The sequence below is a fragment of the Phytopseudomonas flavescens genome, assembly GCF_900100535.1.
GTDB lineage: Bacteria > Pseudomonadota > Gammaproteobacteria > Pseudomonadales > Pseudomonadaceae > Aquipseudomonas > Aquipseudomonas flavescens.
The window spans coordinates 1-230,686 of sequence record NZ_FNDG01000005.1 but is presented as its reverse complement, the minus strand read 5'-3'; the positions used below and the strand labels follow the sequence as shown (position 1 = coordinate 230,686).

General features: G+C 63.8%; 195 protein-coding genes, 1 tRNA gene, 1 other RNA gene and 4 pseudogenes (1 of these 201 cut by a window edge). 120 read left to right on the top strand and 81 right to left on the bottom strand.

What is annotated here, in order from left to right; translation table 11 throughout:
- From dnaK to BLR94_RS08775, 7 genes are all read left to right on the top strand, one after another.
- On the top strand, positions 1-1,371 hold the 3' portion of the coding sequence (gene dnaK, locus BLR94_RS08810) for a molecular chaperone DnaK (protein ID WP_084304381.1). It extends 552 nt beyond the left edge of the window; only the last 1,371 of its 1,923 coding nucleotides appear in the window; the start codon falls outside the window, past its left edge; its stop codon occupies positions 1,369-1,371.
- 123 nt (positions 1,372-1,494) lie between these two features.
- A complete protein-coding gene (gene dnaJ, locus BLR94_RS08805; protein WP_084304380.1) occupies positions 1,495-2,625 on the top strand; it encodes a molecular chaperone DnaJ in 1,131 nt (376 codons plus the stop codon).
- 85 nt (positions 2,626-2,710) lie between these two features.
- Positions 2,711-3,511: a 4-hydroxy-tetrahydrodipicolinate reductase gene (dapB, locus tag BLR94_RS08800; protein WP_084304379.1), complete on the top strand. Its 801-nt coding sequence runs from the start codon at positions 2,711-2,713 to the stop codon at positions 3,509-3,511.
- 290 nt (positions 3,512-3,801) lie between these two features.
- Complete coding sequence (gene carA / locus BLR94_RS08790) at positions 3,802-4,938, top strand: glutamine-hydrolyzing carbamoyl-phosphate synthase small subunit (protein WP_084304377.1); 1,137 nt, start codon at positions 3,802-3,804, stop codon at positions 4,936-4,938.
- Between the two features lie 175 nt (positions 4,939-5,113).
- Positions 5,114-8,335, top strand: a complete 3,222-nt coding sequence (gene carB / locus BLR94_RS08785) for a carbamoyl-phosphate synthase large subunit (protein ID WP_084304376.1) — start codon at positions 5,114-5,116, stop codon at positions 8,333-8,335.
- Positions 8,332-8,808: a transcription elongation factor GreA gene (greA, locus tag BLR94_RS08780; protein WP_084304375.1), complete on the top strand. Its 477-nt coding sequence runs from the start codon at positions 8,332-8,334 to the stop codon at positions 8,806-8,808. Before carB ends, greA begins: the two co-directional genes overlap by 4 nt.
- Before the next feature lie 37 nt (positions 8,809-8,845).
- On the top strand, positions 8,846-9,241 hold the full coding sequence (locus BLR94_RS08775) for a DUF4149 domain-containing protein (RefSeq protein ID WP_084304374.1): 396 nt from the start codon (positions 8,846-8,848) through the stop codon (positions 9,239-9,241).
- 9 nt (positions 9,242-9,250) lie between these two features.
- Here the strand turns inward: BLR94_RS08775 and yhbY are convergent, their stop codons facing one another.
- Positions 9,251-9,562, bottom strand: coding sequence for a ribosome assembly RNA-binding protein YhbY (yhbY, locus tag BLR94_RS08770; protein ID WP_042554890.1), 312 nt, complete (start codon positions 9,560-9,562; stop codon positions 9,251-9,253).
- 98 nt (positions 9,563-9,660) lie between these two features.
- Between yhbY and rlmE the strand changes: the two genes are divergently transcribed.
- The 14 genes from rlmE (at position 9,661) to pnp (ending at position 24,931) form a co-directional block, all read left to right on the top strand.
- Entirely contained in the window at positions 9,661-10,293 is a 633-nt protein-coding gene (gene rlmE / locus BLR94_RS08765; RefSeq protein WP_084304373.1) for a 23S rRNA (uridine(2552)-2'-O)-methyltransferase RlmE, read from the top strand.
- A gap of 186 nt (positions 10,294-10,479) precedes the next feature.
- A complete protein-coding gene (ftsH, locus tag BLR94_RS08760; protein WP_084304372.1) occupies positions 10,480-12,396 on the top strand; it encodes an ATP-dependent zinc metalloprotease FtsH in 1,917 nt (638 codons plus the stop codon).
- Between the two features lie 8 nt (positions 12,397-12,404).
- The gene (gene folP / locus BLR94_RS08755) at positions 12,405-13,256 is read left to right on the top strand and encodes a dihydropteroate synthase (RefSeq protein ID WP_084304371.1); all 852 of its coding nucleotides are present in this window, start codon (positions 12,405-12,407) and stop codon (positions 13,254-13,256) included.
- 21 nt (positions 13,257-13,277) lie between these two features.
- The gene (gene glmM / locus BLR94_RS08750) at positions 13,278-14,615 is read left to right on the top strand and encodes a phosphoglucosamine mutase (protein ID WP_084304370.1); all 1,338 of its coding nucleotides are present in this window, start codon (positions 13,278-13,280) and stop codon (positions 14,613-14,615) included.
- Positions 14,616-14,680: 65 nt separating this feature from the next.
- On the top strand, positions 14,681-15,436 hold the full coding sequence (gene tpiA / locus BLR94_RS08745) for a triose-phosphate isomerase (protein WP_084304369.1): 756 nt from the start codon (positions 14,681-14,683) through the stop codon (positions 15,434-15,436).
- A gap of 4 nt (positions 15,437-15,440) precedes the next feature.
- Positions 15,441-15,830, top strand: coding sequence for a preprotein translocase subunit SecG (secG, locus tag BLR94_RS08740; RefSeq protein WP_042554896.1), 390 nt, complete (start codon positions 15,441-15,443; stop codon positions 15,828-15,830).
- Positions 15,831-15,840: 10 nt separating this feature from the next.
- Positions 15,841-15,926: transfer RNA gene (locus BLR94_RS08735), tRNA-Leu, on the top strand.
- A 299-nt stretch (positions 15,927-16,225) separates the two neighbouring features.
- A complete protein-coding gene (gene rimP, locus BLR94_RS08730; protein ID WP_084304477.1) occupies positions 16,226-16,684 on the top strand; it encodes a ribosome maturation factor RimP in 459 nt (152 codons plus the stop codon).
- 66 nt (positions 16,685-16,750) lie between these two features.
- Positions 16,751-18,232 carry a transcription termination factor NusA gene (nusA, locus tag BLR94_RS08725; protein ID WP_084304368.1) on the top strand — a complete coding sequence of 494 codons (1,482 nt, stop codon included), beginning with the start codon at positions 16,751-16,753 and terminating at the stop codon, positions 18,230-18,232.
- 26 nt (positions 18,233-18,258) lie between these two features.
- Entirely contained in the window at positions 18,259-20,778 is a 2,520-nt protein-coding gene (gene infB, locus BLR94_RS08720; RefSeq protein ID WP_084304367.1) for a translation initiation factor IF-2, read from the top strand.
- Between the two features lie 109 nt (positions 20,779-20,887).
- Complete coding sequence (gene rbfA, locus BLR94_RS08715; RefSeq protein WP_084304366.1) at positions 20,888-21,295, top strand: 30S ribosome-binding factor RbfA; 408 nt, start codon at positions 20,888-20,890, stop codon at positions 21,293-21,295.
- A gap of 4 nt (positions 21,296-21,299) precedes the next feature.
- Positions 21,300-22,217, top strand: a complete 918-nt coding sequence (gene truB, locus BLR94_RS08710; protein ID WP_084304365.1) for a tRNA pseudouridine(55) synthase TruB — start codon at positions 21,300-21,302, stop codon at positions 22,215-22,217.
- Between the two features lie 140 nt (positions 22,218-22,357).
- Positions 22,358-22,627, top strand: coding sequence for a 30S ribosomal protein S15 (gene rpsO, locus BLR94_RS08705; RefSeq protein ID WP_042554902.1), 270 nt, complete (start codon positions 22,358-22,360; stop codon positions 22,625-22,627).
- 198 nt (positions 22,628-22,825) lie between these two features.
- Positions 22,826-24,931 (top strand): polyribonucleotide nucleotidyltransferase, encoded by a 2,106-nt coding sequence (gene pnp / locus BLR94_RS08700; RefSeq protein WP_084304364.1) that lies wholly within the window; start codon positions 22,826-22,828, stop codon positions 24,929-24,931.
- Positions 24,932-25,246: 315 nt separating this feature from the next.
- Here pnp and BLR94_RS08695 read toward each other — a convergent pair whose 3' ends face one another.
- The 4 genes from BLR94_RS08695 to BLR94_RS08680 form a co-directional block, all read right to left on the bottom strand.
- Entirely contained in the window at positions 25,247-25,780 is a 534-nt protein-coding gene (locus BLR94_RS08695) for a BON domain-containing protein (protein ID WP_084304363.1), read from the bottom strand.
- Positions 25,777-26,370: a phosphoheptose isomerase gene (locus tag BLR94_RS08690; protein ID WP_084304362.1), complete on the bottom strand. Its 594-nt coding sequence runs from the start codon at positions 26,368-26,370 to the stop codon at positions 25,777-25,779. Before BLR94_RS08690 ends, BLR94_RS08695 begins: the two co-directional genes overlap by 4 nt.
- Positions 26,371-26,473: 103 nt before the next feature.
- Positions 26,474-26,839 carry a YraN family protein gene (locus tag BLR94_RS08685; protein WP_084304361.1) on the bottom strand — a complete coding sequence of 122 codons (366 nt, stop codon included), beginning with the start codon at positions 26,837-26,839 and terminating at the stop codon, positions 26,474-26,476.
- Entirely contained in the window at positions 26,836-28,611 is a 1,776-nt protein-coding gene (locus BLR94_RS08680) for a penicillin-binding protein activator (RefSeq protein ID WP_084304360.1), read from the bottom strand. The genes BLR94_RS08685 and BLR94_RS08680 overlap by 4 nt, the downstream gene beginning before the upstream one ends.
- A 181-nt stretch (positions 28,612-28,792) precedes the next feature.
- On the opposite strand from BLR94_RS08680, the gene rsmI reads away from it, so the two are divergent.
- From rsmI to lpxC, 18 genes are all read left to right on the top strand, one after another.
- Positions 28,793-29,665, top strand: coding sequence for a 16S rRNA (cytidine(1402)-2'-O)-methyltransferase (gene rsmI, locus BLR94_RS08675; RefSeq protein WP_084304359.1), 873 nt, complete (start codon positions 28,793-28,795; stop codon positions 29,663-29,665).
- Positions 29,666-29,706: 41 nt separating this feature from the next.
- An RNA gene (gene rnpB, locus BLR94_RS08670) (RNase P RNA component class A) lies at positions 29,707-30,064 on the top strand.
- A 302-nt stretch (positions 30,065-30,366) separates the two neighbouring features.
- On the top strand, positions 30,367-30,822 hold the full coding sequence (mraZ, locus tag BLR94_RS08665; RefSeq protein WP_013792660.1) for a division/cell wall cluster transcriptional repressor MraZ: 456 nt from the start codon (positions 30,367-30,369) through the stop codon (positions 30,820-30,822).
- Between the two features lie 2 nt (positions 30,823-30,824).
- Positions 30,825-31,766: a 16S rRNA (cytosine(1402)-N(4))-methyltransferase RsmH gene (rsmH, locus tag BLR94_RS08660; RefSeq protein WP_090423677.1), complete on the top strand. Its 942-nt coding sequence runs from the start codon at positions 30,825-30,827 to the stop codon at positions 31,764-31,766.
- On the top strand, positions 31,763-32,056 hold the full coding sequence (gene ftsL / locus BLR94_RS08655; RefSeq protein WP_042554910.1) for a cell division protein FtsL: 294 nt from the start codon (positions 31,763-31,765) through the stop codon (positions 32,054-32,056). The genes rsmH and ftsL overlap by 4 nt, the downstream gene beginning before the upstream one ends.
- On the top strand, positions 32,053-33,792 hold the full coding sequence (locus tag BLR94_RS08650; protein WP_084304357.1) for a peptidoglycan D,D-transpeptidase FtsI family protein: 1,740 nt from the start codon (positions 32,053-32,055) through the stop codon (positions 33,790-33,792). The genes ftsL and BLR94_RS08650 overlap by 4 nt, the downstream gene beginning before the upstream one ends.
- Positions 33,792-35,255: a UDP-N-acetylmuramoyl-L-alanyl-D-glutamate--2,6-diaminopimelate ligase gene (locus BLR94_RS08645; protein WP_084304356.1), complete on the top strand. Its 1,464-nt coding sequence runs from the start codon at positions 33,792-33,794 to the stop codon at positions 35,253-35,255. Before BLR94_RS08650 ends, BLR94_RS08645 begins: the two co-directional genes overlap by 1 nt.
- Positions 35,248-36,627, top strand: coding sequence for a UDP-N-acetylmuramoyl-tripeptide--D-alanyl-D-alanine ligase (locus tag BLR94_RS08640; RefSeq protein WP_084304355.1), 1,380 nt, complete (start codon positions 35,248-35,250; stop codon positions 36,625-36,627). The genes BLR94_RS08645 and BLR94_RS08640 overlap by 8 nt, the downstream gene beginning before the upstream one ends.
- Positions 36,628-37,710, top strand: a complete 1,083-nt coding sequence (mraY, locus tag BLR94_RS08635) for a phospho-N-acetylmuramoyl-pentapeptide-transferase (protein ID WP_084304354.1) — start codon at positions 36,628-36,630, stop codon at positions 37,708-37,710.
- Between the two features lie 7 nt (positions 37,711-37,717).
- Positions 37,718-39,064 carry a UDP-N-acetylmuramoyl-L-alanine--D-glutamate ligase gene (gene murD, locus BLR94_RS08630; protein WP_084304353.1) on the top strand — a complete coding sequence of 449 codons (1,347 nt, stop codon included), beginning with the start codon at positions 37,718-37,720 and terminating at the stop codon, positions 39,062-39,064.
- The gene (ftsW, locus tag BLR94_RS08625) at positions 39,061-40,290 is read left to right on the top strand and encodes a putative lipid II flippase FtsW (protein WP_420895749.1); all 1,230 of its coding nucleotides are present in this window, start codon (positions 39,061-39,063) and stop codon (positions 40,288-40,290) included. The genes murD and ftsW overlap by 4 nt, the downstream gene beginning before the upstream one ends.
- On the top strand, positions 40,280-41,350 hold the full coding sequence (gene murG / locus BLR94_RS08620) for an undecaprenyldiphospho-muramoylpentapeptide beta-N-acetylglucosaminyltransferase (RefSeq protein ID WP_084304351.1): 1,071 nt from the start codon (positions 40,280-40,282) through the stop codon (positions 41,348-41,350). Before ftsW ends, murG begins: the two co-directional genes overlap by 11 nt.
- The gene (gene murC / locus BLR94_RS08615; protein WP_084304350.1) at positions 41,343-42,791 is read left to right on the top strand and encodes a UDP-N-acetylmuramate--L-alanine ligase; all 1,449 of its coding nucleotides are present in this window, start codon (positions 41,343-41,345) and stop codon (positions 42,789-42,791) included. Before murG ends, murC begins: the two co-directional genes overlap by 8 nt.
- Positions 42,788-43,738: a D-alanine--D-alanine ligase gene (locus tag BLR94_RS08610; protein ID WP_084304349.1), complete on the top strand. Its 951-nt coding sequence runs from the start codon at positions 42,788-42,790 to the stop codon at positions 43,736-43,738. Before murC ends, BLR94_RS08610 begins: the two co-directional genes overlap by 4 nt.
- Positions 43,738-44,595: a cell division protein FtsQ/DivIB gene (locus BLR94_RS08605; RefSeq protein WP_090423676.1), complete on the top strand. Its 858-nt coding sequence runs from the start codon at positions 43,738-43,740 to the stop codon at positions 44,593-44,595. The genes BLR94_RS08610 and BLR94_RS08605 overlap by 1 nt, the downstream gene beginning before the upstream one ends.
- Positions 44,596-44,617: 22 nt before the next feature.
- The gene (gene ftsA, locus BLR94_RS08600; RefSeq protein WP_042554921.1) at positions 44,618-45,865 is read left to right on the top strand and encodes a cell division protein FtsA; all 1,248 of its coding nucleotides are present in this window, start codon (positions 44,618-44,620) and stop codon (positions 45,863-45,865) included.
- An 80-nt stretch (positions 45,866-45,945) separates the two neighbouring features.
- Positions 45,946-47,136: a cell division protein FtsZ gene (gene ftsZ, locus BLR94_RS08595; RefSeq protein ID WP_084304347.1), complete on the top strand. Its 1,191-nt coding sequence runs from the start codon at positions 45,946-45,948 to the stop codon at positions 47,134-47,136.
- Positions 47,137-47,248: 112 nt separating this feature from the next.
- Complete coding sequence (gene lpxC, locus BLR94_RS08590; protein ID WP_084304346.1) at positions 47,249-48,160, top strand: UDP-3-O-acyl-N-acetylglucosamine deacetylase; 912 nt, start codon at positions 47,249-47,251, stop codon at positions 48,158-48,160.
- Between the two features lie 232 nt (positions 48,161-48,392).
- Here lpxC and BLR94_RS08585 read toward each other — a convergent pair whose 3' ends face one another.
- Entirely contained in the window at positions 48,393-48,851 is a 459-nt protein-coding gene (locus BLR94_RS08585) for a DciA family protein (RefSeq protein WP_084304345.1), read from the bottom strand.
- Between the two features lie 85 nt (positions 48,852-48,936).
- Here BLR94_RS08585 and BLR94_RS08580 point away from each other — a divergent pair, with 85 nt between their 5' ends.
- The 7 genes and pseudogenes from BLR94_RS08580 to BLR94_RS08550 all read left to right on the top strand — a co-directional run bounded on the left by BLR94_RS08580 (position 48,937) and on the right by BLR94_RS08550 (position 57,532).
- Positions 48,937-49,863 carry a M23 family metallopeptidase gene (locus BLR94_RS08580; RefSeq protein ID WP_084304344.1) on the top strand — a complete coding sequence of 309 codons (927 nt, stop codon included), beginning with the start codon at positions 48,937-48,939 and terminating at the stop codon, positions 49,861-49,863.
- 169 nt (positions 49,864-50,032) lie between these two features.
- On the top strand, positions 50,033-52,771 hold the full coding sequence (secA, locus tag BLR94_RS08575) for a preprotein translocase subunit SecA (protein WP_084304343.1): 2,739 nt from the start codon (positions 50,033-50,035) through the stop codon (positions 52,769-52,771).
- A 183-nt stretch (positions 52,772-52,954) separates the two neighbouring features.
- A complete protein-coding gene (gene argJ, locus BLR94_RS08570; RefSeq protein ID WP_084304342.1) occupies positions 52,955-54,172 on the top strand; it encodes a bifunctional glutamate N-acetyltransferase/amino-acid acetyltransferase ArgJ in 1,218 nt (405 codons plus the stop codon).
- A gap of 90 nt (positions 54,173-54,262) precedes the next feature.
- Positions 54,263-54,604: pseudogene (locus tag BLR94_RS08565) on the top strand (glutathione S-transferase N-terminal domain-containing protein); the annotation flags it as partial.
- A gap of 71 nt (positions 54,605-54,675) precedes the next feature.
- Complete coding sequence (locus tag BLR94_RS08560) at positions 54,676-55,620, top strand: Nudix family hydrolase (protein WP_084304340.1); 945 nt, start codon at positions 54,676-54,678, stop codon at positions 55,618-55,620.
- Between the two features lie 69 nt (positions 55,621-55,689).
- Entirely contained in the window at positions 55,690-56,622 is a 933-nt protein-coding gene (locus BLR94_RS08555; protein ID WP_084304339.1) for an AEC family transporter, read from the top strand.
- Positions 56,623-56,641: 19 nt separating this feature from the next.
- Positions 56,642-57,532: a pseudouridine synthase gene (locus BLR94_RS08550; RefSeq protein WP_084304338.1), complete on the top strand. Its 891-nt coding sequence runs from the start codon at positions 56,642-56,644 to the stop codon at positions 57,530-57,532.
- Here the strand turns inward: BLR94_RS08550 and BLR94_RS08545 are convergent.
- The 4 genes and pseudogenes from BLR94_RS08545 to BLR94_RS08530 all read right to left on the bottom strand — a co-directional run.
- Positions 57,522-58,097: a cob(I)yrinic acid a,c-diamide adenosyltransferase gene (locus BLR94_RS08545; protein WP_084304337.1), complete on the bottom strand. Its 576-nt coding sequence runs from the start codon at positions 58,095-58,097 to the stop codon at positions 57,522-57,524. The genes BLR94_RS08550 and BLR94_RS08545 overlap by 11 nt on opposite strands.
- A 21-nt stretch (positions 58,098-58,118) precedes the next feature.
- Positions 58,119-60,122, bottom strand: a complete 2,004-nt coding sequence (locus BLR94_RS08540; protein ID WP_084304336.1) for a sensor histidine kinase — start codon at positions 60,120-60,122, stop codon at positions 58,119-58,121.
- 86 nt (positions 60,123-60,208) lie between these two features.
- Entirely contained in the window at positions 60,209-61,120 is a 912-nt protein-coding gene (locus BLR94_RS08535) for a putative 2-dehydropantoate 2-reductase (protein WP_084304335.1), read from the bottom strand.
- Positions 61,117-62,085 (bottom strand): annotated as a pseudogene (locus tag BLR94_RS08530) (GGDEF domain-containing response regulator); the annotation flags it as partial. The gene BLR94_RS08535 and the pseudogene BLR94_RS08530, both read right to left, overlap by 4 nt.
- Positions 62,086-62,337: 252 nt before the next feature.
- Between BLR94_RS08530 and BLR94_RS08525 the strand changes: the two are divergent.
- The gene (locus BLR94_RS08525) at positions 62,338-62,817 is read left to right on the top strand and encodes a YajQ family cyclic di-GMP-binding protein (protein WP_084304333.1); all 480 of its coding nucleotides are present in this window, start codon (positions 62,338-62,340) and stop codon (positions 62,815-62,817) included.
- Positions 62,818-62,959: 142 nt separating this feature from the next.
- Entirely contained in the window at positions 62,960-63,796 is an 837-nt protein-coding gene (locus BLR94_RS08520; RefSeq protein WP_084304332.1) for a mechanosensitive ion channel family protein, read from the top strand.
- A 60-nt stretch (positions 63,797-63,856) separates the two neighbouring features.
- Here the strand turns inward: BLR94_RS08520 and BLR94_RS08515 are convergent, their stop codons facing one another.
- Positions 63,857-65,401 carry an AmpG family muropeptide MFS transporter gene (locus BLR94_RS08515; protein WP_084304331.1) on the bottom strand — a complete coding sequence of 515 codons (1,545 nt, stop codon included), beginning with the start codon at positions 65,399-65,401 and terminating at the stop codon, positions 63,857-63,859.
- Between the two features lie 103 nt (positions 65,402-65,504).
- Complete coding sequence (locus tag BLR94_RS08510) at positions 65,505-65,873, bottom strand: MGMT family protein (RefSeq protein ID WP_090423675.1); 369 nt, start codon at positions 65,871-65,873, stop codon at positions 65,505-65,507.
- Between the two features lie 153 nt (positions 65,874-66,026).
- Between BLR94_RS08510 and BLR94_RS08505 the strand changes: the two genes are divergently transcribed.
- Positions 66,027-67,031: a DUF481 domain-containing protein gene (locus BLR94_RS08505; RefSeq protein ID WP_084304330.1), complete on the top strand. Its 1,005-nt coding sequence runs from the start codon at positions 66,027-66,029 to the stop codon at positions 67,029-67,031.
- A gap of 141 nt (positions 67,032-67,172) precedes the next feature.
- Here BLR94_RS08505 and BLR94_RS08500 read toward each other — a convergent pair whose 3' ends face one another.
- Positions 67,173-67,931, bottom strand: coding sequence for an SDR family oxidoreductase (locus BLR94_RS08500; protein ID WP_084304329.1), 759 nt, complete (start codon positions 67,929-67,931; stop codon positions 67,173-67,175).
- A gap of 403 nt (positions 67,932-68,334) precedes the next feature.
- Between BLR94_RS08500 and BLR94_RS08490 the strand changes: the two genes are divergently transcribed.
- From BLR94_RS08490 to BLR94_RS08465, 5 genes are all read left to right on the top strand, one after another.
- Positions 68,335-68,799 carry an FxsA family protein gene (locus BLR94_RS08490; RefSeq protein ID WP_084304327.1) on the top strand — a complete coding sequence of 155 codons (465 nt, stop codon included), beginning with the start codon at positions 68,335-68,337 and terminating at the stop codon, positions 68,797-68,799.
- Between the two features lie 268 nt (positions 68,800-69,067).
- Entirely contained in the window at positions 69,068-69,361 is a 294-nt protein-coding gene (locus tag BLR94_RS08485) for a co-chaperone GroES (RefSeq protein WP_084304326.1), read from the top strand.
- A 47-nt stretch (positions 69,362-69,408) separates the two neighbouring features.
- Positions 69,409-71,049, top strand: coding sequence for a chaperonin GroEL (gene groL, locus BLR94_RS08480; protein WP_084304325.1), 1,641 nt, complete (start codon positions 69,409-69,411; stop codon positions 71,047-71,049).
- Between the two features lie 512 nt (positions 71,050-71,561).
- The gene (locus tag BLR94_RS08470; protein WP_084304323.1) at positions 71,562-72,392 is read left to right on the top strand and encodes an isocitrate lyase/PEP mutase family protein; all 831 of its coding nucleotides are present in this window, start codon (positions 71,562-71,564) and stop codon (positions 72,390-72,392) included.
- A gap of 2 nt (positions 72,393-72,394) precedes the next feature.
- A complete protein-coding gene (locus tag BLR94_RS08465; protein WP_084304322.1) occupies positions 72,395-73,084 on the top strand; it encodes an extensin-like domain-containing protein in 690 nt (229 codons plus the stop codon).
- Between the two features lie 4 nt (positions 73,085-73,088).
- Here the strand turns inward: BLR94_RS08465 and BLR94_RS08460 are convergent, their stop codons facing one another.
- A complete protein-coding gene (locus BLR94_RS08460; protein ID WP_084304321.1) occupies positions 73,089-73,502 on the bottom strand; it encodes a hypothetical protein in 414 nt (137 codons plus the stop codon).
- A gap of 95 nt (positions 73,503-73,597) precedes the next feature.
- Here BLR94_RS08460 and BLR94_RS08455 point away from each other — a divergent pair, with 95 nt between their 5' ends.
- From BLR94_RS08455 to BLR94_RS08440, 4 genes are all read left to right on the top strand, one after another.
- On the top strand, positions 73,598-74,377 hold the full coding sequence (locus BLR94_RS08455; RefSeq protein WP_084304320.1) for a class I SAM-dependent methyltransferase: 780 nt from the start codon (positions 73,598-73,600) through the stop codon (positions 74,375-74,377).
- A gap of 136 nt (positions 74,378-74,513) precedes the next feature.
- Positions 74,514-75,023, top strand: coding sequence for a (2Fe-2S)-binding protein (locus BLR94_RS08450; RefSeq protein ID WP_084304319.1), 510 nt, complete (start codon positions 74,514-74,516; stop codon positions 75,021-75,023).
- Complete coding sequence (locus BLR94_RS08445) at positions 75,020-76,009, top strand: FAD binding domain-containing protein (protein ID WP_084304318.1); 990 nt, start codon at positions 75,020-75,022, stop codon at positions 76,007-76,009. The genes BLR94_RS08450 and BLR94_RS08445 overlap by 4 nt, the downstream gene beginning before the upstream one ends.
- On the top strand, positions 76,006-78,201 hold the full coding sequence (locus BLR94_RS08440; protein WP_084304317.1) for a xanthine dehydrogenase family protein molybdopterin-binding subunit: 2,196 nt from the start codon (positions 76,006-76,008) through the stop codon (positions 78,199-78,201). The genes BLR94_RS08445 and BLR94_RS08440 overlap by 4 nt, the downstream gene beginning before the upstream one ends.
- A gap of 667 nt (positions 78,202-78,868) precedes the next feature.
- On the opposite strand, the gene BLR94_RS27670 is transcribed toward BLR94_RS08440, so the two are convergent.
- Both BLR94_RS27670 and BLR94_RS08425 read right to left on the bottom strand, forming a co-directional pair.
- Positions 78,869-79,012, bottom strand: coding sequence for a hypothetical protein (locus BLR94_RS27670; protein WP_208601339.1), 144 nt, complete (start codon positions 79,010-79,012; stop codon positions 78,869-78,871).
- 228 nt (positions 79,013-79,240) lie between these two features.
- Entirely contained in the window at positions 79,241-81,157 is a 1,917-nt protein-coding gene (locus BLR94_RS08425) for an ATP-binding protein (RefSeq protein ID WP_167359725.1), read from the bottom strand.
- A 304-nt stretch (positions 81,158-81,461) separates the two neighbouring features.
- Between BLR94_RS08425 and BLR94_RS08420 the strand changes: the two genes are divergently transcribed.
- Positions 81,462-83,237, top strand: coding sequence for a sensor domain-containing phosphodiesterase (locus tag BLR94_RS08420; protein WP_084304314.1), 1,776 nt, complete (start codon positions 81,462-81,464; stop codon positions 83,235-83,237).
- A 49-nt stretch (positions 83,238-83,286) separates the two neighbouring features.
- Here BLR94_RS08420 and BLR94_RS08415 read toward each other — a convergent pair whose 3' ends face one another.
- A complete protein-coding gene (locus BLR94_RS08415; protein ID WP_084304313.1) occupies positions 83,287-83,922 on the bottom strand; it encodes a TetR/AcrR family transcriptional regulator in 636 nt (211 codons plus the stop codon).
- A 90-nt stretch (positions 83,923-84,012) separates the two neighbouring features.
- On the opposite strand from BLR94_RS08415, the gene BLR94_RS08410 reads away from it, so the two are divergent.
- Together BLR94_RS08410 and BLR94_RS08405 are read left to right on the top strand one after the other, a co-directional pair.
- Complete coding sequence (locus BLR94_RS08410; RefSeq protein ID WP_084304312.1) at positions 84,013-85,116, top strand: efflux RND transporter periplasmic adaptor subunit; 1,104 nt, start codon at positions 84,013-84,015, stop codon at positions 85,114-85,116.
- Positions 85,117-85,122: 6 nt separating this feature from the next.
- Positions 85,123-88,209, top strand: a complete 3,087-nt coding sequence (locus BLR94_RS08405) for an efflux RND transporter permease subunit (RefSeq protein ID WP_084304311.1) — start codon at positions 85,123-85,125, stop codon at positions 88,207-88,209.
- Positions 88,210-88,874: 665 nt separating this feature from the next.
- Here the strand turns inward: BLR94_RS08405 and BLR94_RS08395 are convergent.
- From BLR94_RS08395 to BLR94_RS08340, 12 genes are all read right to left on the bottom strand, one after another.
- Positions 88,875-89,768, bottom strand: a complete 894-nt coding sequence (locus BLR94_RS08395; protein WP_084304309.1) for a LysR family transcriptional regulator — start codon at positions 89,766-89,768, stop codon at positions 88,875-88,877.
- Positions 89,769-89,849: 81 nt separating this feature from the next.
- The gene (locus BLR94_RS08390) at positions 89,850-90,902 is read right to left on the bottom strand and encodes an alpha/beta hydrolase (RefSeq protein WP_084304308.1); all 1,053 of its coding nucleotides are present in this window, start codon (positions 90,900-90,902) and stop codon (positions 89,850-89,852) included.
- A gap of 48 nt (positions 90,903-90,950) precedes the next feature.
- Complete coding sequence (locus tag BLR94_RS08385) at positions 90,951-91,895, bottom strand: alpha/beta hydrolase (RefSeq protein WP_175154220.1); 945 nt, start codon at positions 91,893-91,895, stop codon at positions 90,951-90,953.
- A gap of 121 nt (positions 91,896-92,016) precedes the next feature.
- A complete protein-coding gene (locus BLR94_RS08380; RefSeq protein WP_084304306.1) occupies positions 92,017-92,790 on the bottom strand; it encodes a carboxymuconolactone decarboxylase family protein in 774 nt (257 codons plus the stop codon).
- 229 nt (positions 92,791-93,019) lie between these two features.
- Complete coding sequence (locus BLR94_RS08375; RefSeq protein ID WP_084304305.1) at positions 93,020-93,487, bottom strand: (R)-mandelonitrile lyase; 468 nt, start codon at positions 93,485-93,487, stop codon at positions 93,020-93,022.
- 62 nt (positions 93,488-93,549) lie between these two features.
- Positions 93,550-94,542 (bottom strand): aldo/keto reductase, encoded by a 993-nt coding sequence (locus BLR94_RS08370; protein WP_084304304.1) that lies wholly within the window; start codon positions 94,540-94,542, stop codon positions 93,550-93,552.
- Between the two features lie 24 nt (positions 94,543-94,566).
- The gene (locus BLR94_RS08365; protein WP_084304303.1) at positions 94,567-95,157 is read right to left on the bottom strand and encodes a flavodoxin; all 591 of its coding nucleotides are present in this window, start codon (positions 95,155-95,157) and stop codon (positions 94,567-94,569) included.
- On the bottom strand, positions 95,154-96,143 hold the full coding sequence (locus BLR94_RS08360; protein ID WP_084304302.1) for an aldo/keto reductase: 990 nt from the start codon (positions 96,141-96,143) through the stop codon (positions 95,154-95,156). The genes BLR94_RS08365 and BLR94_RS08360 overlap by 4 nt, the downstream gene beginning before the upstream one ends.
- A gap of 469 nt (positions 96,144-96,612) precedes the next feature.
- Entirely contained in the window at positions 96,613-97,290 is a 678-nt protein-coding gene (locus BLR94_RS08355; RefSeq protein WP_084304301.1) for a DUF4197 domain-containing protein, read from the bottom strand.
- A gap of 131 nt (positions 97,291-97,421) precedes the next feature.
- On the bottom strand, positions 97,422-98,522 hold the full coding sequence (locus BLR94_RS08350) for a peptidoglycan-binding domain-containing protein (RefSeq protein ID WP_139207424.1): 1,101 nt from the start codon (positions 98,520-98,522) through the stop codon (positions 97,422-97,424).
- A gap of 122 nt (positions 98,523-98,644) precedes the next feature.
- Positions 98,645-101,128, bottom strand: coding sequence for a glycerol-3-phosphate 1-O-acyltransferase PlsB (gene plsB, locus BLR94_RS08345; protein WP_084304299.1), 2,484 nt, complete (start codon positions 101,126-101,128; stop codon positions 98,645-98,647).
- A gap of 154 nt (positions 101,129-101,282) precedes the next feature.
- Positions 101,283-103,550, bottom strand: coding sequence for a putative bifunctional diguanylate cyclase/phosphodiesterase (locus BLR94_RS08340; protein WP_084304298.1), 2,268 nt, complete (start codon positions 103,548-103,550; stop codon positions 101,283-101,285).
- 402 nt (positions 103,551-103,952) lie between these two features.
- Between BLR94_RS08340 and BLR94_RS08335 the strand changes: the two genes are divergently transcribed.
- The 5 genes and pseudogenes from BLR94_RS08335 (at position 103,953) to BLR94_RS08315 (ending at position 109,086) form a co-directional block, all read left to right on the top strand.
- Positions 103,953-105,221: an SfnB family sulfur acquisition oxidoreductase gene (locus tag BLR94_RS08335; RefSeq protein WP_084304297.1), complete on the top strand. Its 1,269-nt coding sequence runs from the start codon at positions 103,953-103,955 to the stop codon at positions 105,219-105,221.
- 3 nt (positions 105,222-105,224) lie between these two features.
- The gene (locus BLR94_RS08330; protein WP_084304296.1) at positions 105,225-106,424 is read left to right on the top strand and encodes an SfnB family sulfur acquisition oxidoreductase; all 1,200 of its coding nucleotides are present in this window, start codon (positions 105,225-105,227) and stop codon (positions 106,422-106,424) included.
- A 130-nt stretch (positions 106,425-106,554) separates the two neighbouring features.
- Entirely contained in the window at positions 106,555-107,349 is a 795-nt protein-coding gene (locus BLR94_RS08325; protein WP_084304295.1) for a MetQ/NlpA family ABC transporter substrate-binding protein, read from the top strand.
- A gap of 59 nt (positions 107,350-107,408) precedes the next feature.
- Positions 107,409-108,449: pseudogene (locus BLR94_RS08320) on the top strand (methionine ABC transporter ATP-binding protein); the annotation flags it as partial.
- A complete protein-coding gene (locus BLR94_RS08315; protein ID WP_084304293.1) occupies positions 108,433-109,086 on the top strand; it encodes a methionine ABC transporter permease in 654 nt (217 codons plus the stop codon). The pseudogene BLR94_RS08320 and the gene BLR94_RS08315, both read left to right, overlap by 17 nt.
- Before the next feature lie 346 nt (positions 109,087-109,432).
- On the opposite strand, the gene BLR94_RS08310 is transcribed toward BLR94_RS08315, so the two are convergent.
- Positions 109,433-109,942 carry an Lrp/AsnC family transcriptional regulator gene (locus BLR94_RS08310; RefSeq protein WP_084304292.1) on the bottom strand — a complete coding sequence of 170 codons (510 nt, stop codon included), beginning with the start codon at positions 109,940-109,942 and terminating at the stop codon, positions 109,433-109,435.
- Between the two features lie 181 nt (positions 109,943-110,123).
- On the opposite strand from BLR94_RS08310, the gene BLR94_RS08305 reads away from it, so the two are divergent.
- The 3 genes from BLR94_RS08305 (at position 110,124) to BLR94_RS08295 (ending at position 112,167) form a co-directional block, all read left to right on the top strand.
- A complete protein-coding gene (locus tag BLR94_RS08305) occupies positions 110,124-111,140 on the top strand; it encodes a 1-aminocyclopropane-1-carboxylate deaminase (protein ID WP_084304291.1) in 1,017 nt (338 codons plus the stop codon).
- 136 nt (positions 111,141-111,276) lie between these two features.
- Positions 111,277-111,741 carry a transketolase gene (locus BLR94_RS08300; protein ID WP_084304290.1) on the top strand — a complete coding sequence of 155 codons (465 nt, stop codon included), beginning with the start codon at positions 111,277-111,279 and terminating at the stop codon, positions 111,739-111,741.
- 48 nt (positions 111,742-111,789) lie between these two features.
- Positions 111,790-112,167 carry a hypothetical protein gene (locus tag BLR94_RS08295; protein WP_084304289.1) on the top strand — a complete coding sequence of 126 codons (378 nt, stop codon included), beginning with the start codon at positions 111,790-111,792 and terminating at the stop codon, positions 112,165-112,167.
- Between the two features lie 148 nt (positions 112,168-112,315).
- Here BLR94_RS08295 and BLR94_RS08290 read toward each other — a convergent pair.
- The 5 genes and pseudogenes from BLR94_RS08290 to BLR94_RS08265 all read right to left on the bottom strand — a co-directional run.
- Positions 112,316-113,359: pseudogene (locus tag BLR94_RS08290) on the bottom strand (M20/M25/M40 family metallo-hydrolase); the annotation flags it as partial.
- Between the two features lie 258 nt (positions 113,360-113,617).
- Complete coding sequence (locus tag BLR94_RS08280) at positions 113,618-114,556, bottom strand: LysR family transcriptional regulator (RefSeq protein WP_084304475.1); 939 nt, start codon at positions 114,554-114,556, stop codon at positions 113,618-113,620.
- Between the two features lie 112 nt (positions 114,557-114,668).
- Positions 114,669-116,192: a tripartite tricarboxylate transporter permease gene (locus BLR94_RS08275; RefSeq protein WP_084304287.1), complete on the bottom strand. Its 1,524-nt coding sequence runs from the start codon at positions 116,190-116,192 to the stop codon at positions 114,669-114,671.
- On the bottom strand, positions 116,189-116,719 hold the full coding sequence (locus BLR94_RS08270) for a tripartite tricarboxylate transporter TctB family protein (RefSeq protein WP_084304286.1): 531 nt from the start codon (positions 116,717-116,719) through the stop codon (positions 116,189-116,191). The genes BLR94_RS08275 and BLR94_RS08270 overlap by 4 nt, the downstream gene beginning before the upstream one ends.
- 50 nt (positions 116,720-116,769) lie before the next feature.
- On the bottom strand, positions 116,770-117,774 hold the full coding sequence (locus BLR94_RS08265; RefSeq protein WP_084304285.1) for a tripartite tricarboxylate transporter substrate binding protein: 1,005 nt from the start codon (positions 117,772-117,774) through the stop codon (positions 116,770-116,772).
- 250 nt (positions 117,775-118,024) lie between these two features.
- Between BLR94_RS08265 and BLR94_RS08260 the strand changes: the two genes are divergently transcribed.
- The 4 genes from BLR94_RS08260 to BLR94_RS08245 all read left to right on the top strand — a co-directional run bounded on the left by BLR94_RS08260 (position 118,025) and on the right by BLR94_RS08245 (position 122,573).
- On the top strand, positions 118,025-119,350 hold the full coding sequence (locus tag BLR94_RS08260; protein ID WP_084304284.1) for an MFS transporter: 1,326 nt from the start codon (positions 118,025-118,027) through the stop codon (positions 119,348-119,350).
- The gene (locus BLR94_RS08255; RefSeq protein WP_084304283.1) at positions 119,343-120,302 is read left to right on the top strand and encodes an amidohydrolase family protein; all 960 of its coding nucleotides are present in this window, start codon (positions 119,343-119,345) and stop codon (positions 120,300-120,302) included. Before BLR94_RS08260 ends, BLR94_RS08255 begins: the two co-directional genes overlap by 8 nt.
- Positions 120,299-121,309 carry a 4-hydroxythreonine-4-phosphate dehydrogenase PdxA gene (locus BLR94_RS08250; RefSeq protein WP_084304282.1) on the top strand — a complete coding sequence of 337 codons (1,011 nt, stop codon included), beginning with the start codon at positions 120,299-120,301 and terminating at the stop codon, positions 121,307-121,309. Before BLR94_RS08255 ends, BLR94_RS08250 begins: the two co-directional genes overlap by 4 nt.
- 88 nt (positions 121,310-121,397) lie before the next feature.
- A complete protein-coding gene (locus BLR94_RS08245; RefSeq protein ID WP_084304281.1) occupies positions 121,398-122,573 on the top strand; it encodes an L-rhamnonate dehydratase in 1,176 nt (391 codons plus the stop codon).
- A 53-nt stretch (positions 122,574-122,626) separates the two neighbouring features.
- On the opposite strand, the gene BLR94_RS08240 is transcribed toward BLR94_RS08245, so the two are convergent.
- The gene (locus tag BLR94_RS08240; RefSeq protein WP_084304280.1) at positions 122,627-124,018 is read right to left on the bottom strand and encodes a M16 family metallopeptidase; all 1,392 of its coding nucleotides are present in this window, start codon (positions 124,016-124,018) and stop codon (positions 122,627-122,629) included.
- Positions 124,018-125,661: a Na/Pi cotransporter family protein gene (locus tag BLR94_RS08235; RefSeq protein ID WP_084304279.1), complete on the bottom strand. Its 1,644-nt coding sequence runs from the start codon at positions 125,659-125,661 to the stop codon at positions 124,018-124,020. The genes BLR94_RS08240 and BLR94_RS08235 overlap by 1 nt, the downstream gene beginning before the upstream one ends.
- Positions 125,662-126,050: 389 nt before the next feature.
- Between BLR94_RS08235 and BLR94_RS08230 the strand changes: the two genes are divergently transcribed.
- Entirely contained in the window at positions 126,051-127,187 is a 1,137-nt protein-coding gene (locus BLR94_RS08230) for an RNA ligase RtcB family protein (RefSeq protein WP_084304278.1), read from the top strand.
- Positions 127,187-127,807, top strand: coding sequence for a peptide chain release factor H (gene prfH, locus BLR94_RS08225; RefSeq protein ID WP_084304277.1), 621 nt, complete (start codon positions 127,187-127,189; stop codon positions 127,805-127,807). The genes BLR94_RS08230 and prfH overlap by 1 nt, the downstream gene beginning before the upstream one ends.
- A gap of 64 nt (positions 127,808-127,871) precedes the next feature.
- On the opposite strand, the gene BLR94_RS08220 is transcribed toward prfH, so the two are convergent.
- The 3 genes from BLR94_RS08220 to BLR94_RS08210 all read right to left on the bottom strand — a co-directional run bounded on the left by BLR94_RS08220 (position 127,872) and on the right by BLR94_RS08210 (position 131,462).
- A complete protein-coding gene (locus BLR94_RS08220) occupies positions 127,872-128,645 on the bottom strand; it encodes a TerC family protein (protein WP_084304276.1) in 774 nt (257 codons plus the stop codon).
- Between the two features lie 153 nt (positions 128,646-128,798).
- A complete protein-coding gene (locus BLR94_RS08215; protein WP_084304275.1) occupies positions 128,799-130,103 on the bottom strand; it encodes a CitMHS family transporter in 1,305 nt (434 codons plus the stop codon).
- A 444-nt stretch (positions 130,104-130,547) separates the two neighbouring features.
- Positions 130,548-131,462: an AEC family transporter gene (locus BLR94_RS08210; protein WP_084304274.1), complete on the bottom strand. Its 915-nt coding sequence runs from the start codon at positions 131,460-131,462 to the stop codon at positions 130,548-130,550.
- Between the two features lie 87 nt (positions 131,463-131,549).
- Between BLR94_RS08210 and BLR94_RS08205 the strand changes: the two genes are divergently transcribed.
- From BLR94_RS08205 to BLR94_RS08185, 5 genes are all read left to right on the top strand, one after another.
- Complete coding sequence (locus BLR94_RS08205) at positions 131,550-131,954, top strand: GFA family protein (RefSeq protein ID WP_084304273.1); 405 nt, start codon at positions 131,550-131,552, stop codon at positions 131,952-131,954.
- A gap of 193 nt (positions 131,955-132,147) precedes the next feature.
- Positions 132,148-132,531: a response regulator gene (locus BLR94_RS08200; protein WP_084304272.1), complete on the top strand. Its 384-nt coding sequence runs from the start codon at positions 132,148-132,150 to the stop codon at positions 132,529-132,531.
- A 148-nt stretch (positions 132,532-132,679) separates the two neighbouring features.
- Positions 132,680-133,003 carry a hypothetical protein gene (locus BLR94_RS08195; protein WP_084304271.1) on the top strand — a complete coding sequence of 108 codons (324 nt, stop codon included), beginning with the start codon at positions 132,680-132,682 and terminating at the stop codon, positions 133,001-133,003.
- Between the two features lie 390 nt (positions 133,004-133,393).
- Positions 133,394-134,362, top strand: coding sequence for an XdhC family protein (locus BLR94_RS08190; RefSeq protein ID WP_084304270.1), 969 nt, complete (start codon positions 133,394-133,396; stop codon positions 134,360-134,362).
- 2 nt (positions 134,363-134,364) lie between these two features.
- A complete protein-coding gene (locus tag BLR94_RS08185) occupies positions 134,365-134,946 on the top strand; it encodes a nucleotidyltransferase family protein (protein WP_084304269.1) in 582 nt (193 codons plus the stop codon).
- Between the two features lie 341 nt (positions 134,947-135,287).
- Here BLR94_RS08185 and BLR94_RS08180 read toward each other — a convergent pair whose 3' ends face one another.
- Genes BLR94_RS08180 through BLR94_RS08170 form a run of 3 tightly spaced genes read right to left on the bottom strand, consistent with a single transcriptional unit; the run spans position 135,288 to position 137,782 of the window.
- Positions 135,288-136,958 (bottom strand): phosphoethanolamine transferase, encoded by a 1,671-nt coding sequence (locus tag BLR94_RS08180; protein ID WP_084304268.1) that lies wholly within the window; start codon positions 136,956-136,958, stop codon positions 135,288-135,290.
- 18 nt (positions 136,959-136,976) lie between these two features.
- Positions 136,977-137,516, bottom strand: a complete 540-nt coding sequence (locus BLR94_RS08175; RefSeq protein WP_084304267.1) for a cytochrome b/b6 domain-containing protein — start codon at positions 137,514-137,516, stop codon at positions 136,977-136,979.
- Entirely contained in the window at positions 137,516-137,782 is a 267-nt protein-coding gene (locus tag BLR94_RS08170) for a PepSY domain-containing protein (protein WP_042555121.1), read from the bottom strand. The genes BLR94_RS08175 and BLR94_RS08170 overlap by 1 nt, the downstream gene beginning before the upstream one ends.
- 148 nt (positions 137,783-137,930) lie before the next feature.
- Here BLR94_RS08170 and BLR94_RS08165 point away from each other — a divergent pair, with 148 nt between their 5' ends.
- On the top strand, positions 137,931-138,596 hold the full coding sequence (locus BLR94_RS08165; RefSeq protein WP_084304474.1) for a response regulator: 666 nt from the start codon (positions 137,931-137,933) through the stop codon (positions 138,594-138,596).
- Complete coding sequence (locus BLR94_RS08160) at positions 138,593-139,954, top strand: ATP-binding protein (RefSeq protein ID WP_084304266.1); 1,362 nt, start codon at positions 138,593-138,595, stop codon at positions 139,952-139,954. Before BLR94_RS08165 ends, BLR94_RS08160 begins: the two co-directional genes overlap by 4 nt.
- A 20-nt stretch (positions 139,955-139,974) precedes the next feature.
- Here BLR94_RS08160 and BLR94_RS08155 read toward each other — a convergent pair whose 3' ends face one another.
- The 15 genes from BLR94_RS08155 to BLR94_RS08085 form a co-directional block, all read right to left on the bottom strand.
- The gene (locus tag BLR94_RS08155; RefSeq protein ID WP_084304265.1) at positions 139,975-141,015 is read right to left on the bottom strand and encodes an HlyD family secretion protein; all 1,041 of its coding nucleotides are present in this window, start codon (positions 141,013-141,015) and stop codon (positions 139,975-139,977) included.
- The gene (locus BLR94_RS08150) at positions 141,012-143,099 is read right to left on the bottom strand and encodes a TolC family protein (protein ID WP_084304264.1); all 2,088 of its coding nucleotides are present in this window, start codon (positions 143,097-143,099) and stop codon (positions 141,012-141,014) included. The genes BLR94_RS08155 and BLR94_RS08150 overlap by 4 nt, the downstream gene beginning before the upstream one ends.
- A gap of 14 nt (positions 143,100-143,113) precedes the next feature.
- The gene (locus tag BLR94_RS08145) at positions 143,114-144,442 is read right to left on the bottom strand and encodes a glycosyltransferase family 2 protein (RefSeq protein ID WP_084304263.1); all 1,329 of its coding nucleotides are present in this window, start codon (positions 144,440-144,442) and stop codon (positions 143,114-143,116) included.
- Positions 144,442-145,818 carry a TackOD1 domain-containing metal-binding protein gene (locus tag BLR94_RS08140; RefSeq protein WP_084304262.1) on the bottom strand — a complete coding sequence of 459 codons (1,377 nt, stop codon included), beginning with the start codon at positions 145,816-145,818 and terminating at the stop codon, positions 144,442-144,444. The genes BLR94_RS08145 and BLR94_RS08140 overlap by 1 nt, the downstream gene beginning before the upstream one ends.
- A gap of 130 nt (positions 145,819-145,948) precedes the next feature.
- Positions 145,949-147,895 carry a DUF7844 domain-containing protein gene (locus BLR94_RS08135; protein ID WP_084304261.1) on the bottom strand — a complete coding sequence of 649 codons (1,947 nt, stop codon included), beginning with the start codon at positions 147,893-147,895 and terminating at the stop codon, positions 145,949-145,951.
- Positions 147,895-148,215 carry a DUF2388 domain-containing protein gene (locus BLR94_RS08130; protein WP_084304260.1) on the bottom strand — a complete coding sequence of 107 codons (321 nt, stop codon included), beginning with the start codon at positions 148,213-148,215 and terminating at the stop codon, positions 147,895-147,897. Before BLR94_RS08130 ends, BLR94_RS08135 begins: the two co-directional genes overlap by 1 nt.
- Before the next feature lie 76 nt (positions 148,216-148,291).
- Positions 148,292-148,609, bottom strand: coding sequence for a DUF2388 domain-containing protein (locus tag BLR94_RS08125; protein ID WP_084304259.1), 318 nt, complete (start codon positions 148,607-148,609; stop codon positions 148,292-148,294).
- Positions 148,610-148,803: 194 nt separating this feature from the next.
- Complete coding sequence (locus tag BLR94_RS08120) at positions 148,804-149,016, bottom strand: DUF1127 domain-containing protein (protein WP_084304258.1); 213 nt, start codon at positions 149,014-149,016, stop codon at positions 148,804-148,806.
- A 595-nt stretch (positions 149,017-149,611) separates the two neighbouring features.
- A complete protein-coding gene (locus BLR94_RS08115; protein WP_084304257.1) occupies positions 149,612-151,048 on the bottom strand; it encodes an NAD(P)(+) transhydrogenase (Re/Si-specific) subunit beta in 1,437 nt (478 codons plus the stop codon).
- 3 nt (positions 151,049-151,051) lie between these two features.
- The gene (locus tag BLR94_RS08110) at positions 151,052-151,363 is read right to left on the bottom strand and encodes an NAD(P) transhydrogenase subunit alpha part 2 (RefSeq protein ID WP_084304256.1); all 312 of its coding nucleotides are present in this window, start codon (positions 151,361-151,363) and stop codon (positions 151,052-151,054) included.
- Between the two features lie 53 nt (positions 151,364-151,416).
- The gene (locus BLR94_RS08105; protein ID WP_084304255.1) at positions 151,417-152,538 is read right to left on the bottom strand and encodes a Re/Si-specific NAD(P)(+) transhydrogenase subunit alpha; all 1,122 of its coding nucleotides are present in this window, start codon (positions 152,536-152,538) and stop codon (positions 151,417-151,419) included.
- A 567-nt stretch (positions 152,539-153,105) separates the two neighbouring features.
- Complete coding sequence (locus tag BLR94_RS08100; RefSeq protein ID WP_084304473.1) at positions 153,106-153,477, bottom strand: hypothetical protein; 372 nt, start codon at positions 153,475-153,477, stop codon at positions 153,106-153,108.
- Between the two features lie 212 nt (positions 153,478-153,689).
- A complete protein-coding gene (locus BLR94_RS08095) occupies positions 153,690-154,499 on the bottom strand; it encodes a putative RNA methyltransferase (RefSeq protein ID WP_084304254.1) in 810 nt (269 codons plus the stop codon).
- Positions 154,499-155,641, bottom strand: a complete 1,143-nt coding sequence (gene dapE, locus BLR94_RS08090) for a succinyl-diaminopimelate desuccinylase (RefSeq protein ID WP_084304253.1) — start codon at positions 155,639-155,641, stop codon at positions 154,499-154,501. Before dapE ends, BLR94_RS08095 begins: the two co-directional genes overlap by 1 nt.
- A 204-nt stretch (positions 155,642-155,845) precedes the next feature.
- Positions 155,846-158,443: a glycosyltransferase gene (locus BLR94_RS08085; RefSeq protein ID WP_084304252.1), complete on the bottom strand. Its 2,598-nt coding sequence runs from the start codon at positions 158,441-158,443 to the stop codon at positions 155,846-155,848.
- Positions 158,444-158,671: 228 nt separating this feature from the next.
- Between BLR94_RS08085 and tcdA the strand changes: the two genes are divergently transcribed.
- Complete coding sequence (tcdA, locus tag BLR94_RS08080; RefSeq protein ID WP_084304251.1) at positions 158,672-159,484, top strand: tRNA cyclic N6-threonylcarbamoyladenosine(37) synthase TcdA; 813 nt, start codon at positions 158,672-158,674, stop codon at positions 159,482-159,484.
- Between the two features lie 139 nt (positions 159,485-159,623).
- Positions 159,624-160,775, top strand: a complete 1,152-nt coding sequence (locus BLR94_RS08075; RefSeq protein WP_084304250.1) for an alpha/beta hydrolase — start codon at positions 159,624-159,626, stop codon at positions 160,773-160,775.
- 721 nt (positions 160,776-161,496) lie between these two features.
- Here BLR94_RS08075 and BLR94_RS08065 read toward each other — a convergent pair.
- From BLR94_RS08065 to BLR94_RS08050, 4 genes are all read right to left on the bottom strand, one after another.
- Positions 161,497-161,907, bottom strand: a complete 411-nt coding sequence (locus tag BLR94_RS08065) for a SufE family protein (protein WP_084304248.1) — start codon at positions 161,905-161,907, stop codon at positions 161,497-161,499.
- Positions 161,904-163,109 carry an aminotransferase class V-fold PLP-dependent enzyme gene (locus BLR94_RS08060; RefSeq protein WP_084304247.1) on the bottom strand — a complete coding sequence of 402 codons (1,206 nt, stop codon included), beginning with the start codon at positions 163,107-163,109 and terminating at the stop codon, positions 161,904-161,906. Before BLR94_RS08060 ends, BLR94_RS08065 begins: the two co-directional genes overlap by 4 nt.
- 72 nt (positions 163,110-163,181) lie before the next feature.
- A complete protein-coding gene (gene dapD, locus BLR94_RS08055) occupies positions 163,182-164,216 on the bottom strand; it encodes a 2,3,4,5-tetrahydropyridine-2,6-dicarboxylate N-succinyltransferase (RefSeq protein WP_084304246.1) in 1,035 nt (344 codons plus the stop codon).
- A gap of 39 nt (positions 164,217-164,255) precedes the next feature.
- Positions 164,256-164,603, bottom strand: coding sequence for an ArsC family reductase (locus tag BLR94_RS08050; protein ID WP_084304245.1), 348 nt, complete (start codon positions 164,601-164,603; stop codon positions 164,256-164,258).
- A gap of 182 nt (positions 164,604-164,785) precedes the next feature.
- Between BLR94_RS08050 and BLR94_RS08045 the strand changes: the two genes are divergently transcribed.
- Positions 164,786-166,426 (top strand): Na+/H+ antiporter, encoded by a 1,641-nt coding sequence (locus tag BLR94_RS08045; RefSeq protein ID WP_084304244.1) that lies wholly within the window; start codon positions 164,786-164,788, stop codon positions 166,424-166,426.
- Positions 166,427-166,499: 73 nt separating this feature from the next.
- Here BLR94_RS08045 and BLR94_RS08040 read toward each other — a convergent pair whose 3' ends face one another.
- From BLR94_RS08040 to leuS, 6 genes are all read right to left on the bottom strand, one after another.
- The gene (locus BLR94_RS08040) at positions 166,500-167,651 is read right to left on the bottom strand and encodes an acyl-CoA dehydrogenase family protein (protein WP_084304243.1); all 1,152 of its coding nucleotides are present in this window, start codon (positions 167,649-167,651) and stop codon (positions 166,500-166,502) included.
- A gap of 158 nt (positions 167,652-167,809) precedes the next feature.
- On the bottom strand, positions 167,810-169,102 hold the full coding sequence (locus BLR94_RS08035; protein ID WP_084304472.1) for a lytic murein transglycosylase: 1,293 nt from the start codon (positions 169,100-169,102) through the stop codon (positions 167,810-167,812).
- A gap of 70 nt (positions 169,103-169,172) precedes the next feature.
- Positions 169,173-169,340: an alternative ribosome rescue factor ArfA gene (arfA, locus tag BLR94_RS08030; RefSeq protein ID WP_084304242.1), complete on the bottom strand. Its 168-nt coding sequence runs from the start codon at positions 169,338-169,340 to the stop codon at positions 169,173-169,175.
- A gap of 87 nt (positions 169,341-169,427) precedes the next feature.
- Positions 169,428-170,462, bottom strand: a complete 1,035-nt coding sequence (gene holA / locus BLR94_RS08025) for a DNA polymerase III subunit delta (RefSeq protein ID WP_084304241.1) — start codon at positions 170,460-170,462, stop codon at positions 169,428-169,430.
- A 344-nt stretch (positions 170,463-170,806) separates the two neighbouring features.
- Positions 170,807-171,412, bottom strand: coding sequence for an LPS-assembly lipoprotein LptE (locus BLR94_RS08020; protein ID WP_084304240.1), 606 nt, complete (start codon positions 171,410-171,412; stop codon positions 170,807-170,809).
- Between the two features lie 114 nt (positions 171,413-171,526).
- Positions 171,527-174,133: a leucine--tRNA ligase gene (gene leuS, locus BLR94_RS08015; protein ID WP_084304239.1), complete on the bottom strand. Its 2,607-nt coding sequence runs from the start codon at positions 174,131-174,133 to the stop codon at positions 171,527-171,529.
- 179 nt (positions 174,134-174,312) lie between these two features.
- Between leuS and BLR94_RS08010 the strand changes: the two genes are divergently transcribed.
- Together BLR94_RS08010 and BLR94_RS08005 are read left to right on the top strand one after the other, a co-directional pair.
- Positions 174,313-174,567, top strand: coding sequence for a hypothetical protein (locus BLR94_RS08010; protein WP_084304238.1), 255 nt, complete (start codon positions 174,313-174,315; stop codon positions 174,565-174,567).
- Positions 174,568-174,666: 99 nt separating this feature from the next.
- Complete coding sequence (locus BLR94_RS08005; RefSeq protein WP_084304237.1) at positions 174,667-175,431, top strand: YdcF family protein; 765 nt, start codon at positions 174,667-174,669, stop codon at positions 175,429-175,431.
- Positions 175,432-175,807: 376 nt separating this feature from the next.
- Here the strand turns inward: BLR94_RS08005 and lnt are convergent, their stop codons facing one another.
- The 5 genes from lnt to miaB all read right to left on the bottom strand — a co-directional run bounded on the left by lnt (position 175,808) and on the right by miaB (position 181,312).
- A complete protein-coding gene (gene lnt, locus BLR94_RS08000; protein ID WP_084304236.1) occupies positions 175,808-177,325 on the bottom strand; it encodes an apolipoprotein N-acyltransferase in 1,518 nt (505 codons plus the stop codon).
- A 57-nt stretch (positions 177,326-177,382) separates the two neighbouring features.
- The gene (locus tag BLR94_RS07995) at positions 177,383-178,219 is read right to left on the bottom strand and encodes an HlyC/CorC family transporter (RefSeq protein WP_084304235.1); all 837 of its coding nucleotides are present in this window, start codon (positions 178,217-178,219) and stop codon (positions 177,383-177,385) included.
- 25 nt (positions 178,220-178,244) lie between these two features.
- Positions 178,245-178,703 (bottom strand): rRNA maturation RNase YbeY, encoded by a 459-nt coding sequence (gene ybeY / locus BLR94_RS07990; protein ID WP_084304234.1) that lies wholly within the window; start codon positions 178,701-178,703, stop codon positions 178,245-178,247.
- Positions 178,700-179,719: a PhoH family protein gene (locus tag BLR94_RS07985; RefSeq protein ID WP_084304233.1), complete on the bottom strand. Its 1,020-nt coding sequence runs from the start codon at positions 179,717-179,719 to the stop codon at positions 178,700-178,702. Before BLR94_RS07985 ends, ybeY begins: the two co-directional genes overlap by 4 nt.
- 258 nt (positions 179,720-179,977) lie before the next feature.
- On the bottom strand, positions 179,978-181,312 hold the full coding sequence (miaB, locus tag BLR94_RS07980; protein WP_084304232.1) for a tRNA (N6-isopentenyl adenosine(37)-C2)-methylthiotransferase MiaB: 1,335 nt from the start codon (positions 181,310-181,312) through the stop codon (positions 179,978-179,980).
- Positions 181,313-181,520: 208 nt separating this feature from the next.
- On the opposite strand from miaB, the gene BLR94_RS07975 reads away from it, so the two are divergent.
- Positions 181,521-181,847, top strand: a complete 327-nt coding sequence (locus tag BLR94_RS07975) for a DUF1820 family protein (RefSeq protein WP_084304231.1) — start codon at positions 181,521-181,523, stop codon at positions 181,845-181,847.
- A 117-nt stretch (positions 181,848-181,964) separates the two neighbouring features.
- On the opposite strand, the gene BLR94_RS07970 is transcribed toward BLR94_RS07975, so the two are convergent.
- From BLR94_RS07970 to BLR94_RS07955, 4 genes are all read right to left on the bottom strand, one after another.
- Positions 181,965-182,513, bottom strand: a complete 549-nt coding sequence (locus BLR94_RS07970; protein ID WP_084304230.1) for a tetratricopeptide repeat protein — start codon at positions 182,511-182,513, stop codon at positions 181,965-181,967.
- A 240-nt stretch (positions 182,514-182,753) separates the two neighbouring features.
- Positions 182,754-184,043: a glutamate-1-semialdehyde 2,1-aminomutase gene (gene hemL, locus BLR94_RS07965; RefSeq protein ID WP_084304229.1), complete on the bottom strand. Its 1,290-nt coding sequence runs from the start codon at positions 184,041-184,043 to the stop codon at positions 182,754-182,756.
- Positions 184,044-184,065: 22 nt separating this feature from the next.
- Positions 184,066-184,704, bottom strand: a complete 639-nt coding sequence (thiE, locus tag BLR94_RS07960) for a thiamine phosphate synthase (protein ID WP_084304228.1) — start codon at positions 184,702-184,704, stop codon at positions 184,066-184,068.
- On the bottom strand, positions 184,704-185,540 hold the full coding sequence (locus tag BLR94_RS07955; RefSeq protein ID WP_084304227.1) for a bifunctional hydroxymethylpyrimidine kinase/phosphomethylpyrimidine kinase: 837 nt from the start codon (positions 185,538-185,540) through the stop codon (positions 184,704-184,706). The genes thiE and BLR94_RS07955 overlap by 1 nt, the downstream gene beginning before the upstream one ends.
- A gap of 240 nt (positions 185,541-185,780) precedes the next feature.
- Here BLR94_RS07955 and BLR94_RS07950 point away from each other — a divergent pair, with 240 nt between their 5' ends.
- The 8 genes from BLR94_RS07950 (at position 185,781) to BLR94_RS07915 (ending at position 196,692) form a co-directional block, all read left to right on the top strand.
- The gene (locus BLR94_RS07950) at positions 185,781-186,965 is read left to right on the top strand and encodes an MFS transporter (protein WP_084304471.1); all 1,185 of its coding nucleotides are present in this window, start codon (positions 185,781-185,783) and stop codon (positions 186,963-186,965) included.
- A 106-nt stretch (positions 186,966-187,071) separates the two neighbouring features.
- On the top strand, positions 187,072-187,836 hold the full coding sequence (locus tag BLR94_RS07945; protein WP_084304226.1) for a siderophore ferric iron reductase: 765 nt from the start codon (positions 187,072-187,074) through the stop codon (positions 187,834-187,836).
- Entirely contained in the window at positions 187,824-188,591 is a 768-nt protein-coding gene (locus BLR94_RS07940) for an ABC transporter ATP-binding protein (RefSeq protein ID WP_084304225.1), read from the top strand. Before BLR94_RS07945 ends, BLR94_RS07940 begins: the two co-directional genes overlap by 13 nt.
- A 2-nt stretch (positions 188,592-188,593) precedes the next feature.
- The gene (gene fhuB / locus BLR94_RS07935) at positions 188,594-190,603 is read left to right on the top strand and encodes a Fe(3+)-hydroxamate ABC transporter permease FhuB (RefSeq protein WP_084304224.1); all 2,010 of its coding nucleotides are present in this window, start codon (positions 188,594-188,596) and stop codon (positions 190,601-190,603) included.
- Positions 190,600-191,463: an ABC transporter substrate-binding protein gene (locus BLR94_RS07930; protein ID WP_084304223.1), complete on the top strand. Its 864-nt coding sequence runs from the start codon at positions 190,600-190,602 to the stop codon at positions 191,461-191,463. The genes fhuB and BLR94_RS07930 overlap by 4 nt, the downstream gene beginning before the upstream one ends.
- A 224-nt stretch (positions 191,464-191,687) precedes the next feature.
- Positions 191,688-194,105 carry a hybrid sensor histidine kinase/response regulator gene (locus tag BLR94_RS07925; protein WP_084304222.1) on the top strand — a complete coding sequence of 806 codons (2,418 nt, stop codon included), beginning with the start codon at positions 191,688-191,690 and terminating at the stop codon, positions 194,103-194,105.
- 248 nt (positions 194,106-194,353) lie between these two features.
- On the top strand, positions 194,354-195,730 hold the full coding sequence (locus BLR94_RS07920) for an iron-containing redox enzyme family protein (RefSeq protein ID WP_084304221.1): 1,377 nt from the start codon (positions 194,354-194,356) through the stop codon (positions 195,728-195,730).
- Positions 195,731-195,747: 17 nt separating this feature from the next.
- On the top strand, positions 195,748-196,692 hold the full coding sequence (locus BLR94_RS07915) for a N5-glutamine methyltransferase family protein (RefSeq protein WP_084304220.1): 945 nt from the start codon (positions 195,748-195,750) through the stop codon (positions 196,690-196,692).
- A 36-nt stretch (positions 196,693-196,728) separates the two neighbouring features.
- Here BLR94_RS07915 and dapC read toward each other — a convergent pair whose 3' ends face one another.
- Entirely contained in the window at positions 196,729-197,925 is a 1,197-nt protein-coding gene (gene dapC, locus BLR94_RS07910) for a succinyldiaminopimelate transaminase (protein ID WP_084304219.1), read from the bottom strand.
- A gap of 203 nt (positions 197,926-198,128) precedes the next feature.
- Between dapC and BLR94_RS07905 the strand changes: the two genes are divergently transcribed.
- Positions 198,129-200,021 (top strand): methyl-accepting chemotaxis protein, encoded by a 1,893-nt coding sequence (locus tag BLR94_RS07905; protein ID WP_084304218.1) that lies wholly within the window; start codon positions 198,129-198,131, stop codon positions 200,019-200,021.
- A 119-nt stretch (positions 200,022-200,140) separates the two neighbouring features.
- Here the strand turns inward: BLR94_RS07905 and BLR94_RS07900 are convergent, their stop codons facing one another.
- Positions 200,141-202,837 carry a [protein-PII] uridylyltransferase gene (locus BLR94_RS07900; RefSeq protein ID WP_084304217.1) on the bottom strand — a complete coding sequence of 899 codons (2,697 nt, stop codon included), beginning with the start codon at positions 202,835-202,837 and terminating at the stop codon, positions 200,141-200,143.
- Positions 202,838-202,871: 34 nt separating this feature from the next.
- The gene (gene map, locus BLR94_RS07895) at positions 202,872-203,672 is read right to left on the bottom strand and encodes a type I methionyl aminopeptidase (protein WP_084304470.1); all 801 of its coding nucleotides are present in this window, start codon (positions 203,670-203,672) and stop codon (positions 202,872-202,874) included.
- 288 nt (positions 203,673-203,960) lie between these two features.
- Between map and rpsB the strand changes: the two genes are divergently transcribed.
- The 23 genes from rpsB (at position 203,961) to ispD (ending at position 229,984) form a co-directional block, all read left to right on the top strand.
- Positions 203,961-204,704, top strand: coding sequence for a 30S ribosomal protein S2 (gene rpsB, locus BLR94_RS07890; protein WP_084304216.1), 744 nt, complete (start codon positions 203,961-203,963; stop codon positions 204,702-204,704).
- A gap of 128 nt (positions 204,705-204,832) precedes the next feature.
- Positions 204,833-205,696: a translation elongation factor Ts gene (tsf, locus tag BLR94_RS07885; RefSeq protein WP_084304215.1), complete on the top strand. Its 864-nt coding sequence runs from the start codon at positions 204,833-204,835 to the stop codon at positions 205,694-205,696.
- A 185-nt stretch (positions 205,697-205,881) separates the two neighbouring features.
- Entirely contained in the window at positions 205,882-206,625 is a 744-nt protein-coding gene (gene pyrH / locus BLR94_RS07880) for a UMP kinase (protein WP_042555172.1), read from the top strand.
- Entirely contained in the window at positions 206,622-207,179 is a 558-nt protein-coding gene (gene frr, locus BLR94_RS07875; RefSeq protein WP_084304214.1) for a ribosome recycling factor, read from the top strand. The genes pyrH and frr overlap by 4 nt, the downstream gene beginning before the upstream one ends.
- A gap of 16 nt (positions 207,180-207,195) precedes the next feature.
- Positions 207,196-207,960, top strand: coding sequence for a polyprenyl diphosphate synthase (gene uppS / locus BLR94_RS07870; protein ID WP_084304213.1), 765 nt, complete (start codon positions 207,196-207,198; stop codon positions 207,958-207,960).
- The gene (locus tag BLR94_RS07865; protein ID WP_084304212.1) at positions 207,960-208,775 is read left to right on the top strand and encodes a phosphatidate cytidylyltransferase; all 816 of its coding nucleotides are present in this window, start codon (positions 207,960-207,962) and stop codon (positions 208,773-208,775) included. Before uppS ends, BLR94_RS07865 begins: the two co-directional genes overlap by 1 nt.
- On the top strand, positions 208,772-209,965 hold the full coding sequence (gene ispC / locus BLR94_RS07860; RefSeq protein ID WP_084304211.1) for a 1-deoxy-D-xylulose-5-phosphate reductoisomerase: 1,194 nt from the start codon (positions 208,772-208,774) through the stop codon (positions 209,963-209,965). The genes BLR94_RS07865 and ispC overlap by 4 nt, the downstream gene beginning before the upstream one ends.
- On the top strand, positions 209,962-211,314 hold the full coding sequence (gene rseP / locus BLR94_RS07855; protein ID WP_084304210.1) for an RIP metalloprotease RseP: 1,353 nt from the start codon (positions 209,962-209,964) through the stop codon (positions 211,312-211,314). Before ispC ends, rseP begins: the two co-directional genes overlap by 4 nt.
- 73 nt (positions 211,315-211,387) lie before the next feature.
- A complete protein-coding gene (gene bamA, locus BLR94_RS07850) occupies positions 211,388-213,781 on the top strand; it encodes an outer membrane protein assembly factor BamA (protein WP_084304209.1) in 2,394 nt (797 codons plus the stop codon).
- Positions 213,782-213,829: 48 nt separating this feature from the next.
- Positions 213,830-214,333, top strand: coding sequence for an OmpH/Skp family outer membrane protein (locus BLR94_RS07845; protein ID WP_084304208.1), 504 nt, complete (start codon positions 213,830-213,832; stop codon positions 214,331-214,333).
- Positions 214,333-215,394: a UDP-3-O-(3-hydroxymyristoyl)glucosamine N-acyltransferase gene (lpxD, locus tag BLR94_RS07840; protein ID WP_090423674.1), complete on the top strand. Its 1,062-nt coding sequence runs from the start codon at positions 214,333-214,335 to the stop codon at positions 215,392-215,394. Before BLR94_RS07845 ends, lpxD begins: the two co-directional genes overlap by 1 nt.
- A gap of 49 nt (positions 215,395-215,443) precedes the next feature.
- Complete coding sequence (gene fabZ / locus BLR94_RS07835; RefSeq protein ID WP_084304207.1) at positions 215,444-215,884, top strand: 3-hydroxyacyl-ACP dehydratase FabZ; 441 nt, start codon at positions 215,444-215,446, stop codon at positions 215,882-215,884.
- On the top strand, positions 215,881-216,657 hold the full coding sequence (lpxA, locus tag BLR94_RS07830) for an acyl-ACP--UDP-N-acetylglucosamine O-acyltransferase (protein ID WP_084304206.1): 777 nt from the start codon (positions 215,881-215,883) through the stop codon (positions 216,655-216,657). Before fabZ ends, lpxA begins: the two co-directional genes overlap by 4 nt.
- 3 nt (positions 216,658-216,660) lie before the next feature.
- On the top strand, positions 216,661-217,794 hold the full coding sequence (gene lpxB / locus BLR94_RS07825; protein ID WP_084304205.1) for a lipid-A-disaccharide synthase: 1,134 nt from the start codon (positions 216,661-216,663) through the stop codon (positions 217,792-217,794).
- Positions 217,794-218,402, top strand: coding sequence for a ribonuclease HII (gene rnhB / locus BLR94_RS07820; RefSeq protein WP_084304204.1), 609 nt, complete (start codon positions 217,794-217,796; stop codon positions 218,400-218,402). Before lpxB ends, rnhB begins: the two co-directional genes overlap by 1 nt.
- A gap of 76 nt (positions 218,403-218,478) precedes the next feature.
- Entirely contained in the window at positions 218,479-222,018 is a 3,540-nt protein-coding gene (dnaE, locus tag BLR94_RS07815) for a DNA polymerase III subunit alpha (RefSeq protein WP_084304203.1), read from the top strand.
- A gap of 256 nt (positions 222,019-222,274) precedes the next feature.
- Positions 222,275-223,225, top strand: a complete 951-nt coding sequence (locus BLR94_RS07810; protein ID WP_084304202.1) for an acetyl-CoA carboxylase carboxyltransferase subunit alpha — start codon at positions 222,275-222,277, stop codon at positions 223,223-223,225.
- A 79-nt stretch (positions 223,226-223,304) separates the two neighbouring features.
- The gene (gene tilS, locus BLR94_RS07805; RefSeq protein WP_084304201.1) at positions 223,305-224,597 is read left to right on the top strand and encodes a tRNA lysidine(34) synthetase TilS; all 1,293 of its coding nucleotides are present in this window, start codon (positions 223,305-223,307) and stop codon (positions 224,595-224,597) included.
- A 327-nt stretch (positions 224,598-224,924) separates the two neighbouring features.
- Positions 224,925-226,556 (top strand): CTP synthase, encoded by a 1,632-nt coding sequence (locus tag BLR94_RS07800; protein ID WP_084304200.1) that lies wholly within the window; start codon positions 224,925-224,927, stop codon positions 226,554-226,556.
- A gap of 3 nt (positions 226,557-226,559) precedes the next feature.
- Positions 226,560-227,405, top strand: coding sequence for a 3-deoxy-8-phosphooctulonate synthase (gene kdsA, locus BLR94_RS07795; protein ID WP_084304199.1), 846 nt, complete (start codon positions 226,560-226,562; stop codon positions 227,403-227,405).
- A gap of 147 nt (positions 227,406-227,552) precedes the next feature.
- Positions 227,553-228,842, top strand: a complete 1,290-nt coding sequence (eno, locus tag BLR94_RS07790; protein WP_084304198.1) for a phosphopyruvate hydratase — start codon at positions 227,553-227,555, stop codon at positions 228,840-228,842.
- Positions 228,843-228,998: 156 nt separating this feature from the next.
- Positions 228,999-229,277 (top strand): cell division protein FtsB, encoded by a 279-nt coding sequence (ftsB, locus tag BLR94_RS07785; protein ID WP_084304197.1) that lies wholly within the window; start codon positions 228,999-229,001, stop codon positions 229,275-229,277.
- Positions 229,274-229,984: a 2-C-methyl-D-erythritol 4-phosphate cytidylyltransferase gene (gene ispD / locus BLR94_RS07780; RefSeq protein ID WP_084304196.1), complete on the top strand. Its 711-nt coding sequence runs from the start codon at positions 229,274-229,276 to the stop codon at positions 229,982-229,984. Before ftsB ends, ispD begins: the two co-directional genes overlap by 4 nt.
- A gap of 173 nt (positions 229,985-230,157) precedes the next feature.
- Here the strand turns inward: ispD and BLR94_RS07775 are convergent, their stop codons facing one another.
- Complete coding sequence (locus BLR94_RS07775; protein ID WP_084304195.1) at positions 230,158-230,481, bottom strand: HPF/RaiA family ribosome-associated protein; 324 nt, start codon at positions 230,479-230,481, stop codon at positions 230,158-230,160.
- Between the last annotated feature and the right edge of the window lie 205 nt (positions 230,482-230,686).

The window sequence follows — 230,686 nt, the reverse complement described above, 5'->3', positions numbered from 1 at the left end:
AAGGGTGACCACACCGTGATCGTCTATGACCTGGGCGGCGGTACTTTCGACGTCTCGGTGATCGAGATCGCTGAAGTCGACGGCGAGCACCAGTTCGAAGTACTGGCCACCAACGGTGACACCTTCCTCGGTGGTGAAGACTTCGACATCCGCCTGATCGACTACCTCGTCGACGAGTTCAAGAAAGAAACCGGCATGAACCTCAAGGGCGATCCGCTGGCCATGCAGCGCCTCAAGGAAGCTGCCGAGAAGGCCAAGATCGAGTTGTCCTCGAGCCAGCAGACCGACGTCAACCTGCCGTACATCACTGCAGATGCCAGCGGTCCCAAGCACCTCAATGTGAAGATTTCCCGCGCCAAGCTGGAGTCGCTGGTAGAGGATCTGGTGCAGCGCACCATCGAGCCGTGCCGCATCGCGCTGAAAGACGCCGGTATCGACGTGGGTTCGATCAATGACGTGATCCTGGTCGGTGGTCAGACCCGCATGCCGTTGGTGCAGAAGCTGGTTACCGAGTTCTTCGGCAAGGAAGCGCGCAAGGACGTCAATCCGGACGAAGCGGTTGCCATGGGTGCTGCCATCCAGGGCGCGGTACTGGCGGGTGACGTCAAGGACGTACTGCTGCTGGACGTTTCCCCGTTGACCCTGGGTATCGAAACCATGGGTGGCGTGATGACCGCGCTGATCGAGAAGAACACCACCATCCCGACCAAGAAGTCGCAGGTGTTCTCCACTGCCGACGACAACCAGAGCGCGGTGACCATTCACGTGCTGCAGGGCGAGCGCAAGCAGGCCGGTCAGAACAAGTCCCTGGGCAAGTTCGACCTGGCCGAGATTCCGCCGGCTCCACGTGGCGTTCCGCAGATCGAAGTGACCTTCGATATCGATGCCAACGGTATCCTGCACGTCGGCGCGAAGGACAAGGCGACCGGCAAGACCCAGTCCATCGTGATCAAGGCCAACTCCGGTCTGTCCGATGACGAAATCGAGCGCATGGTGCGTGACGCCGAGGCCAATGCCGAGGAAGACCGCAAGTTCGAAGAACTGGCCACTGCCCGTAACCAGGGTGATCAGCTGGTTCACGCCACGCGCAAGATGCTCACCGAAGCGGGCGACAAGGCCACTGCGGACGAGAAAGCGGCCATCGAAACTGCCCTCGGCGAGTTGGAAGTTGCCGTCAAGGGTGACGACAAGGCCACCATCGAAGCGAAGATGAATGCCTTGTCCGAGGCGACCACGCCGCTGGCGCAGAAAATGTATGCCGAACAGCCGCAGCCAGGCGCTGCCGGCGCGGCGGCGGATGCCGGTGAAACCAAGGGCTCTGCGGACGACGTGGTCGACGCCGAGTTCGAGGAAGTCAAGGACAGCAAGTAAGCCCCGGCTTACCTGTGTTTGCGCCCTGCCGCACTGCTGCGCGCCAGGGCGATCCGCCGCGCGGGGGCTTGCTCCCGCGTTGGCGTGTCTGGACGGTACGAATTTTGAGAGTGTTAGAAATCCATGGCTAAACGTGACTACTACGAAGTGCTCGGGGTCGAGCGCGGTGCCAGCGAGGCGGAGCTGAAGAAGGCTTATCGTCGCCTGGCGATGAAGCATCATCCCGATCGCAATCCTGGCGACAAGGCTGCCGAAGACGCCTTCAAGGAGGCCAACGAGGCCTACGAAGTGCTCTCCGATGCGGGCAAGCGCAGCGCTTACGATCAGTATGGTCATGCCGGCGTCGATCCGCAGATGGGGGGCGGTGGCGGCTTTGGTGGCGGCGGCAGCGCCAACTTCTCCGACATCTTCGGCGATGTATTCAGCGATTTCTTCGGTGGCCAGCGTGGCGGCCAGCGCGGTGGTGCTCAGCGTGGCAGTGACTTGCGCTACACCCTTGAGCTGGATCTCGAAGAGGCTGTGCGTGGCACCACGGTGACCATTCGCGTGCCGACCCTGGTCAACTGCAAGGTTTGCGAGGGCTCTGGTGCCAAGAAGGGGACCAGTCCGGTTACCTGCACTACCTGCGGTGGTATCGGCCAGGTGCGCATGCAGCAGGGCTTCTTCTCGGTGCAGCAGACCTGCCCGCGCTGCCACGGCAGTGGCAAGATGATCACCGATCCTTGTGGCTCCTGCCACGGTCACGGCCGTGTCGAAGAGCACAAGACGCTGTCGGTCAAGGTACCGGCTGGCGTCGATACCGGCGACCGCATTCGCTTATCAGGCGAGGGCGAGGCGGGGGCCATGGGTGGCCCGGCTGGCGACCTGTACGTGGTGGTCAACGTGCGCGAACACGCGATCTTCCAGCGTGACGGCAAGCACCTGTACTGCGAGGTACCGATCAGTTTCGCCGATGCCGCCCTGGGGGGCGAGCTGGAGGTGCCGACCCTCGACGGTCGCGTCAAGCTGAAAATTCCGGAAGGTACGCAGACTGGCAAGCTGTTTCGCCTGCGTGGCAAGGGCGTGGCACCGGTACGGGGTGGTGGCGCCGGCGACCTGATGTGCAAGGTGGCGGTGGAGACGCCCGTGCAGTTGGATCGCCGTCAACGCGAGTTGCTCGAAGAGTTCCGCCAGTCCCTGGCGGGCAACAGCTCGCATTCGCCCAAGGCCAATGGCTGGTTCGAAGGCGTCAAGCGCTTCTTCGGCGATCTCTGAAACCGGCCGCAAGCTGCAAGTCCCGGGCGGCCATTGGTGGCGTGCCTGGCTTGTAGCTTGAGGCTTGCAGCGTGGAGCTGTTTTTATGCGTATTGCAGTTACAGGCGCCGCGGGGCGCATGGGCAAGAACCTGATCGAAGCCGTGCAGCAAGCCGAGGGTGTCAGCCTTGGCGCTGCGCTGGCGCGTCCCGAAAGCACCCTGTTGGGTGCTGATGCCGGCGAGCTGGCCGCTGTCGGCAAGCTGGGCGTAGCGGTTGACGGCGATTTGCAGGGCGCGCTTGATCAGTTCGACGTGCTGATCGACTTCACCCATCCTTCGGTGACCCTGAAGAACCTGGCGATCTGCCGCAAGGCAGGCAAAGCCATGGTCATCGGTACCACCGGTTTCAGTGCTGCCGAGAAGGCGTTGCTGGTCGAAGCGGGCAAGGATATTCCCATCGTCTTCGCTGCCAACTTCAGCGTGGGTGTCAATCTGTGCCTCCAATTGCTCGATACCGCCGCGCGCGTGCTGGGCGATGACGTGGACATCGAGGTTCTCGAGGCCCATCACCGCCACAAGGTCGACGCACCGTCCGGTACGGCGCTGCGCATGGGGGAGGTCATCGCCAATGCATTGGGGCGTGATCTCGACAAGGTCGCGGTCTACGGGCGTGAAGGCCAGACGGGGGCACGTGCCCGCGAAACCATCGGCTTCGCCACGGTGCGCGCCGGCGACGTGGTAGGCGATCACACCGTGCTGTTCGCTGCCGACGGCGAGCGTGTGGAGATTACCCACAAGGCCTCCAGTCGCATGACCTTCGCCAGGGGCGCCGTCCGTGCGGCCTCCTGGCTGCGCGGTCGTTCTGCCGGTCTGTACGACATGCAGGATGTGCTGGGTCTGAAATGATTCGCGGGGCGCATGCATGGCGATCTTTTTCGTCATTTCGATGCGGCTAACCAGGAGGATGAGCCCTGGGGATGGGCGTTCTCCTGGGCATGCTCGCACCGCCAGCTGTGGAATTGAGGTTTTTGACCGTAGATGCCTTTCGAAAAAACCGGTTTTCCTGTAAGCTTTCCGCTTTAGTGTGTCCACTAAAAGTTGCGCAGAATGAACCAATCAAAAAAGCGGGATGACCTTCACACGTCATCCCGCTTTTTTACAATCTGCGTTCGCTCCACGATCTACGGGAGGTCTTCTTGAGTAAGCCAGCCATACTCGCCCTTGCTGACGGCAGCATTTTTCGCGGCGAGGCCATCGGGGCCGACGGCCAGACTGTCGGAGAGGTGGTGTTCAACACCGCCATGACCGGCTATCAGGAAATTCTCACCGATCCGTCCTATGCCCAGCAAATCGTCACCTTGACCTATCCGCATATCGGTAATACCGGCACCACCCCGATCGATGCCGAGTCGGATCGCGTATGGGCCGCCGGCTTGATCATCCGCGACCTGCCGCTGACGGCCAGTAACTGGCGCAACAAGCAGTCCCTGCCTGATTACCTCAAGGAAAACGGCACCGTCGCCATCGCCGGTATCGATACTCGCCGCCTGACCCGCATTCTGCGTGAGAAAGGCTCGCAGAACGGCTGCATTCTGGTCGGTACCGAGGCCACCGAGGAAAAAGCCCTCGAGCTGGCGCGTGGCTTCCCCGGTCTCAAGGGTATGGATCTGGCCAAGGAAGTCAGCTGTAGCGAGCGCTACGAGTGGCGCTCCAGCGTGTGGGGCCTGAAGGATGACGGCCATCCAGAGATCGCCGCCAGCGAGCTGCCTTATCACGTCGTTGCCTACGATTACGGCGTCAAACTGAACATCCTGCGCATGCTGGTTGCTCGCGGCTGCCGCCTCACCGTGGTGCCAGCGCAAACGCCTGCCAAGGACGTGCTGGCGCTCAACCCTGATGGCGTTTTCCTGTCCAATGGGCCGGGCGACCCCGAGCCTTGCGACTACGCGATCCAGGCGATCAAGGACGTGCTCGAAACCGACATCCCGGTATTCGGCATTTGCCTCGGCCACCAACTGCTGGCCCTGGCCTCCGGCGCCAAGACCGTGAAGATGGGCACTGGCCACCACGGTGCCAACCACCCGGTGCAAGACCTGGATACCGGGGTGGTGATGATCACCAGCCAGAACCATGGTTTCGCCGTCGACGAAGCGACCCTGCCGAGCACCCTGCGCGCGATTCACAAGTCGCTGTTCGATGGCACCCTGCAAGGCATCGAACGCACTGACAAGGATGCCTTCAGCTTCCAGGGTCACCCCGAGGCCAGCCCGGGCCCCAACGATGTCGCCCCGCTGTTCGACCGCTTCATCGAAGCCATGGCCAAGCGTAAATAGGCGAGGCATCTGGAAAACGTAGCGAGCGCTGTCTGGGCACGGTGCCCGGCACGCAACGACGAGACAGTACATGTGCTAGTACGGCGAGGAAGTGAGTACTGCGCAACGCAGCCCAGGCTGCGCGCAGTAGCTGTCAAGATGACTCGCCGGCTGGCCTAAGGATTCGAGAGAGAACATGCCAAAACGTACAGACATCAAAAGTATCCTGATCCTCGGCGCCGGCCCCATCGTCATCGGCCAGGCGTGCGAGTTCGACTACTCCGGCGCCCAGGCCTGCAAGGCCCTGCGCGAGGAAGGTTTCCGCGTCATCCTGGTGAACTCCAACCCGGCCACCATCATGACCGACCCGTCGATGGCCGATGCCACCTATATCGAGCCGATCAAATGGGCCACCGTGGCCAAGATCATCGAGAAGGAGCGTCCTGATGCCCTGCTGCCGACCATGGGTGGCCAGACCGCGCTGAACTGCGCCCTGGACCTCGAGCGTCATGGTGTGCTGGAAAAGTTCGGCGTCGAGATGATCGGCGCCAACGCCGACACCATCGACAAGGCAGAAGATCGTTCGCGCTTCGACAAGGCCATGAAGGACATCGGCCTGGCCTGCCCGGTTTCTGGCATCGCCCATAGCATGGAAGAGGCCTACGGTGTGCTCGAGAAGGTCGGCTTCCCGTGCATCATCCGTCCGTCCTTCACCATGGGTGGCACCGGTGGCGGCATCGCCTACAACCGTGAAGAGTTCGAGGAAATCTGCAACCGTGGTCTGGACCTGTCGCCGACCAAAGAGCTGCTGATCGACGAATCGCTGATCGGCTGGAAGGAATACGAGATGGAGGTGGTCCGCGACAAGAAGGACAACTGCATCATCGTCTGCGCCATCGAGAACTTCGACCCGATGGGCGTGCATACTGGTGACTCGATCACCGTCGCACCGGCCCAGACCCTGACCGACAAGGAATATCAGATCCTGCGCAACGCCTCCCTGGCGGTACTGCGCGAGATCGGCGTGGAAACCGGCGGCTCCAACGTGCAGTTCGGCATCTGCCCGAACACCGGCCGCATGGTGGTCATCGAGATGAACCCGCGTGTGTCGCGCTCCTCGGCCCTGGCCTCCAAGGCCACCGGCTTCCCGATCGCCAAGATCGCCGCCAAGCTGGCCGTGGGCTACACCCTCGACGAGCTGTCCAACGACATCACTGGCGGGCGTACCCCGGCGTCGTTCGAGCCGGCCATCGACTACGTGGTCACCAAGATCCCGCGTTTTGCCTTCGAGAAGTTCCCCAAGGCCGACGCCCGCCTGACCACCCAGATGAAGTCCGTGGGTGAGGTCATGGCCATCGGCCGTACCTTCCAGGAGTCCCTGCAGAAAGCGCTGCGTGGTCTGGAGGTCGGTGTGTCCGGCTTCGATCCCAAGCTCGACCCGGCCGACCCCGAAGCTGAAAGCACCCTCAAGCGCGAGCTGATCGTGCCGGGCGCGGACCGCATCTGGTACGTCGGCGATGCTTTCCGTGCCGGCAAGACGGTCGAGCAAGTGTTCGAGCTGACGCGCATCGACGAGTGGTTCCTGGTGCAGATCGAGGACCTGATCAAGGACGAGCAGCGTATCCAGACCCTGGGTCTGTCGAGCATCGACCGCGACCTGATGTTCAGCCTCAAGCGCAAGGGCTTCTCCGATGCGCGCCTGGCCGCGTTGCTCGGTGTCACCGAGAAGAATTTGCGCAGCCATCGCCACAAGCTCAAGGTGCTGCCGGTCTACAAGCGCGTGGATACCTGTGCCGCCGAGTTCGCGACCGATACCGCCTACCTGTATTCGACCTACGAGGAAGAGTGCGAGGCCAATCCGAGCGGGCGCGACAAGATCATGATCCTGGGTGGCGGTCCGAACCGCATCGGCCAGGGTATCGAGTTCGACTACTGCTGCGTGCACGCCGCCCTGGCCATGCGTGAAGACGGTTACGAGACCATCATGGTCAACTGCAACCCGGAAACCGTCTCCACCGACTACGACACCTCCGATCGCCTGTACTTCGAGCCAGTGACCCTGGAAGACGTACTGGAAATCGTCCGCGTCGAGCAGCCCAAGGGCGTGATCGTCCAGTACGGCGGGCAAACCCCGCTGAAGCTGTGCCGTGCGCTGGAGGAGGCCGGCGTGCCCATCATCGGCACCAGCCCGGACGCCATCGATCGCGCCGAAGACCGCGAGCGCTTCCAGCAGATGGTGCAGCGCCTTGGCCTGCGCCAGCCTGCCAACGCTACCGCACGCAGCGAAGAGGAAGCCCTGGCGCTGTCCAAGAGCATCGGTTACCCGATGGTCGTGCGTCCGTCCTACGTGCTGGGCGGCCGGGCGATGGAAATCGTCTATCAGGAAGAAGAACTCAAGCGCTACATGCGCGAAGCGGTGAAGGTCTCCAACGACAGCCCGGTGCTGCTCGATCGCTTCCTCAATTGCGCCATCGAAGTCGATATCGACGCCGTCAGCGACGGCGAAACCGTGGTTATCGGCGCGATCATGCAGCACATCGAACAGGCTGGCGTGCACTCCGGTGACTCGGCGTGCTCGCTGCCACCGTACTCGCTGCCGGCACACATCCAGGACGAGATCCGCGACCAGGTCAAGAAAATGGCCCTGGAGCTCAATGTGGTCGGCCTGATGAACGTGCAGATGGCTGTGCAGGGTGAGGACATCTACGTTATCGAGGTCAACCCGCGTGCCTCGCGCACCGTGCCGTTCGTGTCCAAGTGCATCGGCGAGTCCCTGGCCAAGGTCGCGGCCCGCGTCATGGCCGGCAAGACCCTCGCTGAGGTCGGTTTCACCCAGGAAATCATCCCGCCATTCTTCAGCGTCAAGGAAGCGGTGTTCCCGTTCAACAAATTCCCGGGCGTCGATCCTATTCTTGGCCCGGAAATGAAGTCCACCGGTGAGGTGATGGGTGTCGGCGACAGCTTCGGCGAGGCGTTCGCCAAGGCGCAGCTGGGTGCCAGCGAGATCCTGCCGAATACCGGTTGCGCCTTCATCAGTGTGCGCGACGACGACAAGCCATTGGCCGAGCAGGTTGCCCGCGACCTGATCGGTCTGGGTTTCGACGTGGTCGCCACCTCCGGCACCGCCAAGGTGATCGAGGCTGCCGGGCTGCCGGTGCGTCGCGTCAACAAGGTGACCGAAGGCCGTCCACATGTGGTCGACATGATCAAGAATGACGAAGTCACGCTGATCATCAACACCACCGAAGGCCGTCAGTCCATCGCGGACTCCTACTCCATCCGCCGTAACGCTCTGCAGCACAAGATCTACTGCACCACCACCATTGCGGCGGGGCAGGCGATCTGCGAGGCGCTCAAGTTCGGTCCCGAGAAGACCGTTCGCCGTCTGCAGGATCTGCACGCAGGAATCAAGGCATGACTAAATACCCCATGACAATCCAGGGCGCGCGTGCCCTGGAGGAAGAGCTGGCCCACCTGACCAAGGTGGTTCGGCCCAAGCTCAGTCAGGACATCGGCGAGGCGCGCGAGCTGGGTGACCTGAAGGAAAACGCCGAGTACCACGCTGCCCGCGAGCAGCAGGGCATGGTCGAAGCGCGCGTTCGCGATATCGAAGGCCGCCTGCAGAACGCGGTGGTGATCGATGTGACCACCATCGCCCATACCGGCAAGGTGATCTTCGGCACTACCGTGGAAATCGCCAACGTCGAGACCGATGAAAGCGTGTCCTACCGGATCGTCGGTGAAGACGAAGCCGACATCAAACAGGGCAAGATTTCCGTCGGCTCACCCATCGCCCGTGCCCTGATCGGCAAGGAAGAGGGCGACGTGGTGGCGGTGAACACCCCCAGTGGTCTGATCGAGTACGAGATTGTCGAAGTTCGTCACATCTGATCCCGTCGCGACGCCCGACCTGACGGCAGGTTTCTGGATGCTGCTGCAGACCCTCTGGGTGGGTGGCATCTGGATACTGCATTTCCTGGTGTTGCCAGGGCTGTACAGCGCAGGGCTGGCGTTGTTGTTGATCGAGGAGATCACCAGCGTGCTGATGCCGCAGATGGCGTGGGTCGCCTTGGTTTGCGTGATGATTCAGGCAGGCCTGCTGGTCAGGCTACGCCGCTTCTCGGCTCTATGGGGGGAGCGTCGTGGGCAGTTGCTGCTCGCGGCGCTGGCGACTGCCTCGGCCTTGCTGGCTTCGCTCGTGCTTTGGCCAGATGCCATTCGCTGGCAGCTGTTCAGCTACTGGCTGCTGGCGTTCTTCGGCCTGCTGCTGGTGCTGCAGCCTGTGCCGAGAAAGGCCGCGAAAGCCGACCCGCCGGTCGGCTGATCCGCTGATTCAGCCCTGAAAGCGGCTGATGTTGGACAGATTGCGATTGGCCTTGGGATTCTTGCGGTAGATCAGCGCCATTTTCCCGATTACCTGCGCCAGGTCGGCTTTGCTGGCCTTGCACAGCTCATCGATCACCGCCAGGCGGCTTTCGCGCTCGGTGATGCGCAGCTGAATCTTGATCAGTTCATGATCGTTCAGGGCGCGCTCCAGCTCTGCCAATACGCCTTCGGTAACACCGTTATCGGCAACGATCAATACCGGTTTCAGGTGGTGGCCGATAGATTTGAACTGTTTCTTCTGCTCTTGAGTGAGCGGCATAATCTGAACCCTGCGTCTTGATCTGGGAAAGCGGGCTATTTTAACCGAGCCGCTTGAAGACCGCCCAGTTATTCATTTTTGTTCTTCCGAGGTGTTGTGTGGCCCGTTCCAAAACCAGCCAGCGTTGGCTGAAAGAGCATTTCGACGATCCGTACGTCAAAATGGCGCAAAGGGACGGCTACCGTTCACGTGCCAGTTATAAGCTGTTGGAGGTGCAGGAGAAGGATCGCATCCTGCGTCCCGGTATCACCGTGGTCGACCTTGGCGCTGCGCCGGGTGGCTGGTCTCAGGTCACCAGCCGGGTGATCGGCGACAAGGGGCGCTTGATCGCCTCGGACATCCTGGAAATGGACAGCATTCCAGACGTTACCTTTATTCAGGGCGACTTCACCGACGATGGGGTATTCGCGCGCATCCTCGAAGCCATCGACGATCATCCGGTAGACCTTGTGATTTCCGATATGGCCCCCAATATGAGTGGAGTCAGGGAATCGGATCAGCCGCGCGCCATGTACCTGTGCGAGCTGGCGCTGGATCTGGGCACTCGAGTTCTGCGTCCCGGTGGAGATTTTCTGATCAAGATTTTCCAGGGCGAAGGTTTCGATGAGTACCACAAGCAGGTTCGTGGTCTGTTCGAGAAGGTACAGATGCGCAAGCCCCTGTCGTCGCGTGGTCGCTCCCGTGAGCAATACCTGTTGGCACGCGGATTCAAAGGGGGGCGCGAAGAGTAAAACCAAAGGCCTGGTTGGCAGTCCAAGCCGATACGCGCATCGTAACGGGCAGTATCTCATAAAGGGTTACAGACGGTGTCAGCCGCGAGCGGGCGTTTGTAGTAAGTTAGATCGGTATATAACTGGTCGTCATGCGAGGCACGCTTCGACAAGAGGCCTGCTTCAGAGGGTAGCTAATTGAACGACATGGCAAAGAATCTGATCCTGTGGCTGATCATCGCCGCCGTCCTGGTTACGGTGATGAACAATTTCTCCAGCCCGAGCGAGACCAACAAGCTCAATTACTCGGAGTTCATCCAGCAGGTTCAGGATGGTGGGGTCAAGCGAGTGACCGTCGATGGCTACATCATCAGCGGCATGCGCTCCGACGGCACGTCGTTCGAAACCGTACGCCCGGCGATCCAGGACAATGGCCTGATCAAGGACCTGATGGACAATAACGTCGAGATCGTCGGCAAGCAGCCGGAGCAGCAAAGCATCTGGACCCAGTTGCTGGTCGCCAGCTTCCCGATCCTGGTGATCATCGCGGTGTTCATGTTCTTCATGCGCCAGATGCAGGGTGGCGCCGGCGGCAAGGGCGGGCCGATGAGCTTCGGCAAGAGCAAGGCGCGCCTGCTCTCCGAAGATCAGGTCAAGACCACCTTCGCCGATGTCGCCGGTTGCGACGAGGCCAAGGAGGAAGTGAGCGAACTGGTCGAATTCCTGCGTGACCCTGGCAAGTTCCAGCGCCTTGGCGGCCGTATCCCTCGCGGCGTGCTGATGGTCGGCTCTCCGGGTACCGGCAAGACGTTGCTGGCCAAGGCCGTTGCCGGCGAAGCCAAGGTGCCGTTCTTCACCATTTCCGGTTCCGACTTCGTGGAAATGTTCGTGGGTGTCGGCGCATCCCGTGTGCGCGACATGTTCGAGCAGGCCAAGAAGCATGCGCCCTGCATCATCTTCATCGACGAGATCGACGCCGTCGGTCGCCATCGCGGTGCCGGCATGGGGGGCGGTCATGACGAGCGCGAGCAGACCCTCAACCAGTTGCTGGTCGAGATGGATGGCTTCGAGATGAACGATGGCATTATCGTCATCGCCGCGACCAACCGTCCCGACGTACTCGACCCGGCGCTGCTGCGCCCGGGCCGCTTCGATCGCCAGGTAGTGGTCGGTCTCCCCGATATCCGTGGCCGTGAGCAGATCCTCAACGTGCACATGCGTAAGGTGCCGATGGGCGAGGATGTCAAGGCAGCGGTCATTGCCCGTGGGACGCCCGGCTTTTCCGGTGCCGACCTCGCCAACCTGGTCAACGAAGCTTCGTTGTTCGCCGCTCGCTCCGGCAAGCGTCTGGTCGAGATGAAGGAATTCGAGCTGGCCAAGGACAAGATCATGATGGGCGCTGAGCGCAAGACCATGGTCATGTCGGACAAGGAAAAGCTCAACACCGCCTTCCACGAGGCGGGACACGCCATCGTCGGTCGCCTGGTGCCCGAGCATGATCCGGTCTACAAGGTGTCGATCATTCCCCGTGGCCGTGCCTTGGGCGTGACCATGTTCCTGCCGGAAGAAGACCGCTACAGCCTGTCCAAGCGCGCGCTGATCAGCCAGATCTGCTCGCTGTACGGTGGCCGTATCGCGGAAGAAATGACCTTGGGCTTCGACGGTGTCACCACCGGTGCGTCCAACGACATCATGCGGGCCAGCCAGATCGCTCGCAACATGGTCACCAAGTGGGGCCTGTCCGAGAAGCTCGGTCCGCTGCTGTATGCCGAGGAAGAAGGTGAAGTGTTCCTGGGGCGTGGTGGCGGCGGTCAGAGCAGCAACATCTCTGGCGAAACCGCCAAGCTCATCGATCTCGAGGTGCGCAGCATCATCGACCATTGCTACGACACGGCCAAGCGCCTGCTCGAAGAGAATCGCGACAAGCTCGACGCCATGGCCGAAGCATTGATGAAGTACGAGACCATCGATGCCGATCAGATCGATGACATCATGAGCGGTCGCACGCCGCGCGAGCCGCGTGACTGGACGGGCGGCGGTAACGATGCCGGTACGCCGATCGCCAAGTCGGATGAGGCCGATCGTCCCGAAAAACCAATCGGCGGTCCTGCTGCCGAGCTGTAAGGCTTTTCATGTCCCATGCAATACCCCGGAACCGGCTGCCTTGTGGCAGCCGGTTTCTTGATTTGACCCGTCCCCAGGTGATGGGGATCCTCAACGTAACCCCCGATTCGTTCTCCGACGGTGGCCGCTTCGCCATGCGCGACGCGGCGCTGCGCCATGCCGAAAGCATGGTGCTGGCCGGCGCGTCGCTGATCGATATCGGCGGCGAGTCCACCCGGCCGGGTGCCGATCCGGTGTCCGTGGAGCAGGAGCTTGCGCGCGTGGCGCCAGTGGTGGAAGCCATCGCCGCCGAATTGGACGTGATCATCTCCGTGGATACCTCGACCCCTGCGGTCATCTGTGAGTCGGCCAGGCTGGGGGCGGGACTGATCAATGACGTGCGCTCCCTGCAGCGCGACGGTGCGCTTCAGGCGGCTGCGGAGAGCGGCTTGCCGGTTTGCCTGATGCACATGCGCGGTGAGCCCACGACCATGCAGCAGAGCCCACAGTACGATGATGTGCTGGATGCGGTGGCGGGCTTTCTGCGCGAGCGTCTGGCGGTCTGCGAGGCGGCAGGTATTCCGGTAGAGCGTATCCTGCTCGATCCGGGGTTCGGCTTCGCCAAGACGCTGGAGCATAATCTCAGCCTGTTCCGGCGTCTGCCGGCGTTGCAGGCTTTTGGTCTGCCGTTGCTGGTGGGCGTTTCGCGCAAGAGTATGATTGGTGCCGTGCTGGGCCGCGAGGTCGACGGACGCCTGTATGGCAGTCTGGCCCTGGCGGCTCTGGCCGTCGCCAAGGGCGCAAGCATTCTGCGTGTCCATGATGTGGCGGAGACCGTCGACGTCGTGCGCATGGTCGCTGCCGTCGAAGCGGCACAGTAATCAGGAAAAGGGAGTTGTCGTTTGAGTCGCAAGTATTTTGGCACCGATGGTATTCGTGGGCGCGTCGGTCATTACCCCATCACGCCTGACTTCATGCTCAAGCTCGGTTGGGCTGCGGGCATGGCTTTTCGCAAGCAGGGCAAATGCCGGATCCTGATTGGCAAGGACACGCGCATCTCTGGCTACATGTTCGAGTCGGCACTGGAGGCCGGCCTGTCTGCCGCAGGTGCAGACGTCATGCTGCTGGGGCCGATGCCGACGCCGGCGATCGCCTACCTGACGCGTACCTTCCATGCCGAGGCAGGCATCGTCATCAGTGCATCGCACAACCCGCATCATGACAACGGCATCAAGTTCTTCTCCGGGCAGGGCACCAAACTGCCTGACGAGGTCGAGCTGATGATCGAGGAGCTGCTCGATGCGCCGATGACGGTGGTCGAGTCCGAACAGCTCGGCAAGGTATCGCGGATCAATGACGCCGCCGGTCGCTACATCGAATTCTGCAAGAGCAGCGTGCCGACCAGTACCGATTTCGCTGGCCTGAAGATCGTTCTCGACTGTGCTCATGGTGCGGCCTACAAGGTCGCGCCGGCTGTGTTCCAGGAGCTCGGTGCCGAAGTTTCGGTGCTTTCCGCTCAGCCCAACGGCCTGAACATCAACGCCGATTGCGGCTCTACCCATGTCGAAAACCTGCAGGCCGAGGTCGTGTCGCGCCAGGCGGATCTGGGTATCGCCTTCGATGGCGACGCCGATCGGGTGCTGATGGTCGATCACACCGGGGCAGTGGTGGACGGTGACGAATTGCTGTTCATCATCGCTCGTGATCTGCAGGCGCGTGGCAAGCTGCAGGGTGGGGTGGTCGGCACCCTGATGAGCAACCTGGGCCTCGAACTGGCCCTCGACGAACTGCAGATTCCCTTTGTGCGCGCCAATGTGGGTGACCGTTACGTGATCGCCGAGCTTCTGGAGCGCGGCTGGCAGCTGGGTGGCGAGAACTCCGGGCATCTGGTGTGCTTCCAGCACGTCACCACGGGGGATGCGATCGTCGCGGCGCTGCAGGTACTGCTCGCCATCCGTCGACGTGGGCAGAGCCTTGCCGAAGCGCGTCAGGGCCTGCGCAAATGTCCGCAGGTGCTGGTCAACGTGCGTTTCGGTGGCGGTGTCGATCCGCTCAAGCATCCCGATGTGCAGGCCGCCAGCGATAGTGTGACCGAGCGCATGGAGGGGCGTGGCCGTGTGCTGCTGCGCAAGTCCGGCACCGAGCCGCTGGTCCGGGTCATGGTCGAGGGTGAGGACGAAGTCCAGGTGCGGGCCTATGCCGATGAATTGGCTGAGGTTGTCTCTCGCGTCTGTGTCTGATTCGGCTTGCCAGTCCACAATCGGTTGGGTAACATCTGCGCCCTCTTTGACCAACGAGGTAAAGCATGCGCCGCCCAATGGTTGCTGGTAACTGGAAAATGCACGGTACCCGCGCCAGTGTCGCAGAGCTGATCGATGGTCTGAATCGGCAGGTGTTGCCTGCCGATGTCGATGTTGCCGTATTTCCTGTCAGTGTTCATCTCGGTCAGGTTGTCGAGGGGCTGGGCGGTGTTGCCGTATCGATTGGTGCACAAGACTGTGCGGTCGAGGCAGGGCAGGGTGCATTGACTGGAGAGGTGTCGAGCGAGCAGTTGCGTGACGCTGGTTGCAGGCTCGTGCTGATCGGCCATTCCGAGCGGCGCCTGATGCTGGGCGATGGCGAGGAGCAGGTGGTGCGCAAGTTTGCGGCGGCCCAGGTTGCCGGGCTCGTTCCGGTGCTGTGTGTGGGGGAGACCCTCGAGCAGCGCGAAGCGGGCGAGACGCTTGCGGTCGTAGGGCGTCAGCTCGACAGCGTGATCGACGCGCTGGGCGTTGCGGTGCTGTCGAGCGCTGTGGTGGCATACGAGCCGGTCTGGGCCATTGGTACCGGGCTGACGGCGTCGCCCGAGCAGGCCCAGGACGTGCATGCAGCAATTCGTGCTCGGGTCGCCGGCAAAGATGCAGATGTGGCAGGTGCTTTGAGAATTCTTTATGGCGGCAGTGTCAAGGCCGCCAATGCAGCCGAGCTTTTCGGCATGCCAGATATCGATGGGGGGCTTGTGGGTGGGGCCTCTCTGAATGCGGATGAGTTCGGTGCGATCTGTCGCGCTGCAGGAAACTAAGAATATGCTGGAAACAGTCGTTGTGGTTCTTCATCTGCTGGGTGCGATCGGTGTGGTTGTGCTGGTTCTGCTGCAGCAGGGTAAAGGTGCCGATGCAGGTGCTTCGTTTGGTGCTGGTGCTTCGAATACCGTATTCGGTAGTCAAGGAACCACTACCTTTCTGAGTCGGGTTACTGCTATACTCGCCACCGCTTTTTTCATTACCAGCTTGGGGTTAGCTTACTTTGCTAATCAAAAGTCTGATACGCTTGGCCAGGCTGGTCTGCCTGATCCGGCAGTGATGGAAGTGCCGCAGGAAAGCAAGCCTGCAGCAGAAGATGTGCCGGTGCTTGAGCAACAGCAAGCGCCAGCTTCGGGGCAGCAAGACGTACCTCAAACCCCTGAAGAGCAGTAAGCGTTAATTTGCCGAGGTGGTGGAATTGGTAGACACGCTACCTTGAGGTGGTAGTGGCCATAGGCTGTAGGGGTTCGAGTCCCCTTCTCGGTACCAATTGAACAGAGGAGCCCGCAGTATGCGGGCTTTTCTGTATCTGGGGGGTTGGTTGACCCGTGGGGCGGTTCAGCCGTATAATCCGCTCCCAGTTTTGAAGCGGGTGGAGCGGTCTATCGCTCGTCAGGCTCATGGCCTGAAAGTCGCTGGTTCGCTCCAGTAACCGCGTCCAGTCGTAGCGGAGCCCCTTTCAAGGGGCTTTTTGCTAGCTGGCTGACAGATTCGCCGTCGCACGGACGGTTTTATGGATGGGCGTTTCGCCCATTTTTCATTTGCACTGCATGCGCGAGGGGGTTCGAGTGTCGAGCAAGCTAGAACAGTTGCAGGCCTTGGTGGCCCCGGTAGTCGAGGCGCTTGGCTACGAATGCTGGGGTATCGAGTTCCTGTCTCAGGGGCGGCATTCGCTGTTACGTATCTATATCGATCACGCCAATGGCGTTCTTATCGACGATTGCGAGAAGGTCAGTCGGCAGATCAGCGGTGTTCTCGATGTCGAGGATCCCATCGCGGCGGAGTACACCCTGGAGGTGTCGTCGCCGGGCATGGATCGACCGCTGTTCACCTTGGCTCAGTTCGCCAGTCACGCCGGCGAGCAGGTAAAAATCAAGTTGCGCGCGCCGTTCGAAGGGCGCCGCAACTTTCAGGGTCTGCTCCGCGGTGTGGAGGAGGAGGACGTGGTGGTACAGGTGGATGACCACGAGTTCCTTTTGCCGATCGATCTGATCGACAAGGCCAACATTATCCCCCGGTTTGATTGAGACTCGGATCCCGCGGGGTTCGCGGAATGCGTGGATCCTAATGGATTGCGAAAGGCGAGGCGTACGATGAGCAAAGAAGTACTGCTGGTTGTTGAGTCGGTATCCAATGAAAAGGGTGTACCGGCCGCTGTGATTTTCGAGGCGCTCGAGTTGGCGCTGGCCACGGCGACCAAGAAACGTTTTGAGGATGAGGTCGAGCTGCGTGTGGCGATCAATCGCCAAAGCGGTAACTACGAGACTTTCCGGTGCTGGACCGTCGTGGAAGAGGAGCACTTCGAAGATCCGGCGCATCAGGTGACCACCGACATGCCGCGTGCTGTCGAGGCGAATGCCAAGGTTGGCGATGTACTGGAAGAGAAAGTCGACTCCATCGAGTTCGGGCGCATCGCTGCGCAGACCGCTAAGCAGGTCATCGTGCAGAAAGTGCGCGAGGCCGAGCGTGCTCAGGTCGTCGAAGCCTACCGCGAGCGTCTTGGCGAGATCATCGCCGGCACCGTGAAAAAGGTCACCCGTGACAATGTCATCGTCGATCTGGGTGCCAATGCTGAAGCGTTGCTGGCTCGCGAAGATATCATTCCGCGTGAAACTTTCCGGGTTGGGGTGCGCTTGCGTGCGCTGCTCAAGGAAATCCGCACCGAGAACCGCGGCCCTCAGCTGATTCTGTCGCGTACCGCGCCGGAAATGCTGATCGAGCTGTTCCGCATCGAAGTGCCGGAAATCGCCGAAGGCCTCATCGAGGTCAAGGCTGCTTCTCGTGATCCGGGCTCGCGAGCCAAGATCGCGGTTCGTTCCAAGGACAAGCGTATCGACCCGCAGGGTGCCTGCATCGGTATGCGCGGTTCGCGTGTGCAAGCGGTTTCCGGCGAGCTGGTCGGTGAGCGCGTGGACATCGTGCTGTGGGACGACAACCCTGCGCAGTTCGTCATCAACGCCATGTCGCCGGCCGAAGTCGCGGCGATCATCGTCGACGAAGACGCTCACGCCATGGACATCGCCGTTGGCGAAGACAACCTGGCGCAAGCGATTGGCCGTGGTGGTCAGAACGTTCGCCTGGCCAGCCAACTGACCGGCTGGACGCTGAACGTGATGACCGAGGCGGACATTCAGGCCAAGCAGCAGGCCGAGACCGGCGACATCCTGCAGAGCTTCATCGACGAGTTGGAAGTCGACGAAGAGCTGGCCCAGGTGCTGGTCGAAGAAGGCTTCACCAGCCTGGAAGAAATCGCTTACGTGCCGATGGAAGAGATGCTCAGCATCGACGGTTTCGACGAAGAAATCGTCAACGAACTGCGCTCGCGAGCGAAGGATCGTCTGCTGACCAAAGCCATCGCCACCGAAGAAAAGCTGGCAGATGCCCAGCCGGCCGAAGACCTCCTCGAGCTCGAGGGTATGGACAAAGGCCTGGCGCAGGAACTGGCAGTGCGCGGTGTGGTTACCCGCGAAGACCTGGCCGAGCAGTCTATTGACGACCTGCTCGACATCGACGGCATCGACGAAGAGCGTGCCGGCAAGCTGATCATGGCCGCCCGAGCCCACTGGTTCGAGTAAGTTTTACGGCCTGAGGAGAGAAGTGCATGACGCAAGTCACGGTGAAAGAACTGGCCCAAGTGGTCGACACACCGGTAGAGCGCCTGCTGCAGCAGATGCGAGAGGCGGGTTTGCCGCACAGCAGTGCCGAGCAAGTTGTCACCGATAACGAGAAGCAGGCTTTGCTTGCTCATCTGAAGAGTAGCCACGGCGACAAGAAAGCCGAAGAGCCGCGCAAGATTACCTTGCAGCGCAAGACCACCAGCACCCTGCGGGTCGCTGGTAGCAAGACCATCAGCGTTGAAGTGCGCAAGAAAAAGACATTCGTCAAGCGCAGCAACGAAGAGATCGAAGCCGAGAAACAGCGCGAGCTCGAAGAGCAGCGCGCTGCGGCGGAAGCCGTTCGCCTGAAAGCCGAGGAAGAAGCCAAGCGCAAGGCCGAAGAAGAGGCCAAGCGCAAGGCCGAAGAAGAGGCCAAGCGCCAGACGTCTTCGCCAGCCGCCGAGCAGGCTCCTGTGGCTGAAGCCGTTGCGCCGGCGCCGACCATTGCCCCTGTCGCAGCTCCTGCTGCCGATGAGCGCAAGAAGGACGAGCCGCGTCGCCCGGACAAAGCCCGTAACGACGATGCTGATCGCCGTGGTGGTGATCGCAAGACCACCCAGCATCGCCCGACCGTCAAGGAAAAGGCGCCTGCTCCACGTGTCGCTCCGCGTACCACCGACGAAGAAAGCGATGGCTTCCGTCGTGGTGGCCGTGGCAAGGCCAAGCTGAAGAAACGCAACGTCCACGGTTTCCAGAGCCCAACCGGCCCTATCGTGCGCGAAGTGAAGATTGGCGAGACCATCACTGTGGGCGACCTCGCCCAGCAGATGTCGGTCAAGGCTGCTGAAATCATCAAGTTCATGTTCAAGCTGGGTACGCCGGCGACCATCAACCAGGTGCTGGATCAGGAAACTGCCCAACTGGTTGCTGAAGAGCTGGGCCACAAAGTGACCCTGGTCAGCGATACCGCGTTGGAAGACTCCCTGGCCGAGTCCCTGAAGTTCGAGGGTGAAGCATTCTCTCGTGCGCCGGTGGTGACCGTCATGGGCCACGTCGATCACGGCAAGACCTCGCTGCTCGACTACATCCGTCGTGCCAAGGTTGCCTCCGGTGAAGCGGGTGGTATCACCCAGCACATCGGCGCCTACCACGTGGAAACCGAGCGCGGCATGGTCACCTTCCTCGATACCCCGGGGCACGCGGCATTTACCGCGATGCGTGCTCGTGGTGCCAAGGCTACCGACATCGTGATCCTGGTGGTTGCGGCGGACGACGGCGTGATGCCGCAGACCATCGAAGCCGTCCAGCACGCTGTGGCTGCCGGTGTACCGCTGGTTGTCGCCGTGAACAAGATCGACAAGCCGGGCGCCGATCTCGATCGTATCCGTAGCGAGCTGTCCGTGCATGGCGTGACCTCGGAAGAGTGGGGCGGTGATACGCCGTTCGTACCTGTCTCGGCCAAGGTCGGTACCGGTGTGGATGAGCTGCTCGAGGCTGTTCTGCTGCAGGCCGAAGTGCTGGAACTCAAGGCAACCCCGTCGGCCCCAGGCCGTGGTGTGGTGGTCGAGTCCCGTCTGGACAAGGGCCGTGGTCCGGTCGCTACCGTGCTCGTTCAGGACGGTACGCTGCGTCAGGGCGACATGGTGCTGGTCGGTTCGAACTATGGCCGCATTCGCGCCATGCTCGACGAGAACGGCAAGCCGATCAAGGAGGCTGGCCCGGCGATCCCGGTCGAGATCCTCGGTCTCGACGGTACGCCGGAAGCCGGTGACGACATGACTGTCGTCGCTGACGAGAAGAAAGCGCGTGAAGTGGCGTTGTTCCGTCAGGGCAAGTTCCGCGAAGTGAAGCTGGCGCGTGCCCATGCCGGCAAGCTGGAGAACATCTTCGAGAACATGGGGCAGGAAGAGAAGAAGACGCTCAACATCGTCCTCAAATCCGACGTCCGTGGCTCGCTGGAAGCGCTGCAGGGTTCGCTCGGCGGTCTGGGTAACGACGAAGTGCAAGTGCGCGTCGTCGGTGGCGGGGTCGGTGGTATCACCGAGTCCGATGCCAACCTGGCGCTGGCTTCCAACGCCGTACTGTTCGGTTTCAACGTGCGTGCCGATGCGGGCGCTCGCAAGATCGTCGAGCAGGAAGGTCTGGACATGCGTTACTACAACGTCATCTACGACATCATCGAGGACGTCAAGAAGGCGCTCACCGGTATGCTCGGCAGTGACGTTCGCGAGAACATCCTCGGTATCGCCGAAGTCCGTGACGTGTTCCGTTCGCCGAAGTTTGGCGCGGTCGCCGGTTGTATGGTGGTCGAAGGTACCGTTTACCGTAACCGTCCGATCCGCGTACTGCGCGACGACGTGGTGATCTTCGAAGGCGAGCTGGAATCCCTGCGTCGCTTCAAGGACGATATGGCCGAAGTGCGTAATGGCATGGAGTGCGGTATCGCGGTGAAGAGCTACAACGACGTCAAGGTCGGCGACAAGATCGAAGTGTTCGAGAAAGTCCAGGTGGCTCGCAGCCTGTAATCGCGAGTCGCAACACGCAACGCCCGGCCCCGCATTCGCGCGGCCGGGCGTTTGCCGCTTTTGAGTCCGATGCTTTTTCAGGCGTCGAGGCGAGTGGAAGGTAGCAAAGATGGCAAAAGACTATAGCCGTGCCCAGCGCATCGGCGACCAGATTCAACGCGAATTGGCGCAGCTGATTCGCACCGAAGTCAAAGACCCGCGCCTGGGTGGCCTGGTGACCGTCACGGCGGTCGATGTCAGCCGCGACGCCAGCCATGCCAAGGTGTTCGTCACCATCATGGGGGCCGAGCCGCAAGAGGGTGTCGACCCCATCGTGCAGAGCCTCAAGGTGCTCAATGACGCCAGCGGTTTCCTGCGCATGCAGCTGGGCAAGGCGATGAAGCTGCGTAGCGTGCCTAACCTGCGTTTTCACTACGATGAGAGCGTGATTCGCGGTGCTCAGCTGTCGGCGCTCATCGAGCGTGCGGTGACCGAGGACAGCAAGCACGGCGACACCGATACCGAAGCCAAGGAGTAAGTACGTGGCTCAGGTAAAGCGTATTCGTCGCAAGGTCGACGGCATCATCCTGCTCGACAAGCCCAAGGGCTTCAGTTCCAACGCTGCGCTGCAGAAGGTGCGCTGGCTGCTCAATGCCGAGAAGGCCGGGCATACCGGTAGCCTCGACCCCTTGGCGACCGGGGTGCTGCCGCTGTGCTTCGGCGAAGCGACCAAGTTCTCCCAGTACCTGCTCGACGCCGACAAGGGTTACGAGACGGTCATGCAGCTTGGCGTCACCACCACCACGGCCGACGCCGAGGGTGAGGTGCTCGAGCGCCGTGAAGTGAATGTCGCGGCGGCCGATATCGAAGCGTTGTTGCCACGTTTCCGCGGTGACATCAGCCAGATTCCGCCGATGTACTCGGCACTCAAGCGCGACGGCCAGCCCCTGTACAAGCTGGCGCGGGCAGGAGAAGTAGTGGAGCGCGAGGCGCGTTCTGTTACTATTGCGCGCCTGGAGTTGCTCGATTGTGCCGCCGACAGGGCGAGCCTGGCGGTCGACTGCAGCAAAGGCACCTATATTCGTACCCTGGTCGAGGACATCGGTCAGTTGCTGGGTTGCGGTGCTCACGTCGCTGAGTTGCGTCGGGTCAAGGCTGGTCCGTTCAGCCTGGCTCAGACGGTCAGCCTCGAAGAGCTCGAACGTGTGCATGCCGAAGGTGGCAACGAAGCGGTCGATCGCTTCCTGCAACCGGTGGACAGTGGCCTCGAACATTGGCCGCTGCTGAGCTTCTCGGAGCACAGCTCGTTCTATTGGCTGCAGGGGCAGCCCGTCCGTGCGTCGGACGCGCCGAGGTTCGGCATGGTGCGGGTACAAGATCACAACGGTCGCTTCATCGGTATCGGTGAAGTGAGCGAAGACGGGCGCATTGCGCCGCGTCGTCTGATTCGGTCTGCGTGACCGTGGCGAGTCGCTCAAACGGCTCGTATCGAGGGTGGCTGTCAATAGGCACGGTCATTGCTCCTTTAAAAACACGGGAAGCGATTCCCGGCCTATTGAGAACGTCGCTCGCGACGGTCTCCAGATGAGAGGATGCCCACATGGCACTCAGCGTTGAAGAAAAAGCTCAGATCGTTAACGACTACAAGCAAGCCGAAGGCGATACCGGTAGCCCGGAAGTCCAGGTTGCTTTGTTGTCCGCCAACATCAACAAGCTGCAAGGCCACTTCAAGGCCAACGGTAAAGACCACCACTCGCGTCGTGGCCTGATCCGTATGGTCAACCAGCGCCGTAAGCTGCTGGATTACCTGAAGGGTAAAGACACCAGCCGTTACAGCGCCCTGATCGGTCGCCTGGGTCTGCGTCGCTAAGCAATGCTTATGCGCCGTTGACCACAAAAGCTGGAAGTGAGCTCGCCTCGCTTCCAGCTTTTGTGTTTATAAGCCACGTGCGTCGCACAGTGGCTACGCTTCATCGCCATGGACAGTTCCGGGCCGACTCCCGAAGCAGCTGCCCACGAATTCGCAAGAAACCGTTTCCCCAAAGGCAACAGAGAGAAGGAAAACACCGTGAACCCGGTAATCAAGACATTTCAGTTTGGTCAGTCGACCGTCACCCTCGAGACTGGCCGTATCGCCCGTCAAGCCTCCGGCGCCGTGCTGGTCACCGTCGACAACGATGTCAGCGTGCTGGTCGCCGTCACCGGTGCCAAGAGTGCCGATCCGAGCAAGGGCTTCTTCCCCCTGTCGGTGCACTACCAGGAAAAGACCTACGCAGCGGGCAAGATCCCCGGCGGCTTCTTCAAGCGTGAAGCGCGCCCCAGCGAGAAAGAAACCCTGACCTCTCGTCTGATCGATCGGCCGATCCGTCCGCTGTTCCCGGAAGGCTTCCAGAACGAAGTGCAGGTGATCTGCACCGTGGTTTCCACCAGCAAGAAAACCGATCCGGACATCGCGGCGATGATCGGCACCTCGGCTGCGCTGGCGATCTCCGGCATCCCGTTCAATGGCCCGATCGGCGCTGCCCGCGTCGCTTTCCACCCGGAAACCGGCTACCTGCTGAACCCGACTTACGAGCAGCTCAAGGCTTCCAGCCTGGACATGGTCGTTGCCGGTACCAAGGATGCCGTGCTGATGGTCGAGTCGGAAGCCAAGGAGCTGACCGAAGACCAGATGCTGGGCGCCGTGCTGTTCGCCCACGATGAGTTCCAGGCCGTCATCCAGGCGGTCACCGAGCTGGCTGCCGAAGCCGGCAAACCCACCTGGGACTGGCAGCCGAAAGCGGAAAACACCGCACTGCTGTCGGCCATTCGTGGTGAGTTCGGTGAGGCGATTTCCCAGGCTTACACCATCATCATCAAGCAGGACCGCTACGCGCGCCTGGGCGAGTTGCGCGAGCAGATCGTCGCCAAGTTTTCCGGTGAGGAAGGCCAGCCTTCCGCTGCTGAAGTCAAAGACGCCTTCGGCGAAATCGAATACCGCACCGTGCGCGAGAACATCGTCAACGGCAAGCCGCGTATCGATGGTCGTGATACCCGCACCGTACGTGGTCTGAACATCGAAGTCGGTGTACTGGACAGGACCCACGGTTCGGCGCTGTTCACCCGTGGTGAAACCCAGGCGCTGGTCGTGGCCACCCTCGGTACCGCCCGTGACGCACAACTGCTGGACACCCTCGAAGGCGAGCGTAAAGACCCCTTCATGCTGCACTACAACTTCCCGCCGTACTCGGTGGGCGAGTGTGGTCGCATGGGTGCCACTGGCCGTCGCGAGATCGGTCACGGTCGCCTGGCTCGTCGTTCGGTGCAGGCCATGCTGCCGGCTGCCGACGTGTTCCCGTACACCATCCGCGTGGTTTCGGAAATCACCGAGTCCAACGGTTCCAGCTCCATGGCTTCGGTCTGCGGTGCTTCCCTGGCGCTGATGGACGCTGGTGTGCCGATGAAGGCACCGGTAGCCGGTATCGCCATGGGCCTGGTCAAGGAAGGCGAGAAATTCGCCGTGCTGACCGATATCCTCGGTGACGAAGACCACTTGGGCGACATGGACTTCAAGGTCGCCGGTACCGCCAATGGCGTCACCGCGCTGCAGATGGACATCAAGATCCAGGGCATCACCGAAGAGATCATGGAAATCGCGCTGGGCCAGGCCCTGGAAGCGCGCCTGAATATCCTCGGCCAGATGAACCAGGTCATCGCTCAATCGCGTAGTGAGCTGTCGGCCAACGCGCCGACCATGATCGCCATGAAGATCGATCAGGACAAGATTCGCGACGTCATCGGCAAGGGCGGTGCCACCATCCGCGCCATCTGCGAAGAGACCAAGGCGTCGATCGACATCGAAGACGATGGCTCGATCAAGATCTTCGGCGAGACCAAGGACGCAGCAGAGGCCGCGCGTCAGCGCGTGCTGAGCATCACTGCGGAGGCCGAGATCGGCAAGATCTACGTCGGCAAGGTCGAGCGCATCGTCGACTTCGGTGCCTTCGTCAATATCCTGCCCGGCAAGGATGGGCTGGTGCACATTTCCATGCTCAGCGATGCGCGCGTCGAGAAAGTCACCGACATCCTCAAGGAAGGTCAGGAAGTGGAAGTGCTGGTACTGGACGTCGATAACCGCGGCCGTATCAAACTGTCCATCAAGGACGTTGCTGCTGCCAAGGCTTCGGGTGTCTGATCCGGGCTAGCGCCGCTGCTACGAGAAAGCCAGTCAGGGTGACCTGACTGGCTTTTTTCATGGGCGGCGAAAAGCAGGCAACGGTGCTTGTCCGTTTCCCCCAGCGTGTTCCAGGGCGTGCCTCTCTACCCCGGCAAGCGCAAGTCGGGCAGTTACCAGTCAAGTGATCGAAGTAAACGACCTTGCCCGGCGCCTAGTGCCGAGGTGGAGATCCATGTCCTGGCATCCGCAGAGCGCTCGCAACAGAACGGTCATAAAAAAACGCCAACCAGGGCATACCTGGCTGGCGTTCTGCTGCAGCGCCTGGCTGTTCGATCAGTCGGTGTATTGGAACAGCTTGATGATCTTCTGCACGCCCGATGTGCCCTGCACCACGTTGCTCGCGGCGTTGGCTTCCTGGCGGCTGACCACGCCGAGCATGTAGACGATGCCGTTTTCGGTGATCACCTTGATGCGACTCCCCGGAACGCCGCTGTCGGCGAGCATCTGGGTCTTGATCTTGGTGGTCAGTAGCGAGTCGTTGCTGCGCGCCAGCAGCGAGCTGGGTTGTTGAACCTGGAGTTCGTTATGCACCTTGCGAACGCCCTGTACGGTACGTGCGGCCTGCTCGGCGGTGCTCTTCAGCTCGGCGCGCGGGGTCTGCCCGGCGATCAGGATCACGCCGTTGTAGCTGGTCACCACGATGTGCGAGGTGGGGCTGGCGAGGTCGGCATGGGCGCGGGTAATGGCGTTGGCGACATCGGGGCCGACGAACTGGTCGTCGATCTTGTTACCGATGCTGCGGCTACCACAACCGCCGAGGATCAGGCTGATTGCCAAGGCGGCGAAGATCAGTGGTGAACGGGTCATTCTTCACTCCCAAACAGTTGACTGTCGATAAGGTCGCACAAGCAGTGGATGGCCAGCAAATGCACTTCCTGGATGCGTGCCGTTACCTTGGACGGCACACGAATTTCCACATCTTCAGGCAGCAGCAGCGACGCCATGCCGCCGCCGTCACGGCCGCTGAGGGCGACCACGGTCATTTCCCGGTCGTGAGCGGCCTGAATGGCCTGGATCACGTTGGCCGAGTTGCCACTGGTAGATATGGCCAGCAGCACATCTCCGGGTTGGCCCAGTGCACGAATTTGCTTGGAGAAGATTTCGTTGTAGCTGTAGTCGTTGGCGATCGAGGTGATCGTCGAGCTGTCGGTGGTCAGTGCGATGGCCGGCAGGCTCGGGCGCTCACGCTCGAAACGGTTGAGCAATTCCGAGGAGAAGTGCTGAGCATCGCCAGCGGAGCCGCCGTTGCCGCAGGAGAGAATCTTGCCTTCGCTGAGCAGTGCCTGAACCATCACCTGGCTGGCGTGCTCGATAAAGGGCGGCAGCACCTCCATCGCATGGTGCTTGGCTTCTATGCTGGCTTGGAACAGCTGGCGAATACGGGCTTGCATATCCATGTGGATGTTTGACCTTGACTGTAACGGTACGCCGAGCCAGGTGGCACGCAGCGCTGTCGTTGAAAATGGCGATGAAGCGGGGCGCTCGCAGCGAGCCGGGGCATCAGCTGTCGAAGGCGTCTTTTATCCACTCCAGTGATGCGGGTTTGCCATTGCCCAGGGCTATGACATCGAAGCGGCAGGGATGTTTGGCCCAGCGCTTTTCCTGCTGCAGAAACTGGGTTGCCGTGGCGACCAGCTTGTCGCGTTTGCGCCTGTCGACACTCTCGATCGCACCGCCCCAGGCGCTGTGCTTGCGGTAGCGCACTTCGGCGAATACTACTGTATCGCCATCGAGCATGACCAGATCGAGTTCGCCGCGCTGACCCCGCCAGTTCTGGGCGATCGGCTGCAGGCCGTGGCTTTCGAGATGCTCCCGGGCGAGGGCTTCGGCCGCTCGCCCGCTGGCGTGACGAGGGTCGTCGCTCAAGGTGTCGTGTCGGGCAGGCGCTGGATCTGCCCGCCGCGGATTTCCGCCCAGGGCAGTTGGCGTTCGACCCGTTGCGCGGGGTTGAGGCTCAGGCTGCCGGAAAGGCCGTCGACGCGACTATCCGGCAAGGCCTTGAGTTGCCCCAGGCGTGGCGCCAGGCGGAAGGCGTCGACGCCCATTGCATACAGTCGGCCCATGCTGCCGCCAGCCTGTGGCCACTGGCTGTCGACCTGTTGGCGCAGCGGATCATTGACGTCCAGCAGCCAGGGGGTTTCGCAGAAGAGAATGCCGTCGAGGTCACGATACTGGGCGGCGTTCATGCTGCCGTTGAACAGGTGCGAGGTGGCATAGACCGGCACGTCACCGGCGTACTGGTAGGCCAGGGTCGGTTTGATCTGCTGGGCCTGCTGGGGAGTGGCGGCCAGGAAGATGAAGTCGACATCCTGACGGCGACCGGGTGCGTTGGACGCCGAGCCGCTGCCGCTGAGTTGGAACAGGTTGGCGATCTGCCGCGCCATGTCCACCGGCTGATCGATATGTTCGGCGCCGAGGAAGGTGCCGCCAGCGGCCTGCCAGCTCTGCTGGAAGGCTGCCAGGACGCGATCGCCCCAGTCGCCTTTCGGCACCAGCGCCACGGCGCTGCGCTTGCCATCGGCCCAGGCACGGCGGGCGACTTCGCGTGCTTCGTCTTCGGCGGCCAGGCCGAACTGAAACAGCTGATCCGGGCTGCGTGCGCTGGACTCGCTGTAGTTGAGGGCCAGGGTGGTGATCGGCAGTTGCTGGCGACTGCCCAGTTGGGTCACCAGGTTCTTCTCCAGCGGGCCAATAACCAGCTGCACGCCATCGGCCTGGGCCTGGCGGTAGAAGTCATCCAGAGAGGTGAGGCGGGCACTGTCGTAGAGCTGAATCTGCGGTTGCTTCTCGCCACTCTGCTGAGCCTGGTAGTGAGCGGCGAGGAAGCCGTCACGCAGCGCGCGGGCCACCGATGCCAGCTGACCTTCCTGGGGCAGCAACAGAGCGATTTTTTCCAATGGCTGGCTGGACAGCGCCTGCAGGTCGGCCAGGGCTTTCGGCAGTTGCTGTGCGGCGGGATGGCTCGGGTGCTGGGCCAGCCAGTTGTCGATCGCATTCTGCTGTTGTTGCAGGGTGCCTACTGTCTTGGCGGCCTGTGCCAGGGACAGCCAGCCGGCCAGGTCGGCGTCGTCGGCGCTGGGGGCCGGCTCGGCAGGCAGGCTGGAGACCAGCCTCCAGATGTGGTCCTGATTACCCTTTGCCTCGTCGCCGCTCAGCAGCGGAGCGATGAATACCCGCTCGCGTGCTGCCGCCAGCAACTGGCCGTCTTTCTCGAGCGCATTGGCGCGTACCAGTTGGGTGCGTGTCTGCTGCTCGACCGGCAGTTCGCCGAGGCGCGCCAGGCTGGGATGGGCGAGGGCACTGAGCGCTGCCTTGGCATCGTGGCGGGTCAGCGCCAGTTCGGCCGCGAGGGTGCTGGCGTATATCTGCTGCGCCGGCTTGAGGGTCTGCAGGTCGATCTGGGCGAGAATGCTGCTGGCGCGTTCGGCATTGCCTTGCTTGTAGGCCAGGTCGGCGGCGCTGAGGCGCAGCAATTGCGCATCTTCGCTCTGGCTGGTGCCGGCCTGCTGGAGCATCTGCTCGAGGCTGGCTTGGGGGGTGCGAGGCAATTCGCCGAGGTTGGAGGTGGGCGAGCTGCTGCAGGCAACGAGCAAGCCGGCTAGGCAGAGTGCAGAGAGCGGACGCAGGCAGGCGATCATGTAAGCGATTCCGGTTCTTGAGCAAATGAACGCTCGATTGTACCCAAGGCACGCCGTCCGCGCGATCTCGAAGGTGTCGACCGCTGTACAGGTGCTGAAGCGGCGCCATCGCCCGGGGGAGCCTGGCCTCGTTTGTCGTACGCGCTACAATGGCCGCTTTCTGATTGGATGAGGCGCCGCCGTGACTGCTAGTGAAGCCCCCCGTTCTGCCACGGGCACCTTATTCGTGGTGGCGACCCCCATCGGCAATCTCGACGACCTCAGCGCGCGGGCGCTCAAGGTGCTGAACAGCGTTGCGCTGATCGCCGCCGAGGATACCCGCCATTCCGCACGTCTGATGCAGCACTTCGGTATCGGCACGCAGCTGGCCGCCTGTCACGAGCACAACGAGCGCGACGAGGGCAGTCGCTTTCTCGAGCGTCTGCGTGGGGGGGAAGATGTCGCGTTGATTTCCGACGCGGGAACCCCGCTGATTTCCGATCCCGGCTATCACCTGGTGCGCCAGGCGCGCGCTGCGGGCGTTCGCGTGGTGCCGGTGCCGGGCGCCTGTGCGCTGATCGCCGCCTTGTCCGTCGCCGGTCTGCCTTCCGACCGTTTCGTCTTCGAGGGTTTCCTGCCCGCCAAGGGCGTGGGGCGGCGTACCCGGCTGGAGCGGGTTCGCGAAGAGCCGCGCACGCTGATTTTCTACGAGGCGCCGCATCGCATCCTCGAATGCCTGGAGGACATGCGTGACGTGTTCGGTGGTGATCGCCAGGCCCTGCTGGCACGTGAATTGACCAAGGCATTCGAGACCCTGCAGGGACTACCGCTCGACCAGTTGTGCGAGTGGGTCGCGGCGGACTCCAACCAGCAGCGTGGCGAGTGCGTGGTGCTGGTGGCAGGCTGGCAGGCGCCTGAGGACGAGGCGCCGGTCAGTGTCGAAGCGCTGCGCGTGCTTGACCTGCTGCTCGCCGAGTTACCGCTCAAGCGCGCGGCAGCCCTGGCGGCGCAGATCACCGGGGTGCGCAAGAACCTGCTGTATCAGGCCGCTTTAGAGCGCCAGCAGCACGTTTGAACTTGTTCTCGGCGTCCCCCTGCGGTTACCCTAGTCAGCGGAGAGTCGATCGGACAGTCGCTGCCGTGCATCGTTCGCGACGTGCGGGGGAGGAAAGTCCGGGCTCCATAGGGCGGAGTGCCAGGTAATGCCTGGGGGGCGTGAGCCTACGGAAAGTGCCACAGAAAATAACCGCCTAAGCGCCTCGGCGCCGGTAAGGGTGAAAAGGTGCGGTAAGAGCGCACCGCGCGGCTGGTAACAGTCCGTGGCTAGGCAAACCCCACTCGGAGCAAGACCAAATAGGGTTCCATTGGCGTGGCCCGCGCTGGAACCGGGTAGGTTGCTAAAGACGTACAGTGATGTCCGTCGTAGAGGAATGACTGTCCTCGACAGAACCCGGCTTATAGATCGACTCTCCACCTCATCCCGCTTTACATTCAATTCCCCGCTTTCTAATACCGAAAAGATCTTACTCTTAACAAACCACTTTAAGTTTGTGGGGTAGGTTTCTGTATGTGCTTGTTTTTGCCTCTTCTATTGCTCCAATACCTCCCTCCTGCTCCCTCCTTTATCCGCTAAATCGCCGTTCTATAAGGACTTTTCCCTTCTGGCGCGCCTTGACGGTGGGGTGCGCGCGTTTCTATAGTGTGCTCCGGTGGTGAAAAGTGGCATGAAGTGGGTTTTTTTGGATGCAGATGGCCATTTAAAGAGGAAACGCTGCAGTGTTTCGCGGAGCTAACGCCATAAGTCTCGACGCCAAAGGGCGACTCGCGATGCCTAGCCGGTATCGGGACGAGCTCGTGTCGCGTTCGGCTGGCCAGCTCATCGTCACCATTGATGCCATCGATCCTTGCCTGTGTGTCTACCCGCTGCCGGAGTGGGAAATCATCGAAAACAAGCTGCGTGAGCTGGCCTCCTTCCGTGAGGAAAACCGCCGCCTGCAGCGTTTGCTGATTGGTAATGCTGTCGACCTCGAGCTGGACGGCAGTGGTCGTTTTCTGGTTCCGCCGCGTTTGCGCGAGTACGCCAAGCTGGACAAGCGCGCGATGTTGGTGGGGCAGCTCAATAAATTTCAACTGTGGGACGAGGATTCCTGGAATGCGGTGGCCGATGCCGATCTGGCCGCCATCAAGCAACCGGGTGCTCTTTCCGATGACTTACGTGACCTGATTCTGTGACCATGACCAGTACCTTCCGCCATATCACCGTGTTGCTCGAGGAGGCCGTCGAAGGCCTCTCGTTGCGTGCGGATGGCTGTTACGTGGACGGTACCTTCGGGCGAGGGGGGCACAGTCGGCTGATCCTCGATCGGATCGGGCCAGGCGGTCGCTTGCTGGGGTTCGACAAGGATCCCCTCGCAATCGCGACTGGACAGACGCTGGCGGCCGAAGACGGCCGCTTTGTCGTTGTGCAGCGCAGCTTTGCGGAACTTGCCGATGAACTCGCTGTCCGCGACCTCGGTGGCCGGGTCAGCGGTGTGCTGCTCGACCTGGGCGTATCGTCGCCACAGCTCGACGATGCCGAGCGCGGTTTCAGTTTTCTCAATGACGGGCCGCTGGACATGCGCATGGACCCGACGCGCGGCGTCAGTGCGGCACAGTTCATTGCCACTGCCGATGCCGACGAAATTGCGCGGGTCTTCAAGGAATATGGCGAAGAGCGTTTCGCCAAGCGCATGGCCCGTGCCGTGGTAACGCGTCGCGCCGAGCAGCCATTCGAACGTACCGCCGATCTGGCGCAGGTGCTGACCGTCGCCAATCCCGCCTGGGAGAAGGGCAAGAATCCGGCTACCCGGGCATTCCAAGGGCTGCGCATCCACGTCAACAACGAACTGGGTGACTTGCAGCGAGGCCTCGATGCCGCGCTGCAAAGCCTGGAAGTCGGTGGGCGTCTGGTGGTGATCAGCTTCCACTCTCTGGAAGACCGCATCGTCAAGTTGTTCATGCGCAAGCACGCCAAGGGCGAGATGGACACGCTGCCGCGCGACCTGCCGATCATTCCCAAGGCCTTCGAACCGCGCCTGAAGCTGATCGGCAAGCCGCAGTTCGCCTCGGAGGCCGAACTGAAGGCCAACCCGCGTTCGCGTAGCGCCGTCATGCGTGTTGCGGAGAAGCTGCGATGAGTGGCGTACTGGCCAAGCGTTTTCCCAAGGGCAGCCTGCTGATGCTGGTGCTCTTCGTTGCCGTGCTCGGCTCGGCGCTGGCCGTATCCTACAGCGCGCACTGGAATCGCCAGTTGCTCAACGGCCTGTACGCCGAGCTCAGTGTGCGTGACAAGGCTCAGGCCGAGTGGGGCCGGCTGATTCTCGAGCAGAGCACCTGGACCGCCCACAACCGCATCGAGACCCTGGCCAGCGAACAGCTGAAAATGCGCATTCCCGACGCCGCCGAAGTGCGCATGGTGGCGCCATGATGAAGCTCGAGGGGGCTCTCTATCCATGGCGCTTCCGCCTGGTGATGCTGCTGCTGGCGGTGATGGTCGCAGCGATCGCTGCGCGTATCTTCGAGCTGCATGTGTTCGACCATGACTTCCTCAAGGCCCATGGTGATGCGCGCAGTGTTCGACACATTCCGATCCCCGCGCACCGTGGCCTGATCACCGACCGCAATGGCGAGCCGCTGGCCGTCAGCACGCCGGTCGTTACCCTGTGGGCCAATGGCAAGGAACTGCAGGCCGGCAAGGCCCAGTGGCCGGTTCTCGCTGCGGCGCTCGGCCAGGAGCCCACTGCCTTTGCGGCGCGCCTGCAGGCCAGTGCCGAGCGCGAGTTCATGTACCTGGTGCGTGGCCTGACCCCGGAGCAGGGCCAGCGGGTGCTCGATCTCAAGGTGCCGGGCGTCTACCCGATCGAAGAGTTTCGCCGTTTCTATCCGGCCGGTGAAGTGACCGCGCACATGGTCGGCTTCACGGATATCGACGACCGCGGACGCGAAGGCGTCGAGCTGGCGTTCGAGGACTGGCTGGCCGGCGTGCCCGGCAAGCGTCAGGTGCTCAAGGACCGTCGTGGTCGACTGATTCGCGATGTCCAGGTCACCCAGAACGCCAAGGCCGGCAAGACGCTGGCGCTTTCCATCGACCTGCGTTTGCAATACCTGGCCCACCGCGAACTGCGCAACGCGCTGGTCGAGTTCGGTGCCAAGGCCGGCAGCCTGGTGATGGTCGATGTGAAGACCGGCGAGATCCTCGCCATGGTCAACCAGCCGACCTACAACCCGAACAACCGCCGCAACCTGCAGCCGGCGGCCATGCGCAACCGGGCGATGATCGACGTATTCGAGCCGGGCTCGACCATGAAGCCGTTTTCCATGAGCGCCGCTTTGGAGACCGGTCGCTGGAAGCCTACCGACAAGGTCGACGTGCAGGGCGGTACGCTGCAGATCGGTCGCTACACCATCAAGGACGTCTCCCGCGCGCCGGAAGGCGTGCTCGACCTGACGGGTATTCTCATCAAGTCGAGTAACGTCGGCATGAGCAAGGTCGCCTTCGACATCGGCGGCGCCGCCATCTATGACGTCATGCAACAGGTGGGGCTTGGTCAGGATACCGGCCTGAGCTTTCCCGGCGAGCGTGTCGGCAACCTGCCCAACCACCGTGAGTGGCGCAAGGCCGAAACCGCGACGCTGTCCTACGGTTACGGGCTGTCGGTCACCGCCGTGCAGCTGGCGCATGCCTATGCGGTACTCGGCAACAGCGGGCGCAGCGTGCCGATGTCGCTGACCCGAACCGACCGCGTCCGCGACAGCGTGCAGGTGATCCCGGAAGAGGTCGCCCGCACCATGCAGGGCATGCTGCAGCAAGTGATCGAAGCGCCTGGCGGTGTGTTCCGTGCCCAGGTGCCGGGTTACCACGTGGCTGGCAAGAGCGGTACCGCGCGCAAGACCGCCTCCGGCAGCAAGGGCTACCAGGCCAATGCCTACCGCTCGCTGTTCGCCGGCTTCGCCCCGGCGAACAATCCGCGTATCGCCATCGCCGTGGTCATCGATGAGCCCAGCAAGAGCGGTTATTACGGTGGCCTGGTTTCGGCGCCGGTATTCAGTCGCGTCATGGCCGGTGGCTTGCGACTGATGAACATCACCCCGGACAACCTGCCCGAGAGCACAGCGGCGAAAGCCGAAGCGCCAGTGGCAGCCAGCAATGGAGGGCGCGGCTGATGCCCATGCCATTGAACCAGTTGCTGCCACAGGCTAACGCCGGCGTGTTGATTCGCGAATTGACCCTGGATAGCCGCCAGGTGCGTCCGGGCGACCTGTTCCTTGCCGTGCCGGGTACTCGCCAGGACGGTCGCGTGCATATCGCTGACGCGATTTCCCGTGGTGCCGCTGCGGTTGCCTACGAAATCGATGGTTCGCTGCCAATGACCGCGGAGAGCGCCGAACTGGTCGCTATCAAAGGGCTGGCCGGGCAGCTCTCGGCGATCGCCGGTCGTTTCTACGGCGAGCCGAGCCGTGGCCTGCACATGGTCGGTGTCACCGGCACCAATGGCAAAACCAGTGTCAGCCAGTTGCTGGCCCAGGCGCTGGATCTGCTCGGTGAGCCCTGTGGCATCGTCGGCACTCTCGGCAACGGTTTTTATGGCGCTCTGGCCCAGGGGCTTCACACCACACCCGATCCTATCGGTGTGCAGGCGACCCTGGCCGGGCTGAAGAAGAACGGTGCCCGGGCGATCGCCATGGAAGTATCTTCCCATGGTCTGCATCAGGGTCGTGTCGCCGCTCTGGACTTCGACGTGGCAGTGTTCACCAACCTGTCGCGCGATCACCTGGACTATCACGGTTCCATGGATGCCTATCAGGCTGCCAAGTCGGCCCTGTTCGCCTGGCCGAGTCTGCGCGCCCGGGTGATCAATCTGGACGACGCAACAGGCCGCAAACTGGCCGAGGAAGAGCGCGAGTCGCGACTGATCGGTTACAGCCTGGAAAACGAAAGCGCCTACCTGTTCTGCCGTGACATCCATTTCGATGATCAGGGCGTGCGTGCCACATTGGGCACGCCACGTGGCGAAGGTAGCCTGCGCAGCTCGCTGTTGGGGCGCTTCAACCTCAGCAACCTGCTGGCGGTGGTCGGGGCGCTGGTGGCCATGGACTACCCGCTGGACGAAATTCTCAAGGCCCTGCCGCGTCTGCAGGGCCCCATCGGGCGCATGCAGCGTCTGGGTGGCCAGCAGGCACCGTTGGTGGTGGTCGATTATGCCCACACCCCGGACGCCCTGGAAAAAGTACTGAGTGCGCTGCGCCCGCATGTCACCGGTCGCCTGCTGTGCCTGTTCGGCTGTGGCGGCGACCGCGATCGCGGCAAGCGTCCGCTTATGGCCGAAGTCGTCGAGCGCCTGGCCGATGCCACGCTGGTCACCGACGACAACCCGCGCAGCGAGGCGCCCGAGCAGATTTTCGAGGATATCCGTGCCGGTTTGCGCAGCGTGGATCAGGTGCGTTTCGTCCATGGCCGTGGCCGTGCCATCGCTGAACTGATCGGCGAAGCGGCAGTGGGCGACGTGGTGGTGCTGGCTGGCAAGGGCCACGAGGACTACCAGGAAATCGATGGCGTGCGTCAGCCCTTCTCCGATTTGCAGGAAGCGGCTCGCGCACTCGCGGCATGGGAGGCGGCACATGCTTAAGGCGCTGCGTTTGAGCGAAGTGGCCGGGCCATTGAATGGACGCCTGGTTGGCGAAGATCGCGCTTTCGATGCGGTCAGCACCGATAGCCGCAGCATCGCGCCCGGCCAATTGTTCATCGCCCTCAGCGGCCCGCGTTTCGACGGCCATGATTACCTGGCGCAGGTCGCGGCCAAGGGCGCCGTTGCTGCATTGGTCGAGCGCGAAATCGCGGATGCCGGTTTGCCACAATTGGTTGTCAGCGATACGACCCTCGCCCTCGGTCAGCTGGCTGCCTTGAATCGCCAGGCATACGGTGGTCCGTTGGCAGCCGTGACCGGTTCCAGTGGCAAGACCACGGTCAAGGAAATGCTCGCCAGCATCCTGCGCGCTGCCTTCATGGATCTGGGCGGCACGGTGCTGGCCACCCGTGGCAACCTGAACAACCAACTCGGCGTGCCGTTGACGCTTCTGGAACTTGCGCCCGAGCACAAGGGGGCGGTGATCGAACTCGGCGCTTCCGGTATCGGCGAGATCGCCTACACCGTCGGCCTGACTCAGCCCCAGGTAGCGATCATCACCAATGCCGGCAGCGCCCATGTGGGGGAGTTCGGCGGGCCTGAGAACATCGTGCTGGCCAAGGGCGAGATCCTCGAAGGGCTGGTCGAAGGTGGCGTGGCCGTGCTCAATCGCGATGATGTGGCCTTCGAGCGCTGGGTCAAACGCGCTGCCGGTCGTCGTGTGCTGAGCTTCGCCTTGCGCGACCCTCGGGCTGATTTCCATGCCAGCGAGCTGAGCCGTGATCCGCGCGGTTGCCCGGCCTTCAGCCTGTCTTGCCACGAGGGGCAGGCCCGCGTGCAACTGAATCTGCTCGGCGAGCACAACGTCGCCAATGCCCTGGCTGCGGCTGCGGCCGCCCATGCCTTGTCGGTGCCGCTGGTGGCCATCAAGAACGGGCTCGAGAGCGTGTTGCCGGTCAAGGGGCGTGCCGTGGCCCAGCTGGCGCAGAACGGTGCCCGGGTGATCGACGATACCTATAACGCCAACCCCGCCTCGATCTGCGCAGCCATCGACATCCTTGCCGGTTTCTCCGGTCGCAAGGTGCTGGTGCTGGGCGATATTGGCGAACTGGGTGCCTGGTCGGAGCAGGGCCATCGCGATGTCGGCGAGTATGCGATCGGCAGGGCCGACACCCTGTACGCGGTCGGGCCACAAATGAAACATGCCATACAGGCGTTCGGCTCCGCGGGGCGGCATTTCGTCGACCAGGCCGCGCTGATCGATGCGGTTCGCGCCGAGCCAGGCGACAGCACCATTCTAATTAAAGGTTCACGCAGCGCCGCGATGGAAAACGTCGTCGCCGCGCTGTGTGGCGATAGTGGGGAGATTCACTAAATGCTGCTGCTGCTGGCAGAGTATCTGCAACAGTTCCACAAGGGCTTCGCGGTCTTTCAGTACCTGACGCTGCGCGGGATTCTCGGCGTGCTCACGGCACTGACGCTGTCGCTGCTGCTGGGCCCGTGGATGATCCGTACCCTGCAGATCCGGCAGATCGGCCAGGCCGTGCGTAACGACGGTCCGCAGTCGCACCTGTCGAAAAAAGGCACGCCGACCATGGGCGGTGCGTTGATCCTCTCGGCGATTGCCATCAGCACGTTGCTGTGGGCCGACCTGAGCAACCGCTACGTGTGGGTGGTGCTGATCGTCACCCTGCTGTTCGGTGCCATCGGCTGGGTCGACGACTACCGCAAGGTGATCGAGAAGAATTCCCGCGGCCTGCCCAGCCGCTGGAAATATTTCTGGCAGTCGGTATTCGGCGTCGGCGCGGCGACCTTCCTTTATATGACCGCGCAGACGCCGATCGAGACCACCCTGATCGTGCCGTTGCTCAAGGATGTCAGCATTCCGCTGGGCATCGGCTTCGTGATCCTGACCTATTTCGTCATCGTCGGCTCCAGCAACGCGGTGAACCTGACCGATGGCCTCGATGGCCTGGCCATTCTGCCTACCGTCATGGTTGGTGGGGCCCTGGGCATCTTCTGCTATCTGTCGGGCAACGTGAATTTCTCCGAATACCTGCTGATTCCCTACGTGCCGGGTGCAGGCGAGCTGATCGTGTTCTGCGGCGCACTGATCGGAGCGGGCCTTGGCTTTCTGTGGTTCAACACCTACCCCGCTCAGGTGTTCATGGGCGACGTGGGTGCGCTGGCGCTGGGCGCTGCACTGGGCACCATCGCGGTGATCGTGCGCCAGGAAATCGTGCTGTTCATCATGGGCGGCGTGTTCGTCATGGAGACCCTCTCGGTGATCATCCAGGTCGCCAGCTTCAAGCTGACCGGCAAGCGTGTGTTCCGCATGGCACCGATTCACCACCATTTCGAGTTGAAGGGGTGGCCCGAACCGCGGGTCATCGTTCGTTTCTGGATCATCACCGTGATTCTGGTGTTGATCGGTCTTGCCACGTTGAAACTGCGTTGAGGACGGCATGAGCCTGATCGCTTCCGACCAATTCCGCATCGTTGTCGGCCTCGGCAAGAGCGGCATGTCCCTGGTGCGCTACCTGGCGCGCCAGGGCATGCGCTTCGCCGTGGTCGATACCCGCGCCAATCCGCCGGAGCTGAGCACCTTGCGCGAGCAGTTCCCGCAGGTCGACGTGCGCTGTGGCGAGCTGGACGTGGAGTTCCTCGGCCGTGCCAGCGAGCTGCTGATCAGTCCCGGCCTGGCCGTGGCTACTCCGGCGTTGCAGGAAGCGGCGAAACGTGGCGCCAAGCTGTCCGGCGACATCGACCTGTTCGCCCGTGAGGCGAAGGCGCCGATCATCGCCATCACCGGTTCCAACGCCAAGAGCACCGTGACCACCCTGGTCGGCGAGATGGCCGCAGCGGCCGGTCGCAAGGTCGCCGTTGGCGGCAACCTCGGCACGCCGGCGCTGGATCTGCTCGCCGATGACGTCGAGCTGTATGTCATCGAGCTGTCCAGCTTCCAGCTGGAAACAACCGAGCTGCTCAACGCTGAAGTGGCTACTTGCCTGAATGTCAGCGAAGACCACATGGATCGCTATGCCGATCTGCCGGCCTATCACTTGGCCAAGCACCGCGTGTTCCGCGGCGCGCGGCAAGTGGTGGTGAACCGTGACGATCCGCTGTCGCGGCCGATGATCGCCGATCAGGTGCCTTGCTGGAGCTTCGGTCTCGGCAAGCCGGACTTCAAGCGCTTCGGCCTGCTCGAAGAAAACGGCGAAAAGGCGCTGGCCTATCAGTTCGAAGCCTTGCTGCCAGTGCGCGAACTGAAGGTGCGCGGTGCCCACAACCAGTCCAACGCCCTGGCGGCGCTGGCGCTCGGCCATGCCGTGGGCCTGCCGATGGCGGTCATGCTCGATACCCTCAAGGGGTTCACGGGCCTGCCGCACCGCTGCCAGTGGGTCGGTGAACACGCGGGCGTGAGCTATTACGACGATTCCAAGGCCACCAACGTCGGTGCCGCCCTGGCGGCCATCGAAGGCCTGGGCGCTGACATCGCCGGCAAGCTGGTGCTGATCGCAGGTGGCGACGGCAAGGGCGCCGATTTCTCCAGCCTGGGCAAGCCGGTGGCGGCCCATTGCCGCGCGGTGGTGCTGCTTGGTCGTGATGCCGAGCGGTTGGCGGCGGTGCTGGAAGCTGTGGTGGACATCGTTCGTGTCGACAGTCTGCAGGCAGCGGTCGAGCAGGCCGCGGCCCTCGCACAGCGCGGTGACGCGGTACTGCTGTCGCCGGCCTGCGCGAGCCTGGACATGTTCAAGAACTTCGAAGAACGCGGGCGTCTGTTCGCTCAGGCCGTGGAGGCGCTCGTCTGATGCTGTCCTTCCTGCGCCCCTATCCGTCCCCGCTGTTCAGCCGTCGTGGCCTGGACCTGGACTTCCCGATGCTCGCCGGCTGCCTGGCGCTGCTCGGCCTGGGTCTGGTGATGATCTCCTCAGCCTCCACCGAAGTGGCGGCGGTCAACACTGGCAGCCCGCTTTACTACATGATCCGTCACCTGGTGTATCTGGTGATCGGCCTCGGTGCCGCTGGCGTGATGCTGATGATTCCGCTGGCCACCTGGCAGCGTCACAGCTGGTTGCTGCTGCTGATCGCCATCGCCCTGCTGGTGATGGTACTGGTACCCGGTATCGGCCGTGAGGTGAACGGTGCACGGCGCTGGATCGGCTTTGGCGCCTTCAACATCCAGCCTTCGGAGATCGCCAAGGTTTTCGTGGTGCTCTACCTCGCCGGTTACCTGGTGCGGCGCCAGGAGGAAGTGCGCGAGAGTTGGGCCGGTTTCTTCAAGCCGTTCGTGGTGTTGCTGCCGATGGCCTTCCTGCTGCTGCTGGAGCCGGACTTCGGTGCCACCGTGGTGATGATGGGCTCAGCCATGGCCATGCTGTTCCTGGGTGGCGTCGGCCTGTTGCGCTTCGGCCTGATGGTGGCACTGGCAGTGGGCGCGGTGTTCGTGCTGGTACAGACCCAGGAATACCGCCTGCAGCGGCTGATCACCTTCACCGACCCCTGGGCCGACCAGTACGGTTCCGGCTACCAGCTGACCCAGGCACTGATCGCCTTCGGTCGCGGCGAGTGGCTGGGCGTGGGGCTGGGCAACAGCATCCAGAAACAGTTCTACCTGCCGGAAGCGCACACCGACTTCGTGTTCTCCGTGCTGGCCGAGGAACTTGGCCTGGTCGGTGCGCTGGCGACCGTCGGCCTGTTCGTGTTCGTCAGCGTGCGCGCCCTGTATATCGGGCTGTGGGCGGAGCGGGCCAAACAGTATTTCTCCGCCTATGTAGCCTTCGGCCTGGCCTTCCTGTGGATCGGCCAGTTCCTGATCAATATCGGTGTGAACATCGGTCTGTTACCGACCAAGGGCCTGACCTTGCCGTTCCTCAGCTATGGCGGCAGCTCTCTGGTGATCTGCTGCGTGAGCCTGGCGCTGCTGCTGCGCATCGAGTGGGAGTCGCGCAACCAGCTGGGTAGCGAGGACGTCGAGTTCGATGAGTCGGACTTCCCCGAGCCGGTTATCGGCAAGGAGGCGCAGCATGGCCGGTAACGTGCTGATCATGGCGGGCGGTACCGGGGGCCATGTATTCCCGGCCCTGGCCTGCGCGCGTGAGTTCCAGGCCCGCGGTTATCGCGTGCACTGGCTGGGTACGCCGCGCGGCATCGAGAACGAGCTGGTACCGGCTGCCGGCCTGCCGCTGCACCTGATCAACGTCAGCGGCCTGCGTGGCAAGGGCAAGCTGTCGCTGCTCAAGGCGCCACTGCAGCTGCTCAAGGCGTTGTTCCAGGCACGCAAGGTGGTAAGTGAGCTGCAGCCGGTCTGCGTGCTGGGCATGGGCGGTTACGTGACCGGCCCGGGCGGCCTGGCTGCCCGACTGGCGGGCGTGCCGCTGATCATTCACGAACAGAATGCCGTGGCTGGTACCGCCAATCGCAGCCTGGTGGCATTAGCCAGCCGGGTCTGCGAGGCTTTCCCCGATACTTTCGCGGCGTCGGACAAGCGTCGTACCACCGGCAATCCGGTGCGCGAGGAGCTGTTCCTGGAAACGCCCCGTGATTCGCTGACCGGTCGTCGGCCACGCCTGCTGGTTCTGGGGGGCAGCCTGGGTGCCGAACCGCTGAACAAGCTGCTGCCAGAGGCGCTGGCGCAGGTGTCTGCGGAGCTGCGTCCGGAAGTCTTCCACCAGGCCGGCAAGCAACACGCCGAGGTGACCGGCGAACGATACAGTGCAGCGGGCGTCGAAGCGCAAGTCGCGCCGTTCATCAGCGACATGGCCCGCGCCTACGCCTGGGCCGATCTGGTGGTCTGCCGCTCCGGCGCGCTGACCGTCAGTGAACTGGCTGCCGCCGGTCTGCCGGCTTTCCTGGTGCCGTTGCCTCACGCGATCGACGACCACCAGACGCGCAACGCCAGCTATCTCGCGAAGGATGGCGCCGCCGTCCTTCTGCCACAACGCTCCACTGACGCTGCCGCTCTGGCAGCGCAGCTGACCGAGGTCTTGATGCACCCCGAACGACTCAAAGAAATGGCCAGCACGGCTCGTCGCCTGGCCAAGCCCGATGCCACCCGTAGTGTTGTCGATGTCTGCCTGGAGGTGGCCCGTGGCTAAGTCTCCCGCAGCGGTCAAGGCAGAAGTGCGGCGCATGCGCCGTATCCGCCGCATTCATTTCGTCGGTATCGGCGGTGCGGGCATGTGCGGCATCGCTGAAGTGCTGCTCAACCTCGGTTACGAGGTCTCCGGCTCCGACCTGAAGACCACATCGGTTACCGAGCGTCTGGAAAACTTCGGTGCCCATATCTTCATCGGCCACCGTGCCGAGAACGCCGAGAGTGCCGATGTGCTGGTGGTTTCCAGCGCCATCAACACCTCCAACCCAGAGGTTGCTACCGCTCTCGAACGCCGTATTCCGGTGGTGCCGCGTGCCGAGATGCTCGCCGAGCTGATGCGCTACCGGCACGGCATCGCCGTGGCCGGTACCCATGGCAAGACCACCACCACCAGCCTGCTGGCTTCGGTGTTCGCTGCCGCTGGCCTGGATCCGACCTTCGTGATCGGCGGGCGCTTGAACGCCGCCGGTACCAACGCGCAGCTCGGCACCAGCCGCTACCTGATCGCCGAAGCCGACGAGAGCGATGCCAGCTTCCTGCACCTGCAGCCCATGGTCTCGGTGGTCACCAACATCGACATGGACCACATGAGCACCTATGAGGGCGACTTCAACAAGCTGAAGAAGACCTTCATCGAGTTCCTCCACAACCTGCCGTTCTATGGCCTGGCCGTGGTCTGCGTGGATGATCCGGTGGTACGCGAAATCCTTTCTCAGGTGGGCCGTCCGACCGTGACCTACGGCTTCAGCGAAGACGCCGACGTGCGCGCCATCAACGTGCGTCAGCAGGGCATGCAGACTTTCTTCACGGTGCTGCGCCCGGACTGCGAGCCGCTCGACGTGTCGGTGAACATGCCGGGCAATCACAACGTGCTCAACGCCCTGGCGACCCTCTGCATCGCCACCGACGAAGGCATCAGCGACGAGGCCATCGTGCAGGGGCTGTCGCAGTTCCAGGGTGTCGGTCGCCGCTTCCAGGTCTACGGCGAGCTGCCGGTCGAAGGCGGCCAGGTGATGCTGGTCGACGATTATGGCCATCACCCGCGCGAAGTCGCGGCGGTGATCAAGGCCGTACGTGGCGGCTGGCCCGAGCGTCGTCTGGTGATGGTCTACCAACCGCACCGTTTCAGCCGTACCCGTGACCTGTACGACGATTTCGTCCAGGTGCTGGCCGACGCCAACGTGCTGCTGCTGATGGAGGTCTATCCGGCCGGCGAAGAGCCGATTCCGGGGGCCGACAGCCGCCAGCTGTGCCACAGCATTCGCCAGCGCGGTCAGCTGGATCCGATTTATGTCGAACGTGGCGCCGAGCTGGCGCCGCTGATCAAGCCGCTGCTGCGTGCCGGCGACATCCTGCTTTGCCAGGGCGCCGGCGACATCGGCGGGGTTGCCCCACAACTGCTGCAAAGCCCGCTTTTCAGCGTGCAAGGTCAAGGGAAATGAGTGCCGATACCCTGAAATCGCAACTGCCGGTCGCGGCGTTCGGCCGCGTGGCCGTGCTGTTCGGCGGCAAAAGCGCCGAGCGCGACGTTTCGCTGAAATCCGGCAATGCCGTGTTGTCTGCGCTGCAGAGCGCGGGTGTGGACGCCTTCGGCATCGATGTCGGTGACGACTTCCTGCAGCGCCTGCTCGCCGAGAGGATCGATCGCGCCTTCATCGTGCTGCACGGCCGTGGTGGCGAAGACGGCAGCATGCAGGGTCTGCTCGAGTGCGCCGGCATTCCCTACACCGGTAGCGGCATCCTGGCCTCGGCATTGGCCATGGACAAACTGCGTACCAAGCAGGTATGGCAGAGCCTCGGCCTTTCCACGCCGCGTCATGCCGTACTGGCCAGTGCCGAGGATTGCCGCCGTGCCGCTGCCGAACTGGGCTTCCCGTTGATCGTCAAGCCCGCCCATGAAGGATCCAGCATCGGCATGGCCAAGGTCGCCGATGTCGAGGCGCTGATCGCCGCCTGGCAGGACGCCGCCGTCTACGACAGCCAGGTGATGGTCGAGCAATGGATCCATGGTCCCGAGTTCACCATCGCCATGCTGCGTGGTCAGGTGCTGCCACCTATCGCCCTGGGCACGCCGCACAGCTTCTACGATTACGACGCCAAGTACCTGGCCGATGATACCCAGTACCGCGTTCCCTGTGGCCTGGATGCCGACAGGGAAGCCGAACTCAAGGCACTGACCGCCAGGGCCTGCGAGGCCGTGGGCACCCAGGGCTGGGCCCGTGCCGACGTGATGCAGGACGGCGAAGGGCGTTTCTGGTTGCTCGAGGTGAACACCGTGCCGGGCATGACCGATCACAGCCTGGTGCCGATGGCCGCGCAGGCCGCCGGCCTGGACTTCCAGCAACTGGTGCTGGCGATTCTTGCCGACAGTGTCGAGGCCCGGGGGTAATCATGAGCGCTGTCTTGCGTCATCAGCCAGGTACAGGGGCGCCCATGCGTGGCAAGGCCGTGCCGCGCGGTGCCAGTCGTCTGGTGGCCAAGGAGCCGATCAGCCTGCGTCTGCCACGGCCCAATTTCAGCCTGTTCAAGCGCATCACCTGGCCGTTGCTGTTGCTGGTGCTGGGGTTCGGTGCCTATGAGTTGTCGCTGCGCCTGCTGCCTTACGCGGATCGGCCGATCGCCAAGATCAGTGTGGAAGGCGATCTGAGCTACATCAGCCAGCAATCGGTGCAGCAACGCATTGAACCTTTTGTCAGCGCGAGCTTCTTCAGTGTCGACCTGGTCGGTATGCGCCACGAACTGGAGCAGATGCCGTGGATCGCCCACGCCGAAGTGCGTCGAGTATGGCCCGATCAGGTAATGGTGCGCCTGGAAGAGCAACTGCCGATCGCCCGTTGGGGTGACGAAGCCTTGCTCAACAACCAGGGGCAGGCCTTCGCGCCGAAAGAGCTGGCGCACTACGAGAATCTGCCAAAGCTGTACGGCCCGAAGCGGGCCCAGCAACAAGTCATGCAGCAGTACCAGGTGTTGAGCCAGATGCTGCGCCCCATGGGATTCACCGTGGCACGCCTGGAGTTGCGTGAGCGCGGCAGCTGGTTCCTGTCCACCGGGCAGGGGATCGAAGTGCTGCTGGGGCGCGACCACCTGGTGGAAAAAATACGTCGTTTCGGCGCCATCTACAGCAAGGCGCTGAAGGATCAGAAAGACAACATCGCGCGGATCGATTTGCGCTACGCCAACGGCCTGGCCGTTGCGTGGCACGAGCCGCCGGCACCCGCAGCGGCTGAAACCGCTGCGGTGCAGTGAATCAGGAGAGAAGGCAAGAGTCATGGCAAACGTGCAGAGCGGCAAGATGATCGTCGGCCTCGACATCGGCACCTCCAAGGTGGTGGCGCTGGTGGGTGAGGTGACCGCTGATGGTCAGCTGGAAATCGTCGGCATCGGTACCCACCCATCGCGTGGCCTGAAGAAGGGCGTGGTGGTCAATATCGAGTCCACGGTGGCCTCGATCCAGCGCGCGGTGGAAGAGGCCCAGCTTATGGCGGGTTGCCGTATCCACTCGGCGTTCGTCGGCGTTGCCGGCAACCACATCCGTAGCCTCAATAGCCATGGCATCGTCGCCATCCGCGACCGTGAGGTCAGCAACGCCGACCTGGAGCGCGTGCTCGACGCCGCCCAGGCCGTGGCCATTCCGGCAGACCAGCGCGTGCTGCACACCCTGCCGCAGGACTACGTGATCGATAACCAGGAAGGCGTTCGCGAGCCCCTGGGCATGTCCGGTGTGCGCCTGGAAGCCAAGGTGCACGTGGTGACCTGCGCGGTGAACGCGGCGCAGAACATCGAGAAGTGCGTGCGCCGTTGTGGCCTCGAGGTCGACGACATCATCCTCGAGCAGCTGGCTTCCGCCTACGCGGTACTGACCGACGACGAGAAGGAGCTGGGCGTGTGCCTGGTCGATATCGGCGGCGGTACCACCGACATCTGCATTTTCACCGAAGGCGCGATCCGCCACACCGCGGTGATCCCGATCGCCGGCGATCAGGTCACCAACGATATCGCCATGGCCCTGCGTACCCCGACCCAGTACGCCGAAGAGATCAAGATCCGCTATGCGTGCGCCCTGGCCAAGCTTGCCGGTGCAGGGGAAACCATCAAGGTACCGAGCGTGGGTGATCGTCCGCCCCGCGACCTGTCGCGCCAGTCGCTGGCCGAAGTGGTCGAGCCGCGTTACGACGAGCTGTTCACCTTGATTCAGGCCGAACTGCGCCGCAGTGGCTACGAAGACCTGATCCCGGCGGGCATCGTGCTCACCGGTGGCACGGCGAAGATGGAGGGTGCGGTCGAGCTGGCCGAAGAGATCTTCCACATGCCGGTACGCCTCGGCGTGCCCCATAGCGTCAAGGGCCTCAGCGACGTGGTGCGCAATCCCATTTATTCGACCGGCGTTGGCCTGTTGATGTACGGCCTGCGCAAGCAGTCCGACGATATCCCGATGCCCGGCAACGGTAGCTACGGCGATGAAACGAAAACCCCGGTACTGGAGCGGCTCAAACGCTGGATCCAGGGTAATTTCTAATGTTGGGCGACGTGTGCACGGGCGTGTGCGGCGTCATCAGGCAATAGGCGTTAAAAACTAGAAAGTACAGGAGAGAGACCATGTTTGAACTCGTAGACAACCTTCCGCAGAGCGCGGTCATCAAGGTCATCGGTGTCGGTGGTGGTGGTGGTAACGCCGTCAATCACATGGCCAAGAGCAACATCGAAGGCGTCGAATTCATCTGCGCCAACACCGATGCCCAGGCACTGAAGAACATCGGTGCGCGCACCGTGCTGCAACTCGGCACCGGCGTGACCAAGGGCCTGGGCGCTGGTGCCAACCCGGAAGTGGGCCGTCAGGCCGCTCTGGAAGACCGTGAGCGCATCGCCGAAGTGCTGCAGGGCTGCGACATGGTATTCATCACCACGGGCATGGGCGGTGGTACCGGTACCGGTGCTGCGCCAGTGATCGCCGAAGTGGCCAAGGAAATGGGCATCCTGACCGTCGCGGTAGTGACCCGTCCGTTCCCGTTCGAGGGCCGCAAGCGCATGCAGATCGCCGACGAAGGCATCCGCGCGCTGTCGGAAAGCGTCGACTCGCTGATCACCATCCCCAACGAAAAACTGCTGACCATCCTCGGTAAGGATGCCAGCCTGCTGTCCGCCTTCTCCAAGGCCGATGACGTGCTGTCCGGCGCCGTACGCGGCATTTCCGACATCATCAAGCGTCCTGGCATGATCAACGTCGACTTCGCCGACGTGAAGACGGTGATGAGCGAAATGGGCATGGCCATGATGGGCACCGGCTGCGCCAGCGGTCCGAACCGTGCGCGTGAGGCCACCGAGGCGGCCATTCGCAACCCGCTGCTCGAAGACGTCAACCTGCAGGGCGCTCGCGGCATCCTGGTGAACATCACCGCCGGCCCGGATCTGTCCCTGGGCGAGTATTCCGACGTCGGTAACATCATCGAACAGTTCGCCTCCGATCACGCCACCGTCAAGGTCGGCACCGTGATCGATCCGGACATGCGCGACGAACTGCACGTGACCGTGGTCGCCACCGGGCTGGGCGCGCGTATCGAAAAGCCGGTCAAGGTCGTCGACAACACCGTTCAGGTGGCGGCTGCCCAGTCCAGCGCCCCGTTGGCCGCGCCGGTTCGCAGCGAACAGAACGTCAATTACAAGGACTACGAGCGCCCGACCGTACAGCGTCAGAGCCATGGTGGCGCTGCCACGGCGGCGAAGATGAATCCGCAGGATGACCTGGATTACCTGGACATTCCCGCTTTCCTGCGTCGTCAGGCGGATTGATGAAATCTATCAGGAGTATAAGGGTGATTGGTGTTCAGCAAAGGTCGGTTCTGCTATCATCGCCAGCCTTTGTTGAAAACAATTCGCACCTAGCGCTATAGCGGCCAGAGCCATGATCAAACAACGCACCCTGAAGAACATCATCCGCGCCACGGGTATCGGCCTGCACTCCGGGGAAAAGGTTTACCTGACCCTGAAGCCGGCTCCGGTGGACACCGGCATCGTGTTCCGTCGCACCGACCTCGACCCTGTGGTCGAGGTCGCCGGCCATGCCCTGAACGTCGGTGAAACCACCATGTCGACCACGCTGGTCAATGGTGATGTCAAGGTGGATACGGTGGAGCACCTGCTTTCGGCCATGGCTGGCCTGGGCATCGATAACGCCTACGTCGAGCTCTCCGCATGCGAAGTGCCAATCATGGATGGCAGCGCTGGGCCCTTTGTTTTCCTGATTCAGTCGGCTGGTCTGCAAGAGCAGGACGCCCCCAAGAAGTTCATCCGCATCACCCGTGAAGTGACCGTGACGGACGGCGACAAGCGCGCCACCTTCGTTCCGTTCGATGGCTTCAAGGTGAGCTTCGAGATCGACTTCGATCACCCGGTATTCCATGATCGTACCAAGACGGCGAGTGTGGATTTCTCCAGCACTTCGTTCGTCAAAGAGGTCAGCCGCGCCCGCACGTTCGGTTTCATGCGTGATATCGAATTCCTGCGCTCGCACAATCTGGCCCGCGGCGGCAGCGTGGACAATGCCATCGTGGTGGACGAATTCGGTGTGCTCAACGAAGACGGCCTGCGTTACGAGGACGAATTCGTCAGGCACAAGATTCTCGATGCCATCGGTGATCTCTATCTGCTCGGCAACAGCCTGATCGGTGAGTTCCGCGGCTACAAGTCCGGCCACGGCCTGAACAACCGCCTGCTGCGCGCTCTGATCGCACAGCCGGAGGCTTGGGAAATGGTGACATTCGAAGACGCCGATACCGCACCGATTTCTTACATGCGCCCGGCCGCGGCGATGTAAGACACTCTCCTTTGCTTTATCTTCAAGGCCACCCTCGGGTGGCCTTTTTTATACCGGTTTTCTCACCTGCGCATGGCGCTTTCGCGCAGCAGCAGTCAGCACGGTAGACAAGAGACAGGTCGCCGTTGGCTATGTTTGCGTGGGCGGTTGCACGTCCCGCAGGTCGCACCGCCCGTCAACGTTCGATGCGAACATGGCCGCTTCGTTTATTGCCGATTGAGCCGGTGACGGCTTAACAATCACTGCGTCGGCGATGGCTGGCCAGGCGCTCCAGGGCGTCTCGCAGGCGGGGGTCACTGACGCCCTCGGCGGTTGCCTGGATACTGTCCGCAGCACTGTCGGAAAGTTCGAAGGGGCGGGCAGGTGCACGCCTTTCGGCGGTGGAAGGTTGCACCTTGAAGAGTATTTTCGTTATGGTCGCGAACGTTTCGAGCGCCTGCAACTGCCTCTGCAGGCGTCGCTGTTGATAGCGCAACCGAGTGGCCCAGTGGCCGTCGGTGACGATTAAAAGTAGACAGCCCTCCCGCCAGGAAGCCACGTGGCAGTGTTCCCGGGCGGCAGGCTGCAGCTGACTTTCCAGCAACTGCTGCAGATGGTCGATGCGCTGAGCCTGGTTATACAGGGCTTTGAGGGGCTTCGCCTCGCGCAGCAGTGCGGCGGGCGCCTTGGCCGGCAAGGGACGAAAACTCATGGCGGAGCCTGCAATTTCTTGGGGCCGTCATGGTAGCAGAACCTTGCCGCCCACTCGGGTTCCACCTTTTCGACATGGGGATGTCATGCACGTCATTTTTCTCAGCCGCCGCCACGGTGCCGCGCGTTCGCTCAGTCTCGATCTGCGCTGGCTGACGATCGGCCTGGCACTGGCGATCGTCCTGGCGATCGGTGCAGGTGTGGCAGTGGGCGCCTGGCTGGCGCCGAAACCGCTAGGGTTGTCGGAAAGCGTCGAGGTTACCCAGGCGCTCGATGCTCAGCGTGACGAAGTGGGTGCGGTGCGTATCGACGCTCAGCGTCAACTGGATGCATTCGCCGCCCATGTCGCCGAGCTGCAGTCCCGCTTGATCCGCCTCGATGCCCTGGGCGAGCGGCTTACCGAGCTGGCGGAGCTGGACGCCAGCGAGTTCGATTTCTCCCTCGGCGTCGGCCAGGGTGGGCCTGAAGAACCCATCGGCGGTGCCGCCTACGCGCCGCCGGCGTTCATGAGTACGCTGGATGAGCTGGCGTTACGCATGGACAGCCGCGAGCAGCAGCTCGAAGTGCTGGAACAACTGCTGGCGGATCGGCGCCTCGACGAGGCCGCGATGCTGTCCGGGCATCCGGTGTTGCAGGGGTATGTATCGTCGCCGTTCGGTCGTCGGGTCGACCCGCTGACCGGCCGTGCCAGCGTGCACAAGGGCGTCGACTTCGCGGCCAAGGCCGGCAGTGAGGTGGTTGCCGTCGGTGCTGGCGTGGTGACCTTCGCCGGGCGCCGCAATGGCTATGGCAATACCGTGGAAATCAGCCATGCCGACGGCTACGTCACCTTGTATGCACACAACCGCAGCAATCGGGTGCAGGTCGGCGATCTGGTCCAGCGTGGGCAGGCCATCGCCACGGTGGGCAGTACCGGGCGCTCCACCGGTAATCACGTGCATTTCGAAGTCAGTCGTAACGGGCAACTGGTCAATCCGCACAGTTACATCGCGCGAGTCAGCGACGAAGATTGACGGCGTAGTGGCTGCTGATTTCCCTGGGCAGCCGATGGCCCGGTGCCAATAACGCCGCTTTCATCCATTTCGTTTCCGGGTAGAATGCCCCCTTCGCACGCAGCCATGAGGGCTGCATGGGCGACTCACGGGGCCGCCCTCCATCCATAGCGTGGAAGATCCTGTCGATATGTTTGCGCCTTTGTTGAAAAAACTCTTTGGAAGCAAGAACGAGCGTGAGGTCAAGCGCATGCTCAAGGCGGTTCAGGCCGTCAATGCATTCGAGGAGCAGATGCTCGCACTCTCCGATGAGCAACTGCGCGCCAAGACCGAAGAATTCAAGGCCCGCCTGGCCAAAGGCGAAACCCTGGATCAACTGCTGCCCGAAGTCTTCGCCGTGGCCCGCGAGGCCGGCAAGCGTGTGATGGGCATGCGCCACTTCGATGTCCAGTTGATCGGTGGCATGACCCTGCACGAAGGCAAGATCGCCGAGATGCGTACCGGTGAGGGCAAGACCCTGGTCGGCACCCTGGCCGTTTATCTCAACGCCCTGGAAGGCAAGGGCGTGCACGTGGTTACGGTCAACGACTACCTGGCTCGTCGCGACGCCAACTGGATGCGGCCGCTGTATGAGTTCCTCGGCCTGTCGGTCGGCATCGTCACCCCCTTCATGCCGCCGGACGAGAAGCGCGCGGCCTACGCGGCCGACATCACCTACGGCACCAATAACGAATTCGGTTTCGACTACCTGCGCGACAACATGGCGTTCAGCGTGGAAGAGAAATTCCAGCGCGAGCTGAATTTCGCCGTGATCGACGAGGTCGACTCGATCCTCATCGACGAGGCGCGCACGCCGCTGATCATCTCCGGCCAGGCCGAAGACAGCTCGAAGATGTACACCGAGATCAACAAGCTGATTCCTCGCCTCAAGTTGCACATCGAGGAAGAAGAGGGTGTGGTCACCCAGGAGGGCCACTACAAGGTCGACGAGAAGAGCCGTCAGGTCGAGCTCAACGAGGAAGGCCACCAGGTCATCGAGGACATGCTGACCCAGGCGGGGATGCTGGCCGAAGGCGAGAGCCTCTATTCGGCGCACAACCTCGGCCTGCTGACCCACGTGTATGCCGGCCTGCGCGCGCATACCCTGTTCCAGCGCAACGTCGAGTACATCGTGCAGAACGGCCAGGTGATCCTGATCGACGAGCACACCGGTCGTACCATGCAGGGCCGTCGCCTGTCCGAGGGCCTGCACCAGGCCATCGAAGCGAAGGAAGGCGTGCAGATCCAGGCCGAGAGCCAGACGCTGGCGTCGACCACCTTCCAGAATTACTTCCGCCTGTACACCAAGCTGGCCGGGATGACCGGTACCGCCGACACCGAGGCTTTCGAATTCCACCAGATCTACGGTCTGGACGTGATGGTCATTCCGACCAACAAGCCGATTTCCCGTAAGGACTTCAACGACCTGGTCTACCTGACCCAGGAAGAGAAGTACGCGGCGATCATCAACGATATCAAGGAATGCCAGGCCCAGGGCCGGCCGATCCTGGTCGGTACCGCGACCATCGAAACCTCCGAGTACGTTTCGCGGTTGCTGGAGCAGGAAGGCATCGAGCACAAGGTGCTCAACGCCAAGTTCCACGAGAAGGAAGCCGAGATCATCGCCCAGGCCGGTCGCCCGGGGGCGCTGACCATCGCCACCAACATGGCGGGTCGCGGTACCGATATCCTGCTGGGTGGCAACTGGGAAGTGGAAGTCGCTGCCCTGGAAGATCCGACTGCCGAGCAGATCGCGCAGATCAAGAGCGACTGGCAGAAGCGCCACCAGGCCGTGCTGGAGTCGGGTGGTCTGCACGTGATCGCGTCCGAGCGTCACGAATCGCGCCGTATCGACAACCAGCTGCGTGGCCGTGCCGGCCGTCAGGGTGACGCCGGCTCCAGCCGCTTCTACCTGTCGCTGGAAGACAGCCTGATGCGCATCTTCGCCTCCGATCGGGTGAAGAACTTCATGAAGGCACTGGGCATGCAGGCCGGCGAGGCCATCGAGCACCGCATGGTCACCAACGCCATCGAGAAGGCACAGCGCAAGGTCGAAGGCCGTAACTTCGACATGCGCAAGCAACTGCTCGAGTTCGATGACGTGGCCAACGAACAGCGCAAGGTGATCTATCACATGCGCAACACCTTGCTGACCGCCGACAACGTCGGCGAAACCATCGAGGATTTCCGCAGGGAAGTGCTGGACAACACCATCAACGCGCACATGCCGCCGCAGTCGCTGCCCGAGCAGTGGGACATCGCCGGTCTGGAAGAGGCGCTGTACGCTGGCTTCAACCTGCGCCTGCCGATCCAGCAGTGGCTCGACGAAGACGACAAGCTGTACGAGGACACCCTGCGCGAGCGCATCCTCAAGGAGCTGGTCGAGGCGTACAACGAGAAGGAGACCCAGGCCAGCGCCGAAGCGTTGCGTACCTTCGAGAAACAGATTCTGCTGCGTGTTCTCGACGACCTGTGGAAAGATCACCTGTCGACCATGGATCACCTGCGTCACGGCATCCACCTGCGCGGCTACGCCCAGAAGAACCCCAAGCAGGAATACAAGCGCGAGTCCTTCACCCTGTTCCAGGAACTGCTCGATTCCATCAAGCGCGATGCCATCCGCGTGCTTTCTCACGTACAGGTTCGCCGCGAGGATCCGGCGGAGGAAGAAGCCCGTCTGCGTCGCGATGCCGAAGCGCTGGCCCAGCGCATGCAGTTCCAGCACGACGAAGTTTCCGCGCTCGAAGCGCCTGAAACCGAAGCGCAGGATGGCAGCGACGTTGCCGTTGCCACTGCCCCGGTGCGTGCCGAGCAGAAGATCGGTCGCAACGAACTCTGCCCGTGCGGTTCCGGCAAGAAGTACAAGCACTGCCACGGTCAGGTCAGCTAAGACTGACCACGATAGCTGCGTGTCGGTGCTGGGGCGTTGCAAACCGGTACTGGCCCGCATGGCCGTCGACAGGCTCTTGTCCTGAGCTGGCTGTACGTCCAAGCGCCGCGAAGGGTCTACCCCTCCGCGGCGTTTTCGCTTCGAATATGCTGTGCAATTCCACCTAACTCGAGGAGCTTTCCCATGGCTGTTGGTCTTGGCCCGCTGTCTACCCTGCACCCGGTTCCAGGTTTCGAACTGGGCATCGCCTCCGCCGGCATCAAGCGCCCCGGGCGCAAGGATGTGGTGGTGATGCGCTGTGCCGAAGGCAGCAGCGTGGCAGGCGTCTTCACCCTCAACGCGTTCTGCGCGGCGCCGGTGATCCTGGCCAAGAAACGCGCCTCGGGCAGCGTCCGCTACCTGCTCACCAATACCGGCAACGCCAACGCCGGCACCGGCGAGCCGGGCCTGCAGAACGCCATTCGTACCTGTGCCAGCCTGGCCGCCCTGGCCGGTGTGGACGAAAGCGAAGTGCTGCCGTTCTCCACCGGCGTGATCGGTGAGCCACTGCCGGTGGAAAAGATCGAGGGCGCCCTGCAGGCCGCTCTGGATAACCTGTCGGTGAACAACTGGGCAGATGCCGCCACCGGCATCATGACCACCGACACTCTGCCCAAAGGTGCCAGCCGCCAGTTCAGCCATGAAGGCGTGACGGTCACCGTCACCGGGATCAGCAAGGGCGCCGGCATGATCAAACCGAACATGGCCACCATGCTCGGCTACATCGCCACGGACGCCAAGGTTGCCCAGGGCGTGCTGCAGGATCTGCTGCGCGATGCGGCGAACAAGTCGTTCAATCGCATCACCATCGACGGTGACACCTCCACCAACGACTGTTGCATGCTGATCGCCACCGGTCAGGCTGCGCTGCCGGAAATCACCCAGGCCAGCGGTGCGCTGTTCGCGGCGCTCAAGCAAGCGGTCTTCGAGGTGTGCATGGATGTGGCCCAGGCCATCGTGCGTGACGGTGAGGGCGCGACCAAGTTCGTCACCGTGCAGGTCAACGGCGGGGCGACGCATCAGGAGTGCCTGGACGTCGGCTATGCGGTGGCCCATTCGCCGCTGATCAAGACCGCGTTGTTCGCGTCCGACCCCAACTGGGGGCGCATCCTCGCGGCCGTCGGCCGTGCCGGCGTGGCGCAGCTCGACGTCAGCAAGATCGATGTGTTCCTCGGTGACGTGTGCATCGCCAGCAAGGGGTGCCGGGCCAGCAGCTACACCGAGGAGCAGGGCTCGGCGGTGATGGCCGAAGAGGAGATCACCATCCGCATCGAGCTGGGTCGCGGCACCTGCAGCGAGACCATCTGGACCACTGACCTGTCCCACGAGTACGTGAAGATCAACGCCGAGTACCGCACCTGATCCAACGTTCGTATTCCCTTCGTGCATGGCCCCATGTAACGAGGGGAATTTGCTGCCGGGCCGACCCCGGCGGACGCTGCATGAGTATTCATGGCAGATTGGAGAGCGCTCGTGTCACTGCAATTGCTCATAGGCAACAAGAACGACTCGTCCTGGGCGCTGCGTGACGGGTTGGCGATCGAACTCAGTGGCGCCGCTTATGTGGAAACCCGGGTGCCGCTCTATGCGGTCGATAGCCGTGCCCGCCTGCTGAGCGGTTCGCAGACGGCCAAGGTGCCAGTGCTCAAGACCGACGACGTCGGGGGCGTCTGGGATTCCCTGGCCATCGCCGGGTACCTGGCCGAGGGTTTTCCTGAATCCGCCCTGTGGCCGCGCAACGTGGCGGCTCGCGCCATGGCGCGTTGCGTCTGTGCGCAAATGCACAGCGGTTTCGTCCTACGTCAAACCATTTTTCAGTAGCCGGCGATCCAGCGCTGGTTGCAGGCAGCCTTGAAGGAGTGAACGTGAAACGCGTGCATGTAGCGGCAGCGGTGATTCGTGGTGAGGATGGTCGCATCCTCATCGCCAGGCGTCCCGACGACAAGCACCAGGGTGGGCTCTGGGAGTTCCCGGGTGGCAAGGTCAAGGAGGGCGAGGCCGTGCTGGCTGCGTTGTCCCGCGAGCTGCACGAGGAGCTGGGCATTCTCCCGGAAAGCGCGCGGCCACTGATCCAGGTGCGCCACGACTATGCCGACAAGCACGTGCTGCTGGACGTCTGGGAAGTCAGCCGTTTCAGCGGCGAGCCACACGGCGCCGAAGGCCAGCCGCTGGCCTGGGTAAGTGCCCGGCAGCTTGGCGACTACGAGTTCCCGGCTGCCAACCGGCCGATCGTGGCGGCCGCCCGTTTGCCCGAGCAGTACCTGATCACCCCGGACGGCCTTGATGGGCCGCAGCTGCTGGCCGGCATTCGCGCGGCCATCGGCCGTGGCGCGCGGCTGATCCAGTTGCGTGCCCCGGCGATGTTCGATGCTCAGTACCGGGATCTCGCCGTGGACATCCAGGGGCTGTGCGCCGGCAAGGCGCAATTGATGCTCAAGGGGCCCCTGGAGTGGCTTGGCGATTTTCCCGCTGCCGGCTGGCACCTGACGGCCGAGCAGTTGCGCAAGTATGCCGCCAAAGGGCGTCCACTGGCGGTGGATCGCTGGCTGGCGGCGTCTTGCCATAGCGCCGAGGAGTTGCAGCTGGCGGCACAGATCGGCGCCGATTTCGTCACCCTGTCGCCCTTGCAGGCGACCCAGAGCCATCCCGATGCGCAGCCCCTGGGCTGGGAGCTGGCTACCGAGCTGCTGCAGCGCTTCAACCAGCCCTGCTACCTGCTTGGCGGGGTCGGCCCGCAGCATCGCGAGCAGGCCTGGCAGACTGGCGCGCAGGGTGTCGCGGGGATCCGCGCGTTCTGGCCCGAGCAATAACCACTGGCTGCCACCGCTTGTTTCGGGGGGCAGTGTTTCGTCGAGTCTTCAAAGAGAGTGCTCCGGCCCATGGCCTCGGTCTTCACTGTCATCCTGCCGGTCTTCGCACTGATCCTCGCCGGCTTCGCCTGCCGGCGGCTGGGCCTGCTTGGGGCCACGGCGGCGTCCGAGATAAACCGCATGGTGGTCTGGCTGTGCCTGCCGGCGCTGTTGTTCGAGGCAATGGCCACGGTCGTCTGGGACGAAATCTGGCAGCCGGGATTCATCCTCGCTTATGGCATCGCCACCCTGGGCATCTTTGCTGCGGTGCTGCTGTGGCGCCTGCGCCGCAGCGGCAGCCTGGCCGATGCCAGCGTGCAGGGGCTCAGCGCTTCCTATGCCAATACCGGCTACATGGGCATCCCGCTGTGCCTGCTGGTGTTCGGCGAAGCAGGCATGGAGCCGGCGCTGATCGCCTGCCTGATCGTCATCTGCGTGTTGTTCGCCCTGGCGGTGGTGTGTATCGAAGTCGGCTTGCAGAGCGAAAAGAGCGTCCTGCTGGCGGTGCGCAAGGTCTCCATCGCGCTGCTGAAGAACCCCATCGTCATGGCGCCGTTGCTCGGCGCGCTATGGGCGGCGACGGCGCAGCCGCTGCCGGCCCCGCTGCATCAGTTTCTCAAACTACTGGCTGCCGCCACCGGCCCCTGTGCGCTGATCGCCCTCGGGTTGTTCCTGGCCCAGCGGCATGACGGAGCCAAGGCCCGTGGTACCAGCCTGGTGCTGATCAAGCTGATCGCTCACCCGCTGATCACCTGGATGCTTGCCGTCCATGTCTTCCGCCTGCCGCCCATGTGGACCCATGCCGCGTTGCTGCTCAGCGCACTGCCTACCGGCACCGGGCCATTCATGCTTGCCGAGTTCTACCGGCGTGAAGGTACCCAGGTGTCGAGTACCATTCTGCTGTCGACCCTGGGATCGGTGGTGACGCTGTCGGTCTGCCTGTACCTGATCGCCCCCCGATAACCGCGCCCGGAGCCTTTGCATGTCCGCATCCGATCATCCGCCTGGCTCCTTGCGTCCCAGCACCCTGCATCTGCCGGCAGGGCCCTGGGCGACCGTGCTCGATTGCCTGTGCGCGCACTTCCCGGCGATTTCACGAGAAATCTGGCTGGAGCGCATTGCGCGGGGGAGGGTGCTGGATGCCCAGGGCGCGCCCGTCGTTGCCGATCACCCCTACCGGGTCGGCTTGCGTGTGCACTATTTTCGCGAGGTGCCAGCCGAGCCGCAGATTCCCTTCGAGGAGGCGATCCTGCATGCCGACGACCATCTGCTGGTCGCCGACAAGCCCCATTTCCTACCGGTGATGCCGGCGGGCGCCTATGTCGAGCAGACCTTGCTGGCACGGCTGGTCAAGCGCACCGGCAATGTCGATCTGGTGCCGCTGCACCGTATCGACCGGCACACTGCCGGGCTGGTGCTGTTTTCCACCAACGCGCGGACGCGCGGGCGTTACCAGGCGCTGTTTCGCGAGCGCAATATCGACAAGCGTTACGAAGCGCTGGCGGCGCCATTGTCGCAGGTGCGGTTTCCGTTGTTACGCGAGACCCGCTTCGAGGCGGGCGAGCCGTTCTTTCGCATGCGCGAAGCGCCGGGCGCGGCCAATACCCGCACGCGCATCGACGTGATCGAACGGCGCGCTGATTGCTGGCTGTATGGTCTCGAGCCGGTGACCGGCAAGAAGCACCAACTGCGGGTGCATATGGCGGCACTCGGCGCGCCGATTCTCAACGATCCCTTCTATCCCGAGGTAAGCAGCAGCGAAGGTGATCCCGACGACTACAGCCGGCCGCTGAAGCTATTGGCCCGCCGTTTGTCGTTTGCCGATCCGTTGAGCGGTGAGTTGAGGCGTTTCGAGAGCGGCCTCAGGCTTTAGCGGCCGCCTGCCAGAGCACTTCGTCGATTCCCTGGCGCCTGGCGATCAGCCGTGCTGCCACGAACAGCAGGTCTGACAGTCGGTTGATGTAGGCCAGCAGCTCGCCGCGCAGCGGCTCGATGGCATGGAGCTGCCCGCAACGGCGTTCGGCCCCGCGCGCGCTGCTGCGACACAGGTGCGCCTGGGCGATCAGCCGCGAACCACCAGGCAGGATGAAGTTCGTCAGTGGGCCGACTTCCTCGTTCCAGCGGTCGATGGCCGCTTCCAGGCGCTCGATCTCGACGGCCTGCAGGGCCTGGTAATCCGGCATGGCCAGCTCGCCGCCCAGGTCGAACAAGCGATGCTGACAGGGCGCCAGCACCTCGATCAGCTCGGCGAGGCCCGGGCATAGGCGCTGCTGCTCTATCAGCTCGGCGAGCAACAGGCCGAGCTGACTGTTCAGGCTGTCCACCTCGCCGATGGCTTCGATGCGTGGGTGATCCTTGGCCACCCGGCGGCCGTCGGCCAGCCCGGTTTGCCCGGTATCGCCGGTACGGGTGTAGATTTTCGACAGTCGATAGCCCATGGGTGGCTCCGTGGTGAGGGTTCAGGTGCTGGCACCGATGGGCAGGCGCAGGGTGAAACAGGTGCCCTGTCCGGTGCGTGAGTGCACTTCCATCTGTCCCTTGTGGTTGTTGGTGACGATGAAGTACGAGACGGAAAGCCCGAGGCCGGTGCCCTGGCCGACTTCCTTGGTGGTGAAGAAGGGTTCGAAAATGCGCTTGCGCACGGCCTCCGGGATGCCCACCCCATTGTCCTCCACCTGCACTTCGGCCCAGGGCGGCGCCAGCCGTGTACGCAGGGTGATACTGCCCGGCACGCTGTCATCATCGCGCAGGTGGATGGCCTGGGCGGCGTTCTTCAGCAGGTTGAGCAGCACCTGCTCCAGTTCGTTGGCGATACTCGGTATCGGACCCAGTGCCGGGTCGAACTCGCGCTGGATCAGCAGGCTCTTGAAGTCGAAGCTCTCGGTCAGGTCGAAGTCGTTGCTGGCGATTTCCACGGCCTGATCGATCAACGCCGGCAGCTGGCACGGCACCAACTGTCGGTTGCTCAGTCGACTGAAACTGAGCATGTGGGTGACTATCTTCGAAGCCCGCGTGCCGGCATGCTGGATGCCGTCGAGCAGCATGGGAATCTCCCGCGCCGTCAGGTATCTGTCGATGGCCGGCAGGCTGATGCCGGCCCGGTCGGCCTGCTCCTGATTGCGTGGCAGCTCGGGTGACAAGCGTCGACGGATGTTCTGCACGTTGTGCAGGATGGCGCCCAGCGGGTTGTTGATCTCGTGCGCCATGCCGGCCGCCAGGCCGCCGACCGACAGCATTTTCTCGGACTGCACCATGACCTCTTCGAGGTTCAGGCGCTGGGTGATGTCGTCGATGCGGATCACCACGCCGCGGCCGATGCTGCCGATCAGCGGGTAGAAGGTCAGGGCGTAATGGTGTGGCTCGTCGTCACGGATCCAGGTCACCCGTTCGATCTTCTCCACCCGGTGCTGCTCGGCGGTGCGCTTGAGCTTGGACAGGTAAGGCTTGAGCAGGGGAAAGGCGAGGAATACCGGCTGGTTCACCGCTTCGTCCAGGGAGGTGCCGGAAAGGGCGCTGGCTTCCTGGTTCCACTGCGCCACGTAGAGCTGTTCGTCGAGGGCGATCAGCGCCGAGGGCATGGAGTCGATGATGCTGTTGAGGTAGTTCTGGAAGCCGGTGAGCTTCTTCTCGATCTTGCTGCGTACCTGCACCTCGAGTTCCAGCTTGCGGTTCGACAAACGGGTTTCCTCAGCCAGACCCTGGGCCTGGTTGTAGGCTTCCTCGGAGTCGTCACGGGCCCGCTTGAGCTGCTGCTCGCGGGCCTCGATGCGGGTCAGCATGGTGTTGAAGGCTTCGGCCAGGCTGCCGATTTCATCCTGGTTGCCGCGCCGCGCCCGCAGCGAGTAGTTCTCTTCGCGGGTGACCTGGCGGGTCAGCTCTTCCAGGCGCTTGATCGGGCTGGTGACCAGCCGGCGGATCTGCCGCGCCACCAGCAGCCAGAGCACCAGACTGAAGCCGAGGATCACCAGGCTGGCGGTGACGGTGCCCCGGTAGAAGGCACCGGGGAGTTCGCTGGAAGCGACCAGCAGCAGGTAGCCGGGTGGCGCCTCGGCCTGTGGCAACTCGACCAGTTGATTGGCGCGAAACTCACTCAGGCGCCAGTTGGCCAGGTCGTCGACCCGCGATGGCAGTTGCAGTTTTTCGCCACGCTGCAACTGCGCCAGGCTGTCGCCGTTGGCGTCGTAGATCACTGCGGCACGCAGCGGTGCGTAGCCGTCCAGACGTTTCAGCAGTTCACCTGCCGCCTGCGGGGAACTGAGGGCCTCGCGGCTCAGGGCAGGGCTGGCGATCAGTCGGCTGAGGGTCTGCAGAGCCTGAGGGGCGACGCTTTCCTGGGAGATCCAGTAGGCGGCACTGATGAAGGTCATGTTGGCTACCACCAGCACCGCCGCCAGCAGTACCAGCAGGGCAGCGAGCAGTTTACGGCCAACGGGGAGGTTCTTCAGGCGGTGGCGCAGGCGCATTGGGCTTCGTCGTATTGGCGGTCGAGCGGGCAGGTTAGGGCCTGGCAACCGCTGTGTGCAAGCGCCGACGGATTCCGCGTGGCGGCTCAGTGGCGCGGCAATCCGTGGGCGTCCAGGTGCATGAACAGGCGCTGGCGCACGGCCTGCAGTCGCGGCAGCTGCAGCCCGGTTCGTTCACCCGCCGTACAGGCGTAGCCGAGCAGGTAGCTGATTTCGGTGCGCCGGCGCCGGGCTACATCCTGGTACATGGATGAATAGTTGGCGGCGGTGGCCTCGACCACCCGCCAGACATCGGCCTGAAGGTTTTCAGCCGCCTCGCCCTGACCGCAACTCCGCAGCAGCACCTCCAGCTCCGCACATAGCCCGTTGACTTCTTCGCGGTAGCCGGCGAGCTCACCGTTACGGCAGCCATGCAGCACGGTCAGTGGGTTGATCGCGCAGTTGAGCGCCAGCTTGCGCCACAGGCGCGCGAGGATGTCCGGGCTCCAGCTGTGAGGAATGCGACTGCGTTGCAGGTCGGTCAACCAGCCTGGCGGGGTGCTATCGGCGGGGTCACCGAGCCAGGTATGCCCCTGGCCAGCGAACACCACGCGCCAGTCATCTTCGCGAAAGGCGCCTTCGGTGCTGGAAGCGAACAGGCAGCGCCGGCCGGGGAGCTTTTCGAGTACCTCGTCCTGGCTGCCAAGGCCGTTCTGCAACAGGACCACGTCGGCGCCCGGCGCGAGACGATGGACGACACGCTCGATCGCGCTCGCTGCGTCGTAGGCCTTGCACGCCAGCAGCAGGCGCTGGATGGGCGTGTCATCGTCGAGACGGTGTGCCGGGATGGCGTAGCGGCTGGCCTGGCCCTGCTCGACCAGGGTCAGCGCCCCCGCCTGTCGGTAGCTGGCCAGGCGTCGCTCATCGCGCAGGATCAGTTGCACCGGCACGCCGGCGCGGAACAGTCGTACGGCCCACAGCCCACCCAGGCTGCCGGCGCCGAGCACGTGCCAGCTCATGGGCGGGGCAAACGCACCGCGGTGACGCGGCCACTGGCATGGGCTTCGGGAAGCAGGCGCATGGCGAGGTCGAGCAGTTGCTGCTGCTCCATGGGCAAGGCCTTGCCATCCAGCCCGACCACCGTGATACCGGCCCTGAGCGAGATGAAGCCTTCGCTGGTCTTGAAGGCCTTGAGGTTGAGGCCTTCATGCAGGCGTTTGAAGCTGCTCGACGAGCATTCGTGCAGGTGGTCGAGCAGGGTGATCAGGGCAAAATGGCGGTCGTCCAGGCTCACCAGCACGTCCAGCGGCCGGACCAACTGTTGCAGGCGGCGGGCCACGCTGCGCAGCAGCTCGTTGTAGACTCCGGCACCATGGCGAGCGCGCAACTCGTCGATGCCCTGCAGGCCGATCAGCAGCAAGCACAGCGCACCACCGCGTGACTCCATCTGGCGCAGGCTGTCGGTCAGTTTCTGGGTCAGGTAACGGCCGTTGCCGAGGCCGGTCAGCGGATCGACCAGATTACGTTCTTCCAGGCTGGCGATGCTCTGCATCAGCAGGGCATTTTCCTGCAGCAGGCGCTGCAGCGAGTTGCACAGGCGGTCGGCGGCGAACACCCGTGGCAGCAATTGTTCGTTCATCGCCGATTTGCTGATGAAGTCATCGACGCCGCGGTCGAAAGCCTCGCTCAGCACATTCTCGCCCTCCTTGCCGGTGAGCAGAATGATGTACGTGTAGTGCTCGGCCGCTTCGTCGAGCTGGCGCACCTTGCCGGTCAGCTCCAGGCCGTCCATCTCGGGCATCAGCCAGTCGGCCAGCAGTACGCTGGCGGGACGTTCTTCGAGGTTGCTGATGGCTTGCGCCGCACTGCTGGCGAAGCGTATGTCCTGATAACCAGCCTGGCTCAGCGCACGGCCGATCATGGCGCTGGAGAACTTGGCATCGTCCACCACCAGAATGCTGAGATGGGGGTTGGGCATGGAGGGTACTCGCAGGCAAGAAAACGGGTCGAGGAAGGGGAGTAACCAATACAACGCCGAACGCTCTGTATCAGAGCGGATATAATGATCGCGCCAATTTTGTCGTCAAGCCATCCGCGCGGTTTGCGGGGAAACTTATTCACGGCCTCGCGCCAGGCAACCCTGGCCGACGAGGTACCCGCAGGCCTTCGGCTCAGGCCAGCCTGGACCGGGAATGGCATCCCTAGCACAATCGCGCCTTTTATCAGGAGTAATTCCATGCCCTCGTTCGACGTGGTGTCGGAGCTGGATAAACACGAACTCACCAACGCCCTGGACAACGCGGCCAAGGAGCTGGAGCGGCGTTTCGATCTGCGCGGCAAGTGCAGCTTCGAGGCCAAGGACAAAGCCGTCACGCTGACTGCAGAGGCCGATTTCATGCTCGAGCAGATGCTCGACATCATTCGTTCCTGCCTGATCAAGCGCAAGATCGACAGCCAGTGCATGGAGAGCAAGGATGCCTACGCATCCGGCAAGGTGGTCAAACAGGAGGTCGAGTTTCGCGAAGGCATCGACAAGGAGCTGGCGAAGAAGATCGTCGCTCACATCAAGGACGCCAAGCTCAAGGTACAAGCCGCCATTCAGGGCGAGCAGGTAAGGGTCACCGGCAAGAAGCGCGATGACCTGCAGGAGTGCATCGCCTCCCTGCGTGGCAAGGATTTCGGCATGCCCCTGCAGTACAACAACTTCCGCGACTGACCACCACACGCCAGTGTTCCCGGGGGCTGGATTATTGAACCCGGGCGCGGCAGCGGCGTCGCACAGTTTCCAACGCTCGAGCAACCGTCGTGTCCTGCCTGCGCGGTGATGTGCTCGTCTCAACCTCTAGAAGGAGTCCCAGATGGATATGAGCGTCGACCAACTGGTCGTCATGTCACAGGCCTGGATCCCGGTTCTGCTGCAGTACAGCGGCAAACTGACCCTGGCCGTCTTCACCTTGCTGGTCGGTTGGTGGCTGATCACCAAGCTCACCAACAAGGTCAGCGCGCTGATGGATGGCCGCAAGGTCGACCGTGCGCTGAGCAGTTTCATCGGCAGCCTGGCCAGCATCGTGCTGAAAGTGCTGTTGATCATCAGCGTGGCCTCGATGATCGGTGTGGAAACCACGTCCTTCATTGCCGTGATAGGTGCCGCCGGCCTGGCCATCGGCCTGGCCCTGCAGGGCAGCCTGGCGAACTTCGCCGGCGGAGTGCTGATCATGTTGTTCCGTCCCTTCAAGGCCGGTGACTTCATCGAGGCCCAGGGCATTTCCGGTTCGGTCGATTACATTCAGATCTTTCACACCGTACTGCGTACGGGCGACAACAAGGTGGTCATCGTGCCCAACGGCACCTTGTCCAACGGCATCATCACCAATCACTCGCGGCAGAGCACCCGCCAGGTGCTGTACGACGTCAAACTCGATTACGAGGCTGACCTGTCGAAGGCTCGTGAAGTGCTGCTGGCGCTGTCGCAGGACGCACGTGTGCACCAGGACCCCGCTCCGGTCGTGGTGGTGTCCAGCCTGGGCGATACGTCGATCAACCTGTCGCTGCGCATGTGGACCTCGGCCGCTGACTACTGGCCGGTGATCTTCATGCTCAATGAAAGCGTCCGTGATCGACTGCGTGCCGAAGGCGTCGAGCTGGCGCAACCACCGCGCATGGTTCAGGTGCTGCAGCAGGGCAAGGCTGACTGATCGCAGCCCCGTTGCCGAACATGAAAAAGCCGACTCTCGTCGGCTTTTTCATGTTTCGAATCAAGCCGCGGGCTTGTCCGGTTCGCTGCTTGGCGTGATCGGTCGGCCGCCCTGGCGATGCCATTGCACGACGATCAGTATCAGGGTTGGCACCCCCATCAGCGCGGTGATCAGGAAGAAGTCGGCGTAGCCGTACTTTTCCACCAGCACGCCCGAATAACCGCCGATCAGCCTTGGCAGCAGCAGCATGATCGAGCTGAGCAGGGCGTACTGAGTGGCCGAGAACTTCAGGTTGGTAAGGCTCGACAGGTAGGCGACGAAGGCGGCGGTGGCCAGCCCGGAGCTGAAGTTGTCGGCGGATATGGTGAAAATCAGCATCTGCAGGTCCGCGCCCATGCCGGCCAGCATCAGGAACAGCAGGTTGGTCGCCGCCGATGCGGCACCGCCGATGAAGAGGATAGGCATGATGCCGAAGCGCACGATCAGCAGGCCGCCCGCACCAGCGCCCACCAGGGTCATGATCAGCCCGAACAGCTTGCTGACACTGGCGATCTGGTCCTTGGTGAAGCCCTGGTCGATGTAGAACACATTGGCCATCACCCCCATGACCGTGTCGGACATGCGGTAGGTGGCGATCAGCCCCAGCAGCAGCAGCGCCTGCCAGCGATAGCGCAGGATGAAATCATTGACCGGGGTAAGCACGGGCGCCAGGCCACGGCGGCCGAAGGACGACAGGCACAGGCCGGTGAGGATGGTGTAGAGGATGGCGCGCAGGAAGGCGCGATCCTCGAGCAGCAGATCAAGCAGGGTGGCTTCACCGCTGACCAGGCTGGGAAAGTCGGTGTTGTACAGCTGGGTGAACATGGCCGGTACCGAGACCAGCAGGACGATCAGCACCAGTACCGACGCGATCTGGTGGCTGAAGCCGTACTTGGCGGCTGCCAGCTGGGTTTTCAGGGACACATCCGGCTCTTTCATCCACAGGCTGGTGAGCAGGCCCGGCAGCATCAGCAGGGCGAACAGCAGGTAGGTACCGGCCCAGGCGGCATGCTGATAGAGCAGGGTGGTGGAGCCCAGGCCTTCGGCTACGTAGAGCGCGCCAGCGGTGGCCAGCAGTGCGGCGACCCGGTAGCCGGCCATGTAGCTGGCCGCCAGGGCGGCCTGGCGGGTGTCGTCGACGATCTCCAGGCGGTAGGCATCGACAGCGATGTCCTGGGTCGCCGAGGCGAAGGCCACCAGCACCGCCAGGGCGATCAGCCAGGTCAGGTGCGTATGCGGGTCGCACAGCGCCATGCCGGCCAGGCCGATGGCGATCAGTATCTGCGACAACACCAGCCAGGAGCGTCGCCTGCCCAGCTTGCCGAGCAGTGGCAGGCGCCATTGGTCGAGCAGTGGCGACCACACCCATTTGAAGGCATAGGCCAGGCCGATGAGGCTGGCGAAACCGATGGTTTCCCGCGCCACGCCCGCTTCGCGCAGCCACACGGAAAGTGTCGAGAACACCAGCATGTAAGGCAGGCCAGCGGCGAACCCGAGCAGCAGGAGAACCAGTGTCGAAGGACTGGAATAGGCGGCGATCGCGTCGCGCCAGCTTTTACGATGCATTGAACGGGATCGGCCTGGAGGGAGAAGACATGGACAAATGGCGCACTCTAGGGGCTAGGGTGGGTCAGTGCAAGCCAGCCGAGCTGCGCCCGCATACGAGGTGTCAGGCCTCATGCTCCAGGGGATGCCAGCCGTGGCAGCGGATATCCACTCGACCGTTGTGGGATAGCACCCCTTCGACGCGCAATCGGGCGCGTTGTTCAACGCCGCTTGGCGTGTCGGCTGTCAGGCTCAGACGGCCGCCTGCGGCGACCACCCGATGCCAGGGCAGGGAAGTACCGTCAGGCAACTGGCTCAGCGTACGGCCCACCCAGCGGGCGGCGCGACCCAGCCCGGCGAGGGCCGCCAATTGGCCGTAAGTGACCACCTTGCCGGTTGGTACCTGGGCGAGCGCCAGGTACAGCGCATCACGGCGAGCCTGTTGACCAGCGTCGGCCATTGGCATGCTGTAATCCGGCTGTCGTTTGGCCATGGCAGGCTCCTGAGGGCGTGATCGAGCGTCTAGCGCGGCATTTTCTCCCGCCTGTGGTGAACTCGGATGAATTCCGTCGGTCACTTCTTGCTCATATAACGGGTATGCGGATAATGCCCGATTTATCGCGAACCGGAGCAGTAGTATCCGCTTATGTTTACTCGAACCCTGTTGTGCCTGAGCCTCGGTGCGGTAGCGATGCCGTCGATGGCCGATACCGTCTGGATGAAGAATGGCGATCGCCTGACCGGAACCATCAAGCTGCTCGACGGCGGCAAGCTGCTGTTGCAGACCGAGTATGGCGGTTCCATTCCCTTGGATTGGAAAAAGATCGCCACCCTGGACAGCGATCAGGAATTGCTGGTCAAGGAAAACGAAGTGGAGGGGGAGCGTGCCAAGTCCCTGAAGGCTTCCGACACCGGCAAGGTGACCCTGGCCAACGGCGAGGCGCCGAGGACCGTGGAACTGGCAAGCATCAAGCAGATCATGAAACCCAAGCCCTTCGTCGAGGACTTCCTCTGGAAGGGCAACATCGACGTGGCCATGGACTACAAGCGCGCCGAGAGCGACACCGATGACTACGACGTCGACCTGAAGACCCAGGCGCGTCACGGTAAATGGCGTCACAACGCCACGGTGGACTACAACCGCGAGCTCAGGAACGACGTGGTCAGCACTGACAATTGGGGAACCGAGTATGCCCTCGATCGTTTCCTCGACGAACAGTGGTTCTGGCAGGGGCGCCTGGAGTACAAGCGCGACAAGATCGAAGATCTGGAGCGCCAGCGCACCATCGGTACCGGTCCGGGTTACCAGTTCTGGGACAACGAGCTTGGCGCGCTCTCCATGGCCACCCTGCTCAACCGTTCCGACTACGAGTATGCCAATGGCGAGAAGGACAATTTCTACGCCATCAGCGTGCGATGGGACTACAACCGTTATCTGATCGGCAAGACGTTCGAGCTGTTCAGTACCGGCGAAGTGGGCAAACCACTGGGAAGCGTCGCCGATTATGCGCTGGATGCCGAAGTCGGCCTTCGCTACAAGGTCACCGATTGGGCTTCGCTCAATATGAAGGCGTCGAAGGACCAAGTCAGCGGTTCGGAAGGCGACAAGGACGAAACCCGCTACACCATCGGCTTTGGTGTGGGCTGGTAATCCAGCCTGCGGGATGCTCCCCAAACAGCCCTGCATGCGCAGGGCTTTTTTCTAGCTGCCATCGACGGGATGCGGCGCATCCTCTGCAGCACCGTTTGCAAGCCATGTGACGGCGCTACGACCCTTTGGCACTGGTCGGTGTTACAGCCGAACGCCGCCGTCGAGTTCGAGGATACGCCCGGTGAAATAGTCGTTCTCCAACAGGTAGGCGACCGAATGGGCGATTTCACGGGGCTGGCCCAGGCGCTTGAGCGGGATCACCGCGGTCATGCGTTCCAGCGCTTCAGGCTTCATGCTGGCGACCATATCGGTTTCGATGAAGCCCGGCGCCACACCGGCCACGCGGATGCCATAGCGGGCCAGCTCACGGGCCCAGACCACGGTGTCGGCAGCCACACCGGCCTTGGCGGCGGAGTAGTTGGCCTGGCCGATATTGCCGGCCCGCGAAACCGACGAAATGTTGATGATCGCTCCCTCGTTCTGCAATTCGATCATCTTCGCGGCCACTTCCCGGGTACACAGGAACACGCCGGTCAGGTTGACGTCGATCACCGACTGCCATTGCGCCAGGCTCATCTTGCTCATTTCGCCGTCCTTGACCCTGATGGTCAGTCCGTCGCGCAGAATGCCGGCATTGTTGACCAGGCCATTGATCGAGCCGAAGTCCTCGGCGATCTGGGTGATCGTCTGGGTCACCTGTTCCTCGCTGGCGACGTTGCACAGGTAGGTGCGGGCCTGGACGCCGAGCGCCCGGCAGGCAGCCGCGGTCTCGTCGAGTTTCTCCTGGTTGAGGTCGACCAGGGCCAGGCGAACGCGTTTTTCCGCGAGGTATTCGGCCATGGCTCGTCCAAGCCCCTGGCCGCCGCCCGTGATGATGATCACCTTGTCTTCGAGTTGCATATCCATCCCCTTCGAATCAGCCGGCTGGATGCCGTTGACGCACTGTAGCCACTATCCTAGCAGGCGGCCGAAGCCTGTAAGCGAGGCGTCAGTGCATCTTTGCTGGTAGCTTGGCAGGCCAGCCCAGCGCGTATCGGCGCGCTGCGATTCTGTCGCCGTGCGCTATCCTGGCGATGAAAATCCTTGGCCTCGTGGGGGGCGGTTTTCATCTGCAGAGCGCTGATGGCCGCTGCCGGCTGGTCTTCGAACATTCTGCAACACTGCCAGCAAGGCGGGCCAGGCCCCGTCCTCACCGGCGTCCACCGATGTGCGGGCAAAGGAATTCGAGGGTTCAGCTTGAATTAAGCGCAACACCCCATACTTCTCTCCCATCGGAAGTCGTTCTTCCGCCTAGGAAACCGCGATGCGCATTTTCATGTTGTTGTTCCTGTTGTTCCCGATTCTCGAGCTGGCCGTGCTGATCTCGGTAGGCAGCGCCATCGGTGTATTCCCGACCATTGCCCTGGTGATCGCCACGTCGATCTTCGGTGGCCTCATTCTGCGTGTCGCCGGCATCACCACTGCCTGGCGTGCCCGCGAACGGCTGGCCCGTGGCGAAATGCCGGATCAGGAGGTGTTGCAGGGACTGATGATGGCCGTAGGTGGTGGCTTGTTGCTGCTTCCCGGCTTCATCAGTGACTTCGTTGGCCTGCTGTTTCTGCTGCCGTTCACTCGCCGCAGACTGGTCGAGCGCGTGCGCCGTCGAGCTGCCGAGCAGGCGCAACGCCAGCGTGCCTTCGCCGATGATCTGGCGGCGCGCAACGGTCAGCCAGGGCCCGGCGGGAATCGTCCCAACGTGCTCGAAGGCGAATACGAACGCCGCGACTGAGCGAGCCGTTGGCTGTATCCGAACCCCGATCCGGCGTGCCGAATCGGGGTTCGGTGTTTTCGTGCAGGCGATTTGCACGGCCACTACTGGAATTTTTTTCGCGCTGCGCCCTTGAATTACCTTTCAGCGACCTTATGTAGCGGTCACCGCAAGGTTTTTCAGCGTATCTGCGCTGAAACATATTTCGGTGCTACGTGTGATGCGCAGCACCCCGATCCTGCCGGTGAGAGCACCGGTTGAAGTCAACAACTATTGGGAGAGATCGACAATGAAGCTTCGTCCTTTGCATGACCGCGTCGTGATCCGTCGCAGCGAAGAAGAAACTAAAACCGCTGGCGGTATCGTGCTGCCGGGCTCGGCTGCGGAAAAGCCGAATCAGGGTGAAATCGTTGCCGTCGGCACTGGCCGTGTTCTGGACAACGGTGAAGTCCGTGCGCTGGCCGTCAAGGTCGGCGACAAAGTGGTTTTCGGCCCTTACTCGGGCAGCAACACCGTCAAGGTCGACGGCGAAGACCTGCTGGTGATGAGCGAGAACGAAATCCTCGCCGTCGTCGAAGCCTGATTGCCCGCGAATTCCGTTTAATCGTCAAGAATTGAGGATCAAATAACATGGCAGCTAAAGACGTAAAATTCGGCGACGCCGCTCGCAAGAAACTGCTGACTGGCGTCAACGTTCTGGCCGACGCCGTCAAGGCCACCCTCGGTCCGAAAGGCCGTAACGTAGTCCTGGAGCGCAGCTTCGGCGCGCCGCTGATCACCAAGGACGGCGTTTCCGTCGCCAAGGAAATCGAGCTCAAGGACAGGATCGAAAACATCGGCGCCCAACTGGTGAAGGACGTTGCCTCCAAGGCCAACGACGCTGCCGGTGACGGCACCACCACGGCCACCGTGCTGGCCCAGGCCATCGTGACCGAAGGCCTGAAGTCGGTTGCAGCCGGCCTGAACCCGATGGACCTGAAGCGCGGCATCGACAAGGCCACCGCGGCCATCGTCGCCGAGCTGAAGAACCTCTCCAAGCCGTGCACCGATAGCAAAGCCATCGCTCAGGTCGGTACCATCTCCGCCAACTCCGACGAATCCATCGGCAACATCATTGCCGAAGCCATGGAAAAAGTCGGTAAAGAAGGCGTGATCACCGTTGAAGAAGGCTCGGGCCTGGAAAACGAACTGTCCGTCGTAGAAGGCATGCAGTTCGACCGTGGCTACCTGTCGCCGTACTTCATCAACAAGCCGGACACCATGGTTGCCGAGCTCGACGGCCCGCTGCTGTTGCTGGTCGACAAGAAGATCTCCAACATCCGTGAGCTGCTGCCAGTCCTGGAAGCCGTTGCCAAAGCCGGCCGTCCGCTGCTGATCGTCGCCGAAGACGTCGAGGGCGAAGCCCTGGCGACGCTGGTCGTCAACAACATGCGCGGTATCGTCAAGGTCGCTGCCGTCAAGGCACCGGGCTTCGGTGATCGTCGCAAGGCCATGCTGCAGGATATCGCTGTCCTGACCGGCGGTACCGTGATCTCGGAAGAGATCGGCCTGAGCCTGGAAAGCGCCACCCTGGAGCACCTGGGTCAAGCCAAGCGTGTGGTCCTGAACAAGGAAAACACCACCATCATCGACGGTGCCGGCCAGCAGGTCGACATCGAAGGTCGTGTGGCGCAGATCCGCAAGCAGGTCGAAGACACTTCGTCCGACTACGACAAAGAGAAGCTGCAAGAGCGTCTGGCCAAGCTGGCTGGCGGTGTTGCCGTGATCAAGGTTGGCGCTGCCACCGAAGTCGAGATGAAAGAGAAGAAAGCCCGCGTCGAAGATGCCCTGCACGCCACCCGCGCTGCAGTGGAAGAAGGCGTGGTGCCTGGCGGCGGTGTTGCCCTGGTGCGTGCTCAGTCCGCTCTGGACGGCCTGAAAGGCATCAACCTCGAACAGGATGCGGGTATCAACATCCTGCGTCGTGCCATCGAGGCGCCGCTGCGCCAGATCGTGGCCAACGCCGGTGACGAAGCCTCCGTGGTTCTCGACAAGGTCAAGCAAGGTACCGGTAACTACGGTTACAACGCCGCCAACGGCGAGTACGGTGACCTGATCGAGTTCGGCATCATCGACCCGGCCAAGGTGACCCGCAGCGCGCTGCAGGCTGCTGCTTCCATCGCCGGTCTGCTGATCACCACCGAGGCGATCGTTGCAGAGCTGCCGGAAGACAAGGCCGCACCAGCCATGCCGGACATGGGTGGCATGGGTGGTATGGGCGGCATGATGTAAGCCACCCGGCCCCTGCAGCAAAGAGAAACCCCGCGCTTGCCGCGGGGTTTTTTTATCTGTAGTTTCTGGCGACCGCCATCGGCGTATACCGTTCGTCTTGCTGAAAGTTGCAACCACCTATCGTGATCTAGTGTTAGCGGACGGTGTTGGCAGTGCTATCAAGAGGTTGCAGTCATGAGGTTAGAAATAGTACGAGGTTTGTTCGCTGCTATGGCACTCAGCGTGTCGGTGGCAGCGGCTGCTTCCTGGTATGAGCCCGGTCACGGTGTGGTCAGCAGCCATGGGCGCAGCTATTGTGCCAATCCCGATCTCAAGCGTGCTCCGGCAGCCCAGGCACAGGCGGGTCAGAATCTGCTCTGGTTGGTGCTGGGCCTGTCTCAGGGTATGCGGCCACAAGGTTGATGGCGCCTCACGTCCCCGCTTACCAGCCAATGAATTTCTCCAGTGCGGGAAAACTTCGCTACCCTGCGCACTGACCCGATCCCATCGGCCAGATTTCAGGGAGAATCCGCATGTCCACAGCACAGCGTCTCGGCGAACGTTTCAGTCAGTTGCATCGGCAGGATGGCCTGCTGGTGCTGCCCAACCCGTGGGATGCCGGCTCGGCGAAGATGCTCGCGAGCCTCGGCTTCCAGGCGCTGGCCACCACCAGCGCCGGGCTGGCATTTTCTCTGGGGCGGTGTGATGCCGAAGGCGCGGTATCGCGCGACGAAGCGCTGGGCAATGCACGGGACATTGTCGCAGCCACGGCCCTGCCTGTGGCCGCGGATCTGGAGAACGGCTACGGCGATAGCCCGCAGACCTGCGCCGAGACGTTGCGCCTGGCGGCTGCGCTGGGCCTGGTCGGTGGCTCCATCGAGGATGCCACGGGGCGAGCCGACGCCCCCATCTATGCGTTCGAGCTGGCGGTGGAACGCATCCAGGCTTCGGTCGCCGCCGTTCGTAGCCTGGACTTCCCCTTCACCCTGACCGCGCGGGCGGAGAACTATCTGCACGGCCGCGCGGATCTTGACGACACCATCCGCCGCCTGGTGGCCTACGCCGAGGCAGGAGCCGACGTGCTCTATGCGCCAGGCCTGACAAGGCGCGAGGAGATCAGCGCGGTGGTGCAGGCGGTGGCGCCGCGGCCGGTCAACGTGCTGGTCGGCTCTGCGAGCCTGAGCCTGTCCCTGGACGAACTGGCGGAACTCGGCGTCAAGCGTGTGAGCCTCGGCTCCAACCTGGCGCGGGTGGCCTACGGCGCGTTCCTGCAGGCCGCTACGGGGCTTGCCGACGCAGGTGACCTGCGTGGCGCGCAGAAGGCACTGTCGTTCGATCGCATCAACGATCTGTTTCGCGGCTGAGGATGCGTCGTTTCCTGACCGCGCTGCTGCTGTTCATCGTGGTCGGTGGCCCGCTGGCGCTTTACCGGCAGTGGCTCGACGTACCGCCACGCTGGAACCCCTGGGCACCGCTGGATCTGCGTGATGCACCGAACTGGCTGACCGGCTACAAGCTCGGGCGCCTGCAGGACGATCCGGCGCTGTGCCGCACGGTGCTGGATACCTCGTCGCTGCGCTATGTGGCGTTGGCCGACAGCACGCCAGCGGCCGACTGCCCGCTGACCAACACGGTGCGCGTGCAGGGCAGCGATATACGCTTGAGCAGCAGTTTCATCGCCACCTGCCCGGTGGCGGCGGCATTCGCCCTGTTCGAACGGCATGGCTTGCAGCCAGCGGCGCAGCAGGTGTTCGGCCAGCGCGTCACCCAGGTCGATCATGTCGGCAGCTTCGCCTGCCGGACCATCGCCGGCAGTCAGCGGCGTAGCCAGCATGCCTCGGCCAATGCCCTGGATATCGTCGGTTTCCGCCTGGCCGATGGCCGGCGCATCAGCGTGCTGCGCGACTGGCCGGGCAGCGACGACACGTCACTGTTCCTGCGCCAGGTGCAACAGGCGGCCTGCGCCAGTTTCAACACCACCCTGGGGCCTGATTACAACGCCGCGCATCGCGACCACTTCCATCTGGATATGGGCATGTTCCGGATGTGCCGCTGAGCGATCAGCCTGCCAGGCGCTGTTGCAGCGTCAGGCGGCCGAGCAGCAGTTCCCAGGGATTCAGTGATTCCGTGAGCAACCCGTTGGTCTTGCTCTGTTCGCTTTCATCACGGGTTGTCAGAGACTGCGGTTGCAGGGCCAACTGATCAAGGGTGAGGGCACTGTCGGTGTCGTGCACCGAACAGACGAACTGGCGCTGCATCATCACATCTTCGAGGGTGCGAATGCCTTGTACCGGGGCCTCATCCGCTGCTGCCGGCGCTGGGAGCGGGAGCGTGCTATTGGCAGGGCTCTCCATCGACAACAGCACGCTACGCAGAATCTGGTCGTACAGCGCCGAGCTGGCACTCGAGGATGTACCGGCTTTCTGAGACGCGACCCGGGTATCACCGGGAATACGGGAGATGACATCGAACATCAGGCGGCTGGCTCTGGCAAACTATCGCATAGACAGGCTATCGGCCGATCAAGGCCCACATTGAGCCCTTTACCGTTATCGATGGACGATCCGCAATGAGTGAAAGACAGCCCGCCGCGCGTATCCGCATGGAGGCCCTCGCCCCGCACCTGCATGAAGCAGCGCAACAGTGGGCGCAGCGCCTCGGGTTGCCGGTGGAGGGGGAGGCCGAGTTCGCGCTGCAGCTGGGCGAAGCCGGCTTGCAACTGGTCGAACTTGGCCCTCAGGCGCCGGGGCCGGTGCGGGTGGATTTCGTCGAGGGGGCGGTCGCGCACCGGCGTCAGTTCGGTGGCGGCGCCGGGCAGATGATCGCCAAGGCCGTCGGCATCCAACCGGGCATCCGGCCCCGTGTGCTGGATGCCACCGCCGGCCTCGGACGCGATGCCTTCGTGCTCGCCAGCCTCGGCTGCACCGTCAGCCTGATCGAACGCCAGCCGTTGGTCGGCGCGCTGCTCGAGGATGGCCTGCAGCGGGCTGGCGCCGATGCCGAGGTGGCAGCCATCGTCGCGGGCATGCGTCTGTTGCAGGGCAACGCCATTTCCATCATGGCCGACTGGCAGGAGGAAGTGCCCCAGGTGATCTACCTCGACCCGATGTTTCCCCATCGCGACAAGAGCGCTCTGGTGAAGAAGGAGATGCGCCTGTTCCGCCCCTTCGTGGGGGACGATTCCGACGCCCCCGCGCTGCTCCAGGCGGCTCTCGCGCTGGCCAGCCATCGGGTGGTGGTCAAGCGCCCGCGCAAGGCGCCGATCATCGAGGGAGCGAAACCGGGCTATGCCCTGGAAGGCAAATCCAGCCGTTACGACATCTATCCGCTGAAGAAACTCTCCTCTTGAAAAATGCCCTTGCGAGCGGCGAATTGCCACGGATGGCGATACGCTGGCGCGGCTGAACCAACCTGAACGATTCGCGGAGGCCCACCTCAGATTCTGAACGGATGCACCAGACATCCGAGCGAACCGAGGTAGCCCCATGAGCGAGACCATCACTGACGGCTCACAACGCCGTGCGATTTCCCTGTCGTTGAACGGCAGCCCCCTTAACGTCGAGGTGTATCCGTGGATCACCGCCCTCGATCTGTTGCGTGAAGAACTCGACCTGATCGGCACCAAGAAGGGCTGCGATCACGGTCAGTGCGGTGCCTGCACGGTGCTGCTCGACGGCCGCAGGGTCAACGCCTGCCTGACCCTGGCGGTGATGCTCGACGGCCACGAGCTGACGACCATCGAAGGGCTGGCGCAGAACGGTGAGCCGCACCCGATGCAGCGCGCATTCGTCAAGCACGATGCCTTCCAGTGCGGCTATTGCACGCCCGGACAGATCTGTTCGGCGGTCGGGCTGGCGGCCGAGGGGCGCATCGACGATGTCGGCGACATTCGCGAGCGGATGAGCGGCAACCTGTGCCGCTGCGGGGCCTACAGCAACATCGTCGCGGCCATCGAGGAAGCCTTGCCGGTCTGCGAGAAGGCGGTGCGCCCATGACACCTTTCGCCTACAGCAAACCCCAGGGCATCGACGAGGCCGTGCGCCTGGCCGGGCCGGACAGCCTGTTCATCGCCGGCGGCACCAATATCGTCGACCTGATGAAGGAAAACCTGGTGCGGCCCAAGCGGCTGATCGACATCAATGCCTTGCCCCTGCGCGACGTGGTGTCCACCGCCGATGGTGGCCTGCGCATCGGTGCGCTGGTCAGCAATGCCGATCTGGCCTGGCACCCCGAGGTAGAACGCCGTTATCCGTTGCTCAGCCAAGCGCTGTTGTCCGGTGCCTCGCCGCAGTTGCGCAACATGGCCAGTGCCGGCGGCAATCTGCTGCAGCGTACCCGCTGCCATTACTTCTACGACAGCCAGGTGCCGTGCAACAAGCGCGAGCCCGGCAGTGGTTGCCCGGCGCGCGAGGGCCTCAACCGCTACCACGCGCTATTCGGTGCCAGTGAGCACTGCGTGGCGGTGCACCCCTCGGACTTCTGCGTGGCGCTCGCCGCGCTCGACGCTCAGGTGGTGATCATCGGTCCCGGCGGCGAGCGCCGCGTGCCCTTCGCCGAGTTTCATCGCCTGCCGGGCGATACCCCACAGCAGGACACCGTGCTGGAGGCAGGTGAGCTGATCCTGGCCATCGAGTTGCCGGCCGAGGGCTTCGCCTCCCATCATGCCTACCTCAAGTTGCGTGATCGGGCCTCGTTCGCCTTCGCCCTGGTATCGGTGGCGGCGGCGCTGAAGTTCGACGCCGATGGGCAGATCCGCCAGGCCCGCCTGGCCCTGGGCGGGGTTGCGCACAAACCCTGGCGGCGCACCGAGGTGGAAGACAGCCTGGTCGGCCTGACCGCCAGCAACGAGCACTTCGAGTCAGCAGCCGAGTTGCTTCTCCGGGATGCTCAGCCGCTGATCCACAACGGCTTCAAGGTGGAACTGGCGCGCCGCGCCATCGTTCGCGCCCTGAGCACCGCAGCACAAGGAGCCCGCCCATGAACGCGCCTGCACTCGGCAAACCCCTCGACCGTGTCGACGGCCCGCTGAAGGTCAGCGGCCAGGCCCGTTATGCGGCTGAATACCCCAGCGATGGTCTGTTGCACGGTAGCGTGATCTGCAGCGTGATCGCCCGGGGCCGCATCATCCGCATCGATACCTCGGCCGCGCTGGCCCTGCCGGGCGTGAAACGGGTGCTCAGCCACGAAGATCGTCCGCCAATGGCGCAGGACGATGAGAGCTATGAGGACGACGATGCGGCCGATGGCTCGCCGTTTCGCCCCTTGTTCAATGCACGCGTGCGCTACAGCGGCCAGCCGGTGGCACTGGTGGTCGCCGATAGCCTGGAGCTCGCTCGCCATGCCGCTTCCCTGGTGCGCATCGAGTACCAGCAGCAGCCTCATGCCACGGATTTGCTGCAGGCCCTGGACAGTGCCCATGCCGCGCCAGCCGAACTGCCGGAGCGGCGCGGTGACGCCGATGGGGTCATTGCCGGGGCGCCGGTACGCCTGGAACTCGAATACGAGTTGCCGAACGAATACCACCACCCGATGGAGCCCCATGCCTCGACGGTGATCTACCAGGCCGACGGCAGCCTGCTGGTGCATGACAAGACTCAGGGGCCGCAGAACAGCCAGCAGTACCTGGCCAGCGTACTCAAGCTCGACCCGGCGCGGGTACGCATTCTATCGTCCTTCGTAGGCGGCGCCTTCGGCTCGGGGTTGCGCCCGCAATACCAGCTGCCGCTGGCCGCCATGGCGGCGCTGCAGTTGCAGCAATCGGTGCGCGTCACGCTCACCCGTCAGCAGATGTTCACCTTCGGCTACCGCCCACGCACCGTGCAGCGCCTGCAGCTGGGTGCCACGGCCGACGGCAGGCTGCAGGGGCTGGTGCAAGAGGTGATCGGCCAGACCTCGCGCTTCGAGGACTTCACCGAACACGTCGCCGAGTGGTCGGGCATGCTCTACCACTGCGACCACCTGCGCCTGGCCTACCGTCTGGCGCCACTGGACGTGTACACCCCGCTGGACATGCGCGCACCGGGCGCCGCGACGGGGCTGTTCGCCCTGGAGTCGGCGATGGACGAGCTGGCCTGGGCGACCGGCGTCGACCCCGTGCAGCTGCGCCTGGCCAACTATGCCGAAACCAACCAGAACGAAGGCAAGCCCTATTCCAGCAAGGAGCTGCGCGCCTGCTATCAGCAAGGGGCGGATGCTTTCGGCTGGAGCAAGCGCAGCCCGCAACCGCGCAGCATGCGCGTGGGTGATCAACTGATCGGCTACGGCATGGCCACCGGCGTGTGGGAAGCCATGCAGATGCCGGCCAGTGCCCGCGCCACGCTGACCGCCGATGGTCGTCTGATCGTCGCCAGCGCGACCTGCGATATTGGCCCTGGTACCGCCACGGTGATGACCCAGATCGCCGCCGATGTTCTCGGTATGGACCCCGCCCACGTCGAGTTCCGGCTCGGTGATTCCAACCTGCCAAAGGCGCCACTGCAGGGCGGTTCTTTCACTGTGTCGTCGGTTGGCAGCGCGGTACGCGAGGCCTGCCTGGCGCTGGCCGAGCAGCTCTGTGATGCGGCACGGCAACTGCCGGGGGCGCCGTTCACCGATGCCAGCGCGTTGCGCTTCGTGGGTGACCGCGTTCAGCAGGGCGACGACGCAGGCCGCTCGGTCGCACTCGCTACGTTGCTGGCTCGCCATGGCAGCCTGGAAGTGGAGGTGCAGGCACAGCCGGGCAAACAGCGCGAGCGCTACGCCAGCGCTACCCACTCGGCAGTGTTCGTCGAGGTCGAGGTGGACGAGGCCCTGGGCTCGGTGCGAGTTACCCGGGTGGTCAGCGTGATTGCCGCAGGTCGGGTGATCAATGCCAAGACCGCCCGTAGCCAGATTCTCGGCGGCGTGGTCTGGGGCATCGGCATGGCCCTGCACGAAGAGGCGATGATCGATCACCAACTGGGGCGCTGCATGAACCACAACCTGGCCGACTATCATCTGCCGGTGCATGCGGACATCGGCGATATCGAGGTGATCTTCGTCGAGGAGGATGACCAGATCGTCAACCCGCTGGGCTCCAAGGGCGTCGGTGAGATCGGCATCGTCGGCGTCGCCGCGGCAGTGGCCAATGCGGTCTATCACGCCACCGGCAAGCGTATTCGCCAATTGCCGATCACCCTCGACAAGTTGCTTTGACCCTCGACACGGCCCCGCTCGACTGTCGGGGCCGTGGGTGCGCCACACGCTGGCAGGCCCTGCTCGGCGAGCCCCTGTGGCCTGCCAATGCGGCGAGGCGTGGCGCGGATGGACGCCCAGCCAGGCGGGATAGGGGTCGCCTTTGTCCTCACTCCGATAAAGGCCTACCTGAGCGTGGAAGCGTTCCACCGCCGCGTGCTCTTCCATGAAGTCGACGAAGGCTGGCAAATCGGCGTTTTCATACTCCCAGGTGTGCCTGTAGCGTTGGGTGGGGCCACGTTGGTTCGCGCCGGCCACATGTACCAGAGCATCGACTGGGTCTGCTTATCCAGCCGCCAGTTCAAATAAAGCTTCGCCGCCTCGGAGTGCTTGGCCTAGGGCCTGTTGACGTTTCACGCCGCTGGGCAGCGAAACTGGCCAGGTAGTCCCAGCCCTATCGATCGGCGATCTGCTTGAGCCAGAAGAGCACCGTGTCATCGTCGTTCGGACAGGTCGCCACGTTTTTCCTTTCAGGCCCGCACGCAGGTACTCCTTCGCTTCACGGAGCCATGCCTTCTTCTCGACGAGGGTGGTGTTCACGACATTGCCGAACGCATCGACGAATACGCCGGCCCATGCCCCTCGCGGGTCGCGAAAGGGAGGCTAGATCTTGTCCCGGCCGGCAGGTTTAGTAGCGCGCCAGCGCGCCCTCCTGTTTCCAGCGCGGGTAGTCGTGCAGGGTCTGCAACTGCACGTCATCGGGAACCAACGAATCCGTCGCCAGCTGATTATCGAGACGCGCATCGTGGAATGTGCCGTAGTCCACAATCACGTTCAGAGCCATTCCCGGAACGCGTTCTTCGAGCGCCTTCTTTTGGCGGCTTTCATGGATCGCACAGCCGTACCGACGCTGTCGCTCAAAAATACCTTGAATACAGCCTATTTCCGGCGGTACGCCCAGGGCTTTTTTGCCGGGGAGCGTGAGCCCGCGTCCGCGGGGATAGGCCGTCGTCCCATGACGGCTCTGGTTCTGTGCGCGGCAAACTGCCTGCGGCAGGGATCAGCGTGACTCGAGCAGTTGCTCGACGGTGGCCTTGAACTCGCCCATGGAGAAAGGCTTGAACAGCAACCGCGCCTGGCCTTCCTGGAAGGATGCCGTGGGCGCCGCGCTCTCCGAGAAGCCGGAAATGAACAGGACCTTCAGCCCAGGGTTTGCCTCGACGGCCGCCCTGGCCAGCGCATCGCCTCCAGTGACGCCAGCCAGGCCAATGTCGGTCACCAGCAGATCCAGATCGGCGAGGCTGTCCAGGCGCTGCAGCGCATCGGCGGCGGTGGCGGCCTTGATGACATGGAAGCCGACGTCGGTCAGCGTTTCACTGGCCAGGTCACGGATGGCGGCCTCGTCGTCGACGATCATCACCGTCCCTTGGGAACGGGCGGGCGCTTGCCTGGCGGGCGCTGCGCTCGGGGAAGGGGATGGCATTTCCCCCGGATGAGCCGGTAGCAGCAGGCTCACCGTGGTGCCCTTGCTGACCTGCGAGCTAATCTGCGCCTCGCCCGCCGATTGCCGGGCGAAACCGTAGACCATCGACAGCCCCAGCCCGGTGCCCGATCCCAGCGGCTTGGTGGTGAAGAACGGGTCGAAGGCCCGCTCCACCACGCTGGCGGGCATGCCGCTGCCGGTGTCCCTGACACGGATCAGCACATAGTCTCCGGCGCTCAGGCCGGGCTTGCCCTTGCCGCTATCGATGTGGGTCAGGCTGACCTCCAACTGCAGGTGGCCGCCAAGGGGCATCGCGTCCCGGGCATTGATGCACAGATTCAGGATCGCGTTTTCCAGCTGGTGTGGGTCGCACTGACAGAGAACCGGTTTTTCCGGTGCCAGCAGTTGCAGTTCGATACGCGGGGTCAGCGTCCGGCTGATCAATTCCTTCATTTCCAGAATCAGCCGGGCAGGGTCGACCACCTTGCTCGTCAGGGGCTGGCGCCTGGCGTACGCCAGCAGGCGGTGGGTCAAGGAGGCGGCCCGTTCCGAGGCGGTCTGCGCCAGTGTCAGGTAACGTTGCAACTCTCCTGAGCGACCTTCGGTCACCCGCTGCTGGAGCATTTCCAGGCTGCCACTGATCACCGTGAGCAGGTTGTTGAAGTCATGGGCAAGGCCACCGGTCAACTGGCCGATGGCTTCCATCTTCTGGCTCTGCTGCAGCTGTGAGCGAACCTGCTCGAGGGCATCCTGGCGCTCCTTGAACAGGGTGATATCGCGGGCCACGGCGAGCAGTTGTCCCGGCCGGCAAGCGATCCGCCAGTTCAGGTGCAACTGCTGGCCATCGCTGCGCACCCCTTGCGTATCGAGTTCGATGATCGGCTGCCGGTTCAGGCGCCCCAGCGCCTCGGACAGCTGCTCAGGGCCGATCAATCGGGAAAACACCCCCGCCTTGAGCTCCTCCTCGCTCCAACCGGTCTCCACCTGCCAGGCCGGGTTCATCGCCAGCAGTTCGCCGCTCGCCGACAGCGTACAGATCAGGTCGGGAGAAACGCTCCAGATGCCGTCGCGCTCCTGGGTGCGCCGTTCGACCTCTTCTTCGAGGTGCTGGTTGAGGCTGTTGAGGGTGTCCAGGTTTTTTCTGAACAGCGCACAGACGGCCGCCATCGCGAAGGTGACCAGGCCGAAGCTGACACTGTTGATCCAACTGGTGAGGTCGCTTTCGAAGCCGAGCGGGCCGATGAAGAAGTACTGCGCGGCCAGCACCGCGAGCGTACAACCGAGTATCGAGGGGCCGACGCCGAAGCTGAAGCCGCAGACCATCAGGCCCGGGATGAAAAACAGATAGGGCAGGGCGGTGCTGGGTAGCTGCGCCCGCAAGGCACAGCACAGGACCACCAAGATCACCGCGCCCGCGTAGCGAGCGGGGCGTCCCAGGCGTCTGTTTGCCAGGCGGCGGACGGGGCCGGTTATCCAGGATGGGAAACGAGTCAAGCAGCACTCCAGCGGCGCAAGCCGAGCGAACGGGGTCGTGGGATTCCGGGGGCGCGAGCCATTGCCGGGCATGGCGCCCCCCCAGCAATGCGTAAAGCATATCGGCTAGACTTGCGCTGTGCTTTAACCGATGCTGGAAATCGCAAGGTCTATCGTATTCTTCGCAGCACCTCTGGCATGGGGTTCAGCGGCTCGGCTCCCAAGCCAGAAGGTTGCTATGCTGGGAGCTAGTATCGGCAAACTTGGCGCATCAGTGAACAGCGGTTTTCGCATTACCGACAAAGACTCGCATCAGGAGCGCGGCATGCGCAACTTCACTTCACCCGTCGACGAGCCGATGCGCCTGGCCGAGGTGGATCGACTGACTGCGGATCTGAAAAACGGTTCTGATCCGGTTCTCAACCGTGTCGTGTCGATGATCTCGGCCCATTTCGGAGTGCCCACCGCGCTGGTCAGCGTCGTCGACCGTCATTATCAGGTCTTCAAGGCTCAGGTCGGCTTCGAGCTGCAACGCACTCCCCGTGAGTTCTCGTTTTGCGCCCACGGCCTGGCGGACGCGTCCGTGCTGGAAGTGTGTGACACGCTGCAGGATCCCCGCTTCACCGAGAACCCGCTGGTGCGCGGCGCGCCGTTCGTGCGCTACTACGCCGGTGCCCCGTTGGTGATCCAGCCCGGTCTCGCGCTGGGTAGCCTGTGCATACTCGACAGCGATGTACGGCTGCCAATGAGCGACGGGGACAAACGACTTTTGCAGGATGCGGCCGCGGTGGTGGTGGCTCACCTGCAGTCGATCCATCGACAGCATTTCTTCGACCCGATGACCGGGCTGCCGAACCGCCAGCGTTTCGAGATGGACATTCACAGCAACGAGCTGGCGCAGACCGAGCGGGTTGCCATCCTCATCGAGCCACTGTCGGCGCTGGGCATGGATCGATTGGTCAAGGCGCTGGGCCTGCACTTCTTCGTCAACTTCATGCTGGCGGTCAAAGAGGTGCTGCTGCAGGTGTTGCCGGAAGGGACGCAGCTCTACCGATCCAGCACCCTGAGCTTTGCCACCATGATCGAACGCTCGTCCGCCCTGGCCCTGCCGGCGCTGCTCGAGCGCATCACCGAGGCGATGGCCAAGCCACTGCACAGCGAAAACATACCGGTGTTCGCCGATGTCGGCATCAGCGTACTGAAGATGGGCCCCGACACGGACGTACCGGTCGACAGCTTTCGCCTGATGGCCAGCATCACCGATGCAGCGCGCCGCGATGAGCACCGATGGCTTTATTACGACCCGGTGATCGACTCGAGCCTGCGGCGCAGCACGGTGTTGCTCAATGCCATCGAGTCGGCGCTGATCGCGCCCGACCAGTTGCGGCTGGTCTACCAGCCACGTGTGGACCTGGCCAGCAACCAGTGCGTGGCGGTGGAGGCGCTGTTGCGCTGGACTCACCCTGGCCTGGGTGAAATCAGCCCGGCGGAGTTCATCGGGCTGGCCGAGACCACCGCTTCGATCCGGCATATCACCCGCTGGGTGGTGGAGCATGTCTGCCGCCAGTTGGCCGAGTGGCAGGCCCAGGGGCTGACGATGACGGTATCGCTCAACGTCTCGGCGCTGGACCTGACCGATGGGCGTTTGTTCGAAGAACTCAACCAGATGCTCGAGAGGTTCGCCGTCGCGCCGCAGTACATCGAGCTCGAGTTCACGGAAAGTGCGCTGGTGACCGACTTCGATGCGGTGCGCGAACAACTCAAGCGCTTTCGCAGCCTGGGGGTGGCCATCGGCATCGATGACTTCGGCAGTGGCTACAGCAACTGGACCTACCTGCGGCAGATTCCCGCGACCAGCGTGAAGCTCGACCGTTCGCTGCTCGAAGACCTCCACCCCGGCAACAGCGACTGGCATATCGTGCGGGGGCTGATCAGCCTGGCCCATGACCTCAACCTCAAGGTCGTGGCCGAAGGCGTGGAGACCGAGCTGCATTACCACTTGCTGCGGGGCTGGGGATGCCACGAAGGGCAGGGCTATTACTTCGCCCGGCCCCTGTCGCCGAGTGACCTGCGCAACTGGCTGGTGGCTGCGGCCGGCTAGCCAGCCGTGGCCCGCATGCGCTGGCCGGGCAGGGCGCGCGGCTGTGTGCTCAGGGCCGGTAGGCGCGCAGGAACGTCTGCACGGCCGCCTCGGCGTGCCGCTGTTGTTGCGCTTCGTCCTGGGGGGCGCTGCAGCCGATCAGCAGGCGGAAATTGGCGCAGCCCTTGAGCAGCGAGAAGAACTGATCCGCCGCCACCGCTGCGGACTCGATGCGCAGGTGGCGATGCTGGACCGCCTTGCTCAACAGGCGCTCCATTTCCTCGAGCAGCCGCTGGGGGCCGGCCTCGAAGAACACCTTCGAGAGATGTGGATCCTGAGCGCCAAGGCTGATCATCAGGCGATGCAGTTCGACGGATTCGGCGCTGTTGATCAGGCGGTTGAAGCCGCTGGCGATGTTCAACAGCACGGCCTCCACATCGGCATGCTCGGGCAGCTCGAACAACAATTCAGGCAATTGTTCTGCGCACTTGGCCTTGATCGCGGCGCTGAACAGCGTCTCCTTGTCGGTGAAGTGGCTGTACACGGTGAGCTTGGACACGCCGGCGTGAGCGGCGATGGCGGCCATGCTGCTGCCGGCGTAGCCATGGCGCAGGAACAGGCATTTGGCGGCATCGAGGATTGCCTGGTGCTTGGCGGGATCCTTGGGGCGACCGGGGCCGCTGGGCGGCGATGAGGCATTCGGCATGGCGCTATCTTAATACTGGACTGGCGGGTACGCTATTTCTACTATACCGAGCAGTACAAGTATTAAAAGTTCCCTGAAAGGACGCTCATCATGTTCTGCACTGCACGCTGTCGCGTTGTGCCTGCCTGTCTTTTCCTGTTTCTGGTCGCCTGCAGCGATGAACCGGCGCCGCCGCAGGGCGTTCGCCCTGCCATGGTGGTGCAGCCTCAGCTGGCGCACGATTTGGTGGATTCCTACCCAGGCGAGATAAGGGCGCGGTTGGAGCCCGAGCTGGCGTTCCGCATCGGCGGCAAGGTGACCCGGCGCCTGGTCGAGGTCGGGCAGCGGGTCGACAAGGAGGCCACCCTGGCCGAGCTCGATCCGCAGGACGTGCGCCTGCAACGGGATGCATCCCGCGCCCAGCTGCAAGCGGCGCAGTCGGCTCTGCAACTGGCCAGCGTGGAGCGTGACCGCTACCGCACCTTGCAGCAGCGCGGGATGATCAGTAAGTCGCAGGCCGATAGCGCCGAGAACAGCTTCCGTGCCGCCGAAGCCCGTCTGCGCCAGGTGCGTGCGGAACTCAACGTCGCCGACAACCAGGCCGGTTATGCGGTGCTCAAGGCGCCACGGAGTGGCGTGATCGTGCAGCGCCGCGCCGAGGTTGGCCAGGTGGTGTCGGCGGGCCAGACGGTGTTCGTGCTGGCCGCCGACGGCGAGCGTGAGGTGGCGATCGATCTGCCCGAACAGGTGATCGGAAGCCTGGGCATCGGCCAGGAGGTCGCCGTGGAGCTGTGGTCGCAGCCTGACGAGCGCCTGGCCGGGCGCATCCGTGAGCTGTCGCCGGCGGCCGATCCGCGTTCGCGTACCTACGCCGCACGCATCGCCCTGCAGCAGCGCGACGCGCAGGTGGAGCTTGGCCAGAGCGCCCGGGTGCTCATCGCCCGCAACGGCGATGTGCCGCTGGCCGTACCGCTCTCGGCCCTGACCGCCGAAAAGGGGCAGCCCTACGTCTGGGTAGTCGATCCGCACACCTCGACGCTCAAGCGTACTGCGGTGCGGGTCGGCCCCTATGGTGAAAAGCTGGTACCGGTGCTGGAGGGCCTGCAGGTCAGCGACTGGGTGGTGGTGGCCGGCGTACAGGTGCTGCTGGACGGACAGCAGATACGCCCGGTGGATCGAGACAACCGAGCGGTAGACCTGGCGGCGAAGGAGTAAGCGTCGATGTCCTTCAACCTTTCCGCCTGGGCGCTGCATCACCGTCAGATCGTCCTGTACCTCATGTTGCTGCTGGGCATCGTCGGTGCGCTGTCCTATTCCAAGCTCGGCCAGAGCGAGGATCCGCCGTTCACCTTCAAGGCCATGGTGGTGAAAACCAGCTGGCCCGGCGCCACGGCCGAGCAGGTGGCGCGGCAGATCACCGAGCGTATCGAGAAGACGCTGATGGAGACCGGCGAGTACGAGCGCATCGTGTCCTTCTCGCGAAGCGGTGAATCCCAGGTCACTTTCATGGCCCGGGATTCCATGCACTCCAACCAGATCCCCGAACTCTGGTACCAGTTGCGCAAGAAGATCGGCGACATCCGCCATACGCTGCCAGGCGGTGTCCAGGGGCCGTTCTTCAACGACGAGTTCGGCATCACCTTCGGCAACATCTACGCGCTCACCGGCAGCGGCTTCGATTACGCGGTGCTCAAGGACTACGCCGACCGCGTGCAACTGCAGCTGCAGCGGGTCAAGGACGTCGGCAAGGTCGAACTGGTCGGCCTGCAGGACGAAAAGATCTGGATCGAACTGTCCAACACCAAGCTGGCCACCCTTGGCCTGCCCCTCGCCGCCGTGCAGCAGGCCCTCGACCAGCAGAACGCGATGGCCGTGGCGGGCTTCTTCGAGACCGGCTCCGACCGCGTGCAGCTGCGGGTCAGCGGCAGTTTCGAGACGGTCGAGCAGATCCGCGATTTCCCCATCCGCGTGGCCGATCGCACCTTGCGCATCGGCGACGTGGCCGAGGTCAAGCGTGGCTTCAACGATCCACCCGCGCCACGCATGCGTTTCATGGGTGAAGATGCCATCGGCCTGGCGGTGTCGATGAAGCCCGGCGGCGACATTCTGCTCCTCGGCAAGGCGCTGGAAGGTGAGTTCACGCGTTTGCAGAATAACCTGCCGGCGGGCATGCAACTGCGCAAGGTGTCGGATCAGCCGGCAGCGGTGAAAACCGGCGTCGGTGAGTTCGTCAAGGTGCTCACCGAGGCGCTGATCATCGTGCTGCTGGTGAGCTTCTTCTCCCTGGGCATGCGTACCGGGCTGGTGGTGGCACTGTCGATTCCCCTGGTGCTGGCGATGACCTTCGCCGCCATGTACTACCTGAACATCGGCCTGCACAAGATTTCCCTGGGAGCACTGGTGTTGGCGCTGGGCCTGCTGGTGGACGACGCGATAATCGCCGTGGAAATCATGGCGATCAAGATGGAGCAGGGCTACGACCGTCTCAAGGCGGCCAGCTTCGCCTGGACGAGTACGGCGTTCCCGATGCTCACCGGCACCCTGATCACCGCTGCAGGTTTCCTGCCGATCGCCACGGCGCAATCGGCCACCGGCGAGTACACCCGTTCGATCTTCCAGGTGGTGACCATCGCGCTGCTGATGTCCTGGGTCGCTGCGGTGATGTTCGTGCCCTATCTGGGCGCTCGTTTCCTGCCGGATCTGGCCAAGCAGGCGGCTCAGAAACACGGTGGCAGCGGTGCAGGGCACGATCCCTATGACACGGCCTTCTACGAAAGCGTCCGGCGCGTGGTCAACTGGTGCGTGCAACGCCGCAAGACGGTGATCATGCTGACCCTGGCGCTGTTCGTCGGCTCGATCCTGCTGTTCCGCTTCGTACCGCAGCAGTTCTTCCCTGCATCGGGGCGGCTGGAGCTGATGGTCGACTTCAAGCTGGCCGAGGGCGCTTCGTTGATCGCCACCGAGGCCGAGGTGCGGCGTCTCGAAGAGCGCCTGGCCGGGCATCCCGGTGTGGATAACTACGTGGCTTACGTGGGTACCGGCTCGCCGCGCTTCTACCTGCCGCTGGATCAGCAACTGCCGGCGACCAGCTTCGCGCAGATCGTGGTGCTGGCGAAAACCATCGAGGATCGCGAGGCGCTGCGCAACTGGCTGATCGGCGTGTTGAATGATGAGTTCCCAAGCCTGCGCACGCGCATCTCGCGTCTGGAGAACGGGCCGCCGGTGGGCTACCCCGTGCAGTTCCGGGTTTCCGGCGAGCATATCGACGAAGTCCGCGGGCTGGCCCGACAAGTCGCCGACAAGGTGCGTGACAACCCTTATGTGGTCAACGTGCACCTGGACTGGGAAGAGCCAAGTAAGGTGGTGTACCTGAACATCGATCAGGATCGCGCCCGGGCCCTGGGCGTGAGCACAGCCGACGTGGCGAGTTTCCTGCGCAGTGCACTGAATGGCTCGTCGGTCAGCGATTACCGCGAAGACAACGAGCTGATCGAGATCCTCCTGCGCGGCACGCCAGTGGAACGTCAGGCCCTGCAACGGCTGCCGAGCCTGGCGGTGCCCACCGAGAGCGGCAAGAGCGTGGCGCTGGCACAGATCGCCACCTTCGAATATGGCTTCGAGGAAGGTGTGATCTGGCACCGCAATCGCCTGCCGACGGTGAGCGTGCGCGCCGATATATACGGCCCGCAGCAGCCGGCGACGCTGACCCAGCAGATTCTGCCGACGCTGGACGAAGTACGCGCGAGCCTACCCGATGGCTATCTGCTGGAGGTGGGTGGCACGGTGGAGGACTCTTCCAAGGGCCAGGCCTCGGTGAATGCCGGCGTGCCGCTGTTCGTCGTGGTGGTGCTGACGCTGTTGATGCTGCAGCTCAAGAGTTTCTCACGGTCGATTATGGTGTTTCTTACCGCGCCCCTGGGGCTGATCGGCGTGACCCTGTTCCTGCTGCTGTTCGGCCAACCGTTCGGCTTCGTGGCCATGCTCGGCAGCATCGCGCTGTCAGGCATGATCATGCGCAACTCGGTGATTCTGGTCGACCAGATCGAGCAGGACCGAGCAGCGGGGCTGGACACCTGGAATGCCATCGTCGAAGCCACGGTACGGCGCTTCCGGCCCATCGTGCTGACCGCTCTGGCGGCGGTACTGGCGATGATTCCCCTGTCGCGCAGCGTGTTCTTCGGGCCCATGGCGGTGGCGATCATGGGCGGCCTGGTGGTGGCCACGGCACTGACCCTGCTGTTTTTGCCGGCGCTTTATGCGGCGTGGTTCAGGGTCAAGCCGAGCGACAGCGCCCGCAGCACGGAGTAAAAAAGGGGCTGGTGCGCAATGCATCAGCCCCTTTTTGCAGATAGAAGGCGAAAGCGGTCATTGTTGTTTTACCTGTGGGAGCGGGCCATGCCCGTGATTTTTTCGCGGGCATGGCCCGCTCCCACAAGCGAGTTAGTCCGTAGGGTGTACGACGTTTTATCCGTCCACAAACCCAGCGATCGCAATGGTGGATGAAAAGAGCGTCATCTACCCTAAGGCCTGCGGTTTGCCAGAGTTATCGCGTTGTTCGTAGGTTCAGTTCCGCTCTGGCGAGCGGGTTTCTTTTGGAATTGCCCGGATGGCCGGCCCCGCCAAAAGAAACCAAAAGGTCTAGCCCCGACATCCGACCCCAGCTTCGCTGGGGTTCCCCCATTTCATCGTCGTTCCGGGGGCCGGCCTGGAATGGCCATCCCTGGCCCATCAGGTCTCCCGCCGCATCCATGCGGCTCGTCCCCCTGCACAGGGACTCCATTCAGCCTCCTGAAGGGGGCGATTGGTGTCGCCTGTTATTTCGGTGCAGGAGAAACATCAAAAGCCAAAGCAGCGAACGTCTGCAATCGCCACCCATTGCAGCCGGTCGCGTTCGACTGCAATCGATCAAAAGCATCTGCTCATTCACGGGTTTGTGGGTCGGGTAAAAATCAGACGCCTCGAAGGTCGCTGACTCAGCGCTTGTAGAGTAACGCTTCAACTACAACGCCAAACGCTGATGAATGTTCACGGCGATTGGGATAGTAGAGATGGTAACCGGCAAAGGGTTGGCACCAATCTTCCAGCACCCGCACAAGACTACCGTCGGCAAGCTCCTTCGCCACCATGTCCTCCGGCAGGAAACCCAAGCCACATCCTGCCAAGGCCGCACGCAGAATTGGCACGCTGCTGTTGAATGTCCATTGGCCTTCGACGCGGGCCTTGAGTTCGTGGCCATCCTTTTCGAAATCCCATTGCATCAGGCTGCCGTGAGTCGGCAGGCGCAGGTTGATGCAGTTGTGCGCCGCCAGATCTCCCGGTTCCATCGGGTAAGGCCGATGCTGGAAATACTGCGGCGATCCGACAACGGCGATGCGCAACGATGGCCCGATCGGCACGGCGATCATGTCCTTGGCCACCTGTTCACCCAGGCGTACACCCGCGTCATAACGCTGCGCAACGATGTCGGAGAGGGCGTAGTCGACGGTGATTTCGACTTTGATGTCCGGGTAGTCGGGCAGCACCTTCAGCAGCTTCGGCCAGAGTATATTGTTCGCCGCGTGTTCCGACGCCTGGATTCGCACATTGCCGGCCGGGGTGTCGCGAAACTCGCTGACCGCCGCCAGTTCCAGTTCAATCTCATCAAAGCGCGGCGCCATCGATTGATACAAGCGTTGACCGGCCTCGGTCGGGGAAACGCTACGCGTGGTGCGCGTCAGCAAGCGCACGCCCAGCCTGGTTTCCAGTGCCCGCAGGGTGTGGCTCAGCGCCGACTGCGAGACGCCAAGCTGGGCGGCGGCGCGGGTGAAACTGCCTTCGCGGGTGATGACCACGAAGGCTTGCAGGTCATTGAGATTGGCGCGGGACATTGATGAGAACCTCTCATGAGGGGCGCGGGATTAATCCATGAAAGCAGGTTGCACACGGATGCGCGGCACCTAGAGAGTTGATTACAAGGTGCGGGTGTAAAACGCGGTCAGTTTGCCAATCGCGGCATCGACATAACGCGGAACCCAATAGGTTTCGATGTGCGTGGCGCCGTCGAGGATGAACACTTCCTTGTCGGTGGTACCGCTGGCTTTCGCGAGCGCATCCTGAGTCATGTACAGGCTGTCGGCCTTGCTGCCGGCGATCATCAGCAATGGTTGATTGATCAGCTCGATATGGTCAGTGGCGTCGAAACGCATCAAATCGATCAGGCTGCTGGTGGTATATTTGAAGGTCGAGTTCGGGTGCGCGTGGGTCTTCCAGTAGTACTCATAACCTTGGCGATACAGCTCGAAAGGCAGTTTGGCGATCTGCTCGTCGGTGAGGTTGGCATCCCCCGAATACAGCACCGCGCCACCGGCCGCTTCTTGCGCGCGGGCTTCTGACGCCTGTTGCATACGTTGCTGGATGCTGTCCATTTGCGAGTCATTGTAGCCGTTGCGGCGCACGCGGCCCGAGTTGAACATGCTCACCGTCGCCAGCGATTTGAAGCGTTTGTCGGTTTGCGCCGCCGCCAACGAATAACCACCACCACCGCAGATGCCGAGCAAGCCCAGACGCCTGTCATCGACACCGGCAAACTGGCCGATGAAATCGGCCATGCCATGAATGTCTTCGATGCGATACGCTGGTTTATCGATGCTGTGCGGCTGACCACCACTGGCGCCCTGATACGCCGCATCGGCCGTGATGGTGATGTAGCCCTGTTCGGCGAGGCGCTGGGCATACAGACCGGCGACTTGCTCTTTTACGCCGCCATTCGGATGCGCAACCACCACGGTCGGGTAGATCTTCTTCGCGTCGTAATTGGCAGGAGTGTAGACGTTGGCGGCGATGTCCAGACCGTTGAGCTTATAGCTGACCGGGTGGATGTTGACCTTGCCGGGTTCGTTGCGGGTGATCGCGCCGTCGTAGGCGAGGGTGAACGGGTTCTTCTTGTAGTCGGCGGCCAAGGCTTCGCCTGCCGAGAGGCCGACCAATGCCGACATGAACGTGGCTTTGAGAGAGTTCTTCACGTGAAGCTCCGTAGCAATCAAAAGGGCGGCAGTTGCAAAAGTGTTGGGTCAGTCCAACTGTTTTTCTTTGAGGAATTGCGCGACCAGGTCAGCGATCTGCACGTTGTTCAGATCCGACATGGGGAAGTGGGTATTGCCGTGGATGCCGATTTCCGGCAGGTGGATCAGCCGCACGTCACCGCCGTGCCGATTGACCGCATCACGCCACACGCGGGCCATCTCCAGGCGCGCGCGCCAACTGTCCTGCGCGGGTAGGTCTATGGCCTGTTCCGGGATGTTGTCGCCGTAGAGGATCAGAATCGGAATACGCGTCAGTGCCATGAATTGCTCCATCGGCACCGCTGCGCCTTGCACCGTGTCGAACGCGCTGGGGATCGGCGCCGGCACTTCACCGTCAGCAAACACGAAACTGCTGCCAGGCTCGAACGCCACGATGGCCTTGACCTTGTCGTTCTTGATCGCCGTCAACCAGCCTGGTCCGCCACCCTGGGAATGGGTGAACAAAATCCCCGGGCCGATTTTGTCGAACAGCGCTGATACGCCATCGGAGATCACGTCCATGTCGAACGGCCCGGTGTTCGGCGTCATCGCCCGGAAAAACTGCTCGCGGGTTTCTGAGTCCTGTGCCACTTGTACGCCGTTGAAGTAGTGGGGCCACAGGCCGATGCGGAACTGGTTGAACCACAGTTGTTCGTCCGGCACAGGCTTGATGGTGGTCTCGACCATGCTGCGCCCGGCATCACCACGCCGGGGCTGATCGATCAGATAGACGCCATAGTGGCGGCGCAGAAAAATGTTCTGAAAGCCTGCGCGGCCATCGGCGGTGGTTTCCCAGGTCTTGGAAAACTGACCGGCGCCGTGCCACATGACGATGGGCAGTTTTCGCGCGTCCACCGGGATCTGATAGAAGGCGTAGGCGTGGTCACCGTGGTAGGTCTGGCCGTCGGGCGTCATCGGTTGGCGCGGGTTGAAGGTGCCCGGTGTCGTGGTCATCGTTCCGCCGGCGGCGAAGCTGCCTTGTTTCTGGATCAGCAGCGGGCCTTCGGAGTGGTTCGCGCAGGCCGCCAACAGGCTCAACAGCGTGACGCTTAGCAAATGTTTTGCAGTTCTCATGTCATTTCCTCGAAGCCGTGAGGGCTTGGGCCAGCGCTGCGTTGGCCCGCTCGGCAGTCTGTGCATCGCCATGCTTTTTCAGCAGCTCGGTGACTTGGTGCAACTGTGCCGCGCTGAGACCGACGCGCAGGCTCGCCGCCATGTGCGAGCGCAACTGAGGCTCGACCCCCGGCGTCGCTGCCAGCGCACCGACAGTCGCCAGTTCGCGACTTTGCCAGTCGAGGTTGTCGCGCTCGAAGATGTCGCCGAACAGGTGCGTTTGCAGGAACCGGTTGATCACCGGGGCGAACTCGAATACCGGGCCTTTGACCGGGGCGCCGGAGATCTTGGTTTGATTCGCAGTGCCGGCGGCCAGCAACTCATCCCCGACCGGAATCGCCCGGCTCGGCTCACGCCCCGGCGAATCTTCGATGCCGCGCTGTTTGCGCGCCTGCACCACCGTCATCAATTCATTCAAGGCGTTGAGGCTGCGTGGGAAGCCGACGTAGGCGTAGAGCTGCACGAGAATTTCCCGGGCTTCGCTGATGCTCAGCTCAGCATCGAGTCCTTGGTTGAGCGCCGTGTTGAGGTTGGGCATGTCGCTGGTCGCCATGAACGCCGCGATCAGTGGAATGGCTTGTTGCTGGCTCGACAAGTTGGCTGCGCCGGCAGATGTGCTGGTCATGGTGGGCGAGGCTTCGGCTGCTTGAGTGGTAACGCTGATCATCGCCCCGACGCTCAGGCAGAGCGCCATGAGTGTGGGGAGGGCAGTGCTGTTGCGGGTGTCAGTGATCATCGTGAAGGGCTCCATCCATTGCGGGGCGCTGCGGTGTGGCTGGATCGTAAGGAGGATGGTTGTGGCGATTAACCCCGAAATTGCGCATGGACTCCTGAGCAGAGCTCATGAGTCGACGTTGCAATAACCGCTGGAATCCCGGTGCGGGCCTGTTGTTACGGGGCCTTGAGGTTGCGTGGCGGTTTGCCGCGAACGTGCCGGTCGAGCAGCTTCGACACATTCCGTAACTTTATTGGCCGGCGTATTGCGCCTCCGATACCTGCTCCGCCCAGGTGACGGTTTTGCCGTTCTCGGCTTCAGCGATGGCGATGTGGGTCATGCCGTTGTTGGCCGTGGCGCCGTGCCAGTGACGGGTGTTCGGTGGAATCCAGACAATGTCGCCCGGACGGATTTCCTGACGCGCGCCACTTTCTTGCTGCACATAGCCGACGCCGGCAGTTACGATCAGCGTTTGCCCTAGCGGATGGGTGTGCCACGCCGTGCGTGCGCCCGGCTCGAAGGTCACCGTGCCGCCGCCGATGCGCGCGGGCGCATCACCTTTGAACAGGCCATCAACGCGCACCGTGCCGGTAAAGTTTTGCGCCGTGCCCTTGACCGAGGGCTGCGAGCCGTTTGGCGAAATACGGATTTCGCTGGCGGCTTGGGACTCCGCCGCCATCAGAGACAAAGCAACGAGTGGCGCAATCAATCGGTTCATCGGATCAGCTCTCCGGTCAGACAGGGAAAGCGACGCCGCACATAGCGCCGCGTTGGGCAGACTCAGAGTCCGGTCATTTTCAGTGCCGACTCCGGTAGACGTTCACCGTGCACCTGAATCTGCGCCATCTGCTCGTTGATCACGCGCAGTTCGTCGCCGGTCAATTGCAGCCCGACCGCGCTCAGGTTCTCTTCCAGGCGATGCTGTTTGGTCGTCCCCGGGATCGGCACAATCCACGGTTTCTGTGCGAGCAACCAGGCCAGCGCCACTTGCGCCGGCGTGGCGTGCTTGCGTTGCGCGACGGCTTTCACCACGTCGACCAGCGCCAGATTGGCCTTGCGCGCCTCAGGGGAAAAGCGCGGGACGAAGTTACGGAAATCGCTGGCGTCGAACTGCGTGTGCTCGTCTATCTGACCGGTGAGGAAACCGGCGCCCAGCGGGCTGAACGGTACGAAGCCGATTCCCAGTTCTTCCAGCACTGTCAGCAGTTCCAGTTCCGGGCCGCGCCAGAACAGCGAATATTCGCTTTGCACCGCCGTGACTGCTTGCACCGCGTGAGCCCGGCGAATGGTTTCCACACCCGCCTCAGACAGGCCGAAATGCTTGACCTTGCCCTCGGCGATCAGATCCCTGATGGTGCCGGCGACGTCTTCGATGGGCACCTGCGGATCAACGCGGTGCTGATAAAACAGGTCGATGCGATCGGTGCGCAGACGCTTCAACGCCGCTTCGGCCACGGCGCGTATATGCTCCGGGCGGCTGTTGGTGCCGCCGCTACGTGCGCCGGTGATCAGGTCGATATCGAAGCCGAACTTGGTGGCGATGACGACCTGCTCGCGGATCGGCTGCAAGGCCTCACCCAGCAGCTCTTCATTGGCGAACGGGCCATACGCTTCGGCGGTGTCGAACAAGGTGACGCCTTGCTCGTGGGCCGAACGAATCAGCTTGATCATGCTGGCTTGGTCGGCAGCCGGCCCGTAGGCCGACGTCATGCTCATGCAGCCAAGACCCAAAGCGGACACTTCCAGGCCATTACCCAACGTGCGGATTTTCATGGAGTTACTCCGTACAGAATTCGATTAGCGCGTGAGGTGGTGATCGTTCAGCCAGCCGTTCACGCGTTCCATGGTCTTGCGCTCCTGCTCACCCTCCACCACAAAACCTTCCAGCACTTTGGCCTTCGGCGCGTGCTTGACCAGCACACGGCGGCTGTTGCCCAGGCCATATCCACCATGGGTGTTGAAGGGGATGAGGGTCTTGCCGGTCAGGTCGTGGGCGCTGAGGAATGCGCGCACGATCGGCGGGGCGGTTTCACCCCAGATCGGAAAGCCGAGATAGATCGTGTCGTAGTCGCTGAGGGCGTGAACCGTGTTTTGCAGCTCGGGTTCGAAGCCACTATCACGTTCCTGGCGCGCCTGTTCCACGGTTTGCAGATAGTCCTCGGGGTAGGCGTGGGCGGGGCGAATCTCGAACAGATCGGCACCCAGTCCACGCTGGATCAGCCCAGCAATCACGCGGGTATTGCCCGAGCGCGAGAAATACGCGACCAGAATCCGCGAGCCCGAACGCGGTGTTTCACTGGCGCCTTGCGTGTCGGCGAGCGACAGCAGCGGGGCGCTCGCCAGTGCGGCGATGACCGTGCGCCGCAGCGGATCGTGATCGTTACTCATCGACCGACGCGCGCCTGGAGTGCCTCGGGATAGCGCTCGCCTTCGATGCGGATCTGCGTCAGCGCCGTATCAATGGCCTTGAGTTCGGCGGCGTCGAGGGTGATGTTCGCGCCGCCGAGGTTTTCTTCCAGGCGATGCAGTTTGGTCGTGCCCGGAATCGGCACAATCCACGGTGCCTGCGCGAGCAGCCAGGCCAGCGCGATCTGGGCCGGTGTCGCTTGTTTCTGCGCAGCAATCTGGCGGATCAACACCACCAGACCCTGATTTGCCTGCAGCGCCGACTGGCTGAAACGCGGGACGATGCTGCGGAAGTCGTCACTGCCATAAGTGGCCTCGGCCGACACCGTGCCGGTGAGAAAGCCTTTGCCCAATGGACTGAACGGTACGAAGCCGATGCCCAGCTCCCAAAGGGTCGGCAGGATTTCCAGCTCAGGCTCGCGCCACCACAGCGAGTATTCGCTTTGCAGCGCCGTGACCGGCTGTACCGCATGGGCGCGACGAATGGTTTGCGCACCGGCCTCCGACAGGCCGAAGTGCTTGACCTTGCCTTCGCTAATCAAGTCCTTCACTACGCCGGCGACGTCTTCGATCGGCACGTCCGGATCAACGCGGTGTTGGTAGAGCAAATCGATGTAATCGGTCTTCAGTCGACGCAACGAACCCTCGAGGGCTATTCGAATACGTTCGGGCCGGCTGTCCAGAGTCTGCTTTGTATTGTCGGCGCCGACGGCGAAGCCGAATTTTGTAGCGATCACGACTTGGTCGCGAACTGGCGCCAGCGCCTCGCCGACTACTTGTTCATTGATATAGGGGCCATAGAATTCGGCGGTATCGAAGAACGTGACGCCGCGATCCACCGCCGAGCGAATCAGCGAGATCGCTTGCTGAGTGTCCGTTGCCGGACCATAGCCATGGCTCAGGCCCATACAGCCGAAACCGAGTGCCGATACTTCAAGTGAGCTGTTGCCAAGTGTACGTTTGTGCATTTCGTTCTCCCGAATATGGCGTTGGGGAACAGTAAGCGGGCTAACGAATGAGTACTAGACGGCAAATCGGCAAGGCTTCATGAGGTTTGCTCATCAGTCCCAGAAAAGGGGAAGGTGGCGACTGTGTCTTCATGGACGCCTAGGTGTTCTAAGCAAGTGCTCAGAAACAGGTCTAACGTTCGCGTTCGATAGTAAAATCGATCGTCCGCTTTTGGCGGCAGAAGCGGACATTCGATTTGGCGGGCTTCATAACCGGTGTATCGGGGCGCGTAGCCGACGCTTCACCTACGCGGCCCGACCCGTCCACCGTTCTGCGATCGCGATGGTGGATGAAAATAGCGTCGGCTACGCGCCCCGATCCACCCTACGGCTGCTTCCGCCACTTTGCGGTCGTTGCATATGGAATTAAGGCGAATGATGGTGAACAGGCTCTGAGCGCGCCGGGGTGCGCGGCAGCCTCCGGTTGCTGTCAGAGTGCGCCGAACACCTTCTTCGCCAAGCTGGTGGCGGCGGCAGCGGGGTTCTCGCGGATGCCGGCTTCCTGCTTGGCGATCATCTCGAACAGGCCGTCGAGGGCCTGTTCGGTCACGTAGCTTTCGATATTCGCGCTCTTCGCATCGAGTACGCCGAAGGTGGCGGCCTGGCTGGCGAAGCTGTTGTACTGCTTGGCCAGGCCAACCTGATTGGTGGCCTGCTTGACGATGGGCAGGAACTTGGCGCGGATCTGCTCGCGGCTGCTCTTGTCCAGGTATTGCGTGGCCGAGTCCTGCGCGCCGGAGAGGATGCTCTTGGCGTCCTGCACGCTCATCTTCTTCACCGCGTCGACCAGCAGCGCCTGGGCTTGCGGCACTGCAGCTTCGGCGGCCTGGTTCATGCTGGTTTCCAGCTGTTCGACCTGAGTGCCCATGCCCATCATCTTCATGGTCTTGGCCGCCTTGCCGAGCTTGCCCGGCAGTTCGATGCGCACCTCGGGGTTGCCGCTGAAGCCTCCGGGCTTGCCGAGCTGCTGCACGGCTACCTTGGCGCCCTGGGTGAGGGCATCCTTCAGGCCGCCGCTGGCGTCCTGCTGGCTGAGGTCGGAAAGCGACAGGGCGAACACGTTGGCGGACAGCAGCAGGCCGGCGACGAGAACAGGAATGCGGAGCATGGCGGTAACCTTCGAACGCTAAGATAGGCGGCGAGCTTAGCAGGCTGGCGCGCTTCGCGGCGAAGGTTGCAGGGCGGAGCGGGGGAAAACGGCGGGTATCCGGCACGCCCAGAGGCGTGCCGGGGGCAGCGTCACTGCACGTCGAGGGCGGTCAGGCTTTCCAGGGTCAGCGCACCGACGGCCAGGCCATTGGCGGTCTGGTATTCGGTCAGCGCGTCGAGGGTGCGCTTGCCGAGCAGGCCGTCGACGCTGCCAGGGTTGAAGCCCTGCTTGACCAGGCTCTGCTGCAGGCGGGTCACCAGGTTTTCATTGATATCGCCATCGCAGAGGGTCTGGCGTGAAACGATGCGCGCGTTGCCCTCGAAGCGGGTGACCTGCAGGTGGCGCTTCTCTTCCGGCACGATGATCTGGTTGGCCTCGACCGGCCTGACCACCTCGCTGGACGCGACCTTGGTGTATTCCGGATCGAGGGTCACTTCGACGGCCCGCGCAGGCTTGTCGACGATCCAGCGCGTCACGCTCTTGTACTCGGCCGGGTCGGTTTCGACGCGCACGGTTTCCGGGGACACCAGCTTCTTGACCTTGACCACTTCCTGCTTGGCCGGTACCTGGCGTGCACAGAACGACATGGCACCGGTACCGCTGGAGTAGCGGGTGCCGGCGGCGCGGCACTGGTCGAGCACGGTCTTGGCTTCTTCGAGGGTGACGGTTTGCTGGGTGTTTTCGTAGACCGCCGGCACGACGATGTAGCGCTTGACCTCCGGACGCACCTTCACCTGTTCGGATACCACACGGTAGGTCGGCGGCTCGATGCGGTAGGTCTTGGTACCTTCGCGGGTGACCACCTGCTTGAAGCCCTTTTCGAGCTCGGCAGGGGTGACGGTGATCTTGTTCACCGAGTCCTTGATCACGATTTCCTGGGTGCTCTGCACCGGCCGCGGCCGGACCTGGGCTTGAACCCAGCACTGGCCGGGCTGGATCTCGTATTCCCGGGGCTCCTGGGCGTTCGCCGCAGCCGCTGGCGGTATGGCCGGGGTCGTCTGGCCAGCCGGCGCGGCGGCGGACGCATCCTGCGCTGCCGATTGCGCTGCCATCGGCGCGCTAGAGGCCTGTTGGGCGGCCGGTGCCGGTTGTACCGGCTTTTCTTCGTTATGGGGCAATGTGGCCGAAGGCTGCATGGCGCAACCCGAAACCATGATCGCCAGTGATCCCAGAATTGTGTAGTAACGCACGAAAATCCCTGCCCTGAATGGCCTCAGCCACGCATCTTAGGGACTGTGGCGATAAAGCTCAATAACGGGCGGATGCTATCGTCGCGTCCGGCCGGCATGACGGCCCGGGCCGGCCGCCGGGCCTAGAGTCCGTCCAGCAACCCCTCGCTGCGGTCCATGGTGACCTGGCGGATGGACAGGCGAATTTCCGCCGGCAGCACGCGTTTGGCGGCGCCTTCGGCCAGCTCGGCGAATTCAGGATGATGGCTGAGCTTGCCGGCGTCGTCCTGGCGCAGCACGCCCTGGTCGAGCAGGGTCTGGATGAAGTGGCGGAACAGGCTCTTGTCGAAGAATTCCGGCGCGTTCAGGCCATGCAGGATCGACAGGCGCTGGGCCATGACCGTACACAGGTCCTCCAGCTCCTCGGCACTGATGCTGTTCTGCCCGGCATTGAGCAGCAGTGCGCTGGCCATGTAGAAGCGCTGTAGCGTCTGGGCGATGGCGCGGGACAGCAGGGTCAGCAGCACGAAGTGTCGCGAACTGGGTGCCGGGCGCACGTACAAGTCGTTCTCGACCTTGAGCAGACCCTGTTCGACGAATGCCTCGAGCCACTGATCGACCACGCCTTCCAGTTCGTCCGCCGACCAGCGGATGTACAGTTCGGCCTGCAGATAGGGATACAGCGCGTGAACGAAGCGCAGGATCTGTTCGCGGCTCATCCGCCCGCTGCTCTGGAAGAAGCTCGCCAGCAGGCCGGGCAGGGCGAAGATGTGCAGCACGTTGTTGCGGTAGTAGGTCATCAGGATGGCATTCTGCTCGTCCAGATAGAGGATGCGCCCCAGGGCATCCTTCTGCTCGGACAGCAGCTGCATGCCGCGCACGTACTCGATCAGGGCCAGGCCATCGCCGTCTGGCAGGGTGGTGTGTGGTGAATAGGGCACGCGGCGCAGCAGGCTCTGGTAGAGGTCGAGGATGCGCGTCAGCGCGCGTTCATCCAGCGCCAGCTTGCTGGTGGAGAGCAGCGCCAGGGCCACCAGGTTGACCGGGTTGATCGCCGCCGCCTCGTTGAGGCGCTGGACCACCCGCTCGCCGAGGCGGTTGGTGGTCTCGTTGAGCCACGCAGGGCGATAGTCCGGCCCCAGGTTCTGGTCGCGCCAGTCGGGTTGCTGGCCATCGAGAAAACTGCCGAGCTTGATCGGTTCGCCGAAGTTGACCCACACGTGGCCGAAACGCTGCTTGAGTGCACCGATGACCTTGAAGATGTCGAAGATCGATTCCTTCTTCTTGCTCGCCCCACGCAGTTCGCCCAGGTAGGTACGGCCCTCCAGCACGCGCTCGTAGCCGATGTATACCGGCACGAACACCACCGGCAGGCGATGGTTCTGCAGGTAGCTGCGCAGGGTGATGGCGAGCATGCCGGTCTTCGGCCGCAGCATGCGGCCGGTGCGCGAACGGCCACCCTCGACGAAGTACTCCACCGGATAGCCCTTGCTGATCAAGGTGTGCAGGTACTCGTTGAACACCGCCGTATAGAGCGGGTTGCCCTTGAAGGTACGGCGCATGAAGAAGGCGCCGCCACGGCGCAGCAGGCCACCGATGACCGGCATGTTGAGGTTGATGCCGGCGGCGATGTGCGGCGGCGTCAGGCCATTGCGGAACAACAGGTAGGAGAGCAGCAGGTAATCGATGTGGCTGCGGTGGCAGGGCACGTAGATCACCTCGTGGCCCTGGGCTATGTCCTGCACTCCTTCGATATGGTTGACCTTGATGCCGTCGTAGATCTTGTTCCAGAACCAGGAGAGGATCAGCTCGAGAAAGCGGATCGCCGTATAGGTGTAGTCCGAGGCGATCTCGTTGCCATAACGCAGGGCCAGGGCCTCGGCCTTGTGCACCGAGATGTTCTCGCGCTCGGCCTCCTCGGCGATCGCCTGGCGGACCTGCGGGCCATGTACCAAACCCTTGACCAGGTTGCGCCGGTGCGACACGTCCGGGCCGATGACCGCTGCCTTCTGGTTGCGAAAGTGCACCCGCAGGATGCGCTGCACCATGCGCAGGGTGCGTTCCTGGCCCTTGTTCTGGGCGATCAGTTCGCGCAGCTGGATGGGGGTGGAAAACTGTACACGGGTGGTGCGGCCCAGGATCAGGATGCTGACCAGGCGGCGCAGGCGGCCGGTGACCGCCCAACTGTCGGCGAACAGCAGCTTCCAGGCACTGGTTTCGTGATCCGGTGACTGGCCCCAGAAGACGCTGACCGGGATGATCTGCGCCTCTTCGGCACGGTGCTCGCCGAGGGCGGTGACCATGCGTTGCAAGGTCGGTGAGATGCCGCGCTTGTCCTGGCGACCGAGCCAGTCGGGCTCCGGGGTCAGGTAGAAGAACGCAGCGGGCTCGATCTGCTCGCCCAGCGCCACGGGCAGTACGGGCCTGGGCAGGCCGGCCTTGGTGCATTCGTGGTCGAGCACCGCCAGTTCGCTGACCGAAGGCTGCTGCATCACGTAGAACACCGGCAGGCTGCGATCGAGCTTGAGGCTGAACGCCGACTGGTTGATGGTTTCCGAACGTACCCACAGGTACAGCAGGCGGCGCAGGGTTCCGAAGGCGAGGCGGCGGAGTGGGTTGCGGGTCATACGGCTCTGACAGTGGCGACGAGCCTAGGCCCGGGAGCGGCTAGTGTGCCGGATGCGTGGGGCACCGGCAAAAACTTGTAATCGATCCACGCTGCGCATGGCCCGCCTGCCGGCAGCGGGCCACCCGCGCAGGCGCCCGCCACCGCTCTGCGGCTCATCCTCCGGGCTTGGCCGTGCCCAGCCAGTCCGCCGCGATCGAGGATGGCAAGAGCGCTGCCAGGCCCTCGAAGCTGTCCTCGCCATCGAGCAGGCGTTGCATGTCGGGGGCCGAGCGCGGCCGGCTGAACCAGAATCCCTGGGCCAGGCGGCAGTGCTCCAGGCGCAGGAAGTCCAGGTGGCTGGTGTCTTCGACCCCTTCGGCTACCACTTCCAGACCGAGGCTCAGGCCCAGGCCGATGATGGCGCGGCTGATCACCCGCGAGTCCGGGTCGCGCGGCGTGCCGCAGATGAAACTCTTGTCCACCTTGAGGATGTGCAGCGGGAAACGCTTGAGATACCCCAGGGACGAATAGCCGGTACCGAAGTCGTCGAGGGCCAGTTGCACGCCCAGAGCCGCCAGCTCCCGCAGGCAGGCCAGGGTTTGCGCGCTGTCTTCCATCAACTGGCTTTCGGTGATCTCCAGCACCAGGCTGGCGGCGGGCAGGCCGGTCTTGTGCAGGATGCATTGCACCCGGTCGGCGAAGTCACCCTGTTGCAATTGCCGGCTGGACAGGTTGACCGAGCAGCGCAGGCGTGCCTGCCCGTTCACCTGCCAGGCGCGCACCTGGCGGCAGGCCTGCTCCAGCACCCAGTCGCCGACGGAGAGGATGGCGCCGGATTCTTCCAGGCCGGGGATGAACTCCATGGGCGAGATGGTCAGGCCCTGATGCTGCCAGCGCAGCAGGGCTTCCACGCCGACCAGTTGCGGGCGTTCGCGGTCGATGCGGCAGATCGGCTGGTAGCACAGGCTGAACTCGTTGCGGGCCAGGGCCTGGTTCAAGGCGTTCTGCAGCAGCAGTTTCTGCTGCGCCTGGTTCTGCAATTCCTTGCTGTAGTGAGCGAACTGCGCCTTGCCGGCGGCCTTGGCCCGGTACAGCGCCAGGTCGGCGGCCTGCAGGGCGTCCATTCCGGGGGTGCTGTCGTCCAGCGTGGCGATGCCGATGCTGGCGCTGACCACCAGCAGGTGTTGCTGTACCCGAATCGGCGGTTGCAGGCTGTCGAGCATGCGCTGGGCAACCGACTCGGCATCCTGCTTGCTGGCCAGGTCGTCGAGCAGCACGACGAATTCGTCGCCGCCGAAGCGGATCAGGTGGTCGCCGGGGCGCAGGCAATGCTGCAGACGGCGGGCCACCTCCACCAGCACCTGGTCGCCGACCTGGTGGCCGAGGCTGTCGTTGATCAGCTTGAAGCGATCCAGGTCGATGAACAGCAAGGCGGTTTCCCGCGCGCCGGGGCGGCCCTGGCGGCGGATGGCCTGGCTGAGCAGCTCGTGCAGCCGGGTGCGGTTGGACAAGCCGGTAAGCGGATCGTGGCGGGCGGCGTACTGCAGCTGTTCCTGGACCTGGCGGCGTTCGCTGATGTCGGTCTGCGAACCGGCCATGCGCCGCTCGCCGGGAGCGACCTGTTCGGCGACGCCGCGCACCAGCACCCACAGGTAGCTGTTGTCGCGGCGGCGCATGCGGTACTCGTGGTTGAGCGAAGGGCTGCGGCCCTGCAGATGATTGTCGATGGCCAGGCGCAGGCCGCCGAGGTCGTCGGGGTGCACCCGGGAGAACCAGCTGGCGCTGCGCTCGCCGAGCTGGTCGCGGTGCAGGTCGAGCATGCTCGCCCAGCGTTCCGAGCAGTACAGGTGGTCATGGTCGATGTGCCAGTCCCAGATCCCGTCGTTGGCCCCGCGCAGGGCCCGTGCGAAGCGCGCTTCACTGTCTTCCAGGGCCTTGCGCTGGGCGGCGCCGTAGGTATCCAGGGCCAGGCTGATATCGAAGAACACCGCCTTGAGCAGGCTGGCGAAGGTGTCGCAGGCCGGTTGCGTACCGAGCAGCGCATGCAGCATTTCGTGCAGATACAGGCGGTAGGCGCCCAGGTACCACTTCAGGTCGAGGCCGATCGTCTGGTGTACCCAGCCCACGCGCAGTCGGTCGAGCACATAACCCTGGTCGTGTGGCCCCTGCCACAGGCGGCGATAGTAATCGCTCTGGCTGTGCTTGAGGCGGGTCACGGTGTCGCTGTCGCCGATCAGGGTGGCGGGCACCGGGAATTCGCCCAGGCGGTCGTAGAGCCGCTCGAGAAAGGCGCCGTGGCCAGGCAGCACGCTGGCGCTGTCACGGCCCAGGCGCGCGCTGTCGGCCAGGCTCCAGTCGAGGAACTGCAAGCGCTGCTGGATTTCATCCTGCCCCAGGCCGAGGTGTTGCAGCAATTCCTGGAATTCCTGTTCGTGGCTCATGGCGGATCTCTGCGCGGCGAGGAAGAAGTCCGCCCGCCAGACCATTGGCGGCAGATGGGCGGCGTGACAGACCATGCGCTTCGCCACGCACCGCCTCCCCGCTCGTCACACAGCCCGCGCTGCGCTGGGCGCTGGAGGGCATGGCGTGCAGGAGGAGGCGATGTCGTGAGATGGCGAAAAGCCACTTCATATTAGGCTCAGGTGTGGCCCCGACCATTGATCGGCGTCATTAGGCCAGCTGGCGAGGTGGTTCACAGGGGCACTGTGAGAAGCGCGCCTGACCGTATAAGTTTATTCTAAAAAGCTATTTAATTAATTTGCATACCTTCAATTAGGGTATATGGATTCTGCGCCGGCATGGCCGTTGTCCTGCCTGCGCCCCTCCCGTTGATCGAGGTGTGTATGGTTGTTCCGACGGCTGCCGAGCGCGGCGATCCCTCCCAGGCCACGGCCCGCGACGCCGAACCCGATGTCGCGCCGCGACTGCTCCCGGCGCGTATCCTGCAGAACGACGAGGAGGCACTGTTCGCCGCCCGCGCCCTGGCCGAGGCGGCCGCCGCCGAGGTGGTGGTGCGTGACCGAGAGCGACGCCTGCCCTGGGCACTGGTCGAGCAGTTCACCGCCAGTGGCCTGGGCAGCATCGCGGTGCCCCGTGAGTACGGTGGGCCGCAGGTGGCCTACAGCACCATCGCCGAGGTGTTCCGCCTGATTTCCGCGGTGGATCCGGCGCTCGGGCAGATTCCGCAGAACCAGTTCGGCATGCTCGCCCTGCTGCAGTTGCTGGCCACCCCTGCGCAGCGCCAGCGTCTGTTCGGCAGCGTGCTGCAAGGCTGGCGCATCGGCAATGCCGGGCCGGAGCGTCACAGCAAGCACACCCTCGACCTGCGTGCCCGCCTGCAGCGCGACGGCGAGCGCTATGTGGTCAGCGGCGAGAAGTTCTACTCCACCGGTGCGCTGTTCGCCCACTGGGTGGCGGTCAAGGTGCTCGACGAGCAGGAGCGGCCGGTGCTGGCGCTGATCCAGCGCGGGCGCCAGGGACTGCGTATCGTCGACGACTGGTCCGGCTTCGGCCAGCGCACCACCGCCAGCGGCACGGTGCTGCTGGATCGGGTCGAGGTCGATGCAGACAACCTGGTCCCGCTCTGGCAGTTCGGCGAGCGGCCCAGTATCCAGGGCGCCGCTTCGCAGTTGATCCAGGCCGCCATCGATGCCGGTATCGCCGCCGGCGCGTTGAACGATGCGATTGCCTTCATCCGCGACAAGTCGCGGCCCTGGGTCGATGCCAATGTCGAGCGAGCCAGCGACGACCCCTACGTGATCGCCGATATCGGCCGTCTGCATGTCGACCTGCATGCTGCCGAAGCGCTGCTGCGCAAGGCTGCCCAGGTGCTCGACGAGGTCAGTGCCGGTGCCATCGACGCCGATGCCGCGGCGCGCGCCTCGATCGCCGTCGCCGAAGCCAAGGTGCTGACCACCGAGGTCAGTCTGCTGGCCAGCGAGAAACTGCTGGAACTGGCCGGTAGCCGCGCCACCCTGGCCGAGTTCGGCCTCGACCGGCATTGGCGCAACGCCCGTACCCACACCCTGCACGACCCGGTGCGCTGGAAGTACCACGCGGTCGGCGCCTACCACCTCAATGGGCGGCATCCCGCCCGTCACTCCTGGATCTGAGCCATGAATGCAGCCTTGAATCCCGCGCCGGCCCTGATCGGCAGCGACGCCGAAGCCCTGCAGGTCGCCAATGGCCTGGCCGAGGCGTTTCGCGCCGGTGCCGCCCGGCGCGACCGCGACCGCCAGTTGCCGCACGACGAGCTGGAACAGTTCAGCCGCTCCGGGCTGTGGGCCATCAGCGTCCCCAGGGCGTTCGGCGGCGCCGGCGTATCGAATGTCACCCTGGCCCGGGTGATCGCCCGCATCGCCCAGGCCGACGGCTCCCTGGGGCAGATCCCGCAGAACCATTTCTATGCCCTCGAGGTGCTGCGCAACACCGGCACCCCCGAGCAGCAGCGCCGTCTGTACGGCGAGGTGCTGCAGGGCGCACGCTTCGGCAACGCTCTGGCCGAACTGGGCACCAGGACCTCCCAGGATCGCGCCACGCGGCTGATCGCCGAAGGTGAAAACTTCCGTATCGACGGGCGCAAGTTCTACGCCACCGGTGCCTTGTACGCCCAGCGAATCCCCACCCTGGCGGTGGACGAGCAGGGCGTCGGCCACCTGGCCTTCGTGCCGCGCGAGGCGCCAGGGCTGGAAATCATCGACGACTGGAGCGGCTTCGGCCAGCGCACCACGGGCAGCGGCTCGGTGCTGTTGCAACAGGTGCCGGTCGACGCCGCGGACGTGGTGCCGTTCCAGGCCGCGTTCGAGCGGCCCACCGCGGTAGGGCCCCTGGCCCAGCTGCTGCATGCGGCCATCGATATCGGCATCGCCCGCGCCGCCTACGAAGACACCCTGAGTTTCGTGCGCAACAGTTCACGGCCGTGGATCGACGCGGGCGTGGACAAGGCCAGCGACGATCCGCTGACCCTCAAGGCGATAGGCCGCCTGGCGATTCACCTGCATGCCGCCGAGGCGCTGCTCGAACGTGCCGGCGAAGCGGTCGATTTGGCCCAGGCTGAGCCCGATGTGGCGAGCGTGGCGGCGGCCTCGATCGCCGTGGCTGAGGCGCGGGCGATCGGCACCGAAACCTCCCTGGCGCTGTCCAGCAAGCTGCCCGAACTGGCCGGCAGCCGCGGCACCCTGGCCGAACACAACCTGGACCGCCACTGGCGCAACGCGCGTACCCACACCCTGCACGACCCGGTGCGCTGGAAGTACCACGCGGTGGGTAACTACTACCTCAACGACGCCCTGCCACCACGCCGGGGCACCCTGTGATGGCCCGGCGGGCCAGCCGTGGCCTGTTCGTCGCGGCGTGTGCACGCCCCTGCGGGACAACCTGCCAGGTACTGGCCCGCGATTGCCAGTCCTGCAGACAACTCTCACTGATCGACCAAGGATGACACCCATGTCTACGTTACTGAAAACCCTCGCACTGGGTACCCTGCTGAGCCTATGCGGCCAGGCCCTGGCGGCGCCCCCGCTCAAGCTCGGCACCACCGCGGCCTTCGCCCCGGCGCTGGAAGTGGCAGTGGCCGAAGCCAAAAAGCAGGGCCTGGAGGTGGAGCTTATCGAGTTCAGCGACTGGATCGCGCCCAACGTCAGCCTGGCCAACGGCGACATCGACGTGAACTACTACCAGCACGTGCCGTTCCTCGAGAACGCCAAGAAGGACGGCGGCTACGACCTGGTGCCCTATGCGCCGGGGATCATCAACAAGCTCGGCCTGTACTCCAAGAAGTACCAGGACTTTGCCAGCTTGCCCGAGGGGGCCACGGTGGCCATCGCCAACGATCCGGTCAATGGCGGGCGCGGCCTGCTGCTGTTGCAGCGTGCCGGGCTGATCACCCTCAAGCCGGGCGTTGGCTACCGCGCCACCCTGGAGGACATCACCAGCAACCCGAAGGACATTCGCATCATCGAGCTGGAGGCCGTGCAACTGGTGCGTGCGCTGGATGAGGTCGACCTGGCCCAGGGCTACCCGCACTACATCCGTCTGGCCGGCACTCACGATCCCGAGTCGGCGCTGCTGTTCGACGGCGTCGAGAACCCGGAGTACATCATCCAGTTCGTCATCCGCCCGGCCAGCAAGGATGACCCGCGGCTGCGCCAGTTCGTCGACATCTACCAGCATTCACCGGTCGTGCGCGCGGCCCTCGACAAGGCCTATGGCACGCTCTACCAGCCGGGTTGGGAACACTGAGCATGAGCGGCTTCGATCCCCACCTGCAGCAGGTCGCCCGGGCCCGCCAGGACGGCGAAGCGCAACTGCGCTTCGTCGGCCTCAACAAGGTCTACCAGGGCGCCGAGGGCCCGGTGCAGGCGCTGCGCGACATCGACCTGAGCATCACCCGGGCCGAGGTGTTCGGCATCATCGGCCGCAGCGGCGCCGGCAAGTCGTCGCTGATCCGCACCATCAATCGCCTGGAGAGGCCGAGCGACGGCCAGGTGCTGATCGACGGCGAGGACATCGGCCTGCTCGACGAGGATCATCTGGTGCAGTTGCGCCGCCGCATCGGCATGATCTTCCAGCATTTCAACCTGATGTCGGCCAAGACCGTGTGGCAGAACGTCGAGCTGCCGCTGCGGGTGGCCGGGGTGCCGCGCGAGCAGCGCCAGCGCAAGGTGCGCGAGCTGCTGGAGCTGGTTGGCCTGCAGGACAAGCACGGCGCCTACCCGGCGCAGTTGTCCGGCGGCCAGAAGCAGCGCGTGGGCATCGCCCGTGCCCTGGTGCACGACCCGCAGATCCTGCTGTGCGACGAGGCCACTTCGGCCCTCGACCCGGAAACCACCCAGGCGATCCTCGCCCTGCTGCGCGAGATCAATCGGCGCCTGGGGCTGACCATCGTGCTGATCACCCACGAGATGGCGGTGATCCGCGACATCTGCGACCGCGTGGTGGTGCTCGAGCAGGGCGAAGTGGTCGAGCAGGGCGAGGTCTGGCGGGTCTTCGGAGCACCACGCCATGCGGTCACCCGCACCTTGCTGGCGCCGCTGCGCCACGGCTTGCCGGCGGACGTACAGGCGCGCCTCAGCGAGCGCCAGCAACGACCGGACGATGCCGTGGTGCTGCGTCTGCAGTTTTCCGGCAGCAACCCCGAGCCGGACCTTGGCGCGGTGGCCGGTGCACTTGGCGGCCGCCTGGCATTGCTCGATGGGGGCATCGAACGCATTCAGGGGCATGCCCTGGGTTACCTGCTGCTGGCGGTGAGCGCCTCCCCGCATGACGGCGAGGCACTGGTGAACAATGCCCGTCGGTTGGCGGATCACGTGGAGGTACTGGGTTATGTCGCTGCTGCTTGAGCGTCTCTGGCAGGCGTTTCTCGACACCCTGCTGATGGTCGGCGTGTCGTCGCTGCTGGCCCTGCTGGCGGGGATTCCGCTGGCGGTGTTCCTGGTCACCAGCAGCCAGGGCGGGATCTTCGCGGCGCCGCGCCTGAATCAGCTGCTGGGTAGCTTCGTCAATCTGTTCCGCTCGATTCCCTTCCTGATTCTGATGGTCGCGCTGATCCCCTTCACCCGCTGGGTGGTCGGCACCAGCTATGGTGTGTGGGCCGCCGTGGTGCCGCTGACCATCGCCGCCACGCCGTTCTTCGCGCGGATTGCCGAAGTCAGCCTGCGCGAGGTCGACCATGGCCTGATCGAAGCGGCCCAGGCCATGGGCTGTCGGCGCTGGCACATCGTCTGGCACGTGCTGCTGCCCGAGGCACTGCCGGGCATCGTCGGCGGCTTCACCATCACCCTGGTGACCATGATCAACTCCTCGGCCATGGCCGGCGCCATCGGTGCCGGCGGCCTCGGCGACCTGGCCTACCGTTACGGCTACCAGCGCTTCGACAGCCAGGTGATGCTCAGCGTGATCGTCGCCCTGGTGGTGCTGGTCAGCCTGATCCAGTTCGCCGGCGACCGCCTGGCCAGGGGGCTGAACAAGCGGGCCTAGGGGTGGCCAGAAAGCTTCAAGTCGTAGGATGGACGTCGCTTCATCCGCCACCGCTCTGCAATCGCAGGGGCGGATGAAAAGAGTGTCGTGACAACGGTCATGTGTCGGCCTTGGGGGCAGATGAACCTGCTGCGGGGGATGGCAGCCATAAGGTGCGAGCGGCCTTCTGCGAGCCATTGTGGGAGCGGGCCACGCCCGCCATTTCGTGCGCATGGCGTGCCCCCCACAACAGCAGGCCAATGAGTGCTTCTGCCTTTGAACTGTCACGCAACACCGGTTCGCGGTGTTCGCTGTGCTGATGCGCGTACGCACCAACAATCAACCTGGCTTCGGGTTGTCTTGAGCTTCAAAGGGGGATGTGGGTCGTCGACAGAACCTGGCGCAACCCCATGAACGAGCGAATCTGGCGAACTCCGGGCAGGTAAAGCAATTGCTCCGCGTGGAGCCGGTTGAAACTGTTGCTGTCCTTGGTGCGCAGCAACATGAAGTAGTCGAACTCCCCCGTCACCACATGGCACTCCATGCAGCCCGACACTTTTTGTGCGGCCGCTTCGAATGCAGCGAAGGATTCCGGTGTGGAGCGATCCAGCACCACGCCGATCAACACCACCATCCCCGCCTCCAGCGCTTCATTGTCCAGCAGTGCGACGATGCCCTTGATCAGACCCACCTGCTTGAGCCGCTCGACGCGCCTGAGGCAAGCCGGCGCACTCAACTTCACCCTCTCTGCAAGCGCCACATTGGAGATGGAAGCATCTCGCTGCAGGGCCTTGAGAATGGCACGGTCGGTTCGATCCAGCGGCTGTGGCCGCGAGCCTGTTTCGCCTGGCTTGTTGTGGTTGTTTGTTGTGCTCATATAGGGTTTTTCATAATAAAATTGTGTTTAATAAATATTTATATTTCTTATATTTCTTTATTCGTTGGTAATTTGCAACACGAATTCTTCGAATATTTCTTAGTATTGAATTCCATCGAAGCCAGCCTGAAAGAGTCTGGAATGCAGGCGCTTGGATATCCAATAGCCAAGGAGCAGTGTCATGAACCTGAATCGTTTTGAACGTTATCCGTTGACCTTCGGTCCTTCCCCCATCACACCGTTGAAGCGCCTCGGTGAGCATCTGGGTGGCAAGGTCGAGTTGTATGCCAAACGCGAAGACTGCAACAGTGGCCTGGCCTTCGGCGGGAACAAAACGCGCAAGCTCGAATATTTGATTCCCGAAGCGATCGAGCAAGGCTGCGATACCCTGGTCTCCATCGGGGGCATCCAGTCGAACCAGACCCGCCAGGTGGCCGCCGTTGCCGCTCACCTGGGCATGAAGTGCGTGCTGGTGCAGGAAAACTGGGTGAATTACTCCGATGTCGTGTACGACCGGGTCGGCAACATAGAGCTGTCCCGCATCATGGGGGCGGACGTACGACTGGACGCCGCAGGGTTCGATATCGGTATCCGGCCCAGCTGGGAGAAGGCCATGAACGACGTGGTGGAGCGGGGGGGCAAGCCATTCCCGATACCGGCGGGTTGTTCCGAACATCCCTACGGCGGCCTCGGGTTCGTCGGCTTTGCCGAGGAAGTGCGGGAGCAGGAAAAACAACTGGGGTTCAAATTCGACTACATCGTGGTCTGCTCCGTGACCGGCAGTACCCAGGCCGGCATGGTCGTGGGTTTCGCTGCGGACGGCCGTTCGAAGAACGTTATCGGCATTGATGCCTCGGCCAAGCCGGAGAAAACCAAGGCACAGATCCTGCGCATCGCCCGGCACACCGCTGAGCTGGTGGAGCTGGGTCGCGAGATCACAGAAGACGACGTGGTGCTCGATACGCGCTTCGCCTACCCGGAATATGGTTTGCCCAACGAAGGTACGCTGGAAGCCATTCGTCTGTGCGGGAGCCTGGAAGGCGTGCTCACCGATCCGGTGTACGAGGGGAAATCCATGCACGCAATGATTGAAATGGTCCGCCGTGGCGAGTTCCCCGAAGGCTCGAAGGTGCTTTACGCACATTTGGGCGGTGCACCTGCGCTGAGTGCCTACAGCTTCCTGTTCCGCAACGGTTGATTGACGTCAATTGCCTGTAGGCGCGAGTTTGCTCACGAGGCGCTGGACGAGTCGGCATCGATGTCGGAGTCACGCCTTCATCGTCGGATCGTCGCCCGGAGCAAGCTGCGTCTACCGAGCCGCCGGGAGTACCGCCATGCATGCCATATCGCAATCCGCAGTCTGGATAAAGGAACCTTCGGCGGATGTCGGGGTGGTCATCATTACCAGCGCTGCGTTGCCCCACTATCTGATCGACAAGCTTCACATGGCGATAGATGACTGGAGCCAGGTGGCTTATCTGGCCGTCAAGCAATCCGAGGCGTTGATGGTCGACTGGTTGCGTGTCGGAGCTGGCGCGGAACAATCTGCTGGGCGCGACGCCTGTTATGCCAGCCAACTGTTGCGCTCCGTCTCCCACGGAAGCTTCTTACTGGATGTCGAAGTTGGCACGGTTCCTGGCCTTACCTGGTTGGGCTCCGTCCGCGGCCACCCGCTGCGCGTGGTCGAGCTTGGGGAAATAGCCTCATCTACCGAGGCGATGAATCGACAGGTGGAAGAGGTGTTGTCGGCGACGCGGAGTCTGGCGAAAAGCGTGCTGCAGGCACGCGGCGTCATTTAACCGATGTCCCTCACCAATTCGCCAAATGCAACGAGAATGGCAAAGCCTATGAGCCAAACTGCCGATCGTTGTAGCAACGCAATGAAGTGGATACGCGAGCCTTCAAGTTGCACGCGTGTCGTGGTCATCGCGTGTGGGCTCGAGAGCGATCATATCGATCTGATCCATCAAGGTTTCAGCTGTTTTGACACTGTTGCGTTGATCCATGTCGATGCTGTGCGCACTGTGCCCGGCAAGCTCGTTGAAGTGCGAGTGACCAAGGGTGACTACCGTTTCGTGGTGTTCGGTGAACTTGACGAGCGTTTATTGCATGACCTGTCCATTGGTGAACCCTGCATCTACCCGATAGCATCGGGCGGGGTGGCTGAGCGTTCCGTCATTTCGGCAGTAGAACAAGTGAAAAGCCTCGCCCGACAGACTGTGTGAAAACGACTGCGCTCGGTCATGCGGCGTTAAAAACCGGCTCAGAATGCTCATTTACAACTCTTCGCGGCTCGTGCCTTGCCTCGCGGCAAAACGGGCTCCGGCGCGGCCGTGCGTGAAGCGTCAACGAGTGCCCGCTGTTGAGTGGCGCTCATTGCCAATGCGCCCGTAACTGATGTTCATGCGTCAGGCGTGCCGCGTCGTTGCCCAGATCCCAGAACAGCCCGGCCATGATTTGCAGGCTTTCCTTGACCACTGGTGCCAGCAAGTGCTCGTTTGGGGCATGCTGCGAGCAGGCCGGGTAAGAATGAGGTACCCACAAGGTTGGCAGACCGAGCACCTCGGCGAACACGTCGTTGGGCAGCGAGCCGCCGAGATTCGGCAGCAGCGCAGGCTTTTTGCCGGTGGTCTGCGCCAGGGAACCAAGCGCTCAATTGACCCACGGGCTTTGCGGATCGAGCCGGGTGGCGTGCATCACATCGATGCGGCTTTGTATGACCTCGACATTGCAGAAGCCATGAGCATCCAGGTGGGCCCGAACAGCCGGGATAAAGGTCGTGTAGTCGCTGTTCACCACGAAGCGGATATGGCAGTGGGCACTGGCTTTGCCAGGGATCGCATGCACGGGCGCTTCCGGGTTGCCGGTCTTGAAGGCAATGACGTCGAGGGTGTTCCAGCCGAACACCTTTTCGCTCGGCGAGAGCTCTGGATTGCCCCAGTTGGCGTCGATTTGCGGATCGCCCGGTCCTCCACCGACGTCAATATCGGCCAGTGCTTGTCGCACTGTTTCGGGTATTGTCTCAGGCGTCAGGCCTGCAACTTTCACCCGACCGTGTTCGTCGACCATGCTCGCGATGGCATTGGCCAGAATAATGCCGGGGTTGGCCAACAACCCGCCCCAGTTGCCCGAGTGATGAGCACCTTCGCGTAAACAGACCGCCAGCTCGAAGTTGAACACCCCGCGCGAACCGAGAAAGATCGTTGGTCGCGACGCCGCCAGGCGCGGGCCGTCCGAGGCGATGAAAATATCCGCCGCGAGTTCTTCAGCGTGCGTGGCACAGAATGCATTCAAGCCTGGCGAGCCTTCTTCTTCGCCCATTTCCAGCAGCAGTTTGACATTGAACCCCAGCTTGCCGTCGCGGGCCTTGAGTGTTTGCTCCAGCGCGGTCAGGTTGATCAAGTGCTGGCCTTTGTTGCGTCAGCACCCAGAAAGTGATGCCCAAGGCGATGAAAACGAGACCGGAGACCTGCTGCAGCCAGATGATGTTCAGCGTGATCGTCGCCCTGGTGGTGGTGGTGGTGGTCAGCCTGATCCAGTTCGCCGGCGACCGTGGCCAGCGGGCTGAACAAGCGAGGGAGCGCAGCGGCCGGAAACGCGGTCTGGCGAGTCAGCCCGGCCATTTCACGGGACTTGCGCCGACTCCTCCCGCTCGTGCGCAAGCGTCAACAGGCCCTAAGGTGCCGCGTGTTGATCCTTCACCGCATCGATGAACGCCTGCATCGCCGAGGACTGGATGCGATGGCGACGGGTGATCAGGCCATAAGGCGGCAGGCGCGGCACGAAGGTGATCGGCAGCACCTTGAGCAGGTGCTTGCCGGGGTAGTCGTTGATCACCGATACGGGCGTCACGCCGATCATGTCGGTCTGCTGCAAGAGCGACAGCAGGGTCATGATCGAGGTGGTTTCGACGATGCTGCTGGGAATGTCGACCCGTGCGTTGTGGAACGCCTGGTTGATGATGGTGCGCATGGGACTTGGGTGTTGTTGCAGCACCCAGGTCATGTCCTGCAGTTGCTCCCAGCTCAGGCTGGTTGCGGTGGCCATGGGGTGCTGGGCGCCGGCCACCACGCACAGGGTTTCCTCGCCGAGGCTGTCGAACAGCAGGTCGTCGGCGCGGGCGCGGTCGGGAATCCTGCCGAGCACCACGTCCAGCTGGTCCTGCTGCAGGGCCTGTACAAGCACGTCGCTGGTGTCGACCTGGATGCTCATGGACAGCCGCGGGTGGCTTTGCTTGAGGGTGGCGATGGTGCGCGTCAACAGGCCCGAGGCGAGCGCCGGAATGGCGCCGATGGTGACCCTCCCGAGGTTCCCCGACTCCAGGGCGACGAACTCCTCGCGCATGCCCGACAGCTCGGCGAAGATCATCTTGGCGTAGTAGATCGCCGTCTCGCCGAAGGCGGTGGCGCGCATGCCGCGTGGCAGGCGCTCGAACAGCTCGACGCCGAGCAGGCTCTCGGCCTCGTGGAGCATCTTGGTCGCCGCCGGCTGGGTCATGCCGATTTCTTCGGCGGCCCGGCGCAACGAGCCGAACTCCTGCAGGGCCAGCATCAGGCGCAGTTGCCGCAGGCGCAGACGGCTATGGATGATGCTGGGTTCGGGAATGCGCGACATGGCACGGCTCGTGGTGAGGGAACCGCGCAAGGGTGACAAGAAATCCCGGGGCCCGCCAGTCATCAGCGAGCGCCCCGGCGCGGTGGCCAGGAACAGCCCCGCCTGGCCTCGATCACGCGCCATGGCGAGCCTGTCGGGCTCGGCCGAGGCCGGCAATCGCCCTGAAACCGCTTGCCAGCAACGGCCAGAACAGCATCACCAGGGCCGCGCTGGTCAGGCTGCCGACCAGCAGGTTGGACCAGAAGATCGACAGTTGCCCGTCGGAGAACAGCATCGACTGGCGGAACGCGTCCTCCGCCTTGTCGCCCAGTACTGCGGCGAGGATCAGCGGTGCGATGGGGTAGCCGAGCTTCTTGAACAGGTAGCCCAGGGCGCCGAAGACCAGCATCAGGCCAACGTCGAACATCGAGTTGTGCACCGAGTAGGCGCCGATGGCGCAGACCATGACGATGATCGGCGCGATGATCGAGAAGGGAATGCGCAGGATCGAGGCGAACAGCGGCACGGTGGCCAGCACCACGATCAGGCTGACCACGTTGCCCAGGTACATGCTGGCGATCAGGCCCCAGACGAAGTCGTGCTGTTCGACGAATAGCGTCGGCCCCGGGTGCAGGCCCCAGATCATCAGGCCGCCGAGCATCACCGCAGCGGTCGCCGAACCGGGGATGCCGAGGGTCAGCATGGGTAGCAGGGCACTGGTGCCGGCGCTGTGGTCGGCGGTTTCCGGGGCGATCACGCCCTCCATTTCACCCTTGCCGAAGTTGTCGCGGTTCTTCGAGAAGCGGCGCGCCAGGCTGTAGCTCATGAACGAGGCGGCGGTCGGCCCGCCGGGGGTGACGCCCATCCAGCAGCCGACCAGAGCACTGCGCAGCCAGGTCAGCCAGTAGCGTGGCAACCTGGCCCAGGTGCGCAGGATGGTCATCGGCGTGATGCGCGCGCGCTCGCCGCGAAACACCAGGCCTTCCTCCACCGTGCAGAGGATCTCGCCGATACCGAACAGGCCGATCACCGCCACCTCGAAGCTCAGGCCGGAGAGCAGCCAGGGCTGGTCGTAGGTCAGGCGCAGTTCGCCGGATACGGTGTCCATGCCGACGGCGGCCATGGCGAAGCCGATCATCATCGCCACCACGGTCTTCAGTGGTGGGTTCTTGCTCATGCCGATGAAGGTGCAGAACGCCAGCAGGTACACCGCGAAGAATTCCGGCGAGCTGAACTGCATGGCGAATTCGGCGATGCGCGTGGACAGGAAGGTCAGCAGCAATACCCCGACCAGGGCACCGAGCAGCGCCGAGGTGAAGGCCGCGGTCAATGCCTCGCCGGCCTGGCCGTTGCGGGCCATGGGGTAGCCGTCGAAGGTGGTCGCCACCGACGAGGGTTCACCGGGGATGTTGAACAGGATCGAGGTGATCGAACCACCGAACAGCGCACCCCAGTACATGCACGACAGCAGGATGATCGCCGACACCGGTTGCATGGTGAAGGTCAGCGGCAGCAACAGCGCCACGCCATTGGGGGCACCAAGGCCGGGTAGCACGCCGACCAGGATGCCGAGCAGCACGCCGATCACCATCAGGCCGATGTGATGGGGGGTGAGGATCAGTGCCATGCCCTGCATCAGGGAGTCGATTTCGCTCATCGCGGCATTCCTCCGGCAACGGCTACCAGGTCACCCAGCACGCCGCTGTCCAGCGGCACCTTGAACCACAGGGCGAAGATCAGGTAGCTGGCCAGCGCCGCGCCACAGGAAATCGCCGCCATGGTAGGTATTGCATAAGGCTTGCTGCGCTGGCGGTCGCTCCACATGAACCAGGCGATGAATACCGCCGAGGCCAGGTAGATGCCGGCGAACGGCATGGCAGTGACGTACAGGGCGATGGGCACGAACACCGCCAGTACCTGGCGAAACGCCCGGCGACCGACGAAAGCGGCGCTCATCGCCGGGCTGCGCAACAGCGCCAGGATCAGGTTGCCGGCACTGGCGGCGGCCATCAGCAGGCCGATATAGAAGGGAAAATAACCGGCCTCGGGGCCTGTATCGCCCCAGCCGATGCCTATCTCGACACTGCCGAGCATGACGATGCCACCGAGTGCGGCGGTGAACAGTGCCAGGCCGCTTTCCACCCAGCGGGTGGCGACCAGCGGTGTATCCGTGGTGTTGGACATGCGTGTTTCCTCGCTGTGGGCCGACCCCGTGTGGCGACCGGCGGGCCGTGTCATTCGCGCAGCCAGGCGGCCTGCTTGAATACAGGGATGACGCGCTGACGATCCTGCTCGATGTAGTTCACCAGTTCCTGGCCGGCGAGGAAGGTCGGGGCCAGGGCGGAGCGCTCGACGTAGGCCTTGAACTCCGGCGTCTGGCTGACCTGGCGCAGCAGTTCGACGTAGAAGGCACGTTGTTCGTCGCTGACGCCGCCGGGCAGGAAAACGGTGCGCGGGAAGCGGTACTGGTCGATGCCCAGACCCTGTTCCTTGCAGGTCGGCACGTCCGCCCAGGATTGGCTGTCGGTGACCTTCGCGGTGTAGATCATGCGCTGCCGGCTGAATACGCACAGCGGCACCACCTGGCCGCCACGCCATTGGCTGAGGCTTTCGGCCGGGTTGTTGAAATTGCCGGCGATATGCTTGCCGGCCAGTTGGGTCGAGGCCTCGCTGCCGCTCTTGAAGGGGATGTAGGTGAGCTTGCTGCCGACCTGCTGGCCGAGCAGCAGGGTCAGGGTCTGGTCGACATCCTTGGACTGGCTGCCGCCGATACGCATCTTCGCGGCATTCTTGGCCAGATCCGCCTTGAAGGCGGCCGCGTCCTGCCAGGGCGAGCCGGCGTAGGTCCAGAGGATGAAGTCGTCTTCGGCCACCGCGGCGACCGGGGTCAGGTCGGTCCACTGGTAGCCCAGCCTGGCCACCAGCGGCAGCAGGTAGACGTTGTTGGTACCGATCACCAGCTTGTGGGGGTCGCCGCCCGCCAGCTTCATCTCGAGGAAGGCTTCGGCGCCATTGCCGCCGCCCTTGTTGAGCACCACGGTGTTGACGTCGAGCAGCTTGTGCTGGCTGATCGCCGACTGGATCACCCGGCCGAGTTGATCGGTACCGCCGCCGGGGCCTCCGGCCACCACGATCTCCACGTTCTTCTCGGGTTTCCAGTCCGCCAGGGCGGCGAGGGGAGCGGCGCAGAGCAGGGCCGCGAGCAGTGCGCAAACATGATGCGTACGGGCGATGTACATGGGATTGCCTCATTGTTGTCGTTGTTATGGGCCGAGTCTGCGAAGGGAGTCGATAAGCGTCTACTCAAAAGAACTGATACTCCGATAGCCTCAGGTTATGCCGCCGACCCTGGGGGCGATAACTCCAGGCTATGTCCGTATGAGTAGCTTTGATTAGACGGTTATCGGCGAGCGGGCCGATAGTGCGCTTCGAGCCGGTCGACCGCTGGTTGCCCGCTACTACAAAAACAACAATGCAGAGGTACTTTCCATGGCTCAGGCCCAACCTGTCGCCCTGCCGGTACGCACCCCTTCGGCCAATGTCCTGGCCGGCAAACCATCCCGGGTACGCTGGCGCATCTTTGCCATCATCTTCGCGCTCACGGTGATCAACCTGGTCGACCGTGTTTCGCTGTCCATCGCCATGCCGGTCATCGCCGGCGAGTTCAGCCTGAGCCCGAGCCTGCAGGGGCTGATCCTCAGCAGTTTCTTCTGGGCCTACGCCCTGTTGCAGATTCCCGGCGGCTGGCTGATCGACCGCTATGGCCCGCGCCGGGTGATCGGCTGGTCCACCGGGCTGTGGGGCACCTTCCAGGCCCTGGCGGCGTTCGCCACCAGCGGTCTGTCGCTGATGGTCGCCCGGGTCGCCCTGGGCGCCGCCGAAGCTCCTCTGTTCCCGGCCGGCGGCAAGCTCAATTCGCTGTGGCTGGGTTCCGGCGAGCGCAGCCGCGGCGCGGTGCTGATGGACTGTGGCGGCCCCCTCGGCGTGGCCCTGGGCGGCTTGCTCATCGCCTACCTGATCGCCGTGCTGGACTCCTGGCGCATCGCCTTCTTCCTCGCCGGCATCGCCACCCTGGCCATGGGCTGGGTGGCCTGGCACTACCTGCGTGACGATCCGGCCGAGCACCCTGGCGTGAATGCCGCAGAGCTGGAGGCCATCAATGAAGGGCGCGCCGTGACCATGGCCGAAGCCGCCAGGCAAGGCGTGCGCGGCCTGGGCATCGCCCGTCGCTCGCTGGCCGGCATCCTGATCGGTCGCGCCAGCTGGGCCATGGTGTTCTTCGGCCTGCTGACCTGGGGGCCGAGCTACCTGGCCCAGGCCCGGGGGTTCGACATCAAGGGCATCGGCGCCGCGACCTTTGTGATCTTCCTCTGTGGGGCGGCCGGTTCGCTGGCCGGCGGCTTCCTCTGTGACCGCCTGATCCAACGGGGCGTGCGCCGTGGTCTGGCCGCCAAGAGCCTGCTGGCCGCATCCGGGCTGGTGGCCCTGGGCGCCTTCCTGCTGCTGCCGCGGCTTAGCGATCCCTACCTGGCGGTCGGCCTGCTGTCGCTGACCGCGTTCTTCCTGATGTGGGGCAGCCTGTACTGGAGCTTCCCGGCATTGCTGGCGTCGCCGGCCCGGGTGGGGTTGATCGGCGGGGTGATGAACATGGCCGGCAGCCTCGGCGGCATCGCCGTGCCGATCCTGGTCGGCCTGCTGCTGCAACATGCCGGTGGCTACGCCGCGGTGCTGGGCTTCTTCGCACTGTGCTCGGGGCTGTTCATCGCTGGCACGCTGCTGATCTCCCTGGACAAGGCCGAGGTGGCCCATGGCTGATCTGTACGACGGGCCGATCATCGATGCCCACCATCATTTCTGGGACCCCCAGCGCAACCACCACCCCTGGCTGTCGGGCGAGGCGAACATCCCGTTCCGCTATGGTGATTACAGCGCCATCAAGCGCCGCTATTTTCCGGATGACTACCTGGCCGATGCCGGCGCGCACCGGGTGGTGGCCACCGTCTACGTGGAAACCGAGTGGGACCCGCGCGACCCGATTGGCGAGACCCGCTTCATCCATCAGGTCGCCGAGCGCTACGGCGCACCCAACGCGGTGGTCGCCCAAGCCTGGCTGGATGCGCCGGATGCCGCCGAGGTGCTGGCCGCCCAGGCCGGGTTCGAACGGGTGCGCAGCGTGCGCCACAAGCCCGGTGGCCCGGCGTCGCCCGCCGAGGTCGGCACGGGGCGCAGCCTGATGAGCGACGAACGCTGGCGTCGCGGCTACGCCGAGCTGGCCCGCCATGGCCTGCATTTCGACCTGCAGGCGCCCTGGTGGAACCTGCCCGAGGCCGTCGAACTGGCCCACGACTTCCCCGACACCCAGCTGATTCTCAACCATGCCGGGCTGCCATCGGATCGTAGCGCACAGGGGCTGGCCGCCTGGCACGCTGCCATGGCGGGGCTGGCTGCGTGCGAGAACGTCGCGGTCAAGGTGTCCGGCCTCGGCCTGCCGGGCAAGCGCTGGTGCGCCGAAGACAACGCCTGGATCGTCCGCGAAACCCTGGCGATGTTCGGTGTCGAGCGGGTGATGTTCGCCAGCAACTTCCCGGTCGACAGCCTGTGTGGCTCGTTCGACGCCATCTATGGCGGCTTCAAGCGCATCGTCGCTGACCTGCCCAGGGCGCAGCAGGAACAACTTTTCCACGATAACGCCCGGCGGCTCTATCGCACCGTGCCCGACGTCATCCGTATCCCGGACGCATCTTCCGACCTGAGGACAACCGTATGAGCAACCCGACCCTTCCACGCCTGGCCATGGTACTGGGCGACCCTGCCGGCATCGGCCCCGAGCTGATCGCCCGCCTGCTGGCCGAACCCGAGGTACGGCGCCGGGCTAACGTGCTGCTGATCGCCGACGAGGCCGAGGTACGCCGCGGCATGGACATCGCCGGGCTGTCGTTCCCTTATCGCCTGATCGACTCGACCGACGCCCTGGACTTCGCCGACGACACGCCGTTGCTGCTGCCGTTTCGTGGCGCTGCCGAAGGTGAGTTTGCGCGCCGTGAGGCCAGCGTGGTCGGCGGTCGCTACAGCCTCGATACCCTGGAGCAGGCCCTGCGCCTGACCGCCGACGGCGTCACCGACGCCATCCTGTTCGGCCCGCTGAACAAGACCTCGTTGCACATGGCCGGCATGGGCCACAGCGACGAACTGCACTGGTTCGCCGAGTACCTTGGCTTCGACGGCCCGTTCTGCGAATTCAACGTGCTCGACAATCTGTGGACCTCCCGGGTGACCTCCCACGTGGCCCTGGCCGAGGTGCCGGGGCTGCTCAGCCAGCAGCGCGTGGTGGAGGCGATCGAACTGATCGACACCGCGCTCAAGGGCAACGGCCTGGAGAAACCCCGCATCGGCGTCTGCGGCCTCAACCCGCACAACGGTGACAACGGCAGCTTCGGCCGCGAGGAGCTGGACATCATCGGCCCGGCGGTGGAGCAGGCGCGCGAGCAGGGCATCGAGGCCATCGGCCCCTACCCGGGCGACACCATCTTCCTCAAGGTGCAGGGCGACAGCCAGGCCTTCGACGCGGTGGTGACCATGTACCACGACCAGGGCCAGATCGCCATCAAGCTGATGGGTTTCTCCCGCGGCGTGACGGTACAGGGCGGCCTGCCGATCCCGATCACCACGCCGGCTCACGGCACCGCGTTCGACATCGCCGGGCAGGGCAAGGCGAATGTCGGCGCCACCCGCCAGGCGTTCGAGATCGCCTGCCGCATGGGCAGCCGCCGCTAGCACCGCCACGCCTGATTTCGTTTGACCCTAGCCGGCTCGCTCCAGCAGCCGGGCGGGCTGACTCGTGCATTGAAAAAGGAGCCGTACCATGAAAATAAAATCCATCCGTACCCGTGTTTTCGAGTGGAAGGGCAAGGTCGTGCCGCCCCAGGCCCACTTCTGCACCAACGCCAGCGACATCCTTTTCGAACGTGGCGATGCCATGGGCTCGTTCCGTTTCCATGGCTGGCTGGTGGTGGAAGTGGAGACCGACAACGGCATCGTCGGTATCGGCAACTGCGCCCTGGCACCCCGTGTGGCCAAGCAGATCATCGACACCTACCTGGCGCCCATCGCCATCGGCGAAGACCCCTTCGACAACGAATACATCTGGCAGAAGATGTACCGCCAGAGCCACGCCTGGGGCCGCAAGGGCATCGGCATGGCGGCGATCTCGGCGATCGACATCGCCATCTGGGACATCATGGGCAAGGCGGTGGGCAAGCCGGTGTTCAAGTTGCTTGGCGGGCGCACCAAGGAAAAGATCTGGACCTACGCCTCCAAGCTCTACGCCAACGACGACCTCGACCTGTTCCTCGAGGAAGCCCAGGGCTACCTCAACCAGGGGTTCACCGCCCTGAAGATGCGCTTCGGCTACGGCCCCAAGGATGGCCCGGCGGGCATGCGCCGCAACATCGAGCAGGTACGCGCCCTGCGTGAACTGGCCGGCCCGGACGTCGACATCATGCTCGAGTGCTACATGGGCTGGACCCTGGAATACGCCCGCCGCATGCTGCCGAAACTCGCCGAGTTCGAGCCGCGCTGGCTGGAAGAGCCGGTGATCGCCGATGACCTGGAAGGCTACATCGAGCTGAAGAAGATGGGCATCATGCCGATCTCCGGCGGCGAGCACGAGTTCACCTCCTACGGCTTCAAGGACATGCTCGAACGCCGCGCCGTGGACGTGATCCAGTACGACACCAACCGTGTCGGTGGCATCACCGCAGCACGCAAGATCAACGCCATGGCCGAGGCCTGGTCGGTACCGGTGATCCCCCATGCCGGGCAGATGCACAACTACCACCTGACCCTGTCGAGCACCGCTTCGCCGATGGCCGAATTCTTCCCGGTGTTCGACGTCGAGGTCGGCAACGAACTGTTCTACTACGTGTTCAAGGGCGAGCCACAGCCGGTGGGCGGCTACATCCAGCTGGACGACGACACGCCCGGGCTGGGCCTGGAGATCTCCACCGAGTATCTGAGCGAGTTCACCATCATCGAGTGAGGGATGGCAGCGTCATTGGCAGCGACAAGGCCCCGGTTTTCCGGGGTTTTTGCTCAACGGCGGCGCAACAGCCCGACCAGGCCCAGCACGGCCAGCACCAGCAGCAGCGCGAGGCCGGCGGCGCTCGCGTAGAGCCCGGTGGTACCGAGCAGCGGTTGTTCCACCCGTTGGTAGCTGGGCTGTTTGAGGAGCAGGTTCAACGCCGCGTCGAGCTGGGCGGGATGGATCTGGCGCAGCTCCTTGGCGGGATCGGCGAAACGCCCGTCCTCATAGTCGGCCAGCGAACTCCAGTAGTAGTCGGCGAGGGCGCTGTTGCCTTGAACCGTCCAGTTCTGGCGGGCCAGGGCGACGCCACGCAGGTGCTCTACGGTGTCGGGATCGACGCCGTCACGGGCCAGCCGCTGCAGCAGGTCGTGCAGGCGCTGCAGGGTTGGCTCGACATCGTCGCGCGCCACCTCGGCGTTGATGCTGAAGAAGCTGCTGCTGCCGTAGCCGCTACGCTCGACGCTGGGGCCGTAGGCCAGGCCGTGCTCGATGCGCAGATCGCGATATACCGCCCACTGCAGATAGTCGCGCAGCAATTGCCAGGTGCCGTGGTCGAGTTCGCCGATCCAGGGTTCGGCGAAGATCAGGTGCACCTTCGCGGTTTCGCCGAGCAGGGCATTGTTCAGCGTGCGGGCAGGCTCGGCCTTGCCGGTGCTCTCCGGCAGTTCGCGCAGCTCGGGCATGGGGCCGGGCGGCAGGTCGCCAAAGCGCCGTTCGAGGTAGGCGGGCAGGCGGCGATCCAGGTCGCCGACCATGATCAGGGTCATGTTGTTGGCGACATACCAGTCGCTGCGCAGGCGCTCCAGGGCGTCGGCCGTCAGCTGTTCCAGGTCGTCCGGCCCGGTGCAGGCCAGGCCTTGTTCGGCCGCCAGCCGAGCAGTGGCATCATCGCTGCTGGCGGCGCTGCCGAGCAGGCGCTGCCAGGCAGCGGGACGTTCGCCATTCTCATGGGCGATGACCCTCCTGGCCGCGTCGATACGTGCGTCGTTCAGCTCGGTGTTGAACAACGCGGCGAGCAGCAGATCGAGGGCTGCACGCTGATTGCCGGCCGGTACCTCGAGGACGAAGGTGGTGTCGCTGTCGCGGGTGTAGGCGTTCCAGTCGCCGCCCAGCGCCTGCATACGCGCTTCCAGACCGGCTTCGCCGCTGTCGTCGATACCGCTGAACAGCAGGTGTTCGAGCAGGTGCGGCAGCTCCTTGTGGCGACAGTCGAACTGGTCGAAGCCGACGCCGATGACCAGCCGAATGGACACATGATCACGGTCGCTGGTGGGCTTGAGGATCACCTGCAGGCCATTGTCCAGGGGGTAGCCTTCGACCTTGAAACGATCCACCGCCAGCAGGTGGCTGCACAGCAACAGGCCCAGGAGCAACGTCAGCGTGCGGCGGGTGGAAAGCACTACTCGCCACCTTCTTCGGCGAGCAGGGCGCCGGTTTCATGGGTGCCGAGCACCGCATAGGCACTGGCGCAGAACAGCGAATTGAGGCGTTTCATGTCGTCGATCAGTTCCAGGTGCAGAGAGCTGGTTTCCAGACTCTTGACCACCTGCTTGTGCAGACGTTCGACATGTAAATGGGTCAGCCGGCGCTCCTGAATACGGAAGCGGCGCTTCTCGCGCAGCAATTGGCGAGCAGCATCGGCGTCAGCGGAAAAGAACACCGACAGGCCCAGGCGCAAGTTGCCCAGCAGACGCTCGTGGAGTTCTGTGAGTTCTTCCAGGCCACTGTCGGAGAAGGCGTGGCGCTGGGAGGTTTTCTCGTCCTGAATCTTGCCGAGCATGCGTTCGATGAGGTCGCCGGCACGCTCCAGGTTCGACGAGAACTCGATGATCTCAGCCCAGCGCCGGCTGTCGTGCTCGCTCAGTTCCTCTTTCTGGATCTGCGCCAGGTACAGCTTCACCGCGGTGTACAGCGCGTCGATGTCGTCGTCGAGACGGCGCAGGTCCTTGCCGAGAATTGGCTGGCTGCCGCACAGGGCGCCCTGCAGGTGGCCGAGCATGCTGTCGACCAGATCGCCGATGCGCAGGGTTTCGCGCACCGCGTTGGACAGCGCCAGGCTCGGCGTGGGCAGTGCGGTGGGATCCAGGTGGCGGGCCTTGGCGACGGCGTTGACGTCCGGGCGATCCGGCAGCAGCCAGTTGCAGAAGCGTGCCATGGGCCCGAGGGTCGGCAGCATCAACAGGCAACGCAGGCTGTTGTAGAGCACGTGAAAGCCGATCACCAGCTCCGCCGGCTGCCACTTGAGGCTGTCCAGCCAGTGCACCAGCGGGTCCAGCACCGGCATCACCAGCAGCAGGCCGATCAGCTTGTAGAGCAGGCTGCCCAGGGCGACGCGGCGCCCAGCCTGGCTCTGCATGCTGGCATTGAGAAAGGCCAGCACGCCACTGCCGATATTGGCCCCGATCACCAGGCCGATGGCCACCGGCAGGCCGATCACCCCGGAGCCGGTCAGCGTGGCGGTGAGCAGCACCGCGGCCAGGCTCGAGTAGGAGATCAGCGCGAACAGCGCTCCGACCACCGCATCGAGCAGCAGGTCGCCGGTGAGCGAGGCGAACAGCACGTGAATGCCCTTGGCCTCGGTGATCGGCGTGGCAGCGGCCACGATCAGTTGCAGCGCCAGGATCATCAGGCCCAGGCCGATGGCCACGCGGCCGAGCTGGCCGGCACGGGTCTGCTTGCGCGACAGGAAGAACACCACGCCGAGAAAGATCAGCAGCGGCGACAGCCAACTGAGGTCGAAGGTCAGCACCCGCGCCATCAGCGCGGTACCGACGTCGGCACCGAGCATGATCGCCAGCGCCGGGGTCAGCGCCATCAGACCCTGGCCGACGAAAGAGGTGACCAGCAGCGCGGTGGCGTTGCTGCTTTGCACCAGCGCGGTCACGGCGATACCGGCGACGAACGCCATGGGCCGTTTGCCGACGTTGTGGCTGAGCACGCGACGCAACTGCGAGCCATACACCCGCAGGATGCCGGTACGCACGATGTGGGTGCCCCAGATCAGCAGGGCAATGGCGGAAAGCAGATTGAGCAGAGTCAACATCACGCATCTCCCTGATACGCAGATTGGATCCCGATGCTTGGGATACTGCCGATGACGGAGTGCGGTTGCCTGGGGTCACAGTCGACCCTCCAGGCAGGTCTCTTTTTAGCTGTAGCTGCAGATCGCCGGTTTGCCAAGCGTGGGCCCTGGCTGCGCGAACCCACCGTGCCAGGTGCTGCCGGGCGTTGCAAGGCTCGTGCGATCAGTCTACGATGCGCGCCTTCTCTCAACCGACGGCAAAGGAGGTACATCATGCAGCTACTGACTACCCTTTGCAGGTCGCGCCTGGCTTGATCGCTGTTTCCGCTATTCGCTAGCGGCTGCGCAACACCCGGCCCAAGGCCTGCCAATCCGAACATCTTTTCGTTTCAACCCATCAGGATTGGACTATGGGCACTTGCATTCGCAATTTGTCCGACGGCACCGTATTGGTCGCCGCGGACGACACCTGGATCGAAGGAAATGCGATCCAGCAACTCGAAACAACCGCTCGCCTGCCGGGCATGCAGCGGGTTGCCGGCATGCCGGACCTGCACCCGGGGCGTGGCTATCCGGTCGGCGCGGCATTCTTTTCCGTGGGCCGCTTGTACCCGGCCCTGGTTGGCAACGACATCGGGTGTGGAATGGCGCTGTGGCGTACCGACAGCGCTATCGCCAAACTGAATCTGGACAAGCTGGAAAAGCGCATCGGCAACCTAGACGCGCCGCTGGACGACAGTTGGCGTGAGGCCATCGACGCCTTCGATCTTCCCCTCAGCGGCCATGAGCGCTCGCTGGGCACCATCGGTGGCGGCAACCATTTCGCCGAGCTGCAACTGCTCGATGAAAGCTATGACGACGAGGCGATGGCGGCACTGGGCATCGACCGCAAGCACCTGCTGTTGTTGGTACACAGCGGCTCGCGCGGGCTGGGCGAGTCGATTCTGCGCGAGCAGGTCGACCTGTTCGGGCATCAGGGGCTGGAGGCGGGCAGTGATGCCTGCGCCCATTACCTGGGTCGCCACGACGGCGCCTTGCGTTTTGCCGAGGCCAATCGCCAGTTGATCGCGCGGCGCATCCTCGAGCGTTTGCGTAGCGACGGCCAGGCGGTGCTGGATATCAACCACAACCTGGTTTCGTCGGCCCGCGTCGATGGCGTACAGGGCTGGTTGCACCGCAAGGGCGCGACGCCATCGGATCAGGGAGCTGTGGTGATTCCCGGCTCCCGTGGCGACTACAGCTATCTGGTGCAACCGCTGGCCGACCCACGCAGCCTGTTCTCGCTGGCGCATGGTGCCGGTCGCAAATGGATGCGCAGCGAGTGCAAGGACCGTCTTGCCGCTCGCTACAGCGTCGAGCAACTGGGCCGCACCCGCCTGGGCAGTCGGGTCATCTGCGCCGACCGGGCGCTGATCTACGAGGAGGCGCCTGAGGCTTACAAGGCCATCGACTCGGTGATCGGCGCACTGCAGGGTGCCGGGCTGGTGCGCGTGCTGGCACGGCTCAAGCCGGTACTCACCTACAAGACCCGGGGAGGTTGCTGCTGATGATTCTCCTGCAACTATCGGCGGCCCAGGGGCCTGATGAATGCGCCCTGGCAGTGGCCAAGGCCGTATTCAGGCTGCAGGACGAAGCGCAGGCCCGGGCTGTGCGGGTGCGGGTTGTCGACGAGGAGCCGGGGCCGCGACGCGGCACCCTGCGCTCGGTGCTGCTGGCGCTGCAAGGCGAGCAGGCGCACAGCCTGGTCGAACGCTGGACCGGGTCGCTGCAATGGATCTGCCCGAGCCCGTATCGGCCAGGTCATGCCCGCAAGAACTGGTTCTTCGGCGGCGCGCGGTTCGCTGCGCCCGCAGCGCAACTGGCCAGCGAGATCCGTTTCGAAACCTTGCGTTCGTCGGGGCCGGGCGGCCAGCACGTCAACACCACCGACTCGGCGGTGCGCGCGACGCATATCGCCAGCGGCATCAGCGTCAAGGTGCAGAGCGAGCGCAGCCAGCACGCCAACAAGCGCCTGGCCGTTCTGCTGATCGCTCAGCGCCTGGAACTGCAGGCCCGGGCGCATGCCGATGCCGTGCGTGCGCAGCGCCGCGAGGCCCATTTGCAGATCGAGCGGGGCAACCCGCGCCAGGTGTTTCGCGGTGAGCGTTTCGAGCCCGACGCCGATTGAGCAACGGCACAATGAAGAACGGGGCCTCGAAAGGCCCCGTTTTCCATCCATCAGCGTCAGCCGATCACTGGCCAGGAACGTCCTTGCGCAGTTTTACCGGCTCCACGTCGTCCAGGCCTTCCTTGCGGCGGCGGGCGGTACGCATGCGGATGTTCAACGCTTCCACGCCCAGGGAGAAGGCCATGGCGAAGTAGACGTAGCCTTTCGGCACGTGGACTTCGAACGCTTCGGCGATCAGTACGGTCCCGACCACGATGAGGAACGACAGGGCGAGAATCTTCAGGCTCGGGTGTTTCTCGATGAAGTCACTGATGGTACCGGCGCAGATCATCATCACGATGACGGCGACGACGATGGCCGCGACCATGACCGGCACATGGGAAACCATGCCGACCGCCGTGATCACCGAGTCCAGCGAGAACACGATGTCGATGATGGCGATCTGGATGATGGTGCCGATGAAGTGCTTGGCCGCGCCCTTGGGCTGGTCGACGCTCTCTTCCTCGCCTTCCATGCCGTGGTAGATCTCGGTGCTGCTCTTCCAGAGCAGGAACAGGCCGCCGAAGAACAGGATCAGGTCGCGGCCGGAAATGCCCTGGCCGAAGACGTGAAACAGGTCGGTGGTCAGGCGCATGATCCAGGTGATGGAAAGCAGCAGCAGGATGCGCGTGACCATCGCCAGGGCCAGGCCGAAGAACCGGGTGCGCGCCTGCAGGTGAGCCGGCATGCGGCTGACCAGAATGGCGATCATGATGATGTTGTCGATGCCCAGGACGATTTCAAGGGCAGTCAGAGTCAAGAAGGCAACCCAGATTTCCGGGTTGGTCAGCCATTCCATTAGAGGTTCCTTGCAGATGATGGGGCGACTGGCGCGGATGCGGCCAAGGGGCCGTATCTTAGCGCCAGACGTGTGAAAGTTGCGTCAAAATGTCTGAGCTGGGCGTCTGTTGACGCTACAACGCGGCTTGTGCTGAAACAGCCTCAGCCCCCACTAGCTGCCGAACAGCGGAAACACACCCAGTACCAGGGCAGCGGTGAGGATGCTCATGCAGATCAGAACCGCCCATTTCAGGGTGAAGCGCTGCAGGTCGCCGAACTCGATCTTCGCCAGACCGATCAACAGGTAGGTCGAGGGCACCAGCGGGCTGAGCAGGTGCACCGGCTGACCGACGATCGAGGCGCGGGCCATTTCCACGGCGCTTATGCCGTAGCCAGAGGCGGCCTGGTTGAGTACCGGCAGGATGCCGTAATAGAAGGCGTCGTTGGACATGAAGAAGGTGAACGGCATGCTCACCAGCGCGGTGATCACCGCCAGGTGCGGGCCCAGGGCATCGGGGATCACGGCCAGCAGGCTCTTGGACATGGCATCGACCATGCCGGTGCCGGTCAGGATGCCGGTGAAGATGCCCGCGGCGAAGATCAGGCCGACTACCGCCAGCACGTTGCCGGCATGGGCGGCGATGCGATCCTTCTGCTGTTGCAGGCACGGGTAGTTGATGATCATGGCGATACTGAAGGCGATCATGAACAGCACGGGCATCGGCAACAGGCCGGCGATCAGCGTGGTCATCAGGATCACGGTGAGGGCCGCGTTGATCAGGATCAGCTTGGGGCGACGGGCCTCGGGGAACTGCGAGACGCTGATCTCGTCCTGGGTGATCTTGCCTTCCGGCAGTTGCAGCACGCCCAGGCGCTTGCGCTCGCGCAGGCCATACAGGTAGGCGACGCCGAACAACACGATGGCGCCCACCACCATGCCGGGGATCATCGGCACGAACACGTCCGAGGGATCGACGTGCAGGGCGCTGGCGGCGCGAGCGGTGGGGCCGCCCCAGGGGGTCATGTTCATGATGCCGCCTGCCATGATGATCAGGCCGGCCATGATGGTCGGGCTCATCTTCAGGCGGCTGTAGAGCGGCAGCATGGCGCCGACGCAGATCATGTAGGTGGTCGAGCCGTCGCCGTCCAGGGAGACGATCAGGGCCAGGGCCACGGTGCCGACGGCGACCTTCAGCGGATCGCCCTTGACCAGTTTGAGGATCATGCGCACGGGCGGGTCGAACAGGCCCGAGTCGATCATGATGGCGAAATACAGGATGGCGAACATCAGCATCACACCGGTCGGCGCGAGCTTGCTGATGCCCTCGAGCATCATCGGGCCGATCTGGGTGGCGAACCCGCCGAGCAGGGCGAAGATGATCGGGATGATGATCAGAGCGATGAGCGCCGACAGGCGTTTGCTCATGATCAGGTACATGAAAGTCGAAACCATGGCAAAGCCAAGGAAAGTCAGCATGGAGATTCTCCGGACGTGATTCGGCTACGGTGCGAAAAGGCGGTCAGCGTTAGCGACGGGGCGAACGGAGGGGGCGGAGCAGGCGTGGAGAACTAGGGCGGAGCATGGTTAATCACCTGTTTTGTTCTTGTTGACGGCAGCTGCGGGCCTCTCTGGCGGCAGCTCATCGACCGATCTTCGTCGGTCAGTGGGGCGATGCTAGAGCACGAACCTTTCAGCCAGCTTTCGCCAAATGGAGGCGATCGTTCGAGCCTCGGGGGCGTTGGACGTGAGTTCGGGCACGGTGGTGCGAAGCTCAGGGGCCGTTCACGCCCTCTTGCGTACCCGCGAGGCCAGGGAGGGACGACAGGCATGGGATGCTACAAAGCGCAGGCCGCCATGCTACGGGGGAGCGTCTGCTACCGCCCCGTTGTGGCCTGAATGCCAAACGATCATCAACAGCTTCTAAAGCACGTGCTCCAGCACATACAGCGTCGCCACCAGCGAGGCGGCGGCGAGCAGGTGCTGCAGGGTGATGATGCCGGCCATCAGGCTGGCGTCGCCGCCCAACTGACGCGTGAGTACATAGGCGGTCGGTGCGGTGGGCAAGGCGAAAAACAGCACCAGCACCGTGGCTTCCATCGCCGGCAGCTGCAGGGCGTATGCGGCCGCGAAGGCCAGCAGCGGCATCACCAGCAGGCGCAGCAGGCTGTTCCAGGCCAGCGCCGGCACTTCACCGCCCAGCTGTTGCGGTTTCAGCGCCGCCCCCACGCACAGCAGGCCCAGCGGCAGGCTGGCGGCGGCGAGCAGGCCGAGCAAGCGGTCGCTGCCGCCCGGCAAGGCCAGCCCGCCGAGATTGAACAGCGCGCCGGCCAGGCAGGCGAGGATCAGCGGGTTGCGGATGATCGGCAGCAGCAGGCTGCGTACGCTGACGCCGCGCTCGGCGGTCAGCGACCACACCGACAGCACGTTGACGGCCGGCACCATCAGCGCCAGCATCAGGGCCGCCAGGGTCAGGCCCTGCTGGCCGAACAGGCTGCCCACCGCTGCCAGACCCAGGTAGGTATTGAAGCGTAGAATGCCCTGGCTGAAGGCGCCGAAGCGCGATGCCGGCCAGCCACGCAGGCGGCGCACGACCAGCAGGCCCAGCCAGGCGATACCGAGGCCCAGCAGCACCGCCAGGGCCAGGCGCGGCAGTTGCGGGTTGTCGAGCGGCGCGCTGGCCAGGCTGTTGAACAGCAGGGTGGGGAATAGAATGAAGTAGTTGAGGCGTTCGGCACCGGGCCAGAAGGCTTCACTGGGGAAGCCGCGACGACGCAGTTCATAACCGCCAACGATCAGTGCGAAGAGTGGCCAGAGGGCCAGAAGCAGGTCGGTCACGGGAGCCCCCGGTGGTGGTGAAGGCGCATCTTCGCCAGTGCCGCCCGATCAGGCAAGCAGGATACCGGCAGGTTTTCGGAGAGGACCATGAACGACCTACACAACGGCGGCTGCCAGTGCGGCGCACTGCGTTATCAGTTTCAGGCGCCATTGAGCGATATCGCCCATTGCCACTGCTCGATCTGCCGGCGCAGCACCGGCGGCATTCTGGTGACCTGGATCAGCGTACCGCTGGAAGGGTTCACCTGGCTGCAGGGCGAGCCGGCGCGTTACGCCTCGTCGACGACCTGCACGCGTTATTTCTGCTCCACTTGTGGTGCGCACCTGGCCCTGTTCACCAGCCTCAGCCCGCATTTGCTGGACGTGACCATCGCCACCCTGGACCACCCGGAACTGGCGCCTGCGGACCGGCATATCTGGACCGACAGCCGGCTGCCCTGGTTGCAGGTGGACACGCACTTGCCGGAGCAAGCCCAGGAGTTGATCGAGTGACCGTGGCTCCCGTCGTCGAGCTTCCAGCCGTTGCTGATCCTTGCCTGGCAGCCTAGCGGTTTTCTCTGCGCCGTTCCCTTGCAGGGAACTCGATTGCCGGCGCTGCAGCCGCCAGTCGTCAGGGCGCGGATATTTATGAAATCTTGCTCGTGGACGCGGGTCAGAGCCTGACCCTTACTGCCGGATCCATCCGATGCCACTGATAGTCATAGCCGAAGACGAACGCTCCATCAGGGAGTTGCTCGTGGAGATCTTCGAAGAAGAAGGTCATCAGGTGAAAGCCTTTCCCTGTGCCGATGACGCCTGGGAGTTTCTCTCCAGCAGTGACGGGCAGGTACAGATGGTGCTGACCGACTTCAGCATGCCCGGCGACATCGACGGTATCTTTCTCGCCCACCTGATCCGCGATCGTTTCCCGGACCTGCCGATCATCATCTCTTCCGGCTTCCTGGAAGGCACGACTGATTTCGAAGGCTTGAACGTGGCGGTGATCCCCAAACCCTGGACGGTCAGCCAGCTTCTTGCCCTGTGCGCGTCGGTGACTCGCGGAAAACAGGCTGGCATTCAGCAGGGCTGACGGGGTGAGGCGCGCGCGGCGATAAAGCCGTTTCGGCGCCGATAGACTGGCCTTCTTGCCGGCTCACAACAGGTCTCGCAGATGACTGCACAGAAACGCCGGCGGCTATGTAAAATCGCCGCCCCGTTTTACTGCTGGAGATCTCACGTTGGCCATTCACTACTCGCCTTCCCCCGACACCGTCGCCTGTGGCCGTACCGGCTCGAGCCTCAGTGCCACCCAGGACCAGGCGCAGGTATCCTGCAAGCTCTGCCTTCGCTCGCTGGACAAGGGCGCGGCCCCGGCCGCCGCCGTCAACCGCACGCCGACCCTGGCCGAGCTGCGTGCGGCTGCTCGCGCGACCAAGGCCGCGGTCAAACAACCCGAGCCACGAGCGGCGCTGAGCGTGCGTGAGGCATGGCGGCAGAAGCTGGCGCAGATCCCCGGCCGCAACCGGCTGCCACGCGGCGCCGCTCGCCAGGCGTATGTCTGAGGGGGGGGCGAGCTACCCCGAGTCGCCTGCGCGGCGATGAACACCGGCGCGTTGGCGCGCCCACAGGGGCGTCGAGGCGCCCCTCGGCAGCGCTCACAGGCCGCCCTGCCTTCCATGAGCCACCTGGCTCGTGCATTTTCTGCAGCCGTGTCGTATCAGTCGGCGCCACTTCTACTGGGCCTGCCGCGCTGCGGCGTGGATGCACCTGCCCCTCCATCCGATGAGCGAAAATCGCTGTTGCCCTGCGGAGCCTGCGCCTGCCAGTAAAAACAGTGAACCGAAGAGAGAGGCACAGCTACCAAGTTCAATGCCTGGCGCAGTCGTTTCCGAGCCGGACGAGCCAGGGTCGTCGGTGGCTTGCGCTGCCTGAGTTGATGGGGAGAGGTCACGATGAAGCAGCTTGACCAGCAGGTCGTCCAGCAGGCACGTGCCTGGTTGGCAGAAGGGCGAACGGTGTGGTTGTGCACCGTGTTGTCGACCTTCGGCTCTGCGCCCCGTGCACCGGGTGCGATGCTGGTGGCCTTGTCTTGCGGTGCCTTTTGCGGTTCGTTGTCCGGTGGCTGCGTGGAAGAGGATTTTCTCGAGCGCCTGGCCAGCGGCGGGATCGCCACCCGCAATCAGGTGGTGCGCTACGGCGAAGGCGGGCTACCGCCGACCCGTGCCTTGCCCTGTGGCGGTGTGCTGGACGTGCTGGTCGAATACATCCAGCCGGGTGAAGACGCCGACGCCATGCTGTGTCGGGTCGAGCAGGCACTCGCCGGGGCCGAGCTGCTGATCCGCGATGTGCCGCTCGGCAATGGCCTGGGCGCGTGCCGGCGCGGCACGCTGAGCGATGCGAGGATCCAGCGTGGCGACGCACATGTGTCGATCCGCGTTGGTGCGGTATTGCGGGTGCTCCTGGCAGGCTGGTCACCTGTCGCCGAGTTCTGCGCCAGCTTCGCGACGTCGCTCGGTTACCAGGTGATCCTCTGCGATCCGCGCCGCGAGGTGATCGCCGGGTTGACGCTGCCAGGCGTGCAGGTGCTCGAGCTGCTGCCGTCACGTTTCATCGCCGAGCAGGGCACCCATCCCGCGACCGCGGTTCTGGCCCTGACCCACGACCCGCGCATGGACGACCTGACACTCATCGAAGCGGTACGCACCGAGGCGTTCTACATCGGCGCCATGGGCTCGCAGCGCACCAGCGGCAAACGCCTGGAGCGGCTGGCGCGCCTGGGCGGGCTCGAGGCCAGTGCGATGGCGCGGATTCATGCCCCGATCGGCCTGCAACTGGGCAGCAAGTCGCCGGCGGAAATCGCCCTGGCGACCATGGCCGACGTGCTCAGGGTCGCCAACGGCATCGAACGCTGCGCGGTCTAGGCATGCCAGCGAATGCCCCCGTGGTGATCGTGCTGGCCGCCGGGCGTGGTTCGCGCTTCAGGGCGTCCGGCGGTGTGGTGAACAAGTTGCAGGCCGATCTGAACGGCAAGCCGGTTCTCGAGCATGTGCTGGCGGCGGTCGAACGCGCCGGGCTCGACGTTCACGTGGTGCGCAGCGCCCGTGGCGACGGCATGGGCGATTCGATTGCCGAGGGTGTGCGTGCCACGGCCGGTGCGGCGGGCTGGCTGGTGCTGCCGGGCGACCTGCCGCTGGTGCAGGCGCACAGTCTGTGCCGTGTGGCGCATGCCCTGGCGAGCCATGCCGTGGTGGTGCCGGTCTTCGGCGGCAACAGAGGCCATCCGGTCGGGTTCGCCCGGGCCTGCTTCGAAGAACTGGCCGCCCTCAGCGGCGAGGCGGGCGCCGCGTCAGTGGTCCAGCGTTACCGCGCCAGGGGGAGCGCCCTGCAACTGTCGGTCGAGGATGCGGGCATTCTCATCGACATCGATACCTGCGATGACCTGCAACGGCTGCGCCGCCTGCTCGACCCGGCCTCAGTGCCTGCGAGCCCTGGCCAACGCCAATGAGCAGGCAGCAGCGCCAACTGCCACCAGCGCACGGACCCTCGTCGTCGATTTGCCCAGGAGCTGCTCGTCGAGTCGGACGTGCGGCACAGCACTGCCCTGCCACTGGCGGCAGGGGCCGGCCGCTCCTCACTGACGGGGTGGCCGCGCGGGGAAGCACCGAATCGATTATTACTATCGATAAAAATGATGCTGCTGGCCCGGGGTTGTCGATATCATCCGTGGCGATGAACGTATGGTCATTGGCCTCTTTCAGAGGCCGATGGTCGCTCCGGTTCATTCTTTGGTTCTTCGCCTCTATACGAGGCGTTTTTTTTGCGTGCAGGAAAACCGCGCCACGGGCTTCAGCCCTCGCAGCGGGCCTCGGGCTGTTTGAGCAACAGGCTCAGTTGCTGGGGAGGATGATGGATCAGGCCCGCCGGCGTTTCGCAGACGCGCTGGATGAAATTGTCGGTGAACAGCAGCTTGCCGTGCACGAAGTGCTCGTTGGCGCGCAGGTTGGGGTTGTCGATGCGCGTGCCGAGGCGCGCCGCCAGCCATTTGCCGGCCTCGTAGTGGCTGATCCAGCGTTCCGCTGACAGGCTCGCCATGACCTGCGGCTGCGCCTCGCGGCCGATGACGATCACCGGTACGTCGCTGACTTCCGGCACCAGATCGTTGTGGCCCCAATGGCCTCCCTCTCCCAGGCGCTGGCCATGGTCGCCGGTGATGATCAGGTAACGCTCACCCTCCAGTCGGTCGAAATCGGCGATGACCTCGGCCAGCAGGCTGTCGAGGTAGTGCACCGAATTGTCATAGGCGTTGCTTTGCCCGTTGGCGCCCTGGTCGGCCCAGGGCGCCGGCTTGGTTTCATGGCGATAGTTCTGCGCATAGGGAAGGTGGGCGGTGCGCAGGTTGAGCACCACGAAGTTGCGCTCGCCCCAGCGCTGCTTGTCGACCACGTCGAGCAGGGCGCGATCCTGCTGTTTGAGGAAACGTACCGGGTGATCCTCGCGGGTGATCGACACGTCCAGGTAGCGGCTGCCCAGATTGGCCAGCAACTTGGATTCCTGGGAAGAGATCCAATGGGTGCGAAAGCCCGCCTGCTTGGCGAAGCGGAACAGGTTGATGTCACCCGTGCGCAGCAGCGAGTCCTGCCCCGGCTCGCGAATGGGATTGATCAGGTAGGGCAGGCTGACATCGGTGGCCACCCCGGCGGCGATGCCGGGGCGTACGAAGGCGCTGGGGTGGTCACGCAGGTAGCTGGCCAGTTGTGGCGTGGTATCGCGGCCGTAGCCGAACACCCCGAGGCGATCACTGCGCAGCGAGTCGGCGACCACCAGCCAGACATGTTTCGCCTCGCTCAGGCTGGGGCTGAGCGCGTAGGGCGCGAAAGGCGCAGGTGGCAGCTCGGCCTCCGGTTTGAACGCCAGGCGCACGGCCCAGGCGGAGAACACGTTGAGGTTATTGTGCAGCGCGCTGCGGCTGGGGCTGGCAGCGAAGGAGTCGAGGTTGCGGTAGGTGGCTCGATAGGGTTTCGAGAGCAGCACCACGGCGATCAGCACCAGTGCCCAGCGGCTCTCCGGCAGGCTGATCGTGCCCGGCAGACGCAGGTGCAGGGCGAGCAGCAGGGCGTAGGGAATAGCCACGCAGAGCAGCACCGGCCAGTGCTGAGCGAAGCTGTGCGCCGCGGTTTCGCGAACCTCGCCGGGGTCGTTGAGCAGCGACTGGATATCGATGGCGGTCAGCGGCTCGCCGAAGAAGCTGATGTTGGCCAGTTGCATCAGTTGCATCGCCGCGAACAGCATCAGGATGGCTGCGCTGAGCCAACGCAGGTTGCATAGCCAAAGCCCGGCACTGAACAGCCAGAGCACCGTGACATAGCCGAATTCCAGTTCGGCGCGGTTGTTGGGGGTGAACAACTGCTGCAGAAAATCATCGGCGAGCAGCAACAGACAGCTGAGGGTGGCCAGGGCCACGAGCGACAACCAGGAGCGCAGCGCTCCAGAGCTAAAACGCGCACGTATGGGCAGCATGGGGGTTTTCCTGAGGGATCAGCGGTCTTCGGAATGGGCGCGGCGCTTGCCGGTGATCATCGACAGCGGCAGGTTTTCGCGCAGGTGGATACTTTCGATGAGTGCGGCGGCCATGTGGATGGCCACCAGAGCGGCCAGGCCGTCAGCCACCCAGCCATGCAGCGTGACTGGCCAGTCGGCGCCCCACAGGGCGTCCACTTCCTGCATCAGGAAGCCGCTGATGCCCAGGGTGGCGATGGCCGCCATCATCAGCAGCATGACCAGGGCGCCCAGCGGCGAATGGCCGAGGCGACGATAGGCTTTGCCCCCGAGCAGGTGACCCAGGTGTTCGGCGAGGCGCGCGCGCGTCGGCCAGAAGTCTGCCCAGCGGGCGCTACGCGGGCCGGCGAAGCCCCACACCAGGCGAACCGCCAGCCAGGCGCAGGCGTAGTAGCCGAGCCAGGTATGCCAGTCGTCACCTGCTTCGGTGAAGAAATAGTTGGCGACGAAGACCCCGGCCACCGACACATGGAACAGCCGGATCAGCGGATCCCAGAGTCGTATCGTCGCCGCGTGCATCAGTCTTCGATCTCGGTCTTGATCGCCTTGCCGGATACCGGGTCGTGATAGATCTCGACCTTGCGCTTGTCCTTGTCGAAGCCGTAGATCTCGTAGCAGTTGCCTTTGGTGATCTTGAACTTGCTGATCTGGTAACCCTGTTCCTTGAGTTGCGCCTGGAATTTCTCCGGGTCCTGCCAGGTCGAGCGGTCGGCGGTGGTGCATTCGGTGCTGGCCAGGGCCAGCGGGCTGCCTAGCAGCAGTGCGAGAAGGGCGAAGTAGCGCATGGTGTGACTCTCCTGAGATGGTGAGTACCACCTTGCGGCGCGAAGCTTAGGAAAGTCTTAAGGGGCAAATCTCGGTAACATCTGTCCGTGCAAATCGGGCGGCAGGCGGCGCATCATGGCGGACGCCATTTCTGACGAGGTGCGTCGCGTGCGTGTCCTGCTGGTTGAAGACGATCGCGCCCTGGCGCGCGGAATCCGGGTCGCCCTGCGTGGCGAAGGGTATACGCTGGACTGGCTGGAGGACGGCGTCGAAGCCGCCCACGCCCTGCGCAGCGAGCAGTTCGATCTGGTGCTGCTCGACCTCGGCCTGCCGCGCCTGGATGGCATGACGCTGCTGCGCCAGTTGCGCGCGCGCAGCGAGAATGCCGTACCGGTGCTGGTGCTCACCGCCCGTGACGCCATGGAGGATCGCATCCTCGGTCTGGATGCCGGCGCCGACGACTACCTGGTCAAACCCTTCGATCCCGAAGAGTTGAAAGCGCGTATCCGTGCCTTGCTGCGTCGCAGCCAGGGCAGGGCCCAGCCTGTACTGGAGTTCGCCGGTGTGAGCCTCGACCCGGCGACTCAGGAAGTGCGTTATCAGGGCCGCAGTGTGCCGATGACGCCCATGGAGTATCAGCTGTTGCACCAGTTGCTGATCCGCCCTGGGGTGGTGGTCACCCGTGAGCGTCTCGGCAATGCCCTCTATGGCTGGCAGGAAAGCGGCCCGGGCAACACCCTGGAAGTGCTGATTCACAATCTGCGCCGCAAGTTGTGCAGCGATCTCATCCGCACCGTACGCGGGGTCGGTTACCTGGTGGAGCGAGCGCCATGATTTCCATCCGTACACGCATCCTCGCGCCGACTATCGCCCTGGTGCTCGCCGGCAGCCTGGCCCTGGTGCTGCTCGCCCTGCGTGACAGCCATCGGCAAACCGAGGCGGTCTATGATGCCCAGCTGGTACAGGCCGCCCGGGTGCTGCAAGGCATGCTGCAGCAGCCGGATGGCCAACCGATCGACTGGCCGTTCGTCCGGCGCGCGCTGGACAACGCTCTGGACCTCTCCGCCGAAGGCATCTTTTCGCACCCTTATGAAATCAACCTGGCGTTCCAGGTGTGGGCCGCAGACGGCACGCTGCTGGTGCGCTCCGAACAGGCACCGCCACTGGCGTCGCCGCCCGCACCAGGGATCCACGACTTCTTTCTCAACGATCAGGAATGGTGCGGGGTGCTGCTGGAAGACGCCGGGCAGGGCCTGTTGATCTGGGTCGGTGAGCGTGAAGATCTGCGCCAGGACCTGATCCAGCAGATTCTTCACCACACCCTGATGCCGACTCTGGTCTGTGTGCCCTTGCTGGCCGCCTTCATCTGGCTGCTGCTGGGCTGGGGGCTGCGACCGTTGCAGCGCCTGGCGCAGCAACTGCGCGAGCGCCCCGAGCACAGTCTCGAGGCGTTGCCGACCGGCCCGCTGCCGCCGGAGCTGGAGCCGATGCGCCTGGCCCTGGATGACGTGCTGAGCCAATTGCGCGCGCTGCTCGAACGGGAGCGCCGCTTCATCGCCGATGCCGCCCATGAGCTGCGCACCCCCCTGGCGATCCTCGATATCCATGTGCGCAACGCGTTGCAGGCCGGCAGCGTGCAGGAACGCGACGAGGCCCTGTCTTTCCTGCAGCAGGGCGTGCATCGTGCCACCCGCATCGCCAGCCAGCTGCTGACCATGGCGCGTCTGGAGGCCCCCTCGCAGAACCTGCAGCCCCTCGACCTGACGGCGGTGGTGCGCGAGGAGCTGGCCGACCTGGCACCGCTGGCCCTGAACCGCCGTATCGAAGTGGCGCTGGAGGCCGACGAGGCCGTGGTGATTAAGGGCGAGCGCGGCCTGATCGTCATCCTGCTGCAGAACCTGGTCAGCAATGCCCTGGCCTTCTCGTCACCCGGCAGCGAAGTGAGCGTGCGGGTTCGCCGCGAAGGCCAGGGCGTGCGCCTGCAGGTCGTCGATCAGGGGCCCGGCGTGGAAGAAAACCGTCTGCCACGCCTGGGCGAGCGCTTCCACAGTGCCGGCAACCCCCAGGGGGCGGGATTGGGGTTGGCCATCGTCGCGATGATCGCCCGGCACCTGGGCGGCTCCATCGGTTTCAGCAATGCCAGCCCGACGGGCTTCAGTGCCGTGGTCAGGTTCCCCGATCCGCTGAACTGACGGCAGGCCGCAACGGCCGTTCAGAAACGTTTGCCGAACAGGCTGAAACGCTCGTTGGGGAAACGCACTCGAACCGGCAGCGAATCGACGCGCCACTCGTTGGCCAACGGTTCGCTGAAGCGTGCCGGCACCATCAGGCCGCGGGTCGGGCTGCGAAACGGCTGGCGCAGGTCGCTGGGCAGCGGGTTGGCGCTTTCCGCGGGGTTGATCACTTCGGCCCTGGTCCAGCCGCCGTCGGGCAGGCGCACGTCGAGCTGCGAACCGGGGGTGGCGTGCTCGACGTCCTTGGGGTCCAGGTACACCCACAATTGCGCCGGGCCGCTGCGCTCCAGGCGCATCAGCAGGGTACCGGGGCCGACGTTCTCGCCTGGAACGGCGATCACTTCGGCGACCCGGCCAGGCTCGCTGGCGCTGACCTTCATGTGGTTCAACTGGCCGGTCAGCCACTGGCGCTCGAGGTGTTGTTGACGCTCATAGCGCTCGCTTTCGCTGCTGCCGCCACCGCTCAGACTGCGCTCGAAAGCCAGCCATTCGGCCTGACGGCTGTCCAGGGCGTTCTGCGCTTCGGCCAGCTCGCCGCGCGTGGCGGCCCCTTGCCGGACCAGCCGCCGGGTTTCGTTGACACGCTGTGCCGCCCGCTCGACCAGGCTCTGCAGCACCGCGCGGTTGCGCGCGCCGAGGTCGCCGAGCGGTACGGCGGCGGCAGGCGCCGTACTGCTTTGCAGCAGGTTCAGGCGCAGGCGCCACTCCGGGTTGTCGAGTTCCACCAGCGGGGTGCCGACCTCAACGTGGTCGCCCGCCTGTACCCGGATGGTTTGCACCTGGCCCGGCTGCATGGCGCGCACCTCCATGGTCGGCAAACGCACCAGTGCCGGCGCTTCGATACGCACCAGTTCGAGCACGTAGCGACCCGCCAGCCACAGGGCCGGCAGCAGGATCAGGAACAGGATCAGGTACCAGCGCAGGCGAAACGCCAGGCGTTTGCCGGGGGCATAGAGCACCTCCACGCCGTTGTCCTGGGTGGGGTGTCTTTCCTTGGGGCTATTGAAACGTATCTTCATCGGCTTCTCGGGTAATCGGTCCAGGATTGCCAGTCGATTCCGCCCAATCCAGCCGGGTGCAGAACGTTCTGCCAGCTCAGTACCTGTTGTTGCAATTGCTCATGGGACGCGTCGGCCCAGCTCAGCTCGGCGGGTTGATCGACCTCCACGCTCTGCGCCAGACGCAGCTTCAGCGCCGGCCATTGCCTGGCGATGGCCAGGGCGCGGTTGGCGCTGCTCTGCGGGCTGCGGGTGTAGATCATCAGGCTGATCTCGCCGACCCCGATGCGCTGCAGTTCGCACGGTACGCAGGGACGGCGGGCCGCCTCTTCGGCGAACCAGCGTGGGTGGCTGGACAGGTTGATCGGCCAGGGCGCAGCAGCCTTGGCTTCGCGCAGGGTGTCGAGCCAGTCGCGCAGGCGTTGATCCGGGACCGGCCAGCCGAGTTGCTCCACTTCCAGATCCAGATGCAGGGCGTCGAAAGGCAGCTCCCTGAGTTGCCCGATCAGGCTGATCAACCCCTGGCGCTGGCGCGGCTTCATCCAGTCCGGATCACCGAGCAGCAGGGTCACGTGCATACCCTGTGCGTGAGCGGCCTGCAGCAGTGCGGTCAGTGCCTGTCGGGTGTTGCGCACATCGGCGAGCTGCAAGCTGGTCAGCCCGACGTGCAATTGGCTGATGCCGGCCTGCTGCAAGGCGCTCAACTGACCGGGGCGCTGGCCGGGGTCGAGCAGCGCCGTGCTGTCCCAGATGTAGACGCCCTGGTTCCACTCGGTTCGTGTAGCCACCTGGGCGGGCATCACGGTGTTTTCGCCCTGCCAGTGCACCACACGGTTACCGAGCAAGCGTTCGAAACCGGCGCTGTCATCGCCGAACAGGCGCAGCGCCGAGTCCTGCAGCCAGGCACCGTGCCAGGCGGCGATCTGCGCGAACCCGGCGTTGTACTGATCGACCTGGGCCTGCAGCAGACGCAGGCTGGCTTCACCCGCGTCCAGGCGGCCCCGCTGGCGCCGTTCGGCGATGATCGTGTCCAGCGCGTCGCGGCGCTCGCTGCGCCACTGGTACTCATTGAGTTCGCGGCGCTGCTGTTCCAGCACCTTGCCCAGCTCGCGCAGCACGTTGCCGCGCTCGCGCTCCAGCGCCTGCACGGCGGCCTGGTAGCGCGCCTCGCCTTCGCGGCCACGGGCTGAGCCGTAGTCGAGCAGGTCGAATGGCGCGGAGAAGGTGATACCGGCGCTCAAGCCACTGCCGTCATCGCTGGCGCCACTGCGCTGTTCCAGGGTCTGAGCGACGTTCACATAGGATTCTATGGAGCTGTACCAGGGCTGCTTGCGGCCCAGTTCGGCGTTGGCCAACTCGGCGTTGCGCCCGGCCACGCGCGGATTGTCCTCCAGTTGCGTCTGCCAGGCCTGCAACGGTTGTGGCTCACTGGCCAGGGCCGCTGCGACCGGTGTGTCATGGGCATCGACCTGTACGCCGAGGCTTTGCAGGCTGGCGCGGATATCTTCCAGCAGGCCATTCTGCATGGCGCAACGGCGGGTCACTGCCGTCCATTCGCTGCGCATCAGTTGCGCGTCGGAGGGCAGGATCCAGCTGCCTTTCAGACGCGTCTGCACCTGTTGGTCGGCATCACGGGCCGTTTGCTGAACGCCTTCGCAGAGGTTCTGTTCCTCCGTCGCGCGCCACCAGTCCGCGTAGGTGCTGCGGATCGCCAGACGCTGCTGGGCACGCCGGTAGCCCTGTTCGATCTCGCCAAGACGAATGTCGCGTTCGCTGTCGCGCACCGCATCCACACGGCGGCGCAGGCTGCCAAGCAGGGGGTAGCGCACGCCAACCGCGAAGCTGCGCCCGTAGTAGTCGTTGCGCAGGTCGTCGGTCACCAGTTCGCGGTAACGGCCGACGTTGGCATTGCCGAACATCTCCCAGCCGGATTCGCTTTCGCGCTGGTCGCGAGCGGCATAGCGCGCCTGCAGTTCGGCATTGACCGCCTGGTTGCCGTCACCGGCCTGTTGCAAGGCCTGCTCCAGAGTCAGTGGCGCGGCGCTGGCCAGCAGCGGCGCGCAGCACAGCAGCGGCAGCAGACGTGAGGGTCGTGGTGCAGTCATCGAATATCAAAGCCCTAGAAGCGGTTGGCCCGTTTGAGAACCCACCAGGGCGCCATGCTCGATTCCTCGTGCCCGCGCCGCAGGGTTTCATTGAGAATGGCGACCACGCTCCAGCAGCGCAGGGCGTACATCGCCAGGGGGTAGAACGGCAGCACCCAGATCAGCGCCAGGTCCTGGCGTGGCCGCTCGCTGACCATCAGCATCAGGCCCAGGTACAGCAGTGAACTCATCATCAGGTACAGCGCGTAGATCAGCAGTGAATAGAAAATCAGTGCGGTGAACGGCAGGATGATCACCGCCACCAGGCTGTAGCCGAGGATGATGAAGGGCAGCACCAGCTGGAAGAACAGCCCGCTGACCATCAGCATCAGGAAGTTCGGCCAGCCGAGCAGGCGTGGCGTGAACACATGCCGATGCTTGCGGACGTAGACGAAGAACAGATCACCGTCCCAGCGCAGGCGCTGGTCGAGAAAGCTGCGCAGGGTCGCCGGTGCATCGGTGTGGCCGATGGCCTGGGGTTCGAACGGAATGCGCAGGCCGTAGCGACGAAAGTACGCCTTGATGCGCAGGGTCAGGTCCAGGTCTTCGGCGGTGTGGGTGTCCCAGCCGCCGATCTGCTGGAGGAAGCTGCGGCGGAAGGCGCCGAAGGCTCCGGACACGTTGTTGACCAGGTTCCACTCGGCCAGACCGATCTTGCACATGTGGATCGACAGCAGGTATTCCAGCGCCTGAATGCGTGCCACCCAGGATTGCCGGGCGTTGCGTACGCGCAGGCTGCCGGCGACGGCGGGCACCTTGGGATCGCGGAAGTGGCCGACCATGCGCACCACCATGTCGTTGTCGAACGAGGTGTCGCCATCGACGTTGATGAGGATTTCGCCGCGGCTGTAGGCCAGCCCGGTATTGAGTGACGACACCCGGCCGCCCCGCTGCCATTTGGCGATGGGGCGGATCACCCGATTGCGCGGCAGGCGTTGCTCGGCCTTGAAGCGGCGCACCACCTCGGTGGTCGCGCCGTTCGCCGCGGCGCCATCGACGATCGGAACGATCTCGATCATGCCGGGGTAGGTCTGCTCGGCCAGGCTGCGCAGGGTCAGCTCGACATCGCGACCTTCGCTGTAGCAGGTGATGATGCACGACACCCTTGGGTGCCAGGTACTGTGCACCGGCAGCGCGCTGCGTTTGCGCACGAACCAGCGCAGGGTACCGAGCAGCACCATCAGGTTGAGCGGCACTTCCAGCAGCAGGAAGTACGGGAACACCATGAGAAACAGCCGCCAGTGGCCGTTGGCGCCGTAGATTTCGCCCAGCCAGGCGTGCAGGTGCTCGACCAGCGCGTTCATCACAGTTCTCCGGCGAGGCGCGCCATCAGCAGCTCGGCGTCTTCCTTGTCGATCAGGCCAGCGGGAGCGACGCAGCCACTGGTGGTCAGGCGGATGTCCTGCAGATCCTCGCCAACGAACAGCCCGCTGATTTCATTGACGCGCTCGGTCACCCGGCGCAGGCCTGCGGAGTCGGTGTACATCAGCAGCAGCCAGAGGTGCTCCTCGCTGGTGCGGGTGCAGCGGTCGGTGTCGCGAATGGCCACCTGAATGCGTTCGATCAGCGTGTCGAGCAAGGCGTGGCCACGCTGCGGGCCGAGACGTTCGAGCACCCGGCCGAGGTTGCGAAAACGCATGCCGAGCAGCGCGAAGGTCGGTGCCTTGTGTCGCTCGATCAATTCCAGCTGCCAGTCCAGCAGGGTCTTGAAGGTATTGGCACCGACCACCGACAGGCCATTGAAGTAGTTGTCGGTGTTGCGCTCCAGGCCCTGGCGAGCGGTGAGCAGACCGCCTTCGGAAAGTTGGTAGTCGCGGATCTCGCGGACCTGCAGCTCGTCCGGTGCGTGGTGTTCGCCGCAATCCAGGCAGCGCGCCTGTACGTCGGCATCGACGAAGAAGGCATCGCAGCTGTTGCAGTTGTAGTTTTCCAGTGGCCGGTCGTAGTCGCTACCGATATGGCGCAGGCGGGTCAGGCAGTTGGGGCAGACCAGCGCGCCATCCTTGAGGTACTCGGTCTGGGCACCGATGTGGCCACAGGTGAAGCAGTGCAACGACGGCTGACGGGCAATGTCCAGGGAGTTGCATTCCACGCACACGTCGACGTAATTCAGGTGGCCGCTGCCGCAGCAGCGGCACAGGCGAATGCGGTCGACCAGCGCGCGGCTGTCGAGCAGGTTGCGTTGCGCCAGGTTCTGCACCAGAACCTGGCCGTTGACCTGGTCGTCGCCCAAGGCCTCGGCCAGCGGGTAGAGGTAATGCCGGGCCGACTGCGGCGCGCGTACGGCGGTGAGCGTACCGGGGGCGCGTAGCCACAGGTAGGCGAGCAACTGTGCTTCCAGACCTTCGGGAGCGCGACCGTTATTGAAGACGTTGAGGCGCTCGCGCCACTGTTGCCAGGCCTGCTGGATCACACTGGCCTGCAGCGGCGGTGGCCCATCGCCCAGGGCGGCGGCCAATGGTCCGGGACTGGTGCAGTAGATCAGCGCCAGGCGGTAGGCCGGGTGGCGACGCAGCGCCTGCAGCATGGTCAGGTTTTCGGTATCGCTGGCGCTCAGCACGACCACGTCGAAAGCCGGGGCTTGCAGCAGGGAGGGCAGATCGCTGAAACGAGTGGCGACAGAAAGGCGCGCATCGTGGCCTGGGGCAACTTCAGCGATGCGAATGGTCAATTCGGTCATCGGCTATTCCAGTCAGGGGGCAGCCGTCCGACTGGGGCTTACTTCGAAAAGTTCTACATAAAGCGTTTCTGTACAAGTTCCGCTGCAAGTTTCCGACGCGTGACGCCACGGGTGTATGCCGGGCCGAATACTACAGCTGCAGCCCGCCACTGGCCTTGTGCAGGGCGCGCAGGTGCTCGCCAAGCAGCTTCAGGTTGGCCTCGTTGGCCTCCAGCTCGGCCAGGCGCTGAGGTTCCAGCAGGCGGCGCACCTCTTCGTCGAGGTCGGCGCTGAGCAGGCTCAGTTGCTGCTGGCGATGGCGGGTTTCGCTTTCCAGGCGCTGCCATTCGCCCTGTTGCGGCAGGCCGTAGCCGCCCTCGAGGAGTTCGGCTGGGCGGCTGAGGAACCCGGTGCCGGCGAGGATCTGTTCCAGGGCATCGCCGGCCTTGTCCAGGTTCGGATCCTTGGCTGCCCTGCCGCTCAGGTAACGCTGCTTGAGTTCATCCTGGGAGAGCAGCAACTGACGGCGCATCGCCGCCTGCTCGAGCAGCAGCATGGCGGCACTGGCGCGCAGGTCGGCCTTCTCGAACCAGTGCCGCCGTTCGCTGGACGGTTGTTCCAGCCAGTCTTCCACCCGCTGTTCACGGATCGGCAGGCGCTGCTGCAGCACCTTGAACATGGCCTGGTAACGGTCGCGGAAGGAGTCGAAGCGGTAGCCCAGGCGCAGTGCCTCACGGGCGTTCTCGAGTGGGCTGCGGTCGGCCAGGCCGCGGGCCTCCAGCACTTGCAGCAGGCCGATGGGCGTGATGCTGTCGAGATCTTGCAGGCGCGGCAGATCGCTACCGCTGCGCAGCAGCTTGAGGGTTTCCACGGCGCAGTTGTTGGAGACGAAGAAGTAGTCGCCGTCGTAGCTCCAGTGTTGCTCGATGGCGCGGGCGACCAGTCGTTCGAGGCTTTCGCGGGGAAGTGTCAGCGGTACCGAGGCCAGGCTGCGCAACTCGACCTTGGTGTATTCCTCGATCACCTGGGCCAACGGCAGCACGAACAGGCGCGACGGATAAGCGCCCGTGAGGCCGTCCCAGCTCGACAACTGTACGTCACCGACGAAGGCCCGGTAGGACAGCACCAGGTGCTGATCGAGGTCCAGCCGGCAGTCCGATCCGCGTGGCCGGCCCGGCGCGCAGATCACCAGGCGCAACATGCTGTGGCCCCAGCGACTGGCCATGTTCTGATTGGCTTCGGCGAGCAGGTAATCCACTTCATAGACCCGCTCGGGGTCGAGGTTGGCCAGTGCCTGCTTGTCGAAATCGCGGCCCGCGTTGAGATAGGCGTAGCCGGTACCACAAGGCGCGCCGTGCGCCGGTGACCAACCGAAATGATCGCTGAAGAAGCGGGCCAACGAAGGGCGGCGACAGGCATATTCGGGGTCGAGGAGAAAGTACTCCATGTTCACCGCAACGAACTCGCGGGCGTTGCTCAGCTCGTAGCTGTCCGGGCTGCGCGCCACCTGGCCGTTATGGGCTTCGCGTTGACCACGGCTGCCGACGCGTTGCGGCCAGCCGGCCAGGTCGAGCAGGCGGGGGTCGTCGCTGAGGGTGAAGCGGCGCTCGGTCTGGCCGCGGCATTCGGGCGGCAGGCCGACCATGCCGAGGTTGCCGCTCTGGCGTTGGCAGCGTCGCAGCAGTGTGCGCTGTGCGGCGCCCCAGTAGGCGCCACGATCGTACAAATGGGTCACTTCATGGAGCACGGTCGCCAGCAACTCGCGGCGCACGCTGCCATGGGGGCGGCCAGTGGCGGTACGTGCTGCATTGCCGTCGGCAAGGGCAGGCAGCAGGCCGGCATTGAGTTCGATACCGCTGAAACGGCCAGCGCGGCCATAGATCCGTGGAGGCATCGCGACCCAGCTCACGGTGACGTCGCGATCCAGCGCGTCACGCAGGCGCGCCGGCATGGCCTGCAGGGCTTCGTCGAGCAGCTCCTGGCTGGCCTGGCGCTCGGCGCCATCCAGTTGGCTGTCATCCAGGGTCAGCTTGAGCTGGGCGTGGCTGGCCGTGCTGAGCAGCAAGGTCAGCAGCAGTAACCAGCCGCGGGGGGGCATCACAGAGCGAGAATGGCTTCGGCCAGCACCTGATCGGAGGCATTCTGTGCTTCGGGAAGCTGGCTGCGCAGGGCACCGAACGCGGCTTCCAGCTGGGCGCCACGGATATCGCCCTGGCTGGCGACGAAGCTGGCGGCGTCGTCGCGGGCCTCGATCACCACTTTCATGTCGCGCACCGAGGTGGTGGTATCCGAGGTGAAGTCGATGGTGCGGTCGAGGGCGCGGACGATGATATTGCTGGTGGCCACCAGGGTCTGGGCCTGAACGGCGCCGGCGAACAAGGCAAGGGATGCGGCGGCGGCGAGCAACGGACGCTTCATGAACGGGTCTCCGAATGGGGTTGGAATCGCTGGTTGGACGAGGAACACCTGCCGCAGTTCCGGCTATGACAGGTGTTTAGAGCGCCAGGATGGCTTGTGCCAGCTGCGCATCATTGGCTTGCAGCGCCGGCAGGCGGCCGCGTATGTGTTGCAGTGCGGCCTCCAGGTGCGCGCCACGCAGCGCGCCCTGGCTGGCGACGAAACCGGCCGCGTCGTCTTTGGCGGCCAGCACGATTTTGTTGTCGACCACCGAGGACGAGGCATTGGAGGTGCCTTCGATGCTGGCAGCGAGGGCATCGACCAGGGTGTCGGTGGTCACCAGGAAGCTGCTGGCAGAGGCACCTGCGGCCAGGCTGAGCAGGCTGAACAACGCGAGGGTACGGGCGATAGGCATGGTCTGGGCTCCAGGGCTCACTGAAAGCGAGCATTCTAACCGCTCTGGGGTGCAGCGTTGAAAAAAGACCTGCACCCTTTATGTCAGTACCTGTGCGGCCTGTGGTTCGGGCAAGTCAGCGCAGCCGGAAACGACAAAACCCCGCAGGCGCTGCATGCCGGCGGGGTTCTGCGGGAGAAACTAAACGATCGCGATCAACGCCAGAACGGCTTGCTCAGCTCGGCGTAACGCTGGCTTTCGCTGATGCCGGCATCGGCCAGCAGGCGAGTGTCGAGACGCGCCAGTTGGCGACGGCTGACGATGCGACGCTGCCACAGCAGCAGAGTAGCGAGGAAATTCAGCGGCAGGCTGGTGGCAGATTTGGACGAGTTGTCGATAAGCAGGTCGGAACTGAGGGTACGTTCCATGGTGTGCATCCTTCCGCTTTTGGCGGGGTTGGTAAGTTCTGGAGCCTATTCTGGTCCTCGCGCGGGGTGGACAGTAGTCACAGCTGAAGAAAATAATCAGGGTACTAGATAGGTTGCTTTGTAACTGTTTGGCTGATTTAGTCTTCAACTGTACCGGTGTTTGTGGATTAACCGTGACTCGCTACGTTTTGCAGTTTTTTTACCTCTATATGCAAGGATTTTCAGTGGTTCCATTGCGATACAGTTGGGATTGTGTGCTTTCGATGCATGGCTAATTATTTTTATCTTTGCTTGTGGGGGTACGTGGCGTGCTGAACTGTGTGTGTTGGCAGAGCCTGTGCAAGGATGCGCGGTTGGGCGCGAGCATGGAGGAAAGTGTCAGCAGGGGGCGAACCCGACTTGCGTTGCCATCGCCGCACCTTGCAGTCGCGTCGGAGCCGCGCGGCCAGCGACTTCGCCAGGCATCAGCAGTTGCCGGACCACCCTGGCTGGTCATCATCGCTGCAGCCAAGGCCCGGCTCGACGATTCCCTCTATATGCACTTGGGCAGTGCGCGGCATCGAATGCGCCCCGCGATGGGGCGCATTGCCAGGCCCTAGTCAACGGCCTTGAGCATCTCTTCGATGACCTTCTTGGCGTCGCCGAATACCATCATGGTCTTGTCCAGATAGAACAGTTCGTTGTCCAGGCCGGCATAGCCGCTGGCCATCGAGCGCTTGTTGACGATGATGGTCTTGGCCTTGAAGGCTTCGAGGATCGGCATGCCGGCGATGGGCGATTTAGGGTCGTTCTTCGCCGCCGGGTTGACCACGTCGTTGGCGCCAAGCACCAGCACCACATCGGCCTGACCGAACTCGGCATTGATATCCTCCATCTCGAACACCTGGTCGTACGGCACTTCGGCTTCGGCCAGCAACACGTTCATGTGCCCGGGCATGCGTCCGGCTACCGGATGGATCGCGTATTTGACCGTGACGCCCTTGTGCGCCAGCTTCTCGGTCAATTCCTTCAGGGCATGCTGGGCGCGGGCCACGGCCAGGCCGTAGCCGGGGACGATGATCACGCTGTCGGCATTGCCGAGCAGGAAGGCGGCATCGTCGGCCGAGCCGGATTTGACCGGCCGCTGCTCGCCGCTGCCCGCTGCCGGGCCGGCATCCGTGGCGCCGCCGAAGCCGCCGAGAATGACGTTGAAGAACGAGCGATTCATCGCCTTGCACATGATGTAGGAGAGGATTGCGCCGCTCGAGCCGACTAGGCTGCCGGCGATGATCAGCATCGAGTTGTTCAGCGAGAAGCCGATGCCAGCCGCCGCCCAGCCCGAGTAGCTGTTGAGCATCGACACCACCACCGGCATGTCGGCGCCGCCAATCGGGATGATGATCAGCACGCCAATGATGAAGGCCAGGGCCACCAGCACGGCGAACGCGGTCAGGTTACCGGTGAAGGTGAAGTACGCGCCGAGCGCCAGGAGCGCCAGGCCAACAGCCAGGTTGATCAGGTGCTGGCCGGCGAACTGTACTGGCGCACCCTGGAACAGGCGGAACTTGTACTTGCCAGACAGCTTGCCGAAGGCGATCACCGAGCCGGAGAAGGTAATGGCGCCAATCGCTGCGCCCAGGAACAGCTCCAGGCGGTTGCCATGGGGGATCGGCTCGCTGATCGTCGCGACGATACCCAGCGACTGCGGTTCGACCACCGCGGCAATGGCGATGAACACGGCGGCCAGGCCGATCATGCTGTGCATGAAGGCGACCAGCTCCGGCATTTTGGTCATCTCCACCCGCTTGGCCATGATCGAGCCCGCAGTACCGCCGACCAGCAGGCCGACGATCACATAGCCGATGCCCTGCACGGCAAGTTCACTGCCGAGTTTGTAGATCAGGCCGAGGGTGGTGAGCACGGCGATGCTCATGCCGATCATGCCGAAGGCGTTGCCGCGCCGCGAGGTGGTCGGGTGCGACAGGCCCTTGAGCGCCTGGATGAAGCACACCGAAGCCACAAGGTAGAGGAGGGTGATCAGGTTCATGCTCATCGATTACTTCTCCACCGGGGCTTTCGGGGCCTTCTTCTTGAACATTTCCAGCATGCGCCGGGTGACCAGAAAACCACCGAACACATTGACCGCCGCCAGGGTAACGGCCAGGGTGCCCATGGTCTTGCCCAGGGGGGTGACGGTCAGCGCGGCGGCGAGCATGGCGCCTACGATGACGATGGCGGAAATCGCGTTGGTCACCGCCATCAGCGGGGTGTGCAGGGCCGGGGTGACGTTCCACACCACGTGGTAGCCGACGTAGATGGCCAGCACGAAGATGATCAAGTTATAGATGCCGTCGGAAATCAGATCCATCGGGGTGATCCTTTTGGTAGTGATTGGCCCTCTCCATAAAGAGAGGAGGGCCATCATGGGTTGATGCGCACGATCTCGCCGTCCTTGCACATCAGGCAGGCGGCGACGATGTCGTCTTCCAGGTCGAGGTGGAAGGCGCCGTTCTCGTCGATCACCAGCTTGAGGAAGTCGAGCAGGTTGCGTGCATACAGCGCCGAGGCATCGGCGGCGACCAGCGCGGGCAGGTTGCCGTGGCCGACCAGGGTCACGCCGTGCCTGACCACCACCTTGTCCAGCTCGGTTAGCGGGCAGTTGCCGCCCTGGATGGCCGCCAGGTCGATGACCACCGAGCCTGGCTTCATCTCGGCGACCGTGGCTTCGTGCAGCAGCGTGGGGGCCTTGCGGCCGGGAATCAGCGCGGTGGTGATAACGATGTCGGCCTGCTTGGCGCGTTCGTGCACGGCCCTGGCCTGGCGCTCCATCCACGAGGCGGGCATCGGGCGGGCATAACCGCCGACGCCTTCGGCGCATTCGCGCTCTTCATCGGTCTCGAACGGCACGTCGACGAACTTGGCGCCCAGTGACTCGATCTGCTCTTTCACTGCAGGACGCACGTCGGAGGCCTCGATCACCGCGCCCAGGCGCTTGGCGGTGGCGATCGCCTGCAGGCCGGCGACACCGGCACCGAGGATCAGTACCCGGGCAGCTTTCACCGTGCCGGCGGCGGTCATCAGCATCGGCATGAAGCGCGGGTAATGGTTGGCCGCCAGCATCACCGCCTTGTAGCCGGCGATATTGGCCTGGGACGACAGCACGTCCAGGCTCTGGGCGCGGGACGTGCGCGGCGCGGCTTCCAGGGCGAAGGCGGTGACGCCGGCGCCGTTGAGGCGGGCAATGGTCTCGTTGCTGAACGGGTTGAGCATGCCGACCAGCACGCTGCCCGGCTGCAGGAGAACCAGCTCGGCGTCGTCTGGTGCCACCACCTTGAGTATCAGCGCCGCACCGAATGCTGCAGTGGCATCGCCAATGCTCGCACCCACGGCTGCATAGGCACTGTCGGTGATGCTGGCTGCGATGCCCGCACCGCTCTGAACGGTGACCTGATGGCCCTGGGCAATCAGCTTCTTGATGGTTTCCGGCGTCGCGGCAACCCGCGTCTCGCCTGCATGGGTTTCGAGGGGAACACCAATGTGCACGCTTGCATCTCCTGCGATCGTTGCAGATTCACCCGAGGGTGACGGAGTACGGTATCGACTAAAGTCGATAGCCTGCATTCTGCAAAGGAAGCGGATCAGTAAGCAATATTCATGGAGTGTTTATTTGTCATGACTACAAGTTATTGGAGATATTGTTATTTTTCATGCGGAATTATTGTGATAAATAAGCAAATTAAGTCGCTAAGTTCGCTCAAGTATGCGCTATCAGGAATAAATTTCTTAAAATTAGGTTGATTGTATTTTTCCCGAGTGCGACGCGGTGTCACAGTGTTCAATATCATTTACAGGGGGTTGAACGGCATTTTTGGGTTTTATGTAGCGATGTTTTTAATTTGCTACAAGGTGTGGAAGCGTCATCTCAGGTCAGCGCGACCCGGCTGTCGCTTCGCTCGACGTCAGGCCACGAGGGTGATGCGCAGCTCGCGAGCGGCGCTGTTGGTAAGGCGGTTGAGAGATACGCAGCCCAATGGCACGCATGCACGGTTGATCGGCCAACCGTAGCCTGGGTTGAGCGACGCGATACCCGGGTCGCAGCAGCCGATGCGATCAGCCCGTGCGCCAGGTGATTTCCTGCACGCCGTCGGTGCTGATGCGCAGCCACTGATCGGCCTGCTCGTCGCTTTCTTCTTCTTCCCAGCTGCCAGGTGCGCAGCGGATTTCCACGTCCAGTGCGGTGTAGGCCGCCTGTGCGCAGGCCAGGTCGTCTTGCCAAGGCGTGGCGTCGCTTTCCAGGTACAGGCTGTGCCATTTGCCCACCGCCTTGGGCAGCCAGGTCACCGGGACATCGCCGGCGCGGCACTGGAAGGTCTGGCCTTTCTGCTGCCAGTCGGAGCAGGGGCCCAGGGCTTTAGTCAGCCAGGCGGCGATGGCCTGGTGATCGGCGTCCTTGAGGTATATCTCGATATCCGGTTGGCGCATTTTCATCCTCATCTCGATCTGCTGCGCGTCGGCCCTACCGCGTTAAAAACAGACTCGGAAGTTGTTTGCGACTAACGCACTTCAGTGCGGCCCCCGAAGGGGCGAACGAAGTGAGTCATGCTCATGTACAAAAGTACACTCCGCTTCCTCGTCTGTTTTTGCGGGGCCGCAGGCATTGTAGGGCTCCAGCTCGCAAGATCGTGCACAGGTTTTTAGGGGGCGTCACGCTCGATCCAATCGTAGCGGATGGCGACGGTCACTTCGAAGCTTTCGGCAATCACCGCAGCGCGGCGTTCCGCGCTGGCGCGCCAGCCATGGGGTGTCATCGCCAGCAGGTCGGCTCGTGCTTGCGGTGTGTCGAGCAGCAGCGGGAAGCTCAGGGTTTCGCTGTGCGCCAGGTGCATGCCCGGCGGGATCAGTTCGAGGTGCTTCTGGTCATCGTAATCGCGCACCTCATCGTAGAGTTTCTGACGCAGTTCCATCAGGTGGTCGCGAGTCGGCCCCATGCGCAGCAGGCCGCCACCGGGGGCGAGCAGGCGTTTGGCCTCCTGCCAGTCCAGCGGGCTGAACACACTGGCCAGCAACTGACAGCTGGCGTCGGCCAGGGGCACGCGGGCCATGCTGGCGATCAACCAGCTCAACTGGGGGGCACGCTTGCAGGCGCGCTTCACCGCTTCACGGGAGATATCCAGGGCATAACCATCGGCCTCTGGCAGCGCCGCGGCGATCTGCGCGGTGTAATAACCTTCGCCGCACCCGATATCCAGCCACTGCTGCGGGCCGTAACCGGCTGCCAGCTGTGCCAGCCGGGCAGCCAGCGGCGCGTAGTGGCCGCCATCGAGAAAGCGTCGGCGTGCCTCGACCATGGCGGCATTGTCGCCCGGGTCACGGCTGTTCTTGTGCTGTACCGGCAGCAGGTTGAGGTAACCCTGGCGGGCCCGGTCGAAGCGGTGGTTGGCCGGGCAGGCCACGCCGTTGTCGGCGGCCTGCAGCGGCGCCTGGCAGATCGGGCAACTGAGCATCAGGCGAGCAGCTTGACCAGGGTCTGATGGTAGATCTCGGTGAGTACCTCGAGATCGCTGGCCAGTACGCGTTCGTTGACCTGGTGGATGGTCGCGTTGACCGGGCCGAGCTCCACCACCTGGGTTCCCAGCGTGGCGATGAAGCGGCCATCGGACGTGCCGCCGCTGGTGCTTGGCGTGGTTTCACGACCGGTCACACTACGGATGCTGGCACTGACCGCATCGAGCAGGGCGCCCGGCTCGGTGAGAAAGGGCAGTCCCGACAGCGCCCATTCGATGTGATAGTCCAGGCCGTGCTTGTCGAAAATGGCGTTGACCCGCTGCTGCAGGCCTTCGACCGTCGATTCGGTGGAGAAGCGGAAGTTGAACACTGCGGTCAGTTCGCCAGGAATGACGTTGGTCGCTCCGGTGCCGGCGTTCAGGTTGGAGACCTGGAAGCTGGTCGGCGGGAAGAACGCGTTGCCGTCGTCCCAGTGCTCGGCGGCCAGTTCGGCCAGGGCCGGGGCGGCCAGGTGAATCGGATTCTTCGCCAGGTGCGGGTAGGCCACGTGGCCCTGGATCCCGCGCACGGTCAGGGTCGCGCCCAGGGAGCCGCGGCGCCCGTTCTTCACCACGTCGCCGACCTGCGACGTGCTCGACGGTTCGCCGACGATGCACCAGTCGAGGCGCTCGTTGCGCGCGGCCAGGCGTTCGACCACGGCCTTGGTGCCGTGGTGGGCCGGGCCTTCTTCGTCGCTGGTGATCAGAAAGCTGATGCGGCCCTTGTGGTTCGGGTACTCGGCGACGAAACGTTCGACGGCGATGATCATCGACGCCAGGCTGCCCTTCATGTCGGCGGCGCCACGGCCGCAGAGCATGCCCTGGTCGTCGATCAGCGCCTCGAACGGGCCGTGCTGCCAGGCCTGCAGCGGGCCGGTGGGTACCACATCGGTGTGCCCGGCGAAGCACAGCACCGGACCGTCCTGGCTGCCATGGCTGGCCCAGAAGTTGTCCACGTCCTCGATGCGCATCGCTTCGATGGCAAACCCCAGGGCCGCGAGACGACGCATCATCAGCTCCTGGCAGCCTTCATCCAGTGGCGTGACGGATGGCCGGCGGATCAGATCGCAGGCGAGCTCGAGGGTGGGGGACAGGGCCGTCATGGGAACTCCGGTAAAGTAATGCTCGTCAAGCAGTGCGGGGCGGGAAGGGCGCATAGCTTAAAGCAAAACGCGCCGGCCTCGTAGGCGTTCGGCCTTTTGACACAGCATGGAAAGGTCCCTGGGGATTGTTCGCGTGGTTGCCGCTCAGCAAGCCGAAAAGACAACGGCGGCCAATTGGCCGCCGTTGTCGTGTTGCCTGAAGAATCAGGCGTTCTCTGCCTCGGCCTGTACCACCGGGATCTCCAGCGGTTTGGGCTGCGACGAGAGCAGCGCCATGATCAGCGCGGCGAGGTACGGCAGCGATTGCACCAGCAGCATGATCACCCAGAACTTCACGTCGTAGCTGGGCAGGCCCTGGACGATGGCGATACCCAGGGCGGCGCCCCACAGCAGAAGCATGATGAAGACTTCTTCGCGGGCTTCGGCGAGGGCCACCATCAGGCCATGGCTGGAGCGCATCTTCGGCGTGCGGAAGAACGGGATGCTCTTGGTGAACGCGCCGTACAACACCGCCTTGGCGATGGTATGCGACAACGCCAGTCCGGCCACCGCGGCGCAGGCCGCATCCTTGAGGTTGACCCCGACCGCCCGTTGATACAGGAAGATGATCTTGCCCACCTTGAACAGAAACAGGGCCAGGGGCGGGATCGCGAAGATCAGCAATGGCGGGTCGACCCGTTGCGGCACGATGATCATCGCTGCCGACCAGAGCAGGGCGCCTGCGGTGAAGAAGATGTTCAGGCCATCGGCGACCCAGGGCAGCCAGCCGGCGATGAAGTGATAGCGCTGGCCGCGCTTGAGTTCGCTGCCCTTGCCGGCGAGCAGTTCACGGGCGTGCCCCTTCATGATCTGGATGGCGCCATAGGCCCAGCGGAAGCGTTGCTTCTTGTAGTCGATGAAGGTGTCCGGCATCAGCCCCTTGCCGAAGCTGTCATGGGCGTAAGCGGCGGAGTAGCCTTTCTCGAACACCCGCAGGCCCAGCTCGGCGTCTTCGCAGATGGTCCAGTCGGCCCACTTCAGCTCGTCCATCACCGTGCGGCGGATCATGGTCATGGTGCCGTGCTGGATGATCGCGTTGCGGTCGTTGCGGGTCACCATGCCGATATGGAAGAAGCCCTTGTACTCGGCGTAGCAGAGCTTCTTGAAGGTGCTTTCCTCGCCGTCGCGGTAGTCCTGCGGCGACTGCACCACGGCGATCGATGGATCGGCGAAGTGCGGCACCATGTGCTTGAGCCAGTTGCGATCGACGCAGTAGTCGGAGTCGATCACCGCCACCACCTCGGCATCCGCCGCGGTGTGCGGCAGGATGTAGTTCAGTGCGCCGCCCTTGAAGCCATGCAGCGGCGCCACATGGAAGAAGCGGAAGCGCGGGCCGAGCTCTGCGCAGTAGTCGCGTACCGGCTCCCACACCGCGGGATCCTTGGTGTTGTTGTCGATGATCAGGACTTCGAAGTCCGGATAGTCGAGGTTGGCCAGGGCGTCGAGGGTCTGTTTGACCATCTCCGGCGGCTCGTTGTAGCAGGGCACGTGGATCGACACCTTGGGACGGTAATCACTGTCACCCAGCACGGGGGTGAAGGAGCGCCGTCGCTGCGTCCATACCGTCTCGGCCAGTTCGTGGGCCTCGGTGAGCAGGACGATGAACACGCCGATGGCGCCGACGCCGAGCAGCAGGCCGACCAGCATGCTGAACCAGGTGCTGTACTGCTGGCTGTAGTCGTAGCCGATCCACACCAGGGCCGAGCCGCCGGCGAACGCGACGAAGGTCAGGAAAGTGCGTCCGCGCTGGTGCAGGGCGCTGCCATCGATGAGCATCAGCGCCAGGGACAGCAGCGCCATGACCACCGAGGCAACCGCCAGCAAGCGCCACTGGGGAATGGCTACCACCGGGCCCTCGAAGTTGAATTTGGCGTTGCGGTCGAGGTTGTAGACGCCCCAGTAGGCGCCCACCGAACCCTCATCACCGGCTTTCCACGGCTGGTCGAACGCCTCGATGACGAAGTAGTTGTAGCCCTGGGCATTCAGCGTGGTGACCAAGGTGCGCAGGTAGATGGCCTGATCCGCCTGGGTCGCCTCGGCGCCACCGCGCACGCGACCGTTGCTCGGCCAGCCGACCTCGGAGAGCAGCAGGGGTTTTTTCGGGAACAGCTTCTTCAGGTCCCGGGCGCGATCCAGGGTGAACTGGGTGGAGTCCTTCATCGGAATGAATTCCCAGTACGGCAGGACGTGGGCCGCGACCAGGTCCGCGTGGTCGGCCAGTTCCGGGTACTTCTCCCAGATGTGCCACTGCTCGGAGGTGGTGACCGGCACCTTGACCGCCGCGCGCACGCGGTCCATGTAACCGATCAGTTGCTTGGTGGTGACCTCGCGGCGAAACAGCGCCTCGTTGCCGACCACTACGCGCACGACGCTGCGTGAGGTATTGGCGATCTCGATGGCCTTGGCAACTTCGCGTTCGTTGCGTTCTTCGTCGGTGCCGATCCACACGCCCAGGGTCACGCGCAGGCCGAACTCCTCGGCGAGCAACGGGATCTTGTCCAGCGCGCCGTCCACCGAGTAGGTACGGATGCTGTCGGTCTGCTTGGCGAGCAGTTCAAGATCCGAGCGCATTTCCTCGTCACTGGGGTAGACGCCGGTTTGCGGGCTCTGTCCCTGGCGGAAGGGCGAGAACGAGTAGCCGGATATCTGCTCGGGCCAGTCCGGTGCCGTGACCGGGCGGTTGTAGAGCGCCCAGATACCGGTGAACAGGGCGGCAATAGCCAGGAATACAATCAGATTGAGGCCGAACTTGCGCGAAAGCATGCTGTGTCAGGTTCCGAAAGGTGGAACGGGGAGAAGGCCGGCGAGCGCCGGTTGGCGCGCATGCTACTCCGTCGTTGAATGACTGTATAGCACAGCTCGGGGCGGCTGTTTGCGCATGGGCCGCAGGGTTTCCGACGGCGCTGGGCCTCAACGCGGCGTGCCGGGCAGATGGTGCTTGGGATGGGCGGCCAGGCTTTCTATAATGCGCGCCCATCAGGAGGAGCCCGCATGTCGTTCGATGAGCAACGTTTCGCCGGAATTGCCCGGTTGTATGGCCGCCAAGGCGCGCAGCGGCTGGCGGCTGCGCACGTGGCGGTGGTCGGTATCGGCGGCGTGGGTTCCTGGGTGGCCGAGGCGCTGGCGCGCTCCGGGGTGGGCGAGATTTCCCTGTTCGACCTTGACGACGTCTGCCTCAGCAACACCAACCGGCAGGCCCACGCCCTGCAGGGCCAGGTCGGTCGTGCCAAGGTCGCGGTGATGGCCGAACGGCTGCGGGCCATCAACCCGGCCTGCGTGGTGCATGAGGTGGCCGACTTCGTGACCCGCGACAGCATGGCCGGCTACATCACCGTCGAACTGGACGCGGTGGTCGACTGCATCGACAGCGTGGCGGCCAAGGCGGCGCTGATTGCCTGGTGCAAGCGCCGCAAGATCACCATCGTCACCACCGGCGGTGCCGGCGGGCAGATCGATCCGAGCCAGGTGCAGGTGGGCGATCTGAACAAGACCTTCAACGACCCCCTGGCCGCCAAGGTGCGCTCCACGCTGCGCCGCGACTACGGCTTCTCCCGCACGCCGGGGCGCAACTACAGCGTGCCCTGCGTGTTCTCCACCGAACAGTTGCGCTACCCCGATGCGGGTGGCGGCATCTGCCTGAGCAAGGCATTCGTCGGCGAGGGCGTGAAGCTCGACTGTGCCGGCGGCTTTGGTGCGGTGATGATGGTGACCGCCACCTTCGGCATGGTGGCGGCGGCGCGCATCGTCGACAAGCTGGTGGGCGGTGCTCGCCGGCCGGCCGAGCGGCGTGCGCCGAACCCGTGATTCTTTACCTTTTCATTACCTGATGCTGACCCTCGCCAGCCGCCTGCTTTGCTAGGGTCTGTTGTCGTTTCAACGCGGCTCGCGTTGAAACGACAACAGACCCTGGCATCACCGATTATTTTCGAGGATCACCTGCATCATGTTGCGACCCCTCTCCTGGCTGGCCTCGCTGTTGCTGCTCAGTGCCTGCTCTCATCACCCGGAGCCACCGGCTTCGCTCGATTCGCGTATCGACCAGCTCGTGGCAGGGGCCTATCAGCCTCCGCGGCTGGCGGTGCAAGGCTGGCATGCCGAATGGACGCTCGACGACGAGGTCATGGACGTCGACTGGCTGGCACCGGCCCAGGCAAGCGCATTGCCGGTGATTCTTTACCTGCCGGGTCTTGGCGAGGACAGCCGCGCTGGCGAGCCCTGGCGGCGTGCCTGGGCGCAAGCCGGTTATGCGGTGCTGTCCGTGCAGGCGCACCGCGATGGACGCAGCATCTACGCCAGCAAGGAAGCGCAAGCCGGCGCATTCCAGGGCATCGCCCGGCGTGCCTATGCGGCGGATGCGCTGCAACGGCGGCTCGTGCAGCTCGACCTGGTGCTGCGCGAGGCGCGCCGTCGCGCGTCCGCCGGGGACGATGCCTTCAGCCGTGTCGATTGGCACCGGCAGGCGGTCGCCGGTTTCGACCTGGGTACACAGACCGCTGTCGCGCTGTCGACCGGCCAGCATGGCTGGGCGCCCCGTGTGGCGATCCTGCTCAGCCCCTACGCCCCGGCACCCGAATTGGCCCGGCAGGTCTCGATTCCGCTGCTGGGTGTCAGCGGCCAAGCCGACGAGGACCCGTTCAGCAACTGGGTGACACCTGCGCAACGCCATCAGATGTTCTGGCAGCACATCGAGGCCGCCGGCAGCTACCAGTTGCTGTTGGATCGCATGACCCATGCCCAGCTGGGCGGTACGTTCGCTGCCGAGCCAGGCAGGGCGGCCGGCGACAGGCCGCATGCCCGCCCCGGCACGGGTGGCGCACCTGGCGGTGGCCCGGGTATGGGGGGTGGCCAGGGTGAACCGGGCGGATCGGCCCGCTCCGCTGAACGTCGCAACGAGGGTGGCGGTCGCGAAAGGTATGGGCGAGGCGGCGAAGGCGAAGTCGATCCCCGGCGCGCCGCTATCCTCCTGGCGACCAGTGTCGCCTTTCTCGACACCTGCCTGCGCAACGATGCCGAGGCGCGGCACTGGCTGGAGTGGGAAGCCAATCGCTGGATGACGCCGGGCGCGCGCCTGGAGGCCAAGACTCGAACGCCCTGAACCCACGAGACCGGACAGGGTCCGCCACGATCTCGTGAGCCGCCCGTCCATCGCATGATGCGGGGCCGGCGCGACTGCCCGCCGGATGGCGCTCGAGAGCACCTGAAAACGAGGTTTTCTAGATACAGTATTTTTTATGTTAATCGTGTATTTGTATCGTTTTGCGCGGCGAGCAGTGCTTCCCCTCGGTTTGCGAGGTCAATTCGGGCTCGTGGGGCGCAGACCCGCTGCGTCCAGACGGTAGGCAACCCTGGTCGCGTTCGGCGGCCGATCCTGATCGGGAAAACCATGATGAGCCTCTGATGATTGTTATGCCTTCATGATGGTGTTGGGCCGGGTGATCGCTGATCCACGGCTGGCGCTGTGACGAGAAGCGTTCGCCAGATGGCCTGAGTTAAATGGGGGCCGAGCGCTGCTGCTTGATTCTGTATGCCGAGAACTTGATCCTCTGTGCCGCTCGGGTTCGCATGGCGGTAATCTTTGTGGGCACGGCGGCCGGCGGGGCACCAACGTATGGCGGTTCGAGCCGATACAGAGCGCTGTTTTTCCGATCTACCGGTGCTGCGATCCTGACCGGTAGGCGGGCAGAATCGGACCGATCAGGCCAGTTCGCAAGCGCCAGGGACAGCGTCATGGGCGATTCCGCTATCGGCGAGCGTGGCATCGCTGCAGCCAGGGTTTCTGCGGCGCTGCCGGATCGGCAGGCTTGGTGATTCGGTTGTCAGTACGGCGAGCCGTCGAGCAACTGGCGCATCCTCAGCACCACCGCATGCATGCCACTGGCACGCGAGGGCGACAGTTGACGCGACAGGCCGAGCTGGGTGAACCAGCCTGGCACATCCAGTTCCGCCAACTGCCCGCCATTCAGGCCATTGACCCTGGCCAGCAATACGGCGAGCAAGCCACGAATCAGGCGGGCATCGCTGCTGGCGCGGAAGTGCCAGGCGCCGTCGTGGCGTTCGCCGACCAGCCACACCTGGCTTTCGCAGCCGTGCACACGGTCGGCTTCGTGGCGGCCGGCCAGCGGCTCGAGGCGCTCGCCCCATTGCATCAGCAGCCGTGCGCGCTGTTCCCAGCCGGGGCAGGCGGCGAATGCGTCGAGGGCTTCGCGGGCGCTGTCGGGTAGGCTCATCGCAGCAACTCCAGGGCCTTGTCCAGGGCCGCGAAGAAACGCTGCAGGTCGCGTTCGTCGTTGTAGAGGCCCAGGGACACACGAATTGCGCCGCTCACCCCAAGCCGTTGCAGCAACGGCATCGCACAGTGATGACCCGCCCGCACGGCAATGCCTTGCTCGCTGAGCAGGTGGGCGAGGTCACCGCTGTGTATGCCCGCCACGGTAAAGCAGGCCAGTGCGGTTTCCGGCTCGCCGAGCAGGTGCAGGCCCGCATAGCGTTGCAGGCCGGTCAGCAGCAGTCGGTGCAGTGCGGCCTCGTGCTCGGCGATGGCTTCGGGGTCGAGGCTGCCGAGGTAATCCAGCGCTGCGCCGAACGCGATGACCCCGGACACCGGTGGGGTGCCGGCCTCCAGGCCGAGCGGTGCATCGCGAAAGGTCGCGGTGTGGTAATCCGTCTGCTGCAGCATTTCACCGCCGAACTGCCAGTGGCGCAGGCGCTGCAGGGCCGCACGCCGGCCATAGAGCAGACCGACGCCGTCCGGGCCATACAGCTTGTGGCTGGAGCAGACGTAGAAATCGCAGCCCAGTGCCTGCATGTCCTGGCGGCCATGCACGCTGGCCTGGGCGCCGTCGACGACGGTCAGCGCGCCCTGTTCGCGGGCGTGCCGGAGCAGCGCAGGCAGCGCTTGCCGGCGTCCAAGTACGTTGGACAGCTGGCTGAGGGCGAGCAGCCGGGTTCGCGGGCCGATCAGCGTGAGGGCTCGCTGCTGGTCGATGTCGCCCTGGGCCGTCAGCGGCAGCACTACCAGGGTGAGGGCCTTGCGGGCTGCCAGTTGTTGCCAGGGCAGCAGGTTGGCGTGGTGTTCGGCGGCACTGACGACGATCTCGTCGCCAGCCGCGAACAGGTGCTCCAGCCCATAGGCGAGCAGATTGAGGGCTTCCGTGGTGCCGCGGGTGAAGACGATCTCTTCGCTGTCCGCGGCATTCAGCCAGCGCGCGGCATGGCGGCGGGTGTCTTCGAAGGCACGGGTGGCGCGTTCGCCAGGCAGATGCTGGGCACGGTGCACATTGGCGGCACCGCCGGCGTAATAGGCCAGCAAGGCATCCAGCACCGCTTGTGGTTTCTGCGCTGTGGCGGCGCTGTCGAGGTAGGTCTGGCCTTCGCGTTCGAGGGCCAGCAGGCCGGGAAAATCGGCACGCCAGGGGGAAGTGAGAACCATGAGCTTCAAGCTGCAAGCTGCAAGTCAGGCTGCGGCTTGCAGCGTGTGACTTGCAGCTTGGCGCTGCCTCTTTTAGTTGTGAGCGTGCAGGGCTTCGTTCAGCTCGATGGCCGACTTGTTGGTCTTGCACTCCACCGCGCCCGTTTGCGAGTTGCGGCGCAGCAGCAGGTCGGCCTGGCCCGCCAGGTCACGACCCTTGACCACCCTGACCAGGTTGTTCTGGTCGTCGAGCAGGGCGATCTTGGTGCCCGCGGTCACGTACAGGCCGGCCTCGACGATGTTGCGGTCGCCCAGCGGAATGCCGATACCGGCGTTGGCGCCGATCAGGCAGCCTTCGCCGACCGAGATGACGATGTTGCCGCCACCGGAGAGGGTGCCCATGGTCGAGCAGCCGCCGCCCAGGTCCGAGCCCTTGCCGACGAATACGCCTGCGGAAACGCGGCCTTCGATCATGCCGGGACCGGCGGTGCCGGCGTTGAAGTTGACGAAGCCTTCGTGCATCACGGTGGTGCCTTCACCGATGTAGGCGCCCAGGCGAATACGCGCGCTGTCTGCGATACGCACGCCGGTGGGGACCACGTAGTCGGTCATTTTCGGGAATTTGTCCACCGAGAAGACTTCCAGCAGATCGCCCTTCAGGCGTGCTTCCAGTTGGCGCTCGGTCAGTTCCAGCAGATCGACCGCGCCCTGGCTGGTCCAGGCGACGTTGGGCAGCAGCGGGAAGATGCCGGTCAGGTTCAGGCCGTGGGGCTTGACCAGGCGGTGCGACAGCAGGTGCAGCTTGAGGTAGGCCTCGGGCGTGCTGGTCAGGGCGGTATCGTCGGCCAGCAGGGTGGCCACCAGGGGCTTGGCGCTTTCCGCCAGGCGGGTGAGCAGGGCGCTCTGCACGGTGTCGATGCCCTTCAGGGCGCTGGCCAGTTCGCCAGCCTGCTGGTTGGTCAGTGTGATGGCCTGGTTGCCACCACTGTAGCCAAGCTTCTCGGTAACCTTGGCGACCAGTTCGGCGCCCGGGTTGAGCAGCGGCTGTGCGTAGAACACTTCCAGCCAGGTACTTTGACGGTTTTGCGTGCCGACCCCGAAGGCCAGGCTGAACAGGGTGTTGGACATGGGTTTTTCCTTGCAACGAATTCGATTGAGGTGGCGGTATCAGGCCAGTTCGGCGGCATAACGCTCGGGTTTGAAGCCGACCAGCGTACGGGCGCCCAGATCCAGCACGGGGCGCTTGATCATCGATGGCTGGGCGAGCATCAGTTCGATGGCCCTGGCCTGGTCGAGATCGCTTTTCCGGGCGTCGTCGAGTTTGCGGAAGGTGGTGCCGGCGCGGTTGAGGATGGTTTCCCAGCCGTGCTCGTCACACCACTTCTGCAGGTTGTCGCGGTCGATGCCGGCGGTCTTGTAGTCGTGAAACCGGTACCCGATACCCCGCTCGTCGAGCCAGGTACGGGCCTTTTTCATGGTGTCGCAGGCCTTGATGCCATACAGGACGTTAGTCATTGATTTTCCTCGGAAGGATTCCACTCGTCGAATCCCTCTCAATACCTTGTTAATTCCGCGTGGTGGATTATGCCACGTCGACCCGGCTTGCGGCGCTGTCAGGTGGCCGGCCCACCTAGACAGGTTAGAATGCCTGGCCCGTGCGCGTCATGCGGCCTCGTTCGCCAAGGATCCTTCCCGTCATGCAGCTTCTCTACACCATCCTGATCATGTTGCTGGTGGTCAGTGGTACGCGCATCAGCGCCCAATTCATTCCCCTGCCATTGCCGATCCTGCAGATTCTGATCGGTGCCCTGCTGGCGATTCCGGCGCTGGGGCTGCATGTCAGGCTCGACCCCGAGCTGTTCCTCCTGCTGTTCATCCCGCCGCTGTTGTTCGTCGATGGCTGGCGCATGCCCAAGGGGCAGTTCCGCAAGCTGCGTACACCGATCCTGTTTCTCGCCTTCGCGCTGGTGTTCTTCACCATTCTCGGCGCGGGTTACTTCATTCACTGGTTACTTCCCCAGGTGCCCCTGGCGGCCTGCTTCGCGCTGGCGGCGGTATTGTCGCCGACCGACGCCGTCGCAGTGTCGGCGATCGCCCATGGGCGCCTGCCCAGCACCCTGAACAACCTGCTGCAGGGCGAGGCGCTGATGAACGACGCCTCGGGCCTGGTCGCCTTCAAATTTGCCGTGGCTGCGACCCTGACCGGGGTGTTTTCCCTGGGCGACGCCAGCCTGCAATTCCTGCTGGTGGCGGTCGGCGGGCTGCTGATCGGCATGGCGCTGAGTTATCTGCTGGGGCGTCTGCGGGCCTGGATGATCGCCCGTGGCTGGGAGGAACCGGCACCCCACGTGCTGCTGATGCTGCTGCTGCCCTTCGCTGCCTACGTGGCTGCCGAACACCTGGGGCTGTCAGGCATTCTCTCGGCGGTGGCCGCCGGCATGATGCAGAGCCGCCTCGACCTGCTGCCACGGCAGACCACCACGCGCCTGCTCAACCGCAGCGTATGGGCGATGCTCGAGTTCACCTTCAATGGCCTGATCTTCCTGCTCCTGGGCCTGCAGTTGCCGGACATCCTCGAAGCGGTCGTTGGTGACCACACCGATGCCTGGCGATTGCTGCTGCCCGCACTTGGCTATGTGCTGGCGGTGTACGCCGTGCTGATGGCACTGCGCTTCGTCTGGGTCTACAGCTACTGGCGCACCTCCGGCATGCTGCGCCGCTGGCGGGGCAAGCCGACCCGCTTCGCCGGGCAGTCGCGCATCGCCCTGACCAGCGTGCTGACCCTGGGAGGCGTGCGTGGCGCGGTGACCCTGGCGGGCGTGATGTCGTTGCCACTGCTGCTCAACAATGGCGAGGCGTTTCCCGAGCGCGACCTGCTGATCCTCATCGCCGCTGGGGTGATCCTGTTGTCGCTGCTGGTCGCCAGTGTCGCCTTGCCGAGAATTTTGCCGCTGTTGCCGCAGGACAACGTGGCGCTCCAGGAGGGCGAGCTCAACCGTCACCGCGCTCAAGTGCTGCAGGCGGCCATTCGCTGCCTGGAGGCCGACGACGAAAAGGCCGTGGATGCCGACGGCGCGATCGCCGCCGCTGAGATCCGTGCCAAGCTGATGAGCGAATACCGCGACCTGCTCGAGCGCACCCGCACGCGCGGTGCCGAGGCGTCTCGCGACCACCAGCAGCAAGCCGACCAGCTGGAGTACCGCATGCGCCTGCATGCGCTGCGCACCCAGCGCCTGGAACTGTACCGGATGCGCAAGGAGAACCAGTTGGACGATGACATGCTGGCGGAAATCCTTCGCGACCTGGACAACGCCGAGGCGCGCCTGCTCAAGGGTTAGGGTCTGTTGAGGTTTCAGCGCAACCCGTAGGGCCGGGCCGGCGCGGTCGTGCTGAAACATCAACAGACCCTGGTCAGGGTTGGTAATGCTTCAGCTCCCGGGCAATCAACAGGCGCTGGATCTCGCTGGTGCCTTCGTAGATCTGTGTGATGCGGGCATCCCGGTAATAGCGCTGCACCGCAAAGTCCTCCAGGTAGCCGTAGCCGCCATGCACCTGCAGCGCCTTGGAGCACACCCGCTCGGCCATTTCCGAGGCGAACAGCTTGGCCTGTGAGGCTTGCGACAGGCACGCCTGGCCGGCGCTGCGCAGGCGTGCTGCGTGCAGGGTCAACAGGCGGGCGGCGTTGATCTGGGTGTGCATGTCGGCGAGCAGGTTGGCGATGCTCGGGTGTTCGCCGATGGGTTTATCGAACTGTATCCGCTCACGGGAGTAGAGCAGCGCCGCTTCGAAGGCGGCGCGGGCGATACCGACGGCCTGGGCGGCGATACCGATGCGCCCGCCCTCCAGATTGGACAGGGCGATGCCCAGCCCCTTGCCGCGCTCGCCGAGTAGATTGCCGGCCGGGATGCGACAGCTCTCCAGGACGATGGCACAGGTGTCCGAGGCGCGAATGCCCATCTTCTGTTCGTTTCTTTCGATGCGAAAACCAGGGGTATCGGTCGGCACCAGAAAGGCGGAGATGCCCTGTTTGCCAAGCGCGGCATCGGTGACCGCGAAGACGATGGCCAGGCCGGCGCGGCGGCCGTTGGTGACGAACTGCTTGGCTCCATCGAGGATCCAGTGATCGTCACGCCGTTCGGCACGGGTGCGCAGGTTGTGGGCCTCCGAGCCCGCCTGGGGTTCGCTCAGGCAGAAACAGCCGATCACCGCACCGCTGGCCAGGCGCGGCAGCCATTCGTTCTTCTGGGCTTCGCTGCCGTGGTTGAGCAGAGGGCCGCAGCCCACCGCGTTGTGCACGCTCATCAGGGTGCCGGTGGCGGCATCGGCGGCGGAGACTTCCTCCACGGCCAGGGCGTAGGCCACATAGTCGAGGTAACTGCCACCCCAGGTGTCCGGGACGATCATCCCCAGCAGGCCCATGTCGCCCATCTGCGCGACCACCGCATCATCGATCCAGCCGGCCTTTTCCCATTGCTGGGCGTGGGGGGCGATGGCGCGGCGGGCGAACTGCCGGGTGCAGTCGCGGATCATGCGTTGCTCGTCGTTCAGTTCGCTGTCGTGCATGGCGACCTCTCTCTTATCATTGGCCCGCGCCGGATCACGGCGTACGGGCAGGCGAGGCCGCCACGGATCGCGCGGCTGGCCTGACTACAGCGTCGCTCAGGAAAGGGATGATCGCAAACCCTGGAGGGCGCGCGGTGACGGTCGTCACCGCCTTAGGGTCAGTTCTGCTGGCGCAGGCGGTCGAGCAGGTTGCTGTCCGGATAGCCATCGGCCGGCCAGCCCAGGTGCAGCTGGAAGGCACGGATCGCCTTGCGGGTGTTGGCGCCGATGATGCCGTCGGCATGGCCGGCGTCGAAGCCACGGGCGTTCAGGCGCTCCTGCAGCTCGACGCGTTCGCTGCGCCCCAGTTGCCGGTCGCCTTCCGGCCAGGCGCCCTGCACGCCACTGCCACCGCGCAGGCTGTCGGACAGCAGGCCGATGGCCAGGGCGTAGGAGGTGGAGTTGTTGTAGCGCAGGATGCTGCGGAAATTACCCAGCAGCAGGAAAGCCGGCCCACGGTGCCCGGCGGGCAGCAGCAGGGTGGCGCTGGCGTCGTCCCGCGGGGTGCTCAGCGGCTGGCTCACCGGCTGAATGCCCAGGGCACGCCATTCGCTCAGGCTGCGGCGAACGTCCGGGTCGGCCAGGGCGTAGTCGAAGCCGTGCGGCAACTGCACCTCGAAACCCCAGGGCTGGCGCAGTTGCCAGCTGGAGCCTTGCAGGTAGTGGGCGGCCGAGGCCAGTGCATCGGCCGAGGACGTCCATACGTCGCGCTTGCCGTCGCCATCGAAGTCCACCGCATGCTCGTTGTAGGTGGTGGGCATGAACTGGGTCTGGCCCATGGCGCCGGCCCAGGAGCCGACCAGGCTTTCCGGGGCTATGTCGCCATGCTGAAGGATCTGCAGCACGGCCAGCAACTGGCTGCGCCAGAAGGCCTGGCGGCGGCCCTCATAGGCCAGCGTGGCCAGGGAGCGCACCACGTTGTGGCTGCCGATGTTGCTGCCGAAGTTGCTTTCCATGCCCCAGATGGCGACCAGGGTTTCCGCATCGACGCCATAGCGCTGTTCGATCTGGTTGAGCAGGGCACGGTTCTGCGTCAGCAGGATACGCCCGCGGGCGATGCGGCTGGGGGAAACGGCACCGTTCAGGTATTCCCATACCGGGCGGCTGAATTCGGGCTGGCTGCTGTCGGCCTTGACCACATCGGGATTCGGTACGACCCCGGCGAAGGCGCGGTCGAACAGGGTCGGGCTGATGCCGGCGGCGATCGCATCGCTGCGCAACAGGTCACGCCACTGTTCGAAGCTCAACGGCGCCTGGGCGGGTTGGGCGAGGGCGGCATTGGCAGGGGGATTGCCCGGCGTAGCGCTCGAGGTGGCCAAGGGCTGGGCGGGGGCATCGGCACAGGCGGTGAGCAAGAGCAGGAAGCTGGCCGCAGCGGTGGCAGGCAGGCCGCGAATGAACAGGTTGGGCATGGTCATCTCAACACGTTTTGCAGGCGACCACCTTAGCACGGATGAGTAGCGGTGCGGGTTGGAGGAACGTTCAAGCGAGACTTTTCAACGGCTCCAGAAACGAAAAAGCCTCCCAGTTCTGCTGGGAGGCTTGGCGGCGGTAGCTGCCTTTTCCTTTGCCGGGCCGTTCCTGGCGTGAGCGGAACAGTGGCTGGGCGATGATGGATTTGGCCTTGTTGGGGCGTGCTTTCTTGCTCATGGCAGGTCCTCGATCAGCGCTCGCGCCGATGCGAGCGGCCCGAATGATGCGCCGCTGCGGGGGCGATGTCCACAGTTGCTGGTGGCTTCAGGCGCCTAGCCTGAGGCGCTGCCCGGCCATCATCAGCACCAGGCGCGACAGGCTCGTCCAGGGGTCGCCCGCCGCCTGGCCCTTGACCTGGGCGTCGATTTGCTGGGCATCCATCAGCAGCGCGTTCCAGCGTGCCGGCGAATGGCGCTGCAGGGCCTTGCTCACCAGCGGCCGACGCTTGTCCCAGACCGGCGGGCGGGCCGAGGCGAAGGCCTTGTCCAGCGGCACGCCCTGGCTGAACTGATAGGCCAGGTTGGCCAGCTGGCGCAGTTCGCGGGCCAGCATCACCACGATGAACAGCGATTCCTGGCCTTCGCCACGCAAGCCATCGAGCATGCGCAGGGCATGGGCGGCTTCGCCATTGAGGATGGCGTCGATCAGGCCGAACACGTCGTAACGGGCACTGTCGGCAACGGCCGCCTGTACGGTGCCAGCATCGATCTGCTGGCCATCGGCGAGCAGCTTGAGTTTCTCGATTTCCTGGGCGGCGGCCAGCAGGTTGCCTTCTACCCGGGCGGCGATCAGGTCCACCGCGTCGGCAGTGGCATTCATTCCGGACTGGGCCAGGCGCTGACGAATCCATTGCGGCAACTGGTTGGCGTCCACCGGCCAGATCTGCACGAACTGGCAATGCGGTCCGTCGATCAGCGCCTTGGCCCACTTGGTCTTCTGCGCGCTGCCGTCGAGTTTGGGCAGACTGATCAGCAGCAGGGTGTCTTCCGGTGGCCTGCCCAGGTATTCGATGATCGCTGCAGCACCCTTGTCGCCTGGCTTGCCATTGGGAATACGCAGTTCGATGACGCGCTTGTCGGCGAACAGCGACAGGCTGGCGCCGGCCTCATAGAGCATGCCCCAATCGAAGTTGGTTTCGGCATGAAACACCTCGCGCTCGGTGAAGCCTTGAGCACGGCTGGCGTTGCGGATGGCATCGGTGGCCTCCTGGCAGAGCAGCGCTTCGTCGCCGCAGACCACGTAGACGGGAGCCAGGGAACCCTGGAGGTGTTTGCCGAGTTGGGCGGGGGCGAGTTTCATGAGTCTCTAAACCTGAGGGTCGAAGGAGCGACCCCATCCGTCTTGGAGCCTGTTCACGATTTCGACGAGCCTTCACCTGCAGTGGCAGCAAAGCGGCTGAAGCAGTCGTAGGGTGGGTCGGGGCGCGTAGCTGACGCTTTTTTCATCCACCATTGTGATCGCGTGGTGGTGGACGGATGAAGCGCCGTCCACCCTACGACTGTTGTACATGAGCACTACTCGCTCCGCTCGCCTTCCGGGCCGCTCTAAAGAGCGTCGGCCGCAAGCGGCTATCCGACCGGGCTGGCGATCCAGCCTGTTTTCAGCGCTGCAGGGCCGACGCGCAGCAGATCGTAAGCAGGTTCTTACTGCACCGGCAGTTCGATGGGTGACTGCTGCGGCTGTGCGGCTTCGCGCTGGCGTGCGGCTTCCAGGGCGTCGGCTTCAGCCTTGGCCTTGGCTTCGGCAGTCTGTTGCAGGGCGTCGAGCTGTTGCGGCGTGATCTGCTGCAGGCGCTGGGCCAGTTGCTGGATCAGGTCGCGGCGCATTTCGGTGCGCAGTCGAGCCGACTCCTGGTCATTGCTGACCAGGTTGTTGGAGTCCTGCACGTAGTAGGTCTGCACTTCCAGCTGATTGCTCAGCAGCAACAGATCCTTGGCGCCACGGATTTCGTAGTTCAGGGTCAGGGTGCGCTCGTACTCCGCGCTGCGAGCGGAGCTGGTATAGCTGGCGGAACGCTGCCTTTCCTGCTCGCTGGCCAGGTACAGCTTGTAGGCAGCCCCCGGGAATACGCGAACGCCATTGTTCTCCAACACCTCGCGGAGGTCGCGTACGGTATCGCCGTAGCTGTCCCGGGCGCTGACTTCCAGCTCCTTCAGGGCGAACTGCACGTCACCGGTGCCGCGCAGCTGGAAGCCGCATGCACCGAGCAGGCCCGCCAGGCCGATTACCAACAGATTGCGCTTGATCATCTCGTTATCCCCTTGTCCCGCCGGCTCCGCTGGCCGGCATGGGCAGGCACGGGTGCCTGCATTGCCGATACGTTGACCCGGTATCGGCAGTACGCCGATACCTCAGTTGTCGCCTCAGTTGGCGACGATGTTGACCAGCTTGCCGGGCACCACGATGACCTTGCGGATCGTCAGCCCTTCGGTGAAGCGTTGTACGTTTTCGTTGCTGCGCGCAGCGGCTTCGACCGCTTCGCGGCTGGCGTCGGCCGGTACGTCGATCTGGCCGCGCAGCTTGCCGTTGACCTGAATCACCAGTTGCAGGCTGTCCTGCACCAGCGCCGATTCGTCCACGGCTGGCCAGGAGGCGTCGATGATCGCTTCCTCGTGACCCAGCTCCTGCCACAGTTCGTGGCTGATGTGCGGGGTGATCGGGGCGAGCAGCAGGGCGACGGCTTCCAGGCCTTCCTGAAGCAGGGCGCGCTGCTGATCGGTGTCCTGAGGCGCCTTCTCCAGCACATTCATCAGGGTCATCACCTGGGCGATGGCCGTGTTGAACTTGTGGTGCTGGCCCACATCCTGGGAAGCCTGTCTGATCGCCAAGTGGATGGCGCGGCGCACGTCCTTGCCGGCGTCGTCCAGCCTGGCGGTATCCAGTACGCCCGGCAGGCCCTGGCTGACGTGGCCCTGGGCCAGGCGCCAGACACGGCGCAGGAAGCGGTTGGCGCCTTCGATGCCGGCGTCGGACCATTCGCAACTCATGTCCGGTGGCGATGCGAACATCATGAACAGACGGCAGGTATCGGCACCGTAGGCATCGATCATCGCCTGTGGGTCGACGCCGTTGTTCTTCGACTTGGACATCTTCTCGGTGCCGCCGATTTCCACCGGCAGGCCGTCGCTTGCCAGCTTGGCAGCGATCACCTTGCCCTTGGCATCACGCTCGACGGTGACATCGGCCGGGTTGAACCAGTCCTTGCCGCCGTTATCCAGGGTGCGGTAGTAGGTCTCGGCAACCACCATGCCCTGGGTCAGCAGGTTCTTGAACGGCTCGTTGGACGACAGCAGGCCTTCGTCACGCATCAGCTTGTGGAAGAAGCGCGCATAGAGCAGGTGCAGGATCGCGTGTTCGATGCCACCGATGTACTGGTCTACCGGCAGCCAGTGGTTGGCTGCGGCCGGGTCGACCATGCCGCCGGTGTAGTGTGGCGAGGCGTAGCGTGCGAAGTACCAGGACGATTCCACGAAGGTGTCCATGGTGTCGGTTTCACGCTTGGCCGGTGCGCCGCATTTCGGGCAGTTGCATGCGTAGAACGCGGGCATGCGTGCCAGGGGCGAGCCGGCGCCGTCCGGCACCACGTCTTCGGGCAGCACGACCGGCAGTTGATCTTCCGGCACCGGCACGTCACCGCAGGTATCGCAGTGGATGATCGGGATCGGGCAGCCCCAGTAGCGCTGGCGGCTGATGCCCCAGTCGCGCAGGCGGAACTGGGTGCGGGATTTGCCCAGCTCCTTGCGGATCAGCGCCGCCTCGATGGCGTCGAATGCGCCTTCGAAGTCCAGGCCGTCGAATTCGCCGGAATTGATCAGTTGACCATGTTCGTTGTACGCGGCCTGCCAGGGTGCAGGTGTTTCGTCACCGGCACTGGTCCGTACCACGGCCTTGATCGGCAACTGGTACTTGATGGCGAATTCGAAATCGCGCTCGTCGTGAGCGGGTACGGCCATGACTGCGCCGTCGCCGTAGTGCATCAGCACGTAGTTGGCGACCCAGACCGGCAGCTTTTCGCCAGTCAGCGGGTGTTCGACGAGCAGCGAGGTCGGCCGGCCTTTCTTCTCCTGGGTGGCAACGTCGGCTTCAGCCACGCTGCCGCCTTTGCATTCGGCGATGAACGCTTGCAATTCGGGGTCGTTCTGCGCCGCCAGAGTGGCCAGCGGGTGCTCGGCGGCCACGGCGACGTAAGTCGCGCCCATCAGGGTGTCGGGGCGGGTGGTGAAGACCTTCAGGGTGCCGGCTTCGCCGATGGACGCCTGATCGTAGGGGAACTGCACTTCCATGCCGCGGGATTTGCCGATCCAGTTGCGCTGCATGGTCTTGACCTGTTCCGGCCAGCCATCGAGTTCATCCAGGCTACTCAGCAGTTCATCCGCGTAGGCGGTGATCTTGAAGTAGTACATGGGGATTTCGCGCTTCTCGATCACCGCGCCGGAGCGCCAGCCGCGGCCGTCGATGACCTGCTCGTTGGCCAGCACGGTCTGGTCGACCGGGTCCCAGTTGACGGTGCCGTTCTTGCGGTAGATCACGCCCTTTTCGAACAGGCGGGTGAACAGCCATTGTTCCCAGCGGTAGTAGTCCGGCTTGCAGGTGGTGACTTCACGGGACCAGTCGATGGCCAGGCCCAGGCTCTTGAGCTGGGTCTTCATGTACTCGATGTTCTCGTAGGTCCACTTGGCCGGCGCCACGTTGTTCTTCATCGCGGCGTTTTCCGCCGGCATGCCGAACGCGTCCCAGCCCATGGGTTGCAGCACGCTCTTGCCCTGCATCCGTTGATAGCGCGCGATCACGTCACCGATGGTGTAGTTGCGCACGTGCCCCATGTGTAGCTTGCCGCTCGGGTAGGGGAACATCGACAGGCAGTAGAACGTCTCCTTGCCGGGTTGCTCGCTGACTGCAAAGGAGTTCTGCGCATCCCAGTGGGATTGCGCGGCGGCTTCGATTTCGCGTGGCTGATACTGTTCGTGCATGGCTACTTGCGCTAGGGAAAGGGGCTTTCGGAAAACGCCGTAGCATACATGACCCCCCTTGACGGAGGGAAACGCTGATTGCTCCGGCGGTTGGCGGCATTCACCGTTTGTCGCGGTACCCGGCTCGGCACGTGACGAACGCTAAGCTTGCCTGATGGCGTGCCGGCACGAGGTGTGCGATGGAGCATTCAACAGACGATGCAAACGAGGACGATCCCTGTGGACGGCTGCTGCAGCGGCTGACATCGGCGCTCGACGAGGCCGACAGCCTGGCGCGTCTGTCCGACGCGCCGTCCGGGGATATGGAGGTGCGTGGCCTGTCGGCTGCCGAGCTGGCGCTGATCATGGCCTATCTGGCCAATGACCGGGACTGGCTGAAGGTCTGGTATGCCATGTCCGCGCAACGCTGCGCATCGGGCGGGTTGCCATTGTAGCCGCTGTCGCCAGCCCTCCAGGGCTGCTGCGCCTGAGCTCGCGGCTTGCGCTGAAACGTCATCAGACCCTAGGCTTCGACCCTTTCCCGGAGGTGCCCGATGCCGCTTCGCTACCTGCTCAAGCAATGCTTCATGCCGCCTGGCATTCTGCTGTTTCTGCTGTTGTTCGCCTGGTTCCTGCGTCGGCGCTTCCCACGGCTGGCGGCGTGCTGTTTCACCTTCGGTCTGGGCGGTCTGTGGCTGATGAGCCTGCCGCTGGCCGTCGAGGGGACGGCGCGGCTGATCGAGACGGAGCCTGCGCTGAGCCAGGCGCAGTGGGCCGGTTTGGCGCAGCGCGCGGATGCGATCATCGTATTGGGCGGCGGGCGGGAGTCGGCGGATCCGGCCTGGGGCGGCGATCAGCCCAGCGCGATGGCGCTGGAGCGCACCCGTTATGCGGCGCGCCTGGCCAAGGCGTCCGGCCTGCCAGTGCTGACCAGCGGCGGCCTGCATTTCGGCCGTCCACCGAGCGAGGCGGCGCTGATGGCCGAGGTAATGGGCGAAGACCTGGGTGTCGACGTTCGCTGGCGGGAAGAGCGCAGCCGCACCACTTGGGAAAACGCCCTGGAAAGCGCCGCCATGCTGCAGCCCGAGGGTATCCGCCGCGTGGTGCTGGTTACCCAGGCCTGGCACATGCCCCGTTCGCGCTGGAGTTTCGAGCAGGCGGGCTTCAGGGTGGTCGCCGCCCCCGTGGGCTTCATCGGTGTGCCCAACGACCGCCCGCTGGGCGGCTGGCTGCCGGAGGGCAAGGCGTTCTGGCAAAGCACCTTGCTGTTCAATGAAGTGATCGGTGCCCTGGCCTATCCGTTGGCCTATGGGCCGTAGCCTGGATTAGCCGAAGGCGTAATCCGGGTTTCGATAGTCTGAGGCTCTTTTCATCCACCATAGCGATCGCAGAGCGGTGGACGGATGAAGCGTCGTCCACCCTACAAATGGCCGCTCCCGCCTTCTGGCCGCCGTTCAGCCGTTACGCCATCGGGCCAAGGCCCAACCCAGCGCGTAGGGTGGATGACGCTCTTTTCATCCACCATTGCGATCCCCGTTCGGAGTACGGTTCAAAGGCGTATCGATGTTTGCCGGCCACCATCAGTGTTGGATGGCCTGGTGGGTCGTTGACGCGTGAGCCACTCTGCGACACGCGCGTCCCCTGTGGAGTGAGCTTCAGCCCACCGCTCAGCACAATCCAGGCTGCCCCTGGGCGCTACACCGGGTCCCGGCGACGCTGGAACAGCGCCCATGCCGCCAGCAGGCTGCTCAAGCTGATCAGCGGCCAGGAGCGCCATTGCAGGTATGGCGTCAGGTGCTGCATGGGTTGCACCTCACCGTACAGCGTGGCCTGTTCGAACTGTGGCAGGCGCTCGGTGATCTGCCCGAACGGGTCGATCAGTGCGGTCACACCGTTGTTGGTGGCGCGGATCATCCAGCGGCCAGCCTCCAGGGCGCGCATCTGCGCCATCTGCAGGTGCTGCAACGGGCCGATGGAGGTGCCGAACCAGGTGTCGTTGCTCACCGTCAGCAGCAGGTCGCTGTGGGCGGCCATCTCGGCGGCGAACTCCGGGTACACCACTTCGTAACAGATGAAGGTCGCGATGCGATGACCCTTGGCTTCCAGTAGGGGTTGGTCGTGCTCGCCACGGGCGAAGTCGGACATCGGCAGATCGAAGAAGGCGATCAGGCCGCGCAGCACTTCCTGCAGCGGCACGTACTCACCGAAAGGCACCAGGCGCTGCTTGAGGTAGTCGCCGCTGCCCTGGCCGATCACGCTGACAGCGTTGTAATAGCGCGATTCGCCACGCTCGTTGGGCTGGCGGATCGGCACACCGGTGATCAGTGCGCTCCGACGGTCACTGGCGAAGCGGTCCATCATGCTCAGGTAACCGGTGGCCTGCTCCTTGAGTACCGGTATCGCGGTTTCCGGCCAGATCAGCAGGTCGGTCGGTTGGCTGGCGAAGCTCATGTCACGGTACAGCGCCAGTTGCGCGTTGAGCTGCACCGGATCCCATTTGAGATTCTGCGCCACGTTGCCCTGAATCGCCGCGACGCTCAGGGGCTGGCCGGCGGGCGCCGTCCAGGCATGGCCCTTGAGCAGCGCGCCGACCAGCCAGGGGGCGATCAGCAACGCGAGCGCCGCGCCCAGCTGTGGCTTGTTGCGATACAGACGTGGCAGGTTGGCCAGCAGTGCGGCGCTCAGTGCCAGGGCGAAGGACAGCAGCCAGACGCCGCCTACCGGCGCGAGGCCGGCCAGCGGGCCGTCAAGCTGGCTGTAGCCCGCGTAGAGCCAGGGGAAGCCGGTGAGGAACCAGCCGCGGAACGCTTCCTGCCCGACCCACAGGGCAGCGAACCCCAGGGCGTCGCTCACCGGCGCGGCATCACGGCGTAACCACAGGGCCCACAGCCAGGCAGTCAGTGCGAAGAACAGGCCGAGCCCGGCGACGAAGCCCAGGGTCAGGAAGGCGGCCAGGGGGGGCGAAGCAGCACCGTAGTCGTGAATGCTCACGTACACCCAGCTGGTGCCGGAGGCGAACAGCCCGAAGCCGTACCACCAGCCGCGCCACGCGGCCTGGCGCGGCGTCAGCTCGCGCAGGCCGCGATAGAGCAGGGCGATCGACAGCAGTGCCAGCGGCCAGATGCCGTAGGGTGCCAGGGCCAGGGTGGTCAGCGCGCCGGCCAGCAGGGCGATCAGGTTGCCGGGCCAGCCCGGGCGGAACAGTCGGGTCATCGGAACGCTCGAGAGAGGGGGAAAGCAGGCGCCCCGCGTACAGGGCGCCACGACGCGTCAGCGCGCCAAGGGCGTCAGACGCAGCAGGTGCACGCGGCGGCTGTCCGCGTTCAGCACGCGGAAGCGGAACTCGCCGATCACCGTCACTTCGTTGCGCTTGGGCAGGTGGCCGAAGGCACTCATCACCAGACCGCCGACGGTGTCGAACTCATCGTCCGAGAAGTCGGTGCCGAAGGCGTCGTTGAAGTGGTCGATGGGGGTCAGCGCCTTGACCAGGAAGTCACCACTGGGCAGTGGCTTGACGTAGCTGTCTTCTTCGACGTCGTGTTCGTCCTCGATGTCGCCGACGATCTGCTCGAGCACGTCTTCGATGGTCACCAGGCCGGCGACGCCACCGTATTCGTCGATCACCACGGCCATGTGGTTGTGGTTGGCGCGAAACTCGCGTAGCAGCACGTTGAGGCGCTTGGACTCGGGCACGAAGGTGGCCGGGCGCAGCATGTCGCGGATGTTGAAGTCGGGCTGGTCGCCGAGCAGCAGCGGCAGCAGATCCTTGGCGAGGAGGATGCCGAGCACGTCATCGAGGCTCTCACCGATTACCGGGTAGCGCGAGTGCGCGGCCTCGATGATCACCGGGAGGAATTCTTTCGGTGACTGGGTGGCCTTGATGGTGACCACCTGGGAACGCGGCACCATGATGTCGCGAACCTGCAGGTCGGCGACCTGGATGGCGCCTTCGACGATGGCCAGGGCCTCGCTGTCGAGCAGTTTGTTCTGGTGCGCATCGCGCAGGACTTCCAGCAGTTCCTGGCGGTTCTTCGGCTCATGAGCAAAAGCCTGGGTCAGTTTGTTCAACCAGGACTTCTGCTCGTTGCTCGATCGGTCTTCGCTCATGGGGTTTTACTCGGGATCCTTGCTTCTATTCGTCGCCGGCGTACGGGTCGGGATGACCCAGCTCGGCGAGCAATAATCGTTCCAGCGCTTCCATCTCCTCGGCTTCCTCATCATCGATGTGGTCATAGCCGAGCAGGTGCAGGCAGCCGTGTATCACCAGATGCGCCCAATGCGCCTCCAGTGCCTTGCCTTGTTCGATGGCCTCGCGCTCGACCACTGGCACGCAGATCACCAGGTCGCCGAGCAGCGGAATATCCAATAACTCATCAGGCACGTCGGCGGGAAAGGACAGTACGTTGGTGGCGTAGTCCTTGTGTCGCCAGGTATGGTTGAGCGCGCGGCCTTCGGCCTCGTCGACCAGGCGGATGGTCAGCTCCGAGTCCGCCGTGCGCTGGCGCAGGGCCAGCTCGCACCAGGCTAGAAAGGCACCCGTGGCGGGGAGGTGGTCGCCGTCACTGGCGACCTGCAGATCCAGCTCGATCATCGGTCGGACCTGGCACCCGGGTCGTTGTCCGCCGGCCGGCGGTCGAAGGGCTGGTGTTCGGCGTCGAAACGCTCGTACGCCTCGACGATGCGCTGCACCAGCGGGTGGCGCACCACGTCCTTGGGCTTGAAATGGGTGAAGCTGATGCCGGGTACGCCTTTGAGCACGTCCATCACGTGAGTCAGGCCGCTCTTGGTGCCGCGCGGCAGGTCGACCTGGGTGATGTCGCCGGTGATCACCGCAGTGGAACCGAAGCCGATGCGGGTCAGGAACATTTTCATCTGCTCCATGGTGGTGTTCTGGCTCTCGTCGAGAATGATGAAGCTGTTGTTCAGCGTGCGACCGCGCATGTAGGCCAGCGGCGCGACCTCGATCACCTGCTTCTCGATCAGCTTGGCGACCTGCTCGAAGCCGAGCATCTCGTAGAGCGCGTCGTACAGCGGGCGCAGGTAGGGGTCGATCTTCTGCGACAGGTCGCCAGGCAGGAAACCGAGCTTCTCGCCGGCCTCGACCGCCGGGCGCACCAGCAGGATGCGGCGGATCTGCTCGCGTTCCAGGGCATCCACTGCGGCGGCCACGGCCAGGTAGGTCTTGCCGGTACCGGCCGGGCCGATGCCGAAGTTGATGTCATGGTCGAGGATCGCCTTGACGTAAAGCTGCTGATTGGCGCCCCGCGGACGAATCATGCCCTTGCGGGTACGCAAGGCGATGTTCAGGTGGGCGCCAGGGTTGTTCAATTCCTCGATCCCCGACTCCTGCAGGAACAGGTGCACCATGTCCGGTGACAGCTCGCTGCTGCCAGTTTCACGGTACAAGCGGCGCAGCAGGTTTTCGGCAGAGGTGGTCTGTTCGGGTGCGCCGAGCAGTTCGAACTGATTGCCGCGGTTGCGGATCTCGATCCCCAGGCGTGATTCGATCAGGCGCAGGTGTTCGTCGAATTGCCCGCTGAGGTTGGCGAAGCGCTTGGCTTCGAAGGGCTCGAGGGTGAAGCGATGAGGTTCTATGGAAGTATTCAAAGTCGTATTTTGGCCGCCAGTCGGCTGGGTTGAAGGCAGAGGATAGCGCTAGCCGCCGTTGGGGGAAAGCGCGGCCGATGACCGCGTTGCGGGTGATTGATCGACACGCCTGGGATTTCTTTCTGAGTAACGCTGCGCTCAACGCCAGGCTACCCGCAGGTGGATCGCGTCTTATCGATCCACCGAACCGGTTCGGTGTGGCAAGGCTGGATGAGAACAGCGTCATCCACCAGCTCGCTGCCTTCGCTTCGCGAAGGCTCAGTGGCGCTCGATCAACGTGCCGCGCAGGGAGTGTGGCATCGCTTCGTCGATGTGCACGTCGACGAACTGGCCGATCAGGCGCGGGTTGTCGCAGGGGAAATTGACGTAGCGGTTGTTCTCGGTACGGCCCTGCAGCTTGCCCGGGTCCTTTTTCGAGAAGTCGCTGACCAGAATGCGCTGCACGCTGCCGACCATGCGTCGGCTGTTTTCGAAGCCCTGCTGGTTGAGGCGGTTCTGCAGGATCTGCAGGCGCTGCTTCTTCACCTCTTCAGGGGTGTCGTCGAGCAGGTCCGCTGCCGGGGTGCCGGGGCGCGAGCTGTAGACGAAGGAGTAGGAGAAGTCGAAGGCGACATCCTGCACCAGCTTCATGGTCTGCTCGAAGTCCTTCTCGGTTTCCCCGGGGAAGCCGATGATGAAGTCCGAACTGATGACGATGTCCGGTACCGCGGCCCTGAGCTTGCGGATGCGCGACTTGTATTCCAGTGCGGTGTGGTTGCGCTTCATCGCCGCGAGAATGCGGTCGGAGCCCGACTGTACCGGCAGGTGGAGGAATTTCACCAGTTCCGGGATCTCGGCATGGGCGCGAATCAGCGCATCGGAGAATTCCAGCGGGTGGCTGGTGGTGTAGCGAATGCGGTCGATGCCGTCGATGGCCGCCACCAGGTAAAGCAACTCGGCGAAGTCGGCGATGCCGCCTTCACGGGTCGTACCGCGGTAGCCGTTGACGTTCTGGCCGAGCAGGGTGACTTCGCGCACACCATTCTCGGCCAGGTGGATGATCTCCCCCAGGACGTCGTCCAGCGGACGGCTGACTTCTTCGCCGCGGGTGTAGGGCACCACGCAGAAGGTGCAGTACTTGCTGCAGCCTTCCATTACCGAGACGAAGGCGCTGGGGCCATCGACCCGCGGCTCGGGCAGGCGGTCGAACTTCTCGATCTCCGGGAAGGAGATGTCCACCTGGGCGATCTTGGTGCTGCGCGCGGCATCGATCATCTCCGGCAGGCGGTGCAGGGTCTGCGGGCCGAACACCACGTCGACGTAGGGCGCGCGGTCGCGTATCGCCGCGCCTTCCTGGCTGGCCACGCAGCCACCGACACCGATCACCAGGTCCGGGTTCTCCAGCTTCAGCTCACGCCAGCGACCGAGCTGGGAGAACACCTTGTCCTGGGCCTTTTCGCGGATCGAGCAGGTATTGAGCAGGATGACGTCGGCGTCTTCCGGGCGGTCGGTCACTTCCAGAGCCTGATGCTCGCCCAGCAGGTCGACCATGCGCGAGCTGTCGTACTCGTTCATCTGGCAACCGTGGGTTTCGATATAGAGCTTCTTGGTCATGGCACTGCCTGGAATGATTGAAAAGGTGTTCAGGAAACATTTCCGACGTCGCCTCGGCGACGGCCATGCAGGCCTGCCCGGAAAATGACCGCGCATTATAGGGGGCTTGGCCGACGGAGGCCACAATCCATGGACAAGAGGGGCGACGAAGCAGTCGAGAGCCGTGCTAAGATTCGCGCCCTTTTCGACTGCCAGCCAATCGTTACCCATGACCAAGCGTGAACCGATCTACAAGGTGATTTTCCTCAACCAGGGCCAGGTGTACGAGATGTATGCCAAGCAGATCTTCCAGAGCGATCTGTGGGGGTTCCTGGAGATCGAGGAGTTCGTCTTCGGCGAACGTACCCAGGTCGTCGTCGACCCCAGCGAGGAAAAGCTCAAGGCTCAATTCGATGGCGTGGTGCGCAGCTTCGTGCCTATGCATTCGATCGTGCGCATCGACGAGGTCGAGCGCCTGGGCACGCCGAAGATCAGCGAGGCCAAGGGGGGCGGCAACGTGATGGCGTTTCCGATGCCGCCGCTGCCGGATAAATAGCCGCGGCAAGGCAGACGTGGCCGCCCGGGTCTCGGGGGTAACTCGACAGTGGTCATGTTGCGCCGTCCAGATGCCGCCAAGCGCCGCGCGGGCGCGGCTGCTAGCCGGTGTGCAGGGTCACTTCAGCGGTGCGAAGGGGGAAAGGCCGTCGGCAGCCTGCAGTTCCTGCAGGTAGTTGCGGAAGATCTGCCCCAGTACCTGAGTGGCCACTTCCAGTTCCGCTCTGGGCATCTGCAGCGACACCTCGTCAGCGCTGTCCATGGCTTCGTCCGAGCCATTGACCGCCGCCATCTTCAGCACGATGTAGGCCTGCACATTGTTGGCGGCCACCCCTTCGCCACGGAAGAACATCATGCCCAGGTGGTATTGCGCCTGGGCGTGTCCCTGCAACGATGCCCGCTCGAACCAGGCCAGGGCCTGCGGCAGGTCACGCTCGGTGGCCCGGTCGTCGTAATAGAACTCGCCAAGCTCGTATTGCGCCTGGGCGTCTCCACCTTCCGCGCTCTGCCGGCAAGCCTGTAGGGCATCGGCCAGGTCTTCACGGCCGACATTCAGCGAACAGCTGCCGGTCGCCGGGATCAGCAATGAGTTTCCATCCGCCAGTGCGAGCAATGGCAGGAGGAGCAACAGGCAGCCCAGGGACAGGGTGCGGCCGGTGCGGTTCATGAAGATCCGGATACCTCGGGGTGTCTACAAGGTGGATGAATGGCGAGCCACATGATTGGTCATCGCATTATGAAATAAGCCGCACCGTTCTTACAAAGTGTTTGCCGGCTTTTCTGACCCATCGCAGCGCGTGCAGGTCACCACTGGCTGCGAAGTGCGTACCGGGGCGGCTCAAACTGGCGGCCGCCAGTGCCTGCATGCAAGCCGCTCGGCACTGCTGCGTGGCAAGCGTGCCGACGATCACGCCTGGCTGAGGCTGGCGAAGGCACGCTCGGCGGCATCCAGGGTCTGTTTCAGCTCGGCATCGCCATGGGCGATGGAGGTGAACCCTGCCTCGAAGGCACTGGGCGCCAGGTAGACGCCGCCTTCCAGCATCAGATGGAAGAAGCGCTTGAAGCGTTCGGCATCGCTGGCCATCACGTCGTCGAAGGTGACGATGTCGTCAGCGCCGCTGAAGTACAGCCCGAACATGCCACCCGCCTGGGTGGTGACGAAGGGGATGCCGGCGGCATCGGCGCGATCCTGCAGGCCTTGCAGCAGCTTGCTGGTGTAGGCGCTCAGTTCGGCATGGAAGCCAGGGCGGCTGATCAGCTTCAGGGTGGTCAGGCCGGCGGCCATGGCCAGCGGGTTGCCGGACAGCGTACCGGCCTGGTAGACCGGTCCGAGAGGGGCTATGCGCTCCATGATCGCGCGTTTGCCGCCGAAGCAGCCCACCGGCATGCCGCCGCCGATGATCTTGCCGAAGGTCGACAGGTCCGGCATCACCCCGTAATGCGCCTGGGCGCCGCCGAGGGAGACGCGGAAGCCGGTCATCACTTCGTCGAAGATCAGCACCACGCCGTGCCGGTCGCAGAGGCTGCGCAGGCCTTCGAGGAAGCCGGGTGCCGGCGGTACGCAATTCATGTTGCCGGCGACCGGCTCGACGATGATGCAGGCGACCTCGCTGCCGACCTTGCCGAGCATCTCGGCGACCGCGTCGATATCGTTGAACGGCAGGGTCAAGGTGTGCCTGGCGAAGGCCGCCGGCACGCCCGCGGAGTTCGGCACGCCCTGGGTCAGCGCCCCGGAGCCGGCCTTGACCAGCAGGCTGTCGGAGTGGCCGTGGTAGCAGCCTTCGAACTTGATGATGCTGTCGCGGCCGGTATAGCCACGGGCCAGGCGGATGGCGCTCATGGTCGCTTCGGTGCCGGAGCTGACCATGCGCACCATTTCCATGGACGGCACCAGCGCGCAGACCAGGTCGGCCATTTCCGTCTCCATGGCGGTCGGCGCACCATAGGACAGACCATGGTCGAGCTGGCGGCGTACCGCGTCGATCACGTCGGGATGGCTGTGGCCAAGGATCATCGGCCCCCATGAGCCGACGTAGTCGACATAGCGCTTGTCATCTTCATCGGTCACGTAGGCGCCTTGCGCGTGCTTGAAGAACAGCGGCGTACCACCCACGCTCCTGAAGGCGCGAACCGGCGAGTTGACGCCTCCAGGAATGTGTTTCTGGGCGTTGGCGAAGAGGATTTCGGAGCGGGACATGATGGAGCCTCTTGAAAATGAATTAGGCCGTCGGAAACAGGGCGCTGAAGGCCCGCGCGCGGCGTTCGACCTCGGCAGCCGAATCGGCGGCGAACAGGGCGTGGATCACCGCGAGCATGCTGGCACCGCTTTCTATCAAGGGTGCGGCGTTGTGCAGGTCGATGCCACCGATGGCGACGATCGGCAACTGAATCCGCGCCTTGGCAGTGGCCAGCAGCTCGACAGTGGCGGCCGCTGCGCCAGGTTTGGTATGGGAGTTGAAGAACCGTCCGAAGGCCACGTAACTGGCGCCTTCCCGGGCGGCCTGTTCGGCCAGTTCCAAGCGGGCGTGGCAGGTGCCGCCGACGATCGCCTGGCGGCCGAGCAGGGCACGGGCCACGGCCAGCGAGCCATCCTCCTGGCCGAGGTGCAGGCCGACGCCCAGGCGGGCGGCCAGCTCGGCATCATCGTTGATGATCAGCGCCGCGCCGTAGCGTTCGCAGAGGCCACGCAGGGCTTCGGCCTGGCGCAGGCGACGGGCCTCGTCGGCGGATTTGTCGCGGTATTGGAGCAGGCGCGCGCCGCCAGCCAGAGCGGCCTCGACATAGGGCAGCAGCTTGCCGCCGGCGAGCAACTGGCTGTCGGTAATGGCGTACAGGCCACGCAACCTGGGCGCGGCCATCAGCAGAAGTCCAGCGGCAGGCGGCGGGGCACGTACTGGCCGCGACCCGGTTGCTCGGCGTCGCGCAGGGTGCGCCAGGTGTAATCCAGGGCGGTTTCGACTGCACTGATCAGCTCCTGTCCCAGGGCCACGCGACCGGCGAGGGTGCTGGCCAGGGTGCAGCCGGAGCCGTGATAGCTGCCGGGTAGCCGCGGGCAGGTGAAGGTGTGCCGGCTGCCATCGCGCAGGTACAGCCGGTTGTGCACCTGATCGCTTTCGTCGCCATGGCCACCGGTGATCAGCAGATGACTGATATGTGGCAGCAGCCTGGCCGCGCACTCATCGGCCGTGCCGTCCGGCAGTTCGGCGAGAATGCGCGCTTCCGGCAGGTTGGGCGTGGCGATGGTGGCTGCCGCGAACAGCCGTTCGCGCAGGGCGAAACCGACTTCGTCCTTGCCCAGGGCGCCGCCACCGCCGGCACGCAGTACCGGGTCGCAGACCAGGGGCACCCCTGGCAAGCTGTCCATGATCATCAGCACGGTTTCGACCATCTCCAGCGAGCCGAGCATGCCCAGCTTGACCGCCGCCACCGGCATGTCGGCGATCACTGCGTGGGCCTGTGCCAGCACCCAGTCGCGGTCGAGCACACGGAAGTCGCTGACATCGACCGTGTCCTGCACGGTCAGCGCGGTGACTGCGGGAGCGGCGTGGCAGCCCTGGGCCAGCAGCGCCTCGATGTCGGCCTGCAGGCCGGCACCACCACTCGGGTCGTGGCCGGAGAGGCACAGCACCACCGGGCGTGAGGGGGCGAGGCGGGCGCTGCTGCGCTGGTAGTCAGGGAGGCCGAAGTCGATCATCTGTGTCGCGGATTCCGGTTTACGGGTACGGCGGCAGGCGCCCTACCTGGTTGATCGGGCTCGCGCCAGCGGGTGGCCGGCGGCATTTTCGTGGGGTGCGAGCTTAACATTTAATGCGTCGTAGTGAGTCCGGATCGTCTCGCGAGGGCAGTGACGCAGCCTCACCATTGAGCGTAGCGGTTCGCGTTTATACGTCGGCCCATGCATCATGCAGCGCCCAGCCCGCTGCTGTGCCGAACCATGAACCTGCGTTTCTATCTGATTGCCATGACCGCCCTGGCGGTGGTCACCGACAACCTGATCATTCCCTTCTACCCGCAGTATTTCGCCGAGCGTTTCGACTATCCGCCGCCCGAGCATGCGGGCCTCTACCTGGCGGCGATCAGCCTGACGGTGATGGCCGTGTTCCCGCTATGGGCGCGGCTGGCCAAGCGTCTTCATCCGGTGCGGATCCTGGTCGGCGCGCAGTTCATGGCCGGCGCCCTGACCGCGGCGCTGACCTTCATCGACTCGCTGCCGCTATTCTGGGTGGTGTCGTTGACGATGATCGTGTTCAAGGGCAGTTATCTGCTGATGTATCCCTACGTGATGAGCCTGCAGCAGCACGACAGCCACACCCAGACCATCGGCACGCTGTCGGTGGTGGTGCACTTCGGGGCGATTCTCGGCGCCGCGGCGGGCGGGCTGGTGCTGCAGGTGCTGGCCATCGGCGATGTGTTCCTGATCATGGCGGCCGGCGATTTCATCCAGATGGCCATCTGCATGCACCTGATTCGCGGGCACCTGCCGCGCAGTGGTGAGCCTGTCGAAGCGGCCCCCGGCGAGGGCGAAACGGTCGCCGGCACCGCGCCCCGCAGCCTGCTGGCCATCTACCGGCTCTGTGTGGTGATGCTGTTGTTCTATTTCGTCGCCTATGTCACCCGGCCGTTCTTCGCGGTGTACTGGCAGCAGGTGGCGACCTGGAACAGCGAGCTGATGGCCGGTTTCGTGTATTCCCTGCCGGGCGCCGTGGCGGTGTTCGCCCTGTGGTGGAGCCGGCGTTCGACGGCCAGGGGAGCGACCCGCGATGGCATCCTTGCCGGCCTGCTGCTGGGGGCGGCTGCGACCTTCATCCAGGGCTTCGATAATCAGTGGCTGATTCTGCTCGGACGGGTGCTGTTCGGCTGGGCGCTGTACCAGGTCACGGTGCGCCTGGACGCTTTGCTGTTCGAATTGAGCACGCCGGAGAACTACGCGGTGGATTTCAGCAAGATCAATATCTTCCAGTGCCTGGGCACCATGGGGGCTTCCTATGGCGCGGGTCTGCTGGTCAGCCACTATGGCCAGCACATGCCGTTCTGGGTCGGTGCGCTGGGGCTGCTGGTCACCGCGGCGGTCTTCCCGCTGCTGATTGGCAAGTCGCCGGAAGTGACCGTCCGCGAATGATAATTTGATGCGTTCGCAAATGCCGTGGTTAAATTCGTGATCCGCTGGGCAGGCTTCAGGTTGGCGCAGCGTGACCGTCAGGCATTTTCTTCGGGGCCGATTCACGATGCACCAGGCCAACAGCGACCTCGCGCAACTACTCGATATCACCGCGCGTACCCTGCCGGGCATTCCCGCGCGAGTGGGTGTCAGCGCTGATGACGAACTTGCCTGTGGCGCGGCTGGCAACCAGGCGCGAATCGCTGCCTTCTACGGGCACCTGCAGTCGAGCTTTCCCGAGGCCGGGGCGCATTACTGGACGGTGCGCACCTGGACACTGCTGATCTGGCAACCCATCTACCTGAGCCTGTTCGGTGTGCATCTCGCCGAGCGTGCGCCTTGCCTCGACGGCATGGGGCAGACCGTGTGCGACAACATGGTCTACGGTTTCTGCCTGCCTGAGCACTGCCCGCGCCGCGCCACCCAGGAGGGGCTTATCGATTTCGCCGCCGGGCAATTGCAGCAACTGGTGGAGCGCCAGTGGCAGGAGTTCGACGCGGTGGCCGCTATTCACCACAAGCTGGCTCGGCGCCTGCAGGCCGATTGCGTGCTGGGCGCGTTGCTGATGATCCAGCGGCAACAGTCCCTGGCCAACGAGCGCCTGCAGCAGCTGGAAGGGCGTTGGTTGGATGCGCTCGATCTGCGCGGCAGCAGCTCGCTGATCGAAGTGCGCCTGGACGATGGCCGCCAGCGCCTGGCCCTGGGCCGCAAGGTCTGTTGCCAGCACTTTCGCCGCGCCGATGGCCAGTTGTGCAGCACCTGTCCGAAACTCAAGCAGCAAGAGCGCCTGTCGCGCCTGCGCCAGGAGCTGAGTCTCGAATGTTGCGAATGAAGGACATCCAGGTATGCCGCGGCGCTCGCCTGACCCTGGCACTGGACGACCTGCAACTGGCCGGTGACCAGTTCACGGTGATCCTCGGCCATAACGGTTCGGGCAAATCGACGCTTATGAACCTGATCGCCCGGCAGTTGCAGCCGGACACCGGCACCCTGCAGCTCGACGGCAAGCCGCTGGAGCGTTTCAGTCAGCGTGAATTCGCCCGTCGGGTGGCGTTCCTGCCCCAGCGCCTGCCGGATGTCGCCGGGCTCACCGTGCGCGAGCTGGTGCGCCTCGGACGCTTTCCCTGGCGTGGCCTGCTTGGCCGCTGGCAGGCCGAGGATCAGCAGATGATCGAACAGGCCATGGCGCAGACCGATGTCGAACAGTACGCCGACCACCTCGCCGACAGCCTGTCCGGCGGCGAGCGCCAGCGTGCCTGGATCGCCATGCTGCTGGCCCAGCAGTCGCCGCTGATTCTGCTCGACGAGCCCACTTCGGCGCTGGATCTGGCGCATCAGTACGAACTGATGACGCTGCTGCGCGAACTCAACCTGGGCACCGGCCGCGGCATCGTCGCCATCCTCCACGACATCAACCTCACCGCCCGTTATGCCGACCGCATCGTCGCGCTCAAGCAGGGGCGGGTGTTCTTCGACGGCTCGCCGGACGCGCTGCTGAACCCCCCGTTGCTCAGCGCGCTTTACGACATCGATATCGAACTGATCGAGCAGCCGGGCAGTGCCCGCAAGATCGCCGTGGTGGCGTGAGCATGGACGTCTGCGGAACGCGCCCGCTCGCCAGCGAAGCGGCCAGGCAGGCGCTGCGCTACGGCCTGAGCGTCGGCCTGCTGCTGGCGTTGATGGTGGCGCACCTGCAACTGAGTACCACCTTGCCGCTGGCCCGACAGTGGGCGGTACTCGGCGGCGCGGTGCAGGATGATTTCGATGCCGTGCAATTCAACCTCTCGGCGCTGCCACGGCTGGTCATGGCCCTGCTGGTCGGCGCGGCGCTGGGGCTGTCCGGCAGCGTGCTGCAGCAATTGACGCAGAACCGTCTGGTGTCGCCGATGACCATCGGCGCTTCGTCCGGTGCCTGGCTGGGGCTGGTGTGCGCCACCTTGCTGGTGCCGACGTTCGCCGCTACCCATGGCCATTGGGCAGCGCTGTGCGGGGCCCTGCTGTCGGTCGGCCTGGTGCTGGTGATCGCCGGGCGCAACGGCATCGCCGGCTTGCCGGTGGTGTTGGCGGGCATGGCCCTGAATCTGCTGCTCGGCGCCCTGGCCGCAGGCCTGGTGTTGCTCAACAACCAGTACACCAGCGGTCTGTTCGTCTGGGGCGCCGGTGATCTCGCGCAGATCGACTGGCACTGGGTGGGCTGGTTGTGGCCCAAGTTGTTGATCGGCCTGCTGGTCATTTTCCTCGCGCCGCGTCCGTTGACCCTCCTGCAGCTGGGCAGCGAGGGCGCTCAGGCCCGCGGCCTGAACCTGTGGCCGGTGATGCTGGCGCTGTTCATGGTGTCGATCTGGATGACCTCCGTGGCGATCACCGCGGTGGGCCTGATTGGCTTCATCGGCCTGCTGACCCCCAATCTGGCGCGGCTGTTCGGCGCCCGTCGTTCCCGTGACGAGTTGCTCTACAGCCTGTTGCTCGGTGCCATCCTGCTGCTCGCCACCGATGCCCTGGCACTGCTGGCCAACCGCTGGACGGCGGATCTGCTGCCCAGCGGCGCGGCAGCGGCACTGATCGGCGCACCGGCCCTGCTGTGGCTGTCGCGGCGCCAGCTGTCGGCCGATGACGCCCGTGGCCTGGAACTGCCGCAGGGGCTGGAGCAGATGCGGCGCGGTCATGCCGTGCTGGTGGCGATGCTGGCGCTGGCCGCCGTCCTGCTGAGCCTCTGCATGGGGCGTAACAGCGTAGGCTGGCAGTTCGAGTGGCCGTCATCGCTGATCTGGGCTCTGCGTTGGCCGCGGCTGCTCACTGCGGCGGCGGCGGGCTATGGCCTGGCCATCGCCGGGGTAGTGCTGCAGCGCCTGCTGCGCAACCCGCTGGCCAGCCCGGACATTCTCGGCCTCTCGGCAGGAGCGACCCTGGCGGTGATGCTGGCGCTGATGCTCTTCGGCGGCTCGCTGCTGGGGTTCACCGCGCCGATCGCCGCCTTCATCGGCAGCCTCGCGGTACTCGCCGTGCTGTTGCTGCTCGGCCGTCGCCACCAGTATTCCCCGGCGCCGATGGCGCTGGTGGGTATTTCCCTCACGGCGCTGCTCAATGCAGCCTTGCAGTTCGGCCTGGCCAAGGGCACGGCCGATTCCTTCGCACTGCTCGGCTGGCTGGCCGGCTCGACCTATCGGGTCTCGGCGGCGCAATCCTTGTGGCTGGCCCTCGGCGTGCTGCTGCTGGGCGTGCTCAGCCTGCTCTGCCACCGCGCGCTCACGCTGATCTCCATCGGCGATGGGGTTGCCCTGAGCCGTGGCCTGCCGGTACGGACGGCCCGTCTGGCACTGCTGGTGCTGGTGTCGCTACTCTGTGCACTGGTCACCAGCCTGATGGGGCCGGTGGCCTTTCTCGGCCTGCTGGCACCCCATATGGCGGCGATTCTCGGCGCGCGGCGGGTGGTGTCGCAGCTGTTGCTCGCGGCGGCATTGGGTGGTGTGCTGATGTTGCTGGCAGACTGGCTCGGCCGCGTGCTGATTTTCCCACGGCAGCTGCCGGTCGGTATCGTCGCTTCGGTGGTGTGCGGCAGCTATTTCGTCTACCTGCTGGTCAAGAGACGCCTGGCATGAAAGGTCTGTTACGCGCTGTTTCGTTGCTGCTCTGCCTGGTCAGCGGTCTTTCCGGGGCACAGCCGCGGGTGATAGCGCTGAGCTGGGAGGCGGCCGAGCACCTGTTGAAACTGCAGATCACCCCCATCGCCGTGGCCGATGCCGAGGATTACCGCACCTGGGTGGTGCGTCCAGCGCTGCCTGACGCAGTACCAAGCGCCGGCTCGCGCACCGAGCCGAACCTGGAGCTGCTGGCGCAACTGAAGCCGGAGCTGATCGTTATACCGCCGCTGCTCGAGGACATCCGCGGCAAGCTCGAACGCATTGCCCCGGTGGCCGTCTACAGCAGCTTCAGCCAGCAGCACGACAACTACCTCGCCGCTCGTGACAACTACTTGGCCCTGGCCCAGCGCTTCGGGCGCGAGGATCAGGCGCTACGTGAGCTGGCGGCGATGCAGGCACGGGTCGACGAACTGCACCGGCGCCTGGTCGAACACTTCCGCGGGCGCCTGCCCAAGGTCGCGGTCATCCGTTTTTCCTCAACCACTGCGGTATTCATCAATGGCGCCAATTCCATGGCCGATCACGCCATGCAGTTGCTGCATCTGCAACCGGCCTATCCGTTGCCACGCAGCCCCTGGGGGATCGTGCAGGTCCCGGTGACCACCCTGGGGCGCATCGACGACGGGGTGATTCTGCATATAGAGCCCTTCGCCGGGCAGGAGCAACTGTTCGCCACGCCTCTCTGGAAAGCCATGCCATTCGTGCGTGACGGGCGCTTCGCCGCCATGCGTTCGACCTGGACCTACGGCGGAGTGTTTTCCATCGAATACCTGGCCGAAGCGATTACCGAGGCGTTGCTGCGGCTCCCCGCGCGTTGAGTGGGCTCGGCAAGGGACGATGCGCACGGCCATTCCGCTCTCTAGCCCTCTACCAGGCGGATCGCTGCCCGGCGTGGCGAGATTTCTCGCAGCAACGCGGCTTGCGCTGAAACGCCAACAGACCCTAGAGTTGCCCCATTGGCAATTCGAACCGTGCAAGCCGGTATCACGAAGAGGGCATAGGGCTCTCCGGTACCGTGCACCAGGGTCATCAGCGGGGCTGCATGCGTTCTTTTCTGATCATTGTTCTGGCCATTTGCCCGATACTGGCGAGTGCTGCGGGACCGGCCGTGTTCGACGACACCACCCGGGCCCTGCCGCTCGGGCAGTTGATGTCCGTGTTCGAGGACGTGCGCGGTGACAGGAGCATCGACGACATCACCTCCAGTGCCCTGCAAGGCAGTTTCCGCGAACACGACAAACCGGTATTGAATGCGGGCTATTCCCGGTCGGCCTTCTGGGTACGCATCGACCTGCAATACCAGCCTCGTCATGCCGAACAGGCCCGTCATCATCTGCACTGGCTGCTGGAGCTGGCCTATCCGCCGCTGGATCGGCTGGAGCTCTACGAGGAGGGCGCAGATGGCCGCTTTCGCCTGACCCAGCGCACCGGTGACGCGCTGCCGTTTTCCAGCCGGGAAATCCGCCAGAACAATTACCTGTTCCCCCTCGATTTCAAGCCGGAACAGGTACGCCGCATCTACCTGCGGCTCGAGAGCCAGGGCTCCATTCAGGCGCCGCTGACCCTCTGGTCGCCCACCGCCTACCTGGAAGAGCAGCCGGCACGTATCTACGTGCTGGGCATCATCTACGGCGTATTGCTGGTGATGCTGATTTACAACCTGTTCATCTTCATCAGCGTGCGCGACACCAGTTACCTGTATTACATCTGCTATATCGCCTCGTTCGGGCTCTACCAGGTCTCGGTCAACGGTGCCGGCATCGAGTTCTTCTGGCCCGACAATCCCTGGTGGGCGAACGTCGCCACGCCCTTCCTGATCGGCGCCACGGCATTGTTCGGCTGCCAGTTCGCGCGCAGTTTCCTGCAGACCCGCCAACATAGCCCCTGGGTGGATCGCTGCCTGTTGCTGCTGGTGGTCTGGGGCACGCTGGTGATGGCACTGGCGTTGACCGTCAGCTATGCCGTTTCGCTGCGCCTGGCCACCGTGCTGGCGCTGGTGTTCACCCTGGTGGTGTCCGTCGCCGGGGGGCTCGCCTGGCTGCGCGGCATGCGGGTGGCACGCTACTTCATCATCGCCTGGGCGGCCTTCCTGCTCGGTGGCGTGGTCAATACGCTGATGGTGCTCGGTTACCTGCCCAACGTGTTCCTGACCATGTACGCCAGCCAGATCGGTAGCGCGATCGAGGTCGCCTTGCTGTCCCTGGCGCTGGCCGACCGTATCAACGCGATGAAGGAGGAGCGCGCGCGCATCCTGCAAAGCGCCAGTGCCAAACTGGAGGCCCTGAACCACGAGCTGGCCGACAGCAACCGCCTCAAGGACGACTTCCTGGCCACCGTGACCCATGAGTTGCGCACGCCGATGAACGGGGTGATCGGCTGCCTGGAGTTGATGCAGACCCTGCGCCTGGACCCGGAGGTCGAGCAGTACCAGAAGACCGCTACGCGGTCGGCGCGGGACATGATGCAGATGGTCAACGACATCCTCGCACTCACCGAACTGCAGTCCGGCAGACTGTATCCGCGGCGTGAAACCTTCAGCCTGCGCGGCCTGCTCGACGGTGTGTGCGCCAATCACGAAGGCCGCGCCCGCGACAAGGGCTTGATGTTTTCCCTCGATCTGGACGAGCGGCTGCCCGACACCGTGGAGGGCGATGCGCTGAAACTGGCGCAGGGCCTTGGTTACCTGCTCGACAACGCCATCAAGTTCACCCCGGCGGGAAAGGTCTGTCTGCGCGTGCGCGGCGTGGGCGAGCCGACCCTCGATAGCCTGCCGTTGAGCTTCGAGGTGATCGACACCGGGATCGGCCTGGAGCAGGTGCGCGAGGCCGACCTGTATCGCCGTTTCCATCAACTCGACAATTCGATGACCCGTCAATACGGTGGCCTGGGCATCGGCCTGAGCATCTGCCGGCAACTGGTCGAACTGTTGGGCGGCAACCTGGCCTACGAGCCCAATCGTGCGGGTGACGGCGGCAGCATCTTCAGGCTCAGCCTGACCCTGGCGCTGCCGGTGCACAAGGGCGGTAGCCAACCGGTGGTGCGCCGTGCCAGCGGCAGCCCGGTGCGCGTGGCCGAGCAATGTACCGTGCTGGTGGTGGAGGACAACGCGATCAATCAACTGGTGATTCGCGGCATGCTCCTCAAGCTCGGTTACCGGGTACGCACCGCGGACAACGGCAGCGAAGCCCTGGAGTGCCTGCAGCGCGAGTCGGTCGATGCCGTGCTTCTCGATTGTCAGATGCCGGTGATGGATGGTTTCGCCACCTGCCGGGCACTGCGCCTGCTACCCGGTTGCGCCGAGCTGCCGGTGCTGGCGATCACGGCCCACAGCCAGTCTGGCGACCGCGAGCGCTGCCTGGCGGCTGGCATGAGCGACTACCTGGCCAAGCCGGTGAAGTTCGACGAACTGCGGGTACTGCTGCACGACTGGGTGCTGTGCGCACGTCTCGATCACCACTGAGTGCCGCCGCCTGAGCGGTATTGGTGCTGACCGGCGGGATGCCGCCTTGCATGCAGGTCGGGGCTGCCGCTACCGCCGATCCTTCAAGTTGAATCTTTCCTCGTCCAGCATCCTCCCTTATTGCATAAGGCCATGGCTGACGGGAGGGGGCGAGAGCCTGCCGATGGCAACACGGCCACATCCGGGGATCACTCCCGAGCGCTGTTCTCGAACAAGCGCCTTCGAACTGCCCACGCAAGGCTACGACCATGACTACATTGACGCCGATCTTCACCACGTCTCGGGAACCCTGCCGTTTGCTGCCATCCGGCTCCGCTCACGCGCTCTACGAAGGCCTGCTGCAACCGCAACTGGCTGATGAAGTGCTGGAGCAGGCACGCAGTTTTCTCGAGGCACAGTTGGACGCAGCCGAGCAACTGCCTTGCGACATGCCGGTACAGCCGGACGCTTTGCTGGGCTGGATGCGCGATGCCGCACAGCGCACCACGCAGGCCTACGGGCAGTACCTGGAAGAGCGACGCGAGGGCGCGCCCAGGCGTTATTTCAGCAACCGCGCTCATGCCCTGTATTTCCTGCGTCACGTGGCGCCCACCAAACTGGTCGATGGTGCCTGGCTCTATGGCCTGCTCAAGCATTGGCAGGAGCTGCGCTTGCGTCCGCTGTTGCGCACCTACCTCGAAGAACTGGGCGATGGTGTTGCCGGGATGAACCATGTGCTGCTGTACAAGCAGTTGCTCAGTCAGCACGGCTGCGACGAGCTGGCCGAACTGGAAGACCGGCATTTCCTCCAGGGCGCCCAGCAGCTTGCCCTTGGCCACTTGGCCGACCACTACCTGCCCGAGGTGATCGGCTACAACCTCGGCTACGAACAGTTGCCCCTGCACCTGCTGATCACCCGCTACGAACTCACCGAGCTGGATATCGATCCTTACTATTTCCAGTTGCACGTGACCATCGACAACGCCGGTACCGGGCATGCGCAGAAGGCCGTGCAGGCGCTGCTGGACAACCTGCCGCTGGTCGGCGACCGTGAGGCCTTCTACCGCCGGGTGATGCGCGGCTACCGGCTCAACGACCTGGGCGTGGGCAGTACCGCGGTGATCGCCGCCTTCGATCTCGAGGAGCAGCTGTGCGACATGCTCGAACGCAAGCGCCAGGTGGCCACCCAGGTGCATTCCGACTACTGTCGGCTCGAGGGGCGCACCATCAATCAATGGCTGAGCGAGCCGGGCCAGGTACCCGCCCTGCTCGAAGCGTTGCAGAAGCGTGGCTGGATCCGTCGCAACGAAGACCCGCAGAACAGCCGGTTCTGGCAACTCGTGCAGGGCGACCGGGCAGCCATGTTCGGTGTGTTCAGCGCTTACGAGCTGCAGCTCCTGCACGACTGGATCGCCGGTGACTGGATGCCGCCGCCTAGCCGTGCCCACAGCCGTCGAAGCGTGGCTCGCCCCAATGCACCGCAGGTGGTTGGCCTGGACGATGAGGCCCAGGCTCTGCGCGCCACCTTGCGCACACTGCCGACTCGCCAGCAGCCGGAAAAACTGATCGAACTGATGTCTCCCGCCAGTCACTTCACCCCGGCAGGGTTGTTGGCGACGGGCCTGTTCAATGCCTATCTCCAATGACCCTTGCCGGAGCAGCGATGCTTGACGAACCCCAGCAGGCACTCCTCAGGCTGGGCCAGGCGCTCAGTGAGCGGGGCTACCGATTCACCACCGTCACGCCACTGACCCACGAGCGGGTCACCACCCGTGCGGGCAATGCGCAGGCCCGTGATCTGCAAGGCGTTTTCGGCTGGAGTCGCCCCTTCGCGGCTGGCCTGCTCGATGCCGAGCTGCTCGGGCTGATGCGGGCGGCCGATGTGCTGGTCGAGGAGTCCGGGCAACTGCGTAGCGCCGTACGTTACTCCAGCCTCGGCGAGCAGTTGTTCGTGCATTCCTGTTACCCGACGCAGCAGACCGATGCGGTATTTTTCGGCCCCGACAGTTACCGCTTCGTGCGAGCCATCGAGGCGTTTCTGCAGTTATCCTCGAACACGACGATCGAGCGTGCCGTGGATATCGGCTGCGGTGCCGGCCCCGGTGCGCAATCCATCGCCCTGGCGCGGCCGGCGGCGCAGGTGCTGGCCGTGGACATCAACTCCCGCGCCCTGGCCTTCACTCGGGTCAATGCCGCCCTGGCGAACGTGGATAACCTGCGGGCCCAGCCCAGCGATCTGCTCGGCGGTGTGGATGGCGAGTTCGATCTGATCGTCGCCAATCCACCCTATATGCTCGACAGCGAGCGTCGCGCCTACCGTGACGGAGGCGGTGACCTTGGCGCGGGATTGTCGCAGGCCATCGTCGCAGCCGCGTCGACCCGGCTGGCGCCAGGGGGCAGCCTGCTGCTCTACACCGGTGTGGCGATGACCGCTGGCGGTGATCCTTTCCTCGCCTACCTGCAGCGTACCCTCGGCACCTCAACGCTGGCATGGCGCTACGAGGAAGTGGATCCCGATGTGTTCGGCGAAGAGCTGTCGAAGCCCGGCTACGAGGATGTGCAACGGATTGCGGCGGTGGTTCTCACCGTCACTCGCACGGCGAGTTGACGGCAGCGCCGCCTCCTGGAGGGGGCGCCATGCGGCTTAGGCCTGTTCGACGAAGCGGCGGATACGCCGTGCGGCTTCCACGCATTCGTCGAGCGGTGCGACCAGCGCCATGCGTACACGGCCACTGCCAGGATTGAAACCCTCCACGTCGCGCGACAGGTAGGAGCCCGGCACCACGGTGACGTGCTCGCGGGCGAACAGCGCGCGGGTGAATTCGGCATCGTCGCCCGGCGTCCTGGCCCACAGGTAGAAGCCGCCATCCGGGCGTTGCACGTCGAGCACGCCGGCGAGGATTGCCAGCACGGCCTCGAACTTCTCACGGTACAGGTCGCGGTTGGCGCGTACGTGATCCTCGTCCTGCCAGGCCGCGATGCTGGCCAGCTGGGTGTGCACCGGCATGGCGCAACCATGGTAGGTGCGGTAGAGCAAAAAGGCCTTGAGGATGTCGGCGTCACCGGCGACGAAGCCAGAGCGCAGGCCCGGCAGGTTGGAGCGCTTGGAGAGGCTGTGGAAGACCACACAGCGCTTGAAGTCGTTGCGGCCGAGTTCGGCACAGGCGCTCAGCAGGCCAGGGGGCGGAGTGTCTTCGTCGAAATACAGCTCGCTGTAGCACTCGTCGGCGGCAATCACGAAGTCGTACTGGTCAGCCAGGGCGATCAGTCTTTTCAGCGTTGCCAGCGGAATCAGCGCACCGGTCGGGTTGCCGGGCGAGCAGAGAAAGAGGATCTGGCAGCGCTGCCAGACGTGCGGCGCCACCGCCTCGAAGTCCGGATTGAAGCCATGTTCGGCCAGGCACGGCAGGTAATGCGGCTGGGTGCCGGCGAGCAGCGCTGCGCCCTCGTAGATCTGATAGAACGGATTGGGGCTGACCACCAGACCGTCGACGTCGCGCTGGGCCACCGCCTGGGTGAAGGCGAACAGTGCCTCGCGGGTGCCATTGACCGGCAGCACGTGGCACGCAGGGTCCAGCCAGCCGGCCGGTACGCTGAAGCGGCGCTCGCACCAGCTGGCGATGGCTTCGCGCAATGCCGCAATGCCTTGTGTGGTCGGGTAGACCGCCAGTTGTTCGAGGTTGTCGGTCAGCGCCTGGGCGACGAACGCCGGCGAGCGGTGCTTGGGTTCACCGATGGACAGGGCGATGGGCGAGCGGTCGGCAGCAGGCTGCACGCCGGCGAGCAGGGCGCGGAGTTTCTCGAACGGGTAGGGCTGCAACTGGGCGAGGGCGTGGTTCATGATGATCCAACGTGTCCTTTGTGGGGCGGCGACAAAGCTGCCGACACTAGCACGTGGGGCGCTCCCAGGAAAATTCCCTTTCGCCCCGCCGGCACAGGCGGGATCGGCCCGCCTCGTCGCTGCCGGTGCGTCTAAAGGCTGGCCACTAGGAGCCGATAGCCTGTGCGCAAGCCGTTTTCCGCCCCCTTTCAGCGAGACCCTCTATGCGCACCCTCAAGTTCAGCCACAAGATCATGCTGGCTGCGTCGCTGGTGGTCATTGCAGCCTTCGCGTCGTTCGCGCTGTACAACGACTACCTGCAACGTACCTCGATTCGCGACAACCTGGCGAACTACCTCAACGATGTCGGCCAGGTATCCACCGGCAACATCCAGCACTGGCTGAACGGCCGCATGCAACTGCTGGACAACCTCGCCGAGACGGTTCAGGACGACAGCGCAGCCGATTCGCTGGCCAGAAACCTGCAGCACCGCAGCATCGCCGCCGCCTTCCTGTATGCCTATTTCGGGCGGGCCGACGGCACCTATACCCAGTTTCCTGCCAGCGAGCTGCCCGCCGGCTACGACCCGCGTCAGCGGCCCTGGTACAAGAGCGCCGTGGGTGGCAGCGGGCCGGGGCTGACCGACCCTTACCTGGCCGCCGATCCACGGGACGGCCTGCTGATCACCATCACCCGCCCCGTCACCGCCAACGGCACCCTGCGCGGCGTGGTGGGCGGCGACCTGAAGCTGCAGACCATCGACGACATTCTCAACTCCTTCGATCTAGGCGGTATGGGCTATGCCTTCCTGGTCGATGAGAAAGGCACGGTGCTGGTGCATCCGGACAAGAGCCTGGTGCTCAAGAAACTGCCCGATCTGTTCTCCACGGGTGCGCCACGCCTGGAATCAGGCCTGCAGGAGGTCTCGGCCGTCGACGGCAGCGCACGCATGGTCACCTTCCTGCCGGTGCAGGGCCTGGCCGGGGTGCGCTGGTACGTCGGCCTGTCCGTCGACCAGGGCAAGGCATTCGCCGCGCTCCAGGAATTCCGCCTTTCGGCGTTGATGTCCACGGTGATCGGCGTGATCGCCATCCTGCTGCTGCTCGGCATGCTGATCCGCATCCTGCTGCGCCCGCTGCACGTGATGAGCGATGCTATGAGTGGCATCGCCGAAGGCGAGGGCGACCTGACCCAGCGGTTGAAGATCGACTCCGGGGATGAGTTCGGCGAACTGGCAGGGGCCTTCAACCGCTTCGTCGAGCGTATCCACGAGTCGATCCGCGAAGTGGCCTCGACCACCCGCGAAGTGCATGCCCGGGTCAGCACCGTGGTGCAGGCCTCCAATGCCTCCATGGGCAACTCCAGCGAGCAGGCCGCGCGCACCGACAGCGTCGCCGCGGCGATCAACGAACTCGGCGCCGCCGCCCAGGAAATCGCCCGCAATGCCGCCGATGCGTCGGTGCAGGCCAGCGATGCACGTCGTGATGCCGAAGAAGGGCAGAACATGGTCGAGCGCACGCTGGGCTCCATGGGCGATCTGTCGGACAAGATCCAGGCCTCCGGCAGCCATATCGAAGTGCTGAGCCAGAAGAGCGACGACATCGGCCAGATCCTCGATGTGATCAAGGGGATCTCCGAACAGACCAACCTGCTGGCGCTCAACGCTGCCATCGAAGCGGCCCGTGCCGGCGAGGCGGGACGGGGATTCGCCGTGGTCGCCGACGAGGTGCGCAACCTGGCCCAGCGTACGCAGAGTTCGGCGCAGGAAATCCAGCAGATGATCGAGCAGTTGCAGGCCGGCGCCCGTGATGCCGTGACGACCATGGGCGAAAGCCGTCGCTTCAGCGATGACAGTGTGCGCATCGGTGGGCAGGCTGGCGAGAACCTGCGTGGCGTGACCCGGCGCATCGGCGAGATCGACGGCATGAACCAGTCCGTGGCCACCGCCACCGAGGAACAGACCTCGGTGATCGAAAGCCTGAACATGGACATCACCGAGATCAATACCCTCAACCAGGATGGCGTACGCAACCTGCAGTCCAGCCTCGCTGCCTGTACCGAGCTGGATCAGCAGGTCGGTCGTCTAAAGCAACTGGTGGACAGTTTCAGGATCTGACCCGGCAGCAGTGGCTCGGCCTTCCTGGCGCCGAGCCCCCGCAGCGAATGCGATGAACGCTGCGGGGTTGCGGTGCGCCCGCCCCCGATTCGCGCCGGCAGCGATGCTTCTACGACGGCTTAGATGCCGATCTGCAATGGACTTGGGCTGCTGGTCGCCGAGAGCTTGGTGATGATGGTCTGCTGTAGGCGCGTGCACAGCTCCGGATCGGAGAGTGGCTGGTTGTTGGCGTCGGTGACGAAGAACACGTCTTCTACGCGCTCGCCCAGCGTGGCGATCTTGGCGTTCTGCAGTGACAGGTCGAAATCCAGGAATATCCGCCCGACCTTGGCCAGCAGGCCGGGGCGGTCGGGCGCGGTCAGCTCTAGCACGGTGACTGGTCGCTGGGCGTCATTGTGGATGGTCACCTGTGGCGCGAACGCAAAGTGCTTGAGCTGCCGCGGCACCCGACGCTGGATGATGTTGGGGTACTCGTCGGGATGCTTCAGCGTATCGATCAGGCTTTGCCGTATCTGCTTGATGCGCTGAGGGTTGTCGCCAATCGAGCCGCCTTCGGCCTCCAGCACGATGTAGGTGTCGAGGGTGAACTGGCTGGTCGAGGTGAGGATCCGGGCGTCATGGATGTTCAGGTTCAACTGCGCCATGGCGGCCACCGTCACCGCGAAGAAATCGTGCTGATCGGGCGCATAGATGAAGATCTGCGTGCCGCCCTCGGATTCGCGCTGGGTGGTTTCCTTGATCAACACCAGTGGGCCGCCGTCGCCGGGGTGCTGGAGGATCGCGTCGGTGTGCCAGGCCACGTCGCTGGCCGTGTGGCGCAGGAAGTAGTCATCGCCCAGCTGCGCCCATAGCTGCTCGACGTCGTCGGAGTCGGTGCCGCCGCGTACCAGGGTGTCCAGCGCCGCGCTCTGGGTCAGGCGGATCTGTTCTTCGCGTTCCACCGGGTTCTCCAGGCCGCGGCGCAGCGCTCGCTTGGTTTCCGTGTAGAGCTGGCGCATCAGGCTGGCACGCCAGGAGTTCCACAGGCTCGGGTTGGTGGCATTGATATCGGCCACGGTGAGCACGTACAGGTAGTCCAGGTGGGTCTGGTCGCCGACGAACGCCGCGAAGTCGTGGATCACCTGCGGGTCTGACAGGTCCTTGCGCTGGGCGGTGGTCGACATCGCCAAGTGGTTCTGCACCAGCCAGACGATCAGCCCGGTGTCCCAGGCCGGCAGATGGTGGCGCTGGCCGAAGGCTTCGGCATCGAGGGCGCCCAGCTCCGAGTGGTCGCCGCCGCGGCCCTTGCCGATATCGTGGTAAAGACCGGCCAGGTAGATCAGTTCGGGCTTGGGCAGCTTGTCGATCAGTTTGCTGGCCAGGGGGAATTTCTCCGCCAGTTCCGGCCACTTGAACTTGCGCAGGTGCTTGATCAGGTTGAGCGTGTGGGCGTCGACCGTATAGATGTGGAACAGGTCGTGCTGCATCTGCCCGACGATATGGCCGAATTCCGGCAGGTAGCGGCCGAGAATGCCGTAGCGGTTCATGCGCCGCAGGTTGCGGTGGATGCCCTGTTCGCTCTTGAACAGCTCGATGAACAGGCTGGTGTTGCGGATGTCCTTGCGGAAGTCATCGTCGATCAGGTGACGATGGTCGCGCAGCAGGCGAATGGTGTCGGCGCGCACGCCCTTGAGATCCGGGTGCTGGGCCAGCAGCACGAAGATCTCGATGATCGCGAACGGCGTGCGCTTGAATACGTTGAGGTGGGTGACTTCCAGGTAGCCATTGCGCACCTGGAAACGGCTGTTCAGCGGCGTGGCCGGGCCATTGTCACCGTCGCGGAGAATTTCTTCCTCGAAGTGCTGGTTGATCAGGTCGCTGAGCTCGGCGATGCCCATCACCACCCGATAATACTTCTGCATGAAGCGTTCGATGGTGCGCTTGGTGTCGCCTTCGTGGTAACCGAGCAGCTCGGCGACCTTGCTCTGGTGGTCGAACAGCAGGCGATCTTCGGCGCGCCCGGCCAGCATGTGCAGGGCGTAGCGCACCTTCCAGAGAAACGCCTGGGAAGACGCCAGCAGGGTGTATTCGCTTTCCAGCAGGAAGCCCTGGCCGACCATGGCGTGCAGGTTGAGGGTGCCGAAATGGCGGCGAGCCACCCAGAGAATGGTCTGGATGTCGCGCAGCCCGCCAGGCGATCCCTTGACGTTGGGTTCCAGGTTGTACTCGGTATCGTTGTACTTGGCGTGGCGACCCTTCTGTTCCTCGCGCTTGGCCAGGAAGAACGCCTGGCTCGGCCACATGTGGGCACTGGACGTGACCTCCTGCATGCGTCCGCGCAGGTGCTCGTGGCCGGCGATGGTACGGCTTTCCATCAGGTTGGTGATCACCGTCAGGTCGGCGCGGGCTTCTTCGCCGCACTCGGCTACCGAGCGTACGCTCTGGCCGACTTCCAGGCCGATGTCCCAGAGCAGGGTAAGAAAGCCTTCGATCGCGTCGCGGAAGATTTCCTGGTCATCGCTGCCGAGGAGGATCAGCAGGTCGATATCCGAATAGGGGTGCAGCTCGCCACGGCCATAGCCGCCTACCGCCAGCAGGGCGATTTCGGCGTCCGCGCTCCAGGAAAAGCGATTCCAGGCTTCCAGCAGAATCTGGTCGGCGAACCAGGCACGGTCCTCGACCAGGCGACGCACATTGCGGCCGTCACGAAAGCGTGCATCGAGCACGTCGTGGGCGCGGCGGATAGCTTTCTTGAAGGCACCGATGGGGCTGGACTTGAGCGCCAGTTCCGCCTGGAACTGGCCGCGATCGAACAACTCGGAGTCTACCTGCGGCATGCGGCGGCCTTCCTTCTATAGGCGTGGTTCGAGATCAGGGCGAAACCCGTGCGATGGTGTCATCGCCGCGCAGGGTGAATATCTCGTAGCCATCGGCAGTGACCAGCAGGGTATGCTCCCACTGCGCGGACAACTTGCGGTCCTTGGTGATCGCGGTCCAGCCGTCGCCCAGTACGCGGGTTTCCGGACGACCCTGGTTGATCATCGGCTCGATGGTGAAGGTCATGCCTTCCTTGAGTTCCATGCCCGTGCCAGCGCGGCCGTAGTGCAGCACCTGCGGTTCCTCGTGAAACACCGAACCGATGCCGTGGCCGCAGAACTCGCGTACTACGGAGAAACCATGCTTCTCGGCATGCTTCTGGATCACTTCGCCGATATCGCCCAGGCGGGCTCCCGGACGTACCACTTCGATGCCCTTGTACAGGCATTCCTGAGTGATGCGCGACAGGCGCTCGGCCCACTCCGGCACCTTGCCGACGTGGAACATGCGGCTGGTGTCGCCGTAGTAGCCGTCCTTGATGACGGTGACGTCGATGTTCATCACATCACCTTCCTTGAGCGGCTTGTCGTTGGGGATGCCGTGGCACACCACGTGGTTGAGCGAGGTGCAGATGGACTTGGGGAACCCCGGGCGGCCTGGGGCGGCGCCATAATTGAGCGGCGCGGGAATGGCCTTCTGCACGTTGACGATATGCTCGTGGCACAGGGTGTTCAGCTCATCGGTGGTGACACCTGGCCTGATGTGCTCGGCGATCATCTCCAGCACATCGGCGGCCAGGCGGCCGGCGATGCGCATCTTCTCGATTTCATCGGGCGTCTTGAGGGTGACGGTCATGGTGATCTCGGTATCTGTAAAGGACGCCATTCTAAGCTCCAGGCTCCAGGCCGCAAGCGTCAAGTGACGGCGACACCCGGGGGGCGGCCCGCTCGAGGTGCCCGTCGCACGACTCTAGGCTCTCTGCCTGTAGCGTATGGCCGCCTCTTGTGGTATAAAACGCGCCGCTTTACGGGGCAGACCCCGAAAGCCAAACCCCACACACGTATCGACACGATTTCCTGGGTGCCCGCAAGGGTTGGGAATTGGGATACGTGGAGGCCTAACCCGACTTATCAAGGAACTATCATGTCCCAAGTCAACATGCGCGATATGCTGAAGGCCGGTGTGCACTTCGGTCACCAGACCCGTTACTGGAACCCGAAAATGGGCAAGTACATTTTCGGCGCGCGTAACAAGATCCACATCATCAACCTTGAAAAGACCCTGCCGATGTTCAACGACGCGCTGTCGTTCGTTGAAAAGCTGGCTGCTGGCAAGAACAAGATCCTGTTCGTCGGCACCAAGCGTTCCGCTGGCAAGATCGTTCGCGAAGAAGCGGCTCGTTGTGGCTCGCCGTTCGTCGATCACCGCTGGTTGGGCGGCATGCTCACCAACTACAAGACCATCCGTGCCTCGATCAAGCGTCTGCGTGATCTGGAAGTGCAGTCCCAGGACGGCACCTTCACCAAGCTGACCAAGAAAGAAGCCCTGATGCGTTCGCGCGACCTGGAAAAACTGGATCGCAGCCTGGGTGGTATCAAGGACATGGGCGGTCTGCCGGACGCTCTGTTCGTCATCGACGTTGATCACGAGCGCATCGCGATCACCGAAGCCAACAAGCTGGGCATCCCGGTCATCGGCGTTGTCGATACCAACAGCAGCCCGGAAGGCGTTGACTACATCATCCCGGGTAACGACGACGCCATCCGCGCCATTCAGCTGTACATGGGCGCCATGGCCGACGCCGTTGTCCGTGGTCGCAGCAATGCTGGCGGCGCTACCGAGCAGTTCGTCGAAGAAGCACCGGCTGCAGAAGCTGCCGAAGGCTAAGCGGTAACGCGGAGCATTTAGTGTTATGCGCTGCGCAAAAAGGGGGCTAGGCCCCCTTTTTGCCACTCACAGATTTGATCGCCCGCACGGCGGACGATGCTTGAAGACCTACCAAGAGGATTTTCAAAATGGCAGAGATCACTGCAGCCCTGGTTAAAGAACTGCGCGAGCGTACTGGCCAAGGCATGATGGAATGCAAGAAGGCGCTGGTTGCCGCCGGTGGCGACATCGAGAAGGCCATCGACGACATGCGCGCTTCGGGTGCCATCAAGGCCGCCAAGAAAGCCGGCAACATTGCCGCTGAAGGCGCCATCGCCGCTCGCGTCGAAGGTGGCCGTGGCCTGATCATCGAAGTCAACTCGCAGACCGACTTCCTGGCTCTGCAGGATGACTTCAAGGGCTTCGTAAAAGACAGCCTGGATGAAGCCTTCACTCAGAACCTGACCGAAGTCGCACCGCTGATCGCTGCCCGCGAATCCGCTCGCGAAGGCCTGGTTGCGAAGTGCGGTGAGAACGTCAACATCCGTCGTCTGACCGCTGTCGCTGGCGAAACCGTGGGCGCTTACCTGCACGGTCACCGCATCGGCGTTCTGGTCGTTCTGAAGGGCGGCAACGACGAGTTGGCCAAGCACGTTGCGATGCACGTCGCTGCCTCCAACCCGGCCGTGGTTTCGCCGGATCAGGTTTCCGAAGAGCTGGTTGCCAAGGAAAAGGAAATCTTCCTGCAGCTGAACGCCGACAAGATCGCCGGCAAGCCGGAAAACATCGTCGAGAACATGATCAAGGGCCGTATCAACAAGTTCCTGGCAGAAGCCAGCCTGGTTGAGCAGGCTTTCATCATGGATCCGGAAGTCAAGGTCGGCGAGTTGGTGAAAAAGGCTGGTGCCGAGGTCGTCTCCTTCGTTCGTTATGAAGTGGGCGAGGGCATCGAGAAGGCCGAGAACGACTTCGCTGCCGAAGTCGCTGCTCAGGTTGCTGCCAGCAAGCAGTAATCGGCGGTTCTGCAAGGCCCCAGAAGAGGCTGCCCGCTGATGCGCGCGGCCTCTTTTCAAATGGGGATTTTTTTCCAATCGGCGTGCGTGCCTCGGGCACGAACCGCTGTGAGCGCTGTCGAAGCGCTCGATATGGGCGAGCCATCGGGCTCGCACGTTTTCTTACGCCGCAGGAGAGACTGGTAATGGCTCAGCAGGTGAGTGGTCGTCAACCGCGCTACAAGCGCATTCTGCTCAAACTCAGCGGCGAGGCCCTGATGGGCTCTGAGGATTTCGGTATCGACCCCAAGGTACTGGATCGCATGGCGCTGGAAGTCGGCCAACTGGTCGGCATCGGCGTACAGGTCGGTGTGGTGATCGGCGGTGGCAACCTGTTCCGTGGCGCCGCGCTGAGCGCTGCAGGCATGGATCGGGTCACCGGCGACCACATGGGCATGCTGGCCACGGTGATGAACGCCCTGGCCATGCGCGACGCGCTGGAGCGCTCCAACATTCCCGCGCTGGTCATGTCGGCCATCTCCATGGTCGGGGTCACCGATCATTACGACCGCCGCAAGGCCATGCGCCACCTGAAAACCGGTGAGGTGGTGATTTTCGCCGCCGGCACCGGCAATCCGTTCTTCACCACCGACTCCGCCGCCTGCCTGCGCGGTATCGAAATCGATGCCGATGTGGTGCTGAAGGCAACCAAGGTGGATGGTGTGTACACTGCCGATCCATTCAAGGATCCGCACGCGGAAAAATTCGATCGCCTGACCTATGACGAGGTACTGGATCGCAAGTTGGGCGTGATGGACTTGACCGCCATTTGTCTGTGTCGTGATCACAACATGCCGCTGCGTGTTTTCAACATGAACAAGCCGGGTGCCCTGCTCAATGTCGTGGTGGGTGGCGCCGAAGGTACTTTGGTCGAGGAAAGTAAAGAATGATCAACGAAATCAAGAAGGACGCCCAGGTTCGCATGCAGAAGAGCCTGGAATCGCTGGCCCACGCATTCAGTCGTATCCGCACCGGCCAGGCCCACCCGAGCATCCTCGGCGGCGTGATGGTGCCTTACTACGGCGCCGATACGCCGTTGAATCAGGTCGCCAGCGTGACCGTGAAGGACTCGCGCACCCTGCAGGTCGTGGCGTTCGAGCGCAACATGCTGGCTGCCGTGGACAAGGCGATTCAGAGCTCCGGTCTGGGCTTCAATCCGACCAACCTCGGCGAGCTGCTGCTGATTTCCATGCCGGCGCTCACCGAGGAAACCCGCCGCGGTTTCACCAAGCAGGCGCGTGACGCCGCCGAAGATGGCCGCGTGGCCGTGCGCAACATTCGCCGCGATGCCCTGAGCCAACTCAAGGATCTGGTCAAGGAAAAGGAAATCAGCGAAGACGAAGAACGTCGTGCCGCTGACGACATCCAGAAGCTGACCGACAAGTTCGTGGCCGAGATCGAGACTGCCGTCAAGCAGAAAGAAGCGGACCTGATGGCCGTTTGATGGCCAGGAAGTCGCCATGGACAATTGCAAAGTCGGTGCCGTGATGGCCGTTCCACGGCACGTGGCGATCATCATGGACGGTAATAACCGCTGGGCGCGCAAGCGCCTGATGCCTGGCGTGGCCGGTCACAAGGCGGGCGTCGATGCCGTGCGGGCGGTGATCGAGGTGTGTGCCGAATCGGGGGTCGAGGTGCTGACCCTGTTCGCGTTCTCCAGCGAGAACTGGCAACGCCCCGCCGAAGAAGTCGGCGCGTTGATGGAGCTGTTCCTCAGCGCCTTGCGCCGGGAAGCGCGCAAGCTCGACGAGAACGGCATCAGCCTGCGCATCATCGGTGATCGCTCGCGCTTCCACCCGGAGCTGCAGGCCGCCATGCGCGAGGCCGAGGCCAAGACGGCGGGTGCTGCTGGCGAAAAGCGCTTCATTCTGCAGATCGCCGCGAATTATGGCGGTCAGTGGGATATCGCCCAGGCTGCCCAGCGCCTCGCACGCGAGGTGCAGGGTGGGCATCTGCAGCCCGAGGACATCACCCCGAGCCTGTTGCAGGGTTGCCTGGTAACGGGCGAGCTGCCTTTGCCCGATCTGTGCATTCGCACCGGTGGCGAGCATCGGGTCAGTAATTTCCTGCTCTGGCAAATGGCCTACAGTGAGTTGTATTTCTCCGACCTGCTGTGGCCGGACTTCAAGCACGACGCCATGCGCGCAGCGCTGGCGGATTTTGCCAAGCGCCAGCGACGCTTTGGCAAGACCAGTGAGCAAGTCGAAGCCGGGGCCCGCGCCTGATGCTCAAACAACGAATCATTACCGCACTGATCCTGTTGCCCATCGCTCTGGCAGGCTTCTTCCTCCTCGAGGGCGAGGCGTTCGCGCTGTTCATCGCCGTGGTGGTGGTGCTCGGCGCCTGGGAATGGGCGCGCCTGGCCGGTTTCGCCACCCAGGCGCTGCGCGTCGCTTATGCGGCGCTGGTGGCGCTGTTGCTGTATGCGTTGCACGGTTGGCCGGCGCTGGCGCCCTGGGTGCTGGGTATCGGCGTGTCGTGGTGGGCGTTGGCGACCCTTCTGGTGCTCAGTTATCCCGATAGCAGCCGCTACTGGGGCGGCCTGCCGGGACGCTTGCTGATCGGGCTGTTGATTCTGTTGCCCGCCTGGCAAGGCCTGGTGGTGTTGAAGCAATGGCAGCTGGCCAATTGGCTGATCCTTGCCGTCATGGCGCTGGTCTGGGTCGCGGACATAGGCGCCTACTTCTCGGGCAAGCGCTTCGGTAAGCGCAAGCTGGCTCCGCGGGTAAGCCCTGGCAAGAGCTGGGAAGGGCTGTTCGGCGGGTTGCTGCTCAGTTTGCTGCTGACCGTGGTGGTCGGCCTGTACCGTGGTTGGCCACCTGGCGTGTTTGTGCTGGCGCTGCCGGCTGCGGGCCTGGTGGTGCTGATTTCCGTGGTCGGCGATCTGACCGAGAGCATGTTCAAGCGCCAATCCGGTATCAAGGACAGCAGCAACCTGCTACCGGGGCATGGCGGGGTGCTCGATCGTATCGACAGCCTGACCGCAGCGGTACCGGTCTTCGCCGTCCTGCTGCTGCTCGCCGGCTGGGGCACCTTATGAGCCAGTTGCAGCGTATTACCGTGCTGGGCGCCACGGGCTCCATCGGCCTCAGTACGCTCGATGTGATCGCTCGCCATCCCGCTCGCTACCAAGTGTTCGCCTTGACGGCGTTCAGTCGCCTGAGCGAACTGGAAGCGCTGTGCGTGGTGCATCGACCAGCATTTGCCGTTGTCGCGGATGCGCAGGCCGCCAACCACTTGCAGGCTCGCCTGTGCCTGGCCGGCCTCGATACCTGGGTGCTGTCTGGCGAGGCGGGGCTGTGCGAGGTATCGGCGCATGCCGAGGTAGACGCCGTGATGGCGGCGATCGTCGGTGCCGCCGGGCTCAAGCCTACGCTGGCGGCGGTGGAGGCAGGCAAGAAAGTGCTGCTGGCCAACAAGGAAGCACTGGTGATGTCGGGTGCATTGTTCATGCGCGCGGTACGCCAGAGTGGCGCGGTCCTGCTGCCTATCGACAGTGAACACAATGCGATTTTCCAGTGCCTGCCCGGCGATTACGCCCGTGGCCTGCATGCGGTCGGCGTGCGCCGCATCCTGCTGACGGCGTCGGGTGGCCCGTTCCGGGAGACCTCGTCCGAGGCGCTGCAGGCGGTTACCCCCGAGCAGGCCTGTGCCCATCCGAACTGGTCGATGGGCCGCAAGATTTCCGTCGATTCGGCCAGCATGATGAACAAGGGGCTCGAACTGATCGAGGCCTGCTGGCTGTTCGATGCGCGCCCCGATCAGGTCGAGGTGGTGATCCATCCGCAGAGCGTCATCCACTCGCTGGTCGACTACCTCGACGGTTCGGTGCTCGCCCAGTTGGGCAATCCCGACATGCGTACTCCCATCGCCCATGCACTGGCATGGCCACAGCGTATCGATTCCGGTGTCGCACCGCTGGATCTGCTCAGCGTGGCACGCCTGGACTTCCAGGCACCGGACGACTTGCGATTTCCCTGCCTGCGCCTGGCGCGGCAGGCGGCAGAGGCGGGCGGTAGTGCGCCGGCCATGCTCAACGCGGCGAACGAAGTGGCGGTGGCGGCGTTTCTCGAACGGCGGATTCGCTTTACCGATATCGCGCGTATCATTGACGGCGTTCTCGAGGCCGAGCCGGCTGTCGCGGTCGAGTGTCTCGACGCCGTGCTCGAGGCCGACCGCCGGGCCCGGGAATTGGCTGGGCAGTGGTTGAATCGTGGAGAGGTGGCATGAGCGCACTGTATATGATCGTCGGGACCCTGATCGCGCTCGGGGTGCTGGTGACCTTTCATGAATATGGTCATTTCTGGGTGGCCCGACGCTGCGGCGTCAAGGTGCTGCGCTTCTCGGTGGGCTTCGGCACGCCGCTGGTGCGCTGGCACGACCGCCAGGGGACGGAATTCGTGATCGCCGCGATCCCGCTCGGCGGCTACGTGAAGATGCTCGACGAGCGTGAGGGCGAGGTGCCCCCGGCTCTGGTCGAACAGTCGTTCAACCGCAAGACCGTCGGCCAGCGTATCGCCATCGTGGCTGCAGGGCCCGCGGCCAATTTCGCGCTGGCGCTGGTGTTCTTCTGGCTGGTGGCCATGCTGGGTAGCCAGCAGGTGCGCCCGGTCATCGGCGCGGTGGAGGCGGGTAGCCTGGCGCAGGTCGCCGGTCTGCAGGCTGGCGAGGAAATCGTTTCGATCAACGGCAAGGCGACGTCGGGCTGGTCGGCCGTCAATCTGCAACTGGTACGACGCCTTGGCGAGAGTGGCGAGTTGCTGATCGCGACCCGTCATGCCGACGAGGGGGGCGATACCCTGCACCGCGTCGAACTGGACAACTGGCTGCGCGGCGCCAACGAGCCGGATCCGATCGCCTCGCTGGGCATTCGTCCCTGGCGCCCGAGCCTGGAGCCGGTGCTGGCGGAGTTCGACCCGCAGGGGCCTGCGCAGGCCGCTGGACTGCGGATTGGTGATCGCCTGCTGGCCCTGAACGGAGAGAATCTGGCCGACTGGCAGGACCTGGTCGAGCGCGTGCGTGGCCTGCCGGGCCGGTCGATATCGCTGGCGCTGGAGCGCGACGGGCAGCGCCTTGACGTGCCCGTTACCCTGGCGAGTCGCGGTGACGGTGAGGCGGCCAGCGGTTACCTCGGTGCCGGTGTCGCGGCTGCCCAATGGCCACCCGAAATGCTTCGCGAGGTCAGCTATGGCCCGTTGGAAGCCATCGGCGAAGGGGCATCGCGAACCTGGACGATGAGTGTCCTGACCCTCGATTCGCTGAAGAAAATGCTCTTCGGCGAGCTCTCGGTAAAAAACTTGAGCGGGCCGATAACCATTGCTAAAGTGGCGGGCGCTTCGGCCGAGTCGGGTCTCGGGGATTTCCTGAATTTCCTCGCCTACCTGAGTATCAGCCTGGGCGTTCTCAATTTGTTGCCCATCCCCGTTCTGGATGGGGGGCATCTGCTTTATTACCTGGTCGAGTGGGTGCGGGGTCGTCCTCTCTCCGAACGGGTGCAGGGTTGGGGGATGCAGATCGGCATCAGCCTGGTGATCGGGGTGATGCTGCTGGCTCTGGTCAATGACCTCGGGCGCTTGTGACCCCTGCTGAATTAAATATCTTTCGTCTCGAACGACTGATTTCTTATCGTTAGTTGGAATAAGAAAGGACTTCATGAAACGTCTGCTGCTACCTGCGGTACTTGCCGCATTGATGATCGCCGAAGTTCACGCTGAGTCCTTCACCATCTCCGATATTCGTGTCAACGGCCTGCAACGTGTTTCCGCGGGAAGCCTGTTCGGCGCGCTGCCCCTCAATGTGGGCGAGCCGGCCGACGACCGCGCGCTGGTCGAAGCGACGCGTGAACTGTTCAAAACCGGTTTCTTCCAGGATATCCAGCTGGGCCGTGATGGCAACGTGCTGGTCATCACTGTGGTCGAACGCCCTTCGATTTCCAGTATCGAGATCGAAGGCAACAAGGCCATCAGCAGCGATGACCTGCTCAAGGGCCTGAACCAGTCCGGCCTGGCCGAAGGCGAAATCTTCCAGCGCGCCACCCTCGAGGGCGTGCGTAACGAGCTGCAGCGCCAGTACGTGGCCCAGGGCCGTTACTCCGCCGAGATCGATGCGGAAGTCATTCCCCAGCCGCGTAACCGCGTGGCGCTGAAGATCAATATCAACGAAGGCACGGTTGCCGCTATCCAGCACATCAACGTGGTGGGCAACAAGGTCTTTTCCGATGAAGATCTCAGCGATCTGTTCGAACTGAAGACCAGCAACTGGCTGTCGTTCTTCAAGAACGACGACAAGTACGCCCGTGAGAAACTGTCCGGTGACCTGGAGCGCCTGCGTTCCTACTACCTGGACCGCGGCTACATCAACATGGACATCACCTCCACCCAGGTGTCCATCACCCCGGACAAGAAGCACGTCTACATCACCGTCAATATCGATGAAGGCGAGAAGTACACCGTGCGCGACGTGAAACTGTCCGGCGACCTCAAGGTGCCGGAAGAAGAGGTTCGTGCGCTGCTGTTGGTCAAGCAAGGCCAGGTGTTCTCCCGCAAGGTGATGACCACCACCAGCGAACTGATCACCCGCCGCCTGGGTAACGAAGGCTACACCTTCGCCAACGTCAACGGTGTGCCCGAGCCCCACGATGACGACAACTCGGTGTCGATCACCTTCGTCGTCGACCCGGGCAAGCGGGCGTACGTCAATCGCGTCAATTTCCGTGGCAACACCAAGACCGAAGATGAAGTGCTGCGCCGTGAAATGCGCCAGATGGAAGGCGGCTGGGCATCCACCTACCTGATCGACCAGTCCAAGGTGCGCCTGGAACGGCTGGGCTTCTTCAAGGAAGTCAACGTCGAGACCCCGCAAGTGCCGGGTACCGACGACCAGGTCGACGTCAACTACAGCGTCGAAGAGCAGGCTTCCGGTTCGATTACCGCCAGCGTCGGTTTCGCCCAGAATGCCGGTCTGATCCTCGGTGGCTCGATCACCCAGAACAACTTCCTCGGCAGCGGCAACCGCGTCAGCCTCGGCCTGACCCGCAGCGAATACCAGAGCCGCTACAACTTCAGCTTCACCGATCCCTACTGGACGGAAGACGGCGTGAGCCTGGGCTACAACGCCTTCTACCGCACCACCGACTACGACGAGCTGGATGTCGATGTGTCCAGCTACTCGGTCGACAGCCTGGGCGCCGGTATCAATATCGGTTACCCGATCAGTGAGACCGCTCGCCTGACTTATGGCCTGACTGTGCAGCAGGATGAGATCAGTACCGGTCGCTATACCGTTGACGAGATTTTCGACTTCACCCGCCAGGAAGGCGATAAGTACCTGAACTTCAAGGCTTCCGTTGGCTGGTCGGAGTCCACCCTGAACCGTGGCGTGCTGGCCAACCGTGGGCATTCGCAGAGTCTGGTGTTCGAAACCACCGTGCCGGGCAGCGACCTGTCGTTCTACAAGCTCGACTACCGCGGCCAGGTCTTCAAGCCGCTGACCGATACCTACACCATGCGTTTCCACACCCAGTTGGGATACGGCGGTGCGTTCGGCTCCACCAGCAAGCTGCCGTTCTACGAGAACTATTACGCCGGCGGTTTCAACTCGGTACGGGGTTTCGAAGACAACAGCCTGGGCCCGCGCAGTACGCCGAGCGTTGTTCGTAACGCTGCAGGCGAGATTGTCAACGGTCCTGATGAGCTTGGCCGCTATACCGACACGGATCAGGATCCGCTGCCATTCGGTGGTAACGTGTTGATCCAGGGCGGCGCCGAGTTGTTGTTCCCGTTGCCGTTCGTCAAGGATCAGCGTTCGCTGCGCACGGCCCTGTTCTGGGACGTGGGTAACGTGTTCGATACCGACTGCAGTTCCACACAGAAGGCTCGTGGTGACAGCTGCGATATCGATTTCGGCAACCTGGCCAGTTCGGTCGGTGTGGGTGTCACCTGGATCACCGCCCTCGGTCCGCTGAGCTTCAGCCTGGCGATGCCGGTGAAGAAGCCGGACGACGCCGATACCCAGGTATTCCAATTCTCCCTCGGCCAGACGTTCTAAGCGTCTGCTCATGAATCATGAAGACAGTTTTTCTGCAGGAGTTGCACCGTGCGTAAGTTGACTCAACTGGTTCTGTTAAGCGCTACCCTGCTGGCCACCCCGGCATTCGCGGAAATGAAGGTCGCGGTCCTGAATTATCAGATGGCCCTGCTCGAATCCGATGCGGCCAAGCGTTACGCGGTAGACGCCGAGAAGAAGTTCGGCCCGCAGCTGAACAAGCTCAAGACCCTGGAAAGCGATGCCAAGCGCATTCAGGATCGCGTCGTCAAGGATGGCGAGAAGATGCAGACCGCCGAGCGCGAGCGTCTCGAGCTGGACTTCAAGCAGAAGGCCCGCGACTTCCAGTTCCAGTCCAAGGAGCTGAATGAAGCCAAGGCCGCCGCTGATCGCGACATGCTCAAGAAACTCAAGCCCAACCTGGACAAGGCCGTCGAAGAAGTCATCAAGGCCGGCAACTTCGACCTGGTGCTGGAGCGCGGTGCGGTGATCGATGTCAAACCTCAGTACGACATCACCCGTAAGGTCATCGAGCGCATGAACCAGCTGCGTTAATGATGTCTTCGCCAGTATTCACCCTCGGCCAGCTGGCCGAGCGGTTGGGCGCCACCTTGCGTGGTGCCGCCTCACAGACGGTCGACGGGCTGGCAACCTTGCAGGATGCCGGCCCGTCTCAGCTGACGTTCCTGGCCAATGCCCAGTACCGCAAACACCTGGGAAGCTGTCGGGCCGCTGCCGTGTTGCTTACCGCCGCTGACGCCGACGATTTCTCTGGCAATGCGCTGGTCGTCGACAATCCCTACCTGGCCTACGCGTCGCTGTCTCATCTGTTCGAGAGCAAGCCCAGGGCGACGGCGGGGGTTCATCCCACCGCCTTGGTGGCAGATGACGCGTGGGTCGATCCGAGTGCCGCCATCGGGCCCTATGTGGTGATCGAGAGTGGCGCGAAGATCGCGGCAGGTGTGTCGCTGGGGGCCCATTGTGTGGTCGGTGCGCGATCCGAGATCGGCGAGGGTGGCTGGTTGGCGCCGCGGGTTACGCTGTACCACGATGTGCGCATTGGCAAGCGAGTGGTCATCCAGTCGGGGGCGGTGATCGGTGGTGAGGGCTTCGGCTTCGCCAACCACAAGGGGGTCTGGAAGAAGATCGCGCAGATCGGCGGCGTGAGCATCGGCGACGACGTCGAGATCGGTGCCAACACCACTCTCGATCGCGGTTCGCTGTCCGATACCCGTATCGGCAATGGCGTGAAGCTGGATAACCAGATCATGATCGCGCACAACGTACAGGTCGGCGACCACACGGCGATGGCTGCCTGCGTCGGTATTTCCGGCAGTACCTCGATCGGCAAGAACTGCATGATCGCCGGTGGCGTTGGCATGGTCGGGCATATCGACGTGTGCGACGGCGTCTACGTCACCGGGATGACCATGGTCACCCGCTCGATCACCGAGCCAGGTGCCTATTCATCCGGTACCGCCATGCAACCTGCGGGCGAGTGGAAGAAAAGCGTGGCGCGCATCCGCCAGCTGGACGACATGGCACGGCGTGTGAAGCAGTTGGAAAAACAACTGGCTGCCGTGACCTCTAGCGGGAATGCCTCATCTGATGCCTGAGCATGGCTGACGCCGTGCTCTCTTCTTTTTATTACGGGCTTCTCTGGAAATGATGGAAATCAACGAAATTCGCGAGTACTTGCCGCACCGCTACCCGTTCCTGCTGGTGGATCGAGTCACGGAGCTGGATATCGAGGGCAAGAGCGTTCGTGCCTACAAGAATGTCAGCGTCAACGAGCCATTCTTCAACGGCCATTTCCCCGAGCATCCGATCATGCCCGGCGTCCTGATCATCGAGGCCATGGCGCAAGCCGCCGGCATCCTGGGTTTCAAGATGATGGACGTGAAGCCTGCCGACGGCACGCTCTACTATTTCGTCGGCTCCGATAAGCTACGCTTCCGTCAGCCGGTCGTGCCTGGCGACCAACTGATCCTCGAGGCCAGGTTCCTCAGCAGCAAGCGCAGTATCTGGAAGTTCGAATGCAAGGCGACGGTAGACGGCAAGGAAGTGTGCTCGGCCGAAATCATCTGTGCGGAACGCAAGTTATGAGTTTGATTGACCCTCGCGCCATCATCGATCCCAGTGCCAGGCTGGCGGACGACGTCGTCGTCGGCCCTTGGTCGATCATTGGGCCCGACGTAGAAATCGGCGAGGGCAGCGTGCTGGGTCCCAATGTGATCATCAAGGGCCCTACCCGTATCGGCAGGCACAACCGCATCTACCAGTTCGCCTCGCTCGGCGAGGACACCCCGGATCGCAAGTACAAGGGCGAACCCACGCGCCTGGTCATCGGTGACCACAACATCATCCGTGAAGGCGTGACCATGCACCGTGGCACCATTCAGGATCGTGACGAAACCACCATCGGTGACCACAACCTGATCATGGCCTACGCCCATATCGGTCACGACAGCGTCGTCGGCAACCACTGCATCCTGGTCAACAACGTGGCGCTGGCGGGGCATGTACACATCGGTGATTGGGCGATCCTGTCCGGTTACACGCTGGTCCATCAGTTCTGCCATATCGGCGCGCACTCCTTTGCCGGCATGGGGGCGGCAATCGGCAAGGATGTTCCGGCTTACGTCACCGTATCCGGCAATCCCGCCGAGGCGCGCAGCATGAACTTCGAGGGTTTGCGCCGCCGGGGATTCAGCCCCGAGTCGATGCAGGCGCTGCGCCGTGCCTACAAGATCGTCTATCGCCAGGGCTTCACCATCGAAGAAGCGCTGGTGGAGTTGGAGGACGTGGCCGCGCAGTTCTCCGAAGTGGCGGTTTTCCGCGATTCGATCCTTACCTCCAGCCGCGGCATCACCCGCTGACCCATGGCTGAGGCATTGCGTGTCGCGCTGGTCGCCGGCGAGGCGTCTGGCGATATTCTCGGGGCTGGTCTGATGCAGGCCTTGAAGGCCCTGCATCCTAGTGTCGAATTCATCGGAGTCGGCGGCCCGCGGATGCAGGCCGAGGGGCTGGTCAGCGATTTTCCCATGGAGCGCCTGGCGGTCATGGGGCTGGTCGAGGTGCTCGGCCGTTTGCCTGAGCTGCTGTCACGCCGTCGGCGGCTCATCAGCCGGTTGATCGAGCGCAGGCCCGATGTGTTCATCGGCATCGACGCGCCGGACTTCACCCTGGGGGTCGAGCTCAAGCTGCGCCGTGCCGGCATTCGCACCGTGCATTACGTCAGCCCCTCGGTGTGGGCCTGGCGGCAGAAACGCGTGCTGAAAATTCGCGATGCCTGCGACCTGATGCTCACCTTGTTTCCCTTCGAGGCGCAGTTCTACGAAGCGCACCAGGTTCCCGTGTGCTTCGTCGGCCATCCGCTGGCAGACGCCATTCCGTTGCAGGCCGACCGCGCTGCGGCTCGCGAGCTACTCGGGCTGCCCTTGGACGCGCCCGTGGTGGCATTGCTGCCAGGTAGCCGCGGCGGTGAAGTGTCGCGGCTGGGCAGTCTGTTTCTCGATGCGGCGCAGCGGCTGCGTGCGCTGCGCCCGGGTGTGCGTTTCGTACTGCCCTGTGCCAGCCTCGAGCGCCGCGCGCAGATCGAGCAGATGCTGGGCGATCGCGACCTCCCCCTGCAGTTGCTCGACGGGCGTTCCCACGATGCCCTGGCCGCCTGCGATGCCGTGTTGATCGCGTCGGGCACTGCCACCCTCGAAGCGCTGCTCTACAAGCGGCCAATGGTGGTGGCCTACCGCGTGGCGCCGATGACCTTCAGCATTCTCAAGCGCCTGGTGAAGAGCCCGTACATCTCGCTGCCTAACCTGCTCGCGCAGCGCCTGCTGGTACCCGAGCTGATCCAGGACGCGGCCACTGCCGATGCCCTGGCTCAGGCGGTGGCACCCTTGCTGGCCGACGGCGACGCTCAGACCGAGGGGTTCGATGCCATTCACCGCACCCTGCGACGCGGTGCCTCCGAGCGTGCGGCGGCTGCGGTGCTCGATCTGCTGGGGCGGCGCTGATGCAAATGGGGCTGGATTTTTCCACCGTCGAAGAGCTGGTCGCCGGTGTCGACGAAGTCGGACGCGGTCCATTGTGTGGGGCGGTGGTGACCGCTGCGGTGATCCTCGACCCGATGCGGCCGATCCTCGGTCTCAACGATTCCAAGAAACTCAGCCCGGCACGGCGCGAGAAGCTGTTCGATGAAATCCGCGAGAAGGCGCTGGCCTGGTGCATCGCGCGTGCCGAAGTGGAAGAGATCGACCGGCTGAATATCCTGCATGCCACCCTGCTGGCCATGCAGCGTGCCGTCGAGGGCCTGAGCGTGACACCGAAACTGGCGTTGATCGACGGCAACCGCTGCCCGAAACTGTCCGTGCCCAGCGCGCCGGTGGTCGGTGGCGATGCGCAGGTGCCGGCTATCGCCGCGGCTTCGATCCTCGCCAAGGTCAGTCGTGACCGCGAGATGGGCGAGCTCGACGCGCTCTATCCGGGGTACGGCATCGCCCTGCACAAGGGTTATCCGACGCCCGTGCACCTCGAGGCCCTGATACGCCTGGGCCCGACCCCCATCCACCGGCGCTCCTTCGCGCCGGTGCGTCGATTGCTGGAAGCCACGCGCGTCAACTGAGCGTACTCAGTCCGCTGTCCAGCCTCCCAGTTACGGTACAATCCGCGTTTTGTCGCTTTTCCTGCAGGGCTTCTTCATGGCTGTTTCTTTCGTTCATCTTCGCCTGCACACCGAATACTCCCTGGTCGACGGACTGGTTCGCGTCAAGCCCCTGGTCAAGGCCGTGGCCGGCTCGGGCATGCCGGCGGTGGCGGTCACCGACATGAGCAACATGTGCTCGTTGGTGAAGTTCTACAAGGCCGCCATGGGTGCCGGCATCAAGCCGATCTGCGGTGCCGATATCTGGCTGGCCAGCGCCTACGAAGACGGCCCCCTGACCCGCATGACCCTGTTGGCGATGAACCCCAAGGGCTATCGCAACCTCACCGAACTGGTTTCCCGCGGCTGGAGCGAAGGGCAGAGCAACGACCTGGTGATCATCCAGCGCGACTGGGTGAAGGCTGCCAGCGAGGGGCTGATCGCCCTGTCCGGTGCCAAGGAAGGTGAGATCGGTCACGCCCTGCTCGATGGCGAACTGGCCAAGGCCGAAGCGCTGTTGCAGGAATGGCAGGCGGTGTTTCCGGAGCGTTTCTATCTGGAAGTGCAGCGCACCAGCCGCGTCAACGACGAAGAGCACGTGCACGCGGCCGTGGCCCTGGCGGACAGGCTGGGGGCGCCGCTGGTGGCGACCAACGACGTGCGTTTTCTCAAGCAGGGCGACTTCGAAGCCCACGAAACCCGCGTCTGCATCGGTGAAAGCCGCATTCTCGACGACCCGCGCCGGCCGCGTATCTACTCCGACCAGCAGTACCTGAAGTCGCCGCAGGAAATGGCCGAGCTGTTCAGCGATCTGCCCGACGCGCTGGAAAACACCGTCGAGATCGCCAAGCGCTGCAACATCGAAGTGCTGCTCGGCAAATACTTCCTGCCGGACTTCCCGGTGCCGCAAGGCATGACCATCGACGAGTACTTCCGCAAAGTGTCGTTCGACGGCCTGGAAGAGCGCCTCGAGGTTCTGCTGCCCAAGGACACCCCGGACTACGACGCGAAGAAGCAGGTCTATATCGACCGGCTGAATTTCGAGCTGGATATCATCATCCAGATGGGCTTCCCCGGCTACTTCCTGATCGTTATGGACTTCATCCAGTGGGCCAAGAGCAATGGCGTGCCGGTCGGGCCGGGGCGTGGCTCGGGCGCTGGCTCGCTGGTGGCCTACGTGCAGAAGATCACCGACCTCGATCCGTTGGCCTACGATCTGCTGTTCGAACGGTTCCTCAACCCCGAACGGGTATCCATGCCCGACTTCGACGTCGACTTCTGCATGGATGGCCGTGACCGGGTCATCGACTACGTGGCCGAGAAGTACGGCCGTAACGCGGTGAGCCAGATCATCACCTTCGGCTCCATGGCGGCCAAGGCGGTGGTGCGCGACGTGGCGCGGGTGCAGGGCAAGTCCTATGGCCTGGCCGATCGCCTGTCGAAGATGATTCCGTTCGAAGTCGGCATGACCCTGGAAAAGGCCTTCGAGATGGAGGAGCCGCTGCGCGACTTCATCAAGAACGATGAAGAGGCCGCCGAGATCTGGGAGATGTCGCTCAAGCTCGAAGGCATCGTGCGCGGCACCGGCAAGCACGCCGGTGGCGTGGTGATCGCACCGACCAAGCTGACCGACTTCTCGCCGATCGCCTGCGATGAAGAAGGCGCCGGCCTGGTCACTCAGTTCGACAAGGACGACGTCGAGCAGGCCGGCCTGGTGAAGTTCGACTTTCTCGGCCTGCGGACCCTGACCATCATCAAATGGGCGCTGGAGACCATCCACCGCGATCAGCGCGCGGCCGGCGAGCCGGAAGAGAATCTGGTCAACATCGATTTCATCCCGCTGGACGACAAGCCTACCTACCAGATGCTCCAGAAAGCGGAGACCACCGCGGTCTTCCAGCTCGAATCGCGGGGCATGAAGGAGCTGATCAAGAAGCTCAAGCCCGACTGCCTGGAGGACATGATCGCTCTGGTGGCGTTGTTCCGCCCCGGCCCGCTGCAGTCCGGCATGGTGGATGACTTCATCAACCGCAAGCACGGCCGTGCCGAGCTGTCGTACCCGCACCCCGATTACCAGTACGCCGGCCTGGAGCCGGTGCTCAAGCCGACCTACGGGATCATCCTCTACCAGGAACAGGTGATGCAGATCGCCCAGGTCATGGGTGGCTATACCCTCGGTCAGGCAGACATGCTGCGCCGTGCCATGGGCAAGAAGAAGCCCGAGGAGATGGCCAAGCAGCGTGGTGGCTTCATCGAAGGTTGTGCCAACAACAATATCGATGCCGAGCTGGCGGGCAACATCTTCGACCTGGTGGAAAAGTTCGCCGGCTATGGCTTCAACAAATCCCACTCGGCCGCCTATGGCCTGGTCTCCTACCAGACCGCCTGGCTGAAGGCGCATTACCCGGCGCCGTTCATGGCGGCGGTGCTGTCGGCGGACATGCACAACACCGACAAGGTGGTGATCCTCATCGAAGAATGCCGCAGCATGAAGCTGCGCATCGATCCGCCGGATGTCAACGCCTCCGAGTTCAAGTTCACCGTCAGTCATGACGCGAATAATGTGCCGCGGATTCTTTATGGCCTGGGCGCGGTCAAGGGCGTTGGCGAAGGCCCGGTCGAGGCCATCGTCGAGGCACGCCAGGATGGCCCGTTCAAGGATCTGTTCGACTTCTGCTCGCGGGTCGACCTCAAGCGCATCAACAAGCGCACCATGGATGCCTTGATCCGCAGTGGTGCGCTGGATCGCCTGGGCCCGCATTTCTATGACGAGCTCAAGGCCTATCAGGCCAACATCGACCGCAACCGTGCGGTGCTGCTATCGGCGATGGAGGAGGCCGTGCAGGCCGCCGAGCAGACTGCGCGCAGCCATGACAGCGGCCATATGGACCTGTTCGGCGGCGTGTTCGCCAGCCCTGAGGCGGACGTTTATGCCAATCACCACCGTGCCAAGGAGCTGTCGCTCAAGGAACGGCTCAAGGGCGAGAAGGACACCCTGGGCCTTTACCTGACCGGCCACCCGATCGACGAGTACGAAAGCGAAGTGCGGCGTTTCGCCCGCCAACGCATCGTCGACCTCAAGCCGGCCCGCGACACCCAGACCGTGGCAGGCCTGATCGTCAACCTGCGAGTGATGAAGAACAAGAAGGGCGACAAGATGGGCTTCATTACCCTGGACGACCGTTCAGGGCGCATCGAAGCCTCGCTGTTCGCCGACGCCTTCGCCAGCAACCAGGCGCTGCTGCAGAGCGACGCCCTGGTAGTGGTGGAAGGGGAGGTCAGCAATGACGATTTCTCGGGTGGCATGCGCCTGCGCGCCAAGCGGGTGATGAGCCTGGAGGAGGCGCGTACCGGCCTGGCCGAGAGCCTGCGTGTTCGCGTGCAGGCCAGCGCGCTGAAAGGTGATCGTCTACGCTGGCTGGGGGAGTTGTGTCGCCGCCACCGTGGCGCCTGCCCGATCACCCTGGACTACACCGGTGCCGATGCACGGGCCTTGCTGCAGTTCGGCGAGGACTGGCGAATCGATCCGGCCGACAGCTTGATCCAAGCTTTGCGTGACCAGTTCGGGCGAGACAACGTCTTTCTGCAATACCGCTAGAATTGCGGCGCTGAAGTGCGGGGCTAATCGGTCTGTGAAGACTCCGCACGACGCCCGTGACACTGCATGATCGCCGCTGGCGCGGGCGGATCCCGTGGATTTTGCTCGCCGAGTGAACGCCAGCGTGCATTCGCTGGCATATTCGCTGCCGGAAGCGCTTGCAAGTGTCGACCTGAATGCGCCTGTTCCTATAAGGTAGGCGCCAAATGGATACACGCTCCCCGGCCCTGTGGCCGTCGACGCATGACGGATGCCTATGAACCCGAATTACCTCGATTTCGAACAGCCGATTGCCGACCTGCAAGCCAAGATCGAAGAGCTTCGCCTGGTTGGCAATCACAACTCCCTGAACATCGGCGAGGAAATCGCCCGTCTGCAGGACAAGAGCAGCACGCTGACCGAGAGCATCTTCGGCAATCTGACCAGTTGGCAGATCGCCAGGCTCGCCCGTCATCCGCAGCGGCCCTACACCCTGGATTACCTGCAGCACATCTTCACCGAGTTCGACGAGCTGCACGGTGATCGTCACTTTTCCGACGACGCTGCCATCGTCGGTGGCGTTGCCCGCCTCAATGGCCAGCCGGCCATGGTCATTGGCCATCAGAAGGGCCGCGAGGTTCGCGAGAAGGTGCGCCGCAACTTCGGCATGCCGCGGCCCGAAGGCTACCGCAAGGCCTGTCGCCTGATGGAGATGGCCGAGCGCTTCAAGATGCCGATCCTGACCTTCATCGATACGCCGGGCGCCTACCCGGGGATCGACGCCGAAGAGCGCGGTCAGAGCGAGGCGATCGCCTGGAACCTGCGTGTCATGGCACGTCTGAAAACGCCGATCATCTCCACCGTGATCGGCGAAGGTGGTTCTGGCGGTGCCCTGGCCATCGGCGTATGCGACAACCTCAACATGTTGCAGTATTCGACCTATGCGGTGATCTCGCCGGAAGGTTGCGCATCGATCCTGTGGAAAACCGCCGAGAAGGCGCCGGATGCCGCCGAGGCCATGGGCATCACTGCCGAGCGCCTGAAGGGCCTGGGCATCGTCGATAAAGTGATCGCCGAGCCGCTGGGCGGCGCACACCGCGATCCGGCCGCTGCGGCCGAATCCATCCGCCAGGTTCTGAGCGCTCAGCTCGAAGAGCTGCGCGGGCTCGATACCGAGGCGCTGTTGGCGCGCCGCTACGAGCGTCTGATGAGCTACGGTATCGCCTGATGCCGGCTTGCCCTGCAGGCATGCAAGTCGCCGCTCTGGCGATGCGCATGCCTGCAGGGTCGCCCCGCTAAACCGCGCCATGTCCCTCGAATCGGCTCTGCTCGCGCGCCTCGCTCCGTGGCGTGGGGCGTCGGCTTGGCGAGTGGCTTTCTCCGGCGGGCTCGATTCCACCGTGCTTCTGCATGTGCTGGCAGTGGCTGCACGAAGCCACGCGCTGCCACCCATTTCCGCTATCCATGTGCATCACGGCTTGCAGGTCGCGGCCGACGCCTGGCCGCTGCATTGCCAGCGCCTGTGCGATGAGCTGGGCGTGCCGCTGCATGTCGAACATGTTCAGGTCGCGCCGGGTGCCAGTCTGGAGCGAGCGGCTCGTGACGCTCGTTATGCTGCGTTTTCCGCGCTGCTGAATCCGCGTGAGGTGCTGCTGTTCGCTCAGCACCAAGATGATCAGGCGGAGACCGTTCTCTATCGTCTGCTGCGTGGTGCTGGGGTGCGCGGTCTGGCGGCCATGGCGGCTAGCCGTGCGTTGGCTGCCGGGCATGTCGTGCGGCCGCTGCTGGATGTGCCGCGCAGCGACCTGCGGGCTCATGCCGAGGTGCATGAGCTGTGCTGGGTGGAGGACCCGTCGAATGCCGACAGCGGGCCGGCCCGCAACTTTCTGCGTCTGGAAATCCTGCCGCGTTTGCAGCGGCGCTGGCCGAGCGCGTCCCAGGTCGTGGCCCGGGCGGCGCAACATCAGGCCGAGGCACTGGCCTTGCTGGAGGAGCTGGCCGAAATCGATCTGCAGCGAGCCCGTGCGTCGAGCGGTTTCGACTGGCTCGATATTCCCTGTCTCGATCTGCAGGCCCTGCGCGAGCTGTCCGATGCCCGGCAGCGCAACCTGTTGCGTCACTGGTTGGCGGACTTCGGTCGCCTGCCCGATAGCCGTCATTGGCAGGGGTGGCTCGATCTGCGGGATGCAGGAGCCGATGCCGGACCGGTCTGGCGACTCGAGAATGGCGAACTGCGGCGCCATGGCAACTGCCTGTTCTGGCTCGCTGCAGGCTGGGCAGCAGGCTGCTCGAGCCAGCCACAACCCTGGCATATGGCGACGCAGCCGCTGACACTGCCTGGCAATGGTCATGTCTGGCTCGACGGCGCGATCCCGGCGGGGCGGTTGAGCGTAGGTTACCGTCAGGGGGGCGAGGTCATCGAGTTGCCTGGGCGGGGACGGCGTGACGTGAAGCGCTTCCTGCAGCAGTCTGGCGTGCCGGCATTCATTCGCGGGCGCCTTCCTTTACTGCTATGCGATGGGCGACTCGTGGCCCTCGCCAATCTGTTCGCCAGCCCAGGTTGCGGCAGGTTCCACTGGCAGCCGCCGGCCATCAGCTGATGGCGGACGGGGTCGTTGACGCCGCCGGCATGCAGGGCTTCGCGTCGCTGCGGGCGTGGCCGAGAGGCTGCCCGCAGAGCGCTTCGGGCCGCCCGATGGAGGCTTCGCTGCCGTGGCTTTCAGCGAGCGTCGGGCTTCACGTTCTTCCCCCGTCAGGACGTTTCCGGTAGACTACGCTCCCGTCTCTATTCAGGTATTCGCTGCTTCTTCAGAAGCGGTGGATGTTTGCTATTTGCCGGCATGGTTCGCCATGTTTGCTAAGGTGAACCAAGGCCTTCTCTGCTCCCCGGCGGCTCGACCGCCACTGCTGACTTCTTAGGGTTTTTCATGACGCGCTTCATATTCGTCACGGGTGGTGTTGTTTCTTCATTGGGGAAAGGCATCGCCTCGGCATCCCTGGCTGCCATCCTGGAGGCGCGGGGCCTGAAGGTCACGATGCTCAAACTGGATCCCTACATCAACGTCGATCCGGGCACCATGAGCCCGTTCCAGCACGGTGAAGTATTCGTCACCCATGACGGTGCCGAGACCGATCTCGACCTGGGGCACTATGAGCGGTTCATCCGCACCACGATGACCCAGAACAACAACTTCACCACCGGCCGCGTCTACGAAGACGTACTGCGCAAGGAGCGCCGGGGGGATTACCTGGGCGCGACCATCCAGGTCATCCCGCACATCACCGACGAGATCAAGCGCCGCATCATCAAGGGCGCCGGCGACGCTGACGTCGCCATGGTCGAAATCGGCGGTACCGTGGGCGATATCGAGTCGCAACCGTTCCTCGAGGCGATTCGCCAGCTGCGTTTCGAAGTGGGCGCCAAGCGCGCCATGCTGATGCACCTGACGCTGGTGCCGTACATCGCCACCGCCGGCGAAACCAAGACCAAGCCGACCCAGCATTCTGTCAAGGAGCTGCGCTCCATCGGCCTGCAGCCGGATGTGCTGGTGTGCCGCTCCGATCACCCGATCGACCTGTCGTCGCGCCGCAAGATCGCCCAGTTCACCAACGTCGAAGAGCGCGCAGTAATCGCCCTGGAAGACGCCGACACCATCTACAAGATCCCGGGCATCCTGCACTCGCAGGGGCTGGATGATTTCGTCGTCGAGCGTTTCGCTCTGGAATGTCGCGGTGCCGACCTGTCCGAGTGGGATCGCGTGGTCGATGCCAAGCTGAACCCGGAAAAAGAAGTCAACATCGCCATGGTCGGCAAGTACATGGAGCTTCTGGATGCCTACAAGTCGCTGATCGAAGCGATGAGCCATGCCGGTATCAGCAACCGTACCAAGGTCAACCTGCGTTATATCGATTCCGAAGACATCGAGAACCAGGGCACCGACCTGCTGCAGGGCGTCGATGCCATTCTGGTTCCAGGCGGTTTCGGTCTGCGTGGCGTGGAAGGCAAGATCAAGACCGTCCAGTACGCTCGCGAGAACAAGATTCCCTACCTGGGCATCTGCCTGGGCATGCAGGTGGCGGTCATCGAGTTCGCCCGTAACGTGCTGGGCTGGAATGATGCCAACTCCACCGAGTTCGACATCGCCAGCCAGCATCCGGTGGTGGGGCTGATCACCGAGTGGCAGGACGCCACCGGTGCGACCGAACAGCGTACCGAAGCCTCCGACCTTGGCGGCACCATGCGCCTTGGCGCCCAGGATTGCCAACTGCTGAGCGGCTCCAAGGTTCACGACTGCTACGGCAAGGACGTGATCGTCGAGCGCCACCGCCATCGTTACGAAGTGAACAACAACCTGCTGCCGCAACTGCTCGATGCTGGCCTCAAGGTCACCGGGCGCTCCGGCGACGGCGCTCTGGTGGAAGTGGTGGAGAGCGCGGATCATCCGTGGTTCGTGGCCTGCCAGTTCCACCCGGAATTCACCTCCACGCCGCGTGACGGCCACCCGCTGTTCAGTGGTTTCGTCAACGCCGCCCTGGCGCACCAAGCGCAGAAGGCCTGACCCATGGCGCAGAAGACCATCCGCGTTGGCGCGATCGATGTCGCCAACGACAAGCCGTTCGTGCTGTTCGGCGGCATCAACGTGCTGGAATCCCGTGAGCTTGCCCTGCGTACCTGTGAAGAGTACGTGCGGGTCACCGACAAGCTCGGTATCCCTTATGTGTTCAAGGCAAGCTTCGACAAGGCCAACCGTTCGTCGGTGACTTCCTTCCGCGGCCCTGGCCTGGAAGAGGGCATGAAGATCTTCGAAGAGGTGAAGAAGACCTTCGGCGTTCCGGTGATCACCGATGTGCACGAACCCTACCAGGCGCAGCCGGTGGCGGACGTCTGCGACATCATCCAGTTGCCGGCCTTCCTCTCGCGGCAGACCGACCTGGTGGTGGCCATGGCCAAGACCGGTGCGGTGATCAACATCAAGAAGGCGCAGTTCCTCGCACCTCAGGAAATGAAACATATTCTCGCCAAGTGTGTCGAAGCCGGGAACGATCAGCTGATCCTCTGTGAGCGCGGTTCCTCCTTCGGGTACAACAACCTGGTGGTGGACATGCTGGGCTTCGGCATCATGAAGGCCTTCGAGTACCCGGTGTTCTTCGACGTCACCCACGCCCTGCAGATGCCGGGCGGGCGTTCGGATTCCGCTGGCGGGCGGCGTGCCCAGGTCACCGAGCTGGCCAAGGCGGGCATGAGTCAGGGACTGGCCGGGCTGTTCCTCGAGGCGCATCCGGATCCGGAAAATGCCAAGTGCGATGGCCCTTGTGCCTTGCGTCTGGACAAGCTCGAGCCGTTCCTGGCGCAGCTCAAGCAGCTGGATGATCTGATCAAGAGTCAGGATCCGATCGAAACCGCCTGATCGGCGTTTCCACGGTCGCTTATCTGTTTCACCGCCCGGCCTTCTGGCCGGGTTTGTCATGTCAGCCCGGTCTGCCGTCGAGCGTGCCCGGTGCTGGCAGCCGAATGCAGCAGTGCGTTTTCGACAATTTCTGGAGAGCTTACAAGAATGGCAAAGATCGTCGACATCAAGGGTCGTGAGGTTCTCGACTCCCGTGGCAACCCCACCGTGGAAGCGGACGTAATCCTCGACAATGGCATCGTCGGCAGCGCCTGTGCGCCGTCCGGTGCCTCCACCGGTTCGCGCGAAGCGCTGGAACTGCGTGATGGCGACAAGAGCCGTTACCTCGGCAAGGGCGTCCTCAAGGCCGTTGGCAACATCAACGGGCCGATCCGCGACGCGCTGCTGGGCAAGGATCCGGTCGACCAGAAGGCTCTGGACAAGATCATGATCGATCTGGACGGCACCGAGAACAAGGCCACCCTGGGCGCCAACGCGATCCTCGCCGTCTCCCTGGCCGCCGCCAAGGCCGCCGCTCAGGATCAGGATCTGCCGCTCTATGCGCACATCGCCAACCTCAATGGCACCCCTGGCCAGTACTCCATGCCCGTGCCGATGATGAACATCATCAACGGTGGCGAGCATGCCGACAACAACGTCGATATCCAGGAGTTCATGGTGCAGCCGGTGGGCGCATCGAGCTTCGCCGAAGGTCTGCGCATCGGCGCGGAAATCTTCCATCACCTCAAGGCCGTGCTCAAGGCCCGTGGTCTGAGCACTGCGGTCGGCGACGAGGGTGGTTTCGCACCGAACCTGGCCTCCAACGAGGACGCGCTGTCGGCGATTGCCGAAGCGGTTGCCAACGCCGGTTACAAGCTGGGCACCGACGTTACCCTGGCACTGGACTGTGCCGCTAGCGAGTTCTACGAAGACGGCAAGTACAACCTGTCTGGCGAAGGTAAATCCTTCGACGCCGAAGGTTTTGCCGAGTACCTGAAAGGCCTGACCGAGCGCTTCCCGATCATCTCCATCGAAGACGGTCTGGACGAGTCCGACTGGGCGGGCTGGAAGATCCTCACCGACAAGATCGGCGCCAAGGTGCAACTGGTTGGCGACGACCTGTTCGTGACCAATACCAAGATCCTCAAGGAAGGCATCGACAAGGGCATCGGTAACTCGATCCTGATCAAGTTCAACCAGATCGGTTCGCTGAGCGAAACCCTGGAAGCCATCCAGATGGCCAAGGCCGCAGGTTACACCGCGGTCATCTCGCACCGCAGCGGCGAGACCGAAGACAGCACCATCGCCGACCTGGCGGTGGGCACTGCCGCTGGTCAGATCAAGACCGGCTCGCTGTGCCGCTCCGATCGCGTGTCCAAGTACAACCAGTTGCTGCGTATCGAAGAGCAACTGGGCGCCAAGGCGCCGTACCGTGGTCGCAGCGAGTTCCGCGGCTAAGGCAGATTCGCCGGCGAGGTGGCCAACGCCTCGCCATGCGGGCACTGTGAAAATCTGCCGAGTCGACTTCACGGTCTTGTCGGATGCCGATGACGCAGGGAGAATCGACAGATGTCCGCAGCAGCGACCCTTCCTTATCCGAGTGCCTCACCTGCCATGCGTAGTCCCTACTGGCTGTTCCTCGTTCTGGTTCTGGTACTTGCAGGGCTGCAATATCGCCTGTGGGTAGGCGAGGGCAGCCTGGCGCAGGTCAGCGATCTGCAGCAGCAGATCGCCGACCAGGAAGGCGAGAACGAGCGTCTGCTCGAGCGTAACCGCATCCTCGAGGCGGAAGTGATGGAGCTGAAGAAAGGCATGGAAACCGTCGAAGAACGCGCCCGCCATGAGCTGGGCATGGTCAAGGACGGCGAAACCCTCTATCAGTTGGCTGAATGAACACTCCTGATCTGCCGTCCTTCTGGGCGGTGATTCCGGCCGCCGGCATCGGCAGCCGCATGCATGCCGACAAGCCCAAGCAGTATCTGCAGCTGGCCGGCAAGAGCATTCTCGAACACACCCTCAACTGTTTCCTCGACCATCCGTGCCTGCGTGGCGTGGTGGTCAGCCTGGCCGAGGACGATCCGTTCTGGCCGAACCTGAGTTGTGCCCGCGACCCGCGCATCCAGATTGCCAACGGCGGTGCCGAGCGCGCCGACTCGGTGCTCAATGCGTTGCTGCGCCTGGGAGAACTGGGTGGCAGTGAGCAGGATTGGGTACTGGTGCACGACGCCGCCCGGCCCAACCTGGCGCAGGCAGATCTCGATCTGCTGTTGGCCGAGTTGGCTGACGACGCGGTAGGCGGGCTGCTCGCCGTCCCCGCTCGGGACACCCTCAAGCGTGTCGGCAGCGATGGACGTGTGCGCGAAACCATCGATCGCTCGGTCATCTGGCAGGCTTACACGCCGCAGATGTTCCGTCTCGGCGCCTTGCACCGCGCGCTCGCCGAGGCACTGGTTTCGGATGTTGCAGTGACCGACGAAGCCTCGGCGATCGAGTGGGCCGGTCAATCGCCGCGTCTCGTCGAAGGCCGGGCGGATAACCTCAAGGTCACCCGCCCGGAAGATCTGCACTATCTGGAGCGCCTGTGGCGCGGCCGGAGTTGATGCTGTCCGCTACCCTGGTGGCGTAGTTCGCGCGAGATTGACGCTTCACCTGCGCGGCCCGATCCGTCCAGCACGCGGGATCAAAATACGGTGGGTGAAGAAGCGTCACCCACCCTGCGCGCTTCAGCAGTCGGCAGACTGCTGCGCTGAGGCAGTACAGCCGGTTGTCGCTCTCAGTGAATCCACTTCTTGGCATTCTTGCCAAGGTTGCGATCGAGCACGCTGGTGAGCTTGTTCATGGCGCCGTCGATGGCTTGCCGCAGTTCGCCGGCATCGAAGGATACCGACATCGGGTCACGCCCCTTGAGGCGCGCTTCGACCTTGCAGCGTTTGTCCTGGGGGCCACTTTTCAGGGCGTTTTCGTCGGAGAGATGAATCTCCACGCGGGTGAGGTGATCCTCATAGCGCTGCAGCTTGTCCCGTACTCGACCTCTGATATCCGCCTTGAATGCCATCGAGGTGTCGACATGCTTTCCGCTGTTGACCATGACCTGCATAACCATTTCCTCATGCTGGTGAGTTCGCGACGGCCCGAACAAGGGCCTCATGGTCTACGACGAGGTGAGTGGTGCTGAGGTTCGCTGGCGGTTGTGACAGTATATGAGTGGCTAGGTGTGATCTCTCAGTAGGTTGTTCATCCGGGGCATTCCCGGAATTCTGGAAGTGCGACCAACCAAGCACTCCAGGAGCCCCGGATGAACC

Bases quoted from the DNA above. Each gene is read 5' to 3' on its own strand.
- dnaJ (WP_084304380.1), top strand. From the start codon at position 1,495: ATGGCTAAACGTGACTACTACGAAGTGCTCGGGGTCGAGCGCGGTGCC.
- dapB (WP_084304379.1), top strand. From the start codon at position 2,711: ATGCGTATTGCAGTTACAGGCGCCGCGGGGCGCATGGGCAAGAACCTG.
- carB (WP_084304376.1), top strand. From the start codon at position 5,114: ATGCCAAAACGTACAGACATCAAAAGTATCCTGATCCTCGGCGCCGGC.
- greA (WP_084304375.1), top strand. From the start codon at position 8,332: ATGACTAAATACCCCATGACAATCCAGGGCGCGCGTGCCCTGGAGGAA.
- BLR94_RS08775 (WP_084304374.1), top strand. From the start codon at position 8,846: ATGCTGCTGCAGACCCTCTGGGTGGGTGGCATCTGGATACTGCATTTC.
- yhbY (WP_042554890.1), bottom strand. From the start codon at position 9,562: ATGCCGCTCACTCAAGAGCAGAAGAAACAGTTCAAATCTATCGGCCAC.
- ftsH (WP_084304372.1), top strand. From the start codon at position 10,480: ATGGCAAAGAATCTGATCCTGTGGCTGATCATCGCCGCCGTCCTGGTT.
- folP (WP_084304371.1), top strand. From the start codon at position 12,405: ATGTCCCATGCAATACCCCGGAACCGGCTGCCTTGTGGCAGCCGGTTT.
- tpiA (WP_084304369.1), top strand. From the start codon at position 14,681: ATGCGCCGCCCAATGGTTGCTGGTAACTGGAAAATGCACGGTACCCGC.
- secG (WP_042554896.1), top strand. From the start codon at position 15,441: ATGCTGGAAACAGTCGTTGTGGTTCTTCATCTGCTGGGTGCGATCGGT.
- nusA (WP_084304368.1), top strand. From the start codon at position 16,751: ATGAGCAAAGAAGTACTGCTGGTTGTTGAGTCGGTATCCAATGAAAAG.
- infB (WP_084304367.1), top strand. From the start codon at position 18,259: ATGACGCAAGTCACGGTGAAAGAACTGGCCCAAGTGGTCGACACACCG.
- rbfA (WP_084304366.1), top strand. From the start codon at position 20,888: ATGGCAAAAGACTATAGCCGTGCCCAGCGCATCGGCGACCAGATTCAA.
- rpsO (WP_042554902.1), top strand. From the start codon at position 22,358: ATGGCACTCAGCGTTGAAGAAAAAGCTCAGATCGTTAACGACTACAAG.
- BLR94_RS08695 (WP_084304363.1), bottom strand. From the start codon at position 25,780: ATGACCCGTTCACCACTGATCTTCGCCGCCTTGGCAATCAGCCTGATC.
- BLR94_RS08690 (WP_084304362.1), bottom strand. From the start codon at position 26,370: ATGGATATGCAAGCCCGTATTCGCCAGCTGTTCCAAGCCAGCATAGAA.
- BLR94_RS08680 (WP_084304360.1), bottom strand. From the start codon at position 28,611: ATGATCGCCTGCCTGCGTCCGCTCTCTGCACTCTGCCTAGCCGGCTTG.
- rsmH (WP_090423677.1), top strand. From the start codon at position 30,825: ATGACCAGTACCTTCCGCCATATCACCGTGTTGCTCGAGGAGGCCGTC.
- ftsL (WP_042554910.1), top strand. From the start codon at position 31,763: ATGAGTGGCGTACTGGCCAAGCGTTTTCCCAAGGGCAGCCTGCTGATG.
- BLR94_RS08650 (WP_084304357.1), top strand. From the start codon at position 32,053: ATGATGAAGCTCGAGGGGGCTCTCTATCCATGGCGCTTCCGCCTGGTG.
- BLR94_RS08645 (WP_084304356.1), top strand. From the start codon at position 33,792: ATGCCCATGCCATTGAACCAGTTGCTGCCACAGGCTAACGCCGGCGTG.
- BLR94_RS08640 (WP_084304355.1), top strand. From the start codon at position 35,248: ATGCTTAAGGCGCTGCGTTTGAGCGAAGTGGCCGGGCCATTGAATGGA.
- mraY (WP_084304354.1), top strand. From the start codon at position 36,628: ATGCTGCTGCTGCTGGCAGAGTATCTGCAACAGTTCCACAAGGGCTTC.
- murD (WP_084304353.1), top strand. From the start codon at position 37,718: ATGAGCCTGATCGCTTCCGACCAATTCCGCATCGTTGTCGGCCTCGGC.
- murG (WP_084304351.1), top strand. From the start codon at position 40,280: ATGGCCGGTAACGTGCTGATCATGGCGGGCGGTACCGGGGGCCATGTA.
- BLR94_RS08610 (WP_084304349.1), top strand. From the start codon at position 42,788: ATGAGTGCCGATACCCTGAAATCGCAACTGCCGGTCGCGGCGTTCGGC.
- ftsA (WP_042554921.1), top strand. From the start codon at position 44,618: ATGGCAAACGTGCAGAGCGGCAAGATGATCGTCGGCCTCGACATCGGC.
- ftsZ (WP_084304347.1), top strand. From the start codon at position 45,946: ATGTTTGAACTCGTAGACAACCTTCCGCAGAGCGCGGTCATCAAGGTC.
- lpxC (WP_084304346.1), top strand. From the start codon at position 47,249: ATGATCAAACAACGCACCCTGAAGAACATCATCCGCGCCACGGGTATC.
- BLR94_RS08585 (WP_084304345.1), bottom strand. From the start codon at position 48,851: ATGAGTTTTCGTCCCTTGCCGGCCAAGGCGCCCGCCGCACTGCTGCGC.
- BLR94_RS08580 (WP_084304344.1), top strand. From the start codon at position 48,937: ATGCACGTCATTTTTCTCAGCCGCCGCCACGGTGCCGCGCGTTCGCTC.
- secA (WP_084304343.1), top strand. From the start codon at position 50,033: ATGTTTGCGCCTTTGTTGAAAAAACTCTTTGGAAGCAAGAACGAGCGT.
- argJ (WP_084304342.1), top strand. From the start codon at position 52,955: ATGGCTGTTGGTCTTGGCCCGCTGTCTACCCTGCACCCGGTTCCAGGT.
- BLR94_RS08555 (WP_084304339.1), top strand. From the start codon at position 55,690: ATGGCCTCGGTCTTCACTGTCATCCTGCCGGTCTTCGCACTGATCCTC.
- BLR94_RS08550 (WP_084304338.1), top strand. From the start codon at position 56,642: ATGTCCGCATCCGATCATCCGCCTGGCTCCTTGCGTCCCAGCACCCTG.
- BLR94_RS08545 (WP_084304337.1), bottom strand. From the start codon at position 58,097: ATGGGCTATCGACTGTCGAAAATCTACACCCGTACCGGCGATACCGGG.
- BLR94_RS08540 (WP_084304336.1), bottom strand. From the start codon at position 60,122: ATGCGCCTGCGCCACCGCCTGAAGAACCTCCCCGTTGGCCGTAAACTG.
- BLR94_RS08535 (WP_084304335.1), bottom strand. From the start codon at position 61,120: ATGAGCTGGCACGTGCTCGGCGCCGGCAGCCTGGGTGGGCTGTGGGCC.
- BLR94_RS08525 (WP_084304333.1), top strand. From the start codon at position 62,338: ATGCCCTCGTTCGACGTGGTGTCGGAGCTGGATAAACACGAACTCACC.
- BLR94_RS08520 (WP_084304332.1), top strand. From the start codon at position 62,960: ATGGATATGAGCGTCGACCAACTGGTCGTCATGTCACAGGCCTGGATC.
- BLR94_RS08515 (WP_084304331.1), bottom strand. From the start codon at position 65,401: ATGCATCGTAAAAGCTGGCGCGACGCGATCGCCGCCTATTCCAGTCCT.
- BLR94_RS08510 (WP_090423675.1), bottom strand. From the start codon at position 65,873: ATGGCCAAACGACAGCCGGATTACAGCATGCCAATGGCCGACGCTGGT.
- BLR94_RS08505 (WP_084304330.1), top strand. From the start codon at position 66,027: ATGTTTACTCGAACCCTGTTGTGCCTGAGCCTCGGTGCGGTAGCGATG.
- BLR94_RS08500 (WP_084304329.1), bottom strand. From the start codon at position 67,931: ATGCAACTCGAAGACAAGGTGATCATCATCACGGGCGGCGGCCAGGGG.
- BLR94_RS08490 (WP_084304327.1), top strand. From the start codon at position 68,335: ATGCGCATTTTCATGTTGTTGTTCCTGTTGTTCCCGATTCTCGAGCTG.
- BLR94_RS08485 (WP_084304326.1), top strand. From the start codon at position 69,068: ATGAAGCTTCGTCCTTTGCATGACCGCGTCGTGATCCGTCGCAGCGAA.
- groL (WP_084304325.1), top strand. From the start codon at position 69,409: ATGGCAGCTAAAGACGTAAAATTCGGCGACGCCGCTCGCAAGAAACTG.
- BLR94_RS08470 (WP_084304323.1), top strand. From the start codon at position 71,562: ATGTCCACAGCACAGCGTCTCGGCGAACGTTTCAGTCAGTTGCATCGG.
- BLR94_RS08465 (WP_084304322.1), top strand. From the start codon at position 72,395: ATGCGTCGTTTCCTGACCGCGCTGCTGCTGTTCATCGTGGTCGGTGGC.
- BLR94_RS08460 (WP_084304321.1), bottom strand. From the start codon at position 73,502: ATGTTCGATGTCATCTCCCGTATTCCCGGTGATACCCGGGTCGCGTCT.
- BLR94_RS08455 (WP_084304320.1), top strand. From the start codon at position 73,598: ATGAGTGAAAGACAGCCCGCCGCGCGTATCCGCATGGAGGCCCTCGCC.
- BLR94_RS08450 (WP_084304319.1), top strand. From the start codon at position 74,514: ATGAGCGAGACCATCACTGACGGCTCACAACGCCGTGCGATTTCCCTG.
- BLR94_RS08445 (WP_084304318.1), top strand. From the start codon at position 75,020: ATGACACCTTTCGCCTACAGCAAACCCCAGGGCATCGACGAGGCCGTG.
- BLR94_RS08440 (WP_084304317.1), top strand. From the start codon at position 76,006: ATGAACGCGCCTGCACTCGGCAAACCCCTCGACCGTGTCGACGGCCCG.
- BLR94_RS08420 (WP_084304314.1), top strand. From the start codon at position 81,462: ATGCGCAACTTCACTTCACCCGTCGACGAGCCGATGCGCCTGGCCGAG.
- BLR94_RS08415 (WP_084304313.1), bottom strand. From the start codon at position 83,922: ATGCCGAATGCCTCATCGCCGCCCAGCGGCCCCGGTCGCCCCAAGGAT.
- BLR94_RS08410 (WP_084304312.1), top strand. From the start codon at position 84,013: ATGTTCTGCACTGCACGCTGTCGCGTTGTGCCTGCCTGTCTTTTCCTG.
- BLR94_RS08405 (WP_084304311.1), top strand. From the start codon at position 85,123: ATGTCCTTCAACCTTTCCGCCTGGGCGCTGCATCACCGTCAGATCGTC.
- BLR94_RS08395 (WP_084304309.1), bottom strand. From the start codon at position 89,768: ATGTCCCGCGCCAATCTCAATGACCTGCAAGCCTTCGTGGTCATCACC.
- BLR94_RS08385 (WP_175154220.1), bottom strand. From the start codon at position 91,895: ATGACCACGACACCGGGCACCTTCAACCCGCGCCAACCGATGACGCCC.
- BLR94_RS08380 (WP_084304306.1), bottom strand. From the start codon at position 92,790: ATGATCACTGACACCCGCAACAGCACTGCCCTCCCCACACTCATGGCG.
- BLR94_RS08375 (WP_084304305.1), bottom strand. From the start codon at position 93,487: ATGAACCGATTGATTGCGCCACTCGTTGCTTTGTCTCTGATGGCGGCG.
- BLR94_RS08370 (WP_084304304.1), bottom strand. From the start codon at position 94,542: ATGAAAATCCGCACGTTGGGTAATGGCCTGGAAGTGTCCGCTTTGGGT.
- BLR94_RS08365 (WP_084304303.1), bottom strand. From the start codon at position 95,157: ATGAGTAACGATCACGATCCGCTGCGGCGCACGGTCATCGCCGCACTG.
- BLR94_RS08360 (WP_084304302.1), bottom strand. From the start codon at position 96,143: ATGCACAAACGTACACTTGGCAACAGCTCACTTGAAGTATCGGCACTC.
- BLR94_RS08355 (WP_084304301.1), bottom strand. From the start codon at position 97,290: ATGCTCCGCATTCCTGTTCTCGTCGCCGGCCTGCTGCTGTCCGCCAAC.
- plsB (WP_084304299.1), bottom strand. From the start codon at position 101,128: ATGACCCGCAACCCACTCCGCCGCCTCGCCTTCGGAACCCTGCGCCGC.
- BLR94_RS08340 (WP_084304298.1), bottom strand. From the start codon at position 103,550: ATGAGCCACGAACAGGAATTCCAGGAATTGCTGCAACACCTCGGCCTG.
- BLR94_RS08335 (WP_084304297.1), top strand. From the start codon at position 103,953: ATGGTTGTTCCGACGGCTGCCGAGCGCGGCGATCCCTCCCAGGCCACG.
- BLR94_RS08330 (WP_084304296.1), top strand. From the start codon at position 105,225: ATGAATGCAGCCTTGAATCCCGCGCCGGCCCTGATCGGCAGCGACGCC.
- BLR94_RS08325 (WP_084304295.1), top strand. From the start codon at position 106,555: ATGTCTACGTTACTGAAAACCCTCGCACTGGGTACCCTGCTGAGCCTA.
- BLR94_RS08315 (WP_084304293.1), top strand. From the start codon at position 108,433: ATGTCGCTGCTGCTTGAGCGTCTCTGGCAGGCGTTTCTCGACACCCTG.
- BLR94_RS08310 (WP_084304292.1), bottom strand. From the start codon at position 109,942: ATGAGCACAACAAACAACCACAACAAGCCAGGCGAAACAGGCTCGCGG.
- BLR94_RS08305 (WP_084304291.1), top strand. From the start codon at position 110,124: ATGAACCTGAATCGTTTTGAACGTTATCCGTTGACCTTCGGTCCTTCC.
- BLR94_RS08300 (WP_084304290.1), top strand. From the start codon at position 111,277: ATGCATGCCATATCGCAATCCGCAGTCTGGATAAAGGAACCTTCGGCG.
- BLR94_RS08295 (WP_084304289.1), top strand. From the start codon at position 111,790: ATGAGCCAAACTGCCGATCGTTGTAGCAACGCAATGAAGTGGATACGC.
- BLR94_RS08280 (WP_084304475.1), bottom strand. From the start codon at position 114,556: ATGTCGCGCATTCCCGAACCCAGCATCATCCATAGCCGTCTGCGCCTG.
- BLR94_RS08275 (WP_084304287.1), bottom strand. From the start codon at position 116,192: ATGAGCGAAATCGACTCCCTGATGCAGGGCATGGCACTGATCCTCACC.
- BLR94_RS08270 (WP_084304286.1), bottom strand. From the start codon at position 116,719: ATGTCCAACACCACGGATACACCGCTGGTCGCCACCCGCTGGGTGGAA.
- BLR94_RS08265 (WP_084304285.1), bottom strand. From the start codon at position 117,774: ATGTACATCGCCCGTACGCATCATGTTTGCGCACTGCTCGCGGCCCTG.
- BLR94_RS08260 (WP_084304284.1), top strand. From the start codon at position 118,025: ATGGCTCAGGCCCAACCTGTCGCCCTGCCGGTACGCACCCCTTCGGCC.
- BLR94_RS08255 (WP_084304283.1), top strand. From the start codon at position 119,343: ATGGCTGATCTGTACGACGGGCCGATCATCGATGCCCACCATCATTTC.
- BLR94_RS08250 (WP_084304282.1), top strand. From the start codon at position 120,299: ATGAGCAACCCGACCCTTCCACGCCTGGCCATGGTACTGGGCGACCCT.
- BLR94_RS08245 (WP_084304281.1), top strand. From the start codon at position 121,398: ATGAAAATAAAATCCATCCGTACCCGTGTTTTCGAGTGGAAGGGCAAG.
- BLR94_RS08235 (WP_084304279.1), bottom strand. From the start codon at position 125,661: ATGTTGACTCTGCTCAATCTGCTTTCCGCCATTGCCCTGCTGATCTGG.
- BLR94_RS08230 (WP_084304278.1), top strand. From the start codon at position 126,051: ATGGGCACTTGCATTCGCAATTTGTCCGACGGCACCGTATTGGTCGCC.
- prfH (WP_084304277.1), top strand. From the start codon at position 127,187: ATGATTCTCCTGCAACTATCGGCGGCCCAGGGGCCTGATGAATGCGCC.
- BLR94_RS08220 (WP_084304276.1), bottom strand. From the start codon at position 128,645: ATGGAATGGCTGACCAACCCGGAAATCTGGGTTGCCTTCTTGACTCTG.
- BLR94_RS08215 (WP_084304275.1), bottom strand. From the start codon at position 130,103: ATGCTGACTTTCCTTGGCTTTGCCATGGTTTCGACTTTCATGTACCTG.
- BLR94_RS08205 (WP_084304273.1), top strand. From the start codon at position 131,550: ATGAACGACCTACACAACGGCGGCTGCCAGTGCGGCGCACTGCGTTAT.
- BLR94_RS08200 (WP_084304272.1), top strand. From the start codon at position 132,148: ATGCCACTGATAGTCATAGCCGAAGACGAACGCTCCATCAGGGAGTTG.
- BLR94_RS08190 (WP_084304270.1), top strand. From the start codon at position 133,394: ATGAAGCAGCTTGACCAGCAGGTCGTCCAGCAGGCACGTGCCTGGTTG.
- BLR94_RS08185 (WP_084304269.1), top strand. From the start codon at position 134,365: ATGCCAGCGAATGCCCCCGTGGTGATCGTGCTGGCCGCCGGGCGTGGT.
- BLR94_RS08180 (WP_084304268.1), bottom strand. From the start codon at position 136,958: ATGCTGCCCATACGTGCGCGTTTTAGCTCTGGAGCGCTGCGCTCCTGG.
- BLR94_RS08175 (WP_084304267.1), bottom strand. From the start codon at position 137,516: ATGCACGCGGCGACGATACGACTCTGGGATCCGCTGATCCGGCTGTTC.
- BLR94_RS08170 (WP_042555121.1), bottom strand. From the start codon at position 137,782: ATGCGCTACTTCGCCCTTCTCGCACTGCTGCTAGGCAGCCCGCTGGCC.
- BLR94_RS08160 (WP_084304266.1), top strand. From the start codon at position 138,593: ATGATTTCCATCCGTACACGCATCCTCGCGCCGACTATCGCCCTGGTG.
- BLR94_RS08155 (WP_084304265.1), bottom strand. From the start codon at position 141,015: ATGAAGATACGTTTCAATAGCCCCAAGGAAAGACACCCCACCCAGGAC.
- BLR94_RS08150 (WP_084304264.1), bottom strand. From the start codon at position 143,099: ATGACTGCACCACGACCCTCACGTCTGCTGCCGCTGCTGTGCTGCGCG.
- BLR94_RS08145 (WP_084304263.1), bottom strand. From the start codon at position 144,442: ATGAACGCGCTGGTCGAGCACCTGCACGCCTGGCTGGGCGAAATCTAC.
- BLR94_RS08140 (WP_084304262.1), bottom strand. From the start codon at position 145,818: ATGACCGAATTGACCATTCGCATCGCTGAAGTTGCCCCAGGCCACGAT.
- BLR94_RS08135 (WP_084304261.1), bottom strand. From the start codon at position 147,895: ATGCCCCCCCGCGGCTGGTTACTGCTGCTGACCTTGCTGCTCAGCACG.
- BLR94_RS08130 (WP_084304260.1), bottom strand. From the start codon at position 148,215: ATGAAGCGTCCGTTGCTCGCCGCCGCCGCATCCCTTGCCTTGTTCGCC.
- BLR94_RS08125 (WP_084304259.1), bottom strand. From the start codon at position 148,609: ATGCCTATCGCCCGTACCCTCGCGTTGTTCAGCCTGCTCAGCCTGGCC.
- BLR94_RS08120 (WP_084304258.1), bottom strand. From the start codon at position 149,016: ATGGAACGTACCCTCAGTTCCGACCTGCTTATCGACAACTCGTCCAAA.
- BLR94_RS08115 (WP_084304257.1), bottom strand. From the start codon at position 151,048: ATGAGCATGAACCTGATCACCCTCCTCTACCTTGTGGCTTCGGTGTGC.
- BLR94_RS08110 (WP_084304256.1), bottom strand. From the start codon at position 151,363: ATGGATCTGATTTCCGACGGCATCTATAACTTGATCATCTTCGTGCTG.
- BLR94_RS08100 (WP_084304473.1), bottom strand. From the start codon at position 153,477: ATGCGCCAACCGGATATCGAGATATACCTCAAGGACGCCGATCACCAG.
- BLR94_RS08095 (WP_084304254.1), bottom strand. From the start codon at position 154,499: ATGCTCAGTTGCCCGATCTGCCAGGCGCCGCTGCAGGCCGCCGACAAC.
- dapE (WP_084304253.1), bottom strand. From the start codon at position 155,641: ATGACGGCCCTGTCCCCCACCCTCGAGCTCGCCTGCGATCTGATCCGC.
- BLR94_RS08085 (WP_084304252.1), bottom strand. From the start codon at position 158,443: ATGCTTTCGCGCAAGTTCGGCCTCAATCTGATTGTATTCCTGGCTATT.
- tcdA (WP_084304251.1), top strand. From the start codon at position 158,672: ATGTCGTTCGATGAGCAACGTTTCGCCGGAATTGCCCGGTTGTATGGC.
- BLR94_RS08075 (WP_084304250.1), top strand. From the start codon at position 159,624: ATGTTGCGACCCCTCTCCTGGCTGGCCTCGCTGTTGCTGCTCAGTGCC.
- BLR94_RS08065 (WP_084304248.1), bottom strand. From the start codon at position 161,907: ATGAGCCTACCCGACAGCGCCCGCGAAGCCCTCGACGCATTCGCCGCC.
- BLR94_RS08060 (WP_084304247.1), bottom strand. From the start codon at position 163,109: ATGGTTCTCACTTCCCCCTGGCGTGCCGATTTTCCCGGCCTGCTGGCC.
- dapD (WP_084304246.1), bottom strand. From the start codon at position 164,216: ATGTCCAACACCCTGTTCAGCCTGGCCTTCGGGGTCGGCACGCAAAAC.
- BLR94_RS08050 (WP_084304245.1), bottom strand. From the start codon at position 164,603: ATGACTAACGTCCTGTATGGCATCAAGGCCTGCGACACCATGAAAAAG.
- BLR94_RS08045 (WP_084304244.1), top strand. From the start codon at position 164,786: ATGCAGCTTCTCTACACCATCCTGATCATGTTGCTGGTGGTCAGTGGT.
- BLR94_RS08040 (WP_084304243.1), bottom strand. From the start codon at position 167,651: ATGCACGACAGCGAACTGAACGACGAGCAACGCATGATCCGCGACTGC.
- BLR94_RS08035 (WP_084304472.1), bottom strand. From the start codon at position 169,102: ATGCCCAACCTGTTCATTCGCGGCCTGCCTGCCACCGCTGCGGCCAGC.
- arfA (WP_084304242.1), bottom strand. From the start codon at position 169,340: ATGAGCAAGAAAGCACGCCCCAACAAGGCCAAATCCATCATCGCCCAG.
- holA (WP_084304241.1), bottom strand. From the start codon at position 170,462: ATGAAACTCGCCCCCGCCCAACTCGGCAAACACCTCCAGGGTTCCCTG.
- BLR94_RS08020 (WP_084304240.1), bottom strand. From the start codon at position 171,412: ATGATCAAGCGCAATCTGTTGGTAATCGGCCTGGCGGGCCTGCTCGGT.
- leuS (WP_084304239.1), bottom strand. From the start codon at position 174,133: ATGCACGAACAGTATCAGCCACGCGAAATCGAAGCCGCCGCGCAATCC.
- BLR94_RS08010 (WP_084304238.1), top strand. From the start codon at position 174,313: ATGGAGCATTCAACAGACGATGCAAACGAGGACGATCCCTGTGGACGG.
- BLR94_RS08005 (WP_084304237.1), top strand. From the start codon at position 174,667: ATGCCGCTTCGCTACCTGCTCAAGCAATGCTTCATGCCGCCTGGCATT.
- lnt (WP_084304236.1), bottom strand. From the start codon at position 177,325: ATGACCCGACTGTTCCGCCCGGGCTGGCCCGGCAACCTGATCGCCCTG.
- BLR94_RS07995 (WP_084304235.1), bottom strand. From the start codon at position 178,219: ATGAGCGAAGACCGATCGAGCAACGAGCAGAAGTCCTGGTTGAACAAA.
- ybeY (WP_084304234.1), bottom strand. From the start codon at position 178,703: ATGATCGAGCTGGATCTGCAGGTCGCCAGTGACGGCGACCACCTCCCC.
- miaB (WP_084304232.1), bottom strand. From the start codon at position 181,312: ATGACCAAGAAGCTCTATATCGAAACCCACGGTTGCCAGATGAACGAG.
- BLR94_RS07975 (WP_084304231.1), top strand. From the start codon at position 181,521: ATGACCAAGCGTGAACCGATCTACAAGGTGATTTTCCTCAACCAGGGC.
- BLR94_RS07970 (WP_084304230.1), bottom strand. From the start codon at position 182,513: ATGAACCGCACCGGCCGCACCCTGTCCCTGGGCTGCCTGTTGCTCCTC.
- hemL (WP_084304229.1), bottom strand. From the start codon at position 184,043: ATGTCCCGCTCCGAAATCCTCTTCGCCAACGCCCAGAAACACATTCCT.
- thiE (WP_084304228.1), bottom strand. From the start codon at position 184,704: ATGGCCGCGCCCAGGTTGCGTGGCCTGTACGCCATTACCGACAGCCAG.
- BLR94_RS07955 (WP_084304227.1), bottom strand. From the start codon at position 185,540: ATGATCGACTTCGGCCTCCCTGACTACCAGCGCAGCAGCGCCCGCCTC.
- BLR94_RS07950 (WP_084304471.1), top strand. From the start codon at position 185,781: ATGAACCTGCGTTTCTATCTGATTGCCATGACCGCCCTGGCGGTGGTC.
- BLR94_RS07945 (WP_084304226.1), top strand. From the start codon at position 187,072: ATGCACCAGGCCAACAGCGACCTCGCGCAACTACTCGATATCACCGCG.
- BLR94_RS07940 (WP_084304225.1), top strand. From the start codon at position 187,824: ATGTTGCGAATGAAGGACATCCAGGTATGCCGCGGCGCTCGCCTGACC.
- fhuB (WP_084304224.1), top strand. From the start codon at position 188,594: ATGGACGTCTGCGGAACGCGCCCGCTCGCCAGCGAAGCGGCCAGGCAG.
- BLR94_RS07930 (WP_084304223.1), top strand. From the start codon at position 190,600: ATGAAAGGTCTGTTACGCGCTGTTTCGTTGCTGCTCTGCCTGGTCAGC.
- BLR94_RS07925 (WP_084304222.1), top strand. From the start codon at position 191,688: ATGCGTTCTTTTCTGATCATTGTTCTGGCCATTTGCCCGATACTGGCG.
- BLR94_RS07920 (WP_084304221.1), top strand. From the start codon at position 194,354: ATGACTACATTGACGCCGATCTTCACCACGTCTCGGGAACCCTGCCGT.
- BLR94_RS07915 (WP_084304220.1), top strand. From the start codon at position 195,748: ATGCTTGACGAACCCCAGCAGGCACTCCTCAGGCTGGGCCAGGCGCTC.
- dapC (WP_084304219.1), bottom strand. From the start codon at position 197,925: ATGAACCACGCCCTCGCCCAGTTGCAGCCCTACCCGTTCGAGAAACTC.
- BLR94_RS07905 (WP_084304218.1), top strand. From the start codon at position 198,129: ATGCGCACCCTCAAGTTCAGCCACAAGATCATGCTGGCTGCGTCGCTG.
- BLR94_RS07900 (WP_084304217.1), bottom strand. From the start codon at position 202,837: ATGCCGCAGGTAGACTCCGAGTTGTTCGATCGCGGCCAGTTCCAGGCG.
- map (WP_084304470.1), bottom strand. From the start codon at position 203,672: ATGACCGTCACCCTCAAGACGCCCGATGAAATCGAGAAGATGCGCATC.
- rpsB (WP_084304216.1), top strand. From the start codon at position 203,961: ATGTCCCAAGTCAACATGCGCGATATGCTGAAGGCCGGTGTGCACTTC.
- tsf (WP_084304215.1), top strand. From the start codon at position 204,833: ATGGCAGAGATCACTGCAGCCCTGGTTAAAGAACTGCGCGAGCGTACT.
- pyrH (WP_042555172.1), top strand. From the start codon at position 205,882: ATGGCTCAGCAGGTGAGTGGTCGTCAACCGCGCTACAAGCGCATTCTG.
- frr (WP_084304214.1), top strand. From the start codon at position 206,622: ATGATCAACGAAATCAAGAAGGACGCCCAGGTTCGCATGCAGAAGAGC.
- uppS (WP_084304213.1), top strand. From the start codon at position 207,196: ATGGACAATTGCAAAGTCGGTGCCGTGATGGCCGTTCCACGGCACGTG.
- BLR94_RS07865 (WP_084304212.1), top strand. From the start codon at position 207,960: ATGCTCAAACAACGAATCATTACCGCACTGATCCTGTTGCCCATCGCT.
- ispC (WP_084304211.1), top strand. From the start codon at position 208,772: ATGAGCCAGTTGCAGCGTATTACCGTGCTGGGCGCCACGGGCTCCATC.
- rseP (WP_084304210.1), top strand. From the start codon at position 209,962: ATGAGCGCACTGTATATGATCGTCGGGACCCTGATCGCGCTCGGGGTG.
- bamA (WP_084304209.1), top strand. From the start codon at position 211,388: ATGAAACGTCTGCTGCTACCTGCGGTACTTGCCGCATTGATGATCGCC.
- lpxD (WP_090423674.1), top strand. From the start codon at position 214,333: ATGATGTCTTCGCCAGTATTCACCCTCGGCCAGCTGGCCGAGCGGTTG.
- fabZ (WP_084304207.1), top strand. From the start codon at position 215,444: ATGATGGAAATCAACGAAATTCGCGAGTACTTGCCGCACCGCTACCCG.
- lpxA (WP_084304206.1), top strand. From the start codon at position 215,881: ATGAGTTTGATTGACCCTCGCGCCATCATCGATCCCAGTGCCAGGCTG.
- lpxB (WP_084304205.1), top strand. From the start codon at position 216,661: ATGGCTGAGGCATTGCGTGTCGCGCTGGTCGCCGGCGAGGCGTCTGGC.
- rnhB (WP_084304204.1), top strand. From the start codon at position 217,794: ATGCAAATGGGGCTGGATTTTTCCACCGTCGAAGAGCTGGTCGCCGGT.
- dnaE (WP_084304203.1), top strand. From the start codon at position 218,479: ATGGCTGTTTCTTTCGTTCATCTTCGCCTGCACACCGAATACTCCCTG.
- BLR94_RS07810 (WP_084304202.1), top strand. From the start codon at position 222,275: ATGAACCCGAATTACCTCGATTTCGAACAGCCGATTGCCGACCTGCAA.
- tilS (WP_084304201.1), top strand. From the start codon at position 223,305: ATGTCCCTCGAATCGGCTCTGCTCGCGCGCCTCGCTCCGTGGCGTGGG.
- BLR94_RS07800 (WP_084304200.1), top strand. From the start codon at position 224,925: ATGACGCGCTTCATATTCGTCACGGGTGGTGTTGTTTCTTCATTGGGG.
- kdsA (WP_084304199.1), top strand. From the start codon at position 226,560: ATGGCGCAGAAGACCATCCGCGTTGGCGCGATCGATGTCGCCAACGAC.
- eno (WP_084304198.1), top strand. From the start codon at position 227,553: ATGGCAAAGATCGTCGACATCAAGGGTCGTGAGGTTCTCGACTCCCGT.
- ftsB (WP_084304197.1), top strand. From the start codon at position 228,999: ATGCGTAGTCCCTACTGGCTGTTCCTCGTTCTGGTTCTGGTACTTGCA.
- ispD (WP_084304196.1), top strand. From the start codon at position 229,274: ATGAACACTCCTGATCTGCCGTCCTTCTGGGCGGTGATTCCGGCCGCC.
- BLR94_RS07775 (WP_084304195.1), bottom strand. From the start codon at position 230,481: ATGCAGGTCATGGTCAACAGCGGAAAGCATGTCGACACCTCGATGGCA.